The sequence below is a fragment of the Gemmatimonadota bacterium genome, assembly GCA_040388535.1.
Lineage (GTDB): Bacteria > Gemmatimonadota > Gemmatimonadetes > Gemmatimonadales > GWC2-71-9 > Palsa-1233.
Window position 1 is genome coordinate 115,344 of the sequence record JAZKBR010000004.1, and the last position, 230,686, is coordinate 346,029.

A 230,686-nucleotide genomic window follows, 5' to 3' on the forward strand; every position below is an offset into this window, starting at 1 on the left:
ACGGCATCCACAGCGAAACCAAGTGATTGCCGAATGTCGCTGCGCACCGCCGGTGTCGCACTGCCGGTCAGCGCCACACACGGCGGGCTGCCGAGCGCAGCGCGCGCCCGACGCAGCGAACGATAGCTGGGCCGAAAGTCGTGCCCCCACTCCACAATGCAGTGCGCTTCATCGACGGCGATTCGCGCGACCCGCACCTTGCGCTGGTCGAGATCTTCGATCAGGCGCGGCAGGCGTTCCGGCGATACGTAGAGCAGCCGCAGGGTGCCGTTGGCAGCAGCGATGAGCGTCGCGGCCTGCTCCGCCGGATCGAGCGCGCTATTGAGGGCTGCCGCGGGTGCCCCTCGTCGCGCGAGCGCGCCGACCTGATCCTGCATCAGGGCGACAAGTGGCGAGATCACGAGGGTCAGGCCAGGCGTCACAAGCGCAGGCACCTGGAAGCAGATCGACTTGCCGCCGCCGGTGGGAAGCACCGCAAGCACGTCGCGGCCGGCGAGCACCGGCTCGACCACCCGCGTCTGCAAGGGGCGGAAGTCGGGGTACCCGAAGGTGTCAGAGAGAATCTGGCGGGCAGCGGCGATGGTCGACACCCGCGAACGATCTCACGAGCGATGCAGTGAACGTGGTACCTGCGACCGCGCGATGGGGCGAAAGTTCCGTGACTACTCGGTGGAGCCTGGAGTGCGGCGGCTCGCGACACGGAGAATGACGGCGAGCCCGAGTACGCCGATCGCGATCCAGGTGATGCGGCGGTCATCACGCCAGAGGGCGATCAGGGCGAGCAGGATCCCTGCCAGGGCGACCCCCGTCCGGAGCCGCTTCATCTGGTCAGGAATGCCGCGATCGCCTGCTTGAAATCCGGCGTCGCGCGGGAGAGCGCATTGACCCGAGCCCCGAGGAGAATGCCCTCGTTGAAACTGCGATCGTCGAGTGCGGTAAAGAGCTGCTTGGTGAGCGCGAAGGCCGTACTACTCTGGCCGACGAGCTGCTTCAGCAGGACCGCTGCGGCGTCTTCGAATGCGTCATCGGGCACCACCCGCGAAACGAGACCGAGCTCAAGCGCTTCCGCCGCGGACACCGTGCGGCCGGTGCTGACCAGGTCGAAGGCTCGCTTCTCCCCGACGCAACGGCGCAGCATGGTCATGACCATCGCGGGGACGAAGCCTCGGGCAATCTCGGGGTACCCGAACGAGGCAGAGGCGGTGGCGAGCACGAGATCGCAGGCAGTGGCCAGTCCGGCGCCGCCGGCGAGCGCACGCCCCTGCACGATCGCGACCGATGGCTTCGGCAACTGCCGCAGCGCCAGGAAGATTTCGCCGAGGCGGAGCGCGGCCTGCTCGTTCTCCTCAAGCGAGCGATCGGCGGAGGCGAGCAGTTCGTCGAGGTCTGCGCCAGCGCAGAAATCCTTCCCCGCCCCACGAATCACCAGCACCCGGACCCCCGCCTCCAGCTCCGCCCGCGCGATCCCCTCGGCCAGCCCATCGAGCATCGCGAGGTTCAAGGCGTTGCGCTTGTCGGCTCGGTCGAGGGTGAGCGTCAGGACCCCTTCGGTGATCGCGGAGGCGACGCCGCTCACGAGTGCAGCTCGCGGGCGCGCTTCGCGACCCGGTTGGGGACCTCGATCTCCATCCGCAACAGCGCAGTCGAGTACACCTTTCCCTGCGCATCGGTCTTGAGCGAGAGTGTCCCGCCGCCATCGAGCGCGCCGTGCAACAGGAAATTCAGTGCGTTCAGGTTGGGGAGCTCGAACCGCTCGACGCCACTGACCATTCCCTTGAAGTGTTTCGCCACGCGCTTCCGGGTGACCTGTTCCACCAGGATCGGGTAGAAGTCCTCGTCGAGGGCGATGAGGCCGACGTTGGCAGTGTCGCCCTTGTCGCCGGAGCGCGCGTGCGCGAGGTATCGAAGCTGGAGCGTCGTTGCCATCAGACCATCTCCACATGGATGAAGGGTTCGATCTTCTCGCGAGCCACCAGCGCCGGCCAGTACGCGACGATTTCCTCGACCGCCGGGCGGCCACCGGCAAAGCCAGTGACACTCGGCGGGCCCGTCAATACCAGCGGCGCGATTTCGCGCGTGAACCGCTCGACGGCTGCCCGATCCGTGCCGCGCACGCCAACTCGCAGCATCACTTCGGCGAGGTCAGGCGATGGCTTGCCCGAGAGCCGGCCGTGCGTGGAATCGACTCCCACATATTCGGTGAGAATCTGTTCGAAAGAGAGCCCTAGCGCAGTCAGTCGCTTGCGAAGAATCCGATCGGCGGCCTTGGCCTTGTCGAAGGCGTCGGGCCAGGAGTAGACCAGCGATCCGATCGCCTTGTAGCCGTAGAAGTAGGCTACCGAGACCTTCAGCATCGGTGTCCGCGGACTCCCGGTGATTCCCGACACCTTCACCCGGTCCTTCCCTCCCTGCTTCAGCCGGATCGACGTGAAGTCGACGATGCCGTCCGGCGTGATGTAATTGGCCGGGTCGCCCATTTCGTACACCAGCTGCTCGGAAACGGACGCGACGTTCACGACCCCGCCTGTTCCCGGGTGCTTGGTGACGGTGAAATTGCCATCGGGTTCGGCCTCGACCAGCGGGAAGCCGACATCTTCGAGCCGCTTCACCTTGCGCCAGTCGCGGAGCAGGTTTCCGCCGGAGCTCTGCGCCCCGCACTCGAGGATATGCCCCGCGATGGTGCCGGCGGCGATCCGATCCCAGTCGTCGGGCGACCAGCCGAACTCGTGGACCAGCGGACCGAGCGTGAGACCAGTGTCGGTCACGCGACCGGTGATCACGATATTCGCGCCGCGATCGAGTGCCTCCACGACGGGCATCATCCCGAGGTAAGCGTTCGCAGAACGGACCTGCCCCCGGACGTCACTCAGGGGCCGACCAGTATCCATATTCGCGAAAGTCTCACCTTCGGCCGTCAGGGTGTCGAGCCGATCGAGCAGATCGTCGCCGGTGACCAGGGCGATCCGGATCTTGTCACCCACGCCGAGCCGGTTGGCCGCGGCGCGCACCGCTTCGGCACAGCCGCGAGGGTTGACTCCACCGGCATTCGAGATCACCCGGATGCCTCGCGCAGCGACGTCCGGGAGAATGCGCTCCATCTGGGTCACAAAGTCGCGTGCGTAACCAGCATTCGGATCGCGCGAGCGCTGCTTCTGCAGAATCGACATCGTGACTTCGGCGAGATAGTCGAGCACGAGATAATCGATCTCGCCGCCCTGCACCTGCCGAACGGGGGCTTCAAGCCAGTCGCCCCAGAAGCCCTGCCCTGCTGCAATCACCACGCGCTCTTTGCGCTTGCTCATTTCGGGGAACCTCCATGCAACGCGATCTCGCGCGTCCAGATAGTGTCTTCGCCTTCCTGCGCGAGCACGAGGATGACCGGTGCGAACCCGGCCGGCATTTCCAGCGGCAGGGGTCCGGTGTGGAAACGTTGTTCAAGCAGTCGTCCCGCAGCGAGTGACTGGGCCGGGCGACCACCTTCATCGAGACCGATGACCTGCTCGGCGTAGAACCGGACCTTGAGGTCGAGTTGCCACGGGGAGGAATCTGCCACCGCAAAGGCAGGCGCCAGCAGAAGCACGAGGGTATCTCCCGCGAGACGGCTCGGGAGTTCCGGAGCGGCGCGGGCAAAGGCATAGTTGATCGGCGCCGACGCGAGCTTGCGGCCATTCCGATCCTGGAAGGTGAGCCCGAAGTCCGTGAAGCGGTCCCATTCCGCGCGTGGCATCTGCGCATCCACCTGCACGCGAGTCGCCCAGCGTGGAACGACCACGGCGACACGGACTGGCGCCGTCGAGGTTCGCCGCACCGCGATCGGTTGCTCGGCGCCAACGAGTCCCGCGCGCAACTTCAACGTCACCGTCGATCCGATCAGGCTTCGGGCCGCCACCCGCAACGAGTCGCCGGAACGTGTCGCTTCGAGCCGAACCGGGGCCCGTCGCACCGTGACAGTGGCGGCCGACGGCGCCAGCCTGCCCGAGGTAACCGCGACTTCATAGAGTCCGGCCTCCATATCACTGGCGCTGAGATCGAACAGGGCGGCACCATCGCCCGACCCTGCAGGGATTGATGCACCATCGCGAAACGGCATACCGCCGGGTTCGTGAAGTGCGGCGGTGACCTGCGCATCGCCCTGCAGCGTCTCGACCTCGATCTGCATCCCGCGTCCGGTGTCGGCTGGAATCAGCACGCGTGCAACGCCACCCGCCGCCACCCGGACCGGCTGTGAAACGACGCGGGCGATTGCGGGGAGCGGGACCCGCAGCACCACCGGAACCCGGCTGAGCACGCCGTAGGAGCTACCGCGAACTCCGATCTCCACGACCGCGACCTGGACACCAGGCTTCGCTGCGCCGGCATCGACGCGGACCGTGAACTCTCCGCGGCCGTTCTGCAGATCCAGTGTCGGTGGAACATTTACCCAGGGTGCTGAAGGTGTGAGCTGCAGCAGGAGAGGTCCGGATCCGTCATGTCGCCGAACGATGACGCGAGCCGTAAGTTCGTGTCCAGCGGCCTCCGCAGCCGTGCCCGCCGTGAGCCACACGGCACCGCGAGCATGCAGCGCGCCCACTTCGATGGCGAGCTGGGGCAATTCCCGCGATTGAACCAGCCACTCCCACGCGCGGGTCAGGTCCGGCGTTCCGGCACCGGCATCCGCCACCGTGGCGGCGGGCGGCAACTTGGCGCTGTTGCGGAGCGCCTGCGCAATCGTGGTCGCATTGATCGGACGACGCCCCGCAGGGAGCGAGGAGAGGAGTCGCGCAGCGAGCCCCGATGCGTACGGTGTCGCCATGCTGGTACCGCTTTCCTGCTCACCACCGATCGCGAAGTTCGGCACGGAGGAATACGCGATGCCTGGCACAACAAGATCCGGCGCGGCAATCTCGCCACCACGGCTCGAGAAGTCAGCGACCGGATCGCTCCCGGGCTCGCGCGGCTCGAACCCCTCGAAATTGCCAGGGTCAGTTGCGCCGATCGCGAGCACCCGGGAGGCACTGCCGGGAAAGCCCACCGTGCTCAGCCCGGGGCCATCGTTGCCGGCCGCGACCATCATCACGACGTCAGGGTTCGCTGCCAGGATCGAGTCGAATTGCGCATCAATCGCGGCGCGACCTTCTACCTCGTTGCCCACGCCGAACGACAGATTGACGACGAGCGGGAGACTCCGCTCCCTGGCAAAGGCGATGGCATAGCTCAGGGCGCGACGCATCGAACCAGAGACCGTGACGGCGCCTTGCGCGTCGTTGGCGATCTTGAGGCCGAGGAGCCGGGCACCAGGTGCGACGCCATCGAAACCCTTGATGCCGTAGAGGTCATGTGCCGCGGCAATTCCGGCGACATGGCTGCCATGGCTGCTGGTGTCGAAGAAGAGGTCGAGGCCGGGCACACCCGCGGAGTCGCCGAGATTGGCGACCGCCGAAACTGGCGGTGCCAGGTTGGTCGAGGTCCAGCCGAACGCTTCGCGAGCGACGCCGAAATCCCGCACGGGCCGGTCGTCGGCGAATGAGCCGTTGCCGTTCGCATCAGCGAATACCAGCCAGCCCGAACCGCCGTGCACGACGACGAGCGGCAGCGAGTCGCCGACGGTGCCGTTGCCGTTGATGTCTGCCGCTGGCGCTTCGCCCAGGCGAAGCTCATCGAGAATGCCGCCCCAGACGGTGCCGCCGTCGGCCATCGCAGCGACGCGCCCGGCCCCGAGCAACGGGTGCCCGTTGATTATCAGCGTGTCACCGTGCCGAGCGAGCGCCTGCAATGGGATCCGCCCTTCGCCGGAGAAGTCACGCAGGTCGAGAATCTTGGGCTGGCCATTCGAAGTGAGCTGCAAACCCGGAATCGATGGATCTATGCCGCTGTCCAGAATGGCGATCAGAATGCCGCGGCCGTCAAAGTCTGGATGCGCCGTTGCGAAGCGCGGGATGCCACTCGCTTTCAGTGGCATCATCCCGATCGATGCGGCCATCTCGGGTGACGTGCTACGTTGAGGTCGCTCCACCGGTGCCACCGTAGTGGCAGGCCCGCTCGGCCGCGGCACTGGTGCAGACGGTGGTTGCGGGACCTGAGTGACGGGCGGGACCGGCGCGACGGATACCCGGGCCGCCGGCGAGCACGCCGCGACGAGCAGAAGGAGCGCCCTGCAGTGCCGGAGCATGCTTAGCCGCGCAGACCATCGAGCACGAATGGCCCGAGGTGCGGTCCCGCGTTGTGCGATGTCACGCGAAGGAGGAAGGCCAGCATGTCGCGGGTCTCCTCCGGGGTGATGATCGCGTCCACGAAGCCCCGCGCCGCGGCGTATCGCGCATCGAGCTGCGCTTCGTAGTCGCCACGCATGGCATCAACTGATGTCTGGGTTCCTGCGTCGAGTGGCTGCTTCGCCTGTTGCGCCTTCTGGATCGTCGGACCGTGAACGGCCATGACCGCGGCCTCACCCTCCATCACGGCCATCCGTCCCGTGGGCCACGAGACGATGAAGTCAGGGTCGAAGCCCTGCCCCGCCATGGCGTAGTAGCCTGCGCCCGACGCGTGGTTCACCGTCAACACCAGTTTCGGCACGACGGTGGTCGCCATGGCCTCCACGAAGTGTGCCCCGGCGCGGATGATCCCTTCCTGTTCTGCCTCCGGGCCCACCATGAACCCACTGACATCCTGGATGAAGAGGATCGGCAGCCGCTCGCGATTCGCCGTCTCGATGAAATAGGCGACCTTCTCGGCGCTCTCGGCGTAGACGATTCCGCCGAAGCGCGGCCGCTCGCCTTCCTTCGCCTTGATGATGCCGCGCTGATTGGCGATCAAGGCGACCGGATGCCCTTCGATCCGGGCGTGGCCGCAGAGCATTTCCCGGGCGACATCAGGCTGGAATTCATCGAGCCTGCCATCGTCGAGGACAGCATCCAGCACGTGCCGCATGTCGTAGGAGAGACGGTGGTCGTGCGGAAGCACGTCATAGAGAGTGCTGGGTGCCGTCTTCGAATCGCGGGCGGCAGTCACGGCATGCTGCAATCCTGGCAGCACCGGCAACCGGCCGACATACTCGCGGATCTGTGCGACGCAATCAGCATCGGTCGGGGCGCGATAATGGGCGACGTTGCTCACCTGCGTATGCATCTTCGCGCCGCCGAGCGACTCGGAGTCGACGGTCTGACCGGTCGCGCCCTTGACGAGGTTAGGGCCACCGAGTCCCATGAACGAAGTCCCCTCGACCATGAAGATCACGTCGGAGAGCGCGGGCAGGTAGGCGCCGCCAGCGATGCAACTTCCCATCACCGCGCTGATCTGCGGCACGTGCAGGTAACGACGCATCAGCGAGTTGTAGTAGAAGATGCGCGCGGCCCCATACTGGCCGGGGAAGACGCCACCCTGATAGGGCAGGTTGACGCCGGCCGAATCCACCAGGTAGATGATGGGAATCCGCTGGCGCATGGCAACTTCCTGGGCGCGCAGAATCTTGGTGATCGTCTCGGGCCACCACGAGCCGGCCTTGACCGTGGCATCGTTGGCAACAACGACAACATCCCGGCCCGCGACGACGCCGACGCCGGTGATGACGCCCGCTGCGGGTGCTTCCCCGTCATAACGATCGTAGGCGACGAGCAAACCCAGCTCGCACCAGGGCGCGCCAGGATCAAGGAGCGACGTCACCCGTTCGCGCGGTGACAGCTGCCCCTTCGCATGCATCTTCTCGACTCGCTTGACCCCGCCCCCTTCCCGCAGACTGGCAGCGAGGGCGAGGTATTCATCCGTCAATGCACGCAGACGCGGAACGCGCGGTGCATCGGTCTTCGGTTTCGTCATCGGCAGATCAGGGGCGGACGTTGATGCGCGCCCACTCCTGGATATAGGTCACCAGATCGCCGGTTGGTGTCCCCGGGCCGAAGAGCCGGCCAATTCCCTGTGAATGCAATTCGTCCATGTCTTCCTGCGGGATGATCCCGCCGCCGGTGACGAGGACGTCGGAACGACCCATCTCCTCGAGCAGCTTGCGGACTCGCGGGAAGAGCGTCATGTGGGCCCCGGAAAGGATCGACAGGCCCACAACGTCCGCATCCTCCTGCACCGCCGCCGTCGCGATCATTTCCGGCGTCTGATGCAAGCCGGTATAGATGACCTCCATCCCGGCGTCACGCAGCGCCGCCGCCACCACTTTTGCCCCACGATCGTGGCCATCGAGCCCTGGTTTCGCCACGAGCACGCGAATGGGGCGAGCGAGCGGCGGCGCATCGGCAACTGCCATCATGAGCGAAACCTCACTTGAAGCGGAGCAGGCCGGCGAGGCCATCAACGGCCTCGGCAGCCTGAGTGTCATAGACGACATCCAGGGCGACGCGTTGACGCAGCGCTTCCTCGATAGCATCGTCGATCACGTCGACCGAGGGCACCACCTCGCCGTCCTCGCGCAGATCGCGCGCGAGCGTCGAGAGCCGCCCGGTCGCGAGGGAGCGGAAGCCGCTGACGGCCGCATCGCCACGCACCAGTAGAAGCCGGACCTGACCCTGCGAGAGCGCCTTGAGCGTCTCGCGGACACCGTTGACTGCCCACCCGGTGCCGAGCCCCTCGGCGAGTTCCTCGACGTGGCGCGCTTCCGAAATCCGCACGTGGTGTTCGCGCACATCCATCGTCAGGTGATGCACCGCGTCCGGGGTAGCATCCTTTGGCGAAAGCCGCGCGAGCCCGATGAGACGGTCGGCCACATAGTTGTGGAGATACGGCTCCAGCGCGCTGGCATCGTTCCCCGCCCCCGCGATCACGACCTGGTGCCCCGGCGAGGCGCGATCGAGTTCGAAGAGTGCGCGCGCCACTGCCTCCAGGTGCTGCTTCTTCTCGTTCTGGATCCGGTTGTGGAAGGCGTGTTCGCCGGTCGCGTTGCTGCGGGCGCCGGCGGCATGGAATCGGCCACCGCGAGTGACTTCGGTCGTGACCTTGCGGACCACCTTGGCGGCGTACGCGGTGACTTCCCAGATCAGCGCGGTCGCGCGATCCAGTGTCACCGTGAAAAGGCGACCAAACTCCTCCTCGCTCGAGGCGAGTTCGCGCACGAACGGCGTCCGATCCACAGCAAGACGAGAGCGGTGCACGCGTGGCAGCGGCCGCACCTCGAACAGCTTCGCTCCCGATGAGAGGAAGATCGCCACGCCCTGCGTCTCGGGGAGCCGGTCGGCGTCGCGCAGGTATTCGAGCATCAGTGCGAGGTCCGCGCGGATCGCTTCCTGCTGCGGCTTCGACCATCCCATCGAGGGCAGCGCGTATTCGAGTTCCTTGATCCGGTTCTTGACCTTGACGAGATACTTGCGACGAGCGCGATCACGCGGCTCGATCTTGAGATAGCAGGTGATGACCGGATGGGTACCGGGCTTCATCCGCAGCAGGTCCTTCCCGGGTGCGCGCTCTCGAGTGGTGGTGGCCATGATCAATCCTCGCTCTGCTAGAAGAACACGGGTTCGCGGTAGGCACCCCAGACGTCCTGGAGTACGTGCCGGATCTCGTAGAGGGTACAGTAGGCACGGGCACAATCGAGCATGGCTGGAATGATGTTGACGTCGGCCCGCGCGGCAGCCTCCAGCGCGGACAGGCGGGTTGCGACGAGGGCACTATCACGACTTTCGCGCATCCGGGCCATCCGGGCGCGCTGGGAGACTTCGGCTTCGGCATCGATCTTCAGGATCTCGATCGGTGCCTCGGTCTCTTCGACAAAGGCATTGAGCCCGACCACGGTCTTCTGGCCGGTCTCGACCTCCCGCTGGAACCGCGACGCCGATTGCGCGATTTCCCGCTGGAACCATCCCGCCTCGATCGCCGGCACGACGCCGCCCAGTGTCTCCACGTGCGCGAAGATCGCCTCGGCTTCGGCCTCGAGGCGGTCAGTCAGTGCTTCGACGAGGTATGATCCGCCGAGCGGGTCGGAGGAGTTGGGGACCCCGGTCTCGTAGGCGAGGATCTGCTGGGTGCGCAATGCCACGCGCACCGCGGTCTCGGTCGGAAGCGCGAGCGTCTCGTCGAGGGCATTGGTATGCAGTGACTGGGTGCCGCCGAGGACAGCGGCCATCGCCTGATACGCCACTCGCGCCACGTTGTTCAGCGGCTGCTGCGCCGTCAGCGAAACGCCGGCTGTCTGGCAGTGGAAGCGCATCTTCAGGGAGCGCTCGTCCTGCGCGCCGTAGCGTTCCTTGAGGTGGCGCGCCCAGATCCGCCGCGCCGCGCGCATCTTCGCAATCTCTTCGAAGAAGTCGTTGTGCACGTCCCAGAAGAAGGAGAGTCGCGGCGCGAACTGATCAACGTCGAGCCCGCGAGCCATGCCGTGCTCGACGTACGTGAAGCCGTTGGCCAGCGTGAACGCCAGCTCCTGCGCTGCCGTGGAACCCGCTTCGCGAATGTGGTAGCCGGAGATGGAGATCGAGTTCCACTTCGGCGTGTGCGTGCTGGTCCACTCGAAGAGATCAACAATGATCTTCAGCGACGGCTCCACGGGATAGATCCAGGCGTGCTGCGCGACAAACTCCTTGAGAATGTCATTCTGAATCGTGCCCTGCAGCTTCGCGATCGGAACACCTTGTCTTTCAGCCGCGGCCACGAAGAAGCAGAAGAGAATCGCCGCCGGTCCGTTGATCGTCATCGACACCGAGACCTGATCGAGCGGAATGCCGTCGAAGAGGGTCTCCATGTCGTCCAGCGAGGAGATCGCCACACCGCACTTGCCGACCTCGCCTTCCGACCGGGGATGATCGGAGTCGTAGCCCATCAGGGTCGGGAAGTCGAATGCCACCGACAGGCCGGTCTGCCCCCGCTCGAGCAGGAACTTGTAGCGCTGGTTGGTATCCTCGGCCGTCCCGAAGCCCGCGAACTGGCGCATCGTCCAGAGGCGCCCGCGGTACATGGTTGGATGGATGCCGCGCGTGTACGGGTAGTCGCCTGGAAGCGGAGCAGCGGCGCTGACATCGAGCGGAGTGTAGACGGGCTCGATGGCAAGCCCTGAGATGGTCGTGAAATCGCTGTCGGATCGGACCGGCAGCTTCGCCGTGGCGGCCTTCCATGCCGCGATCTCGGCTCGAAGGCGAGTGAGCTCTTCCTCTTGCAAGGCGAGGCGGTCGAGTAATGAATCGTGGGATGCCAGACCGGTCATACCCGGGCTCCTTCCTTCAGCGTGGCGACGATCTCGGCTGCCAGTTCATACGGGCTCAGCTGCCCGGCGGTGACATCGTCGAGGCGCGCGGCGATGGCGTCCTCGGCGTGTGATTCCTGCCAGACCCAGCGGCGCGTCGCACGATCGACGACTTCCCGGGTCCGTTCGGCGAGGCGTTCGCGACGCCGCTGCTCGAGCACCCCACTGCCCTGCATCCATTCCCAGTGCTGATCGAGCGCGGCAACGAGTTCCGCGACCCCCTCGCCCTTGGCCGCGACGCCGAGGAGCACGGGGGCTCGCCAGCCATCGTCGGCGGGATGGCCATCAGTCGCAGTCGGCGCGGGCCTGCTCTTCATCGCGCCGTGATGCGCCGGGACATTCCGATGCGCCTTGCCGAGTCGCAGGTCGAGTGCCAACTCCACCTCGCGGCGCACCTTGTCCGCACCGGGCCGATCCGCCTTGTTCACCAGGAAGCAATCCGCGACTTCCATCACACCCGATTTGAGCGCCTGAATGCCGTCGCCCGACTCCGGCACAAGCACCAGCACGGTGCTGTCCGCCATCCGGGCGACGTCCAGCTCCGATTGCCCGACACCGACGGTCTCCACGAGGATACGATCAAATCCTGCGGCGTCGAGGAGGTCGCAGACTTCACGGGTCGCGGTTGCCAGCCCGCCGAGGGAGCCTCGGGTCGCCATCGACCGGATATACACACCTGGATCGAGGGCGATCTGCTCCATCCGGATGCGATCGCCAAGGAGAGCACCACCCGAGAAGGGGGAGGTCGGATCGACGGCGACAACCGCAACACGGAGGCCGGCCGCTCGGTAGGCTGAAACGAGTCGTTCGGTGAGGGTGGACTTCCCGGCCCCCGGCGGGCCGGTAATGCCGATCCGTCGGGCGCGCCCGAGCCTGGGATGGATCGCTGCGAGGAGCTCTTCGAAGCCACTGCGACCGTTTTCCACCACCGAGACCGCGCGAGCCAGCGCTGCGACCTTTCCAGCGAGCAATTGCGTCAACAGCGGATCATCGGCCATGCCGGAAATTACCACTATTACAGGAGTTAGAGCAAAATCGCCGTGGCAAGTCCGAGCAGGAGGCCAAAGCCGCAGACATCCGTGAACGTGGTCACGAAGATCGAGGATGCAATGGCCGGATCGACCCCGAGTCGCTCAAGCACTACCGGGATGAAAGACCCGGCGAACCCGGCGACAAAGAGGTTGCCGCTCAAGGCCAGGAAGACCACCAGACCCATCCGCCAGGTCGAGCCGAGGAGCACCGACACGGCGGCAACCACGATCCCGATGGCGACGCCGTTGATGATGCCCACCAGAATTTCCTTGGTGATGATCGCCCGGCTCTGGTCGATGGGGACCTGCCCCAGGGAGAGACGACGTACTGACACTGCCAGCGCCTGCGTTCCGGCATTGCCCCCCATGCCGGCGACGATCGGCATCCAGATCGCCAGGGACGGGATGCTCGCGATCGAGTCGTTGAAGTACAGCACCACTGCCGCCGCGAGAAATGCCGTCAGCAGGTTGACATAGAGCCACGGCAAGCGACTCCGCACCGAACTCGACCATCGGGCCGACAGTTCTTCGTCCGGGGAAACGCCGCCGAAGCGCAGCAGGTCCTCGGTCGCCTCGGCTTCCGATACGTCGCTGACGTCGTCGTAGGTGACCCGGCCGAGCAGCCTGCCATTCGGGTCCACGACCGGAAGCGCGACCAGGTCGTACCGCGACATGATACGGGCGACCTCTTCCTGGTCGACTTCGGCCCCGACGCGGATGTCGGCATCCTCCATCACATCGCGCACCAACCGCGATTGCAATGTGATCACCAGCTGCTTGAAGGAGAGCGACCCCACCAGGCGGCGCGCGGTATCGACGACGAAGATCTCCGTGACATCATCAACATCTTCGGCCTGCCGCCGCACCGCCTCGAGCGCCAGCGCCACCGTATCGAGGTCGGTCACAGTGACGAGGTGGGTCGTCATCAGACCGCCGGCCGTCTCCTCATCGTAGCGAAGGAGTCGGTCGACGTCAGCGCGATCCTCGACGCCGGCAAGGATGCGCTCCTGCTCTTCGGGCTCGAGTTCACCGAGGAGGTCTGCCGCGTCGTCATCTTCGAGTTCGTCGACGATCTCGGCGGCTTGCTCGGTATCGAGCGCCGCCATGATCTCCTCGGCGTGCGCTTCGGCCGGCAGTTCGACCAGTGCTTGTGAGGAAAGCTCGGGCGGCAGCACGCGCACCAGTTCCAGACGCTCGTCCTCATCCAGCGAGGCCAACACGTCGGCGAGGTCGGCCGGCTCGAGTTCCCAGGCGCGCTGGACGAAGGTCTCGATTCGCCCTTCGCGGACCAGCAAGACCAGTTCGTCGAGTCGGCTTTCGGGGGTGCTGCTCATCCGCTGATCCGGTCGAGATCCAGCGGCGTCGCGGTGCCGCGGCGTACCACCAGGCGTTCGATGCGAGTCGGCGACGCCGCCATCACGTCGATCTCCAGGCCCCGCAGGGCGAAGCGCTCACCGGCGACAGGAATTCGACCGACCAACTCGGCGAGCAGCCCACCGAACGATGCGGCACCACGCGCCGGCAATTGCACTCCGAAATGCTGAGCCACCATGCCTGGAGCTTCTGAGCCATCGAGCTCGAGCAGGGAGCCTGACGCGGCAGCGACCACAGGCGAGTCGCTCTCGCCTTCGTCGGAGATCTCGCCGATAAGTCCCTCGAGCAGGTCTTCGAAGGTCACCAGCCCGGCCGTGCCCCCGAATTCGTCTAGCACGATTGCGAGATGGCGATGATCGCGTTGCATGTCGAGCAACAGGTCCCCGGCGAGTCGGCTCACGGGAGCGTACGACACGGGCCGCACCGGTAGCACGTCATCGGGCCGCTGTTTGAAGAGGTCGAACGCGTGCACCATTCCGGTGATGTCGTCGAGGGTTCCGCGATAGACCGGAATACGGGTGTATCCCGATTCCGCGAACGTCGCGAGGACCTGGGCGTGCGTGGCATCCGCCGGGACTGCGATCATTTCGGTCCGGGGTGTCATGATCTCGCGCACCGACCGTTCGGCGAAGGTCATCACCCCACCGACCATCACCAGTTCCTCACCACCGAGCCCGTTGGCCGTTCCCTCGCGGGCGAGCGCACGGACATCGTCGGCAGGATCGCTGTTGCGTGCCGGGAGCACGAAGGCGAGGAGTGCGCTCCAGCTTCGGAGGACCGGCCCCAGCCACTCGAGCGTCCGCTCGGCGCGCGTTTCCGTAAACCAGCGCGGCAGCAGATAACCGCCGAGCAGGGTGGTCGGCACCAGCAGGAAGGCGATGATGGGCACGAGCTGCGGCAGCAGCAGGTCGCCGAGCAGCCCGGGTACGACTGCGCCGACGAGAGCCACGCCCAGCGACGTTGCCGCAACCGAGGCCGCGACCTGCCGCTGTGTCACGGAGACCCAGTCGAGCGAGTCGTCGCCGCCACGCAGCCGCCGCGAGATGGTTTCCGAGAGAGTGGCGCGCGCGGTTGTCACCAGGGCCGCGGCGCCTGAGGAGCCGAAGAACGCCACTGCCAGGCCAGCGATCAGCAGGAGCCAGTTCATTGGCCCGCCTCCTGCGCGATCGGAATCTCCGCCGTGTGCGGCGCCCAGAACGCAACCCGACGGATGCGTCGCCGGACCACGAGTTCGACCACCACTCTCCAGCCGTCGATTTCCATGGCCTCGCCGGTGCGAGGCACACGGCCCAGCGCCGCGAGAATCAATCCGCCGACGGTAGCGACATCCTCTCGCTCGAAGTCGTGTTCGAGTTCAGCTTCCAGATCGGCGAGCGGGATCCCGCCCTCGACGACCCAGTGGCCATCGGGTAGCTGCTGAACCGGCTTCACCTCGTCGACATCGTGCTCGTCCTGGATTTCGCCGACGATCTGCTCAAGGATGTCCTCAAGCGTGACCAGCCCGGCGGTGCCACCGAACTCGTCGACGACGACGGCGAGATGCCCGGGTCCGCGCTGGAAGTCGCGCAGTTGCCGGTCGAGCGTCTTGGCTGTCGGGACGAACGAGGCCGGGCGAATCAGCGTCTGCCACTGATCGGTTGGCCGTGTTGCCGCGTAGAGCCGCGGCAGGACGTCCTTCGCGTATATCACCCCGATCACGGCGTCCGGGTGTCCGTCGAGCACCAGGAGTCGCGCGTGTTCGCTCCGCCGGAGCGTCGCGACCACCTGCGCCTCGGTCTCGTCGACCTGCACCGCGATGATGTCGAGTCGAGGCGTCATCACCTCGGCCACTTGCATCTCTGCCAGCGAGAAGACCCCGAGGGCCATCTCCTGCGGCGAGTGCCCGTCGGGCCGGGCGGTGACGCGGGAGGGATCAACCCGACCGCCGTCAAATCGCGTCGCCATCCAGAGCAGCGGCGCGAAGATGGGTCGGGACGCCAGCGCGAGCTGGCGAGCATACGGAACAATTTCAGGCGCCAGTGTCGCCAGCAGTCGCGGCGCCAGATCGCCGACGGTCCAGACGAGCACGGTGACGAGCAGCACGCGGATCAGTGCGAGAGCCGGCGGATACGCCCACCAGCCGACCGCGGTGCCCGCAATCGCGGCCGCGGCCGTCATCGAGGCAAGATGGATGACGTGCAGCACGCGTTCGGGAGGGAGTTCGTCTGCGCTGGGGTCGCGAGCGAGTGCCCGCGCACCGAGTTCGGTATCACCTTCGCCGGCGAGCGCCACGAGGCCGGCCCAGAGCATCATCAGGCCGGCAATCGCAGGCCAGAGTGCCTGGAGCAGCGCCGTCACGTCAGCAGCCCGACGTAGTGTTCCTGCTTCTGCCACATCGGTGACCGGGTCCGCTCTTCCCCCTCGGGATGATCGAACCCGAGGACGTGCAAGGTGCCGTGCACGACCAGTCGCACCAGCTCTTCGCGCACCCGAATGCCGCGACTGTGTGCTTCACGAGCCGCGACCGAGGGACAGATATAGAGATCACCGGTGAGAGAACCGTCGGGCAAAGGCAGCGCAAACGAGATGACGTCGGTAGGCCAGTCGTGGTCCTTGTACTCCGCGTTGAGTGCCCGCATCCGTCGGGGCCCAAGGAAGGTGACCACGAATGCGGCGTCGCGACGCTCGCCCTCGAGCACCCGCGCAACCGCCTCACGAACGACGCGCGCCGGCAGCTTCCCTGCGGTGCCACCCACCACCACCTCGGCGTGCGCGGGGCGACTCATCAACCCGCCTGATCCTCCGCGTACGCGCGGATGATGTCACGCACCAGGCGATGGCGCACGACGTCCTCATCGGTAAGGTAGTGAAAGCCGATTCCTTCGATCCCGGGAAGGACACGTTCGATCTGCACCAGGCCGCTGTCTTCCCGCCGTGGCAAATCGATCTGCGTCTTGTCGCCGGTCACTACCACTTTGCTGTTCACGCCAAGACGGGTCAGGAACATCTTCATCTGGGCGATGGTGGCGTTCTGCGCCTCATCGAGGATGATGAATGCGTCCGCGAGCGTCCGGCCGCGCATGTAGGCCAGCGGTGCGATCTCGATGGTGCGAGTCTCGAGGGCCTTCTGCACCTTTTCGTGCGGCATCATGTCTTCGAGCGCATCATAGAGCGGACGCAGATACGGATCCACCTTCTGCTGCAGGTCGCCGGGAAGGAAACCGAGCGACTCGCCCGCTTCGACGGCGGGACGCGCGAGGACGATACGCTTGACCCGCTTCCGTGCCAGCGCTTCAACGGCCTTGGCCACTGCGAGATAGGTCTTGCCGGTGCCGGCCGGCCCGATGCCGATCACGATGTCGTGATTGTTGATGACGTTGAGGTACTCGCGCTGGCCAGCGGTTTTCGCAACGATCGCGCGACGCATCCCCGGAATGATCACCTTGAGCCCATCACCGGCCGTGGCGACTTCGGCCACGTGACCGTCGCTGGCGAGGCGATAGACATCTTCGGGCTCGATCGGCTGCCCCGCGCGCGCGAGATCGATGAAGCCCTGCACAACGGGAGTGGCGCGTTCGATCTGCGCGAGGGAACCGATCAGAGTGATGGCATCGCCACGCTGGGAGATCCGCACACCGATGGCACGCTGGATCTCGGCGAAGTTGGCTTCGTTGACGCCGGCAAGGAGAAGTGGATCCGCCCCTTCGGCATTCAGTGTGTGGCGGATGTCCTCACTATGCATTCGGTGTCCCCACGGTGGTATGCAGATGCAGCGCGGCGAGATCCTTTGCTGCGACAGTCACCGGTGCGCCTTCGAAGAGTGCGCGCGCCGCCGCGGTCTTGGGAAACGCAATCACGTCACGAAGCGATGGCGCCCCGGCGAGCAGCATCGCGATCCGATCGAAGCCCAGCGCAAACCCGCCGTGCGGCGGTGCCCCTGACGCCAGCGCGTTAAGCAGGAACCCGAAACGGCGCTGTTGCTCCTCGGCCGGGATGCCGAGGAAGCGGAACACCGTCCCCTGCAGGACGGGATCGGTGATCCGGATCGAGCCGCTGCCGAGTTCCGTGCCGTTGTAGACCGCATCGTAGTGCAGCGCCCGGCATCGCTGTGGTTCCGATTCGAGATACTGCAGGTCTTCTGGATGCGGAGACGTAAACGGGTGGTGGGTAAACACCCAGCTGTCGGTGGCTGGGTCATGCTCGAAGAGCGGGAAATCGACGACCCAGGCGAACGCGTGCTTCAGCGACGGCATGACGCCGGGTTGGCGAGCCAGCGCGGTGCGCACTCCGTGAAGGGCCGGGTTGGTCACAACATCCTTCCCCACGACAGCAACGAGCAGATCGCCAGCATTCGCATCGATCGCAGCGAGCGCCGCGGCGCCGAGTGCCTTCACCCCCTGCCCTTCCCAGCCACCCTCGGCACGTTTGGCCCAGATCAATCCGCCAGCCCCGGCGCCTTTGGCCACCTCTCCCAGCTGATCAAGCTCCTTGCGACTGAGGCTCCCGAGTCCGGGAGCGACAATGCCGCGGAGGCGACCGCCAGCAGCAATTCCGTCGCGAACAAACGGGGCCGCATCGTCGCCAGCGGCTGCGCTGAGGTCGCGAATCTCGAAGCCGAATCGCAGATCGGGCTTGTCAATGCCGAAACGCTCCATCGCGTCACGGTGCGTCAGGCGCTGGAATGGAATTGAGACTTGCTCGCCGGCTTCAGCCCAGAGCTCGAGCAGCACGCGTTCGATGACCGGGAGGATGTCCTCCTGTCCAACGAAGGAGGCTTCGAGGTCGATCTGCGTGAACTCGGGCTGCCGATCGGCACGGAGGTCTTCGTCACGGAAACAACGGGCGATCTGGAAGTAGCGATCGAAGCCCGCCACCATCAGCAACTGCTTGTAGATCTGGGGCGACTGGGGCAGCGCGTAGAACTCGCCCGGATGTACCCGTGATGGTACCAGGTAGTCGCGGGCGCCTTCGGGAGTGGGCTTGGTGAGAATCGGCGTTTCGATCTCGAGGAAGCCGAGGTCGCTCAGGGTGCGCCGCGCACGCTGGAGCAGGCGGTGCCGCATGATGATGTTGGCCTGCAGTTCGGGGCGTCGGAGATCAAGGACGCGATGCTCGAGCCGCAGCTCTTCGGAGGCGAGCTCCTCGCCCTCGCGTCGCGCAACTTGAATCGCCGGAGTCACGGCGGGCCCGACCACACGGATATCGCGAACCTGCACTTCGATTTCCCGCGACGTCATGCCGGCATCGCGCGCCGACTCGTGACGCAGCGCCACCACGCCATCCACAAGCACCACGGTCTCGGCACCGAGGGTCGCCGCACGGGCGAGCACCTCGGGCGACGTCCACGAGGGGTCGCAGGAGAGCTGCACCAGCCCGTCCCGGTCTCGCAGGTCGAGGAAGACGATCCCGCCGAGGTCCCTGCGGCGGTGGATCCAGCCACCCAGACGGACGGTAGCGCCAAGCTCGGCGCGGGTGAGGGAACCAGCGCGATGGCTACGGAGTGATGTGCTGTGCATGGTCCGAAACTAACGCGCCCGGGAATGGGGCGAAAGGAAAGCTCCGACTCAGGTGACTCGCCGCAAGTGGGCCAACGACTTAGGTTTCCGCGATATGCCGACGCCGCTGACCCTGCTCGATCTCGCCCCCGCTGACGCTGCCGAACGGCTCCGCGCGTGGGTCGCCTCCGAAGGTCTCCCTGGCTACCGGGCGGGGCAGTTGCTGCGCCGACTCTGGGTCGCCCCGATCGGCAGCTGGGGGGAGGCCACGGAACTCCCCAAGGCGTTGCGGGACCGGCTCGATGAGGCCTTCCCGCTCCCGCGACTCATTGCCGACGTCATCCAGCAGTCGCAAGATGGGACGCGGAAGTACCTCTGGACCCTCCAGGACGGCGAAAAGGTCGAGTCGGTGTTGATCCCCTCGGCGGGTCGCCGGACGCTCTGCATCTCGTCGCAGGCGGGGTGCGCGCTTGGGTGCGTCTTCTGCGCCACGGGGCTGATGGGATTTCGCCGCAACCTGACCGCCTGGGAGATCGCCTGCCAGGTTCGGGAAATCGTGCTGGCCACGCCCGATGACAAACCCACCAACGTCGTCTTCATGGGGATGGGCGAACCGCTACTCAACTGGCCCGCCGTCGATTCAACATTGTCGATTCTCAATCACCCCGATGGGTTCGGCATCGGCGCGCGTCACATCACCGTCTCCACCGTGGGAATCGTGCCGGGGATGAAGGCGCTCGCAGCTCGGCCGGAACAGTTCCGGCTCGCGATCTCACTGCATTCGCCGAACCCGGCGGATCGTCAGGCGCTGATGCCGATCGAGAAGAAGTACCACCTGAAGGAAGTCCTTGACGTTGCGAAGACCTTCGCGAAGCGGATCACCTTCGAGTACGTGATGATCGCGGGACGCAATGATCGCGATGAAGATGCCGCGGTGCTCGCGTCACTCGCGCGGAAGCTCGGCGCGCACGTGAACCTGCTGCCGTTGCATCCGGGTGGTAATCCCGGCTTGGTGCCCACGGCGGTGCCCCGCATCAAAGAGTTCCGTGAATACCTCACCGACTGCGGTATCGAGGCCGTGGTTCGACGGTCACGCGGGCTCGACATCGACGCGGCGTGCGGGCAGCTGCGGGTGCAGATGGAGAAGCGGCGCCGGGCGGATGGGGTGGCTACCGGGTAAGGCCTGTTCTGGGACAAGCTCACTTGTCCTTACGACAAGTACGCTTTACATTGCCTCATCCCCTTTGCGGAGCGGCAATGGAAGTCCCGACAACGGAAGACATCAAGGCAGATGCGAAACGGGCATTCCGGTGGAGCACCCTGCTTCCGTCAACTCTGTGGGTCCTTGCCACCTTTCAGGCCATTGCGAGGCTGAAACACCCTGAGCTGGTGGGCACGGGCCGACTCTTCTGGGCGCTCCTCCCGCTCCCGTTGATGGTCTGGGCGTTCTGGGCCTGGGAGAAGGCGGAGAAACGAAACAGCGAATTCGAGCGGGTCGTCAATCTCCAAGCTACCACGTACGCCTACCGTCTCACCGTTTTCTGGTTGTTCGGTGTGGTGCTCCTCAACGCCGCCGTCGGGTTTCCGATCGAGGTGTGGACACCGATTCCCGGCCTGCGAGACACGATTGGATGGACGGAGCTCATTATGCTCCCACCCCTCTTTTTCTCGTTTATCGGCTACATGGTGGTACATCGCAGGGTCTTTCCGAAGAAATGAACAACCACGTCAAGGCGTTGCGCACCGCGCACGGCTGGACCCAGGCCGACCTCGCCGAGCGGCTCGACGTCTCCCGGCAGACGATCTATGCCATCGAGACTGAACGCTTCGACCCGTCGCTGCCGTTGGCCTTCGCCATAGCGCGGCTCTTCGCGAAGCCGATCGAGGAGATATTCTTCCCGGCGAAGTAACCGGCTTCTGCCTACGTGAGGACGCCTGTGGGACCTTCCGCATTCAGCCCTGCCCTGCTCGCCGCCGTCGCTCTCGGAAGCGCCATCGGTGGCGTCGCCCGGTACGTGATGACCTTCCTGGTCCAGCCGCGAGACGTGGCCTTTCCGTTGGGCACTCTCGCCGTGAATATCCTCGGGTGCTTCCTCATCGGCGCCATTGCGCAGTACTCCCTCGCACCTGGCCGCCTCTCTCCCGAACTGCGCGTGTTACTGATGTCAGGCTTCTGCGGCGGCTTCACCACCTTCTCGACTTTTTCGTTCGAGAGCGTGGAATTGATCCAGGCCGGTGCGTGGTCACGGGCGCTTCTCTACACGTTCATCTCCGTCACCGTCGGCCTCGCCGCCGTCTCTGCCGGCGCGCTCACGGTGCGTGCCGCGACCGGCGCGGCCGCCTGAGCGCAGATGGCATTGCCCCACTAGCGCAGCTTCACCCACGCAGCGATGTCGGTAATCACCGATGGATCAACATGCCCTGGTACGGCATAGTCGTTCGGTGACGGTGGCCCTTTTCCAGCGATGAAGAGGTGGCTCAGGGCCTCGTAACGTCCCACCGTCGTGTTATCACGCGGGCCGAGGATCCGGAGGTAGTCGGCGAGTTGGTCCGGCGTCACCTGATAATCACGCATCCCCTGCAGAATCAGGAGCGGCACCTTCACATCCCGCATCGCGACGGCCGGATCATACCCGTTGAGATCGAGGAAATATTTCGCTGGCGCCCCGAGGATCATCTGCAGATTCGCCGAGTCTGCGGGCACCAGCGCGCGAATGCGCGCAATACGGGGCGCCAGCATCTGCTGCTGTGCCTTCACCGCCTTGAGGGTGACGGAATCTCCGGTCGAGATCGAGGCGATGTAAGCCAGCTGCCGCTCAACCTGATCAGCCAGTGTCGCACGAGTGGCCCCGGCGAGCAGGACGATCCCCGCCAGTTTGCCGTCTGCCTTCGCGACCCGCGGCGCAAGCATCCCGCCAAGCGAGTGGCCGATCATGACAGTGCGGCTCGGGTTCACTTCCGGCTGAGCACGGAGCACCGCCAGCGCGCTCACCGCATCCTCCACCGTCTCATCCCAGACTGTGAACGCCTTCCCGGCAAACCAGAAGGGCGAGACTTTCGATCGCTTGTCGTAGCGCAGCACGGCGACGCCCTGTTGCGCGAGCCCCCAGGCAATGTCCCGATACGGCTTGTCGGGTCCGATTGTCATGTCGCGATCTCCGGCGCCAGACCCGTGCACGATGATCACGGCCGGGAACGGGCCCTTTCCGGCCGGAATCGATAGCGTGCCGGGCAACGGTACTGGACCGGGAATCGTCACGGCGCGTTCGACCACACCGGTGGGCGGTTCCTGGGCTTCGATTCGTCCAGCGATCACCAGCACCAGCAGTGCTGGAAGTAAGCGACTCATACTGCACTCCTTCAGAGAAGAAAGATCGGCGCAACCATCAGGTGCCAACCCGATTCGGAATCGGACGACCGTCGAAACAGGCGGCGAGGTTTTCCAGAGCAAGGTACCCCATCGCTTCCCGAGTCTCGCGCGTGGCGGAACCGAGATGCGGCAGCAACACGACCTGCTCCATGCCCAGATAGCGACGATCCACCTGTGGCTCGCCGCGGTAGACATCGAGTCCCGCACCGGCCAGATGCCCGGAGAGCAGCGACGCCACCAGCGCGTCGTCGTCGATGATATTCCCACGAGCAGTATTGATGAGGAAGGCGCCGGGTTGCATCAGCGCGAGGCGAGTGCTGTTCATCAAGCCACGCGTCTCCGGCGTGCTCGGGCAATGCAGCGACACGATGTCGCTACTGCCAAGAAGCGACTCCAGCGTGGCGCATTGTTCGGCGCCGACCGCCGCCAGCTGCCCGTCATCGAGTCGCGTGCGGTTGTAGCAGAGCACCCGCATCCCGAAACCGAAGTGTGCCCGGCGGGCGACGGCACTACCAATTCGCCCCATCCCGATCAACCCGAGCGTCTTCCCCGTCACCTGGCGCCCGAGCAAGTGAGTCGGTGCAAGACCGAGCCAGCGGCCGCCCCGGACCTCGCGCTCCCCTTCTCCAGCACGACGCAGTGTCATCAGGATCAGCGTCATTGCGAGATCTGCAGTACAATCCGTGAGCACCCCTGGCGTGTTGGTCACGATCAGGTTGTGTGCATCTGCCGCTGCCAGGTCAATGTTGTCTACGCCGACGCCGAAGTTTGCGATGATGCGAGCCCGCAAGGGATAGGCCGACAGCACTTCTGCGGTCATCCGATCGGTCACGGTGCAGAGCACCCCGTCGGCGCTGGCAAGGGCTCGCTGCAACGCCTCCGCCGACATTGGTCGATCGTCGCTCGAGAGCTCGGCGTCGAACCGCTCGCGCAGCGCCTGCTCCACCGCGACTGGCAAACGCCTGGTGACCACGACACGCGGGCGCACACTCATCCACAACTCCGGGCGGGAATGTTCCGGCATAGAATCAGGGGGTAATATTGGCGGTTCCGTCTCCGGAGTCACTCTGAGCGTACTCCAGCCGCATGCCAAGTTGCTGCACGACTGCTTTCTGGCAGGGGTCGCGGCGGTCCTTCCGGAACGCTGCCTGCCGCCGGCGCTGGCAGCAATCCCGGATGCCACCGGCCCCACCGTGCTCCTGGCGGTCGGGAAGGCAGCCCCAGGAATGGCGCTGGCGATCGCCGCCGCGCTCACGGACCGCGGGACGCCGCCAGCGAACACCCTCGTGATCGGTCTCCAGCCCGGCCCGGGGCTCCTCACAGGCGACCATCCGGTTCCCGGCGCGCGATCGTCACGCGCGGCGGTCGCGATCGCGGAATGGGTTGCCGCACTGCCACCCGACGCCGAAGTGCACATCGCCATCTCCGGGGGCGCCACCTCCTTGATCGCCGCACCACTGCCAGGTCTCGCGGGAACCGACCTTCAGGATGTATTTGCCTTCCTGCTTCGATCGGGACTCGACGTGGCCACGGTCAACGCGGTCCGCAAGCGACTTACCCGCTGGGGTGCAGGTCGTCTTGCCGCTGCCGTCGCGCCACGAAAGACCTTTGCGTGGGTCATTTCCGACGTGCCAGGAGACGACCCGGCGACGATCGGGTCGGGCCCCTGCACCGGCGATCCGTGGCAGTCCACCTCACTGCGAAGTGCGCTCGAATCGACAGCTGTCTGGCAACACCTCGCACCGGTGGTCCGCGCCGCAATCGAGGTCGAGACACTGAAGCCGGGAGCGCGCGAACTCGGCGATGTGCAATTGCAGATCGTCGCGCGGAACCATGATGCCATCAGCGCAGCGGCGACCTTTGCGGCGAACCATGGCTGCGCGGTGCGACAGTCGTCGAGGCGCATCACGGGCGAGGCGCGCACTGCCGGCGAAGCCATCGTGAGCGACTTGATCACCGCACGCAGTAAGATGCGCGCTCCGCTCGAGGTGATCGTCCACGGCGGCGAGTCGGTCGTGACGTTGAGTGAGGTCTTCGGGGTCGGTGGCCGGAATCAGGAGCTCGCACTCGCCGCCGCTCGCTCGCTGGCGCAAGCGGATGTGGGTGAAGGAACTCTGCTGCTCGCGGCGGGCACCGACGGCAAAGACGGTTCCTCCAGTGCGGCCGGAGCAATCGTCGATGGCCTGACCTGGCGTGCCATCGCGTCGCGTGGACACGACCCCGACGCCTTGCTCGAGCGCCACCAGTCTGATCGCGCGTTTGAAGCGGTCGGAGCCCAACTCATTACCGGCCCCACCGGGACCAACGTGATGGATCTCGCGATCGGGCTCAACGTGGAACGGGTGCGCCTCGACTGATCGAGGCGCACCCGAGGGAGGACGCGTCGGGTGCCGGCCCACATGCGGGGCGCGGCACTCTGGCCTGTTGCTACCGCAACAGACGCGCGGCCGAGACTTCGGCAATCGCCACGTCGGGCGACCGCTGCACGAACTCGAAGAGGCGCTGCTGGAAGTCGCTGCCATCTTCATCGGCGTGCACCATCAGCCTGGCTTCATCGAGCAGACTGGGAACCCGGGCATCGGCGTCGGGGGAATCTTCCAGCATCGCCTCATCCATGGCCACGAGCAGCGCCGTCAACGGCCGCAGCCAGGCGAACCAGGGATCGTGAATGGCAAGCTGGAGCACGTCGGCAGAACCGGGGACCCTGCCGTGCATCCGCTCGTATGCCATCCGCTCCGCGTCGAGCAGGTTGCGGTGCAGGTTCAGCATCGCCTCACGCACGGGGCCAAGTCGCAGCTGCAGATCGGATGATGTCATACCGGAACTCCTTCTGGGTGACGTCATGTCACTCGCAGCGTAAAACGTGCCATGCGTCAAAAAGGTTCCTGTCGCGGACTAATACCCCTTGGGAACCCGGAACCGTCTCCCCAGAAGGACAGTAACGTCCACCATTCTGGAGCTATCCATCTGGCGGATCACCTCGGCATCCCCGAGGGCCTCGACGATCCGGCCGACCCCGGCCGTGTCATTTCGGCGGACCAGGACTTGGTTCCGGTCGCGACCGCGGTGGGCGGAATCGGCATTGCCGAGGTAGACCACATCAAGTCCGGCACGACGCAAGAGGAGCATCCCGGCCCGACCAGCGCCTATCACGCCCCCGGAGTTGAGCACCTCGACCTCGACCCGATGCGCCAGCGGTTCCCAAACACGAACCGGCTCCGGGCCAGCCGGCGGCGGCGCTCGCTTCAGGAGTCGCCCCGCGAGTAACACCACCACGATCAGCCCGACTGCCCCGCCCACCCACCAGCGTGCCGGGAGCCGGTTCACAGGACCGCCGCTCGGAAGGCGAGAGACTCCGGGGGCAGCGTCCAGCCCTGAGTGATGGCGTAGTCGAGCCGCCGACGGACGACTTCGCGAAGCACTTCATCGGGCTCCTCAGGGTAGAGCACCGCGAGGGCGGCACGGTCGGCACGGTCGAAGGTCCGACCGGGCTCGAGAAAGTCGGCACAGTAGAGTGCCCGGCCGATTCGCCCCCAACCCACCCAACCGACCGAGTGCCAGCGAACCGCACTCAACACATCGGCATCGCGTTCTCCTTCGAGCTCGGCGCGCGCGGCAGCAGCAGGTCCGTGACGTAGTTCGACAGGCCCCTCAACCGTCGGTGCCCAGCGTCGCATTTCGGCCTCGGGGGCATCCCGAAGCGCATCGTGAAGCCAGACCGCGCGAAGCCAGCGCGCGCGTTCCTCCGGCGCAAGGCGGAGCGCGGTGACCCAACTGCGCATCAGTTGCACGACGCGCTCGATGTGCTCGCGACGCGCAGGTGCAACGACGGCCCAGGACGGCAAGCCATCCTGGGCCGAGCGAGCAGGATCATCGTGCGCGGGGATCAAGCGGGCCCGGGTGGTGGCGAGACGATCCGGTTCGACCCGTCGACGAAAACCACTGCCGGGCGAAACGCGGGTACGTCGGGCTCATCGATGTCACCGTAGGCAATCAGGATGACGAGGTCTCCAACCATGCCGAGGCGCGCCGCGGCACCGTTCAGCTGCACGACGCCGCTTCCGGCCGGACCGGGAATCACGTAGGTCGTGAAGCGCGCACCGTTGTTGACGTTGACCACCTGGATCTCTTCGTAGACCACCAGGTCGGCGGCCGCGATCAGATCGGTATCGAGCGTCAGCGACCCCTCGTAATGGAGGTCCGCAGCAGTGATGGTCGCACGATGGATCTTGGACTTCATGAGGCGACGGCGCATGCTCACGCGTTCGGCTCCTTGAGGATCACGTTGTCGATCAAGCGGGTGGTGCCGACCCGCGCTGCCACGGCGACGATTGTCCCCGGCTCAGCTCGCTCGACGGAGGCGAGCGAGTCAGGATCAGCGAGCGCAATATAGTCCGGCGTCACGCCGCGAGTCGCAGCAAAGATCTCGGCCGCGACCGTGTGCAAGACCTCGGCATCCCGCTCCCCGGCTCGCCAACGCACCTCGACCGCGTGCAACGCCCGCGATAGCGACAGGGCTTCGATCCGTGCCTCGGGGGTGAGGTAGACGTTGCGTGACGAGAGGGCGAGCCCATCCGGTTCGCGCACCGTCGGCAGCACCCGCAGCGTCAACGGCAGGTCGAGGTCGCGGACCATCTTGCGGATGAGGGTGACCTGCTCGATGTCCTTCTGTCCGAAGCCGGCGACATCGGGCTGGACGATGTTGAACAACTTGGCGACCACGGTGAGCACGCCATCGAAATGCCCCGGTCGATGGGCGCCTTCCCAGCGTGACGCCGTCGCGCCCGCGACCACACGAATTTCCGCCCCGGGCGGATACATCTCGTCAGCCGTCGGCACAAACAGCACCTCCACGCCGCGCGAGGCAGCCAGCCCCCGGTCGCGCTCGATGTTGCGCGGGTAGCGGGATAGATCCTCGTTCGGACCGAACTGCAGCGGATTGACGAAGATGCTCATCACGACGAGATCACAGGCCGCGCGGATATCGTCCACGAGCGCCAGGTGACCGTCGTGCAGGAAGCCCATCGTCGGCACGAAGCCGATGCGACGGCCCTGGCTCCGCTCGCGCGCGAGTCGCGCCCGGAGTGCCGCAATGCTCGTGAATTCTTCCATGCCGCTCAATCGAAGGAGTGGGCGTCGTCGGGGTATGCGCCGGTGCGGACTTCGGCGGCGAACTGCGACACGGCGTCACGCACCGTCCCAGCCAGCTCGGCATAGCGCTTCAGGAAACGCGGCGTGAAGGTGTCGTTGAGACCAATCATGTCGTGCAGCACCAATACCTGACCATCGCAGCCGTTGCCCGCGCCGATACCGATCGTCGGAACCGTGAGCGCCTCGGAGACCTGAGCAGCAAGACCACGCGGCACCAGTTCGAGGACGATCGCGCTGGCCCCCGCCTGTTCGAGCGCCACTGCGTCATCGAGCAGTTTCTGCGCGGCCGGGGCGTCACGACCCTGCACGCGATAGCCGCCGAGCGTGTTGATGGCCTGCGGCGTGAGGCCGAGGTGACCCACGACCGGAATCCCGCGATCGACGAGCGCGCGCACGGTCTCCGCCATCGGGGCGCCACCTTCGAGCTTCACGGCGTGGCAGTCCGTTTCGGCCAGCACCCGACCGGCGTTCCGGATCGCCTCTTCCGGCGAGACCTGGTAGGAAAGAAATGGCAGGTCCACCACGATGGGCGTGCGCTCGGTTCCGCGCCGCACACTCGCGGCATGGTAGATCATCTGATCAAGCGTCGCGCTGAGCGTGGAGCGATGGCCGGCGAGCACCTCGTTCAGCGAGTCACCCACCAGCATGATGTCGACGCCCGCGCTCTCGAGCAGCCGCGCAAAGAGCGCATCGTAGCAAGTCAGCATCACCAGCCGGCGCCCGTCGCGCTTGCGGGTTGCGAGATCGGGCATCGTCAACGGTCGGTCAGCCATGGGCCTCCACAACGGCAATCTGCCGCGCCCAGAAATTCCGGTCGCGCAGCCCGGGATGCGGGAGCACGAGGTCGGGGAGATCACAACTCAGGTCACCGAAATACACCAGATCCAGGTCAAGCGTCCGGGAACACCACGGCGTGTCGCGGGTCCGCCCCGCTTCCCGCTCGATCGCGTGACATCCCTCGAGCACCGCGGCAGCCGAACACGTGGTGTCGAGCAGCACCATCTGATTCAAGTACGAGGGTTGTGGCAGTCCCCCGAGCGGCGTGGTCTCCTCCACCTCGGACGCTGCGACGAGCGTCGTGCCCGGGAGCTGCGCCAGCCTCACGCACGCAAGCGCAAGCGCCGCGGCACGGTCACCCAGATTGCTCCCCAGCGCAACGCAAGCGCGGACACCCAACGCTACCGACTCCCGATGGCGGCACGGAGTTCGCCGAGGAAGCGCCCCGCAGCCGCCACGCCCTGACTGCCAAGCACATCTACGAGCGCACTCCCCACAACCACCCCATCGGCGATTCCACCGACGACCCGCGCCTGTTCCGGAGTCGAAATTCCGAAACCGACCGCGATCGGCAGTGCTGTTTCGGCGCGCACCCGTGCCACGGACTCATCGAGTCCCACCGCCAGCTCCTTCGAGGCGCCAGTCACGCCGAGCCGCGCCACGAGGTAGATGAAGCCCTGCCCACCACTCACGGCGCGGGCGACGCGTTCCGGCGCCGTGGTCGGCGCCACGAGGCGGATCAGGTCGAGTGGGGAGCGCTGCACTGCGGTTTCGACCGCGGCATCGGCACCGGCCGGAAGATCCGTGAGCAACAGACCGGCAACACCAACGGAGGCAGCGTCCGCCAGCAACCGCTCGACACCATACTGCAGCACCGGGTTCAAGTACGAGAACAGCACGACCGGCGCCCGGAGTTCCGCCCGCGCGATCAGGTCGAGAGTCTTCGGGAGCGTCATCCCGTTGGCGAGCGCACGAAAAGTCGACGCCTGAATCGTGGGACCGTCCGCCAGGGGGTCGGAAAACGGCACACCGACCTCGATGACATCCGCGTGCGCGTCGGTGACCCGGAGCGCCTCGAGGGAATCATCGAGCGTGGGGAACCCCGCCGTCAGGTAGGGGACCAGCGCCGGACGCCCGGCAGCACGCAATGTGGTCCAGGTGCGGTCGAGCCGCGAATCAGACGAAGAAATCACCGACGACAAGGCCATAACGGTCCGGAGAAGTGACTTTGACAATGGTGCGCGGGAAACTGCCATCCGCCCGCACAGTCGAGAGGTCGACCAGCTCGCCCGGCGCGGGAAGCCTCGCGCCGAGCGCACTCACCGCCAGCCGGACCAGGGGGCGGTGAAGTTGTTCTGGATCGGAACTTGGTCCCGCCACGACCGCAACCTCGAACGTGTCGAGGATCACGCAGGTGCCCACCGGATAGATACCCAGCAGGTTGATGAGCGCCTTGACCAGCGTCGGGTCGTAGCCGCGCCCCGGGTTGAGCCACATCTCCCGCAGGACGGCGTCGGGTTCGAGTGGCTCATTCTGATAGGCGCGGCGCGTGGTGGCAGCGTCGTATCCGTCGGCCACCGCGACCAGCCGCGTGAAGAGCCCGAGCCGACGGGGGCGAATGGCCCGAGGGTAGCCGCTGACATCCACCTTCATATGGTGTTCGTGCGCGGCCAGAATGGCGCGATACGGCAACTCCTCACCCTCGCGCATCTTGAAGAGTGTCAGGGTGCCGAGCCAGGGATGCGCCTGCATCCGCTGCCATTCGGAGTCATCGAGCGAGCCGGCCTTGTTCAGCAGCTTGATGTCTAGGCGCGCCTTGCCGATGTCGTGCAGCAGTGCGGCAAGTCCGAGATCATAGAGCTGCATCCGTTCGAGACCGAGGCGCTTGCCGAGCGTGACGGCAAAGATCGTGACGTTCACCGAATGCGTGAAGGTGTACTCATCGTATTCACGGAGCGTCGTCAGGCCGGTGATCGAGAGCTCGTTCTCCATGACCTGGTCGACGATCAGCTGGATCGCGCGCTTCAACCGCCGGGTGCTCGGCGCCCGGCCCATGCGGACCCCCTGGACTACATCACGGGCGACCGAGACTCCCTGGGCGTACGTGCGCTTCGCTCGCTCGAGCGCCTCGTCACCCTCCGTGGCGTCGTCGGCCTGTTCTCCGACGGCATCCACCGAGAGCCGCACGATATCGGCCTGCTGCATCCGCTGGCGCAGGATTTCGAGCCGTTCGTCGGGTTCCGCATCAGCAGGCAAGGCACCGAGTGCATTCAGCCACGCCTGCCACTCGCGGCGCGTCACCCCGTCATCGACACGAAGCAGCCCCACTCCGCAGCTGCGCATCAATCCGACGAAACCGCTGAAGGCCGCAAAGTTGTCGAGGCCGAGGCGCAGCCGCGTCTGGTTGATGAAGATGAAATCGCCGGTGAGCCGGACCTCGATGAAGCCCTCGAGCTGCAGGACCGACATCGCCGTGACGTACAGTTCATCAAGCGATCGCTGCACGGCAGCGTTCTCAAGCGGATACAGCTTGAGCGCACGCTGCGCGCTGTGAATCGCGACGAGTAGCGCGCGCCCCGACTGGCGGAGGAGGGCGTCGTCCCGCACGGGGGTCGTCACGCGAGCCAGTCCCGCAGGGCGGCGTTGGCCGCGCTGCGCACGACTGCTTCCTTGTCGGACGTGAAGCGGTCCACCATCAGGCGCGCTTCGAACGTCCGGACCTTCGCGAGCGCAAAGATGGCGCAGGCCCTGACTTCGGGCGGCGTCTTCCGTCGAAAGATCCCGCGCGGCTCGAGCAGTTCCTGCAACTTCGGGATCGCAACCTCACCGGCGAGCTGACCGTAGGCTTCGTACACCGTGCGCCGTTCGCTACGCTCCCAGCCGTAATCCTTGCCATCGAACAGCATCGCTTCGATGCGGCGCACCGCCCCACCGGATCCACCACGCGACACAAGCACGGCGAGCGCCGCCTGGCGCACGGCGCGCTCCTCGTCATCCAGTGCGGTCTCGACGGCGTTGACCGAGGTGGGCGTGGCAAATTCTCCCAGCGCGCGGACCGATGCAAGGCGAATCGCCGGGGAGCCATCCTTGAGGTGCCCGACAATCGACGGCACCAGCTGACTGAGCCCCAAGCGCGATGCCAGCGCGATGGCGGGTTCAATCACATCAGACGGGCCCTGGTCAAGGAGGGCGGCAAGCGCAGACGGCTGCGCGCGCGCGAGCTGCTCCACGCTGGGTTCGAGGGCGCGTCGGACACTGGCGTCCAGCGTGCGCCCCAGATGCGCCAGCACCAACGGCAGCGCGACTGGCTTGAGTTCGCGCAGCACCTCGCCGACATCCTCATCACTGGGCCTCGTCCGAGAATCCTCGAGCGCCACGAAGACCTGTTCAAGGATGTCGGGCTGCGAAAGCCGATCCTCGAAGCTGAGCAGCGCATCGTGCAGTTGCTGGTCGAGACCTGGCGCCCGCACCGCAATGACGCGCAGTTCGCGCAGGATACGAGCGACCGCGCGAAATCCGCCGGTCGAGAGTTGCGCCGGCAGGATGTCCTCGAGCAGGGCCACGACTTCGCGACGCACCTCGGGTTCGCGCTGCGCTTCGAGAATATCGAGCAGCGCATCGATCGCTGCCTGACGGATGTCGCGGCGGTATTCGTCGTCGAGATCGCTCTGGATCAGGCGGATCTCGGCCTCTTCGAGGAAGAACGGCGTCGAATCGAAGTCGGCGGGATCCACCACCCCGGGCGGACTCCCGGCGGGCGCTTCCTTGGCCGCGACGACCTCGTGTTGCGCCTGGTCCGGTTCGGGCTGACGCTCCCGCGCATCGCTTTCCTGGAGAAACTCGATCCCTTCGCCGAGCACTTCGATGAAGGCGTACGACACTAGCACGAAGTCCTGCTCCCAGAGGAGGGTCAGCAGGTCATCGCCGGCGTCGGCGGCCAGCAATCGGGAGCGATTGACGACATCGAGGAAGCGAACGATCTCTTCGCTCTCGACTCCGGGAAGGAGTGTGAGTCGACGCAGACCGTCCTTGTAGAGCTGCCAGGCGAGTCCTTCGTTGCGCGTGCCCTGACGATAGACGTTCACCCCTTCCCAGGTGATCTCCCCTTCCTGGATTTCGAGCACCAGCCGCCCGGTAATGCCCCACACCGGGGCGAAGGCACCGGCCACCTGCTCGAGCGCGCGGGAGTACATCGGATTGTTGGGGAGGTACATCTGCAGCGCACGCTGACTCTTCACGAGGACCCGAAGCAGTTCCTCGATCGCGCGGAGGTCCGCGTCCGTGGGGCCTGCGTGCGGTGCGACGGTCACGGCTTCCCGTGGAGAAGCGCCGCGACGTGCGCCACGTCCTTGTCGCCGCGCCCGCTGAGGCAGAGGAGCACGAGTTCATCCGGCGTCCAGCGACCGCGCACTGCTTCGATCCAGGCGATCGCGTGTGCGGTCTCGAGCGCCGGGATGATTCCCTCGAGTCGACAGAACTGCTGGAACGCGTCGAGGGCGGCGGTGTCGCCAATCGCGGCGTACTCCACCCGGCCACTGTCGTGCAGCCAGCTGTGTTCCGGACCAACGCCGGGGTAATCCAGCCCGGCCGACACCGAATGAGCGGGCGAGACCTGTCCGTCGGCGTCCTGGAGCAGATACGACAGCGACCCATGGAGCACGCCAGGCGATCCGGCGGTGAGCGTCGCGCTGTGATGACCGCTGGCCACGCCTTCGCCCGCCGCCTCGACGCCGACGAGCTGCACATCGGCATCCTCGAGGAAGCCCGCGAACATACCCATCGCGTTCGACCCGCCGCCGACACAGGCGACAACCGTCCTGGGAAGGCGACCGGTGAGCGCAAGCAGCTGCTCACGCGATTCCCGGCCAATCACGGATTGGAAGTCCCGCACCATTCGCGGAAAGGGATCGGGCCCGACCACCGAGCCGATGATGTAATGCGTCGTCGGCACGTTGGTGACCCAGTCGCGCAGCGCTTCGTTGGTGGCATCCTTGAGCGTACGCGTTCCCGAGGTGACCGGCACCACCGACGCGCCGAGGAGCTGCATCCGGTAGACGTTGAGTGCCTGCCGCGCGACATCCTCCTCGCCCATGTAGACGACACATTCGAGTCCGAAACGCGCACAGATGGTCGCAGTCGCTACACCGTGCTGGCCAGCGCCGGTTTCGGCGATGATGCGACGCTTCCCCATGCGACGTGCCAGTAACGCCTGACCGATCGTGTTGTTGATCTTGTGGGCGCCGGTGTGGTTGAGATCTTCGCGCTTGAGCAACACCCGGGCGCCGACGAGGGCGCTGAACCGCGGCGCTTCCGAGAGCCGGGACGGCCTGCCGACAATGTCGCGCAGCAGGGTGTGGTACTCCTCCCAGAACGCCGGCTCACTCCGGGCCTGATCGTACAGCGCCGTGAGGTCGTCGAGTGCGGCCACGAGCGTCTCGGGGACGTAGCGACCCCCGTACGGGCCGAAGCGACCCTCGACCGTGGTCTCAGGAGGAAGTGCGAGCGTCACGGACCATCTCCAGGAAGCGAATGAGCCGCTCGGCATCCTTGCGGCCCGGCGCGGATTCTACCCCGGAACTTACATCGACAGCGTCGGGGCCGACGAGCCGGATCGCCTCGGCAACGTTCTCGGGCGCCAGTCCACCTGCGAGAACAAAGCGAGCCCCCGGCGCGGCCCGTCGGGCCGCGATGGCCAGCGACATCGGCAGGGCGATTCCCTTCCCTCCCAGTCCATCGGGATGACGGGGTTCCACCAATAAGGCATCGGCGGCAGCCGCTCGCTCGGCAAGGAGAGCGGCCAGCCCTGCCTCGGTCTCGACCGCTGCGACCCGCCACACCTCGAGGCCCGTGGCCCGGAATCGTGCCGCAACAGCCGGGTCAGAGGCGCCGTGCAGCTGGACACCGGCCAGTCCGGCCTCGGCGACAATATCGAGGATCGCCTCGAATTCCCGGTCGGCAAAGACACCGAGCACCGGAACAGCACCAGCCGCGGCGACAATTTCACGCGCCTGCGAGGCAGTTACCTCGCGCGGTCCCCCGGCGAAAATCACGCCGAGTCGCCAGGCGCCCTGTCGAGCAGCGAGTTCGGCGTCAGCAGGCCGGGTGAGCCCGCAAATCTTCGCGTCAACGACCACGTCGACTCACTCTGCTCACCCCGCGGGCGGCGGTTTCCGGCTCACCAGCGGCGGCAAGCGCCGATCCGATCAATACGGCGTCCGCGCCTGCTGCGGCAGCCGATTCGACATCTGCGACGGTCGCCATACCGCTCTCGGCAACCGCGACCAGTTCGGCTGGCACCTGTTCAAGCAGTCGCCACGCCGCTTCGCGATCGATCGAAAAGTTGTCGAGGTCGCGCGAATTGACTCCGATGATCCTGGCCCCCGCCGCGAGGGCTGCCGAAATTTCGGCCGCGTTGTGGGTCTCCACGAGCGTGGCGAGGCCAAGTTCTCCGGCGAAATGGACCAGCCGGCCAAGTTGGGCCTGGTCCAGGGCCCGAACTATCAGCAGGGCCGCCGAGGCTCCGGCAGCGCGCGCCTCGAGCAGCTGGACTTCGTCGAGGATGAAGTCCTTCCGGAGCAATGGCACGGAGACCGCGCCTGCCACGGATTCGAGATCGGCCAGGGCGCCTCCGAAGAAGGGACCGTCAGTGAGTACCGACACCGCAGCCGCACCACCCCGCGCATAGGCCTCGGCAAGCTCGACGGGATTCAGTCCCTCGTTGATGGCTCCGGCGGAGGGGGAGCGTCGCTTGACCTCGGCAATGAGGGTGACCGTTTCGCGCCGCAGGGCGGCTTCGAAGTCGGCCGGGACGGACCGGGCGAGTGCCGCCCGTTCAAGTTCCGCCCCCCTGCGACGGAGGTCAGGGAGGGTATCCCTGGTGGCGGCGAGGATGGCATCGAGTACGGGCATCTTGCTCTTCGGTTTCCGTTCGGGTAGCTTCTGCTTCGGGTTCTCTTCGCCATCGCCTTGGAGGCCGTCGTGCCACTGACCAGGAAGCAGCGCGAGATTCTCGACTATCTCGAATCGGCCATCGCCCGGAACGGCTTTGCGCCGAGTTTCGAAGAGATCGCCGAGCAGTTCGGCTACCAGTCGCTCGCCACCGTGCACGAGCACCTGAGCAATCTGGAGAAGAAGGGCTATATCCGCCGCGGATACAATGAGAGCCGGGCGATCGAAGTCCTCCCTCCACGCGGCAGCGCGGGCGCGACCGAGATTCCCCTGCTCGGATCCGTCGCCGCCGGCTACCCGATCGAATCACTGATGAGTGGCGAAGTCGTGCCGGTTCCCGACAGCATGCTCCCACGCCGCGGTCCGAACTACGCCCTGCGGGTTCGCGGCGAATCCATGATCGACGAGCAGATCCTCGACGGTGATCTGGTTGTCGTCAACGGCCGCGAAACCGCCGACAACGGCGAAATGGTGATTGCGCTGGTCAACGGCAGTGAGGCAACGGTCAAGCGGTTCTATCGCGAGCCGGGCGGATGGATTCGCCTGCAGCCAGCCAACCCGGTGATGCGCCCGCTCCGCTACCAGGAGCGCGACGTGCTGATTCAGGGCGTCGTCGTCGGGGTGATCCGGAAGTTCTAGCGCCCGGCCAGCTCGCGAAGCCGCTCCAGCCGATCCGCGGCCGCACCGCTCGTCAGTGCGCGCCGCGCCGCCAACACGGATGCCTCCCAGTCCAGCCCCTGCCCCGACACGTACACCGCAGCCGCCGCGTTGTGCACCACGGCGGCGACCAGCGCGGGCATCGCCTGCGCGGGTCCTCGCAAGAGTGACTCAATGCGCTCGGCATTGTCCGCGGGCTCGCCACCCTCGAGTCCCGCAAGCGTCTCGCTACCAAGACCGAATTCTGCAGGATCCAGGCGCCACGGGGTGACCGTGCCGTTTCGGATCTCCCACACGCTCGTCAGCCCCACCGGGGAAATCTCATCCATCCCGATATCGGCGTGGACCACCAGCGCATGCGATGCGCCGAGCCGGGCCAGCGCCTCGGCGATCACGGGGGCACGTGCTGCGTCGGCGACGCCTACCACCTGCCGGGTAGCACCGGCCGGGTTGGCCAGCGGGCCGATCAGGTTCATCAGCGTCGGCACCCCGAGTTCGCGACGAACAGGTGCCACGTGACGCATCGCGGGGTGATATGCCGGGGCGAACAGGAAGACGAGGCCGGTCTGCTCCAGCACATCCGCTGCCTGCCCGGGAGTGAGTTCCAGCGAAAGGCCGAGGGCCTCCAGCACGTCGGCCGACCCCGAACGCGACGTGAACGAGCGGTTCCCGTGCTTGGCTACCCTGACGCCCGCAGCGGCGGCCACAAATGCGGCGGCAGTAGAGAGGTTCAGTGTTGTGGTCCGACCGCCGCCGGTCCCGCAGGTATCGACGAGCAGGTCGGGGTTGGCACCCGGCACAGAGCGCATCGCAAGACGGAGCGCCCGGACTGCACCGGCGATCTCCGCCGGCGTCTCGCCACGGGTGCGCATCGCCATGAGCGCGGCCCCCACACTGGCAGGGCCGGCGGCCCCCGACATGATCTCGGTGAAAGCAGCTTCGGCTTCGGATTCGCTCAGTGTCTCGCCTGCCGCGAGGCGAATGAGCGCCTGGCGAAGCGCGGTCGGAGGTGGGGGCTCTGGGTGGGTCATCGGCGTGGGCAAGCGTATCGGCCTCGCTGTCCTTTTGTCAATATTCACAACGGTTTACGCGGGTTGCCGCCCCTCCCCGATCGGGCTACTTTCCGAGGCTCGATGGAGCGCACTTTTCTGCTCGTTCTGGAGTTCGACGGGACCGGCTTCTGCGGCTGGCAACGCCAGGCCGAGGGCCGCTCGGTGCAGGCGGTCGTGGAGCAGGCTCTGGGACGACTCGCCGGGCGCCCCACGAGAGTGATCGGCGCCGGTCGAACGGATGCCGGAGTCCACGCGCTGGCGATGCCGGTGAGTGCGACGATGCCGGCGCGGTGGGCGCCAACGGAGTTGCTGCGCGCGGCGAATTCGGTGCTGCCGCGAGATGTTGCCGTTCGCGAGATCCGCGAAGTGGTGCCGGGCACCGACGCGCGGCGTGCCGCACTGAGTCGACGCTACCGCTTCGACATCGGAACCGACGGCACCAGCCGATCGCCGTTCCGCAGCCGGACTGAATGGGCAGTCGGGCGGACGCTCGATGCTGAAGCGATGATGCGCAGCGCCGCTCTGTTGCCCGGAGAGCACGACTTCCGTGCCTTCGCCATCGTGGGCGAACCGAAGCCGCACTATCGCTGTCGAGTCCTGGAGGCGTGCTGGACGCCGCTCGATGTTGCGCGGCTCCGTTTCACGATCGCCGCCGACCGCTTCCTGCACCACATGGTGCGGATGCTCGTCGGAACGATGGTGGACATCGGCCTCGGACGACGACCGGAGAGTGACATGGCGCGCCTGCTGACGCTGCCGCACAACACTGAAACGAGCGCGCCAGCCCCTGCGGCCGGGCTGCGCTTTGTCGAAGCCACCTACCCCGATTCGATCTTTCTTTCGGAGCGCGCCTCATGGTAACGCGTCGTATTGCCGTGCTGTTCGCGACAATCTGTGCGGCCGCCTGCGGTGGCGAGCGCGGTGCATCGGCGCAACAGCCTCCCGCAGCCAGCAACGGCCGCACCATCGATGCGTCGCGGCGCACGGCGATCGTCGATGCCAGCGCCCGGGTCGCACCGGCCGTTGTCTCGGTGCGCGTCACGCTGCCACAGCCGCGGCCGAGCGTCTACGAGCAGATGTTCATGCAGCAGCCGCAAGGCACGCCGCAAAGCTTCGGCACCGGCTTCATCCTGCGTGCCGATGGCATCATCATCACCAATCAGCACGTCGTCGCCAACGCGCAGCAGATCACCGTGACGCTGGCGGACGGCACCGATGTCGAGGGTCGCCTGCTCGGCGAGGATCCCCTGACCGACATCGCCGTCATCAAGGTCGAACGCAAGGGACTGCCCGTCGTGACGGTCGGCCGTTCGCGCGACCTCATGATCGGCGAATGGGCGATCGCGCTCGGCAATCCGTACTCATTCCTGCTCGGCAACTCGGAACCGACGGTGACTGCTGGCGTGATCAGCGCCACCGGCCGCAACATTCTCCCGACCGGAAACCAGTCGGGTTCCTATCTCGACATGATCCAGACCGACGCGGCAATCAATCCGGGCAATTCCGGAGGGCCGCTGACCAATGGCCTGGGCGAAGTGATCGGTGTCAACTCCTCGATCTTCTCCGAGAATGGCGGCTCGGTCGGCCTCGGCTTCGCCATTCCGATCGAACGCGTCGTGCGCGTCGCCGACGAGATCATCCGCAATGGCGCGGTGCGACGCGCGTGGGTCGGACTCACCGTCAATCCCGTGGCCGGGACCAGCGACTGGAAGCAGAACGGCGGCGTCCCGGTCGGCGATGTTGCCGCAGGTGGCCCCGCCGCTCGCGCAGGGATCCGCAGCGGCGATGTGCTCACCGAGGCGAATGGCAAGCGACTCCGCAATTACCTCGACTGGGATGCCGTGCAGCTCGACCTGCATGTCGGCGATTCGGTCGTCGTGGTCGGCAAGAGCCGCGGCGCGAGTTTCTCGCACCGGATCATCACGGGTGATCTGCCGTCGGTCACCGCGCAGAAAGTCCGCGTGCTGCAGAACCTCGACCTGATCACCGTGACCCCGGCCATCCAGGCGGAACGGCGGATCCAGAGCACCGCCGGCGCGCTCGTATTCCGGGTCCCCCGCGACGTCACCGAACAAACCGGACTCACCGAGGGCGATGTCATCATCGGCATCAACGGCACGACACTCCGTTCGGCCGAAGAAATCGGTCGCGCGTTGCAGGCGATCCGCCCCGGCAGTGCGTTCATCCTGAACATCGAGCGTGGTGGCATGCGCGGCAATCTCCGGTTGCAACTCAATTGAGCGGCGATCGCTGGCAGTCGCCGCTGGGGAGCCGCTATGCATCGGTGGCGATGCAGCAGCTCTGGGGTGAAGCGCATCGTATCGGACAGTGGCGTCGCGTCTGGCTGGCCCTGGCGGAGTCCGAGCGCGAACTGGGACTCGAGATTCCGGACGCGGCCCTCGTTGCGATGCGCGCGCACCTCGACGATGCCGATCTCACCGCCGCGGCCGCGTTCGAGAAGCGTTTCCGCCACGACGTGATGGCCCACGTCCACGCGTTCGGGGAACAGGCCCCCGCCGCCCGCCCGTACCTCCACCTGGGCGCGACATCCGCCTTCGTGACCGACAACGCCGATGTTCTGGTGATGCGCGACGGCCTCGCCCTCATCCTCGGACATCTCGTGGAAGTCGTCGGCAAGCTCCGTGGCTTTGCGGTGGCGCACGCGGCGCTTCCCTGCCTCGCGTACACGCATTTCCAGCCGGCGCAGCTCACGACGGTCGGCAAGCGTGCGACGCTGTGGATGCAGGATTTCGCGCTCGACATCGAAGCCGTGGTGCACCGGCTCGAGGCGCTCCGACTTCGGGGCTGCAAGGGCACCACGGGCACGCAGGCGTCCTTCCTGGATCTCTTCGCCGGAGATCACGCCAAGGTGCGTGAACTCGAGCGGCGGATCGCGAGCAAGCTCGGTACCGACGCAGTCTTTCCGGTGACTGGCCAGACCTACCCGCGAAAGGCTGACGCACAGGTGCTCGACGTGCTCAGCGGCATCGCCCAGTCGGCCGCCAAGTTCGCGAACGACATGCGGTTGCTTCAGCACGAAGGGGAGTTGCTCGAACCCTTCGAGAGTGAGCAGATCGGCTCGAGCGCCATGGCATACAAGCGCAACCCGATGCGCGCCGAGCGGATCAACGCGCTCGCGCGCCACGTGATCGCGTTGCAGGCCAACGGAGCGCACACCGCCGCCGCACAATGGCTCGAACGGACACTCGACGATTCGGCGAATCGCCGACTGACGCTCCCGGAGGCTTTCCTCGCCGTCGATGCGATCCTGCTGCTGGTCGCCAACATTGCTGGCGGCCTTGAAGTTCGGGAACCCGCGATTATGCGTCACGTCGACGAACAGATGCCGTTCATGGCCACGGAGCGGTGGCTGATGCTCGGCGTTCAGGCCGGAGGCGACCGTCAGGCCCTGCACGAAGTTGTGCGCCGCCACTCACTCGCCGTGCACGAGGCCGTCGCGGCCGGGCAGCCCAACGACCTGATGGATCGACTCTCGACCGATGCCGCGTTCGCCGGGATCGACCGGACGGCCCTCGCCGCCCAGCTCGATCCGACGCGGTACACCGGGCGATCACGGGAGCAGGTCGGCGAATTCCTCGACGAATTTCTCGATCCGCTCGTGATCCGGGCCGCTCCGATGGCGACAGCCACCGGTCCTTCGGAGCTGCGCGTATGAGCACCATCCCGCTCACGACCAGCACCCTGCCGTTGCCGCTCTGGCGGAAGGGGAAGGTTCGCGAAGTCTACGAAGTCGATGCCGAGCGCCTGCTGCTCGTGGCGAGTGATCGCGTGAGCGCCTTCGACGTGGTCATGGCCGAGGCCGTACCCGACAAGGGACGGGTGCTGACGCAACTTTCCGCGTTCTGGTTCCAGCGCCTGAGCAGCGTCACTGACTCGCACTTCCTCACGGCGAGCACGAACGCCATCCTGGTCGAAGTGCCATCGCTGGAGCCGTTCCGCGACCAGATGGCCGGGCGTGCGATGCTGGTGCGGCGTACCGCCCCCGTGTCATACGAGTGCGTCGTTCGCGGATATCTCGCCGGCTCGGCGTGGGCGGAGTATCGCCAACGCGGCACGCTTGCCGGTGAGTCGCTCCCACCGGGATTGCTGGAATCATCACCGCTCGAGCCGCCGCTCTTTTCGCCGGCGACGAAGGCAGAGAGCGGCCACGACGAGAACATCGCATTCGAGCAGATGCGCACTGCGCTCGGCGCCGATCTCGCTGACGGCCTGCGCGATGTCTCGCTCGCGTTGTACGCCGCCGGAAGGAATGAGGCCCGCGAACGCGGACTCGTCATCGCCGACACCAAGTTCGAGTTCGGGCTGACAGCTGCGGGCCGCCCGATTCTGATCGACGAAGTGCTGACCCCCGATTCGTCGCGCTTCTGGCCGATGGACGGTTATCAGCCCGGGCGTACACAACCGAGTTTTGACAAGCAGCCGCTGCGTGACTGGCTCGCAGGGGAGCGCACGGCGGGCCGCTGGAATGGGGATGCCCCTCCGCCGACGCTGCCAGCGAGTGTGGTCGATGCGACCAGCGCCCGCTACCGGGAAGCCTACCGCCGCATCGTCGGCAATGAATTGCCGGAGGACGCATGATGCGAGTCGCGCCGGAAGGACGTCCGTTCATCGCCGTGGCCTGGCTGCTGGCGATCGGGTTCGCCGCGTTCGGCTGGTGGACTGCCACGGCGCTCTGGCTGCCGATCGCGATCTGGGTGGTCGCCTTCTTCCGCGACCCTGAGCGCAGCGGGCCACGTGGCGATCAGTACGTGATCGCCCCGGCCGACGGCAAGGTCGTGTCGATCATCCCGATCGATGAGCCGGATGTGATCGGCGGCGCCGCGACGCGCGTCTCCATTTTCATGAACGTCTTCAACGTGCACGTCAACCGCTACCCGAGCAACGGCACCATCACATTTCGCCGTTATCGACCGGGCAAGTTCTTCAATGCGGCCGACGAGAAGGCCGCGCTCGAGAACGAGCAGAGCGACGTTGGCATTACCACCCCACGCGGACGCGTGCTTGCCCGGCAGATCGCCGGCCTGATTGCGCGCCGGATCATCACGGATCATGCCGAAGGTGCCGTTGTGCGCCAGGGCGACCGCCTCGGCCTGATCCGCTTCGGTTCGCGCGTGGACGTATTCGTCCCTGCAGGCACCAGCATCCTCGTCAAGGAAGGAGACGTGACCCAGGCCGGGGTCACGGTGATTGCCGAATGGACATGAACAGCGAAGGACCCGCTCCGCGTCACGGCATGCGCCGCGTCGTGATCGTCGTGCCGAGTGCCTTCACGCTCGGGAATCTCTTCTTCGGCTTCTGGTCGATTGTCGCCGCCAACCACGGCAACTTTCTCTGGGCCGGGTGGTTCATCATCTTCGCCGGGGTCCTCGACACGCTCGACGGCCGTGTGGCCCGCCTGTCGAACACCGGCTCGCGATTCGGCGCCGAGCTCGACTCGCTGGTGGATGTGATTTCGTTCGGTGTTGCTCCGGCACTGCTGATGTATTTCCTCGAGTTCAGCAACGCGGGCCGCTTCGGATGGGTGCTCTGCTACCTCTACGTCATGGCGGCAGCGATCCGCCTCGCACGCTTCAACGTGGTTGCCGCCCAGGGTGGCAAGACCGGTTCGTGGTTCACCGGTCTTCCCTCGCCCGCCGCCGGTATGACGCTCGCAGCGTATTTCTCCTTCTCGCAGACCACCTGGTACAGCCAGTCGCTGGCATACCTGAACATGCAGAACTTCGGCCTCGCCTTCCTGATGGTGGCGCTCGGAGTGCTGATGGTCAGCAATGTGAAGTATCCGCGCTGGCCGGCAGCGGGCTTCGGCTCGCCGCAGAAGCTCGCCGGCCTCGCCATCTATCTGGTCATCCTTGTCTGCGGGCTGACGGTTCCCGCCTACTTCCTCTTTCCGCTCGGACTGACCTACCTGCTCTTCGGTCTGCTCCGCGCCTTCTTCCGCGGGCTGTCCGACCGGGGCGATCTCCGGGATGGCGGTGACCAGCCGCCGATAACGCTTGTCCGTCACGGCCGCGCCGCGCGCCGTCAGGAGAACGAATGAACCAGCGTGTCCACGTCCGAGTCATTCCCCGTAGCGGGCTCCTCGATCCGCAGGGTCAGGCCGTCGAGCATGCGCTTGGTGTCCTCGGCTTCTCGGGTGTCACTGATGTGCGGATCGGCAAGGCCATCGAACTGAGCGTGGCAGCCGACAGCCCGGCCGCGGCCGAGGCGCTGGTTCGCCGGATGTGCGAACAACTCCTCGCCAATCCGGTCACCGAGGACTTCGTGATCGAGGTGGAAGCGCGATGAGCCGTGTCGCCGTGGTCCGCTTTCCGGGCAGCAACTGCGAGACCGAATCCCTGGCCGCCGTAGTGCGCGCCGGGGGTACATCGGTCTTGCTCGACTACCGCGAGACGTCGCTCGGAGGCGCCGATGCGGTGATCCTGCCGGGTGGCTTCTCCTACGGCGACTATCTCCGCTCCGGCGCGATCGCGCGATTCGCCCCGATCATGCAGGCCATCCAGGCTCACGCCGCGGCCGGCGGCGCGGTGATCGGCATCTGCAATGGGTTCCAGGTGCTCTGCGAGGCCCATCTCCTGCCTGGGGCGCTGCTGCGGAATGCCCAGCAGCGATTTGCGGCGCGACCTGTCGACGTCCGCATCGAACGCGTCGATACCGTCTGCACCGGTGACTACCACACTGGCGAAGTGATCCGGATCCCGATTGCCCACGGGGAAGGTCGCTATGCCGCAGACGAGACGACACTGCAGCAACTCGAAGCCGACGGCCGGGTGATGCTACGGTATGTCAGCGTACCTGGGAGCGATGCCCCGCATAATCCCAATGGCTCGGCCCGCGACATCGCCGGTATCTGCAATGCCGCCGGGACGGTGGTCGGCTTCATGCCACACCCGGAGCGCCTCGCGGAGAGCACCCTCGGATCCGATGCCGGTCACCGGTTCTTCACGTCACTCGTCGGTCGGCTCGCCGTCGGAGCTGCCGCGTGACCGCTGTCATTGCCGCCGAAGCGTTCCCCGGCGAACGCGAAGTCACCGATGCAGTGGTACGCGAGCACAAGATCAACGAGATCGAGTACAGTGCCGTCCTGAAGCTGCTCGGTCGTACACCCACGCTCACGGAGCTTGGCATCTTCTCGGCGCTCTGGTCGGAGCACTGTTCCTACAAGCACACCAAACCGGTCCTGCGAAAGTTCCCGGTCGACGGACCGCAGGTCGTGCAGGGCCCCGGCGAGAACGCCGGCGTGCTGCGGCTCCCCGAAGGGTGGGCCGTGGCATTCAAGATCGAGTCGCACAATCACCCGAGCGCGGTTGAGCCATACCAGGGCGCCGCGACAGGCGTCGGCGGCATCCTGCGCGATGTCTTCACGATGGGCGCCCGCCCCGTCGCGCTGCTGAATTCCCTGCGACTCGGGCCTCTGGACGACGCCCGCAATCGCTACCTCTTCGCCGGCATTGTCAAAGGCGTCGGAGACTATGGCAATTGTGTTGGCGTACCCACCCTCGGAGGCGAAGTCTGTTTCGCCCCCGGGTACAGCGGCAACCCGCTGGTCAATGCCATGGCGGTCGGGCTCCTGCGTGAGACGGACCTGATCACGGCAAAGGCCGAGGGTGTCGGCAACATCCTCCTGGCGGTCGGCGCCAAGACCGGACGTGATGGTATTCACGGTGCCTCGTTCGCATCAGAGGATCTCACGGCGGAGAGCGAGAAGCGACGGCCGCAGGTGCAGGTGGGTGATCCGTTCACCGAGAAGCTGTTGCTCGAGGCCTCGCTGGAGTTGATCACCGGCAACTACATCGTGGCGATTCAGGATATGGGCGCGGCCGGGCTGACATCCTCATCGGCGGAAATGGCGGCACGCGGCGGCGTCGGCGTCGAGCTCGACACCAGCAAGGTGCCGACGCGCGAGGCCGGGATGACGCCGTACGAGATCATGCTGTCGGAGTCGCAGGAACGAATGCTCGTGGTCGCCGAACCGCACCGCATTGCCGAGATCCAGGCGGTCTGCCAGCGGTGGGAGCTCGATGCGACTCCGGTCGGGCGGGTGACTGACGACGGGCTCTTCCGCATCATTCACGATGGGCGGACCGTGGCTGCCATTCCGGGACAGGAGCTCGTGGACGGCTGCCCGATGTATGCGCCAGCCGCCATCGAGGCCCCGGCCGCCGTGGCACGACGCGCAGCCCTCCCTTCCAAGACCGCGCCCGATCCTGTGGCTGCACTGAAGCTGCTGCTCGACGCACCAACCATCGCGAGCAAGCGCTGGGTCTTCGAGCAATTCGACAGCACCGTGCGCGCCGGCAGCGCAGTCATTCCGGGCGGTGACGCCGGAGTGCTCCGCGTCGCCGACACCAACTTCGGCCTCGCCATGACGGTCGACTGCAATGCCCGCTATGTCTTCCTCGACCCATACGAGGGTGGCAAGGCAGCGGTCGCCGAAGCGGCACGCAACATCGCCTGCACCGGTGCCCGACCGCTCGGTATTACTGATTGCCTCAACTTCGGCAATCCCCAGGTGCCCGAGATCTTCTTCCAGTTCACCGAAGCGTGTCGCGGCATTTCCGATGCTTGCCGCGCCTTCAATACGCCGGTGACCGGCGGCAACGTCTCGCTGTACAATCAGAATCCGACGAGCGCGATCGATCCGACGCCGACCATCGGCATGGTCGGCGTTCTCGATGACATCACGACTGCAGTGCCGAGCCACTTTTCGCAGGCTGGCGATGCCATCCTGCTGCTCGGTCACACGACGGGCCACCTCGGCGGTTCGTCGTACTGGGCCGAAGTCCTCGACGCCGTTGTCGGGGCACCACCTCCGGTTGATCTGAAGGCCGAACGCGGGTTGCAGGAGACCCTGATCGCGGCAGCCAGCCGACGCCTGCTCCGTTCAGCCCACGATCTTTCCGATGGCGGGCTCGCGGTCGCGCTGGCCGAGTGCTGCATCGGTGGCCCCTGGGCTACCACCACCTTCGGCGCTGACATTGATCTCGGTCGACACGCGGACGCTGTGTCGGACGCGGGATGGCTCTTTGGCGAGGAGGGCGGCAGGGCGCTGGTCTCCTGTGATCCGTCGCACGTGGCGGAATTGCAGCAGTTGGGACACGGCCTCGGGATCCCGGTGCATTACCTCGGGCTAGTCGGGGCCGAACGTGGTCAGCTCAACGTCACGCGCGACGCGGTGGCATGGCACTGGGGCACGACCGAGCTCCGCAGCATTCATCTCGAGGCAATTCCGCGACGCATGTCGACGGGAGAGGGCTGACCCATGTGCGGTGTGATCGGAGTATCCGGTGTCGTCGACGCGGCTCGAGTCACCTATCTCGGTCTCTACGCCTTGCAGCATCGCGGGCAGGAGAGTGCCGGGATCGTGGCGGTCGATGACACCGGACGGGCCCGGATCCACCGCGCAATGGGGCTGGTTTCCGATGCCTTTGATGAGCCCTCGCTCACCGGCCTGCTCGGCGATGTCGCGGTGGGTCACACTCGCTATTCCACCGCCGGCAGCACGATCCTCGCGAACGCTCAGCCCTACCTCGTGAACTATCACGGCGGTCCGTTGTCCGTCGCGCACAACGGCAACCTCGTCAATGCGGTGGAGTTGCGCGACGAACTGGTTCGGCAGGGCGCAATCTTCTCCTCCAATAGCGATACCGAAGTCCTGATCCACCTGATTGCGCGTTCGGATGCCCCCACGGTCGAAGGCCAGATCCGCGATGCACTCGAACGGGCCGATGGAGCGTACTCGGTGGTGATCGGCGTGGGTCGCGCCATATATGCCGCTGTGGATTCGCGTGGCTTCCGACCGCTTTTCCTGGGTCGACTCGACGGTGGCGTCATCGTGGCCTCGGAAACCTGCGCCTTCGATCTCGTTGGTGCCACGACTGTGCGTGAACTCGCACCTGGCGACTTCGTACGGATCGAAGACGGCGAAATCGTCGACCTGCACCGGCTTTCACCCCGCCGCGTGACCCGCTGCATCTTCGAGCTGGTGTATTTCTCCCGCCCTGACTCCACCATCTTCGGCGAGTCAGTCGATCGCGTCCGGCGGGAGCTGGGTCGTCAACTCGCGCGCTTCCACCCTGCCCCAGGCGCTGATGTGGTGTTTTCCGTCCCCGACTCTTCCAATGTGATGGCCCTCGGCTACTCCGAAGTTTCCGGCGTCGCGCTGGAACACGGCCTGATCCGGAATCACTATGTCGGTCGAACCTTCATCAATCCGACGCAGGCGCTCCGGGTCGAGAAGGTGAAGATCAAGTTCAATCCGGTGCGTGAAGTGATCGCCGGCAATTCGGTGGTCGTCATCGACGACTCGCTGGTGCGGGGCACGACCAGCAAGGGGCTCGTGCGAATGATCCGCGCCGCCGGCGCACGCGAGGTCCATCTCCGACTCGGCTCGCCGCCAATCACCGGGCCGTGCCACTACGGCATCGACACGCCCAATCGTGACGAGCTGATCGCCGCGACCCACTCACACGAAGAGATCCGGCAATACCTCGGCGTCGATACGCTCGGCTATCTCACGCTGGACGAAATGGTTGCAGCTGCAGGTGACCGAAACTCCTGGTGCCATGCCTGCTTCAGCGGCGACTACCCGACGACCCCGGTGCAACTGACCCTCGGCAAGCTGCGGGAGGCGCCGGTGCCCGCGGTGACCCCCGCATGAGCGACCCGTTCGTCCAGCAGCCGCTGGTGTACTACTTCGGGCAAGGCCGCGCCGAAGGGACGTCCGCGATGAAGGACATTCTCGGCGGCAAGGGAGCCGGGCTTGCCGAGATGACCAATCTGGGGATCGCCGTACCGCCGGGCTTCACGATTGCGGCAACGCTCTGTCAGACCTACCTCGATGCACGCTCGTTCCCGCCCCGACTCAGGGCGCAGGTCGAACAGGCGCTGCAGCACGTCGAAGCAGCGACTGGCAAGGAATTCGGCGGTGACCAGAATCCGTTGCTGGTTTCGGTCCGCAGCGGTGCCGCGGTCTCGATGCCAGGGATGATGGAGACGATCCTCAACCTCGGCCTCAACGACCGCACCGTGGAAGGGCTCGCGTCCCGCAGCGGCAATCCCGCCTTTGCCTGGGATTGCTACCGCCGCTTCGTCCAGATGTACGCTGCCGTCGTCTTTGATCTGCCAAAGGCGCCGCTCGATCGCCTGCTCGAGGAGGCCCGGCACGCGCACGATGTTGCTCGCGAGATCGACCTCCCCGTCGCGGCGCTCAAGGCACTTGTGGCGAGGTTCAAGGCACACGTCACGGAAGCGACCGGCAAGCCATTCCCCGACGAGCCGATGGAGCAGCTCTGGGGCGCCATCGCAGCCGTCTTCGAGAGCTGGAACACCCGCCGGGCGATCGACTATCGCCGGATCCACGAAATTCCCGACGCGCTTGGCACCGCCGTGAGCGTCGTGGCGATGGTGTATGGCAACCTCGGCGACAATTCCGGCACGGGCGTCGCGTTCTCGCGCGACCCGTCCACCGGTGAGCGGTTGCTCTACGGCGAGTATCTCTCGAATGCCCAGGGCGAAGATGTCGTCTCCGGCGCACGCACACCCGAGCCGATCGCCGCCCTGCGAGATCGGATGCCCGCTGTCTATCAGGAGATGGACCGGATGGCGCGCACGCTCGAGCGCCACTTCCGCGACGTGCAGGACATGGAGTTCACCATCGAGGATGGCCGACTCTTCATGCTCCAGACCAGAAGAGCGCAGCGTTCGGGCCCCGCAGCGTTCCGGATCGCCTGCGAGATGGTCGAAGAAGATGCCATCTCCGAGGAAGAGGCCGTCGCGCGGATTCCGCCCCAGGCACTGGAGCAGTTGCTGCACCCGATGATCGACCCGCGACATGCACTCGATGTCCTGACCACCGGCCTCCCGGCTTCACCCGGCGCGGCATCCGGCGTGGTGGTCTTCGACGCAGACACTGCCGCCGAGCGCGGCCGCCGCGACGAAGCGGTGATCCTGGTGCGCCGCGAGACCTCACCCGAGGACTTCCACGGCATGGTCGCTGCCCGTGCCATCCTGACGGCCAGAGGGGGGATGACGTCGCACGCCGCCGTGGTCGCCCGGGGCATGGGGAAGCCATGCGTGGCCGGCGCGCAGGCACTCGACGTGGATGAAGCGGCTGGTGTCGTCCGTGTCGGCGGCCGCGAGTTTCGTGCGGGCGACTGGATCACGCTCGACGGATCGACGGGCACCGTGTACCTCGGTCAGGCCAAGCTGCTCGTCCCGGAGATGAGCGAGTACTACCATCGCCTCATGGGCTGGGCCGACAAGATCCGACCGATGAAAGTGCGCGTGAACGCGGACACTCCAGCCGATGCCCATCGCGGACGTGATTTCGGCGCCGAAGGGATCGGCCTTTGCCGCACCGAACATATGTTCTTCGAAGGCGATCGCCTCATCGCCGTGCGCGAGATGATCCTCGCCGAAGATCGTGGCGAGCGTGACCGGGCATTGGCAAAATTGCTGCCGATGCAGCGTGGCGATTTTGAATCGATTTTTCGTGCGATGGAAGGCTTTCCGGTCACGATCCGGTTGCTCGATCCACCGCTGCACGAGTTCCTGCCGAACGACGAAACGGAACTCGTCGCCCTCGCCGGACAACTGCACAAGCCGGTCGACCACGTCCGGCGCGTGGTGGCCTCCCTGCACGAGCAGAATCCGATGCTCGGTCTGCGCGGTTGCCGCCTCGGGATCATCTATCCCGAAATCACCGCGATGCAGGCCCGCGCCATTTTCGAGGCAGCCTGTACCGTTGCCGCGCGCAAGGGTCGGGTGATGCCGGAAGTGATGATTCCCCTGGTCGCATCGGTCGTGGAGTTCCGCCGGCAGGCGCTGCTGGTCCGGCAAGTCGCCGAGGAAGTGTTCCGTGAGCGCCAGCTCACGGTGCCGTACCTGCTGGGCACGATGATCGAGCTGCCGCGCGCCGCACTGACGGCCGACGAGATCGCCCGTGAGGCGCAATTTTTCTCTTTCGGCACCAATGACCTGACCCAAACCACGTGGGGCCTCTCGCGCGACGACGCTGGCCGCTTCCTTCCCCACTATGTCGAGTCGGGGATCATCGACAGCGATCCGTTCCAGACGCTTGACCAGGCCGGTGTAGGGAAGCTGATCAGGATGGCCTGCGAGCTGGGCCGAAAGACGCGCGCCGATCTCAAGCTGGGCATCTGTGGTGAACACGGTGGTGACCCGAACTCGATCGCCTTCTGCGAGACCCTGAAGATGAACTATGTCTCCTGCTCCCCCTTCCGGGTGCCGATTGCCCGGCTTGCCGCGGCGCAGGCCGCGCTCGCGGCTCGCGGCACTGTCGATCGAACCAAGGCGACCGTATGAGCGCACCAATTGTTGGCGTGGTGATGGGCAGCGACTCCGACTGGGACGTGATGCAGCACGCCGCCGCGCGGCTGGTCGAATTCGGCGTGCCGTATGAGGCCCGCGTGGTCTCGGCGCATCGCTCGCCGGACCTGCTCTTCAGTTATGCCGAGGAAGCCGCCGACCGCGGGTTGCGCGCCATCATCGCCGGTGCCGGCGGTGCGGCTCACCTGCCAGGTATGCTCGCAGCCAAGACCACGGTGCCGGTCCTCGGTGTACCGGTTTCGAGTCGCCATCTCAAGGGACTCGACTCGCTGCTCTCGATTGTGCAGATGCCTGCCGGGATTCCGGTGGCCACGTTTGCGATCGGAGAAGCAGGCGCCAGCAACGCGGCGCTTTTCGCCATCGCCATTCTTGCCGGGACAGATAACGGACTCGCCGCAACGCTCGCCGCCTATCGCAGCTCGCTCGACGCCAAGGTGCGCGCGCTCGTCCTGCCGGATCCCGCGTGATCCTGCCAGGCGCGACGCTTGGCGTCCTGGGTGGCGGGCAGCTCGGTCGAATGTTCACCGCCGAAGCTCGTCGAATGGGATATCGCGTCATTGTACTCGATCCGGATCCTGATGCGCCGGCCGGGCAGCTCGCCGATCACCACATCACCCGATCGTGGACCGATCCCGAGGCGCTGGCCGAGCTCTCCGGAATGTGCCAGGCGGTCACCACCGAATTCGAGAATGTTCCGGCAGATGTCCTGCGCGCACTCGCGGCGCATATCCCGGTCCGGCCACGCGCCGATGCGGTCGCCACGACCCAGGATCGCATCGCCGAAAAGCGCTTCCTCAACAGCATCGATGTCCCGACGGCGGCGTGGGCGGCATTTCGGAAAGGGGACTCTCCTGAAGACGCCTGGCAGGCAACCAATGCCGAAAGCGCGATCCTCAAGACGGCGCGAATGGGGTACGACGGCAAGGGGCAGGAAATCATTCTCGGAAGCAGCGAACTCCCGGCCGCGCTCGTCCGGCTCGGCAGCGTCCCCTGCATTCTCGAGCGACGCGTTGCGCTGGAGCGGGAGATCTCGGTAATGGTCGCACGCGGCGCGGATGGCCGCACCATCACCTGGCCGGTCGCCGAGAATGTGCATCGCGCCGGGATCCTGCATACCAGTGTCGTGCCGGCGATGATCCCCGACGCACTGGCCGCCGAAGCCCGTTCGCTCGCCGAACGGATCGTCACCGAGCTCGACTATGTCGGCGTGATGGGAGTCGAGTGCTTCATCGCCGATGGCGGCCAGCTACTGGTGAACGAACTGGCACCGCGACCGCACAACAGCGGTCACTGGACCCTCGACACTGCGATCACGTCGCAGTTCGAGCAGCAAGTCCGGGCGCTCACCGGACTCCCCCTCGGCGCGACGGAGACAATGGCACCTGTCGCGATGATCAACTTGCTTGGCGATCTCTGGCGCTACGGCGAACCGCGCTGGGCGCGCGCGCTCGCCCTCGACGGAGTGAAGCTGCATCTCTACGGCAAGAAGACCCCACGCGTCGGCCGGAAGATGGGACACCTGACCGTGACCGCAGCCACGCCGGCGATGGCGCTGCATCGCGCCGAAGAGGCGTGGCGCTCGCTGACCTCGCCAAGTTGACCGGCCCGCGCTACTCCCGCACGTAGAACGGCGCCGGTTCGACCCCCAGCGCGCGCAGGTAGACGTAGCCCTGCCCCCGATGGTGCACCTGGTTGTCGATCACGTACAGGAACGAGTTGATCACCTTTCCCTCGTACTGCCCGAAGGCGACCACCGTCTCCTGAAAACGCTCATCGGAAATCCGGGGCCACAACGCATTCATCGAAGCGGTCGCCTCGTCCCAGGCCGCGAGCATCTCGATCCTCGTGGGTCGCGGCCCCGGCCACTCGAACGTCTTCCATTCGCCAGTCACGACGCCCGCGATCATCGGCTCGTCCATCATCAACAACTCGAGGGCCAGTTCACCGAAGGTCCGCATCCCCCCGATCGAGAAAGTGTTGAACTGATCGTCGGGAAACGCTTCGATGATGCGGCGCGTCAGGGCTCGGTGCCCCTGCCAGTGAGCAAGGAGATCGGCGGGCGAAAGGATCTGCGTGGCGGCGCTCATGGGGACCTTAGGGTCGTCGAGTTGGTTCGGTGTTTCTTCGGTATCCCCAATAACCTACGCGTTCATCAGAGAGCGAGCAACCCCTTCGCCGCGAGCCAGGGCAGGAGCACGTAAATCGTGAGATCCCGGATCAGGTAATAGACGAAGAACCCGGCGATAACCTTCCAGCCGTAGGCCTTCCCGAGCCCTCGAAGCCCCGATTGCCGGAACACCGCCACGACCTCGCGCATGCCACTGGAGGACCCGGCATACCAGAGCGTGGTTCCCCAGAAGGCGAGCGCCATGATGCCTGCGGCCACCAGAAACGGCCGGCCGTTGCCGAAATGGTCGTAGGTGTAGCCCGCGAGCACGGGCCCGGCGACCCGTGCGAGACTGCCGCTGCTCTGGTACACCCCCATGGTAGCGCCGCGGCTCTCCGGGGGCGCCCCGCGCGACGCCAGCGATGAGAGCGCAGGATTCGTGACCCCACTGCCCAGCGCGAGGAGCGCCAGGCCGACGTACAAGGGCGCGAGATGAAGCGACGAGCCCACCAGCAGCAGTGCAACGGCCATCAGGAGCGTCCCGCCGATGATGAGGCGAGTCTCTCCGGCCCACGCGGTCAACCTGCCGATGAGGCCGCCCTGCACAATCACCATCACGACCCCCATCAGCGCGAGCAGCCAGCCAGTACGCTGTGCGCCGAAGCCGTGACGCGCCTGCACAAAGAGCGCGAGAGTGACTTCCATTTGCGTGAAGGCGATGGTGACAAGAAAGAACAGGCCGACCGCCACTCGCGTACGCGGATCCGCGAGCGTGCGGCGCAACGCCGCTGCGTCGAAGCGTCGCTCCTGATGCGCTGCGCGCACGGCAGGATCAGTGACCGGCTCGGCCAACTTGAACCAGGCGAAGAGAATATTGGCTGCCGAGAGCGCCGCCGCAGCAAACATCGGGACACCATAGCCGAATCGCGACAGCACGCCGCCGATCGCGGGGCCGAAGATGAAACCGAGGCCGAATGCCGCACCGATCATTCCCATCCCGCGGGCGCGATCCTTTTCGTCGGTCACATCGGCGATGTAGGCCGTCGCGGTGGAGATGTTCGCTCCGCACATCCCGGCGAAGGTGCGCCCGACGAACAGCCAGAAGAGCGATGGAGCCCAGCCCAGGATGAGGAGAGAGATCACGCTGCCGGCCATACTCCCCAACAGAACCGGGCGACGGCCGATGCGATCCGAGAGCCGCCCCCAGACCGGCGCGAAGAAGAACTGCATCAACGAATACGACGTCATCAGCCAACCGAGGGTCGTCGCACTCGCGCCATACGCCTTGGCGTAGTAGGGCAGGATGGGGATGACGATCCCGAAGCCCACGAGATCGATGAAGACCACCAGGAAGATGATCAGCAACGGGCTCGACTTCTTCACCGCGCGAACTCCAGCGGCTCGGTTGCCAGTGCTGTCAGCAGAAAGGCGTAGTCGGTGGCGATTTCGCGAAGCCGATCGTAGCGACCCGATGCGCCGCCGTGCCCTGCCCCGAGGTTGGTGAGCAAGAGCAGCGGCTTGTCATCGCTACGGACGGCGCGGATGCGAGCCACATATTTGGCGGGCTCCCAGTACATCACCTGCGAGTCGTTGAGCGACGTGCGCACCAGCATCACGGGATAGGGACCGGCCACCAGATTGGTGTACGGGCAGTAGGCACGCATCCAGGCGTACTCGTCGACGAGGTTCGGGTTTCCCCATTCCTCGTACTCACCCACTGTGAGCGGCAGGGTCGCATCAGACATCGTGTTGAGCACGTCGACGAAGGGCACCTGACTCAGCACCGCTGCGAAGCGCGTGGGCGCCAGGTTCACTACCGCGCCCATCAGCAATCCGCCGGCGCTGCCGCCTTCGATGGCTGTGCGGTCACGAGCAACATGACCCGTCGCAGCAAGATGATCTGCCGCGGCAAGAAAATCGGAGAACGAGTTCTTCTTGAACGCCATTCGCCCCGCGTCGTGCCACGGCTTGCCGAGCTCCCCGCCGCCACGAACGTGCGCGATTGCGACAACCACACCGCGTTCCAGCAACGAGAGTCGACCGGAGGAAAAGCTCACCGGATAGGGATAGCCGTAGGCGCCGTAACCGTGCAGCAGGCAGGGCGCGGTACCATCGCACGGCACATCAGCCCGACGCACGAGGGAGACTGGAATCCGGGTACCATCCTCAGCCAGCGCCTCGAGCCGCTCGGAAACAAACCGACCGGCGTCGTACCCGCCGACGACTTCCTGCTGCTTGAGCAGGGTGCGCTCACGCGTCTCGAGGTCGTAGTCGTACACCGACGCCGGCGTCACCAGCGATTGATAGCCCACGCGAACCACCGAAAGGTCCCACTCCGGATTCGTGTGCAGGTACGCTTCGAAAGCAGGCTCCGGGAACGCGATGCGATGACTGATGTCGTCACTGAGCCGATGGACCGACAACTCGGTAATGCCGCCCTCGCGCTCGCTGACGATGAGGTGAGCGGCGAAACAGTCGTGCCCTTCGATCATGACTGCGCTGCGATGCGGGATGATTTCCATGAGCGTCGCCCTGCTGACATCCGCTACCGGGGCGCGCACCAGGCGAAAGTTGCGCCCAGTGTCGTTGATGCGAAGATAGAAATGTTCGCCGTGATGGTCGACGTCGTATTCGATCTCCGGCGCACGAGGCAGCAGTTGCCGCCAAGCGCCCAGCGGACTCGTGGCCGGGAGCACCGCGGAATCACTGGTGGTATGACTGCCGCGGTGCAGCACCAGCCACTCCCGACTCCGCGTCCGCCCTACCGACAGCGATACCGCTTCGTCCGCCTCGGCCTCGACGAACTGGCCCTCGGCATCGCCGAGTCGATGGCGCCAGAGCTTGTCGGAACGCTTCGTGTCGGGGTCCTCAGTGACATAGAACAGGGTGGTGCCGTCGGCGGCCCACGCGACCGACGTCACGCGTTCCTGCCGCACGCCGAGATCGCGTCGCGACGCGAGTTCCATCACGAAGAGCGTGTACTGCCGGTAACCGGTGGTGTCGAGCGAGTACGCGAGCAGAGTGGCATCGTCGCTGATCGCAAAGTCGCCGAGGGCGAGGTAGGAGGTCCCGACAGCAAGCGCGTTGAGATCCAGCAGCACCTCCTCCTCACCCGCCGTCATCGAGCCGAGCCGGCGACAGTGGATCTGGTACTGCTTCCCTTCCTCGGTCCGGCTGTAGTACCAGTGTGCTCCCCGCCTCACCGGCACGGACAGGTCGGTCTCCTTGATCCGCCCGAGCATCTCCCGATAGAGCTGTTCCTGCAGCGGTTCGGTCGGGGCCAGCACTGCCGCGGCATACCCGTTCTCCGCTTCGAGGAGCGCCCGCACCGCAGGATCCTCACGGTCCCGGATCCAGGCGTAGTCGTCGGCGAGCGCCTCACCGTGACGAACGACCGGATTGGGGACGCGGGCGGCGACGGGAGGAACGTTCTGACTGGGCATGCTGACTCGGTGCGTGAAAGTTGGCATTCGGCCCTGCCTGAGGGCCGACCGAAGATACTCGCTCGAAGGTTGGCCTTTGGGGGGCCCTTCCCGGCTATTTTACGGGCACCCCCGACGAGATGAGGCGCCCCTGCTCCCTGCCCACCCAGTGGACGGCCCCGAGGCAATCTGCCTGCGGATCGCCGGACCCGACGACGCCGATCAGATTGCAGCGATTCACACGGCGAGTTGGCGGAGCGCCTACCGGGGCATCCTCGACGAGGAGTTCCTGGATGGCCCACTCGATGGGTATTCCCGCGACCGGTGGCGAGCCTGGTTCACGCTGATCGGGGGGCCGCCGGCTCACCTGGTGCTCGCCGAGCGGCAAGGCACCCCCGTTGGCTTTCTCTGCATCGTCCACTCGGCCGGAGAATTCGGCGACCTGATTGCCAATCTGCATGTACTCCTCGACGCGCGTGGCGTGGGAATCGGGCGCCGGCTGCTCCGGGAAGCCGCCCGACTCGCCCGCGCGCAGGGACAGCGGAGCATGCACCTCTGGGTCTACTCCAGCAACACTGAGGCGATCGCCTTCTACAATCGGGAGGGGGGAGTCCCCGAATCGGAACAGCCGCACCTGGCCGCCGACGGGAAGATGCGCCCGAGCTGGCGCTATGTCTGGCCGGATGTGGAGCTGCTGCTGATGTGACGAACGCGAAAGGCCCCCGGAGTACCGGGGGCCTTTCGGTTGGTGTCTGACAGTGGAGGCGCAGGGAATCGAACCCTGGTCCGAATAAGCGTCCGGGACCGCGTCTACGTGCGTAGGTATCGCTCTTCACTTGGCGCCGGGCCGGTGCGATACCAACCGATCCGACGTTGATCTCCTAAGTTCTCGTTTCCGACGGCGGAGCGACGTCAGTCACCAGCCCGGATTTGCGATCCGATGCCGACGCCCCGGGCGGGCTTCGAACAACGGAGGTACGTCAAGCGAGCGTTAGCTCAGCTTACGCGGCCATTGCCAGTTCAGAGTTGGCAGTTAAATCAGTCCAGAGAGTTTTACCAGCACTCAGGAGCTGGGCACGCGGCGAAGCCTTCTACTAACCCGTCGAAGCCAGTCGCCCCCGTACTCGAAGTATAATCCGCCGCCCCTCGATTATCCACATTCCACCACCCGGACGCGCCCGGTGGCCTAGTTCAGCCAGCCCTTCTTGCGGAACCAGAGCCAGATCCCCCCGGCCACGGCGACCATCAGGGCGAGCACGGCAGGATAGCCCCAGGAGGCACTGAGTTCCGGCATGTTGTGGAAGTTCATGCCGTAGACACCAACGATGAAGGTGAGCGGCAGGAAGAATGCCGAGAACACCGTCAGGACGCGCATCACTTCGTTGGTGCGATGGGAGGCCATGGCGAGGTGGACCTGCAGCAGCAGGTTCACCTCTTCGAGCAATTGATCCGCCCAGAAGAGGTAGGCGTCGACCGACTCGCGCAGGTCCTGAAAGAGCGGTTCGGTTCGCTCCGCCGGCGGCACCAGTTTCTGCAGGACGTTGGTGGTCTGGAAGAGAATCCGCCGGGTGAGCGAGACCCGCCGCTTGAGGTTGTGCGCCTGCTGCAGTGAGGGCGGGTGCCCACGGCGGTCGAAGATGGCCGCTTCGAAATGGTCGAGGGTCTGTTCGTCGCGCGCCAGCGGTGCGTCGTACGAATCGAGCGTCGCATGACCGAGACCATACAGCAATGGCGTCAGGGCACAGAGCTCGGTGGCTGCAGGTGCGCCAAATCGCTCACGCAATCGTGACACCTCATGCAACTCGACCCGATGCACCGTGATCATGAAATCGATGCGGAAGAAGACCGCGACCTTCCGCGTCAGCTCCTGGATCGTGCCAGCGTCTTCCGGGGCGGCGTCATCGTGGACGCGAAGGATGAGAAAGGTCGCGTCGCCGAGTCGCTCGTACTTGGGGAGGTGATCGGGGTCGAGACAGTCTTCGACGACGGTGGGCGGCAAGGTGTATTGCTGGGCCAGCTCCTGCAATTCCTCGCGCGTCGGGCCAACCACATCAATCCAGGTGAAGCCATCGGGACCGGCCACGCGATGATGCACGTGCGCTACGCCGCCTCGACCAGCGACTCGCGCTCGAGGTAGTCGGCGAAGATCCGTTCCGCTTCAACCATCGAGGTCACGTGGAAGAGCCGGCCACGCAATGTGCTCGAGGCGTGCAGCCCCTTGGTGTACCAGCCGAAATGCTTGCGGAACTCGATGACCGTGTGCGGGGTATCCCCCTGCAATTCGATCGCGAGATGGGCGTGTTCCAGGGCGATGGCCAGTCGCTCAGTCGCCGTCGGTGCGGCTGGCTTCGGCAGCCCGTTGAGCAGAGCGCGGGCATCGCGGAAGAGCCAGGGATTGCCGAAGGAGCCACGCCCGATCATGACGCCGGCGCATCCGGTATGCTCGCGCATCCGCAGCGCATCCTCGGCCGTCACGACATCACCGTTGCCGATCACCGGGATATCGAGTGCCTCGACGCACATCGCGATGTCGTCCCAGTTCGCCTTGCCGCTGAACATCTGGGTACGCGTGCGACCGTGCAGGGTGAAGACCGCCGCACCGGCGTCCTGCATCCGCAACGCGATGCCGACCGGGTTGCGTGAATCGTCCGACCAGCCGCTGCGGGTCTTCACCGTGACAGGCAGATGCGTCGCGGCCACACAGGCGCGGATGATCCGGTCGACCAGGTCCATGTCCCTGAGGCAGCCGCTGCCGCCGTTCCGCTGGACGACCTTCTTGACCGGGCAGCCGAAATTGATGTCGATGAAATCCGGAGCGTAGTGCTCGGTCACGAGCGCAGTGGCCTCGGCCATGGCATCGACGTGAGAGCCGTAGATCTGGATCCCGATCGGCCGTTCCACCTCGTCGAACTCGCACCCCTCGAGCGTCTTCGAGATCCGGCGACGAATGGCCTCCGAGTTGAGGAACTCGGTCAGCACGACGTCGGCCCCCATCCGGCGGGAAATCCGCCGGAAGGGGGGTTCGGATACCCCGGCCATGGGGGCAAGGAAGAGCGGGACCGGCGAGCCGGTCCGATAGGGGAACTGCATGCCGGCAAATCTAGCGGGTGGGGGGCGACCATTGGCAGGCCCCGCCCAGAGCGCCGGGGCCGACCGCGCCCCGGCAGCGACGCCATCCGCCCCGTTGCACCGGGGCTCGCGTTGAACGCATGTCGGTCCGGGGTTACCGTTCCCGCCCATGCAACTCCTCCCTCGCTTCTCCGCCGACGCTATCGACCTCGACCTGGCCGCCAACAGCAAGGAGGACGTCCTAGCCGCGATGGTTGCCCTGCTCCGGGTCGACGAGGAATCGTCCGACGTCCTTCGCCGGATGCTGCAACGCCGCGAACAGCTCGGCTCGACCGGAGTGGGCCGCGGCATCGCGATTCCCCACTGCCGTTCGCTGGTGGTGCCGCAGCTGCGGATGGCCTACGGTCGGATCCCGGGCGGGCTGAACTACGATGCGATCGACGGCAAGCCGGTGCACCACGTCTTCCTGATCGTGGCGCCACCCGTGGAAGTCTCGAACGACTATCTGCCGGTGCTGGGCCGACTGGCCCAGTTTGCGAAGGATCCCGAAGTACCGGAGCGGCTGGCCGCACTCACCTCCCCGGCAGAGTTCTTCACCTTGCTCGAATCGAAAGGGTCCTGACTACTCCCACTCGATCGTCGCGGGTGGCTTGCTGCTGATGTCATAGACCACGCGATTCACCCCGCTCACTTCGTTGGCGATCCGGTTGGAAATCACCGCGAGGACATCGTGCGGGAACGGGAACCAGTCCGCCGTCATCCCGTCGCGTGAGGTGACCGCCCGCAGGCCAATCGTCTGATCGTAGCTCCGGAAATCTCCCTGCACACCAACCGAGCGGATCGGCAGCAGCACGGCGAAAGCCTGCCAGATCGCATCATAGAGCCCGGCCTCGCGGATCTCCTCGATGAAGATGGCATCGGCCTTCCGCAGCAGGTCGAGCTGCGATGCCGTGACCTCTCCCAGAATGCGGATCGCCAGCCCCGGCCCTGGGAAGGGGTGCCGACCGACCATTTCTTCCGGAAGCCCGAGTTCGCGGCCGACTTGCCGGACCTCGTCCTTGAAGAGTTCACGCAGCGGCTCGATCAGCTTGAACGGCAGCCGCTCCGGCAAGCCACCCACATTGTGGTGCGTCTTGATCGTCACCGACGGGCCGCCCGTTGGCGAGAACGATTCGATGACGTCGGGATACAGCGTTCCCTGCACCAGGAAGCCGATGTTGTCACCGACGGCCTTCGCTTCCTGTTCGAACACGTCGATGAAGCGATGCCCGATGAGCTTCCGCTTGGTTTCCGGATCGGTCACTCCAGCGAGGTCCGAGAGGAATTCCTTTGAGGCATCCACCGTTCGCAGATCGATGCCAAGATTTCGTCGGAAGGTCTGCTCGACCTGCTCGCGCTCGTTGAGCCGCAGCAGGCCATGATCGACGAAGATGCACGTCAGGCGATCGCCCACGGCACGGTGCACCAGTGCCGCGGCGACCGATGAGTCGACCCCACCCGACAGTCCGCAGATGACGCGTGTGGTGGGCCCGACCAATTCGCGGATCCGCGCCACTTCGCTCTCGACGAAATGCTCGGGCGTCCAGTCTGGCGAGCACCCACAGATCTCGAAGAGAAAGTTGCCGAGGATCTCGCCGCCACGTGGCGTGTGCGCGACTTCGGGATGGAACTGCACCGCATGTAGCGGGAGCGTGTCATGCTCGATGGCCGCGATCGGCGAGTTCTCGCTCGACGCGGTCACGTGCCACCCCGGCGGCGCCGTGTTCACGTGATCGCCGTGGCTCATCCAGACCGGCGTCGTGCCGCCCGATGTGAAGCCCAGGAAGAGAGTGCCACCCTCGACCTTCACATCCGCGCGCCCGTATTCGCGGCGAGAGGCACTCACGACGCTGCCCCCCGAGAGATGCGCCAGCAGCTGCATCCCGTAGCAGAGGCCGAGCACCGGTGGACCGAGGGTCAGCAGATCGGGATGCGCCGTCGGCACGCCATCGCCATACACCGAATTGGGACCACCGGAGAGAATGATCCCTTTCGGCTTCCAGGCACGGATCCAGTCGATGTCGCGCGACGGTGGATGGATCTCGCAATAGACGCGCTGCTCACGCACCCGGCGGGCGATGAGCTGGGTGTATTGCGAACCGAAGTCGATGATCAGGATTCCGTCGGGGTGACTCACGGGGACTCGTCGGCAAAAGGGTCGGCCACTTCATCGTGGAACAGGGCGGTCAGTCGCTCGCGGGGCTTCACCACCGCCCAGCGTCCTTCGTCCACCAGCACCTCGGCGGCGCGCGCGCGACTGTTGTAATTGGAGCTCATCACGAAACCGTAGGCCCCTGCGCCAAGCACGGCGAGCAGATCGCCGGCAACCACCGGCGGCAGGTCGCGCTCGAGGGCGAGGAAATCGCCGGTTTCGCAGACGGGGCCGACAACATCCATCGCAACAGGCGACTCGCGCGACTCCTCGACGGTGAGGATGTCGTGCCAGGCCTTGTAGAGCGATGGCCGCAGGAGGTCGTTCATCCCGGCATCTACGATGGCGATCTCGCGTCCTCCAGAATGCTTGCGGTGCACCACGCGGGTGAGCAGGACCCCGGCATTGCCGACCAGATAGCGGCCGGGTTCGACGCCAACGGTGCAGCCGCTCTCGGCGAGTCGATCGCGCAAGGGCGCCAGCCATTCCGCCGGGCTCAAGGGACGCTCATCGTGATACCGGATTCCAAGTCCACCACCGATGTCGAGCACTTCGGGCGCGTGGCCGGCAGCCCGGACCCGATCGAGCAACTGGAGCAGTCGATCGAGCCCGGCCTCGTACGGGGCGGCATCCAGCAGCTGCGACCCGAGGTGCATCGCGACGGCGCCGAGGTGGAGTCCCGGCGTCTCCTCGAGGACGGCGAGTGCTTCACCAAGCTGGTCAGTGGCGATGCCGAACTTGACCCCGCCCTTGCCGGTGGAGATGTACGGATGGGTGTTCGCCGTAACATCCGGATTGAACCGAATTCCCACCGATACCTTCGCGCCCCGAAGATCGGCCAGCAGCCCAAGCCGGCGCAGTTCGGCAAGCGACTCGACATTGATGTGGCCGACGCCTGCGGCCATCGCTGCCATCAGCTCTTCGTCGGTCTTCCCGACGCCACTGAATATCACGCGTTCCGCGGGAATGCCTGCGGCAAGGGCGCGCAGCAGTTCCCCGCCCGAGACAATATCCGCGCCGGCGCCGAGCTTTCCGAGCAGGCGCAACACGGCGAGGTTCGAATTCGCCTTGACGGCGTAGCAGATCCGGTGCGGCAGGGTGCCGAACGCAGCATCGAGCGCGTGGTATCGCCCAACTATCGTCGGCGCATCGTAGCAGTAGGCCGGCGTGCCAACCTGCTCGGCGATCTCCGCCAGCGGCACCCCGCTCATTGCGAGGGCACCGTCGGCCAGCCTCGAGAGGCCGGCCTCCGCGAGGCGCGGGTCTAGTACGCCTTGGCCCACAACGCCTCGACCGTGGCGGGCCGCCCGGTCCAGATACAGGTGGTCGGCGCCTCGGCGCTCCGGAACTCTGCATCAGGCAGATTCCGGATTGTCGCCTTGGTCTGCTCCTTGATTTCGGCCTCAACCGCGGGATCGCCGCACCAACCCGCATAGACGAACCCCTTGTCGGCAGCAATCCAGTCGATGAATTCCTGCTTCGACTTCGGGTTGCGCAGGGTCGCCGCTTCACGTCGCGCCACGGCGGCATCGAACAGCGCCTGCTGCATCGTTTCCATCTCGGCCTTGAGACGCTCGACGATCCCTGCCTGAGGAATCGGCTCCTTGCCGCCGGTACGCCGGGCCAGCATCGCGCTCCCATTGGCGAGATCGCGAGGGCCGAGTTCCAGCCGGAGCGGGACGCCGCGCGATTCCCACTCGTAATACTTGGCTCCCGGCTTCATCCCTTCGCGCTTGTCGCAGTTGGCGCGAATGCCGCCGGCGCGGAGCTCGGCCACCAGGCGGTCGGTCGCGGCAAACACTTCGTCGCGCTCGGTGTCGGTCTTCCAGATCGGCACGATCATCACCTGCCACTGGGCAAGGCGCGGCGGGCAGACCATTCCGGAGTCGTCGCCATGCACCATGATCAGACCACCGATCATCCGGGTCGACACACCCCACGACGTATTCCAGACGTGATCGAGACCGCCATCGGCCGTCTGATACTTCACATCAAACGCCTTGGCGAAGTTCTGGCCCAGGTTGTGAGAGGTCCCGGCCTGCAGCGCCTTGTTGTCCTGCATCATCGCTTCGAGCGAATAGGTGCGGAGTGCACCGGCGAAGCGCTCGCTATCGGTCTTGCGACCCGTGACCACCGGCATCGCCATCCACTCTTCCATGAACTTGCGATAGAGCCCGAGAATCATCAGCGTCTCGGTCTCGGCCTCGGTTTCGCTCGAGTGCGCCGTGTGCCCCTCCTGCCAGAGGAACTCGGTCGTGCGCAGGAAGAGTCGCGTCCGCATTTCCCAGCGCACGACGTTGGCCCACTGGTTGATCAGCAGCGGGAGGTCACGCCAGCTCTGGATCCACTTCGAGAACATCGCGTAGATGATGGTCTCGGACGTGGGCCGGACGACCAACGGCTCTTCCAGTTCCTTGCCGCCGCCGTGGGTCACCACGGCAACCTCTGGCGCGAAGCCCTCCACGTGCTCCGCTTCCTTCGAGAGGAAGCTCTGCGGAATGAAGAGCGGGAAGTAGGCGTTCTGGTGACCCGTCGCCTTGAACATGTCATCGAGAGCGCGCTGCATGTTCTCCCAGATGGCATAGCCATTCGGGCGAATCACCATGCAGCCGCGCACCGGGGAGTAGTCCGCGAGCTCGGCCTTCATGATCAGGTCGTTGTACCAGGCGGAGAAGTCCTGGGCCCGCGTGGTAATTGCTTTCGACTCGGCCATCGGTCAACTGGTCCCGGAAAGAAGGTCGCGACACACGCGGGCCAGATCGGCGAGGGCGACGCCCTGCTGCGACTTGTCCGCGAAATTCTTGAGTTGTACTTCACCCCGGGCCCGGTCATCCGGCCCGATCACCACGGCCAGCCGTGCGCCACGGGCATCTGCCACCTTGAGCTGCTTGCCGAGACCGCTGGTGTGAAAAGCGTACTCCACTCGCAGTCCCGCGTCGCGCAGTTCGTGAGCGATAGCAAGGACAAACGGTTCGTCCTCCGCCGTGACGGAGGCAACGAACAGATCCACGCTCGCCGGGGTGTCGGGCTTGAGCCCGCGTTCCTTGAGCAGCTCCCCGAGCACCACGTCACCCATGCCGAAGCCGAGCGCGGGGAGATCGACACCGCCGAGGTTGGCGAGCAGGGTGTCGTAACGACCGCCACCACAGATTGCGCGCAAGGTGCGCTGGGCATCGAACAGCTCGAAGACGGTACCTGTGTAGTAGGCGAGTCCTCGCACGATCGAGAGATCCAGCTCGATGAAATCACCGAGCCCCATCGCCACCAGTGCCTCGATGGTCAGACGGAGAGGCTCTCCCGCTGCGAGCGCGTTCGGATAAGGCGCGAGTGCCGCGGCGAGTTCGCTCCAGGTCCGCTTGTCGCGCAGCCCTTCCACCAGCTCCAGCGCCCCCTGTCGATCGGCGCCGGCCGCATCGAGGAACGCCTGCTTCCGGCCGGCGTACTCGGTGCGTCCGAGCTTGTCGAGCGCGTGCATCAGCAATGGCCGATGCTCCTCGGCAATACTGAGCGAAGCGAGAATGCCATCGAGAAGTCGGCGGTCCGACAACCGCACCTTGAAGTCACTCGCACCGAGGCCAAGCTCGCGCATGATGTCGATGGACAGCGCGATGACCTCGGCATCGGCGAGCGGCCCCGCTTCACCGATCAGGTCGCAGTTGAGCTGGAAGTGTTCGCGCAACCGCCCGCGCTGCTGCCGCTCGTAGCGGAACAGCTGCGGAATCGAGAACCACCGGATCGGCTTCTTGAGTCCGTTGGCGCGCTCGGCAACCATCCGCGCAAGGGTCGGCGTCATTTCCGGCCGGAGCGAGACCTCGCGACCACCCTTGTCGGTGAAGTTGTAGAGCTGCCCCACGATCTCGTCGCCGCTCTTCGCGGTATAGAGATCGAGTGGTTCGAGTGGAGGGCCGTCGTATTCCTCGAAGCCGTATCGCATCGCGACCCGGCGCCAGGCCCCGAAAATGTGGGCCCGGAACGCCAGGTCGTCAGGAGCGAAGTCGCGGAATCCGGGAAGGGTCCGGAAAGTCATGGCACAAAATACACCGACGCCGTGCCTCTTGGGCGGTCAAATGGGGCTCAGACCGAGGAGAGCCCTCGTGCCTCGAGCACATCCCCCACCGTGTGAAAGGAGCCGGTTATCAGCACCGTCCCTGCCCCGGCTTCCACGACTCGCAACGCCTCCTGGAAGTCGGGCACAAGTCGCCACTTGGCCCGGGCTCTCGGGCGGGCCGGGTCGGCCAGCCAGCGTTCCAGCCAGCCGAGGTCCCAGCGGCGCGTATCGGCGCTGGGCGCCACAGTGAGCACTCCGACGTCCACCACCGTATCGAGGGCCACCAGCATCTCCGGCCACGCCTTGTCGCCCAGAATGGACACCAGCGCGTGCACGGGACCCGCTGGGGGGGACTCCTCCAGCGCGGAGACCAGGGCAGCCATCCCGTCGGGGTTGTGCGCCACATCGAAGAGCCAGCGCCCCCGGCGGTCGAGTCGCCCCGCCAACCGCGCCCCGGCGAAGCCCGCTGCGATCTCCTCGCTTGATGGACGCAGCTGGCTCGGGAGTTCCGCGAGCACCGCCGCCGCGATGGCAGCGTTGCGACGCTGATGCGGTCCCGTGAGTCCAAGAGCGTCAGCCCAGCGCGCTTCGCTCGGTACCACGACCGGGAGAAAGGTTCCGGTGGGATCGCCGCGCCTTACCGCCGCCGCTCCGGCCAACTCGAGCACGGCCGCGAGTGCGGAATTGGTCTCGCCGATGACGAACGGCACGCCGGGCTTGGCGATTCCGGCTTTCTCGGCGGCGATCAACTCGAGTGTTTCGCCGAGATACTTCTGGTGGTCGAGCGCGATGTGGGTCACGCCGCTCACGATGGGCGTCAGCACGTTGGTGCTGTCAAGTCGTCCGCCAAGGCCCACTTCGATCACGGCGATGTCGACTTCGCGTGCGGCAAAATCGGCCAACGCAATCGCGGTCGTGACTTCGAAGAAGGTGGCGTTGGACTCTTCGATCAGCTGCCGCAGGTGTGCTGTCCATGACGCGACGGCCATCTCGCTGATCGGCACGCCGTTGACGCGGATTCGCTCGCGGAACGACACCAGGTGGGGCGAGGTGTAGAGCCCGACGCGAAGCCCACGCGCCTCCAGAGCAGCCGCGATGAGCGTGCAGACGCTTCCCTTGCCGTTGGTGCCGCCGATGTGAATGGTCGGATAGCACTGCTGCGGCTGGCCGAGAGCTGCGAGCAGCGCCTCGGTGGTATCGAGTCCGAACTTGATCTGGGTGGTGCGCGGGAAGAGGAACTCGAGCGCGCTCTCGTAGCTGGCGGTCACACGGGAATCATCTTGCTGCCGGCTCTCGCGGTGAGAGCCGGCAGCGTCAAGCGTCAGGCCGCAGTCGCGGCTTTCGCCGGGATCTTGTGCCCCTGGAAGTGCCGCAGCAGGCGCGCGGTGGTCTCCCGCAACGACGCGCGCGGAACCACGTCATCGATCTGGCCCTTTTCGAGCAGGAACTCGGCCGTCTGGAAGCCCTCGGGGAGGTCTTGTCCGATCGTCATCTTGATGACCCGTTCACCAGCGAAACCGATCACCGCGCCCGGCTCGGCGAGGATGACGTCTCCCTGCATGGCAAACGATGCCGACACACCGCCGGTGGTCGGGTCAGTCAGAATCGAGATGTATGGCACCGCCGCTTCCTTCATCATCGCGATCGCAGCCGACGTCTTCGCCATCTGCATCAGGGAGAGGGCGCCTTCCTGCATCCGCGCTCCTCCCGACGTGCACACGAGCACGAGGGGAATCTTCTTCTCGGCGGACCGACGTGCGAGACGGGCAATCTTCTCGCCCACCACCGACCCCATCGAGCCACCCATGAACCGGAAATTCATCACGCCGAGGTGCAGCGGCAGCCGCTCGAGCTTGGCAAGGCCGGTGTAGATGGCGTCTGAGGTCGAAGCCTTCTTCCGGGCCGCGACGAGCCGGTCGGCGTAATGCTCGAATCCGAGCGGATCAATCGAGGTGAGATTGGTGAACAACTCTTTCCAGCTGCCATCATCGGTCAGCAGCTCGATGTATTCCTCAGCCGAGAAACGCTTGTGCGTGCCGCACTCGGGGCAGACGTTGAGCGCCTTCTCGAACTTCTCGCGAATATCGATATGGCCACAGGAGTCACACTTCTCCCAGGCGTCCGCGGGGATCTCCAAGCGCTCCCGGGGAGCTGTTCTGGGCTTTCGCTCCTTCTTGAACCACGCCATGACGGCCATAGTACCTCGAGTAGCGCCAGACTCCGGGGGGAGATCCGACGGACCATACAAGCTGGGGCGCGACCTGAGTCTGCGCAAGACCTTGACAGCTAAGTCCTTGTCAGGACTCCAGATAGCCAGAGGCTCTCGCCTCTTCCGAAGCCCGGAATGCGAGCCCCAGGGCGATGAACATCGCAATCAGGAACGAGCCGCCGAACGAGAAGAATGGCAGCGGAATCCCCGTGATCGGCATAAGTGAGACACTCATTCCGATGTTTTCGTAGATATGCGTGAAGATCAGCCCCACTATTCCGAAGACGCACAACGAGGCGTAAGGGTCGCTGGCACGCCGGGCGATCCGGATCAGAATGAAGAGGAGCGTCAGCAACAACGCGAGCACCACGACGACCCCCACGAATCCGAACTCTTCCCCTACGACTGCGAAGACGAAATCGGTCCAGTGTTCCGGGATGTACCCCGAACGTTTCTGCGTTCCAAGCGTGAACCCCGTCCCGAACCATCCGCCTGATCCAATTGCGACCTTGGACTGGATCGCCTGGTATCCCGGGCCCTTGCGATAGTTCTCGGGATTCAGGAACGAGAGGATCCGCTCCTGCTGGTACTTCGCCATCTTGCCCCAGACCACGATATAGATCACACCCATCGCCGAGTTGGCGACATACACCGCGATCGCCTCGAAGATGAATGGGCGCCAGATCAGCAGCAGGACGAAGAGCACCACCATCCAGGCGCTCCAGAGCGAGGTATTCCACGCCAGCATCAGCGACACCACCGGCGACGCCAGCAACACCAGCAGCGACGGCGCAACGCCGGCCCAGTAGAGCATCGCGAAGAGCACTCCGGCAAAGACGATCGCGCTGCCAAGATCGGGTTGCTTGAGCACCAGCAAGGCGGGGACAAACGCGATCATCACGGGTGCGAAGAGACCCCGCAGCGTATTCGGTGGCTCGCGTCGGGCGGCGAGCCAGCGCGCCAGCATCAGGATGGTCGCGAGCTTGGCGACCTCCACCGGCTGACCCAGCCGGATGTCACCGATCGCCAGCCAGCTCTTGCTGCCGGCGCCGGTGCCGAATCCCTTGCCGATGACCAGCGTCAGGGCGAGCAGCCCGAGCCCGAGTCCATAGGCCCACGGCGCGGCCCACTCCAGAATCCGGAAAGAGAGGCGATAGGCCAGGGCAGCACAGATTGTCCCCGCGGCGAGCCACGCCAGCTGCCGAAGCCACTTCCCTTCGGCGCCGGTGCGCAGGTCAGTCTGGCCGGCCGAGTAGAGCACCAGGACTCCAAGGATCGCCAGAATCACGACCACGACGAGGAGCACCTTGTCCAGCCCGCGATTCATCGGCGCTGTCCTGGCTTCCGTGCCGGTGGCTTGGCTGCCGGAGTCGCCGGTCTGGTCACCGCTCGCGTCGTATCCGGCGCAAGAGAATCAGCGGCCGGAGTGGTGTCTTCGCTGATGGGAAGCTGGTACTCGGTCCGGATGGCCGGCGAGCCCGGACCCTGGAGAAAGCGGCCGATCGCCTTCACCACATACTTCGCCACCAGCGCGCCGTGTTCGCCCTCTTCGACCTGAATCCCGACCACGATCTTCGCGGAATCGGCCGGTGCGAAACCGATGAACCAGCCGATGTCCTTCTGGTTGCTGACCTGGCCCGATCCCGTCTTGCCGGCCACGTCAAACTCGCGACCGCCCGATGCGCCGGCGGTGCCGCTACGAACCACCTCGGCCATCGCATGCCGCAGCCCGAGGAGCTGTTCCGGCTTGAGGCCAAGATCGTACGTCTTCGTGCCTGGTCGGGGCTCGTAGATATGGGGCGGCCGCTTGATGCCGTCGCCCGCGAGTGCAGCATAGAACGACACCATGTTGATGAGCGTCTGGGTGTTTCGGCCCTGACCGATCGAGAGGTTGAGGACTTCGCCATTGGACCAGGTCGAGAGGCCGCGCGAGTTGATGTAGTCCTTCATCCCCCGCGGAAAAATACTGCGCTTCTCCTGCTCCAGATCGATGCCGCTCATGTCGGAGAATCCGAGCGCCTGTCCATCCTCCAGCAAGCCATCGCGACCGATCAGCTGGCCCAGCTGATAGAAGTAGACGTCACACGAGGTCTTGATCGCTTCTGTGAGCGTCAGGGAGCCGTGCCCACCGTCCCGCTTCCAGCACTTGAACACTCGATTGCCAAATCGAAGTCCACCGCTGCACGGCACCGGCATCCGCGAATCCATGGTGACCAGGCCACGCCGCAGCGCCATCGTGGCAATCGCCAGCTTGAATGGCGATGCCGGCGGATAGCGCCCGTTGATCACCCGATCGATGAGGGGGTGGTTCGAATCTTCGTGATAGACAGCGTAGTCTTCTGCGCTGATCCCCCCGATGAAGGCATTCGGATCGAAGCCCGGGTGGGAGTAGTAGGCGAGGATCTCACCCTTCGGCGTCATCGCGACCATCGCGCCGCGCTTCTCGGGCAAGTCGGCCCGCCACATCGAATCAATGAAGAGCTGCAATGGCAGGTCGATCGTGGTGCGCATCGTGGAGCCGGCCACCGGTCGGACTGATCCGCTGTTGGGCTGGTCGCGCACAGTGCGTCCACGCGCGGTCACTTCGACGTAGCGCGTTCCCTGCTGACCTCGGAGCAGCGAATCGTATTCGACCTCGAGCCCCTGCTTGCCGACGATTTCGCCCATCCCGACATCGCCGAAGGTCCCCGCTTTCATCTCGGCGTCACTGATCTCGCTGACGTACCCGACGAGGTGGGCCACCGCTTCGCCGTGCGGGTAGGTGCGCCGCGGTTCGGCCTGGATCACCAGCCCAGGGAGCGCAGCGCGGTGCTCCTCGAGGATCGCCACGAGACGATCCTCTCCCGACGCGAACACTTGCACCGGCTGGAACGTCGCGACGCGCCAGCGCCGCACGACGGCGTCAGCATTGACTGAATCCGCTGGCACATACGAGAGCAGCCGCGCGAGCACTGCGCGCAAGGAATCCTCGTTCGCGGCCAGCAGCTTGATGGAATAACCCGGCACATTTTCCGCGATCGGAAGGCCGTTCCGATCCAGGATATCGCCACGTGGCGAGGGCAGCTTGATGGGGCGGAGGCGGTTGGAGCCGGCCTCCACTTTGAACTTGTCGTGCTCGAGCACCTGCGCCTTGAAGAAGGCACCGCTCAGCGCGAGGAAAGTGACACCGAGAATCCAGCGCGCCCCTTCGGCGCGACGCGCGACCTCGAACGACGCAAAGACGCTCACTGGTCCATCCGGATCGCGAGCCAGTCGCGGAAGAGCATCACGATCACCACACCGACCGCTGCAGTCGTGAGCCCCTGCAACGGTGACCAGACCAGCAGTTCCGTCAACAGCCGACCTGGCGACGTTCCGCTGAAGAGCAGCACCAGCAGATTGCGCGCCCAGGTCCCGAGGAAGAAGACGCCAGCGGTCACGAGCAGGTTGTCAGCGAAGAAGACCGATCGCCCCCACGCTGCGCCCCAGCCCACCAGCACGTGCGCCAGGATGCCAGCACCGAAGCGGGCGGGCGTCAGCACATCGACCATCAGGCCCACGGCAAAGCCGATCACGGCAGCAGTACCAGGCCGCTGGCGGATGGCCAGCAGCAGCAACGCCAGCATCAGGAAGTCGGGCATTCCGCGGCCTTCGATCAGCGAAGGACGGAGATAGAACTCCAGCAGCAGGAGTGCCGCGATCACGACGCCGACACGGAACTTGTCGCTCGAGCGACGCCGCCGCGGGCCCTCACCGGTCCAGACCGAGCTCATCGGAGCGAATCCTTGCGCGGCAGTGTGTCGGCCGCCTTCCGGAGCGAATCCAGCATCCGCTGTGCTGCCACTTTGCGGAGCGAATCGGCCTTGCGCGCGGAATCGGATGGCGGCAAGGGCAGGAATAGCGAATCTCTCGGCGAGGTCAGGACCAGGACGTGGGTCGCCAGCGCCGGATGCGAGTAGGGGGTGACCCGGTAGACCCGCTCATAACCGAATTGATCGCGCTCGATCGCGCTGACCCGCCCGATCGGGATTCCCCGGGGGAAGACCCCGCCCAGGCCGGAGGTAAAGACCGCGGTCCCGACCGCCAGCGAATCGCGCAACGCCACCCCCCTGAGCTGGAGGACCGTGCGCGAAGCGTCGGTGCTCGGACTCGCCGAAATCAGCCCGGTCACACTGCCATTGGCGGTGACTGCGGCCGCACGAAACTCGGGGTGCGTCCAGGTGTAGGCCGCGCTCGAATGCGGGCTCGTCGACCAGATGTAGCCGATCAATCCGGCCGCGGTGACGACGGGGTCGAACTGGTGCACGCCGTCGGCAGATCCGACATTGAGCAACGCCATGCGATCGTCAGTGACGGCAGGTTGGTGGAGAATCTCGGCGGGGAGATATGCCTGTGTGAGCCGTGGCCGCAGATCGAGCAACGCGCGAAGGTTGTCATTCTCGCGACGGGTCGCACCGAAACCCTGCACCAGCAACGCGAGCGAATCACGGCTGTGTTCAATCACCCGGAGACCTTCGCGAGCCGTGCGATCGGCGACCGCGCGTGACTGCGCGGCCACCATCGGGCGAAGTGCTGTCTTGCGGATCGTGTTGGTGAGCGACTCGGCCCAGGGACGCGGGAGAGCGAGGGCGATCAGCGCGAGCAGGACACACCCGGCGAAGAGGACCAGGTCGCTCCGGGCGGTTTCGCCCCCTCCCTGATCGCGCATCGTCAGGACGTCAGGTGGTCAGGACGCTGCGGTACTTCTCGAAGTCGTCGAGGATCCGACCGGTCCCGCGTACCACGCAGGTCAGTGGATCTTCATCGACGTGAATCGGGAGACCGGTCTCCTGGGAGAGGAGCAGGTCGAGGCCGCGAATGAGGGCGCCACCGCCCGTCATCACGATGCCGCGATCGACGATGTCGGAGGCCAATTCCGGCGGGGTGATTTCGAGCGCACGCCGCACGGCGTCTACGATCTGCTGGACCGGCTCCTGCACCGCCTCGCGGATTTCGGTGGAGTGCACCCGCACCGTCTTGGGGATGCCGCTCACCAGGTCGCGCCCCTTCACTTCCATCTCGCGCTCATCACCAGACGGGTAGGCCGAGCCGACCTTGATCTTGATGAGTTCAGCGGTGGGCTCACCGATCAGCAGATTGTAATTCTTGCGCATGAACATCACGATCGCCTGATCGAATTCATCTCCGCCGATGCGGATCGATGTATCGGAAACGATGCCGCTCAACGCGATGACAGCGATCTCGGTGGTGCCGCCGCCGATGTCGATGACCATGTTGCCCGTCGGTGTATCCACCGGCAGCCCCACCCCGATCGCCGCGGCCATCGGTTCGGCCACCATCAGCACCTGCTTCGCGCCGGCGGTCTCGGCCGAGTCGCGCACGGCACGACGTTCCACCTCAGTGATGCCGGACGGCACCGCCACAATCACCTTCGGCTTGACCCGGAAGAAATGCTTGTCGATGATCGTCTTGAGGAAGTAGCGCAGCATCTTCTCGGTCACATCGAAATCCGCGATCACGCCGTCGCGCATCGGCCGGACGGCGATAATGGCTTCCGGTGTGCGACCCAGCATCCGTTTCGCTTCGAGCCCAATCCCTTTTACGCGACCAGTCGCCTTCTCGATGGCAACGACCGAAGGTTCGTTCAACACGATGCCTTCACCCTTTACATAAATGAGGGTGTTCGCCGTGCCGAGGTCGACCGCGATTTCGTTCGCGGGGAGGAAGGAACCGAAGTTTGGGAATTTCACGTGACCGGCCGCCAGGTAAGACGTTCCCGCCAAGATAGGGGTGCGTGCGCGGCTGCGGCAAGCCGCAACATTATGTGGCCAGCGGAGTTGCCTCTGAATCTCCGAGGCGACCTGAGCGCCTGCTCACGGGGGTTAGCCGTGAGCACTTACTCACAAGCCACACTTTCGATTGAAAACAATCCGAGCGGAGCTTGTCCCCTCCGTCGGGCTTCTCCATACTAGGCACGAAGGATCGCCTACCCTCCCGCCCGGATCTCATCTCGTGACCCGTACCATCGCGCTCGCATACTCTGGTGGCCTCGACACGTCCATCATCGTGCCCTGGCTCCGGGAGCATTACCCTGGGGCGCGGGTGGTCTGCGTGGCTGCCGATATCGGACAGGGAGATGAGCTGGCGGATGTGCACCAGAAGGCCCTGGCATCGGGGGCGGCGGAGTGCCACATCCTCGATCTCCGGACCGAGTTCGTGCGCGATTTCGTCTTCCCAACGCTGCGGGCCGGGGCGGTCTACTCGCGGACCTACCTGTTGGGTACGTCGATGGCGCGTCCGATCATCGCCAAGGCACAGGTGGAAGTCGCACGCGCGGTAGGCGCCGATGCCCTGGCCCACGGCTGCACCGGCAAGGGGAACGACCAGGTTCGCTTCGAGCTCACCTACATGGCCTTCGCGCCAGAACTCGAAGTCATCGCCCCGTGGCGGATCTGGGATATCCGCTCGCGCGAAGACGCGCTCCGCTACGCTGCCGCGCACCACGTGCCGGTTGCCGCCACCAAGGAGAAGCTCTACTCGCGCGACCGGAATCTCTGGCACCTCTCGCACGAGGGGGGAATTCTCGAAGATCCATCGAAGGCGCCCTTCGAGGACATGTACCTGATGACGACCGACCCACGTCTCGCGCCGAACGAACCCGAGGATGTCGTGGTCGGCTTCGAGAACGGCACGCCTGTGTCAGTCAACGGCGTTGCGATGGGCCCGGTCGAATTGCTCACCGCGATGAATGCTCTCGGCGCAAAGCACGGCGTCGGTCGCGCCGACATCGTCGAGGATCGGCTGGTCGGGATGAAGTCGCGCGGTGTCTACGAGACGCCCGGCGGGACCATCCTCTACGCGGCGCATTCTGAACTGGAGCAGCTGGTCCTCGACCGCCGTACGCTGGCGGCCAAGGACGTGATTGCGCCGCGCTACGCTGACCTCGTCTACGAAGGGCGCTGGTGGACTACCGAGCGCGAGGCCTACGATGCATTCGTGGCAAGCACGCAGCGATTCGTGACCGGGACCGCGACGATGCGGCTCTTCAAGGGATCGTGTCACGTGGTCGGGCGGGCGAGCCCGAATTCCCTGTACGACGAAGCAACGGTGACTTTTGGCGAGGACAACGTCTATCAGCAGAGTGATGCAGCAGGCTTTATCCGGCTATTCGGCTTGCCGCAGCGCGTGGCGGCAATGAAGCGAAAGGGCGGCCAGTAGCCGCCCCGATTTACTGCTACCGCCCGGTACTCCCGAATCCCCCCGCCCCGCGCCCGCTGGGCGGCAACTCGGCGACTTCGACGAAGTCCACCAGCTCCACCTTCTGCACCAGCGCCTGCGCGATCCGGTCGCCGCGGTGAATCACGAACGGCTCGCTTCCCAGATTGATCAGGATCACCTGCAGCTCGCCACGATAATCCGAATCTATGGTGGCCGGCGTGTTCGGCAGCGTAATCCCGTGCTTGAGTGCGAGGCCTGAGCGCGGCCGCAGCTGCAATTCGTAGCCATCGGGTACCGCCACCGAGAGCCCGGTCGGCACCAGCCCGCGCGCACCCGGCGCAATGACCGTCTCCACCGCCGACACGATGTCCATTCCTGCCGCGCCGCTGGTAGCACGGGTCGGAAGCGGCAACCCCTCGCCGTGCGGCAATCGCACGACGAGGAGTTGAATGGCCGCGCCGGTACTAGAGGACGGAGTCAACGTCAGTGCAGTCGAGTCCGAACGCTTCGGCGACGCCGGCATAGACAATCTTGCCGTCGACGACGTTGAGGCCGAGCTTGAGCGCGTTGTCGCGCTTGCAGGCTTCCTTCCACCCCAGATTCGCGAGCTTGATGGCGTAAGGGAGCGTGGCGTTCGTCAGCGCCAGCGTCGAGGTCCGAGGCACCGCACCCGGCATGTTCGCGACGGCGTAGTGCAACACGCCTTCGACGAAGTAGGTCGGGTTCTCGTGCGTGGTCGGCTTGATGGTTTCGACACAGCCGCCCTGGTCGACAGCAACGTCAACGATCACGCAACCATCGGGAATGCTCTTGAGATCTTCCCGCGTGATGAGGTGCGGGGCCTTCTTGCCCGGAATGAGCACCGCCCCGATGATCAGGTCGGCGTCCTTGACCGCATCGAGGATATTGTGCCGGTTCGAGAAGACCGTGTTCACGTTCGCCGGAAGCACATCATCGAGGTAGCGGAGCCGGTCGAGCGAATTGTCCAGCAGCGTCACGTTGGCGCCCAGACCTGCCGCCATCTTCGCCGCGTTGATCCCCACGACGCCGCCACCGATGATGACGACCTTCGCCGGATTGACACCCGGCACGCCGCCCAGCAGTACGCCGCGGCCGCCGAAGAGCTTCTCGTTGTACTTGGCCCCTTCCTGCACCGCGAGGCGGCCGGCGACTTCCGACATCGGCGTCAGCAATGGCAGCTGGCCACCGGGGAGCTGCACGGTCTCGTAGGCCACGGCAATGGCCCCCGACTTCATCACGGCCCGCGTGAGCGGCTCATCGGCGGCGAAGTGGAAGTAGGTGTACATCACCAGGCCCGGACGCATCCGCGGCCATTCTACCGCGATCGGCTCCTTGACCTTGACGATCATGTCGGCCTTCGCCCACGTCGCATCGGCATCAGGCGCGATGGAGGCGCCGGCCGCGATGTAGTTCTCGTCGGAGAAGCCGCTGCCAAGACCGGCTCCGGTCTCGACCTGCACCTTGTGGCCCTCGCGAACGAGGGATTCGACACCTGACGGCACCAGGCCGACACGGTTCTCGTTGGTCTTGATCTCCTTCGGCACGCCAATCAGCATCGCGATCTCGCTTGCGCGCCTGAGGCGCGCTTCGAAAGGGTCAACGGGTCGGACCGAGGCGGACAGTCGTCATCCGCTCCGGGGCGAGGAACTCGGCGGCCAGCGCCACCGACTCTTCGCGTGTGACACCATCCACGAGGCGGAGTACCTCGTCGAGGGGGCGGTACGGTTCATCCTGCAGGACGTGCGTGGCCAGCCGATGCATCCGGCTGGTCGTGCTCTCCAGCGCCAGCATGAGCGATCCCTTCAACTGCCCCTTGCCATCGACCAGGTCCGCCTCGGGGAGCCCTTCCCGGGCCATCAGGGCCAGCTCCTCACGAATCGCGGCAATGGCCTGGTCGGCCGTGGCCGGTGCGGTTCCGACATACACCCCAAATGTACCCGCGGCACGGTAGGCCGAGTGCCAGGCGTAGACGGCGTAGCAGAGGCCCAGCTCTTCACGCACCCGCTGAAAGAGCCGGCTCGACATCCCCCCGCCAAGCACGGCACTGATCAGCGCGAGGCCGAAGCGACGCGGATCATTGGCCGCGATGCTGTCCGTACCCAGCACGGCGTGGACCTGTTGGAGCTTGCTGACCTCGACGCGGGTGGCCGCCCGGACCGCGGGGGCCGCGACCACAATCGCACGGGGAGCCTGCTTCTCTCCCTCGAACCAGCCGAGCCCTGCCAGCAGCTCAAGCACCTGAGTGTGTTCGATATGCCCGGCCACGGCTATGACGCAATTGCCAGGGTAGTAGTTACTGACGTGCAGATCGCGCAGATCCGCCGTCCCGAGATTCCCTACCGTCTCGGCCGTGCCGAGGATCGAATAGCCGTAGGGATGCTCCGGCCAGAGCGTCTCGCCCCAGAGTTCGAACACCAGATCGTCTGGCGTGTCCTGCACCCCGTTGAGCTCTTCAAGCACCACGTTCCGTTCGAGCTCGAGGTCGCTCTCGCGCAACAGCGGCTTGCGCACCAGATCGGTGAGAACGTCGAGCGCAAGCGGCAGGTCCGCATCGAGGACATGCGCCTGGAACGAGGTCGTGTCGCGGGAAGTATAGGCGTCGAGCGAGCCGCCGCGGGCCTCGAGCGACACCGCGATCTCTCGCGCGGTGCGACGCTCGGTGCCCTTGAAAACCATATGTTCGAGGAGATGGGAGACCCCCATCTTGGCGCGGGCTTCGTGCCCGCTTGCCGATCGGACCCAGATCCCGGCGGCCGCTGACCGTACGCCTGGGAGGCGTTCGGTCACGACCACGAGTCCGTTCGGGGCGTCGGTGCGAAAGAGCGAATCGTCGAGCTGGACGGTACGCACCGACGGACTACTCATTCCTTCGGGAGGAGCGCCTTCCGTGACAGGCGCATCCGGCCGCGCTCGTCGACTTCCAGCAGCTTCACCGTGACCATCTCACCCTTCTTGAGCACGTCCTCGGTCTTCTCGACCCGCTTGTGGTCGATCTCCGAGATGTGCAGCAGCCCTTCGACGCCCGGCATGATCTCGACGAACGCGCCGAACGCGGTAATGCTCTTGATCGGGCCGGTGTAGATGGTGCCGACAATCGGCTCGGCAACGATGCCCATCACCATCTCGCGCGCCTTGGCGCCAGCTTCGGCACCCACGGCGGCGATCGTGATCAGACCGGTGTCGTCGATGTTGACCTTGGCGCCAGAAGCATCCTGAATGCCGCGGATGGTCTTGCCCTTGGGGCCGATCACGTCGCCGATCTTGTCCGGCTTGATCTGGATCGTGAAGATCCGCGGCGCCCACGGCGACATCTCGTCGCGCTGGGTCTTGATGATCTTGTTCATCTCGCCCAGGATGTGGAGGCGACCCTTGTGGGCCTTCTCCAGCGCGGTCTTCATGATGTCGAGCGACAGCCCGGCAATCTTGATGTCCATCTGGATCGAGGTGATGCCCTGCTCGGTGCCGGCCACCTTGAAGTCCATGTCGCCGAGGTGATCCTCGGTGCCCAGGATGTCGGTGAGGATGGCGATGCGATCGCCTTCCTTGATGAGCCCCATCGCCACACCAGCGCAGGCGGCCTTGACCGGCACGCCGGCATCCATCAGCGCCAGGGACGAACCACACACGGTGGCCATCGACGAGGAGCCGTTCGACTCGAGAATTTCCGAGACGATGCGGATGGTGTACGGGAAGTCGGCGGTCGCCGGGAGGAGCGGATGAATCGCCCGCTCGGCCAGGGCACCGTGCCCGATCTCGCGACGCGAGGTGCCGCGCAGCGGACGAACTTCACCGGTGGAGTACGGCGGGAAGTTGTAGTGAAGCATGAACGACTTCTTCGACTCGCCCGGCACTTCGATCGAGTCGATGCGCTGCTCGTCATCGGCGGTGCCGAGGGTGACGGCGACGAACGCTTGCGTCTCGCCACGGGTGAAGACGGCCGAGCCGTGCACACGCGGCACGACGCCGACTTCCGGCGTGATCGGACGGATGGTATCGCCATCGCGACCGTCGATACGCTCGCCCTTGTCGAGGATCTGGGCACGCATCACCGTGTACTCGACTTCCTCGAGTTCGTTGGCGATGTCCTTGGCGTTGTCAGGGAAGTTCTCGAGCAGCTTCGCCTTAACTTCTTCACGCACGCTGTGGACACCAGCCGCGCGACCCGCCTTGTCCTTCGCGTTCATCGCCTTGGCCATCGCCTTCTCGGCCGCGGTCTTCACGGCCTTGACGATGTCGGCGTTCTTGGCCGGCGCTTCCCACTTCATCTTCGGCTTGCCGACCTTGGCGACCAGGTCCGCGATCAGCTTCACCTGCTCGATGATGCCGACCTGCGCGACCTTGAGGCCGTCGAGGACTTCGGCTTCGCTGACTTCATTCGCGCCACCTTCGACCATCATGATCGAATCAGCGAGGCCGGCGACGACGAGATCGAGCGACGAGAACTCGAGCTGCTGGAAGGTCGGGTTGAGGATCCAGTTGTCCTCGACCTTGCCGACGCGCGCAGCGGCAATCGGGCCGTTCCAGGGAATCTGCGAGATGGCGAGTGCGGCCGAGGCGGCCAGCACGCCGATCACATCGGACTCATTCTCCTGGTCGGTCGAGAGCACGGTCACGAAGACCTGCACTTCGTTCCGGAACCCTTCCGGAAAGAGCGGCCGGATGGAGCGGTCGATGATGCGGCAATTGAGAATTTCGTCGTCGGACGGACGCCCTTCACGCTTCAGGAACCCACCCGGGATCTTGCCCGCGGCGTAGGTCTTTTCCTTGTACTCGACCGTGAGTGGGAAGAACGGGAGATGCGTGGCGTTGGGCGAACAGGTGACGGCGGCGAGGACGGTGGTCTCTCCATACTGGACCAGAACCGAACCTGCGGCCTGCTTGGCGAGGCGGCCGGTCTCGATGACCAGCGGGCGGCCTGCGAACTGCGTTTCAATACGATGCACGATTTTCCTTCACTGCGTTTGAGCACCCATAAACGGAAAGCGTCCCACGGTGCTCGCGTGGGACGCCTTGCAGTTTCAGCTACGGATCAGTTCCGGAGGCCGAGTTCAGTGACCAGGGCGCGGTAAGTCGAGATGTCGTTGCTCTTGAGGTAATTCAAGAGCCGGCGCCGGGTTCCGACCATCTTCAGGAGGCCACGGCGACCATGATGGTCCTTCGCGTGGGTCCGGAAATGGTCGGTGAGGCTGTTGATTCGCGTCGTCAGCAGGGCGACCTGGACCCGGGCGGAGCCGGTGTCTTCGCCATGCAGGCGGTGCTTCTCGATGACGGGCTGCTTCTCGATCATGCCTAGTAATTCCTGCCCTGAGTCAATGCTGCGCTTACACTTAGGTTCGCTTGGATAGCCTCGCAATATAGCCCGGGATTCCGAGTGGGGGCAAGCCCTGACAACGGGATGACGGATGACGGATGATGGATGACCGATTTTCGGGCACATGGATCAGGTCGCACCGGGCCGTCGGGCGGGCGGATGCCTCCCGTCTGCTCAGGCGACACCGGCGCACCCCTTCCCCCTTCCCCCCTCTCTTCGCTACGCCCCGATCAACCGCCGAATATCGTTGCTGAACGCGAGCACCATCAGCAGCACCACCAACGCCAGACCGGCAAGCGTGACCACCTCGCGCAGCTTCGTGGGGAGCGGCCGACGGATCAGCCCTTCGATCGCCAGGATCAGGAACGCTCCGCCGTCGAGCACCGGAATGGGCAGCAGGTTCACCACGGCGAGGTTCACCGAAATCAGCGCCATGAACGCGAGCAGATTGTCGAGCCCGGCGCGCGCTTGCTGCGCCGCCATCTGACCAATCAGAATCGGCCCGCCGATCTCCTTGCTGCTGATCTTGCGCGTGGCCAGCCCGCGGAAGGTCTGGAAGATCGTTCCCGCCGACGCCCACGTGGCCTCAGCCCCCGCCCCGATCGCACCACCGAGACCCAGCGTCTCCCGCTGGTAGGGCGTGCGCACCGTCGCACCAATCCGACCGATCATCGCCGAGGTCGTGTCACCAGGAACTTCGCGCTCGGCCTTCGGTGTCATCACGAAGGTCTTCGCCACGCCACCGCGCGTCACGTCGAGTCGGAGCTCTCGCCCTGCTGCCGCCTTGATTCGCTCGACCGCCTCAGCCCACTGGCTGATCGAAGTGCCGTCGATCGCGGCGATCGAGTCGCCCGCTTCGAGACCGGCCGCGGCCGCCGGATAATTCGGCGAGATCGAACCGATTACTGGCGGATGCAGCGGCTCCAGCGCCGTCGCGAGCTTTGCGCGTTCGGCAAGCGCGTCGCGATGGAGTGCCACCGACATCGGCGTGTGATTCGCGAAGGTGAGCTTGATTTCGTTCGACTTCGCCGTGGTCAGGCGATCGACGATGTCGTCCCACGAGGCCACGCTCTCGCCATCAACGGCAGTGATGCGGGTACCGGTGGGAAGTGACGCGAGCTCCTTCGCCTCGACCGGGAGACGCTCTGCCGCAACATGACCAATTGTCGTCGTCGGGTCGTACTGACGGCCGTTCTTGAACGCGAGCCCGGTAAACACCAGCAACGCGAAGAGCGCATTGAGCGTGACGCCGGCAAGAATGATCACCATCCGCTGCCAGGTCGGCTTCGCCTCGAACACGCGATCAGCCGGCACCTCTGCCGACGAGCCCCCTTCGAGCACCGACGACGCGGGATCTTCCTCGCGCGACGCCATCTTCACATAGCCACCCAGCGGAAGCCACGCGATGGCCCACTCGGTTTCGCCGCGCTGGAAGGTGAGCCCCGGAATAGGCTTGCCGATGCCGATCGCGAAGCGATGCACCCAGACCCCGAAGGCTTTCGCCGCCATGTAATGACCGAGCTCGTGCACAAAGACGAGCACGCCAAGCACAACCGCCAGAATCGCCACCGTGAACAGGAACCCGCTCATGCGACTGCTTCCCCTGCGTGACGCCGCGCTGCCGCATCTGCGGCCCGCACGGCATCGAGCGTAATGGTGCCAGCGTCATCGTGACGCCGGAGTGCTGCTTCGATCACGACCGGGATTCGCCCGAAGGGGATCTTTCCCTCGAGGAACGCGGCGACGGCAATTTCATTTGCGGCATTGAAGACCGCCGGCGCTGTCCCACCCTTCCGCCCAGCCGCAATGCCGAGTTCAAATGCGCCGAAGCATTCGCGCCGCACCGGCTCGAAGCTCAGCGTTCCCGCAGCCACCGGATCGAACCGGCGCACGCCATCGTCGGGTAGACGATCGGGGTGCGTCAGGGCATACAGGATCGGGACTTCCATCGAGGGAAAGCCGACCTGTGCCAGGGTGCTGCCATCGGGAAACTCGACAAACGCGTGCACGATACTCTGCGGGTGAACGATGACCTCGATCGCGTCGTAGGCCAGCCCGAAGAGAAAATGGGCCTCGATCACTTCGAGCGCCTTGTTCGCGAGCGTAGCCGAGTCCACCGTGATCTTGGCACCCATCTGCCAGGTCGGGTGGTTGAGCGCTTCCGCGACCGTCGCCAGCGCGAGCCGCTCCTGGTCCCAGGTCCGGAACGGCCCACCCGACGCCGTGAGAATGATCCGCGATGGCGCCGCGCCCTGAGCCACCATGCACTGCAGCACCGCGCTGTGCTCAGAATCGATCGGGACGACCTCGCCCCCGCCCTGCCGGGCAGCCTCGGCCACCAGCGGCCCGGCCATCACCAGCGTCTCCTTGTTGGCCAGGGCGACCCGCTTCCCGGCGCGCAGCGCAGCGAGCGTCGCATCGAGCCCGGCCGCACCGACCACCGCGTTCACCACAATGTCGACATCGGGGCGCGTCGCTGCTTCAATCAGCGTCTCGGGACCACTCGGAAAGGTCGTCGCACCGTTGCCGCCTACGAGCGCGGCATACTTCGGGTTCCACGCCGCAACCTGTTCGGCGAGCCGCTCGCGATTCGAGCCCGCCACCAGCGCCACGAGGTCGAATCCGGCACGCTGCCGTTCGAGCACGCGGAGCGTGCTGACACCGATCGAACCGGTTGAACCGAGCAGCGCGACTCGCTTCACAGCAATCCCAGCAACTGGTAACAGAACGCCGCAGTGGGAAGAATGACGTACAGGGAATCGAAGCGATCGAGCACGCCGCCGTGGCCCGGAATCAACGTCGAAGAATCCTTGACGCCGGCCTCGCGCTTGAAGAGTGATTCGGCGAGATCGCCAAGTTGGCCGACAACCGAGAGCGCGAGCGCCATCAGACACGCGGGCAGGATGCCGACTTCAATGCCCACACGAGGGAAGACCAGGTAGACAAAGAGCGGTGCAATCAGCACCCCGCCAGCAAGGCCGGCCACGCCGCCAGAGCGGGTCTTCCCGGGCGAGATGGTCGGTGCCATCTTCGGGCCGCCGAGCGCCCGGCCGCCGAACATCGCCGCGCTATCGCAGACCCAGGTGACAATCAGCGGGAAGAACACCATCGCCGTGCCGGCCCACGAGAACGTCTCGAAGCGGCCGTGGCGGATGCCGATCAGGAACGACGGCAGCAGCCCCGTGTACGCGACCGCAAAGAGCGTGACCGCGACCGCACCGAGCGGCGCATCCGTCGGGCCGCGACCGCGCAGTGCCACCGCCAGCAGCAGCAGCATCACGCCAGCACCGATGTAGGTCCAATGATGGGAAAGCCAGAGACCCGTCTCAGGGCGCGTGGTCGCAGCGTGAACCAGCAGCGGGCCCGCGGCGGCGAGCAGCAGCCCGGTGACCCGGAGCGGCCGGATCCCCTTCTTCTCGGCAATGTCGAAGAGCTCACGCGTGCCGAGAATGGCGATGGTGGCGACGAGCAAGGCGAGCGGCCAGCCACCCGCCCAGACCAGCAGCAATGCCAGCGGGATGGCCACGACAGCAAACAGGATGCGACGAACCAGGTTGTTATCCATCGGGAGCCTCAGGCGCTCACGCGTCCGAAGCGGCGATCGCGGCGCTGAAAGTCGAGGATGGCGACGAAGAGATCATCGCGGGTGAAATCTGGCCAGAGCACCGAGGTGACGTGGAATTCGGCGTAAGCGAGTTGCCAGAGCAGGAAGTTCGAGACCCGCATCTCGCCCGAGGTGCGAACGAGCAGATCGGGATCCGGCACATCGGCGGTGTAAAGCTCCGCGGCGAACTTCGACTCGTCAATATCGGCCGGGGCGAGCGTGCCGCTTTGTACCATCTCGGCAAGATGCTGCGCGGCCCGCACGATTTCGGCGCGCGCTCCATACGAGATGCAGATGTTGAAGGCGAGGTTGGTGCCCCCGGCCGTGGCGGCCTCGATGCGGTCGACGGCGGCGCGAGCCGGCGCCGACAGCCGGGCGATGTCACCGAGCATCCGGACGGCCACCCCGCGTTGACGCAGCTCTTCGGCTTCCTTGCCGACGAACTCTTCGAGCAAGGCCATGAGCGCGTCGATTTCTGCGGGAGGGCGCTGCCAGTTTTCCTGCGAGAAGGCGAAGATGGTGAGAACGCGCACACCCGCGTGAAGGCATCCTTCCACGGTTTCGCGGACCGCGCCCATTCCTGCCTGATGCCCAGCCGACCGCGGCAGTCCACGCTCCTGCGCCCAGCGGCCATTGCCATCCATGATGATGGCAATATGCCGCGGGATGGCGCCGTGAAGGCGCACCTGTTCGAGAAGCGTGGCGTGCTCGCTGGTCACACTTCGAGGATCTCGGCTTCCTTGGCCTTGAAGAGCTCCTCGATCTGCTTGATCGCCTCGTCGGTGTGCTTCTGCACATCCTTCTCGGCGCGGCTCTTCTCGTCCTCGGGCACCTTCTCGACCTTCTTGATCTTCCCCATGGCGTCAGTCCGCGCGCCGCGCACAGAGACGCGGCCTTCTTCCACGAGCTTGCCGCAGATCTTGACCATCTCCTTGCGACGATCCTCGGAAAGCGCCGGCAGCGGCACGCGAATCACCCCGCCCTGCGGCTGCGGATTGAGTCCCATGTTCGCATCGCGGATGGCCTTGTCGATCGCGGCGGTCAGCCCCTTGTCGAAGGGCGTCACGGCCAGCATCCGTGGCTCCGGTGCGCTCACCATCGCCACCTGGTTCAGCGGCATCTGGGAGCCGTAGGCATCAACGCGAACCGAGTCGAGCATTCCCGGCGAGGCCTTGCCCGACCGGATGCCGCTCAGTTCACGCTTCGTGTTGTCGACGGCCTTCTGCATCCCTTCGCGGGATGCCTTCACGATTTCGGCGAGTGTCATCGGACGAGAGTCCCGACCCGTTCGCCGCTCAGGGTACGAGCAATGGCGCCGGGCTGATTGATGTTGAAGACGACGATCGGCAACGCATTGGCCTGGCAGAGCCCGAAGGCATTGGCATCCATCACGGCGTATCCATTGACGAGCGCGTCCTGGAAGGTGAGCTCGGTCAACAGGGTAGCATCGGCGTTCTTGCGCGGATCGGAAGTGTAGATGCCGTCGACGTTGGTCGCCTTGAGCACGACCTCCGCGTCCATCTCCAGGGCCCGCAGCACCGCAGCCGTATCCGTCGAGAAGTAGGGGTTGCCGGTGCCACCGGCGAAGATCACGATGCGGCCCTTTTCGAGGTGGCGCATCATCCGGCGACGGATGTAGGGCTCGGCCAGCGATTCCATGCGGATCGCGGTGAGCACCCGGGTCTCGACGCCCATCGTCTCGAGGACATTCTGCAGCGCCAGCGCGTTGATGACGGTGGCGAGCATTCCCATATAGTCGGCCGAGACTCGATCGAGTCCTTCGCGACTCGCGGTGGCCCCGCGAACGATATTGCCGCCGCCGACCACGAGGCCGAGCGAGACACCCATCGTGCTGACCTGCTTGATCTCTTCGGCGAGTGCCTCGACTACGGCGTAGTCGAGGCCCCCGTCCTTGTCCCCGGCCAGCGCCTCACCGGAGAGCTTCAGAAGAGCCCGGCGGTAGGCGACTGGCATCAGGCGGCCTCGCCGACCTTGAAGCGAGCGAAGCGAACCACCTTGGCGCCAGAGAGCTTTGCCACCAGGGCGCCGATCGTCACCGATTCATCCTTCACGAACGGCTGCTCGAGCAGGGCGCGCTCCTGGGCGAACTTCTTCACCTTGCCGTCGACGATCTTGGCGCGAATCGCCTCAGGCTTCCCTTCCGCCGCGACCTGCTCCTCGGCAATGCGACGTTCGCGGTCGAGCGTCTCGGCCGGGATGTCTTCCATCGCGACGGCAACCGGATCGGCCGACGCCACGTGCAGTGCAATTTCGCGAGCCAGCGCGAGGGCCGGTTCGCCAGTCGCGCCGGAGAGCTCGACCAGCACGCCGACCTGGCTGTTGTGGTGACGGTACTCGCCGACCACGCCGCCCGCGACGCCGAACTTGACCACCTGCTTCACGGTCATCGCTTCGCCGGTCTTGCCCGAGGCGAGCTTGACGACTTCGTCGATGCTCTTGCCGTCGAGCGTCTCCGCGAGGAAAGCCTCATGGGTGACGCTCACCGGGCTCTTCGCCTGGGCGTGCATCACCAGCTGCTTCGCGAGTGACTGGAAGTCCTCGTTGCGCGCGACGAAGTCGGTCTCGCAGTTGAGCTCGACCATCGCGCCGGTCGAACCATCGGCGGCGGTCTCGATCACGACGAGTCCCTGCGAGGCATCACGCCCGGCGCGCTTCTCGGCCTTGGCGATGCCCTTCTTCCGCAGCAGCTCAGAGGCCAGCGACATGTCGCCATTCGCCTCTTCGAGGGCCTTCTTGCAATCCATCATCCCGGCGCCAGTACGCGCGCGGAGCGCGGAGATGTCCTTGGTGTTGATCGTCATTGACATGTACGCTGCCTGAAGTGTCTGGTTCCGTGTGTGAAACCGCCGCCCGGGGCCCTGAAGCCCGACAGGCGGCGGAGTGACGCAAGCCCGGGAAAACCTTCCCGGTCAGGCGCCGGCGTCGCCCGGCGCTGCCGGATCGTGCTTCAACCGCGCGGCGATCGCCTCGGGGCGCGCCTTCCGCTTGCGGCGGGGGCGGCGCTTCTTGCGATCTTCGTCGGTCGCACCATCACCATCGCCAGCCGAGTAGGTCTCGTTGTCGTCATCGCCACCGGCGACTTCGCGGACCGGCATCGCCATGCGGGCTTCGCGGATCGCGTCGCAGAGCGCCGACGTGATCAGCGACACCGAGCGGATGGCGTCGTCGTTGCCCGGGATCGGCACCGTGATGGTGTCGGGGTCGGCGTTGGTGTCGACAATGGCCACGACCGGGATGCCGAGACGATTGGCTTCCTGGATCGCGATCTTTTCCTTCTTGGCGTCGACGATGAAGAGCGCGCCCGGCAGGCGGGTCATCATCTTGATCCCTTCGAGGTTGCGGGAGAGCTTCTCGCGTTCACGCGAGAACAGCAGCTGCTCCTTCTTGGTGTAGTTCTCGAAGTCGCCCTCGGCGGCACCCTGCTCGAGGTCGCGGAGACGCTTGATCTGCTTCTTGATCGTCTGGAAGTTCGTGAGGGTACCGCCGAGCCAGCGCTCGTTGACCCAGTGACACGATGCATTGCGTGCTTCGGCCTCGACGACGGCCTTGAGCTGACGCTTGGTGCAGACGAAGAGAATGTTCTCGCCCTTGAGCGCGATGGAGCGGACCAGTTCGGTCGCCATCGTGAGCTGCTTCAGGGTCTTCTGGAGGTCGATGAGATAAATGCCCGACCGCTCGGCGAAGATGAACTTGCGCATCTTCGGATTCCAGCGACGAGTCTGGTGACCGAAATGCGTGCCGGCGTCGAGCAGTTCCTGCAGGGTTGGCATAGCCATGAGTACAGACAGCTCCTTGGTGGTTAATGCTACCGCCTCCGTCATCTGCCGTTGCGACCCCGGAGGGCACCCGCATTGGCATCGGGAGGCGTGCGTCGTCGCGAACCAAAGTGGTGCGCGCGTGTCGTGCGTTGGCCGTTCACCGTCGGCCCGCGGGGGAGGTTCTCCCGGAACATCTCTCGGCGCCCGAATCCGGGCGCCGCGAGCGGCGCCCTTACATGGGCACCGCGGAAGCGACTAGCGCTTCGAGAACTGGAACTTCTTGCGGGCGCCAGGCTGGCCCGGCTTCTTGCGCTCGACGGCGCGCGGATCGCGCGTCAGGAGCCCAGCCGTGCGGAGCTTGGGGCGGTGCGCTTCATCAGCGTTGCAGAGGGCGCGCGCAATCGCGTGCCGCATCGCGCCGGCCTGGCCGCTCATCCCGCCGCCATCGACGTGCGCCTTGACGTCGAACGCGCCGAGCGTGTCGGTGGCCGTGAACGACTGCTGGATGTGCTGCACCAGCGACGGACGCGGGAAGTAATCGCCGAGGGTACGGCCGTTGACATCCCACTTGCCGGTGCCGGGCGTGATGTAGACGCGCGCGACGCTCGTCTTGCGGCGGCCGACGGCCTGCCAGCGGAGCGAATCAGAACTCATCAGTTGGCCTTCGCGTGAGCGACGGTGAGGGTCTTCGGCGTCTGCGCCTCGTGCGGATGCTCAGCGCCGCCATAGACCTTCAGCTTGGTGCGCAGCTTCTGCTTGGCGAGCGAGTTCTTCGGCAGCATGCCGAAGACGGCCTTTTCAATCACGCGGTCAGGATGCTTTGCGAGCACTTCCTGCGCAGGCGTGTGGGTGTCGTGACCCATGTAGCCGGTGTGACGGAAGTAGGTCTTCTGGCTCAGCTTGCGGCCGGTGAGCTTGACCTTGGACGCATTGAGCACGATGACGAAATCGCCACCGTCCATATGCGGCGTGAAGGTCGGCTTGTGCTTGCCGCGAATAATCTGGGCCACCGTGCTGGCCAGACGGCCGAGGGGCACGTCGGTCGCATCGACCACGTGCCAGTCGTGCTGCAGATCGCCAGCCTTGGCGGTATACGTCTTCATCGAGTCGCTTCCATCCACCGGGACGTCAAAAAACCACTTCGGACACAGACACGAAAGCTAAGCCCCTGTAACGGGTTGGGTCAAGCGGAGGGGGGCGAAATGGCCCCCGACGGGGCCCGGAAGGCTAGTGCGGGCGGGGCCGGCGGGATGGAGGAGGCGGCGGCCCCTGCACCACCAGGAGGGCATTCCCGACGGTCCGGGGTCCGCCGGCATCGGAGGGGCGGTTCACCACCTCGCCTGCGACCACCAGAGTCGTCGACCCACCGCCATCCAGGTTGACCGCCTCGAACGCCCCCAAGGTCAGCATCAGCTGGGAGAGCTCCATCAGATCCATCCCGGCGCTGCCCGGTTGGCGCCCGTCTACGGTCACCAGGAGCAGGGTGGTGCTGTCGCGGGTAAAGCCAATCGCGCTCCTGGGGTGACGCAGCCGGAGGTTGGCGTTGGTCCCCTCGGCGTCGGCAAGGGCGGTGTCAGCGATCCCCTTGCCGTGGACCACCAGTCGGGGCAGCCCACCTACCAGCGTCGCCAGCTTCCCCCGATCAGGCAAAACCGAGGCGAGGAAGCGGACGGGCGTCCCGGGGGGCCCAAGCGCGACGAGACGATTCCGGGCGGTCGCGCCACCGACCAGGACCGCCCTCCCCGCCAATGAACTTCCGCCCCCCGAGCGGACAGTGTCCGCCACCTGGAAGAGCACCGTGTCCCCGGGATGGCCGACCGGAGTGAGCGGCACATCGAAAAGGACTCGCCCGGCGCTGTCTCGCGGGGTGCTGGCCCCGTACCGCTGGGTGAAGAGCGTGACCCCGTCGGCGCCGGGTGCGGCATTCAGTCCATCAAGCGCGAACTCCGGATATCGGCGTGAGGAAACCGTACCGACCCAGCTGAACCGCTCGATCAGCGGTCGGCCCGCTTGAGTGAGCGCAAACTGGGAGTGACTCGGTGCAGCGGTTGGCCAGGCACGAAGCCCGCGCCACCAATTCCCTTCGACCACGAAGTTATTGATCGGCGCGCCATCCGAGAGCTGGAAAAAGTCGGCGTTGATCGCCGCGAGAACCTGTTCCCCGTCCCGCTGGTGGCGTGCGGCGATCTCAGCCACGGTCTCGCGGCCGAGAAAGGTGTCCTTGGCGTGCGCGGCCTGCACCGCCAGGCCAGGCGTGTCGAGACGGACCGTGACCACATTGATGTTCCACGGGACGCTGTTCACGACCAGGCGGCGGTGCGTCACCCCCGGTGCGACCTGCCGGGTGAAGGTGGAGTCAAAGGTCTGCGCGCGCAGTGCGGCAGGCGAGGTCAACACGCCCAGCACCGACCAGCGCCACACCGCATGCCATGTCACGGAACCAGTTCGAGCAGGACCTGACCTTTCTCGACGGCCTGCCCGGCCGCGACGCGGATGCCACGCACCGTCCCGGCCGCGGGCGCCTTGAGCTCATTCTCCATCTTCATCGCTTCGAGAACCACGAGGCCAGCGCCGGCCGCCACCACGTCGCCCTCGCTCACGGCGATGCGCACCACGAGGCCGGGCATCGGTGCCTTCAGCACTCCCCCGCTAGTGGCGCTCTTCCCCGCTCCCGCGAGCGAGCGGATATGCCGACTGCGTTCGTCTTCAATGCCTACGTCACGCACCGCACCACGGTCGACCAGCCGCCACATGCCGTCCTCGAAGCCATCGACGGCGAGTGCGTGGGAACGACCGGCGATCGTGAGGCGGACTTCGGGAGAACCGGGCACACGCAGCAGTTGCACCGGCATCACCGTGCCATCGACCGTGGCATGATCGCCATCGAGGTCGACCGTGAGTTCGCGTCCACCGATGCTGACAAAGTATTTCACAGGCGCTCCAGCAAGGCGATGCTTTCAAGATGCGCGGTCTGAGGGAACTGATCGAAAGCCGCGACATGCACCAGCCGGTACTGTCCAGCAAGTCTGCTGATGTCGCGGGCAAGGGTCGCCGCGTCGCACGAAATGTAGGCGACGAGCCGCGCTCCCGAGCCGCCGATCGCGGTGGTAACGGCGATGTCCATCCCGGTGCGTGGCGGATTGGTGATGATGGCACCTGGCGGCTTCAATTCCGGAATTCGCTCCTCGGCGCGCCCCGCCAGTCGCCTTGCGCCGGCTGGCCCGACCCGCTCGGCATACGCGACTGCACGCGCATCCAGCTCGATGCTCTCGACCGAGGCGCCTCGTGCCTGCAGAGCCGCCGTGGTTTCACCGACACCGGCGTACAAATCCCAGACGTGTACCCCGCCGACATTGCCAAGGGCATCAAGGGCCGTCTCGCGCACCAGCCGGCCCATCGCAGGATGGATCTGCTCGAAGACTGTTGCCGGCCACGGATCAAGGCTCCCGGCCACTGCGCGTGGTGCGCCGCCTTCGGGATGCCACCAGACAACGGCCTCGACGCCCGCCGCCTTGAGGCGTGCATGCAGCTTGCCGCCGTGACGCCACGCTTCATCGCCATCAGTTCGCACCACGACGTGCAGCGAATCGTCGCGATCGCGGCGCAGGACGATACGTGTGGCGTTGGCTGGCAGTGTGGTGCGCGCCGACCGCAGGGCCTGGTGCAACCGACGCACAGCCGGCTCGGCCAGCAGGCAGTCGCGCACATCGAAGACGCGCGTGGCATCGCCAACGCGGTAGTAGCCGATGGCACCCTTGGAAACAGCGAAAGTCACCTTGGCGCGGTAACCGAGTTGCACCGGGGATGGCGTCACGGCGGGATCGGCAACATCAAGCTTCGCGATCCGTCGCAGGGCATCGCCCGCGTTGCGCGCCTTGACCTCGCGCTGCAATTCCGGGGTGAGATGCATCAACTGGCAGCCACCGCACCGATCGACGACGTAATGCGGGCACGGCGGCGTGACCCGGCCAGGACCGTGGGTCAGGATCTCGGCGATCTCCGCACGGGCAAATCGGGCGTGGGTCCGCACCGAACGCAGTTGCAGCCGGTCGCCAGGCGCCGCGCGCGGAATGAAGACCGTTCGGCCATCGTCGAGCGTGGCCACCCCGTCACCGCCAGCAGCAATCCCCCGGACCATCACTTCCGGCAATGCCGAACTCACCGAAGCCCTTCCCGGCGTGCGACGTCGCGCCACCGCGAGCCCGCAGCCGGGACACTTCCCATCGCGCCAGTCGTTGCCTCGCCCACGAGGGGGCGTCGGGTGCCGCGTCGTTCGTGCTCAAGTAGTGCCGCCGCAATCGCCAGGCGCTGGAGGGTTGGCTCGTCTTCTTCGCTGGTAAGCAAGTCGGGGCGCCGCTCGAGAAACTGGATGTCGATGTTGCCAGCGACAAAATCGGCGTCGTTGAAGAGTCGCCGGTGGAACGGAACATTGGTTGCCACGCCGACCACGACAAGTTCATCGAGTGCGCGGCGCATCGCTTCGATCGCGCGCTTCCGATCGGCTCCACGGACGATCAGCTTCGCCAGCATCGAGTCGTAGTAGAGGGTGACTTCGCTGCCGCTTTCGACGCCGCTGTCCCAGCGCACACCCGCACCGCCCGGTGCGCGCAGCCAGCGGATCACGCCGGAACTCGGCAGCAACCCATTCGACGGGTCTTCGCTCGTGATGCGGCACTCGATCGACCAGCCACGTGGTTGGAGCGGGCCGTGGGGAATCGACATCGCGTCGCCTCTGGCAATGCGAAGCTGCTCGCGCACGAGGTCGACGCCGTAGACTTCCTCGGTCACCGGATGCTCGACCTGGATCCGGGTGTTCATCTCGAGGAAGTAGAAGGAGCCGTCTGCGGCTAGCAGGAACTCGCAGGTACCGGCACCGCGGTAGCCCACGGCTTGTGCCGCCGCTACTGCGGCCGCTCCCATCCGTTCGCGAAGCGCCGGGTCAACAGCCACCGATGGCGCTTCTTCGACCAGCTTCTGGTGGCGGCGTTGCACCGAACATTCGCGCTCACCCACGTGAATCGTGCGCTCGTGATCGGCCAGCACCTGGATCTCGACGTGCCGCGGCAGCTCGATGTATTTCTCGAGATAGACGCTGCCATCTCCGAAGGCCTTCAACGCTTCACTCGCGGCAGTCGTCAGGGCCGAGGGGAGTTCGGCGGGCTCCCGCACCACGCGCATTCCCTTCCCGCCGCCGCCGGCCGCAGCCTTCACGAGCACCGGGTAACCGAGTTCAGCGGCGAGGGTGCCAGCGATGATCGGGTCGGTGAGCGGAGCGACGGCGCCGGGAACGATCGGCACACCCGCCGCGGCCATCAATCGACGGGCACTTGTCTTGTCGCCCATCGCGGCGATGGCGCTCGCGGGCGGGCCGATGAAGATCAGCCCCGCGTCGACGACCGCTTGCGCGAACGCCGCGCGTTCGGAAAGGAAACCGTAACCCGGGTGAATCGCGTCGGCGCCGGCGAACCGGGCCGCGGTCAGCAGTCGGTCGATGTCGAGATAGCTCTGGGCCGGCGGGGCGGCGCCGATATGCACGGCGATATCGGCCGCGCGAACAAACGGGGCGTGGCGATCGGCATCGGAGTAGACCGCGACCGCCTCGAGTCCCTCATCGTGGCAGGCGCGGATGATGCGCAGCGCGATCTCGCCTCGATTGGCAATCAGGACCCGTCGGATGATGCCTGCAGTCATCGCGGGCAGGATGCGATGGTCGGCAGGCCCTGCGCGTCGCTCGCCGCAAAGAGCGACTGGCAGAGCGACTGGTTGCGACGCGCTGCAAGATCGTAGATGTCGCGGACGGCTTCACTCCAGACGGAGCCCGCGAGCCCGGCCCGTGCCAGCTGATGCACGCTCAGGGCCTCTTCGCCCTTGATGGCCGCGGGACCTGCGGTCAGCACCAGCCGTACGGCGCGCCATTCCAGCGCCGGGGCCGTGACGGAATCCACTGATGGCGTGAGGCAGATCGGGCGATTGACGCTGGCCCGCAACAGCGCGATCGGCAATTCGGCAGTGGAATCCACATCGAGTGCGCGCGCCATGGCATTCCGGTACCGCGAGTCCCACGAGTAGAGATCGGGGCGCAGCAGGATCAGGTCGGGGCGCGACCCTTCGAGAAGGCGAGTGCCCCACGCGGAGGCCGTCTCGACCATCGACCCGGTCACCAGTACTCCGCCACGTGGGCACGAGGCGAGGAGATTGCGCCCGAGTTCACTCAGCACACCCGGGAGCGGCACTTCGTCCGGCGCGAGCCCGCGACCAACAGCTTCGACCCAGCCACTCTGCTCGACGCGATTGGTGATGCGCTCCACCGCGGCAAGTACCCGATGCACGTTGCCGGAATCCGTCATCAACTGCTGGGACTGCTCGAACGCCGCCCCTGCAAAGTCGAGAAGCAACGGACCCGACGGTTCTGCCTGATGCCCTTCGCGGTGCCACCGTTGGGCGTCCGCGAGATAGATCCGGCCAAGAAAGAGCCAGGCGCGACCGTCGTTCGGTTGCTCGGCGAGATGCTGACCGAGGAGGTCCGTCGCGGCCGCGCGACGCCCATCCCGGAGGAGCACTTCCGCACGCTGTACCGCACTCCCGTTCGCCGTGGTGGCTACCACGGGAGTCTGGGCCGCACTCGCAGCGACGCCGACTCCGGTGATCACCAGGAGGGCAAGGCTCGCACGCAAGCTACCGCGCAACAGGAGAGGGTTCAGAGTGGAATGCATCCGTGTTTCTTGGGCGGGTTCCGGTCGCGCTTGGCGCCGAGGGTCTGCAGTGCATCAATCAGGCGGGGCCGAGTGTCCCGGGGATCGATGACATCATCAATGTAACCACGCGCCGCCGCCTGGTAGGGGGTCGCAAAGGCGTCGGTATAGGCCGACGTCTTGGCCGCCGCTTCCGCCGCGGGGTCGGCCGCCTTGGCAATCTCTTCCTTGTAGAGGATCTCCACCGCCCCCTTCGGCCCCATCACCGCGATCTCGGCCGTCGGCCACGCGAGGTTGAGGTCGCCGCGAATGTGCTTCGAACTCATCACGTCGTACGCCCCGCCGTAAGCCTTTCGCGTGATAACGGTGAGCTTTGGAACGGTTGCCTCGCAATAGGCATAAAGCAGCTTCGCCCCGTGCCGAATGATCCCGCCATGTTCCTGGCCCACCCCCGGCAGGAAGCCGGGGACATCCACGAAGGTGACGATGGGAATGTTGAAGGCATCACAGAACCGGATGAACCGGGCCGCCTTGACCGAGGAGGAGATGTCGAGCACACCGGCCAGGATGGCGGGCTGGTTGGCGACCACGCCCACCGAGCGGCCCCCGAGGCGTGCGAAGCCGGTGAGGATGTTGCCTGCGAAGGCCGGCATCACCTCGAAGAACTTGCCATCGTCGACCACCAGGCGGAGCACCTCGTGCATATCGTAGGGGGTGCTGGCGCTCTCCGGAATCAGTTCGAGGAGTCGTTCCTCGCGGCGATCGACGGGGTCGGAGACTGCAAGCGCTGGGGGATCATCGACGTTGTTCGACGGGAGGTAGCCGATCAATTCACGAATCGCCGCGAGACACTCGGCTTCGGAAGCGTGCACGAAGTGCGCGACGCCTGACGTCTCGGCGTGGACATCGGCGCCGCCGAGGTCATCAAAGCTGACGTCCTCGTGTGTCACCGTCTTCACGACGTTGGGGCCGGTCACGAACATGTAGCTGACGCCGCGCACCATGAAGACGAAATCGGTGATGGCAGGCGAATAGACGGCGCCACCCGCACAAGGCCCAAGGATCGCGGAAATCTGAGGCACCACGCCGGAGGCCAGCGTGTTGCGCAGGAAGATGTCGGCATATCCGCCGAGCGATGCCACGCCTTCCTGGATGCGCGCCCCACCCGAGTCATTGAGGCCGATCATCGGCGCGCCGTTCCGGAGGGCGAGTTCCATCACCTTGCAGATCTTCGCCGCGTGCGTTTCGGAGAGCGAGCCCCCGAATACCGTGAAATCCTGCGAGAAGACATAGATCAGCCGACCATCGACCCGACCCCACCCAGTCACCACACCATCACCCAGTGGACGATTCTGCTCGATACCGAACTCGGTCGCGCGATGGGTCACGAAGCGATCGAGCTCCACGAAGGAGCCTGGGTCGAGGAGCAGGTCGAGCCGTTCGCGGGCCGACAGCTTCCCCTTCTTGTGCTGCTGGGCGATGCGGTCGGCACCCCCGCCCTGTTCGCTGAGGGCCTGGCGATGGTGCAGATCGTCGAGGCGCGCCTGAATGTCTGTCATGGTGACCGGAATCTAGCCACGGCGGCGGATACGGGAGTCCCCCTCAGAAATCGCCGCCCGCAACCGACAACATCTTCCATGAATACCCCTCTTCCGGGCTCGGGAGCGTCATCCCCACCGCCAGGCGAGAACTGGGGGCGCTGGAACGCGCTCACGGTTCTCGGACTCGTCCTTCTGATGGCCCTCTCGCGCGGGGGGGCCCTCAAGGTGCATGGCCCCGTCGCCCTGATGGGGATGGTCCTGGTCGTTTCGGGCACCTGGGCGCTGTTGTCCGTCCGGCGGCACGATCGTCATCTTCGCGCGGCGCTTGCACTCGACGAAGAGCGGCTCCGGCGGACGATCGACGACGCTCCGATCGGCTTGGCGCTCGTGGGGCTGGACGGCCGCTTTCATCGGGTCAACGCCACGCTCTGTCAGATCGCGGGCTACAGCTCCGAGGAGCTGCTGCAGAAGCGTTTTCACGACATCACCATCGCCGAGGACCTCCCGGGCGACGTGACACTCCTCGAGCGCACCCTGGCCGGTGAGATCCCGGGCTACACCCTCGAAAAGCACTATCGCCACCGGGACGGACATCCCGTCCCGATCGAGTTGCACGTGTCGCTCGTGCGTGGAATGCACGACGAGCCACAGCACTTCATCTCGCAGGTCGTCGACCTCACCGAGCGACGCCGCAGTGAAGCGGCACTCCGGCAGAGTGAACGCGAATTCGCCACGCTGGCGCGCAATGCCGACGACCAGATCATCCGGTATGATGCCGAGGATCGCTATCTCTACGCCAATCCTGCGGCGCTCGCCATCGTCCGTCGCGACCTGGCCGACGTCGTCGGACGCTCGCACGCGGAGCTGGGCATTCCTCCCGCCGTTGCTGCCGAGTGGCAGGAGCGGAACGCCGAAGTGCGTGCCCGCCGCGAGACCGTGGAACGCGAAGTCAGTGTGCCACGCCCTGAGGGCCAGCGCATCTTCGCGTCGAAGGCCACGCCGGAATACGACAGCTCCGGACGGATGACGTCGATCCTGGTCGTCGCGCGGGACGTGACCGATGCGCGTCGTGCCGAAGCGGCACTGCGCCGCCAGGAAGCTCGTTTCGCGGCCCTCGTGGAGGATGCCGACGATCCCATCGTGCGCTACGACGGGCAGCTCCGCATCGCTTACATGAACAACGCCATGGGCCGCGTGATTGGCCGGCCCGCCGTGAGCACGGTCGGGCAGCCTGTGGGAGCCTTCACACCGGACCCGCTCCTCAAGGCACAGTGGATGGCCAAGGTCGGCGAAGTATTCAACTCTGGCCAGAGCGACTCGTTCGATTTTTCGATGCACACCGCCGATGGGTCATACCGGCGCTTCGCCTGCCGCTTCACGGCAGAACTCGGGAGCGATGGCCGGCCGGTTGGTGTCTTCGCGATCGCCCGCGACTTCACTGCACAACACCTGATCGAGACGACCCTGCGTCACCGCGACGAGGAACTGTCGGCGCTGCTCAAGAGCGCCGAAGATGTGATCTCGACCTTTGATCGCTCGTGTCGCCATATCTTCGTCAACTCCTCGGTAAAGCTCGCCACCGGCTTTCCGCCGGAGCACTTCATCGGTCGCACCCTGACCGAAGCCGGTATGCCGCGGCCGCTGGTCGAGCAGTGGGAGAGGGAGATCACTACGGTTTTCGAGAGCGGCAAGCCTGCCTCGGCCGAATTCGCCTTCCCTTCCCCGGTTGGCCTGCTCCACGTCCTCTCGCGGCTTTCACCGATCCGGGATGCCGACGGGAACGTGGAGTCCGTGCTGGTGATTTCGCGCAACCTGACCGAGAAGAAACGGGCCGAACTGGAGCGCGAGGAGCTGCTCGAGAAGCTGACTCGAAGCCAGGCCGCCGTGAAGACCCTCAAGGGCTTGCTGCCGACCTGCGCCTGGTGTCACAAGATTCGCGATGAGCGTGGCGAGTGGGAACAGATGGAGAGCTACATCTCGCGAAAGACGGACGCCGAGTTCAGTCACGGACTCTGTCCGTCGTGCGCGGTCACGGTCCTCGAGACACCCTAGCAGTTCCAGCCACAATGGGAAGCGCCACGGGCGGCCTGGAATGTTCTCCAGACCGCCCGTGCTGTTTCAGCAACGCCCGGCGAGGTTACTCGCCGTTGTCCTCGGCGGCCTTCGCCGCTTCCGCTGCACGAGCGGCTTCGGCCACAGCGGCCGCGACCTGCTCGGGCGACGGGATGCCGTCTTCCGGGTATTCGATGATCGCCACCACCACGCGGTGATGGATCGGATCGACTTCGAGGATCCGGACGATCACCTGCTGCTGCAGGACGACCGCATCTTCCGGATTCTGTTCCTGGCCGATACCCATCTGCGAGACCGGGGCGAAGCCTTCGATGTCGTTGCCGAGATCGAGCACGATGCCCTTGTCGACCGGGCGGAGCACGGTGGCCCGGAGCTCGGTGCCGACCGGCAGCTTCTCGCCGATCGTGAGCCACGGATCATCGGTCGCCTGCTTCAGGCCGAGCGAGATGCGCTTGTTGTCGGAATCGATGTTGAGGATGATGACATCAACGCCATCGCCCTTCTTGACGACTTCCGACGGATGCTGCACGCGCTTGGTCCACGACATGTCCGAGATGTGGATCAGGCCGTCGATGCCCGGCTCGATTTCGACGAACGCGCCGAACGAAGTCAGGTTGCGGACCTTGCCCGAGATGCGGGTGCCGACCGGGTACTTGAGCGGGAGGATCATCCACGGGTCCTGCTCGGTCTGCTTCATGCCGAGCGAGATCTTCTCTTCGCTCTCGTCGACCTTGAGCACCACCGCGTCGATCGTCTCACCGATGGAGACAATCTTCGACGGATGACGGACGTTGCGGGTCCAGCTCATCTCGGAGATGTGCACCAGGCCTTCAATGCCCGGCTCCAGCTCGACGAAGGCGCCGTAGTTGGTGATCGAGACCACCTTGCCCTGCACGCGCGAACCGACCGGATACTTCTCGGCCACGTTCTGCCACGGGTAGGACTGGAGCTGCTTCATCCCGAGCGAAATGCGCTCACGCTGCCAGTCGATGTCGAGGATCTTGACTTCGACTTCGCGGCCGATGCCGACCAGCTCGCTCGGATGCGAGACGCGACCGTACGACATGTCGGTGATGTGGAGCAGGCCGTCGACGCCGCCGAGATCGATGAATGCACCGAAATCGGTGATGTTCTTGACGATGCCCTTCCGGACCTGACCGACTTCGAGCTCCTTCATCAGGTGCTCGCGCTTGTGCGCCCGCTCGTTCTCCAGTATGACACGGCGCGAGACGACGATGTTGCGCCGGCGCTTGTTGAGCTTGATGATCTTGAACTCGTAGGTCGAGCCGAGGAGTTCGTCAATGTTCGGCACCCGGCGCAGTGCGATCTGCGAGCCGGGGAGGAAGGCATCAACGCCCATCAGGTTCACCACGACACCACCCTTGATCTTCTTCATCAGGGTGCCCTCGACCGGCTGATCGGACTCGTGCGCCATCCGGATCTTCTCCCAGACGCGCATGAAGTCGGCCTTCTTCTTCGAGAGGACGACCGCGCCTTCCTGGTCTTCGAGGTGCTCGAGGAAGACCTCGACCTCATCGCCGACCTGGAGATTCTGCGGGTCCTTGAACTCGTCGAGCGGGACCGAGCCTTCCGACTTGAAGCCGACGTCGAGGATGACGGCATTCTCGGTGACGCGGAGCACCTTCGACTTGACGATCTCTCCCTCGGCGATCTGCGACATCGTCCCTTCGTACAGGGCGAGCATCGTCTCGTATTCGTCGTTGGAATAGTCTTCGTCGTACAGGTCGGCGCGCACGCGCAGGCCGGTAGGCGTCGCGAACGGAATCGCGGCGGAAGTCGGGGTCTCGTCGGTGGTCATGGTATCAGACATTCGGGTAGGGTCCTGGAACTGCGACTGCGGGAAGCCGCGCGACGTTCCGCACGGGGCGAGGAGGGTTCCTCGAAGGCGGCCCGAAACGGTTTCAGGCCAGCCTTCAAGAATAGCGTCCCGTCAGGCGGGCAGCAACCCGCGATCCCGCGCCAGCCCGACGATTCGCTCGACCTGCTGGCCCAGCGTGAGGGCCGTGCTGTCGACCAGGACGGCGTCGGGGGCCTGGACCAGGGGCGCCACCGGCCGGGCCGCATCGCGGCGGTCGCGCTCGGCCAGGGTCGCGGCCTCTCGGAGGAGCTGGCCGGCGTCCACCTGGTCGCCCCGCTGCAGCAATCTCCGCAGCGCCCGGGCTTCCGGGGAGGCAGTGAGGAAGACCTTGAGAGGGGCGTCCGGAAAGACGACAGAGCCGATATCGCGGCCATCCAGGACCGCTCCCCCGGCCGCCGCCACCCCGGACCGCAATTGCTGATTGACCCAGTCGCGCAGGAGTGGGTGGCCCGCCACCCTCGAGGCCCCCGCGCTCACTTCCGGGGTCCGCAAGATTTGATCAATGTCTCGTCCGGCCGCCCGCACCTCCAGGGCGCCACCGATGTGTTCCAGGGCGATCCCGGCCTTGATCGCGGCGCGAAGGATCCGCTCGGGATCCTCGGTCCCTTCTTCCAGCGACACCCAGGCGAGAGCCCGATAGAGAGCGCCGGTATCGACGTGGGTCAGGCCGAGCCGGGCCGCGACTGCCGCGCCTGTGCTCGATTTGCCTGACGCGGACGGCCCATCGATCGCCACCACGCGAACGGCGGTCACGCAGCAACCTGTGACAGCCGCTCGAGTGCGTCGGCAAAGCCGGGAAAGGACACGGCGGCGCAGGCCGGGTCGTCGATGTCGATCCGCGAACCCGCGCCGCGGCCGAGAACCGCAAAGGCCATCGCAATCCGGTGGTCGCCGCCGGTGACCACCCGGCCGGCGAGAGGTGCCTCGCTTCCCACCACCACCAGATCGTTCCCTTCTGCGGCTGCGGAGACCCCGACCGCTCTCAGGTTGCTGACCATCAAGGCCAATCGATCGCTTTCCTTCACGCGGAGCTCCTCGACCGAACGGAAGCGGGAAGTCCCCGAGGCCCTCGCCGCGAGGCATGCCAGAATGGGAATCTCGTCTATCACGCCAGGGATAGCTCCGGCCGGCACATCGACGGCACTGAGCCGGGAAGCGACGGCAACCAGATCTCCCATCGGTTCCCCAAGCGGTGTGTGGACCCCCTCCGCCGTGACCCTCCCCCCCATCTGTCGCATGATGTCGAGGAATCCGATTCTGGACGGATTCAGCCCGACGCCGGTTATCCGAATCTCACCCGACTCGGCCAGCAAGGCGGCCGCGACGAGGAAGGCGGCCGAGGAGGGGTCGCCTGGGACGGCCAGTTCGAAAGGGACCAGGCGGCCCGTCGGGGCGAAGCGCAGGATTCCTTCGCGCGACGCCACTTCGAAGCCGAAGTGCTGGAGCAGCCGCTCCGTGTGGTCGCGGGTGGGAGCCGGTTCGTGCAGAGTGACTTCCACGCCGCCGGTCAGGCCGGCCAGCAACAAGGCGCTCTTGATCTGGGCCGAGGCGACTGGCATCTGCCAATCGAGCGGGGCAAGGCTTCCGCCCGTAATCCGGAGCGGCAAGCCGTCTCGCCCCCCATCGTCGATGGAGGCCCCCATCTGCATCAGGGGTCCGGTGACCCTGCGCATGGGCCGGCGGCGAAGTGACCCATCGCCAGTCAGCGTCGCCGGGAAGGGGTGGCCGGCCAGCAGCCCGAGCATCAGGCGGGTTGTGGTCCCGGAATTGCCGCACTGGAGCGCGCTGGGCGGGGGTGAGAAGCGTGGGTTTCCCCGCACCCTGACGGATGTTCCGGTTCGCACGGGCGAAATGCGAGCCCCGAGCAGCCGGAGGACGGCGGCAGTCGAGCGCGCGTCGAGCGAGGTGAGCGCCCCGGTGATCCGGGACTCCCCCGGAGCGAGCGCGGCGAGCATCAGGGCACGATGCGTGATGCTCTTGTCACCGGGGACAGTATGCGACCCGGCGACGCGTTCCCGAGGGGCCATGAAGGGGATGGTGCTCCCGAAGAAGACGTCAGGGGTGAAATCGAGCCACGGAATCGTATCTTTCTCTGGCGTGGTGAACAACCGCGCCCCCGCTCACACGACCGTCCACGGAACCCGATGACTTCACCCGCGACTGCGACATTCCCCGACGCCTGGCTTGGCGCGCCTCTAGTCGAGGCCGGCCTCGTTCCCGAGGCTCGACTTGCCACCCTGGCGCCGTCCGGGAAGGGTCGGCTGTGGACAGCAGTCGTTGACGCCGGCCTTGCCACCGATGCCGCGATTGCGGGCCTGCTCGCCGCGAAGTTCCGGTTGCCTGTCGCGGACCTGAGCAGCGTTGATTCACGCGCCGCGACGGTCCTGCCCGAGGCGGCCGCGCGCAAGTACCATGTCGTCGCACTGTCGCTGGACGAGAAGTCGGTCCGTCTTGCCACGGCCGACCCCAATGATCTCTCCGCCGAACAGAGTCTGGGCTTCCTGACCGGTCGTGATGTCAAGATGGAAGTGGCATCTCCGAGCGCGATCGCCGAGAAGCTGGACGAGTGCTACCGCCCGGAAAACAGCATCAATCGATTGCTCCAGGGTCTCTCCCCTGCCTCGATCGAACTCGAAGCCCAGGTGGATGTCGAGGATCGCGATCCGGCCCTCGATGCGCCGATGTCCAAACTGGTGGATGCGATGATCGCTGATGCGGTTCGGATCGGCGCCAGCGATGTGCACAGCGAGATCGAGGGCGCCCACGTCATCGTGCGCTACCGGGTCGACGGCATCCTGCGCGAAGTGATGCGCCTCCCGGAAGCGGCCGGTGCGTCGCTCGTGCGGCGCGTCAAGATCGTTTCGGGCCTCGACGTCACCAACTCGATGACCCCGCAGGATGGTCGCAGTTCGGCGCGTGTCGATGGCCAGCAGGTCGACCTGCGCGTCGCCACGGCACCGGTCGCGCGGCGCGGCGAAAAGCTGGTCATCCGAATCCTCAACAAGTCGAACCTTCGCGCATCGATTCCGGAACTGCATCTTCCTCCCGACGAGGAAGCAGTGCTGATGCGGATGCTCGGCCACCGCGAAGGAATGGTCCTCGTCACCGGACCGACCGGATCGGGCAAGACCACCACGCTCTACGCGGTCCTGAATCACCTGCGCACCGGCAAGGTCAACATCGTCACCGTCGAAGATCCGGTGGAATACGATGTCGACGGCATCTCCCAGATGCAGGTCAATGAAGCGCAGGGCTTCACCTTCGCCACGGCGCTCCGGTCAGTACTGCGTCAGGACCCGGACATCGTTCTCGTCGGTGAAATCCGCGATGGCGAGACGGCGACGATCGCGATCCAGGCGGGACTCACCGGTCACTTCGTCTTCTCGACGCTCCACACCAATGACGCCGTGTCGGCGGTCGTGCGGCTGCGGGACATGGGGGTCGACTCGTTCAAGATCGGCACCGTGCTTCGCGGCATCCTGGCCCAGCGGCTGGTGCGCCGCATCTGCGAGCGCTGCGCCGAACCGATGCCGCTCGAGGAGATCCCGGAGGAAGGGCGGCCACCCGCGAGCTACACAGGCAAGTTCACGCCGCGCCGCGCGCCCGGATGCAAGGCCTGCAGCGGCAGCGGATTCAAGGGACGAGTCGCGGTGATGGAGCTGTTGCCGGTCGAGGGAAATGTCGGCCGGCTCATCGAGACTGGCGCTCCGCAAAACCAGATTCTCGAAGCGGCGGTGCCGCACGGGATGCGCACTCTCTGGCAAAGCGGCCTGGTGCGCTTCTGGCTCGGCATGACTTCGTTCGAAGAGGTGCGCCGCGTACTCGGCGACACCGACCGCGGCGCCAGCGAAGAGACGACGCAGGAGGCCGCGGCGATGGCCACCAGCAAACGGGCGCCAGCGCGTCAACCGACCACGACGTCACCCGATGGTACCGGTGCCACCGTATTGCTGGCCGACGACGATGCGCAGATGCGCCGACTCCTTCGCACCGTGCTCGAACGGGAAGGTTTCAAGGTGATCGAGGCGACCGATGGCCTCGAAACACTCGAGGCGATCGACACGCAGGGCATCGACCTCGTGCTGCTTGACCATGACATGCCGCGACTGACCGGGCTGGGCGTGCTCGAAGAACTGCGGGCACAGATGGCAACGTCGGGACTGCCGGTCATCATGCTCACAGCGCGTACCGACGATACTGAAAGCCAGGCGCTCGAACTCGGCGCCCAGGACTACCTCACGAAGCCCGTTCAACCGCGGTCGCTCGTGGCCCGCGTGAAGGCCGTGCTCAAGCGCACAAGGATGGAGTGAACGTGGCGAAGATCCTGATCGTGGAAGACAGCCCCGACAACATGAAGCTCTTCCGCACGCTGCTCGTGCTGAAGGGACACGAAGTCCACGGCTTGCCAGGCGGCGAGGAGTTGTTCAGCACGCTGTCGGCCGGGCTCCCGGAGCTCGTCCTGATGGATATCCAGATGCCGGGCAAGGACGGCTTTGCGCTGCTCGCAGAAATCCGCGCATCGGAATTCCGCGACCTTCGCGTCATTGCGCTGACTGCCCACGCCATGTCTGGTGATCGGGAAAAGGCCATGTCGGCCGGGTTCGATGGCTACATCACCAAGCCGATCGACATCCGGCTCTTCCCGGAACAGGTGCTCAAGGCGCTCGCGGGAGAATCGCCGCAGGATGGCTAAGGAACGGGGCCTCCGCCGTGCCGGAGGGAAGCGCCTCAGCGAAGCGGGTTCCTCCCGACTCCTCCAGCAGATCCAGGCGGAGGTTCTCGAGGAACTTGAGGTCCACGCCGCGGCCGCGTCGGTCCCGGTCGCGCCGCAGACGGCGCCCAGCGGCTGGCTCGCTGGCGCGCTGCTTACCTGGATCCTCGTCGCCGCGCTTCTGATATTCCGTCCCGGCTTTACTCGCGGCCCGGCAGACACCCCGGTCGCGCTGCCACCTTCGCTACATGAAGCCTCGAATCGGTACGGCATCTGGCTCGCCGATGGTGCCGTTCGCCGGTTCTTCGCGGCGAATCACCGGATGCCATCGTTTCTTGGCGAGGCAGGTGTCAGCGACACGACCCTGCGGATGCGGGTGACGGGAGAGCGGACCTACGAGTTGCAGGCGGGTGAGGGAGAGACGCTGCTGAGCTTTGCGAGTGGTAGCTCGATCGATGCATTCCTCGGCGAAAGCATCAGCCTGCTGCGAGGCGAGTGACGACTACCAGCAGGCCACCGTCCCGGGCCGCACGATCAGTCGATGCGGCGACGCTTCGGGTGGGCCGCGGAAGATGCCGCAGGTTGCCGGAGAAGTCGTCAGCAACGAGTCGCCGACCACTGCATTCCACGATTCAGCGGACTGGCTCTCGAACCTGAGCTGCACACCGGGAGAAGGGGTAAAGCCGAGCGTGTCTCCTGCGCTCGTCGTGCCGAGTGCGAGGGCGTAGCGGCCTGTGTGCGAGTACCACTCCGACTGGGCCTGATCGAGTCGGAGGAGTTCGGCGCGAACGGCGTCGTGTCGCCGACCGTCTTCCCGGCGAGCGATCGCGCTGGACAGAATCATCCAGACGATGGCGGCCCCGCCGAGCGCGGTCAGAGTCATCAGGGTAAAGGTCCAGGGCCGGGCCGGCGTGTTGGGAGTCGCAGTGGGAAGGGTCATGTCGTGAAAAGCTCGCTCGGCGTCAGGGCGAAAGGAACCAGTCGAATCGAAGGAGAGACCTGATCATGACAACACCAGACTCCAGGGAGCACCAACTCGGCGACGCGATCAAGGGCGTCATCGATGGACAACGCCAGTCAGCGACCGAGCTTCGCGATCTTCGCGCCGATCGGATACGGCACGAAGGGCATGCCAAGTACCAACCGGGACTGCTCCTCTTCATCGTCGCGGCCTGGGCCTTCATCGGGTACGTCTGGATCGCCCGGCCCGCCTTCCTGTTTGAGCAGCAACCTGCCGCAGCACTCACCCCGGTGCAACGCGAAGCCCGCCTGCGCTATGCCATCTATCTGCAGCGCGCGCGCATCGATGCCTTCAAGGCCCAGAATGGTCGCCTGCCGGAGTCACTCCGGGAGACCGGCCCGGTCGAGAGCGGGGTGCAATACGAGCGAACCGCCGACAACGGGTACGACATCTTCGGTGCCAGCGACGGCACGGTGTTGCGCCTCAGCGATCGGATGTCGGTTGACTCGTTCCTTGGCGATGCCCGCCAGCACCTGCCCCCACCGATTCAGTAACACGCTGGTGTTCCCTCACGCGTGACCGCCGCGTTCGGCGCGTAGGTCGGCGAGCCGACGTATGACCCACATGTGGTGAAGCCAGCGGCGGTGATGCCCGGGTTCGTGATCGTTGCGACCCAGCCCGCTCCGGTCGCGCTGTTGGGATTCTTTCGCGTCAGGGAGAGGACGTTCCCGGGACTGAGCCGGAAGGAGAGCACCCCACTCGACAAGGGCGACCCGGGCACTTCAGGACCGGCGGTGACACTCCCCGCGTAGTCAGCATAGGTGGAAAAGAACGCTTCCTGTGCGCTCACAAGATTTCGCAGATCCGAGATCATTGACGCCTTGATCGCCCGCATCTTGGTCGCCTGCACCTTCGGGAAGGCGATGGTGACCAGAATGCCGATAATAGTGATCACGGTGAGCAGTTCGATCAGCGTGAATCCCCGCCGCGCGTTCCGCATGCAGTAAGCTCCGAATCAGGAAGGAAGTACTCGGGGCGGGATTCGAACCCGCACGGGGTTGCCCCCTGGGGTGTTTAAGACCCCTGCGTCTGCCATTCCGCCACCCGAGCAGGCTGCGAACAATATGCCACGTCCTGCCCCGCCGCGCCCCCCACTACCTTTCCCCGCGATGCGAAACCGAGCCCTCCTCCCGATTCTCCTGGCACTCTGCGTCTCACGTGTGCCAGCTCAGCTTCCGCTCCTTACGGCGCCGCGCGGGACCCTGCGGATCGAATTCGGCGGCGGCTTCTTCCCCGCGACCTCGGCCTTTGCGGATGGCCGGAAGCGCGATCTCGGCGAACCGCTCACCCTGGCCTCACTCGATGCCGGTGCGACCCCGCTGCTCGGGGATCTCGAGAGCCGCCTTGCAGAAATCCTTGGCCGTCCGGCGACTGCCACCGGACTGGGCAGCATCACGACTGTCGCCGAGCGTCAACGCGGTGTCGCAACCATCGGCCTGGCCCTTGGCCTGACGCGCCGGATCACGATCTCAAGCACGGTACCAATCGTCTCTGTGCGGACTCAGCGGTCGATAAGCTATGACCCCGCCGGAGCGAATGTCGGGCTCAATCCTTCCGATCCGATCCTCGGTGACGCGGCCGGGCGCGCGCGCACTGCGGCCTTCTTTGCCGAGCTCGATGTTGCCATCGCGACCCTGACCACGAAGTACAGCCGTGGCGATTACGCGACCGACCCCACCGCCCAGGCACTCGCCCAGCAGACGCTCGGGGAAGCGCCCGCATTGCGCGCCTCGCTCTACACATTGTTGATGGACAGCGTCATGGCGAGCGCGGTGCTTCCCACCGATGTGAGCGCCGACGGCGCCGCTCTGCTGACCCGGGTGACCAGCCTGCGCAACAAGTTTTCCGGTGGCCTCGGCATCCCCGGCTTTACCGGTGCGCCAGCGCTCCCGACCAGCATCGTCACCTCCGCAGGGTTCGATGCGTTGCTCGCCGCACCCACCGGCTTCGGCCTCCTCGCACCTGAGGATCGCCCGCTGGTAGGGCTGGGCGACATCGAGGGCGCGATCACCGCGGAACTGATCCAGCATGGGCGTCCCGGCGACGCGCGGTGGCTCGGTTTCTGGGTCCAGGGAGTCGGCCGTTTTCCTACCGGGCAACTGTCACGTCCGCAGTTCCTCTTCGACCAGGGCACTGGCGATCGGCAGATCGATGCCGAGCTGGCCGGCATCATCGAGTTGGGAAGGCACCGGCTGGGATTGCGCGCGGAGGGACGCTACGTCTTGCAGCTCGCTTCAGATCTGTACGCGCGCGTTGGCGGTCGCGACCAGCTGTTGCTCCCGGCCTATCGCCGCGCCGGCGTCCACCGGAACCCGGGCGACATCGTCGCCGTGACTGTGCAGCCGTTCTTCCGACTCGCGCCGCGCCTCGCCTTCACCGGGCTGGTCTCATATCAGCGCCGAGGGGCGGATGCCACGACCTATATCACGGGGCAGGATCCTGTCGGCGGCGCCGCGGCATCGATTCTCGACGCGGGCACCGGCGCCGACGCAACCATTGTGGGTGTCGGATTCAGCTATGTCCACGACGGTCATCATCGGGATGGGATCCTGCGGATGCCAGTGGAAGCGGGCCTGTCGATCGAGCGCACCATCCGCAGCGGCAGCGGACTGGTTGTGGCATCACTGACGTCGCGGCTGGTCTTCCGGGTCTACAAGGCGCTGGTCAGGCAGTAGTCGCGCCACGAAGCAGCGATTGCGCCAGGCGGCGTGCAGCATCGTCGTCGGCGTCACCGAGCATCCGGGCCAGTTCGAGCACGCGATCCTCGCCAAACAGCGTCACCACGTCGCTCGTGGCGATCCCGCCGCGGGTCGCCTTCGCGACGCGGAGATGATGGTCGGCGCGCGCGGCAATCTGCGGCAAGTGGGTGATCACCAGAACCTGATGCCGCTCACCGATCTGGCTCAATGCGTCGCCGACGCGCGCGCCGACCTCCCCGCCGATTCCCTGATCGACTTCATCGAAGACCAGTGTCGGCACGGCATCGTGACGCGCGAGCACCACCTTGAGCGCCAGCATCAGCCGGGAAAGTTCTCCGCCCGATGCGACGCGTGCCAGCGGCTGGGCAGCCATGCCGCGATTCAGGCGCACCATCAGCGTCACCACTTCGGCGCCGTGCGGTCCGACCGAGTCGAGCCGCTCAAGCGACACCGCCAGCTCGCCACCGGCGAGGCCGAGTCGGGGGAGGAGACGATTGGTCTCGCGCCCGAGTTGCTCAGCGGCCTGTTGACGTCGCGCCGACAGCTCCGCGGAAATGGTGGCAAGTGCCGCCTCGGCAGCGCCGATCCGGGTCGCGAAGGTGCGCAGATCGAGCACAGCCGAGTCCAGCAGATCGAGTTCGGCCTGCGCCTCATCGCGCGTCGTGAGGACAGCGGCAAGCGTCTGACCGTGCTTCTGCTTCAGCGTGTAGAGAGTGTCGCGCCGGCGCTCCAGTGACTCAAGCCGCGCAGGATCCTCCGCGAGGTCGCCGGCGTAGCCGTCAGCGAGTCGGGCGAGTTCGTCGAGCTGAGCATAGGCGGCGTCGAGAAGTTCACGCCACGGGGTCACACTATCATCGAGACGCTCGAGCGCGTTGAGTGAGCGCTCGGCGCGCGCGATGGCGCTGCGGGCGCTGCCATCATCGCCGTCGAGGGCTTCGCGCACCTGCCGGGCATGATCGCCGAGTGCCCCGGCATGCCCGAGACGTGTCACCTCGCGGTCGAGCGTGACGTCCTCGTCGGGCCGCGGCTTGGCCGCATCGATTTCGGTGATGACGTGGCGCAGCCAGTCGGCGCGGCGCTGTGCTGCGTCGCGGCGCGCTGCCAGCTCGGCGGCGTCGTCGCGCAACGCATCGAGTTCGGCATGCGCTGTCATCACGGCGCGCGCGAGGGGCAGCGCATCACCGAATGCATCCAGCAGGTCCCGCTGCATCGCCGGTTCGAGCAGTTGAATCGTCTGATGCTGACCGTGCAGGTCGACGAGGGCCTCACCCAGCCGCGCGAGGGCGCCCACCGTCGTCGCTGACCCGTTGATCCAGGCACGCGAACGCCCTTCGGCGGTGACTTCGCGGCGGAGAATCAGTGACTCCTCAATATCGACGCCGGCGACCTCGAGCTGGGCGCGCGCCGCCGCAGGAATGGCGTCAAAGACACCCTCGATCACCGCACGGCTGGCGGTGGGCCGAACCGCGGCACGGTCGGCACGGTCGCCGAGGAGCAGGGCGAGGGCATCGACCAGCATCGATTTCCCGGCACCGGTTTCGCCGGTGAGCACATTGAGGCCGCCGGCGAGTTCGAGCGTGACATCGGCGACCGTGGCCAGGTCGCGGACGCGGAGCGAGACGAGCGTCACTGGTCGCGGTCGGAGAGGTCGCCCCAGTGCAGCTTCTCCCGCAACCGACGGAAGAAGCCGGGGTCGCCGAAGCGCACGAGGATGACACGCCAGGGGGCGAGCTTCACCTCAAGCACCTCGCCGGGCGCGAGCATCGCGCTCTCCTGGCCGTCGAAGGAGACCAGCATGTCGTTGACGCGGGTGTCGAGCGGCTCGATGCTCACCACCGCATCGGCGCGCACAACAATGGGACGTACACCCAGGGAATGCGCGCAGATGGGCGTCACGATCATCGCTTCGAGGGAGGGCACCACCACCGGGCCACCCGCGCTCAGCGAGTAGGCGGTGGAGCCAGTGGGGGTGGACACCACCAGGCCATCCGCGGACACGGGTCCCATCGGCTCGCCATCGATCAGCACCTGGAACCGGACCACCCGCGCGACGCCGCCCTTGTGCAGCACGACGTCGTTGAGTGCTGCAAGTTCTTCGCGGACGGTGCCGTCGGTGCCACAGACCGTCGCCATCAGCGCCGAGCGTGCAGAGAGGCGATGCTCACCCGCCGCAAAGAGCGTCAGCGCCCGCGCGGCCTCATCGCGTGCCACCGAGGTCAGGAAGCCGACGCGCCCGAAGTTGACCCCGAGAATCGGCACCTCCCGACCCATGAGCCGCCGGGCGCCGCGCAGCAGGGTGCCGTCACCGCCGAAGGTGACAAGCAGATCGATTTCATCGGGGTCAAGGAGAGTCAGCGGACTCGGGCAGAGTGCCTCGAGCTCCTGATCGCCTGCCAGCGACCAGCCGCGCTCGCCAGCGAGGCGTGCCGTCTCGGCCAGCACCTCGCGAAGGTCGGCGTAGCGGGGGTTGCCGACGAGTCCGATGCGCAGGGCTGCCTCAGCGCACCGGAGCGGGAGTGAGTGCCGCGCGTACCGACGCGGCGATGCGTGCCGGTGAGAGGCCGTAGCGGTCCAGCTGCTCGAGTCGGGGGGCCTGCACTACCAGCTCATCCGGAATGCCGAGGGCAATCACCCGCACCTCGGGGTGACTCTGCTGCAGCCGCGCGGCGAGATAGGCGCCGAAGCCGTTCACCACAGATCCTTCCTCGCACGTCACAATGAGCCGGCAGTCGCGCACGAGATCCGCAAGCATGGCCTCGTCGAGGGGCTTGATGAACCGGGCATTGACTGCCGCGGCATCGACCCCATCGGCAACCAGCAGATTGGCCGCCTCGAGTGCAGCGAGCGCCATGGTGCCGGTGCCGAGAATCGCAACCTCCTTTCCGGGACGAAGCATCTCCCAGGTGCCGTATGGTACCGGTGCCACGCTCGCGACCGGGTTGGGATCGAGTGGCGTCTTGTCTCTCGGATACCGCAGCGAGAAGGGCCCATCGTGCGTGAGCGCGGTCCGCATCAGGCCGACAAGTTCGTCCGCGTCCTTCGGTGCGGCGACCGTCATCCCGGGCACGGCGAGCATGTACGGGATGTCGTAGAGCCCCATGTGGGTCTGGCCATCCTCGCCTACGAGACCCGCGCGATCCATGCAGAACACCACGGGAAGGTTCTGCACCGCGATGTCATGAATGATGTTGTCATACGCGCGCTGGAGGAAGGTAGAGTAGATCGCGACAACCGGGCGAATGCCCTGAGTCGCGAGGCCACCGGCGAAGGTGACCGCATGGCCTTCCGCGATTCCGACGTCGAAGAAACGCTTCGGATATGCCTTCTGGAAGATGTTTGTGCCGGTGCCCGCAGGCATGGCAGCGGTGATCGCCACGAATTCGGGATATTCATCGGCCAGGGCAACGAGCGTATCGCCGAAAACCTGAGTCCACGTCGGCGGGCCGCTCGCCTTCTTGCGCGCTTCGCCGGTCTTCGGATCGTACGCCGCGAGGCCGTGCCACTTCTCGCGATTCGCCTCGGCGAAGGAGAAGCCCTTCCCTTTCTCGGTCAGCACGTGCAGCACGCGCGGCCCCTTCATCTTGCCAACGAATGCGAGGGTATCGCCGAGCTTGTCGAGATCGTGACCGTCGATCGGACCGAAATACCGGAAGCCGAGTTCCTCGAAGAGCATCCCTTCCGAGAAGAGATTCTTGACCGACTCCTCGACATTGCGCGCCAGGTGCACGACCCCGTCGCCGAACACGCCGCCCAGCTTGAAGGTCACCTTCTTCACAGCTTCGCGGACACGGTCAGTGCGCGGATCAGCGACGATCCCACCGAGCATCTTCGAGATACCGCCCACATTGGGCGAAATGCTCATCCCGTTGTCATTGACGATGAGGAGGATATCGCACTCGGTATGGCCGGCGTTGTTCATCGCCTCGTACGACAGGCCGCAGGTGAGCGCGCCGTCGCCGACGACCGCGATCACCTTGTTGTGTTCGCCGTGGAGATCGCGAGCCGTGGCCATCCCGAGTGCGGCCGACATCGCCGTGCCGGCATGCCCTGCCCCGAACTGGTCGTGCTCGCTCTCATCCCGCTTCAGGAAACCCGAAATCCCGCCGACCGAACGCAGCGTCTCGAAGCGATCGTTCCGGCCGGTCAGCAGCTTCCAGGCGTAGGCCTGATGCCCTACGTCCCAGACCACCTTGTCGGTTGGCGAATCAAATTCGTAGAGGAGCGCGATCGTGAGTTCGACGACGCCGAGCGATGCCCCGATATGGCCGCCGGTGACGGACACGCATTCGATCAGGCGATCGCGAATTTCCTGGGCAAGCTGGGGGAGCTGCTCCCGCGAAAGGCGCTTGAGGTCGGCGGGGCCCTGAATACCTGCAAGGAGGGACACTGTCGCTCCAGAAGCGGAAGAAGTCATGATGATCTGGTCACAATATACCGTGCCAGGGCCCCCAGAGATGTGCTCGGGACCCCGGCGGTCTCGAGTGCCCGGAGCCCGCCGGATTCGTGGTCGGAGGCCGCCAGGCGCGCGCCCTCGACGCCCAGCAGCCCGACGTAGGTGGATTTGGCCAGCTCGGCATCCCGCCCGGCCGTCTTGCCCAGCGCTTCCGAGGTTGCGGTCGCATCGAGCACGTCGTCAGCGACCTGAAAGGCGAGACCGATCTCATCCCCGAAGCTGCCGAATGCCGTGAGGACGGCATCGGAGGCACCGGCCGCGAGGCCTCCAAGGACGACAGCCGCCCGGATCAGCGCACCGGTCTTTCCCCGATGGACGGCCATCAGCTCCGGCAGGTCGAGGCGGCGCCCTTCGGCCTCGAGATCGAGCCACTGTCCGCCGACCATGCCACGGATTCCCCCGGCCTCGAAGAGTGCTGCGGCGAGCCGACCGATGGCGATGGGTGCCAGCCCCAGGGCGCGGCCGGCGCGAACCAGCTCCTCGGCCGCCACCGGAACCAGCAGGTAACCGACGCGCGTGGCAGTCGCCACATCGAAGGCACGGTGAGTGGTGGGACGACCGCGTCGCAGGTCGTCGTCGTCCATGCACGGCAAATCATCGTGAACGAGCGAATACGTGTGCACGATCTCGACGGCAGTCGCAACGCCGGAAATCGCCGGCGAGGTGCCGCCGGCGGCACGGTATGCGGCGATCACGAGTGCCGGCCGCACTCGCTTCCCGGGGCTGCGCAATGCGTAGGCAAGCGCGTCGCCCAGCGGCGGTGCCATTGTCGCGGACATCCTGGCGGCGCAGAGCTCGAGCTCGCGATCGACCACCTCGCGGGCCTCGGCAAGGAGGGCGGTGACATCGCCCTCCTGCATCTCAGCCATCGAGAGTCTCAGTGCGCAGCTCGCCTGACTCGGCGTCCTTGAGCACCTGCATGACCCGGGTTTCGGCTTCGCCCAATCGCGCCTGGGCGGACTTGAGGCGGCCAACGCCCTCTTCGAACAACTGCAGGGCAGATTCGAGCGCGAGATCGTCATCTTCGAGTCGGCGCACGATCTCCTCGAGTCGGCGCAGGTCCTGATCGAGAGAAGCGGGGTTTTCGCTCATTTTTCCTCCACGCGAGCGGCTATGACGCCGTCAGCGACTCGCAAGTTGAAACCACTCCCGGGAATGAAATCTTCGACACGGCGCAACACGGTGCCATCGGCAGCGCGTGGCAGGGCATAACCGCGTCCGAGCACGGCCAATGGCGAGAGCGCGTCGAGTTGTGCGGCGTTGCGGCCCAGGGTGGCGCGGAATCGTTCCAGTCGACGATGCATCGCCGGGGCGAGCCGTCCGTCGAGTTGCGCGAGTCGCACTCCGGGGCGGCGCGCGTGCCGGGCGAGCGCCGGCGCGAGTCGCCCACGACTGGTCAGGAGTCGGCGTTCGGCACCCCGCAGTCGGTCGAGCAGGGCGCTCCCCATCCGGTCGCGGGTCCGCTGCAGCCGCTGCTGCCGCCGGCCCACCTGCTCTCGCAGCGCAGTGACGAAGGCGGCACGCAGCGACCCAAGTCGCGCCGCAACATCGCGCCGATCCGGGAGGGCGAATTCGGCCGCCTGCGAGGGAGTCGCGGCGCGGACGTCGGCGACGAGGTCGGCGAGCGTCACGTCCACCTCATGCCCCACGGCGCTGATCACCGGCACCGGGCACGCGGCAATCGCGCGACAGACCGCTTCATCGTTGAATGCCGCGAGGTCTTCCTTCGAGCCGCCGCCTCGCCCCACGATGCAGCAGTCGAGTCGTTCGAGGCGCGCGACGATCGCCAGGGCATCGACCAGTTCCTGGGGGGCGCCGTCACCCTGCACGGCGCTGTTGATCACCAGCAGTTCGACACCGGGCCAGCGTCGGCCTGCCACGGTGATGATATCGCGAACCGCAGCTCCGGCGATCGAGGTCACCACCGCAATGCGCGTGGCGTAGCGTGGCAGCGGGCGCTTGCGGGCCGGGTCGAGCAGGCCGTCAACGAGCAGTCGCTGCTTGATCTGCTCGACTGCCTGCGCCTGTGCACCCACCCCGGAAGCGGGAAGAACCTGGGTCACGTTGAAGCGAAGCGAGGTGCGCTCTTCCCACACGTTTGGTGTTCCCAGCACGAAGACTTCCGTGCCTTCCTCGAGCGGACCCTTGAGTCGGGCTGCCGCAAACTTCCACATGGTGCAGTCAACCTTCGCTTCGGCGTCGCGCAACCCGAAGTACCAGTGTCCGCTGGGATAGCGCTTGACGCCGACGAGTTCTCCCTTGACCCAGATCGCCGGGAACTCGTCTTCGACGCGACGCTTGATGGTGCGGGCAAGGCGAGAGACGCTCCACGCCTCGTCCACCCCGCTCATCGCGTGCCGCCCTGCAGGGTGGCGGCTTGCAGGGTATTTGCCAGCAGCATCGCGATCGTCATCGGGCCGACACCGCCGGGCACCGGAGTAATCGCCCCAGCCACCGGGAGCACCGCCTCGAAGTCCACGTCGCCCACCACACGATAGCCCTTGGGGCGCGTCGCGTCCTCGACCCGGTTGATGCCGACGTCGATGATGGTTGCCCCCGGCTTCACCGCATCGGCGCCGATGAAGTTCGCGCGGCCAATCGCCACGATCAGGATGTCCGCTGAGCGGCACACCGTCGCGAGATCAGCCGTGCGCGAGTGCGCCACGGTCACCGTGGCGTCACCGCCAGGTCCGGATTGCAGCAGCAAGGATGCCATCGGTCGACCGACGATGGTGGAGCGACCGACGATGACGGCGTGGGCACCGCGGGTGGGAATACCAGAGCGAATCAGGATTTCCTGAATGCCGTACGGCGTGGCCGGCCGGAACGCGGTCGGGTCCCCAAGCACCAGCTTGCCCACGTTCATGGGGTGAAAGCCGTCGACATCCTTTGCCGGGTCGATCCGTCGCAGCACCTTGTCGGTGTCGATATGCGGCGGTACTGGCAACTGGCAGAGAATGCCGTGGATGCGCGCATCACGGTTGAGCCGGTCGATCGTGGCGAGGAGCTCACCTTCGGTGGTGTCGGCGGGGAGAATCACGGTCTCCGAGTGCATCCCGGCATCGATGCATGCCTTCTCCTTGGAGCGGACATAGATCTGCGACGCCGCGTTCTCACCGACGAGTATCACGGCGAGCCCGGGCACGAGCCCGCGCGCGCGCAGGGCAGCAACCGACGCCGCAACCTCGGACCGGATACCGGCTGCAATCGCGACACCATCGAGAATGCGTGCGCTCACTTCGCGACATCCGTGGCGCGCGTCTCGCGAATGACCGTGACCCGGATCTGCCCCGGATATTGCAGCTCGCCCTCGATCCGCCGCGCGATGGTCTCCGACAGCGTCTGTGCTTCGGCGTCGTTGACCTTCTCGGGCACGACGATGACCCGGATCTCGCGGCCGGCCTGGATCACCGTCGTCTTCTCGACTCCGGGATAACTGCTCGCGATCTCTTCCAGCCGGGTCAGTCGCTTGACGTAGCTCTCGAACGCTTCGCGGCGTGCTCCCGGGCGGGAACCGCTGATGGCATCAGCCGCCTGCACCAGCACCGACTCGCTGCTATCGTGCGCGACGTCATCATGGTGGGCTTCGATACAGTTGATGACCGCGGCGCTCTCACCATACTTGCGCGCCATTTCGACCCCGAGCTGGACGTGTGTCCCCTCGTGCTCGTGGGTCAGCACCTTGCCCATGTCGTGGAGGAGCCCGCCGCGCCGGGCGAGTGCGGCATCGAGATGCAGCTCGGTCGCCATCATCCCCGCGATCCAGGCAACCTCCTTCGAGTGCTCGTACATGTTCTGGCCGTAGGAGGTACGATACCGCATCCGTCCCACGAGCTTGATCAGCTCGGGATGGAGGCCATGCACTCCCGCATCGTAGGCGGCGCGCTCACCGAGGTCGACGAGCTGACCGTCAAGTTCGGCGCGCGCCTTGACCACCAGCTCCTCGATCCGGCCCGGATGGATCCTGCCGTCGGCGACGAGCGACTCAAGCGCCCGCCGGGCGACTTCACGGCGAATCGGATCGAAACAGGAGACGACCACGGTGTCAGGCGTGTCGTCGATAATGACATCGACGCCCGTCGCCAGCTCGAACGCCCGGATGTTCCGGCCCTCGCGGCCAATGATCCGTCCTTTCATTTCGTCACTGGGCAGCGCCACTGCTGCCACCGTGGTTTCCGCCGTGTGCTCGGCGGCGAGACGCTGCGTGCTCATCGAGATCAGCCGGCGGGCTTCCTTGTCGGCCTCGCGACGCGCCTTCTCCTTGATTTCCCGAGCGAGCGCGGCGGCCTGCGTGCGGGCCTCATCCTCGACCTGCTGGCGCACTTCGCGCGCCGCCTCTTCGGCCGTCAGGCCGGCGATGTGTTCGAGTCGCCCCTGCAGTTCGTGCTGTTCGCGCGCGATCGCCTCGCGCTGCTCAGCGAGGCCCGCCTCGGCCCGCGCGAGTTCGGCTCGCCGCTGTTCGACCGCGCGCTCCTCGGCGCGGTGGTGGTCCTGCCGCTCGGCCAGCTGGGCTTCACGATCGCCGAGTCGACGCTCCGAGCGTTCGACCTCCTCGCGGCGGCGCGCGGCTTCACGCGTCGCCTCTTCCTTCAACGCGAGCGCTTCTTCGCGGGCGGCCACGATCTGTCGCTCCCGACTTACGGTGGCGTCCCGCTCACCCGCCGCGCGCAACTCGGCGGCTTCCCTGCCGGCCGCCGCGCGAAGCTCGGCCGCCTCCTTTGCAGCGGCAGTGCGGACGCCGACCACATCCTGCTCCGCCGCGGCCACGAGCGCGCGCGCGGAGCGTCCTTTCGAGGCGAGGAGGAGGTTCCAGAGAAAGGCACCCAGGAGGATGCCCAGCACGGTGCCGGCACCCGCGCCGGCGAGGAGAGTCGCGTCCATCATCTATGCTCCATGCGACGCCAGTGGCGCCGCCTTGCAGTCAGTCGGGTCCGACGCGCTGCCCACGCTTCGCGGGCGGCAGGAGGCGGGCAAGATCATCAGTCATCGTGCTCACTCGCGACGCCATGTCGAGGTCCGCGCGCCTCGCGCGGAAGAGTTCATCGGTCACGGCGAGACCGGCAAGAATCGCAGCCTTGTGGGCTTCGATCGTCGGCAGCATTGTGCGGATCCGCCGGAGCGCGTCATCGAAGTAGGCGGCGACTTCCCGAGTGTACTCCGGGGGCAGCTCGGAGCGGACGACCAGCTCCTCGCCACCAACCTGCACACGTACCGAGTGCCGGGGGGCGTCGCTCATGCCGGCACCTCAGGCTCGAATTCGCCTTCGACGAAGGAGAGTCGCTGCTGCATGCGGAGAAGGGCCTCGCGAGCCCGATCGACTCGCGCGTGAAGGTCGAGATTTTCCCGCTCGAGGTCGAGCAGATGCGCCCGCATCCGGACCACATCATCGCCCGGCACCATGCCATCCGTCGCCTTCAGCCCCGACAACTCTCCCTCTGCCTTGAGGCAGCGACGACGCCAGGCCGCGAGCTCATCGGTCAGGTGCCGGAGCACCCGCTCGAGATCGGCGACGGCGGCGAGGTCAGGTCGAACGTAGGGTGACGTCAAGCTCACGCTCCAGCGAAGCGCGCAGGCGACCCACGGCCTGTTCCACTTCGGTGTCGGTCAAGGTGCGGTCGGTGGCGCGGAATACGAGTCGAACGGCCACACTGCGGGTGCCTTCGGGAAGCGAGGCACCTCGATATTCGTCGACCACGGTGACCGACTCGAGCCCCTGGCGCTTGCCCCGGGATTCGAGCATCGCCGTGATCTCGATGACCGGACGGGCGACCGGGACCAGGAGTGCCAGGTCACGGGTGCTCGCCGGGTACGCCGGCGTTTCGCGGAAGCCCGCAACCGGCCGGCCCGCTTCGGCCACCGCCACCTCGCCGACATAGACAGCTGTCGCCCAGGGCGGTGCGTCGGCCGACGCCGGTGCACAGCGCCCGACGACTTCGCCGGACTGGCCCCGGGCGATCCACGCCCCCCCGTCAACTTGAACCGTTGCTTCGGGTTGCGCCAGAGCCACGAGCCGTTCGAAGAGTGCGCGGGCGTCCCATGCATCCCAGGGCGCCGACTTTCCTGCCGCGGACCAGTGAGCCGGTTGCCGAGAGCCGGTCACGGCGAACGCGGCGTGCAGCGACTCGGTCGGCGGCGATCCCGCTGCCACGTGATTGAAGGTGGTGCCGACTTCGAAGAGACGCACATCGCCGACCTGGTTCGCCCAGTTGCTCTCGACGTGATGCACCAGCGAAGGCACCAGCGTTGACCGTAGCGAACCGTGCTCGGCGGAGAGGGGGTTGAGCAGTCGGGGCGCGATGTCGTGGGACTCGTTCACCATCGGCAGCGTCATCACTTCCGAGAGGCCGAGCGCGGCCAGTCCGATGCGAACCCGCGCTGCGGCGCCCCAACCCGCATCGTCGCTGCGGTGACCGGGTCGGAACGGGCGCAAGTCGATCGGGATATTTTCATAGCCGTGCAGCCGCGCGATCTCCTCGACGAGATCGATTTCGGTCGTGATGTCCGGACGCCAGCCGGGAACATCCACGGCAATACGCTGATCGTCCGGCTTGCTGACCACCGTCGCGCCGATCGCGACGAGGTGCTTCTCGATCTCGATCCACGGCAAGGTGACACCGAGCACCTGCGCCACCCGTGCGGGACGGAGGAAAATGCGCGGCGGAAACGCGGGCACCGGCGTGCAATCCACTGTGTCACCGCCGAGCTGCCCGCCGGCCACGGTAATGATCATCCGGATACAACGACGGAACGCGTCGACGGCACCCCACCGGTCGGTCCCGCGCTCGAAGCGTTGTGAAGCATCGGTCGAGAGCCCTGCGGCACGACGCGCCTTTCGGACGTGCGACGGTTCGAACCAGGCGCACTCGAGGAAGATATCCGTGGTGGCATCGGTGACTTCGGTGTCCCGGCCGCCCATCACTCCGGCGATGCCAATCACTCGCTCGGCATCGGCGATGACCAGCGCGCCCTCGGCGAGCGGTCGGGCCACACCATCAAGCGTGGTCACCGACTCGCCAGCGTGGGCCGCACGCGCCATGATCGCGGGCCCGCGCAATGTCGCGGCGTCATAAGCGTGTGTGGGCTGATTGAGCTCGAGCAGGATGTAGTTGCTGACATCAACCACGTTATTGATTGATCGCGACCCGACGCTCTCGAGCCGACGCCGCAACCACTCCGGCGAAGGTCCGACCTTCACGCCGCGGATCACGGCGCCGAGGAACCGGCCACAACCGGCGTCGGCGACGGCGACGCGAATCCCGCCAACGACGGCTTCATCAGCGTATCGCACCGGGGTCGGCAAATCGACACCGACGAGATCCGGAATCTCCGGGAGGCGATACGGAATGCCGTAGGATGTCGCCAACTCGCGCGCGACCCCCTTGTGTCCCAACAGGTCGGGGCGATTCGGGGTGACGTCGATCTCCAGCTGCTCGTCGCCGGCATCGAGCACGTTCACCAGTGGCGTACCCGGCGCCGCATCGGTGTCGAGCGTCAGCAGGCCATCGTGGTCCTGGCCCAGCCCGAGTTCGCGGGCCGAACAGAGCATTCCCTCCGACAATTCTCCCCGCAACTTCCGCTTCTCGATCACGAGGCCGCCGGGCATCGTCGTGCCCAGGCGCGCGAACGGATATTTCGCGCCAGCCACGACGTTGGGCGCCCCGCAGACCACGCTGAACAAGGCGCCGCTTCCGTCGTCGACGGTTGTGACGCGCAACTTGTCGGCGTTGGGATGCGGCCGCACGTCGGTCACCAGACCCACCACGAACGCGCCCAGATCGGCGCCCACGGGCACGATCGCGTCAACCGGTGCGCCAAGCATGGCAAGGCGTGCCGCCACATCGCGCGCCTCGAGCGGGCGGCGAAGAAATGCTTCGAGCCAGCGACGAGAGACCTTCATCGGCCAAGTCCCCCGAACTGCGTCAGGAAGCGCATGTCGCCACCATAAAGCAGGCGGATGTCGGGCAGTGCATAACGCTGCATGGCAATCCGTTGTGGTCCCATGCCGAAGGCGAAGCCGGTGAATCGCTCGGGGTCGACGTCGCAGTTACGCAAGACGTTTTCGTGCACCATGCCGCACCCGAGAATCTCCATCCAGCCAGTGCCCTTGCAGGCGCTGCATCCGGAGCCGCCACAGATCGCGCAGCCGACGTCCATTTCGGCCGACGGCTCAGTGAACGGAAAGAACGACGGGCGGAACCGCACGCGCGTATCGCTGCCGAGGAACTTGCGGGCGAAATGCGCCAGCGTCGCCTTGAGGTCGACGAAGGTGATCCCTTCGTCCACAGCGAGCCCTTCGATCTGCGAGAACGCGGGCGCGTGCGACGCATCGAATGGATCGTTGCGATAGACGATCCCGGGAATCACCACGCGGTACGGCGGCGGTCCGGCCTGCATGACCCGCACCTGTACCGGCGAGGTGTGGGTCCGCAAGAGCAAGCGGTCACCCACGCCACGCTCGACGCCGAGCGGGTCGAGGTAGAGCGTGTCGTGCATGTCCATCGCGGGATGATCGGGCGGAAAGTTGAGTGCACCGAAGTTGAGCGCCTCGCTCTCGACTTCCGGACCCAGCGCCACCGTGAAGCCAAGGCCGGCGAAGATCGACACGATCTCCTCGACCACCAGCGTGACGGGATGGCGCGTCCCTTCCCAGGTGGACCGGCCCGGCATCGAAAGATCGACGGCCGTCGGATCGTGGGCGGTGCCGGCTTCGGCAATGGTCGCGCGGCGCGCAGCAAAGGCACCCTCGAAGTCGCTCTTCAGCTGATTGAGCGCGCCGCCGAGCAGCCGCTTCTCCTCGATCGGGAGCGCGGCCAGCGCCTTGAGCTGATGCGTCAGGGCGCCCTGCTTCCGGCCGAGGATCGCAATCTCCTCGGCCTCGAGGGCGGTGGCATCGAGAGTGGCAACCGCCGCGAGGCGGTCACGCAATGGTTGCAGCGTCGGGTGGTCGGACACGGGCACGCGGGCTCCGGACAGGAACTGCGAAAAACCGGCGTGGGGCCGCCCGTACAGCGACGGCCGGCCCCACGAGAGTCACGTCAAAGCGGGTGCATCACCCCTGGTGCGACTTCGCGACCTCGGCCAGCTTCGCGAACGCGTCGGCATCATTCACGGCGAGGTCGGCGAGCACCTTGCGGTTGATTTCGACGCCGGCCTGCTTGAGGCCGAACATCAGGCGCGAGTAGGACATCTCGTGCATCCGTGCCGCCGCGCCGATGCGCGTGATCCACAGGGTCCGGAAGTCGCCCTTCTTCTTGCGACGATCGCGGTAGGCGTATGCCATACCCCGTTCGACGTTTTCCTTGGCGGCCTTGTAGAGCTTGCTCCGGGCGCCGAAGCCGCCCTTCGCGGCCTCCATGATCTTCTTCTTGCGGGCGTGGTGGGCTGGCCCGTTGGTTACGCGTGGCATGGTCTACTCTCCTCAGGCCTGAAGCAGCTTGATGGTACGACGATAGTCGGCGGAGCTCACCAGCGCTGACTTGCCCAGCTGGTTCTTCCGCTTGGTCGTCTTCTTCGTCAGGATGTGACGCTTGTTGGCGCGGCCGCGCTTGATCTTTCCCGTGCCGGTCAACTTGAAGCGCTTCATCGCTGCGCGCTTGGTCTTCTGCTTTGGCATGCTCGTCTCCGTTTCCGTGCGGCCCCGCGCTTATTTCGGCGCGAGCACCATGATCATGTTACGTCCGTCGAGCTTGGCGTCCTGCTCGACCTTGCCGATGTCGGCGAGGGCTGCGGCCACGCGGTCGAGGACCGCCTTCCCCAGCTCCGTGTGCGCAATCTGTCGACCGCGGAACATCATCGTCACCTTCACCTTGTTCCCTTCACCCAGGAACTCCCGGGCGTGGCGGGTCTTGAAGTCGAAGTCGTGGTCGTCGATGCCCGGCCGGTACTTCACTTCCTTCAGGTGAATCACGTGCTGCTTCTTCTTGGCCGCCCGTGCTGCCTTGGCCTCTTCGAACTTGAACTTTCCGTAGTCCATGATCTTGACCACGGGGGGGCGGGCCATCGGGGCGACCTCGACGAGGTCGAGACCGCGCTCTACCGCCGCCGCCAGCGCCTCTTCAATCGAGAGTACGCCGAGTTGTTCCCCTTCCGCAGTCACCACGCGAACCGGCGAAATCCGGATCTGCCGATTCACTCGAACCCGACGCTCACGCTCGAAGCTGGACAGTGGGCCATTCCCTCGTTGGAGACCAGTAAAAAAAGGACACCCCACCGGTGGCGGGGTGTCCGTAGAGGCGCACCGCACGCCCGGAGGCGTGGATGCTTATGACTCTTCGGACCCATTCGCCATCTCCTGCCGGCTCGGGGTGGAGTGGTTTCCCACTCGCTTGAACGGGGGGCAAATTAGGGGTGCGGGATCGTTGAGTCAAGGGTGCGGCGTTCCAACCTGCAAGGCGCTCTTCCCAGCCGGACCAGGGCCGGAACGATGCTCGATTCGATACACCCGTATCACGGGCTCGTCCTGATCGTCGCTCACCAAGGCGTAGACGCGGTCCCGCGTCCAGGCGAGGTGGAACGGAGTCACCGCTTCGAACACCGCAGGGACCGAACCGAGAGGGGCCCCCTCGGGGTCAAAGACATCCCAGTGATCCTCCCATCCGGACGGCCCGGGCCGCAACACCCAGAGGTCACCCATTCCGTCGAAAGCGAAGAAATTCCACAGCGGATAGTCGCGCGGAATCGAGTCGACCAAAGTCCCCGGTTTCAACCTGGCTTCGCGCTCGTATCGACCGCCAGCTTCGCGTCGAACCGCGTCGCTCACCGCGAATGCCCGCCCCGGACTGGCGAGCTCGACACTTCGAGAGGTGTCCGCCCCCCAGCCGAACGTGATCCGGGAGCGGTCCTGGTCACCCCAGACCATCTGACCGCCATGATCGAACCGAATGATGCGGCGGGGAGAAAACGGGAGGCTCACCCCTGCGACATATCGAGGCAGGCTTCCGGGGTCGATCACCATTGAGTCCAGCAGAGTCCCGTCCAGCCGGTAGCGATAGTAGGTGCCACACCGCAGCATCGCATTTCCGCAACGCGCCGCACCGATCGACCCGCGAGGCGCGGCCCCTGGAATGGCAATCCGCCCACTGTCATCCACGGCGATTGGATACAAGACGTTGAACTGTGATGGCCACTCACGGACGAGGGTGCCATTAGGCGCATAGATCGACACCCGGCGGTGATTCATGTCTTGCACAATCAGCGTGTCACGCCAGATCGCAATCGCCGGGCTCCGGAACTCCCCCGGACCGTCGCCGAGACGGCCACGGGTGCCAGCGAAGGAACCGTCCGGATTGTAGACCTTGATCGACATCGGGGAGAGGTCAACGACGAAAATCCGGCCTCTGGAGTCCACGGCGATGTGAAGGGGTGCACCAAGCTGCGAGCCCTCCCGGTCACTGCCCTTGATCTCCCGCTCGAGTACGAGCCGCCAGCCTGCGTTTCCCTCCCAGGGGGCGGATGCGCCTTCTTCCGCAAGCGCACCGGGCGTCAGGGCGGGAGCCGGCTGAGCCTTACGTGCCCGTTGATCCGCCTGACAGGCCGCCGACGCGCCCACGATGCCGAAGAGCAGGGCGTATCGAAAAACCCACGAAGCCATTTATTCGGACTGAGGAGATGAGAGGGGTCGGGGAATGCGTTCGGAGAGCTCAGTTCCCCTCTCACCGGCCACCAGGCGGCCACCCACCGTGTCCGCGTCGTGCGTGAACACGATCTGCCACCCCTCGGCCATACCGCGGTAGAAGAGCGCTCGCTTGCTCTCCATCGTCCGCAGCGGCTCGACGTCGTATCCCATGATCCATGGCAACGGGAGATGATGTGCCGTGGGCACCACATCGGCCGGAAAGAGAAGTGCCTCTCCCGCACTCTCGATCAGGACGGTGAGATGCCACGGCACATGCCCCGGGGTCACCATGACGCGCACCCCAGGGACGACCGTACCAGCCGGCCCCTCGAGGAAGCGGAACTTCCCTGCCTCAGCGAGTGGGAGGAAGTTGTCCGGCAGGTAGCTCGCCTGAGTCCGCTCATTGGTGTGGGTGGCCCATTCGAATTCGCGGCGATGGGTGACATAAGTCGCGTTCGGGAACGACGCCTGGATCCGTCGCTCCGGATCATCTGCCGCAATGAAGGTGTTCCCGCCCGCGTGATCGAAATGCAGATGGGTATTCAGCACCGTTGTGATATCTGCGGGCGTGTGTCCGAGCAGCGCGAGCGAATCTTCCAGAGTGGTGCGGCCGCCGGCTCCGCTGTTCTCGACCCCATAGATGTCGCGGAACTTCTCCCCTTCCTTGTTGCCGAGCGCCGTCTCGACCAGTACCAGGCCATCGTCGTGCTCGATCAACAGGGCCCGCATCGCCAGCGGAATCCGATTCCGGGCATCCGGGGCCAGCCGCCGCTCCCAGAGCGGCTTCGGCACCACCCCGAACATCGCGCCGCCATCGAGCCGCTGCAGTCCACCTTCGAGAGTGTGCACTGTGAGTCGGCCGATGGTGCGCGTGGTCACGCCGCTCATAGCGGCAACTCCCTGACCGGCGTCCGGTGCATCACCTCGAGTTCGGCAAGCGTGCGTGCTCCCTTCTCGCGCGCAGTGCCGAGCAGGCGCTGCAGCAACATCCCGGTGACAACAGCATCGCCGGCCGCACGGTGCCGCGCCGAGAACTCGAGTCCGAACCGTACCGCGAGCGCGCCGAGCGAGTACGACGGCTCGTTGCGCACCAGCCGGCGAGCGAGCCGCACGGTGCACAGCCGCGGTCCATCCAGGGCAAGATCGCGGCTGCGCTTCACTTCGGCGCCGACGAATCCCCAGTCGAAGCGGGCGTTGTGCGCAACGAACACACGTCCCGCCAGCGCCGCCACGACCTGATCGGCGATCTCGTTGAACGGCGGAGCAGTACTCACCATGGCATCGCTGATCCCGGTGAGTTCCGTGATGCGCGAGGGAATGGGGCGGCCGGGATTGACCAGGGAATCGAAGACGACTTCACGACGCGCACCTTCGACGACCACCACAGCAATCTCGGTGATGCGGTCATCGCCGACCGCGTGCATTCCCGTCGTCTCGACGTCGACGACCGCGAACGCGCACTCTTCGAGGAGGGGCGAGCCGTGGGCGACGGCCACCAGCGACCACAAACCACTCGCCTGCTGCCGGACCCGAGGATCGGAACCGAGCAACGCGGTTGCAAGTCTTTCGGCGACGGCCGTCGGTGCATTCGGCAGCCCCAGCACCCGCAGCGCGAGGGCATCGGCGCCCAGCGGACCCGCGCGCAGCAACTCGATGGCGCGCTCGACCAGCGTGCCATTGGGATGTGCCGTGAGTCCGATCACTGCTGCCTCATGTGTGCACTCGATGCTGAAGCGAATACGAGAGTGTTTCGAGTTCGATGGCGAGATTGACGTTCTTCACGTCGACACCATCGGGGACCTGCAGCTGCACCGGGGCGAAGGACAGAATCGCGGTGACACCAACCGCGACCAGTCGATCCACCAGCCCCTGCGCCGGATCGCCCGGCGTCACCAGGATGGCAATATCGACGCGTTCGTCCCGGACCACCGCTTCGAGTCGCGAGACATCCTGAATCTCGAGACTTCCCCAGGTCCGACCGATCTTGGCGGGGTCCTTGTCCACCACCGCCACGATGTCGAAGCCACGGGCGCTGAATCCGGAGAACTTGACCAGCGCCCCGGCCAGTCGCCCGGCGCCGACCAGAATGACGCGATACCTGCGCACCAGCCCGAGGATCTCGCGAAGGCGCTCGGCGAGCGCGTGTACATCATAGCCGAGCCCACGCTTGCCGAACGACCCGAAGAAGGAGAGGTCCTTCCTGACCTGCGCCGAGGTGGTGCCGGCGCGCCGGGCCAGTGCTTCGGAGGACAGGGTATCGCGCCCCTGATGATCGAACTCTTCGAGGAAGCGCAGGTAGATCGCCAGGCGGCGAACGGTCGAGTCGGCAATCTTGCGCGGCAGCATTTGTGAAATGTTTCACGAGCAGGGGGTCCGGGGCAACTGGACGGTCCCCTGCCCCGCGGCCCGACCCCTTCTGCTACGCCGACACCACCCTGAGCAACCGGATGAACGCCGCCACATCGACCACCTCTGGCCGGACGTCGGGATCGATCTCGGCCTCGGCAAGGATCCGGGCCGAGTCGTCGGCGGAAAGATCCAGCGCCTCCCGCAGCGCCTTCTGCATCCGCTTCCGACGATAGGAGAAGAGGCCCGTGACCAGCGTGCGGAATGGCCGGACCTGCTCCGCCGTCACCAACGGCTCCGCGCGCGGCACCAGGTGCAGCACTGCGGAATCGACCTTAGGCGGCGGCGAGAAGGCTCCCTTCCCGACCGTGAAGAGCCGCGATGCCTCGGCCACCGCCTGGATGCCGATCGAGAGGGCGCCGTAGTCGTCGTGTGCTGCCGGAGCGACAATCCGGTCGGCCACTTCTTTCTGGACCAGATAGGTCACCGACGCGGGGAACGGTGCGGTGAGCGCCTTCTCGAGCAGCGGCGAGGTGATGTAGTAGGGAATGTTGCCTGCCACCCGCCAGGTGAAGCCGTCGACGGTCCACGGGGCGACGAGTGCAGGCCAATCGAGTTCGAGTGCATCACCCGTGACCAGCGCGAAATTGCGTCCGGCAAATTTGCGCTGCAGGGTAATCACCATTCGCTCGTCGCGCTCGATCGCTACCACCGTGCAGCCCCGATCGAGCAGCGCCGCCGTCAGCGCCCCCTTCCCTGGGCCGATCTCGAGGACGACGTCACGCGCGCCCGCGCCTGTGGCCGCTGCAATGCGCCCCAGCAACCGCGGGTCGGTGAGAAAATGCTGGCCGAGGGATTTGCGCGCCTTCACCGTTACATCCGCAGGATGAGGAGCGTGCGATCATCGGTCGGCCTGCCTCCGAATTCACCAACCTCACCCAGCAGCATCTCCTTGAGCTCTGCCGGAGTGCGCGCACGCTCGGCCTCGAGACGCGCGAGCACCCGCGCCTCGCCGAAGCGCTCGCCGAGCGCATTCTGCTGGTCGACCAACCCGTCGGTAAAGAGTACCAGGAGGTCCTGCGTGAAGCGCCAGGGGACGATCTTGCGACCGAAGCCGCCGGCATCGACGAGGCCGAGCGGCGGCGCTGTTGGAGCGAGTCTCTCGATCTCACCGAAGCGCGGCAGCCGGAACGCGTATGGGTGGCCCGCGTTGGTATAGGTGATCCGTCCTGCAGTCGGATCAAGAATGCCATAGAAGACCGAGAGATACATCTCGGTGTTGCTGAGTTCATCGCGCAGCGCGTCGTGCATCAGGGCGAGCGTTTCGTCGGGGGGCGTGGTGGAATTGGCGTGGATGCCGGCCGTCGCCATGACCTGTGCCGCGATGATCGCCGCCGAGAAGCCGTGCGAGGATACGTCGCCGAGCATCACGCCGATGCGACCACGCCCCAGGCGGGAGAAGGTATAGAAATCGCCGCCAAGCGACTCGGCCGCTTCGGAGCCGACTGCGACGTCGGCCTCGCCACGGAGCACGGCGGCGGTCGGCATCAAACGCAATTGCAGATCGTGCGCCAGGGTGAGCTCGTGCTCGAGCCGCTGCCGTTCGGTCTCGCTGGCTACCAGCCGGGCATTTTCGAGCGCTGCCCCGATTTGCGTCGCGACTGCGGCCACAAGTTTCGTTTCCGCACGGGTGAACGATCCCCCGCCGGCGCGATCGGCGAGGGCGAGAGTGCCGACCACGCGCGCTGGCTGCCCTGCGGCCGCATAGACAATCGGCACCGCGAGCACTTCCCCAGGCACCCACTGCGGCTGGACACCGGTTTCGATTCGACCACTGCGAAAGGCGCGTGAGACGACGGCATCGGGATCATCGACACGCACCGCTGCCGGGATGATTCCGTCTGCGCTGCCGATGGTCGCAACGATCGACAGCCGTGCCGTCGCTTCGTGGTGAATGCGAAGCCCCGCCCGTCGCGCCCCAACCACGGCCGTGACCTCGCGGAGGATCAGGGCGGCCACTTCGTCAACGGCACGCGCCCGGCCGAGCAATTCGCCGATGGTGTAGAGCAGGTCGATCTCTTCGTACCGCGCGGCAAGCTCGCCCGTGAGCGAGGTGGTCGTCTGGTCGGCATCGAGGAAGAGCTGCACGAGCGGAAGCAGGCGTGCGGCAAGATCGTCGCAGCGCGCGTCGGCGTCGGGAAGAATTTCGAGGAAGAGTCCGGGTGCGTCAGGGATGGCGTGCCACGCCGCCGCATCCTGGCCGACGCCACGTGGCGCACGCGGAGCTGTCGCGCCGGGCATCGAGCCGGCGACGAGTTGCCAGCGTTCGCCGTCGAGCCGCCAGAGTCGCAGCGTCGCCCCAGCGAGCGCCCCCAAAGGCGCCAGCGCGCCGCCGAGGTGACTCAGCAACGGGTGAGCGTCATCCAGATGGTGTTGCCTCGATCATTGAAGGCGACGTGATCGGCGAGGGAGCGAATCATGAAGAGCCCGCGTCCCCGCGTCGAATCGAGCACGGCATCGTGGGTCGGATCGGGGACAGCGGCAGGGTCGAAGCCCTCGCCCTCATCCGAGACGGCAATGATGATCCGATCTCGCTGGAATTCGATATCGACGGTCACCCGCCGGGCAGGATCATTGCGATTGCCGTTGACCATCGCATTGGCGACGGCTTCGGCCACAACGGTGCAGAGTCGGAACTGGGTGCGGGTCGAAACGCTCGCGACCGTCCGGCAGCAAGAGACGACTGCTTCCACAACGACGCCAACTTGCGACACGTCGGTCGGCAGCTCGACGCGGAAGCACTCGCGACCATCGGAGTCGCGGGAGGCGACACGGGCAGCGGTGACCATCGTCCGTTCAGAAGCCCGCGAGCGCCTCCGAGGCCGTCTCGGAGATGGTGAACAGCGTGTCGAGCTTGGTGAGTTCGAAGAGTGAACGGAGGTCTTCGTTCAGCCCGGCGAGTCGGAGATCACCACCGGCCTCCCGCACCTTCTTGCTGATCGACACCAGCGCGCCAAGCCCGGAGGAATCGATATACGCCGTGCCGGAGAAATCGAGCAGGAACTTGCGTTGACCCTGATCGATGGCATCCTGCATCAACTGCTTGAGGTCCTGCCGGTTTGCCACGATCAGCTGCCCTTCGACCGCCACGACGGTCACTCCGCCAGCATCTCGATTTGCTGAAAACGCCATCGCCGTACTCCTCGGTTCAGTGCTGTCGGGCGGCCGCTTGCAGCGCCACCATCGCGATCACATCCACAATATCGTCCGGCGAGGCCCCGCGCGACAGGTCGGACATCGGCTGCGCGAGTCCCTGGAGGAGGGGTCCTGCCGCACTCGCACCCGCCAGCCGCTCGGTCAGCTTGTAGGCAATGTTGGCCGCATCGAGCGAGGGGAAGACCAGCACATTGGCCTGGCCCCTGACCGGCGAGTCGGGACATTTCCGCTGGGCCACCTCGGGGACAATGGCTGCGTCGAGCTGCAGTTCCCCGTCGGCCACGACCTCCGGCGCCATGGTGCGGAAGCGAGCGAGCGCCTGCTGCATTCGTTCGGGATCGGCCCCACCGGCGCTTCCCCGCGTGCTGTAGGACAGGAAAGCCACCACCGGCGTGTCGCCTACAAGCGCCCGACGATCAGCGGCTGCGGCCATGGCGGCATCGGCGAGCTGGTCCGCTGTCGGCATCGGCAGGACGGCGATATCGGTGTAGGTCAGCACCCGACCATCGGGGAGGCCGTGGTACATCGCCGAGGTGACCGTGCCGAGCCCCGGTCGCAAGCCGATACACCAAAGCGCTGCGCGCACGACGTCTGCCGTCGTGGATACTGCGCCAGCGACGCACCCTTCGGCCTCACCGAGCGCCACAAGCGCCGCGGCGAAGCGGAGGGGATCGTGAGCCAGCTCGCGGGCGTGGGCGGGATCTCGGACCGCCTTGGGACGACGCGCCAGAAGGTGGGAGGCGACTCGCGAAAACGCCGGATGATCGGTGGCCTTCCAGCCCGTGCTTCCAAGCAGCTCCGGTTTCCCGAGACCAAGGCGCTGCATCTCGGCAGCGGCAGCCACAATTCGCGGATCATCGCCTTCGGGCAGGACGATCCTGGCACGAGTTCCCGCGGCGCGCGACCGGAGTCGCTCGCTGAAGTTCACGTACCGAACCGCTGCTTCAGCGCGGCCGCGACGGCAGGATGGACGAGGCCGTCGAGGTTGCCGCCGAACCGGGCCGCCTCTCGTACCAGAGAGGATGACAGATACGTGAGGTCCACCGCCGGGACGAGGAAGACTGTCTCGAGCTCGGGGTTCAATCGGCGATTCATCAGCGCCATCTGGAACTCGTATTCGAAATCGCTCACGGCGCGCAATCCGCGCACCGCCATGGTGGCCCCGCGATCACGGGCAAAGTCGGCCAGCAAGCCGGAGAAGGAGGCCAGCTCGACGCGCGGTTCATCCCCGACGGCGACCTCGAGCAGGCGCAGGCGTTCGTCCACATCGAACAGCGGCTGCTTGTTGGGGTTGATCGCGACCGCCACAATGAGCGTGTCGGCGAGCCCGATCGCGCGACGGATGAGATCCTCGTGGCCACGCGTCGGCGGATCGAACGAGCCGGGATAGATGGCGATGCGAGTCATGGGGCCCGGAAGAAAGTGACGGCGACATCACCCCAGCGACGAGTCTCGCCGCCAGGAATGGTCACCTTGGACGAATGTTCCACGGCCAGGACTGGTGCGAAGGCGAGCTGCTGCCAGCGGGCCACCAGTTGCTCCGCAAATGTCTCCGCAAACGGCGGATCGGCAAGTGCCACATCGAAGGCGCCTGCCTCGAGGCCCGCCGCAAACCGGATCGCGTCATGCCGCAACACGGTGCACTGGGCCTCGGCGTTGAGCCCCGCAACATTTGCCTTCAGCGCGTTGAGCGATGGCGTATTGAGCTCGACGAATGTGGCGTGGTCGGCGCCGCGCGAGAGTGCTTCCAGTCCGAGCGCGCCGCTGCCGGCGAAGAGGTCAACGACCCGCGCACCATGGAGTTCGGGGCCGAGGATGTTGAGCCACGCCTCGCGCACGCGCTCAGCGGTCGGGCGCACGCGCGCGTCGCGCGGTGTCGTGAGGCGCCGGCCACCCCAGGTCCCGCTCACGATGCGTGTCACGCGGCCCCCGGTGGGGTCAACGCCACGACCCGGGCCTGCAGTGAAGAACGACCCTGGAACTCGTTCCGCTCGAGTCGGAACGCCACATCGACCATGCCATCACCAAGCCATGCGACGCGATCGGCCCAGTTGAACGCGATGGCATCGAGATCGCGACTCCCGCTGTGGAGCACACACTTGAGATGGTTGCTGCCGACTGTCCGCGCCCCTTGCAACCGAACCTGTCGCGCACCATAAACCGGCGATGGATTTCCCATCCCGCACGGCTCGAGGTAGCGACCAAGGCGTTCCAGGTCGTCGGTGACATCGTCAAGCGAGAGTTCGAGATCGACCCGCTGACTCGAGCCGAGGTCGGCGTGCGTCAACTGCGAACGTGCGATGTCGTTGAAGCGCGTGCGAAAGTGCCCGACCTGATCGTGGCGAATCGTGAGTCCGGCCGCCATCCGATGGCCCCCAAAGCGTTCCAGCAGATCGCCACAGGCGGTGAGGGCAGTGTGCAGGTCGAACGCGTCGATACTGCGCCCGCTCCCCTTCCCCATCTCCCCGTCGAGGCCGATCAGGAATGCCGGGCGGCCGAAGCGTTCGACCACGCGCGAGGCCACGATGCCGATGACACCGGCGTGCCATCCTCGGGCGGCGAGAACGAGTCCGACATGCTCCTCGGGATCGGCGTACTCGCGCTCGATCATCACGAGTGCCTCGTCGAGAATCCGCTGGTCCATTGCCTGGCGTTCGCGATTGAGCTCTTCAAGTCGACCGGCAAGCTGCGTCGCCTCACGCTCATCATCGGTCAGCAGGAGCCGCAGCCCATCCTTCGCATCGGCGATCCGCCCAACCGCATTCAACCGCGGGGCCAGAATGAAGCCAACCTGCCCGGCACGGAGCTCCATTCCTGTCAGCTTTGCCGTCTGGAGCAGCGCGCGCCAACCGGGCCAGCGCGATTCGGCGAGCACGCGGAGCCCGTGCTTCACCAGAATCCGGTTCTCGCCCGAGAGCGGTACCACGTCGGCAACCGTCGCGACCGCGACATAGTCGAGCAGGTGCATCGGCAGTCCCGCCGGCAAGCCGAGTGGCTCGACGAGGGCCTGGACCAGCTTGAAGGCGATTCCGGTGCCGCACATCATCTCGAGTCCGGAAGTATCGCCCGGTTGCTGCGGATCGATGACCGCATCGGCTGCAGGTAGCACGGCACCCGGCAGGTGATGGTCGGTCACCACGACACGAAGCCCGGCCGCCTTCGCCGCCGCGACGGCCTCGACCGCCGTGATACCACAATCGCAGGTGACGATGAGTCCAGCGCCAACGCGCTGCGCCTCGCGAAGTCCTGCGGCGCCGAAATCGTAGCCATCGGTGAGGCGATGCGGCACGAACGGGTGGACGATGGCGTCGCCCGCACGCAATGCCCGTGTCAGCAACGCAGCGGCGCACTGACCGTCGACGTCATAGTCGCCATGGACCAGGATCGGGACGTTGGCACGCACCGCCGTGGAGATGACTTCCACTGCGGCGGACATTCCGGTGAGGCGATAGGGATCAGCCAGGGAGTCGAGCGGTGGGCGGAGGAACGATCGCGCGATGTCTATGCCACCAAGGCCTCGCTGCACCAGCAGCGCTGCGAGCGGCATCGGCAGGGAGAGCGCGGTGGCAAGCGTTCGCGCAGCCTCCCCGTCGGGGGCCGGCGCGAGGCGCCAGCGCGGCGCCATGGTCAGACCGTGACCTCGGCGAGATACACGATCGCGCCGCACATTTCACAACCGTCGAGCAGCAACCCCTCGGCCTGCAGCCGGCCGATCCGCGACCGCGGAATCGCGGTGAAGCACGCGGTGCAGGTCGCATGTCCCTGCGGATTCCCGGCCGGGACGAGAATTTCGGTGGTGCGTGATCCACGGAGACGGTCGTAGCGAATGCGCAGCGGCCGATCGAGCTGGCTCGCGGATGCTTCGCGTTCGGCCTTCGCTTCGGCAAGCTCACCGGCGAGCGCCGACATCCGCTCGTCGAGAACCGCACGGGCCGCCAGCTGTTCCGCCTCGAGCGTTGCCAGGCGCTCATGCGCGCCCTTCACCGCGCCAGCGCGCGTCGAGGCATCTTCCGACAACCGGAGCCACTCCCCCTCTTCCTGCGTCAGGATCGAACGCCCGAGTTCGACGTCGGCCATCAGCTGGGCCGCAACGCGCGGGTTCCGTTCCTGCTCGAGTCGCTGACGTCGCGCTTCGTGCTTCGCCCGCTGTGCCTCGAGCTTGCCACCGACATCGTCGCGGCGACGCGCGATATCGTCGGCGGTGCGCGTCGCCGACGCGATCTCCGAGCGGACACGGTCGAGCACGACATCGAGCGCAGCACGCTCCGCCGCGATCTCACTCACGCGTTCGTTGATCTCGGCGAGACGGCGGTCCTTGATCTGGACGTCGAGCAACTTGGGAAGATCCGGATGCATCGGTGTTACTCCTCGGGTGGCATAGCACCGGGGCCGCTGCGCGACCTCGGGGTAGTGGCAAGATACAACCTAAACCGCGCCTGACCTTCCTTGCTGAGCGCCTGCCAGCGCCGGCGACGCTCGACCGGATCCACCTCTGACGCGATATCAGGGAAGTGGTGAATTTCCTCCAGCGCCTCGAGCGCGCCAACATACTCCCGATCGACATCGTACCCTTCCGGGGCACCGCCCGCCGCGGTGAGTCGCTCCCAGGCGTCCCGGGCCCGCTCATCGAGCACCGGAAGCGCGTCCCCGATCGGGGCATCGTCGGGCAACGCGGCGAGTGCGCCGTAAATCCGCCGGAATGCCGCCACGGTGAACCGGTCGGTGGGAATCTCCTCACGAGCCCGGGCGAGCCATTCCGGTCGGAGCAGCAGCAGCCGGAGCAGTTTGCGCTCGATTTCAGCGCCGGGGGGCCTGGGGCCACGGTCCACCACGGGGCGCTCAGCCGGTCGTGACGGAGCGCTGGGCGCGTCCACCACGGGACGCGGCGTCTCATAATGGGGCTTGCTGGCGACATCGGTCGCTACAACCTCGCGGGGAATTCCAAGCCGTTCAGCTACCCGGCTGATATAGAGCTCCCGGGTGACCGGATCGGCCGCTGCCCGCAACGTCGGCAGGAGCCGATCGAGCGCTTCTCGCGCGCGTCGTACGTCGCTGAACCATCCCTTGAGTTCAAGGAGGTGCAGCTTCCGCTCGAGCAGGTCCACGGCGTCCTGCAGGATCGGTTCGAGGGCGCCGGCGCCGCCGCGCTGGACCACGGTGTCAGGGTCATCCCCAGACGGCATGGTGGCGACCCGGACCCGCACGTTGTGCGCGATCAGGACATCGCCCGCCCGGAACGTGGCCTTGAGCCCGGGGCCGTCGCTGTCATAGAGGAGGATCACCTCTTCACTGTAGCGCTTGAGCAGAGTGGCCTGCGCCTCGGTCAGCGCCGTACCGAGGGGAGCGACGACGTTATCAATGCCCGCCAGTGCGAGCCGCAGCACATCGAAGTACCCTTCGACGACCACCGCAAAGCCAGCCTTCCTGATCGCGTGCTTCGCGAGATGGATGTGATAGAGCTGTTCGCCCTTGTGGAAGATCGGCGTCTCCGGGGAGTTGAGATACTTCGGCTCCCCTGCCCCGAGAATCCGACCGCCGAACGCAACGGTGCGACCACGCAAATCGTGGATCGGAAAAATCAACCTTCCGCGGAACCGCGAGTAGAAGGTGCCGTCGTCGCGGCGCATCACCAGCGCCGCCTCGAGCATCGCTTCATCGCGGATCCCGAGCTGCTTCATCGCTGCAAAGAGTTCATTGCCGCGCGGTGCATAGCCGAGCCCGAGTTCCGCGGCCGCATCGAGTGAGAACTGACGCTCGAGCAGATAGCGCCGGGCGGTCTCCGCTTCGGGGTTGTCGCGCAGCTGGGCGGCGAACCAGCCCTGCGCCGCGTCCGCCGCCTGATAAAGCGGCTCGCGCGGGTCCGGGCCGATCCGCTCGGTCGCCTCGGGAATCACGATCCCGTACCGCCGCGCGACTTCGCGCACCGCGGTGGGATAGTCCATCCCGAACCGCTCGCGATACCAGGTGAACACATCACCTGCCGCGTGGCAGACGAAGCAGTAATAGAGATTCTTCTTCGGAATGACCGCGAAGTTGCGGCCGGTGCCGTTGTGGAAGGGACAAGGACCACGATAGTCGCTTCCCTGCCGCTTCAGCTGGACGGATTCCTGCACAATCTCCAGCAGATCAGCCGTGTCGCGGACGCGCTCGATCAGCTCATCGGGAATGCGTGCCATTACTTGAACACCGCGATCGTCACGCCGGTGCCACCCTGCTGCCGTGGGGCGAACTCGAACGACGCGACCCGCCGGTCGCCCTTCAGCAGACGCTGGACAACATCACGGAGCACGCCGGTTCCCATGCCGTGAATGATACGAAGGTGCGGCTGCTCGGCGAGCGTTGCCCCGTCGATGGCCGCATGGACCATTGACTCCGCCTCGTCGGCGCGCATCCCGAGCAGGTTGATCTCGTAGGCCGCCTCCCGCGCGGGGTCATCGCCCGACGTTCGCTCCGGCTTCGGCGCAGCCGTGCGCCCGGTCTTGGCCAGGAGCACCAGCGACTTCGCGGCAACGACGAGGCGCATCGTTCCGACCATCACCACGGCCTTGCCATCGCTCCTCAGCTCCGCGACCTCTCCCACCGATCCGGTAGTCAGGCGCACACGCGCGCCCACGGCGAGGCGCTCCCCTGCGCCAGCCGGCAACGCATCCGGTTCATCGAGTCGCCGCGTCTCCTCGCGCACGCCTTCCTCAAGGATGCGTCGCGCCTCGCGCGCCGCTGCCTCGTCGGCCGCACCCTTCGCGAGCGCCAGCGCCTCCTCGACTCGCTTGCGCGCTTCGAGCAGGTACGCCTTCGCCTGTCGCGCACGATCGCGCTCGGCCTCCTTCTCCTGCCGTCGCAATTCATTCTCGCGTGCCTGCTGCGATGACTCGGTAACGCCAGCGACCGCCTCACGCCGATCGACTTCGATTGCTCGTTCCACGAGGGCACTTTCTTCGCGGGTCAGTGCCTGCTCGCGTGCCTCGACCGTCGCAAGGAGCCGATCGAGTTCTCGTTCCGCCTCAGGGACAAGTGCCTCGGCCTGGGCGAGCACCGCGGCATCCACGCCGAGACGACGCGCAATCGCCAGTCCGTAGGATCGTCCAGGAATTCCCTTGGTGAACCGGTACGTCGGCGACAGCGTCGTGGCATCGAAGTGGAGCGAGCCGTTGACCACGCCCGGCACACGCATCGCCAGCGACTTGAGCGTACCGAGGTGCGTGGTGGCCAGGGTCAGCGTGCCGCGCCGCGTGAGCGTTTCGAGCACGGCCATCGCAAGTGCGCCACCTTCCGCGGGGTCAGTCCCCGATCCCACCTCGTCGAGCACCACCAGCGTGGCATCGTCGGCAGCATCGAGGATGCGACGGAGCTCGGCCACATGGGCCGAAAAGGTGGAGAGATCGGCTGCGAGCGATTGATGGTCGCCGATGTCGACGAAGATCTGGCGCACGACGGGAAGCACGCTCGCGGCGCCAAGCGGCGGCACGATGCCGCTCTGGGCGAGCGCGAGCATCAGGCCGGTCGCCTTGAGCAGCACCGTCTTGCCCCCGGTGTTCGGCCCCGAGATGAGCAGGGTGCGCTCACCCGGATCGAGGACCAGGTCGAAGGGCACCACGGCGATGCCGCGCGCGAGAAGCAGCGGGTGTCGCGCGTTGCGCAGGGCGAGCGTGCCCCCGGCAGGCGCGATCACCGGCACTTCGCCCTCGGTCTCGAACGCCCATCGCGCCCTGGCCACGATGGTGTCGACCTCGACGGCCACATGGTGCAGTGCCTTGATCGTCTCGCGACTCGGCCGCAGTGACTCGGTGAGTTCCCGCAGCACTTTCAGGGTCTCGCGCTCCTCGGCGATTACCGCAGCGCGCACGGCGTTCCCCAGTTCGATCGCGGCGCTCGGCTCGATGAAGAGTGTCCCGGCACTTCCGGATTCATCATGGATGATTCCTTCGGGGCGCGATCGCGCGTCACGACGCACCGGAATCACATACCGGCCGCCGCGCATGGTGACCGTTGCTCCGCCCGGCACCGCCGCGCCATCGAGGTCGCGCAGGAGCGTCTCGAGTCGGCGCACGAGGCGCTCGCGGGCCGCGTGCACCTCACGGCGCGCTGCGGCCAGCGCCGGCGAGGCACTGTCGAGCAGTTCGCCGTCGTCACCGATCGAGCGATCCAGCAGTCGTTCGACTGAACGATCCACAGGAGGCACCCGCAACATCGCCAGTCGCGGGCAGGCGTCTGCGACACGCTCGAGTTCGTTCGCGATGGCCCGGCCGGCGGCAAGTGTGAGCTTCACATCGGCGAGTTCGCCCAGCTCGAGGACACTGCCGTCCACACGCAGCCGGCCGAGCGCACCACGCAGCTGCGGCACGGGAGCGACGGCGATCGACTCACCGCGCCGCAGGAGCGCCAGCAATTCTCCTACATAGGCGAGTTCGAAACGGATCCAGTCGGCATCCGTGCTGGGACGTCGCGCGCGAATCGCTTCCGCGCCCAACGGACCAGCCGAATATTCCGCCACGACCTCGAGCGCGACTTCGAACTCGAGCGAGTCAAGCGCATCAGCGGAGTGGGCAGGGTCCAATGGCGACGGGGTGCCGTCCTCGACAAAGGACCGCACCCCGTGCGTGGCCAACGATGGAGCGGTCATCCCTGCTGCAGTGCCTCTCGAGCAATCTGGTTGATCACCTTGCCGTCCGCCTTCCCCTTGAAGCGGGTCATGAGGGCCGCCATCACCTTGCCCAGATCGGCCGCGCCCGCAGCAATCGCTTCGCGTGCGGCAGCCCGGATCTCTTCGGGATCGGCCTCGGCAGGCAGGTAGGCGCGGAGGACGCCGATTTCGTATTCCTCCTTGCCGACAAGATCGAGTCGCGCCGCCTTGGTGAACTGCTCCACCGAGTCGAGGCGCTGCTTGATCTGCTTGCGGAGGATGTCGGCGATCTCATCGTCGGTCGGCTCTCGGCCGAGTTCGATCTCGCGGTTCTTGAACGACGAAAGGACCGTCCCCAGTACCAGGGTCCGGTCCTTGTCTGACGCCTTCCGCGCACCGACCTGATCGGCGCGCAGACGGGCGGCAATCTCAGGCATGCGAAGGGCGACGACGCGTCTTGCGCTGCGCGGCGTTCATCTTGCGCTTCCGCTTCTCGCTGGGCTTCTCGTAGTGACGATGCTTGCGGAGATCCGACAGGATCCCGGCCTTCTCGCACTTCTTCTTGAAGCGCTTCAACGCGCGCTCGAAGCTTTCATCCTCGTGGATGACGACTTCCGACATTAAAAATCACCCCTCTCTAGCTCCGGTCAGGGAGCGGTTGGTGCATAGCAGGGGAAAGATTAACGGCCGGACGGGGCTGAGGCAACCTTCATCCAGGGGGCCAATGGAGCTGGCGGCCGCCCAGCAGGTGAAGATGAAGGTGCCCGACACTCTGCCCCCCGTCCCGGCCCGTGTTCATCACCAGGCGGTATCCACCTGCGGCGAGCCCGAGATCGGCGGCCACCTGGACCCCCAGGGACATCACCTCGCCCAAGGCCTCCTTCCCCCCCTCGCCCGTGGCGGTGGCCGCCGAGTCGAAATGGGTCAGCGGGATCACCAGGACGTGGACCGGGGCCTGCGGATTGAGGTCGCGGAACGCTAGCGCGTGGGCGCTCCGGCCGACGACCTGGGCGGGAATCTCCCCGGCTGCGATTCGGCAGAAGATGCAGTCACTCATCGCGTGAGCCTGGCGCGTTCGCGCTGTTGCAGGGTGAGGACGGCAGCAGCGGCCGTCGCCGTCTCGAAGCGAAGGATGTGCGGTCCGAACCAGACGCCGGTCGCGTCGAGTCGCTCGCGGAGCCAGGCCTCCTCGGCTGGCGTGAAACCACCCTCGGGGCCGATGACCCAGCCGACCGGCTCCTGCTCACGAAGCGGTGCCAATGGTGCGCCTGCCGGATCGCCGAAGAACCAGCGTACACCGCTGCCGGTGATACCAAGCTCGACGAGTGGCATCACGTCATCGAGCACCGGCAGCCACGGGTTCCCGGACTGCTTGCACGCTTCACGCGCGCGACGTCGTCCCTTCTCGACGCCGGCACCCCGCAGCCGACTCTCCACCTGTCGTGATCGCTCGGTCTCGACCGGGACAATCCGGGTGATGCCCAGTTCGCCGCACTGCTGCACCACCGAAAGGAAACGATCGCGGTCACCAGCGCCGAGTGCGACGACGAGGGTCGCCGGTTCGGGGAGATTCCGCAGCTCGGTCACCCTCGCGGACCAGCGCTTCCCATTACGCTCCAGAATTGCGGTCGCGACGCTCCCTTTTCCGTCGAGCAGTTCTACCGTTTCACCTTCGCGGCCACGGCGCACGTCGGCGTGGTGCGTTTCATCCTCGTCCAGTTCGAGGAGTGCCCCGACCAGCAGGACGCCCTGTTCGACAAAGAACCGCATCACGTCCGGCGCGCGGCGACGGCCCACCAGCCGGCGTCGCGAAGATCTTCGACGACCAAGAAGGCGTGGCGTTCGAGGACCGGGCGGAACAGCGACTCTTCGGCCTCTTCCATCCCGGAGAAGATCGCAAGTCCGCCGGGAACGAGCGCCTTCTCGATGCTGGGCATGAGAAGCGTGTTGACGGAGCGGAGAATGTTGCTGCAGACAATCTCGGCCGGCCCGGCCAGCACCCCGAGTTCGCCGGCATCTCCCACAAGAAAGGTGACCCGATCCGCCACGCCGTTTCTGCCGGCGTTCGCTTCAGCGATCGGAAACGCCTCGTCATCCACTTCGATACCGATCGCCGAGACGGCGCCAAGCTTGGCAGCAGCAATCGCCAGGATACCCGAACCACTGCCGAAATCGAGCACGCGTTGGCCTGGCACGAGATGCCGCTGGAGCAGCTCGAGCGCGGCGCGCGTCGAGCCATGCTCACCACTGCCGAAGGCCGACTCGGGATCAAGCGTAAGGACCACCTGATCGCCTGATGGCGTGACCGGTAACCATGATGGCGTCAGGGCCAGGCGCCCGAAGTTTCGCGTGATGATGCCGTCGCGCCACCGCACCGACCAGTCGACTGGATCGAGAGGTGTCACGGCGCCTTCGACGTCGGCGAAGATCAGCGAGAGTTCTGCGACGATCCGCTTGGCATCGGCCTCGGACGTCGCCACCGTGAGCAGCGATCCGGCATCCGGCTCTTCGACTCCCTGCCCCGTTGCCGCCACCAGTGCCGCCGCGACCGCATCGGTATCCGCGTCGCGGCAGGTGATCGCGATGCGCCACCATTGATGCGTCACGTGCCGCTCGTTTCCTTGAGGAGTGCTTCCTTGAGCTTGGCCCAGAAACCACCCTTCTTGCTCGGGCCGTCCGCTTCGTGTTTGGCGAGCTCCGCGAAGAGGGTCTTCTGCTCCTCGTTGAGATCATCAGGCGTCCAGATGTGCGCCCGCACATTGAGATCGCCGCTGCCATTCCCGCCGAGTCGCGGCAGTCCCTTTCCGCGCAGGCGCAACACCGTGCCCGACTGGATCCCCGCCGGTACGGCAAGCTTCTCATCGCCATACGGCGTCGGGATGACAACCGACGTACCCAGCGCGGCCTGCGAGAACGAGACCGCAAGCTCGTAGACGAGATCGTCACCATTGCGCTGGAAACGCTCGTCGTCCTTGATCTCGATCATCACGACGAGATCGCCGCTCGGGCCGCCACGCGGACCCGCCGCACCCTGGCCACGCAGGGTGAGGTAGTTCTGGGCCGAGATGCCGGCGGGAATGTCGACGCTCACCGTGTGTTCGCCCTTCACGCGCCCTTCGCCGCGACAGACCTCGCACGGCGTCTGGATCGTGTGTCCCTCGCCATGGCAGGTGGGGCACGGTCCGACCTGCACGAACTGCCCGAACATCGAGCGCGTGGCGCGACGTACTTCGCCCGAGCCGCCGCAGGTGCTGCAGGTAATCGGCTTGCTTCCCTTTGCCGCACCGCTGCCGTTGCAATTTGCGCACGAGGTGAGCGTCTTGATCTTGATGCTGCGCTTCGCGCCCAGCGCGACTTCCTGGAGCGTGAGCTTCACCGTGACCCGGATGTCCTGACCTCGGTTTGCTTCCGCCGGGCTGCGTCCGCCGCCGAAGATGCTCTCGAAGCCACCGAAGCCACCGAAGTCGCGCATGAAGATGTTCAGCGCTTCCGACAGGTCGATATGCTCGAAGCCCGCATTGCCGCCGAAGCCGGCACTCGCGCCGGGGGCCGAGCCGAACCGGTCATAGTGCGCGCGCTTGTCGGGATCGCTGAGGATCTGATAGGCCTCGGAGATATCCTTGAACTTCGCCTCGGCGTCCGGCGCCGAGTTCCGGTCGGGGTGGTAGACCATCGCCAGTCGACGATAGGACTTCTTGATCTCGTCGTCGGTCGCTTCGCGGCTGACTTCGAGCATTACGTAGAGATCGCTCACCGAATCAATCCTTCGACCAGTCGCCCCGTGTGCTCCACGAGGCCGATGATCTTGTCATAGGGCATGCGAGTCGGACCGAGGACGCCAATCACCCCCGTGGCCCCGCCCCGCCGATAGGTTGCCGTCACCAGAGTAAAACCGGCGAGCCCGGGCTCGCCGTGTTCGCCGCCAATTGTCACCGTCAGTCCGTCCTGCTTCCGTTGCGCGAGCGCCTCGTGCAGCACATCGCGACGCTCCGTGAGCGAGAGGAGCGACCGCATCCGCTCGTTGGACGCGAACTCGGGCTGCTCCACCAGTACAGAAGCGCTGCCGAGCATCACCGGTTCCCGCTCCTCCGGCAGATCGAAGAGGGAGTCCCCTTCGGCCAGAATGATATCGAGCAGGTCGGTCACTTCGGAGGTCGTGGCGGCATCACGCAGACGGGAACCGAGCGTCGCCCGGATCTCGCGCAACGACAACCCACCCAGACGCTCGTTGAGGAGGCGCTGAACTTCGTCCACGTGCTCGCGGTCGAGATGCACGGGAATGCGCACATAGATGGTGCGGACCGCGCCGCTCCGGAGATTGAACACCAGCAGCAATCGCTCGGCGGACACCGGCACCAGATCGAGTCGCTCGAGAATGATTTCTTCGAGCGCCGGCGCGACGGCGACCCCGAGCTCCTGGGTCAGGATCCCGAGGACCTGTGCGGCCCGGCGCAACAACTCTTCGGTGGCGCTCGCCGCCGCGTTCAATTCGGCCGCGAGATGCTCCCGCAGATCGGCCGACGGCGGCGTGTGGCGCACCAGCGAATCGACATAGACCCGGTAGGCCGCGTCGGTGGGGATCCGTCCAGCAGAGGTGTGGGGATGGAAGAGAAATCCCTTCGCCTCCAGCTCCACCATGGTGGTACGGATGGAGGCGGGCGAAATGCCGAGCGCCGACCGACGAGCCACCGTCTGGCTCCCGGCCGGCTCCGCAGTCGCAATGTAGGTCTCGATGACCGCCTCGAGGACACGCCGTTCGCGCTCCGAGAGGGACTCAGTGTCGCTCATGGGGGCGAAACTTAGGAATGGACGATGGCCCCCACCAGCGCATCGAGCCGAAGCCACCCCTCCACGGTGAGCCGGATCCGGCCGGCGACCGCCTCCGCCCACCCGGCCCGAAGCCAGACGGCGCACGCCTCAGCGGGGATTTCTTCCATCGCGAGACCGGCATTTGTGCGCAGCCCGAGGTAGAGCGCTTCGAGACGCCGAGCCCCCGGATCGAGGCTCTCGGAACCAGCCTGAAGGGGTTCACCCGCGACTGAGCGCTCCGCATAATCAGTCCATTCACGAGCGTTCCACGAGCGAACTCCCGCAACTAGCGAGTGCGCCGACGGGCCCAGACCAAGGTATTCCGCGCCGGACCAATAGGCGGAATTGTGGCGGGACCGATATCCCGGGAGCGCCGCGTTGGACACTTCGTAGTGTTCGAAGCCGTGTCGCGCGAGTTCGTGGTTGGCGCGCAGATACTCTGCGGCGTAACGCTCCTCGTCCACCGGCACCGATTCGCCGCGGTCGGTCCAGTGCTGCAGTGGCGTATGCGGCTCGATGGTCAGGCCGTAGAGCGAGATGTGGGTCGGGCCGAGGGCAAAGGTGAGTTCGAGATCGCGGGCCCAGTCACGGTCGAGTGCGACGGGGAGCCCGAAGATCAGGTCCATCGAGACGTTGTTGATACCCGCGTCGCGCAACGCCGCAACGGCAGCGGGAACCTGCTCGGCGCGATGGGTACGATGCATCCAGGCGAGCACCGCAGGATCGTGGCTCTGCACGCCGAGTGATACGCGATTGACGCCAGCGGCGACCCACGCCGACGCCTTCTCGGCAGTGACGTCCTCAGGATTCGTTTCGACAGTGACTTCGGCCTCGGGGGCGAGGGGCCGCGTGTTCGCGATCTCGCTGATGATCTGCGACAGCGATGCGGGCGCGAGTCGCGAGGGCGTACCGCCCCCGAAATACAGGGTCGTGATCGCGTCCGCGGCGCCGAGCGGCGACGTGCCCACGCGTTGCTGCCACTCCGACAAAATCGCCCGGACGTAGGTATCGTCTGGCGTTGTCGGGCGCACGGCGATCGCGAAATCGCAGTACGAACAACGACGCGCGCAGAACGGGACGTGAACGTAGACGTGCATCAGCGTAACTCTAGTGGGATCGTCGCAACGGAGGCAGTCGTCAGGCGTTCCTGGTTCGGTAGAGTGCGCCGGGCAGCTGTTGCGCGAGGCCGCCCAATTCCAACCCGAGCAGGGATGCCAGGAGTTCGCCGACGGGCAAACCGATGAGTTCGGCGAGGTCGTCTACCGATTGTCCTTCCCCAGTCAGTGCACCGAAGACACGCGCTTCCGTGGGTGAGAGTGTGCAGGGTGCCACGACCGGCCGCGGCGCCGGGCGACCCGAAGCCGGCACGATGCCGTAGGGGATGAGGATGTCGGACGGCGTGAGGATTGGCACCGCCCCGTCGCGCAGGAGCCGGTTGGTGCCCGATGACGTCCCCGAGCTGATCGGCCCAGGCACCACCAGCACATCGCGGCCCTGCTCGAGCGCGGTTCCTACCGTGATCAGGGTCCCGGAACTTTCGGCAGCCTCTACCACGACGAGTGCCCGCGCCAGCCCGCTGATGAGTCGATTGCGAGCAGGAAAAGAGCCCTTGTGCCCCGGCATGCCCGGCGGCAATTCGCTCAGCAGCAAGCCGTCGCGCGCAACCAGCTCGAAGAGTTCCCCGTTCTCCACCGGGTAAACCAGATCGATGCCGGTGCCGAGGACACCGATTGACGTGCCACCGGCGTTGTGCGCCGCGCGCTGGGCCATGGCGTCGAGCCCGCGCGCCATGCCACTCACCACCACCAGTCCGGCTTCTGCCGCGACGATGCCGAGCCGTTCGGCGACATCGCCGCCGTAACGCGTGTGATCACGACTCCCGACAATGGCGACCGCCTCGGCATTCGCGAGCGCAACGTTGCCGATGCCGAAGAGCAGCGGAGGTGGATCCGGGATCGAGCGAAGCAGCGCGGGAAAGTCGGCATCCGCCGGCGTGAGGATGTGATGCCCGCGTGCGGCGCTCTGCTCCAGCAGATCGCGCGCCGCCTGAAGTGGTGGCCGGCGCAGCGCCGCAGCAAGCGGTGCGGGGAGCGCCCGCATGCCGGTCAGTGCGTTATCGAGATTTGCAAAGGTGGCCCGGGCTGAACCGGCGCGCGACAGCATCTGGGCGATGCGCCGCGGGCCGAGCCCCTCGATGAGCGCGAGCGCCAGATAGGCGAGGCGCTCCTCGGGATCACTGGATGGCGTCGAACTCGTCGTCGTCGGCAGCGAACTCGTCGTCGACGACGTCACTGTCGTCGGTGAGGGGTTCGGCCTCGTCATCGAAGAGTCCGGTGGTGTCGTCTTCGTCGACGATTTCACCTTCGCGTACTTCCTGGACCAGCGACCACAGCATCTCCTTCAGATCATCGAGGCCCTGGCCGGCGGCCGACGAGATGCTCACGATGCGCAGGGCATCCGGCGCAGTGACCTCCGGCAACGGCTCGTCGTCGGGGAGGAGGTCGCGCTTGGTGAGCACGAGAATGTGGGGCTTCTCGCCCAGAACTTCGCTGTAGAGCCGGACCTCGTTGCGCAGGCCGTCATAGGTGGCCTGGGCATCGGCTGAATCGAGCGGCACGAGGTAGGCGAGAAAGCGCGTTCGCTCGACGTGCTGCAGGAACTTGAGGCCCAGTCCCTTCCCCGCGTGTGCTCCCTCGATGATGCCCGGAATGTCGGCCACCACGAAGGAACGCGATCCGGAGAGCCCCACCACGCCGAGATTCGGCTCCAGCGTTGTGAAGGGATAGTCCGCGATCTTCGGGCGCGCGGCACTGATTACCGACAGGAGGGTGCTCTTTCCCGCGTTCGGTTCGCCGACGAGGCCGACATCGGCGATCATCTTGAGGATGAAGGCCAGCCGGCGATGACCACCCTCCTCGCCCTCTTCCCATTCGCGCGGCGCCTGGTGCGTGGCCGATACGAAGCGCAGGTTGCCACGGCCGCCACGGCCTCCCTTGGCCACCATGATCTCGTCGCCGTTCCGCAGCACCTCGCCGAGCACCTCGCCGGTCTCGTCATCCTCGATCACGGTACCCGGCGGCACCGGCATGACAATGTTGTCGGCCGATGCGCCAGTCCAGTTCTTTCCCTTGCCGTGCACGCCACGGTCGGCCTTCCACGCCGTCCGATAGCGATAGTCGAGGAGGGTCGAGAGGTTGGATTCGGCACGGACGATCACGGCACCGCCGTGACCACCATCGCCGCCGTCCGGACCGCCTTTGGGCTTGTACTTGAAGCGTGCAAAGGAACAGGCACCGTCGCCACCGCGGCCGCCCCAGACCTCCACGACGACCCGATCAACGAAACTCATGCGAGTGGACTCCATCCATCGACGACCGATTCCCAGAGCTCCTTGACCGACTTCCAATGATCATAGGAGAGGAACGGGTTCACGAGGCCCAGCACGGCCTCTACATCAGCGATACTTGCGCCGGCATTCAACGCACCACGCAGGTGCGAATGGAGCTGACGCGGGGTGTCGAGCACAGCCGTCTGCACAATCACGCAGAACTCGCGGCGCGCGAGATCGAGCCCCGGCCGCGACAGTGTCCGGCCATAGCCCTCGACCATCATCCAGACGTCGAGTGCCGGATGCAGCTTGTTCACATTCTGACGAAGCTTGGCGTAGTTGTCGCCGTACACCGTTCGCAGTGTTTCTTCGCCGCGTCGGCTCCACTCCGCATACTCGGCGTAGTCGAGCCCGGCATCGCCATTCACGGCGGGTACACCAACGGCTTTCCGCCAGAGCGATGCGGCGATCAGTGTTCGCGGCCAGCCGCACATGAGGACGGACTGCAGCAGCAGTTCATCGACCCATTCGGGCGGGATACTTACCTCGAGCGCGTCGGTCACCTTGTCGCGCACCACCGGCTCTTCGCCCTGGGCGATGGCGGCGGCGAGTTCAACCAGGGCGCGCGTGGCGTCGTCGACCAGAGCACGTGGTTCCGTCATGAGGCCTCCTCACCAAGGACGAGAGGGTGAGTCATCGATGCACCGGTGGTCAAGTGAACCTCAGGCCGCCGAGCGTGCCGTAGAGCCCGGTCGGTTCGCGCCGCGTGTTCCGTATGATTGGCTCTCGCCAGGGCTGGAGCGCCGCACCGGGCCACTCGATCCCAGCACCGAAGCGGGCGGTGATCGTGTCGAGCACGGCGACCAGCGCGATCCCCGCACACCTCATGTCACCGTCTTCTACCTTGAGGGAGATACCGAGCCCGAGCTCGGGGAGTGAGGCCGAGTAGACCCCTTCGGCCCCAATCTTGGCGACCACCCGCCCTGGCCACGCCTGCATCAGGATGGTATCAAGCCGATCCGTGCCCGCGACCAGATGGGGCTCGCTCATCATCGCGTCGCGAATGGTGCGCATCGCCGGCTGATCGGACGCGCCGAGTCGTGCGTATGCCACGGCCATCCCGTGCAACGACAACGCCACCGCCGCGGCGGTGCAGCCGTCAACTCCCCACTGCAAGGCGTCCGGCGCGAGTCCAGACCATTCGGCAATTGTCGCCGCGACACGCTGTTGCACCGGGTGGCCGGATTCTTCATATCCCGCCGTGGGCCAGCCATGCAGCCGCGCCAGCGCAAGCAGACCGGCATGCTTGCCGGAGCAGTTGCTCCAGAGCGGGGTCGGCACGACATCGTCGTGGATCATCATGTCGGCGAGCGCCGGCCAGAGCGATGGATGACCGCCGCACGAGAGGTCGCTCTCGCTGAGCCCGAGCGCGGCAAGCCAGCGTGCGCCGACTTCGCGGTGGATCGGCTCGGCGTTGTGCGACCCGCAGGCAAGGGCGAGCATCGCGCGGTCGAGGCCGAACGACTCGACGCCACCATCTTCCACGAGCGGCAGGAGCTGGAACGGCTTCGCCGCCGAACGCCAGAAGGTCACCTGCGAGGGGTCTCCAGCCCACGCGACCATTTCGCCATCCGGACGGGTCACGGCGACCGAGACGCGATGGATCGATTCCACCAGGGGGCCGCGAACGGCGACGACAGCAAAGTCAGACATAGGCCGGCGAAGATACCCGGCCGCCTCCCTTGGTGGGTAGCTTCTGGAATGCACCTACGCAGACTCGCAGGCCCTGCGCTCGTCCTCGTATTCCTCGCCCTCCCGTCGGGCGCTCGCGCTCAGGGTTCGCCCTACCTGACACTCGATGACCCCGATCTGCCGCTCCTCGAGCACCTGATCAGCCGGGGCGATGTCACCGACCCGTCGCCATTCGTGCGGCCCTTCACACGTCGCGACGCGACTCGCGTCCTTCGGCAGGCCCAGCCATCGGCCGATTCCCAGCTCGTAGCCAGGCTCCTGAAGCGCTGGGACGCACCGGTGGGCGAAACGACCTGGCGGGCAGCCGCACGCGTCGGGGCGCAAGGTTATGGCGCCGCCCGGCGCGACGCCCTGCAGCCGGCGGGGGATGCCCACGCAGGAGAGTTCTATGGTGAGGCCGCAGTTTCGGGGAGCTTCGGGGCGCTCGTCGTCGGCTCCCGGGTCGTGGCGGAAAATCGCCTCAAGTACGACCCCGACTGGACCGGTGACGCCGAACAGCGGAGCAAGCACGTTGCCTTTCGTGCCGCCGAGGCCTATGTCGCAGCGCAATGGCGACTGGTGCACCTTCACCTCGGGCAGGTCGATCGAAATTGGGGACCGGCCGGCGTTCCAGGCCTCGGTGTCTCCAATGTGAGCTACCCACGCCCGGACCTCGCGCTCGATCTCGTCACATCCCGGCTCACGGCCCAATTCCTCTTTACTCCGCTGCCGAGCGAACGCCTCGCGAACGGCGATCTGGTCGAGCGCTACGCGGCGGCGCACCGGATCGGGTGGCGGCCAAGCGATCGGTTCGAGGTGGGCGCCTGGGAGACCATGATTCTGGCCGATGAGGCGGAGAGCGGCACCGACGCGATCGGGTCACTCTTTTCGGTCATGACATTCGCGGCGCAGTTCGGTCGCAAGGCCAACACCAACAGCATTCTCGGACTGGATGCTCATTGGCGGGCAACCCACCGGCTCCAGCTTGAGGCTCAATTCGCCGGCGATGACATCCGCCTCGGGAGTACCAACACCGCGGCTGGAGAAGCTCCGCGTCCCAACCGGTATGCCCTCACGATGGGCGCGCGAGGAGCATTGCCGCGAGGGCTTTCCTGGCGGGCGCACTACGTCAGGGTGTCCGCATTGGCCTACCGAACGTCCAACCCGTTGCAGAACTTTGCGGCCGATGGGGTGGGGACCGTGAGGGTGATCCCGGACAACGACGAGCTGACAGGTGTGATCAGCATCCCCGTCGCGCGCTCGTTGCTGATGTCGCCGTACCTGAGCTGGCAGCGCCAGGGCGAGGGGCGACTCGATGTGACGCCGCCGTTCAACGAAACCACGCCGACCTTTCTGATTGGTACGGTGCGCCGCACTATCCGGGCGGCGGTAGGACTGGCGGGTGGAGTCGGGCCGGCGCGGATCCTGGCCGACGTCGGGGTCAACAGGGTGCGAAACGCCGACCAGGTCCTCGGCCGTTCGACCTCATCTCTCGAAGGGCGCTTCATCGTCACGGTCGGCGGTGCTGCCCAAGGACAGCTGCAATGACGACATCGCTCGCCTCGGTATCACGCGCCCGTCTCAGCGAACTCCTTGACGCCCTTCGCGGGCTGCAGGTGGTCGTGGTGGGCGATGTGATGCTCGATCGCTACCTCACCGGCGATGCCGACCGGGTGTCCCCAGAGGCGCCGGTTCCGGTTGTCACCGTGGAGGAGGAGCGCGACGTCCCCGGTGGGGCTGCCAATGTCGCCGCGAACATTGCGGCCCTGGGCGGTGTCGCCATCCTGCTCGGTGTCATTGGTGTGGACAATGAGGCGACCGCGCTGGCGGAGGAGCTTCGCGCCCTCGGCATCAGGACCGATGGCCTCATCGCGGTGAGCGGGCGTCCTACCACCTGCAAGACCCGGATCGTCGCGCGTGGGCAGCAAGTGGTCCGGATCGATCGCGAGGTCACCAATCCGCTCGCCGATTCGCACCGCGAGGCGCTCCTCGCTGCGGCCGCAGTCGCGATGGCCGACGCCGATGCACTGATCCTCGAGGACTACGACAAGGGGACCATTGATAGCGAGCTGGCCAAGGCGCTGATCGCGGCCGCACGAGCCCGAGGGATCCCGGTGGTGGTGGATCCGAAGCAGCGGAACTTCTTCGCCTACGCCGGCGCGACGGTCTTCAAGCCCAACCGACGGGAGCTCGAGAGTGCGTTCGCAGCGCATTTCAGTGGTGAAGATCGCGACCTGGAGACAGCCCGGACTCGCCTCGATGTAGAGAACCTGCTGCTCACCCTTGGCGCCGACGGGATGGCACTGGTGTCGCCTGACGCACCACTCAAGCGGACGCCGAGCATCGCCCGCGAGGTATTCGATGTCTCGGGGGCCGGCGATACCGTCTCGGCAATGATGGCTGCTGCGCTGGGTGCTGGGGCTACCATCGACGAGGCCGCCTGGATCGCCAACCTTGCGGCGGGAGTCGAGGTCGGCAAGCGAGGGACCGCCACGGTCTCGCGAGATGAGCTGCTCGCGGCTTGGGACCACGAGTTGGGGGACTGACAACTTTTCCACAAACGACGTTTTCCACACTCCACATTCTTTGCGGATAAGGAGTTAGCACATGAAAGCAAAGCGTCCCCGACCTCGTGAGAAGTCGGGGACGCTCTGTTTTCCCGTTCCGAGCCAGCCCGGGAGGCTCCACTCACTGACTGACTCGGCGGTCTTCACACCGCCTAGCGAGGCGGGTCGGACCGATGGGCGATGAGGGGCTCGAACCCCCGACCTCGCGCATGTGAGGCGCGCGCTCTAACCAGCTGAGCTAATCGCCCGCGACAGATAGCTCCCGATATTACTACGCTTGGGAGGTTGAGACAACCCAATCGTTCGAGTGGGAAAGCCGAGGGGTCAATCCGGTGAACCAGCGACCACCCTCACCGAATAGACACCGAAGAAGATATCGGGTTGCGAGCAGTTGCGCTAGGGGGTGGTTTCGATCCTCCACTCGCCCATGCAGGCGACGCCGAACATAGATATGCGGGGCGATGACTACTGCCAGGTGTCCTCGTTTCGCGCCCAACTACGCATCGAATCCATCCGCAATACCCGCTGAACCATGGCCCCGGAGGGGTTCGAACCCTCGACCTTCAGATTATGAGTCCGCTGCTCTAACCACCTGAGCTACGGGGCCGAATACATTGTCACCAAACAACTTACATGATACCATTAAAGTGTTTTCTTTTCCACACCCGCCATTGGGTATACCCCCACCCCCATCAAAACGACCGATTTTGAGCCTACTTCTTGAGCCTCGGGTTTGGGCTCCTGACTCGACGATACACTTCGAGGTGGGCCGTGGTCATTGCTGCTTTGGTGAACCTTTCGCGCACTCTTGCCCGCCCCGCGATCCCCATCCGCTCCCTCATCGACGGGTCGTTGGCGAGGGTCCGCATTGCCTCGGCCAACGCCTCGACGTCCCGGATCGGGACCTCGAGTCCGGTCACCCCAGGGGCATTCACCTCCCGGACTCCCGAGGGGACTGCCGTGGTAATGATAGGTCTCCCCGCTGCCATCGCTTCGAGCAGGACCATCCCGAACATCTCCTCGACCGTGACCGACGGCAGGACCAGAAAATCGGCGTCGGCCATCCTCCGAGGGAGGTCCTCGTCGGGGTACTCCCCCCACCATTTCACCCGGTCTGCCACCGCCAGGGCCCGGGCAAGGGTCTGCAAGCGATGCAGCTCCGGACCCGACCCAACGATATCAAGTCGGAGCTCCGGGACCTGCTCAAGGGCTCTCAGGAGGAAGTCGACTCCCTTGAAGGGGAGCAAACGCCCAATGAAGATCGCCCGCGGCGGGTTGCCAGGGGGCGGCGGAGGCACCAGCTCCCAGCGTTCCTCGTCGATTCCGAAGGGGATCACCTCGACCTTGTGCTCGAAACCCTTGAGCTCGCCACAGAGGGCGATGTGCGCCCGGCTCGGCACCAGAATGACTTCGGCCCGATGCAGCACATACCTGGCCGGCAGCTTGTACTTGAATGAGGGATAGTCCGCGTGCTGGGTCACGACCAGCGGTGCCAGCGAGAACCGGAGCGCGTAGGCCACGTCGGCGAGCGAGTTGGGATGGTGCAGATGGATCACATCGGCCCGGCGCCACGCCGCCGCGATATAGGTCGGCGCGAGCTCCTGGGTACCCACCGGCGCGAATGACCACGCCCGAGTTACCGATGCGCGACGCTTCTGCCCTGGTGACGGATCACCAAACGCGGTGATCGCGACCACCTCGGCCTCGTGCCCCCGTTCGGCGACGCCCTCAGCGAGTCCCTGGACTACGCGCTCCATTCCGCCGGAGCGCGGCCAGTAGTACTTCGCGAGGTGAAGAATCCGCATGGACTGGAACTTAGCGACGACATCGCCATCTTTGGCCCGTGCGCGTCCTCCTGCTCTCCCCCGAGTCACCCTCCCGCGGCATCCTCCGCTCGCTTACGTCCCTCGGCGTCGAGCCGGTCGTGCCGCGGGCCACTGGCGAAACCGAGATCGACGGCCAGGTCCGCCTGGTTCGCGTCACCGCCCGTGGCGAGCCAAGTGACCCGATGGACCTGCGCTGGTCGCGCAAGGCACTCCGGACTGCTGTCCGCGACACAGGCCCCGAACTCATTCACATCATCGCCGACCCGTGGACGCCGACCGCCGAGGCGGGCGCCGCCGCGGCACGAGACCTGAAGATTCCTTACGTGCTCGTCGGTACGTCGAGCGTCGGCGGCCCCAAGGGTCTCACTGCCGGCTGGCAGTCGAATCGGATTCGCGATGGTGCGGCGGCGCTCGGCGGAATCGTTCGCACCGCGCTTGATCATCTCGCGAACGGAACCAGCGACAAGCCGACTGCGGTGATCCCGACCGGCGGAGTGAAGATCCCCGCAGCGCACCTCGTACGCGCGCCGAACGGCGCCATCACCTTCGGCGTGGTCGGCCGAGTCGTGAAGGAGCGCGGCCTCGACCTGCTGCTCGACGCCCTGAGCGAGACCTACGGCGATTGGCGGTTACGAATCGTCGGCACCGGCTCGGCGCAGGAGGCGCTCGAGGCTCAAGCCCAGCGTCTCGGGCTCTCGAGCCGCCTCGAATGGCTGGGTGCCCTCCCTCGCGAGGCGCTGGGCGCCTTCTGGGGAAGCATCGACGCCCTGGTGGCGCCATCGCGTTCCACGCCGCAGTGGGTCGAACCCACGGGCGCTGTCGTGCTCGAAGCGATGGCGCACGGCATCGCGCCGATCGTTTCCCGATGCGGTGCACTCCCCGACGTCGTTGCGGAGGCCGGCCTCGTGGTCGCGGAGGACGACCGCCCAGCGCTCGCGCGCGCACTGCAGGCGCTGGTCGCCGAGCCCGCGCGCGCCCAAACGATCGGCGCAACTGCACGACATCGGGTCCTGGAGTTTTACGGTGACGCAGCAATTGCCGAGCGGATGATCCTGCTCTGGCGGAGGGCGTCGGAACGGAGGTAGTGAAGCCGAATGCAATATCTGATGCAGCAGAAGCTGTTGTCATGGGGCGATGACTTCACCATTCGCGACGCCAGCGGCAACGATCACTTCTTCGTCGATGGCAAGGCGATTTCGCTGGGCAAGCAACTCTCCTTCCAGGATATGTCAGGTCGCGAGCTGGCCTTCATCAAGCAGAAACTCCTCGCGTGGGGACCGACGTACGAACTCTACCGCGACGGGGCGCTCGCCGCGGTGGTCAAGAAGGAACTCTTCACTCTCTTCCACTGCGTCTTCACGGTGGATGTTCCCGGCCCGGATGACCTGACGGCCGAGGGAACCTTCACGGATCACGAATACACCTTTACGCGAGGCGGCCGGATCGTGGCGACGGTGTCGAAGCAGTGGTTCGCCCTCCGCGACACATATGGCGTGGAGATCGACAGCAGCGAGGATCAGGTGCTGATCCTCGCGTCGACGGTCATTATCGACATGGCCTGTCACCCCGATGGGCGGCGATGAGGCGCGCGCTCACACTCGCCTTCGGGCTCGGCACGCTGGTCGGGCCGTTGCGCGCCCAGAAGCCAGCCCCGGTGCTCGTTATCGGACTGAAGCACGAATACCGCACCAACCCGCTCGGCACCGATGCGCTGCGACCCCGGCTGAGCTGGCGGCTCGAGAGCAATGAACGCGACGTGATGCAGGCAGCCTACGAGATCCAGGTCGCGACCGACGATGCCCGGCTCGCGGCCGGCGGCAAGGCTTTGCTGTGGGATTCCGGGCGACTCGCCAGCAACGCCTCCCTGTTCCGACCCTACGACGGACCGGCGTTGCAATCACGGAGCCGTTACTTCTGGCGCGTGCGGATCTGGGATGCCAGCGGACGCGTCTCGCCGTGGAGCGCTCCCGCGTGGTGGGAGACCGGCCTGCTCTCGGCACAGGAGTGGAGCGCGCAGTGGATCGGCCCCGGCAGTGGCGGAGCGGACTCTGCCGGCGCGCCAGCGCCGATGCTACGGCGCCCGTTCACGGTAGCGGGCGCTGTGGCGTCTGCCCGCATCTATGTCACCGCCCGCGGCCTGTATGAGTTGCACCTGAACGGCAAGCGAGTGGGCGAGGATTTCTTCACTCCCGGGTGGACCTCCTACCACAACCGGATCCAGTACCAGACCTACGACGTAACCCGACTGCTCACCTCGGGCGACAATGTCGTCGGCGCGATTCTCGGCGATGGCTGGTACCGCGGCTACCTCGGCTTCTCGGGCCGCAAGAATGACTACGGCCGCAACGTCGCGCTGTTGCTTCAACTCGAGATCCGCTATCGCGACGGCCGAGTGGTCCGAGTGAATTCCGACGGTGACTGGAAGAGCGCCACGGGCCCGATCACATACGCCGATATCTATCGCGGCGAGAGCTACGATGCCCGACGCGAGCGACTGGGCTGGGATGCTGCCCGGTACGACGCCAACGACTGGCAACCAGTGACTCTCGCCGAGAAGACGACAGCAGCGCTCGTGGCGCCGGTATCGGAGCCAGTGCGCGAGACCCAGACCGTTCGGCCGGTCACGATGTTCACTGCACCAAATGGTCAGGTCCTGTTCGATCTCGGTCAGAACATTACCGGGTGGGTGCGACTCAGGGTCAGCGGCCCAGCGGGCAGCACCATCACGCTGCGGCATGCCGAGGTCCTCGACAAGATCGGCAATCTGTACACCGAGAATCTTCGTGCTGCGTACCAGACGGATCGCTACACGCTCAAGGGCGGTGGTGAGGAGATCTTCGAGCCGCATTTCACTTACCACGGCTTCCGCTACATCGCCATCGAAGGCTTGCGCGCTCCGCCCACGCTCGGGATGCTGACCGGCGTCGTGGTCCACACCGCACTGCAGGAGACGGGAGTCTTCGAGACGTCGGACTCGATGCTCAACAAGCTCCAGCGCAACATCGTCTGGGGCCAGCGCGGCAACTTCCTCGATGTGCCCACCGACTGCCCGCAGCGCGACGAACGCCTCGGCTGGACTGGCGATGCGCAGGTCTTTGCGCGCACGGCGGCCTTCAACATGAATGTTTCCGGTTTCTTCGCGAAGTGGCTCGCGGACCTCGCGGCAGATCAGCACCCGGGTGGGTCCGTTCCCTGGGTGATCCCGAATCCGCTCGGCGGCGATTCGACTCATTTTGCCGCCGCTGCTGGCTGGGCCGATGCATCGACCGTGGTACCGTGGACGATGTACCTCAGCTACGGCGATCGCGGAGTACTTGAGCGCCAGTTCGAGAGCATGCGGAAGTGGGTCGACTACGCGCACGGACGCGCTGGCGCGTCGTTGATCTGGAATCGCGACGACCACTTCGGCGACTGGCTCGCGTGGCACAGCGACGACGCCTCGTATCCTGGCGCCACCACGGGCAAGGATTTCATCGCCACGGCGTACCTCGCGCATTCCGCCGACCTCGTCGCCCGTGCGGCCGAGGTCCTGGGTCGCACCGCCGATGCGGCCCGGTACCGCGATCTGTTCACCGGAGTGCGCACGGCTTTCCGCAAGGAGTTCGTTTCGCCCAACGGTCGCGTCGGTGAGAATACGCAAACGGCCTACGCGCTGGCACTGAACTTCGGCCTCCTCGAACCAGACGAGATGCCCGGCGCGGCGGCCCGACTCGTCGACGACATCCGCCGCCACGACGGTCACCTCTCGACCGGTTTTCTCGGCACTCCCGAACTCACCCAGGCGTTGTCGGCCAACGGGCACCTGGACGCGGCGTTCGCGCTGCTCCAGCAGAAGGAGTATCCCGGCTGGCTCTACCCGATCACCCGAGGGGCGACCACTATGTGGGAGCGCTGGGATGGGATCCGGCCTGACGGATCGTTCCAGGAAATCTCGATGAACTCCTTCAACCATTACGCCTTTGGTGCAATTGGCGACTGGATGTATCGCACGATCGGTGGACTCGACCTCGATCCCGCGATGCCGGGGTACCAGCACGCCCTCATTGCGCCGCGTGTCGGAGCCGGCCTCACGAGTGCCAGGGCGGCTCTCGAAACGGGATACGGCCCACTGGCATCAGCGTGGCACGTGATCGGTTCGACGTTTTCGCTCGATGTTACCATCCCGCCCAATACCTCGGCGCGAGTGACGCTCTGGGGAACGACTGTCGATCGTGTGCTCGAGCGCGGCGTCGCCGCGCGTGGTGTCGAGGGAGTACACTCGGCGGTACAGGTCGGTCGGGATGTCGTGCTCGAAGTCGGTTCGGGCCACTACCTCTTCACTGCCCTGGTGGCACAGTGACCGGCGCGTCTGCGTTTGCGGTGATTTCCGACATCCACGGCAACCTGCCGGCACTCGAGGCGGTGATGTCCGACCTCAGCCGCCGCGGCATCACCGACGTCGTGAACCTGGGCGACCACGCCTCGGGACCACTCTGGCCGGCCGAGACCGTCGCACTGCTCATGGAGCAGCCGTGGACCCAGATCAGTGGCAATCACGAGCGGCAGCTGCAGGAGGACCCCGCGACGCATCTCGCCTCGGATCGCTTCGCATACGAACGCCTTGGCCGCTCCCAGATGGCGTGGCTCGCTGCGCGGCCAGCCACGGCGACCTTCCGCAACGTCGTACTGCTGACGCACGGCTCTCCGTCAAGCGATATGGTGTATATGCTGGAGACGATCGAGCACGGTCGATTCCGACTGGCCACCGACAGCGAAGTGCGCGAACGGCTCGGATCGGTTTCGGCCGAAGTGATTCTTTGTGGTCACTCCCACTTTCCACGGGTCGTGACCACTGGCGATGCGAGGTTGATCCTGAACCCCGGCAGTGTCGGGTTGCAGGCGTTTCTCGACCCCGACCCTACGCCGTATGTAGGAGCAACCGGTTCCCCCCACGCTCGCTATGCGCTGGTGGAATCCATCCGCGACCAGTGGAACGCCTGTCACATCACGGTGCCCTACGATCACGAGAAAGCGGCGGCGCAGGCGGAACGGAATGGGTTTGCGGTGTGGGCCCGGGCACTTCGGACCGGCCGTGCGGGTTGATTCACCTTTCAGGAGAGACAGTGATGAACGGCTCACGTGATATGGTCAAGACGGGAATCGGCTTCGGCAGCGCCCTCGCGATCACGATTTCCTGGAGCGTCCACAAGTCGATTCTCTGGGCGATCCTGCAGGGCTTTTGCGGCTGGCTGTACGTGATCTACTACGCGTTCACGACGAGCTAACACCACAGCGCCGTCGTTGCCCTTCCGGCAACGACGGCGCAGATCACACGGGCAACGGCTCGCTTATTTCGCGGAGCCGAATGCCCGCCGCAACGCCGGTGCGCCGCCTACTACCGGCAGCGCAATCGAGGTCCCCTTCAGGTCGACCGTCAGCTCGGTGCCCGCCTGCGGCCACAGCGTGAAATCTCGATCCGACGAGAAGATCATCACGCCGAGACGCTTGCCGGCGGGGATCACCTGGTCATCGGGTTCGAGATCGAAGGTGAATTGGTAGAACTTCCCGGGGACCAGCGCTTCACCGGGGAGCTTCGAATCGTAGTTGCCACCCTTTCGCAGCGACTTGTAGTTCTGCGGATCGGCCCAACCGCGGGTGACGACTCCGGCCCGTCCCTCGGAGCCGACCGGCGTCGCGTCGTACGGGAGCAGCACGAGCCAGACCGAGAGATTCGCGGCGGCCTTGCTGGAGGCGAGCTGAATTGTGACCCGCGTCGTCCCGGAGAGATGCAGCGCTTCGGTGAGCACCGGCGTGGCATAGAGCAGTCGGTTCGGCGAAGTTGCAATACTCGCCAGTGCCGAGCCGGAAAATTGGACGTCGTCAGTCAACCGGGCCGGGCTCGCTGCTTTCTTCATCGCGATGGCAAGATCGCCGATGCCGTTGCCGTCGCCAGTGGGATGCACAGTGACAGGCTTCGCACCGGGATTCGGGAAATCGGCGTAGGGCGTGGCCGCAGTGCCACGGGGTTGTCCCTCACGCACCACGTACAGCCGTGGGTCCTTCTCCACGCCATTATCGATGCCGTAGAGGTAATGGGAGAACCAGCGGTTCATCATGTCGACCGGCGGCGGACCACCATGACCACCCTGATGGAAGTAGATCGCCGCGGGCGTGTGCTGTTTGCGCAACGCTTCGAAGATCCGGACGCTGTGTTCCGGCACGACGTTCCAGTCATTCAGTCCGTGGGAGAGGAGCACCGCCGCCCTGACGTTCTTGATCTTGGTCAGCAGGTCACGATCAGACCAGAAATCGTTATAGTCGCCGTGCGGACGATCACGCCCTGCGGCAAAGAGCCCGTCGCGAATGGTGCGATTGCAGCCGTCGCGAAGCGCCGGGTCACCGCTGTGGATGAAATCGTACAGGTAGTCGATGTCTTCGCCGAGCCAGCCACCAGGATGACGTACCAGACCGTTGGACCGGTAGTAGTGATAGTACGACGTGTTGGGCGCATCGGGGATGACTGCCTCGAGCCCCTTCACTCCGGTCACGGCGGCGGCGAGTGGCAGGGTCCCTTCGTATGAGGTGCCTGTCATTCCGACCTTGCCGGTGGACCACGACATTGCACTCACTTCTTCCGACCCGCCGAGGGAGGTGAATCCCTTCGCGCGACCGTTGAGCCAGTCAATTACCGCCTTCGGGGCCAGTTCTTCGGGCGCACCGCCCACTGTAGGACAGCCCTGCGAAAGCCCGGTGCCAGGGGCCTCCGAGTGCACCACGGCAAAGCCGCGGGGGACCCAGGTGCGCACCAGGACGCCCGAAATCCTGGGGTGGACCGCCTGGAATGGCGGCCCGGCCTGCGACACGCGCGGTGGCGGTGTGGCGCCCACTTCCTGCTTGACGTCCCAGAGGTTGGCGCGCGGACCGGAGGTCCCGGAGAAGTACGGCGACGACCCGAAGATCACCGGGACCTTGAGTCCCTCACTCGCGGTCTGACCAGGCCGGGTGACATCGACGTGAACCCGGTCACGCTTTCCGTCACCATCGCTGTCAAATTCGGTTTCGACCCAGAGTTCCTGCCGGATCCAGGCGGTGGTATCCTGAAAACCGGGAACGATCTGCGCCTGACCATTGGCGAAAACCGGCAGCGCCTTGGCCGCGCCCTGCGCGGCGAGCGGGGCGACGCCGAGTGCCAGCGCCAGGGCAACGTTGCGGACGGACGAACGGCGAGGGGATCGTCGGGACATGCGTAGCACCGGGTTATGAGGTAGGCCAACAATCTGTACTTGCGCGGGGTGACACGCCACCACGACATCGCGCAACCGCTGGAACTCTTTTGCACGAAACGCGGTACCCTGCTCACTCACCATCTCTGGAGGAGACATCATGGATCGCAAGGCAGAAGCACGCTGGGGGGGCGACCTCAAGTCTGGCCGCGGAAACGTCAAACTGGGCAGCGGAGCCTATGAAGGGCCCTACTCGTTTCAGTCGCGCTTCGACACCGGGGGCGGCAGCAATCCGGAAGAGCTGCTCGGTGCAGCTCATGCCGCCTGCTTCTCAATGGCACTCGCGGCCGCACTCTCATCGGCTGGGCATCCGCCGACCAGCATTGATACCACTGCCACGGTGCATCTCGAGAAGGGTGACGCGGGCTTCGGCATCAGCGGGATCGACCTGGTGACGCGAGGGGTGGTGCCAGGTGTCGACGCGGAGACGTTCATCCGGCTTGCCACCGAGACCAAAACCAATTGCATCATCTCGAGGGCGCTCGCGGCTGTGCCGATGCAACTCGACGCCCAGCTCGTCAGCGCGTGAGCCTCTGGCACAGCCTGCGCGAAGGGATCGGCTTCCGACCCTCGCGCAGCGACCGGCAGCGCTATGCCAACTCCCCCCAGTGGCGCGACGGTCGCTTTCGCCCGACCCTCGCTCGGAAGGACGGATCGATGCTCACGGCGGCGATGAAGTTCTTCTTCGGCGGCAACCAGCATCGATCGCCGGATGCGCCGATACCGGTGGTCGCCCGGAAGCGGGGGGACTTCGACATGCCGCCCACAACCGGATTGCGTGTCACCTGGCTCGGACATTCGACGCTCCTGCTGGAGATCGCCGGCCAGCGTATCCTCATTGATCCGGTCTGGTCGGAGCGTGCATCGGGATTCAGATCGGTGGGACCGCGCCGCTTCTTCCCGCCGCTGATCTCGCTCGCGGACTTGCCGCCGATCGATCTGGTCGTGCTCTCGCACGATCACTACGACCATCTTGACGAATCCGTGGTGCGCGAGCTGGCAGCGCGCGGCATTCCCTTCCTCGCGCCACTTGGTGTCGGAACCGATTTGGCACGCTGGGGAATCGCTGCCTCACAGTGCACAGAACTCGACTGGTGGGAAAGCTTTCGCATCGGCGGGATCACCATCACGGCGACTCCGGCTCGGCATTTTTCCAGCCGCGGATTGCTGGACCACGGTCAGTCGCTCTGGTGCGGCTTTGCGTTCGTCTCGGACCGCCATCGCGTCTACTACGCTGGCGATACCGCGATGCAGGACGAGTTCATTGCCATCGGTGAACGCCTCGGCCCATTTGACCTCGTGATGATCGAAGTCGGGGCCTACAACGCGCTCTGGGCCGATGTCCATCTCGGCCCGGAGCAGGCCGTGCGCGCGCATCAGCTCGCCCGGGGCGTCGTGCTCCTCCCGATCCACTGGGGGATGTTCGATCTCGCGCTCCACGGCTGGACCGAGCCGATCGAGCGCACCCTGGAAGCAGCGATGGATGCGGGGATCGCCGTCGCGACTCCGAGGCCGGGAGAATCGTTCGAGCTTGCAAACGGGATTCCGGCCGAGCGATGGTGGCCAGATCTACCGTGGCAACGGGCTGCAGAGGCGCCGGTCCGCTCCAGCGGAGTTGACCATCTCTTCCCAGCGGTCAATGCTTCCGGGGCGGCAGAAACCGCCGGGCGCGATGCCGGGGACCCGCTCCGCACCCCCTAGGCAACACGTTACAAATCAATGACTTGCGAAACGCCAACGAAGCGATCCTTGTGGATCGCTTCTTGCTTTTCTCTGGTGCAAGCCTCTACCTGGAGCCGCTGTGCGCGCAACTCGTTCACTGTTCTTCACTCTCGTTGCGCTGCTGGTCACGTCGCCTTTGCGGGCGCAGACGACTCCTGACACCGTGGCTGCCTGCCCCACCACGCTTTCCGTCAAGGCGGGAAAAGTCTGCGCAGCGGCGCTCGATGGTGTCACCATGCTCCATCCCCTGGCAGCCCTACTGGTAAGCGGCGGCAACCCCGTCCTCGGCACTGCGACCGCCGCGGCAGGTGGACGCTTCGGTCACTTCTATTTCTCGCTCCGCGCCAATTCGGTTCAAGCAATCATCCCTGACCTCAGCTACAACGGCACCGCGGACACGGTGCCGCTGCGTCGGCGGGTCCGGCTCTACGCCCCTCGCGCCGACCTCTCGGCTGGTTTGCTCCAGAAGAAACTGCCGATGGGCACCGTCGCCGCCGACTTCATCCTCTCCGCCTTGCTCATTCCGGCCGATGCGTCGGAGTCGTTCACGCCGGTAGCAGGATCGCGTACACTCGCCGGATATACTGTCCAGCTCGACTGGGGGGTGCGGCTCGCGATGGCTGGCCCGAAGCTCCCACTCGTTTCGCTGACTGCAATGAAGCGTGGCACACCGACGGTGACCGTGGGCAACGTCACCGAGGGCGATCTGGCGGCGTACATCTTCGACGCGTCGGCGATCAATGTGCGGCTGATGATGGGAAAGCGCTTCCGCTGGATCGAGTTTGCGGGGGGTGGCGGCGCCGATCTGCTCGGCGGAAAGGCGGTGGTCTTCTATCGCGACCCGGCAAACGGCGCGCTCCAATCTGCGATCGAGAAGAAGCTCTCCGGCATGCGGTTGACGGCGGCGGCCAATCTGGCGCTGCTCATCGGACGCGTGCGCATCGGTGCCGAGGGAGGGTATCAGGCCGGCAAGAGTGATTCGCTGACCACGATCTTTGCACAGAACAACACCAGCGCCGGAAAGTTCTACGGCGGGCTGGGCGTCGGCGTGAACTTCTGAGGTCAGCTCACCGACTGCGCTTCGGGCGGGACGTAGAGCACCGGCAGGTCGTCCTGCGCATAGTCGGGCACCAGCCGCTGAATGGCGCGGCGAAGGATGTCCCGATCGACGCCGGCCATGGCCAGGTCGGCGAGCCCGTCCACCGAGTGGAGTAGCACTGGTGAATGCGGTCGCATCCTGGCCCGGAGCACCTTCGGGTGCGTCGTCGGCTCGGTCAGGCTGGGATCGAAGAAGACCTCCTCGTACAGCTTCTCGCCCGGCTTCAGTCCGGTGAACACCACCGCAATGTCCTGCTCGGGCACCAGACCCGAGAGCCGGATCATGTCGTGCGCAAGATCGAGGATCTTCACCGGCTCGCCCATATCGAGCGCGAAGACTTCACTCCCCTCGCCAATCACCGCGGCCTGCAACACCAGCTGCACGGCCTCTGGAATCGTCATGAAGTAGCGGCGCACTTCCGGGTGCGTGATCGTGACCGGGCCCCCCGCACGAATCTGTTGCAGGAAGATCGGCACCACGCTGCCGCGTGATCCGAGGACGTTGCCGAAACGCACGGTGGTGTAATTCGTCTTCGTCCGCGGTGCCAGTTCCTGGACGATCTGCTCGGCGATTCGCTTGGAGGCGCCCATCACGCTCGTGGGTCGCACCGCCTTGTCGGTGGAGATCAGCACGAAGCGCTGCGCCGCGAATTCGCCAGCCAGCTCGGCGACGTTGCGCGTGCCGATCACGTTGTTGGTGATCGCTTCTTCGGGATTCCGTTCCATCAGGCCGACGTGCTTGTGCGCTGCGGCGTGAAAGATCACTTCCGGCCGAAAGGTCTCGAAGGTGATGCGCAGCCGCTCGCGATCGCGGACATCGCAGATGATCGCGTCGCAGGGAATCTCGGGAAAGCGGCGACGGAGCTCGGCCTGGATCTCGAAGATCGAATTCTCGCCATGACCGAGGAGCCCGAGTCGGCCAGGGGCCAGGTCGGCGAGCTGACGGCAGAGCTCGCTGCCGATGGAGCCACCGGCGCCGGTAATCAGGATGCGCCGCCCCGTCGCAATGGCGCGGACAGCAGCCAGGTCGGTCTTGATCGGTTCGCGACGGAGCAAGTCGCTGATCTCCAGCTTGCGCAGCGCCGTGACCGAGACACGGCCGGAGACAAGTTCGAAGAGACCGGGCAGCGTCCGCGTGGCAATGCCGATCCGTTGCGCCGATTCCGCGATGGCACGTACCACCGTACCGGGCGCGGTCGGCATCGCCACGATCACTTCAACGGCTCCGGTGGCCCGCACCGCGGACTCGAGATCGGCCAGCGTTCCGAGGATCGGCAACCCCGACAGGAGCTTCCCCTGCTTCTCCACGGCGTCATCAACAAAGCCAAGCGGGTTGATCCGCAGATTCGGATTCTGACGGAGCTCGGCGACGATCATCCGGCCGGCAGCGCCTGCCCCGGCGATCAGCACCGGCCTGCCCCTCGAAGCGCCTTCACTCGCACGTCGACCCTGCCGACGGTCACGATCGCGCGTGCTCAAGCGCAGCAGTGCCGGTAGGCCGAGAGTCATCGCGCCGTCGAGGGCCAGAACCGCGAGCGGCACGCGACCAACACTGATCCCGACCGCGCGGATGAAGAACGCGCCGAGCACGAGATTGAAGAAGGCGGCCAGTCCGGCCGCGCCGACCAGGCTCATCAGGTCATCGCGTCCGGCGTAGCGCCACAACCGACGATAGACCCCCGCCTTCCAGAAGACGCCGAGGCGCACCGGCAGGGTGAGGATCAGATAGGCAGTCGCATCGGGAATGTGCTGCTGCAGGTCGGCGATGCTCTCGAACCGCACCGCGAAGGCCACGATCGAGGCCAGAAAGAGCAGGCCTGCATCGGCGAGCAGGAGGGTTCGATTCCGCATGGCGGTCGCCATGGAACGGTCCTCAGTCCTCGCCGACCGGGCCGTAGCCCGTCCCTGCGTAGTACCCGCCGTAGGCATCGGCACGGCGCGTGTCGAAGTCATTGAGGACCGTGCCCATCACCTTGGCCCGGACGCTCGCGAGCTGCTCCATCGCGAACTTGACGGCACCCCGCTCCGTCTTGTTGCCGCGCGCCACCAGCAGGACACCATCGGCGTGTGGTGCGAGCACCAGCGCATCGGCCACGTTGTTCACCGGCGGCGAATCGATGAGGATGGTGTCGTAGAGCGGCTCGACCGCCTCGAGCAGATCCGTCAACCGATGTGACGACAACAGTTCTGCCGGGTTCGGCGGCACCGTACCGGTGCTGATCATGTCGATGCGGCCGATGCCGTCGAAGGAGAGTGGCTGCAGCACGGCGGCGAGCTCGGCGCGGCCAGTCAGCAGTTCCGAAAGCCCGGGTTGGCGCACACCGCCGAGAGTACGATGCAATGCCCCGCGCCGCATGTCGGCATCGATCACCAGCACTTTCAGCTTCTGCTGCGCCAGGGAGGCCGCAAGGTTTGCGGTCGAGGTGGACTTGCCGTCGCCCGGCGTTGGCGACGTGATCACCACGATCTTCGGCGGGCGCTCGGCCAGCGCAAAGGCGAGTGAGGTCCGCAGCGCGCGGTAGGCCTCGAGCACGGTCGAGGCCGGATGACTCGCGGCCACGAGCGATGTCGAGGCAACGGCGCCACCCGCGGCCTGGGCCTCGATCTGCGCAGCAGTGGGTCGGCGCAGTCGACCGGTGGTGGTCGCACGCTCGGGCTGGAAATGCGGGATGACGCCGAGCACCGGCACCGAGGCCGCACGCTGGAGGTCCTCGCGCGAATGCACCTTGTTGTCGAGCAGTTCCCGGGCGAAGACGGCGCCGACCGAGAGGAAGAGGCCCACGAGCAGGGCGAGCGCGAGGTTCACCGCCCGGCGAGGCGAAACCGGCTGTTCGGGGAGGATCGCCTTGTCGACGACCTGTGCGCTCGGGTCCTCAACCGCTTGCGCGATTTCGGCCTCCTTCAGGCGCGTCTGCAACAGCGTCGAGAGATCGCCGAGCACGCTGGTGCTTCGCATCAATCGAGCGAGTTGTACTTCCTTGGCGGGTATCGCGCTGAGCTGACTCCCCGACTGGGCAAGCGTGCGATCGTAGGCCGCCACCTGGGCCCGCAGACCATCGGTGTAACTCACGACCAGCCCGCGGATCTGCCCTTCTACGCCATTGATCTGGCCCGTGAGCGTGATCACGTCCGGGTCGCGCATGGTACGGCGCGTGAGCAGCGTCGCGCGCTGATTTTCGAGGGTGGTCATCGACGCGAGCAGCACCGAAACGGTCTGGTTCCGCAGCAGCGTCGGGAAGGCGAGCAGTCGGCGATAGGCGGAGCCGCCGTTCGAATCGGCTCCCGCGGCGAGATTGCGCACCAGCACCGAATCAAGCGCCTGCAACTCGGAGGCGACTTCGTCACGCTCGGCCTTGAGTTCGGCAAGCTTGCCGACCGAGACCTGCGCCTGCGTCTCGATGGCGACCACCTGCGCCCCTTCACGGAAGACCTTGAGCGATTCTTCCGCGCTCCGCAATTCGATCCCCAGGGTATCCATCTGGGCGCGAAGGAAATCCACGGTGCTGCGTGCACCAGTGCGGCGCGTGCCGACTCGCTGGCTCAGGAAGACGGAGAGCAGCTCATTGGGGACCGCAGCGGCGACTTCGGGATCGGAATGCCGGAAGCGCACGGTGATGATGTTCGCATCGCGGTTGGGTCGGCTCACCCGGAGTTGATCGACAAACGATCGCGTCGCCGCGGTGGGCGCAACGAGGGACAGGACGACGCGTGGGTACGAGGCGATGCCCCGCGCGAGGACCAGCTTCGCCGGACCGACCTGCACCGTATCACCCGGTTTCGCGACGACCGTCTGCCCGTGCGGACCGGCAATCGTGGTGCGGCCGCCCGAGGTTTCGATGACGATCTGCCCGGTATCGGCGGTGGCGTCGATCAGCGCCGAAGCAATGAGCCGGCTGCGAGGCACCCGGCGCGGCTCGACGACGCCGAGGCGCATCCCGAGTCGAGCGACGACGCTGTCGGCGAAGGCACGGCTCTTCAGCACTTCGACTTCGGTATTGACTTCGCTTCCCTGGCCGCGGAGATCCTTGAGGACCTCGAGACCGGGGACCGCCGATTCGCTCTCGGCGATCCGCAGCGAAGCGGCAGCTTCATAGACTGGCGTCATCCGGTCGGTGAGATACCAGCCGGCCGCTCCAGCCACCCCGACGCAAAGCAGGATGAGAAACCAGTGCCGTCGCAGGATGGCCCAGATGACCCGGAGCTCGAGCCGCTCTTCGCTGGGTGGCGGCGGGTAGCCGCCGAACCCGGTAGCGAAGTTCGGATCGAAGGGAACGATCGGCGCGCTGGCCGGGTTTTGCCGCGCAGGCAGGGGGGATGCCATGGGTTACCGCGTCAGGACGATGGTGGTGACCGTTGCGGTGGCGCCGATCAAGGTAGAAACGAGCCAGGTGTTGCGGGAAAGCCAGCTACGCTGGGGCACGAAGAGCTGATCGCCCGACCGGAGCCGCAGGTCGGCGATGATCGACGCTCGGTCCAGCGATGCCAGGGAACGGGTGCTGCCGCGACGGAGCTCGACTCGATCGCGCCGACCGTCGGGAGACGCTCCGCCAGCGAGCGCCAGGGCGTCGGAGACCGTCATTGACGGGTCGACCGGATAGAGCCCCGGCTTCAGGACGGAGCCAGTCACCGAGATCCTCCGGAGCACGGTTACCTCGACCACCGGGTCGCGAAGGAACTCCCCGAATGCCCGGGTAAGCCGGGGTCGGATCGAATCGGCGGGCCAGCTCGATACCGCAATCGTCCCGAGCCGAGGCAAGGTGACGGACCCGCGCTCATCGAGTGGGAACTCGCCCGACATCTCGGGTTCCTGGAAGATCCGCAACCGAAGCACATCGCCCGGACGAAGGGGATCGCCTGAACCGGCCTGCTGGGCACTTCCCGCCTGAAGGGCGGCGCAGAGGAGGGCGAGGATAAGCCCACCCGTCCGACCAACGGCCTGCCAATAGTGCATCAGAAACCCTCCTCAGGCCCCGTAGTACTCCCGATACCACTCGACGAATCGTGCCACGCCGACGGTTATCGGCGTTCCGGGGTGAAAACTGCAGTCGCGGGACAGATCCGTGACATCCGCGTAGGTCGCCGGGACGTCGCCGGGCTGCATCGGCAGGAAGTTCTTCTCCGCAACCTTCCCCAGGTTGGCCTCAAGGGCGCCGATGAGTTCCATGAGCTCGTTCGGGGCACTGTTGCCAATGTTGTACAGCTGGTAGGGCGCCGGACTGGTCGCGGGATCGGGATGCACCGAGTCCCAGTCGGGGTTCGGTCGGGCGATGCGATCCGACGCTCGCACGACGCCTTCAACGATGTCCGCCACGTAGGTGAAATCGCGCTGCATCTTGCCGTGGTTGAAGACGTCGATCGGACGCCCCTCGAGAATCGCCTTGGTAAAGAGGAAGAGCGCCATGTCCGGGCGACCCCACGGCCCATAGACCGTGAAGAAGCGCAGCCCCGTGGCATGCAGGTCGTAGAGATGGGCGTAGGAATGGGCCATCAGCTCGTTGGCCTTCTTGGTCGCGGCATAGAGCGAGACCGGGTGGTCGACGTTCTGGTGCACCGAAAATGGCATCGCCGTATTGAGCCCGTAGACCGACGAAGTCGAGGCAAAGGTGAGATGCTCAGCCCCGAAATGCCGGCACCCCTCGAGCACATGGAGAAAGCCCATCACGTTGCTCTGGATGTACGCGTGCGGATGGGTCACCGAATAGCGGACGCCCGCCTGTGCCGCGAGATGAATCACGCGCGGAAAACGTTCGGCCCGGAAGAGCGCGTCCATGGCCGACTGATCCTCGAGATTGATCTGCACGAAGCGGAAATTGGGATGGCGACGCAGCCGCTCGAGCCGCGCCTGTTTCAGCGTCGGATCGTAGTAGGAGTTGAGGTTGTCGAGACCGACGACTTCATCGCCGCGGGCCAGCAGTTTTTCGCTCGTGTGGTAGCCGATGAATCCGGCTGCGCCAGTAACCAGATGCTTCATGTGCCTCGTCCGATGGGCAGGTCAGTTGCAGGTCAGGCCGGGGAAACGTCGATGCCATCCCGGCGGAGTTGTTCTGTGCGCCACGGCTCGAGCCGCACCGTCACGGCCAGCAAGTCGCCATCGAGCGATTGCCCCAGCACGTCGCCAACCCGGTGGAGCATTCCGAGACGCTTCCCGTCCCCTGGACTCAGCAGGACGCGTACCACCGGCCGGACCGCCTCTGCCCTGCCCCGCAGTTCGGCCTTGAGTGGGAAGAGGCCGTCGGTGCGCATCGTGGTCGTGAAGATCGCGTCAGGGTACCGCTCGCGGGCCCTGGCCGCGAAGGCGGACGGATCCTCGAGCGCATCGAGCTTGTTGAACACGACCAGCGTCGGCCGCTCGGAAAGGCCCAGCTCCGACAGCACTTCGTGCACGGTATCCAGGTGATCCTCCCACTCGGGATGCGAGGCATCACTGACATGCAAGAGCAGATCGGACGACCCGGCCTCCTCCAGCGTGGCGCGGAACGAAGCGACCAGATGGTGCGGCAGCTTCCGGATGAATCCCACCGTGTCGCTCAGACGCACTCGCAGGTTGTCACCGAGGTCGACCTCTCGCGTCAGCGTATCGAGGGTGGCAAAGAGCCGATCCTCGACAAAAATCTCGTGTTCCCCGGAGAGCGCGCGCAGGATGCTGGACTTGCCGGCGTTGGTGTAGCCCACGAGGGCAGCCGAGAGCATCGGCGATCGGCCAGCGCGGATCGTCTCGCGGTGACGCGCGACGTCGAGGAGCTTCTCCCGGAGCAGCGAGATCTTCTGGCGGATCATCCGGCGGTCGGTCTCGAGCTGGGTTTCACCAGGGCCACGCAAGCCGATGCCCCCGCGGGTTCGTGACAGGTGCGTCCACATCCGCGTGAGCCGCGGCAGCATGTACTGCAGCTGCGCCAGCTCCACCTGCAACTTGGCTTCGTGGGTCCGGGCTCGCGTGGCGAAGATGTCGAGGATCAGTTCCGCGCGATCCATCACCCGGGTGCCGAGAATTTCCTCCAGCGACTGGCCCTGCGCCGGTGTCAGCTCCTCGTCGAAGATGATGAGCGTGGCGTTGGCCGACTTCACCAGCAGGCGCAGCTCCTCGACTTTCCCTTCGCCGATCAAGGTGGAGGCGCTCGCGGTCGCCAGCTGCTGCGTGAGGATCGCCGCGACATCGGCACCCGCGGTGTCGACCAGCCGGCCCAGTTCCGCGAGATGCTCCTCCATCTTCTGCGCGTCGGGACTGCCTTTCCGCGGCGCGGCAACGAGGATCACACGTTCGCGAGGGGGAATGACGTCAATCAGTGACCGGATGTGATCGCTCCAGATATGGTCGGGATGTCAGAAGATAGCCCCGCGCGCGCCTGTCGTTCGGCCTGCTGTACGAGTGCCGGGAGGGTCACGCAGGTGACGATGACTGCAACCCAGGCGAGCACGCCCCCGAGCACGCTCTCCCCCGCCAGCCCGACCGCCCCCGCACCCGTCGCCAGGGCGAGCAGACCATAGAGGCGTGCAGTGCGGCGATGACTCCACCCCGCCAGCACGAGGCGCTGGTAGTAATGACTCCGATGGCCCTCAAAAATGTTTTCACCACGCCCCAGCCGCAGCAGCATGGTGACCCCGGCATCAAAGAGAAATGGCCACACAATGAGGACTCCGGCGGGCGCAGCCCAGCCCGCACGATGCGTCAGGGCACTCGCGACCAGGGGTATTGTCGCGAAGAGCATCCCCAGCGTGGCGCTGCCCACGTCGCCCATGAAGATCCGGGCCGGATGCCAGTTGAACCAGAGAAAGGTGGCACACCCGGCCGAGATCATCAGCCCCAGGAGGGTGATGGTCGGCTGATGGATCCCATACCCGATCATGCCCCACGCCAGCCCCCCGACGAGCCCCTGGGTCGCGGCGATACCGTCGATGCCATCGAGAAAGTTGTAGGCGTTGGTGAGCGCGAGACACCAGAAGACCGACAGCAGCAAGCCCGACAGGGGCACCCAGTAGAGCCCGAGGAGGGGAATCATCACCACTTCGAAGGGGCCAACGACCCAGAGGAGCATCACGGTCGCTGCGGCCTGCACCAGCAGCCGGAGCCGGTACGGCAGCGAATAGAGGTCATCGAGAAAGGAGACAACGGTCACGATCGCCACCACCAGCATGACCGCGACCGGGGGAAGATCTCCCGCGTCATCCTGAAAGCGCCACCACACGAGGCTCCCTGCGATCAGCCCGAGCCAGATCCCGAGCCCACCCCCGCGAGGGGTGGCAACGAGATGCGAACTCCGGGCATTGGGCTTGTCGAGCAACGCTTCGCCACCGACGACGAGCATCAGGAGCACCGTGACAAAAGTCACGACAGCCGTCACCGCCACAATGCCGAGCATTGCACCCATGATCACTCGCCTCCGTCGCGCGCGACACGTCGCAAGCCATCTCGCGCCGAGAGCCGCGGCACCCACCCGGTCATCGCAGTGGTGTGCTCGAGCGACACCTCGAGCGAATCGAGCACTCGTCCTGCATACGCCTCACGGCCGAGGGCGCGGGCCGCGCCCCGAAGCCATCGCTCGGGCAAAGGCCAGAGGAGTGCGCGACTTCCTGCTCCGTCCGCCAAAGCGCGAGCGATTTCCGGCGTGCTCAGCAAGGGTTCGTCTCGCAGCAGCAGCACCTGCCCGGCCGCGCCGGGCGCCATCGAGGCCTTGAGCAACGCGTCGACAAGATTCTCGATCCCGAGCACTGCGCGGCGATTCCTGATCGCCGCGAGTGGCAACGGTATCCGCCATCTGAGCAACCGCAACAGCATTGCGAGGTTTCCTCCCGCACCGGGGCCGTGCACCAGCGGCGGGCGAACGATCACCAGCTCCATCGTGCTTCCCAGTACCAGCTCGCGCAAGCCAACCTCTGCTTCGGCCTTGGATGCCGCGTACGCATCGGCAGGTGCGAGCGGGTCATCGTGTGAGAAGGGGCGGCCGGTGGTTCGCTCCCCGAGCACCTTGACGGTCGAGATGAAGACGAAGCGCCGAACCCCGGCCGTGAGCGCTGCACGAGCGAGGGCGAGAGTGCCGCTACAGTTGATGCGGCGGAACGCCTGTGCATCGGCGGTACCGGTGGAATCCATTACGTGCACCATCGCGGCGCAGTGAATGACCGTCTCGACGCCCGCAAACAACGTCGGGTCGAAGCTGGCTTCCGCCAGATCGCCCATGGCCCGCTTCCCCTTGCCACCACGGCGGGTGATCTGCGCGACGGTAATTCCGCGCCGACTCGCCTCGGCCGAGAGCGCAGTGCCGACGAAGCCGTCGGCGCCAGTTACGCCGAGCATTGCATCAACTCACGGTAGAGCGCAACGGCGCGGGTCCCGGCGATCTGGTCGGAAAACTCAGCCTCGGCGCGACGCCGCCCCGCCGCACCCATTGACTGAAGCCGGGCCGAGTCGCCGAGCAACGACCGGATCGCCGCGGCGAGCGCGGCTCCATCTCGCGGCGGCACCAGAAGACCGTTGACTCCATCTGCGACCACCTCTCGGCAGCCCGGAACTGCAGTGGTGATGATCGGTCGGCCAGCTGCGGCAGCTTCGAGCAGCGCCTTCGGCATTCCCTCGCGATAGCTGGGGAGCACGACAAGAGTGGCCCGCTGCAGTAGTGATGGCATGTCGTTGACGTGGTCGAGCCATTCGACGGCGCCCTCCGCCACCCACGTCGCAAGCTCCGACGCTGCGAGCGCATCCGGATTCGCATCGTCGCGTCGACCGGCAAGGACGAAACGGGCAGGCACCCCCGCTGCACGGCACTCGCGAGCGGCGGCCACGAACTCACGGACGCCTTTGGTTACCAGCATTCGGGCCGGCAACACGACGAGCGGAGTACCACCCGGTAGCGGCGAAGGATTGAAGCGCTCGAGATCGACACCGCTCCCGCGAATCGTACGCAACCGGTTCGGTGTCGTCATCCGGCGACGGAGCAGGACGGCACCATCATCATCGTTCTGCACCAGGACCATCGTGCAGGGGCCTCTGGTCACCGGCCGCAGCAACTGCTCGAGCAGAAATCGCTTCGCCGGAGAAGCACCGCCCTCGGTATAGAGGTGCCCAAGTCCCGCAAATGCCTGGACAACGCGCCTGATACCCGCCTGCCGTGCGGCCCAGCCACCATACAACATCGGCTTGATGCCGACATGATGCACAATATCAGGGCGATACTCGCGATAGAGCCTCGTCAGAGCTGACATCGCCGCCCACTCGGCGCCAAGGCCCCGGTTTTCGCGCGCCATCGGCACTGCCACGACTTCCGCACCGGCAGCTGCGATGAGACTCGCGTGCTCGCGGACTCGAGTCGCGGCAACCACACGCCATCCGTCGGCGACCGCCGCTCTGACGAGTGGCAGGCGATGGCTGGCGAGGTACCAGTCTTCGGTAACCACCAGCAGGACGGTGCCTGACGCGCCGGCGTTCGGCATCTTAGCGACGTGCCCCGCGCATCGCCGCGCGATCGAGCACTGCCGCGTACTGCTCCGTGAAGGCGTGCAACGAGAATTCGCGAGCGATGCGATCTCGGGCGGCACGACCGAGTGCGTCGAGATCGTGTGAGCGAGTCACCCGCCCGAGCGCGTCCGCCCACGCCGCACGGTCGCCCGCTCGGACTACGGTGCCGCAGCCATTCACGATCTGCCGGGTATCACCGAGATCGGCGGCGACCACGGTGGTACCGCAGCACATCGCCTCAGCCACCGCATTCGGGAAGCTCTCACCCCACAACGATGGGACGACGACGAGGTCCGCGGCCGCGAGCGGCACCCGCACGTCATCGCTTTCGGCGACGAGATGGAACCGCCCGGCAAGCCCGGCCGTTGCCGCTGCCGCGCGAAGTTCCGCTTCGTCTACGCCGTCGGGGCGGCCGACGAACGCGAGATGCCATCCGGGGCCGAGGACCTCGCGATTCTGGAGCACCTGAAGCAGGAAGCGATGCCCCTTCACTGGGTGGAAGCGGCCGACCTGCATCAGCAACGGCGCGTCGCCGGGCACCTCGTTCGCCGCGCGCCACGCAGCGGTCTCGACAGCAGTCGCCTGGAGCCTTTCACTATCGTAACCGTTGTGGACGACGACCCCACTCGCTGCCGGATAGCCGATTCGCCGATGACTCCGTTCTGCCGCATGACTGTTGTACACGATGGCCGATGCACGGCGCGCCGCGACAATACTTGCCAGCATCGCCGCAGTCGTGCTTGCGCGTTCGCGCCACGGCTGCGCCATGGTCCGGATTCCCCAGACGACAGGCATTCCCGCAGGTGCCGCGAGCGTGGTCAGCACGCAACTATGGTGCATCCAGGGGTGCAGCACGTCGGCGTCGCTCGCGATGATCTCGGCCCGGAGCTGGGCGAGTCCCCGCCGCAGGTCACGACCGCGCAGTGGTACCGTTCGCACCGTGACTCCGGCCTCGCGGACGCGCTGCTCGAGCCACCCACTGGCCTGGAAGGTGATGATCTCGTGCACCACGTTCTCGGTGGGCGAAGCCACCAGGCGCGCGAGGGTGCGCTCGGCCCCACCCGGGGCAAGCGAGCCGATCACGTGCAGGACTTTCACGTCGCCCGCTCCAGCGGTAGTGGTGGCGTAGCCGCACACCAGGCAGCGAAGAGGAGGATCGGCCACTCGTCGAGGGTGTTGTGCGAAATCAGCCCGAGGAGGAGAATCGCCACCGCCGTCGGCCAGCGAATCACCTTGGGCGCCCGATGGGCCACGGCCCAGGCGAAGACGGGGTAGATCCAGATCCCCAGCACACCGTGCTCGGCGAGGTGGCGCAGGTAGATGTTGTGAGTCGAAAAGCTCAGCGCCCAGTCGGTTGTCGCACCAATTCCTGCGCCAAGAAACGGATGGGCCAGAAAGAGTTGCCAGGCGAGCGCGGCGGCCGCGGTGCGCTCATTGGTGCTGACATCGTCGAAGGCATTGCTCACTCCGCTCGAGCCTTCGGTCAGGACTCGTAGTCGCTCGGCCATCAGCGACGACTGCGAGATATTCCGCGAGACATCCTCCCAGAGCCCGGTCACGGTCAGGATGAGGGCCATCGCAGCGATCGCTGCCACGAGCCAGCGGACCCGGATCCGGCCAGTCCAGAGCAGCATGACCGCGACCACTCCCATCACCAGGAGACCGCCGCGAGACAGCGTCATGGCGCTGCCGAGAACCAGCACCGTGATCAGTACTTCGCGGCCGCGCCGGACGGTGGCCGCCGCCGCGAGGACCGAGGTGATCAGCGCGACGGCGGCGATGTTCGGATTGATGTAGAGCCCCGCCGCACGACCGATGACCGAGCTGAAAGTCAGCGGGCGCAGCAGATCCACGGCGCCGAGCACGACCGTTACCAGCCCGCCGTAGGCCAGGAAGAGGCCGCACCGCCGGTGGACCGCCGGATGGCTCAGTATGCCGACCATCGTGAAGAGGAAGAGCGTCATCGTGACGCGCTCCCGCATCGCCGCAATTCCCGACGGTCCCTGAAAGCCGAAGATCAGGCTGATCGCACCGAGCAACAGATACCCGAGCGCCCAGAACGCGAGCTCATGGCGAAAGAGCATGGCGAGGGTGACTGGAGACAGCAGGAAGGGCGTTGCAGCGATCGTCAGCGCGATCGAAAAGATGAAGGGGGGCACCGGATTCACGCCGCGCACGGTCAGGAAGACCAGCAATCCCGACCAGAACAGGGCGACGGCAAGTACCGCGAGCGCATTCCGGTAAGCAGGCGTACGCTGAGCCACAGCGTGGGGATGCCCCGTCATGGGACTGCCCGTTGCAGTACGTCTTCCCACTGCTGCCCCACGACAATCGGCGCGAAATCCAGAGCGCGAGCCCGCGCTGACTGTCCCAGTCGAGTACGGAACCCGGGATCCTCGATCAGGCTTCTGATTGCCGACCCGAGCATCGCGGGTTCACCAACCGGCGCAAGCAGGCCGCACTCGCCGTCGAGCAGCAGTTCAGCCGGCCCCGCCGGACAGTCGGTGCTCACCACCGCACACCCTGCAGCCATGGCTTCGAGGAGACCGTTCGGGAAGCCCTCGGTGCTTGAGGTAAATAGTGCGATCGCAGATGCCCGAAGCAGATCCCCGACGTCGCTCCGCACGCCAAGCCAGTCGATCCTGTCGGCGACGCCGAGTGATACCGCAAGCGCATGGCCCGCGTCCCGCAATGGCCCATCGCCGACAATCTGGAGCCGCCAGGGGGCAAGCGTCGACTCGGCAAAGGTCGTGATGGCATCGAGTGGGCGCTTCACCGGTGCGAGCCGCCCGAGGAACACGATGGTTTTCGAGCGACCATCACTGTGGGGTTCTCGGAGCAGGTCGCCCGTGAGGGGATTTGGCACCACGACGACCCGCTCCGCGTCCCACTCTTTCCTCGCCCAGGCCGCAGCACGCTCGGTCTGCATCGCGATGATCGTCGCGCGACGATAGGCCACCCGTCTCAGGGTTGACCAGACCGCTCCAATCGGATTGCTCGGGGGGAAGTTCCGCTCCGTCACAACGCAGGGGACCCCCTGGTGCGCCGCCGCGAATGCAGTGAGGATCGATGCATGCGTGGTGAACCCCACGGCGACGGAGGGACGCCACTCCGCGATCAGCGTCGAGATCGCCCCCACACGCCGCAGGTTGTTCGAGATGCCCTGCCACACCCCCGATGAGTCTCCCGCCACCCGTAACGCCACAACTTCGACCGCAGCCGGCGGGACGAACGCAGCATTCGGCTCGTCCCCGAGGGTTGCGATCAGGACTGTGTGGCCGCTCGCGACCCATATCTCCGAGAGCGTCGTCAGGACGCGTTCGGCGCCGCCGACGCCCAGCGACGGAACGACCGCCAGGATCCGAAGCGGGCGGACACTCATCGCAGCACTTCCCCGCGACCTGCCAGCACTTCCTTCGAGGCGCGGGCCAGCAGCGTGGCGCGGGTGCTCACCGCGAGCATCGTGGCCGTTGCAGCGCCCACCGCACCGAACCTGGGGATCAGCAACGCGTTCAGGATCAGGTTGAGCAGCGCCATCCCAGCGATCAGTCGGGAGGCTGTTCGTTCGTGTCCTGTCATGGTGAGCAGGAAACCGGCGGCGAAGTTCGCGCTGAGGATGACCTGGCCGATCAGCAGGATCCGCAGTACCGCGACCGAGCCACGAAACTCCTTCCCGAAGATGCCGAGCAGCATTGGAGCGGCGAAGGCGAGTACGATCGCGGTGATGACGGCGAAGACCAGCAGGAGATTACGGCCTCGACGGACCAGTGCCCGTGTTCCGTCACGGTCGCCCTGCGCCCAGTGCGATGCGATCCCCGGCGCCACGATACTGCTGAGCGCCGCGACACCAACACCGATCGCCCCGGCCAGCTGGCTCGATGCCACATACGGTCCCGACTCGGAGGTCCCGCGGATCAGGCCCAGGAGAATGGTGTCCGTGCTCGCAAGCACGACCTGGGCGGCGCCCACCAGCAGGAGATGCTGCGAAGTCCTGAGCCAGCCATCTTCGCCCGCGAGTCGAAAGCCTCGAAAGCGCGGTGCACTGCCAAAGAGCCGTTGCGAGACAAGTACGACCACGAGCAGCGCAATGCCGGCGGTGACGGCATTGGCCACCAGCACTCCACCCGCCGAGGCGATGGTCCCCGGAACGGCAAGCCAGACGACCAGCACAAACGACGCGCCGCGCACCACTCCGAGAATTGCGTTGCTGGTGGCGGCGCGCCCGAGCCCCTGCAGGTGCGAGCCCACCACTTGCAACACCGTATTGACGGTGAGCAAGAGCGCACCGGCCAGGATTGCGCTTCGCAATCCGTCGGCGAGCGGGCGAGGCCAGAGCGACACTGCGACCACGACGAGGAGCGACACCGCAGCACTGCAGAGCGTGACCACCGACAAGGACCAACCGCGGTAGACGGACAATCGCTCGGTCTCGTTCGTCGCACGGTACTGCGCCACGAACCGCATCGATGCGGCCGGAATGCCGACGGCCGTGAAGAGGCCAAGCATCGCGATCCATGAGAGGGTGTAGGTGTAGTCACCGTACACGCCGGCGCCGAGCCGACGCGCAATCAGCACCTGGCCCACCAGGGACAGTACTGCGGCGCCGCCCGAGCCGATAAGGACCAGGGAAGCCCTGCCGGCAAGCTGACGGACGGCCTGTCGTTCGCTGCCCATCAGCTGTGGTGTTCCTGCGCGGCCAGCCAGCGGTCGAAGATCATCACCGGCCAGAGTGCGTATTGCCGGTTCCGGTTGCTCGACAGATGTTCCTGCACGACGCGACGTACCACCGCGGGCTCGAGGTACTCCCCGAGTGGTGTTCCTTCGAGCCGGGTGAGATGGTCCATCTCCCCCCGCAGTGGACCGCGCAGCCATTCGGCGAGAGGAATTGCAAAGCCGCGCTTGGGCCGTTCGAAGAGTGCGCGAGGCATCCGCCGGGCCAATAACCGCCGAAGCACCGCCTTCCCGGCGCCATCGACAATCCGCTGGTCGGCAGGAATCCGGGCGGCCACAGCAAGAACTTCATGGTGCAGGAACGGCGCCCTGGACTCCAGCGATACGGCCATGGCAGTCCGGTCGACCTTGCACAGAATATCGTCGGGCAGATAGGTGAGCTGATCGGCCACCATCATCGCGCCAACGAAATCACTCGCGCCATCGAGGGACGCTTCGGCGAGGAGCGTGGCCGGTTCGCTGCCACCCCGCACCAGGCTCATCGGTTCCTTCCACTGTGACACGAGATAGCGATAGTAGTTGGATTGCGTGAGCGGTCGGCGAAGGATATCGGCGATGGTGTGCACTCGATCACCATTGAGGCCGAATCGCGCGAGACCGAGTCGATCGATCACGCCGTCCCAGCGCTTGGCAGGCAAGAGGTCGAGCATGCCGGAGAGCAGTCCGCGCACCGGTGGCGGAAGGCGACGGAGCCGCTGCCATGAATGGGAGGCGAAGAGGTAACGATTGTAGCCACCAAAGGCCTCATCGCCCCCATCCCCCGAGAGCGACACCGTGACGTGCTGTCGCGCCATCCGCGCGACCAGAAAGGTCGGCAGCTGCGAGGAGTCGGCGAACGGTTCGTCGAACATCGTGGCCAGCGCGGGTACCACGTCGAGCGCGTCGCGCGCACTCAGGTAGAGCTCGGTGTGGTCGGTGCCGAGGTGTGCCGCGACCGCCCTGGCGTGGTCGGCCTCATTGAACGCGGCCTCGTGGAAACCGACGGTGAAGGTCCTCACCGGGCGACTGCTCTGCGCCTGCATCAGCGCCACAATGAGCGATGAGTCTATGCCACCCGAGAGGAACGCGCCGAGCGGAACATCGGCGACCATCTCCTCACCGATCACCCGCGACAGCACCTGCTCCACCTCGTCGGCCACCGCGTCCGGGCTCCCGCGCAGCAGGGTGCCTCGACCCTGCGCCGCCACGCTCCGTGCGGACCAGTACGCAGCCGGAACGGGCCAGCGCTCGGCGTCGGCACGAAAGGTCACCAGCGTCCCGGGGGGCAGCTTGCGAACATTTTCGTAGATACTGTAGGGGCCCGGGATATAGCTGTGACGGAAATAAAGCGTCAGTGCGCCGCGATCGATGGTGCCGTGCCACGCCGGGTGTTGCCTGAGGGCCTTCAGCTCCGAACCGAACAGCAGGACGCCGTTGCACCAGCCATAGTAGAGCGGCTTCTCCCCGACACGATCACGCGCGAGCGTGAGAGTCCGTTCCTGGCGATCCCAGATCGCCATCGCAAACATTCCCGCAGAACTCGCCACTGCTGCCGCCACGCCAAGCCGGTCACACAGTGCCAGGAAGACTTCGGTATCGGAGTGGCCACGCCAGCTCGCGCCGTGGCGATCCTCTTCGGCACGCAGCTCCCGCCAGTTGTAGAATTCGCCGTTGAACGTGACGACATAGCGGCCGCTCGGCGACACCATCGGCTGCGCGCCCTGCGGCGACAGATCGAGGATGGAGAGCCGACGGTGCCCGAGCACGACGCCCGCTTCGGCATCGAGCCAGTGTCCCTCGCCGTCGGGGCCGCGATGACGGATCGCGTCGGTCATCCGCTGGATGACGCTCTGCGCTCCGTCCCCTGCGCCCTCAGCCTGCCAGAATCCTGCGATGCCGCACATTGGGGTCCGGGGGTGCGGGGGAAATTGAAGAATCGACCAACTATCGGCCCATTCCATCGAAGCTTGATCTCAAGCTGGTTCAGCCGTCTGCTTCGGCGCGCTCCTGCCACCAGCGAAGTCGCTCGGCAATCCGCTTTTCGTGGCCAAAGGCACCCGGCTCGTAGAACTGCCGGGCCCCGACTTCTTCCGGGAGATAGCTCTGCGGCAGGTAACCCGCCGGCGAATCGAACGCGTAGCGATAACCGGCGCCGTAGCCGAGTTCCTTCATCAGCTTGGTTGGTGCGTTACGGATATGAAGCGGTACCGGAGCGGCGGGCGTTGTTGCGGCCGCTTCCTGCGCGGCGCCCCACGCCAGATAGACCCGGTTCGACTTGGGCGCGGTGGCGAGATAGACCGTCGCCTCCGCCAACGCGAGATCGCCCTCGGGACTTCCCAGCATCTGCCAGGCATCTCGCGCCGCGATCGTCACGCCAAGGGCGGCCGGTTCCGCGAGACCGATGTCTTCCGATGCCATGCGAATCAGTCGGCGCGCAACGTAGAGCCCATCTTCCCCGCCGGCCATCATCCGGGCAAGCCAGTAGAGGGCGGCCTGCGGGTCACTGCCGCGCACGGACTTGTGCAAGGCCGATACGAGGTCGTAGTGCTGCTCGCGGTTCTTGTCGAAGACGGCGACACGCCGTGCCAGGGCTTCGAGCGCGATCTCCCTCGTGATGACACCGCCGCTCCCCACCTGCTGTGCCGCCGCTTCGAGCACCGTGAGCACGCGGCGCGCATCGCCGTCCGCGACTTCGGAAAGCACATCCCGGGCCTCATCAGGCATCGTGATCTCGAGTCTTCCCAGACCGTTGTCACGATCTCCGAGGGCCCGATCGATCACCTGTCGCAGGTCGGCCGGCGCGAGCGCCTCAAGGACCCAGACCCGACAGCGCGATAGTAGCGCGCCGTTGAGTTCGAATGACGGGTTCTCCGTCGTCGCACCGATCAGGGTCACGACGCCTTGTTCCACCGCGGGGAGGAGCGCGTCCTGCTGCCCGCGATTGAAGCGATGAATCTCGTCGCAGAACAGAATCGTTCCGCGGCCAATGCGCCGACGGTCCTCCGCCTCCTTGATCAACTCCCGCAGCCGTGGCACGCCTTCCGTGACCGCACTGAGTGGAACGAATTGGCGATCGGTGTGACGCGCGACGAGACGGGCGAGCGTGGTCTTCCCGGTCCCCGGTGGTCCCCAGAGGATCGTGCTCCCCACATCGCCGCGACGGATCGCGTCGCCGAGAGGTTTCCCGGGTGCCAGCAGGTGCTGCTGTCCGACGAAGTCCTCAAGACGCCGTGGTCGCATCCGCGCAGCCAACGGCTCCAGCGGAGCGAAGAGCGACTCGCTCATGCCACGCTCCGCGCAAGTGCCAGCAATTGTTCACGCGTGTTGAGCGAGGGATCTTCGAGCACGGCGTCGAGCAGAGCGGCGATCACGCGGCCCACGCGCGGCCCGCTCGGGAAGCCGGCCTCGAGCAACTGGGCGCCGTCGACAGCCAGCGCGCCACGATGCGTGGGTTCACCGCGCGCCAGGATTCCCGCAATCGTCGCGAGCCATGGCGTGGCGGCCTCGTCACGCCAAGCCGCAAGGTGAGCGAGATCATCGGCAGCCGGCCCGGTGTCGGCGAGCCAGCGTCGCACGACATTGGGCTCGGGCGTGCTGGGCGCGCGCGGTCCGCGGTCGATCCCCTCGGCGCGACGAATCTCTGCCGTCGAGCCTTTCAGCCGGCGCCAGATGGGGGCGGAAGGCGCGGCAAGAAAGGCAGTCACCAGGACCGGGTCGCGGTCGTCGACTCGCTCATCGTTCGGCGCGATGGCATGCAACTCGGGAATCCAGGTGGCAGCAACTCCACTGCGAACCCAGAGTGTCGCGAGATGGGCTGCGGACCTCGCCGTAGTGAGCCCCTTGGTCCACTCGTCGCGCACACGTTCGGCGGAGAGATGGCTGGTGTCCGACGCCTGCTCCGTCGCAGCGCTCCAGGTGGCGGGATCGATCGTGAAATCGAAACGTGCCGCAAAGCGCAGCGCACGCAGGATCCGGAGTCGATCCTCGTGAAAGCGTTGCGCCGGGTCACCAACCGCTCGAATGCGGTGGCCCAGCAGGTCCTCGAGGCCGCCGAATGGGTCACGCCAACTGTGGTGCAGCGGATGGTACGCCATCGCGTTGATGGTGAAGTCGCGACGGGCAAGATCGTCGTCGAGATCGACGCCGAATTCGACTTCGGCATGCCTGCCGTCGGTGCGCACATCGCGCCGAAAAGTGGTGACCTCATGGAGGTCACCATCGTCATCCAGCACGCCAACGGTGCCATGCTCGATCCCGACCGGAATCGTGCGACGGAAGAGCTGGCGCACGACCGGCGGCGGTGCGGCCGTGGCCAGGTCGACATCCTGTGCTGGATGGTGCTGATCGCCCAGGAGCGCATCCCGAATGGCGCCCCCGACGCACCAGGTCTCATACCCGGCATCCTCGAGGACGCGCAGAATGGCGACGACGTGCGCAGGAACGACGATGCTGTCGGGAAAGCGGGTCATCATGTTCTGGCTCGCCCTCCCCTTAGCCGCAGAGTACGCTGCCGCCGTTGACGTTGAGGATCTCGCCAGTGATGTGCCGCGCGAGATCGGAGAGCAGGAAGAGAATCGGACCCGCGACATCGTCGACCGTGGCGATCCGTTCGAGCGGAATCGAGCGGGCGATCTCAGCGCGGCCATCCGCCACGAAGGCCGAGGCGCTCATCTCGGTATCGATCCACCCCGGCGCCACGCAGTTCACGGTAACCTGCGGGGCGCATTCAACCGCCAGTGACTTCACCAGGGCCATCATCGCGCCCTTTGACGCAGCGTAATCCGCATGCATCGCTTCGCCGCGCTGGCCGGCCGTGCTGCCGACCATCACGATTCGCCCTCCGGGCGCGAGCAGACCCAGGGCGGCGCGCGTAGTCAGGAAGACGGCGTCAAGATTGGTGCGCATCGTCGCGCGCCACCGTTCGGGAGCCATCGACGACAGCGGCGTCTCGGCCGAGGGCCACACGCCGTGGTTCGCGACAAAACCATCGAGCCCACCGAACGCCGCTTGCACTTCGGCGAAGAGCTGACTCACCCGCTGTGGGTCGCCCAGGTCGCCACCGCCCACATAGGCCCGCCGGCCCATGCCCCGGATCGCCCGCGCAACCGCATCGGCGTCGGCCCGACGGGTATGGTAGGTGATGCCGACATCCGCCCCGGCGCTGGCACAGAGTAGCGCGGTGGCCCGTCCGACTCCGCGCGATCCGCCTGTCACCAGCACCCGCTTTCCCACCAGCGAAATCACGCGCCAAACTCGCCAGTCAGGATCGCGGCAATCTGATGCTGGATGGCAAGGTGGATTTCCTGGATGTGGTTGACCCGATCATCGGCAACCACCACCGCGTGATCGACCAGCGTGCGCAATGCGCCGCCGCCCTGTCCGAGGAAACCAACGGTTGTGACTCCGATGGCACGCGCCGCGGTCACGGCCTCGATGCAATTGGCACTGTTGCCCGAGGTACTATGCACCACGAGCAAGTCGCCCGGTCGCGCGAGAGCCGACAGCTGCCGTGCAAAGAGCTGGTCGAAGCCGAAGTCATTCCCAGCCGCCGTGAGAACAGACGAATCGGTCGTCAAGGCGATCGCGCGGAGCGCACGTCGCTGTCCGGCGTGGTAGCGCACGACGTATTCTGCCGCGATGTGCTGCGCGTCCGCGGCGGAGCCGCCGTTGCCAGCGAAGAAGAGCGTCCCACCCGAAGCCAGGCAGTGTCGCATGGCGGCCACGACGGGTGTCAGCTCGGCGCTCCGCTCCGCTGCGGCATTGGCGACGGTTGCAAGGGCACGGAGCCCGCTCGCGATGCGTTCCTGGTCGGTCATTCTTCGTCGAACATCCGGCGAACCTTGCTCCAGAGCGATGTCCGGATCTTCAAGGGGTCCACCTCGTAAATGGCCTGATCGTCGAGAATTGCCCGCGGGTTGGTATCGAGGAGCAGCAGCGCCTGATCGGCGCCATCAAGTTCGCTCAACCAGTCGAGCGCGGTGGCCACGCATCGCTCGTCGCCATGATTGTCGCCCGCCAGGATGTCAGCGAGGCCTTCGCGCACCAGATCGCGAGCGCGCTCGCCGCGCGACCGCGGCATGGTCAGCGTCGTGGCGTCGATCTGCATCACCGCGCCGAGGTCGCGCCACGCACGCACAGTCTCGACCGAACAGGAGGAATAGCGCTCCGGATGGGCCAGGATCGGAACGAGCCCGGTGGCCAGCACATCGCTCAGCGCGCGCGAGACAATTTCGGCTGGCACCATTCGCGAAAACTCAACCAGGAGATAGCGGGTGCCGTTGATCGTCACCTTTCGCTCCGCGACCGCAGCCGGGATCGGCCGATCGAGCATGATCTCCGCGCCACGGTGGAGCGTGATCCCTTCCGGCACCTCAGCCGTCAACGCCGCCCACGCGACATCGTAGGCCGCCGGGAAGCCATCCCCCGCGCGTGACGCGAGCAGGTGCGGGGTACAGGCAACATTGGTGACTCCCTTCGACGCAAACGAGCGCAGCACGCGCACCGATTGCTGCACACTCCGGGATCCATCATCCACACCCGGCAGGAGGTGCCCGTGGAGATCGATCATGCCACACCCGCGCGGACACGCAGCATCGCCGCGTCATCCGCGAGCGTGGCAGGGGAACGCTCGGCGGTCGCGAGCAATGCCAGGGTAATCAGTGCATCGGCGGCCAGCAGGTCGAGTGCGGTGTCGCGACCGCGCCCCGCCGCGGTGGCGGCGGCCAGCGCGGCGTCGCCGGCTTCGGCGAGCCGCAACATCAGCGGGCCCTCAGTCGCGGCACGGAAGTGAGTTATCACTTGCTCACGCAGCCGAGCGGGCGCACCCGTCGTATGGCTGGTCAGCCATTCATCGTCGCCGGCCTGGGTCATCGCGCCATCCACTCCTGCAACAATCCCGGGAGTTGCTCCACGACGGTCTGCTCGGCACTGTCGACGGCAAGCGAACCACTGGCGAAGGTGGGACGTCCCCCGCCCCGGCCGCCGAACTTCGCCGTGACCAGCTTCATGAGCGCGTTGGCGTCCTTGCCTCCTGCGATGAGATCGTCGGTCACGGCAAAGGAGACGGCCGAAGGCACCGCCGGATTCACCAGCGCGAGCACTGCGGACGACCTGGTCTCGTTGCGGAAGGCATCGGCAATCTCACCGAGTTGCCCACGATCTTCTGCAACCGTGTTGCTCACGTGCAGCGTGATGTTGCCCGCGAGGATCTGGCGCGCACTGCCGCCCCCACCGCCCTTGAGCGCTTCCGCCAGCTTGAGCTCCAGCTTTTCGCGCTCAGCGAGGAGGGCGTCGAGCTTGCGCTCCAGCTGATCAGGCTGCGCCCGCAGCTGACCCGCGATCCGGGCAAGTCGCGTTTCCAGCTCGCGGACGTGTGCGTAGGCCTGGCGCCCCGTCGTGGCTTCGACACGCCGGACACCGGCAGCGACGCCACCTTGCGAGGCAAAGCGGAAGAGACCGATTTCTCCGGCGCTCCGTACGTGCGTCCCGCCGCAGAGTTCGATCGAGTCGCCGATCTGAACGACGCGCACCAGGTCGCCGTACTTGTCCGCAAAGAACGCCATCGCGCCGAGTGCGAGCGCATCGGGGAGCGCCATCTCGCGAATCGAGGTCGTGGCGTTCTCGAGGATCATCGCATTGACCGCACCCTCGATGTCGCTGAGCTGTGCCGGTTCGATCGGCGCGTGATGCGAGAAGTCGAAACGCAGCCGCCCGGGCTCCACGAGGGAGCCCTGCTGGCGGACGTGACTGCCCAGCGCGCGCCGCAGCTCCATATGAGCGAGGTGCGTGGCCGAGTGATTGCGTTCGATGTCGTGACGCCGGGTGACATCGACCATCGCGTGCACTCGCCCGGGCGCGAAGGTTCCTTCGAGTCGACCGATGAGCCGCTGCCCGACCTCGGCGTCCTTCTGCACGTCGTCGACGTGGAAGGTCCACCCTTCGCCAGTGACGACACCGGTGTCGGCGGTCTGCCCGCCCGAGGTTGCATAGAACGGGCTCTCTCGCAGCACCATCACGCCGGCGGCTGCGTCGGTCGCAGATGTCAACGGTTCGGTCTCTGCCTCCTGCGAGTCGTACCCGATGAACTGCGATCGGCGACCATCCCCGAGCGAGATCACCGGGGCAGCCGCCCCCTTCGCCGCCGCACCGCTGCCGCGTGCGGCCCGGCTCCGTTCCCGCTGCTCCTTCATCGCGGCGTCGAAGCCGGCGATGTCGACCGTCACGCCGTGCTCGGATGCGATCAGTTCGGTGAGGTCGATCGGGAATCCGAAGGTGTCGAAGAGTCGGAACGCCTCATCGCCGGGGATGGTCTTGGCGCCGCTGGCGAAGATCAGGTCGAGCCGTTCCTGTCCCGCGTCGATGGTATCGAAGAAGCCCTTCTCTTCCTTGAGGATCACTTCGGCGATGCGCGCCTGTTCGGTGATCAGCGCGGGGTAGGCATCGCCCATCAACGCCACGACGGTTGGCACCATGTGGACCAGCGTCGGTTCGCGCCGGCCCAGCAACCACGCGTGACGGACCGCGCGGCGAAGGATCCGGCGGAGCACGAAGCCGCGACCGTCATTGCCGGGGTAGACACCATCGAGCAAGAGGAAGGTGACCGAGCGCGCGTGATCCGCAAGCACCCGATAGGAAATCCCGGTGCCCTCGGGGCCTCCCGGATAGGCCGCACCAACGAGCCGTTCGACATCGGCGATCAGCGGGCGGAACGCGTCAGTATGGAAGTTGTCGTCTTCGCCCTGCATCACCGCCGTGATCCGCTCGAGGCCGGCGCCGGTATCGACGCTCGGCTTGGGCAGCGGGGTCAGGGTGCCGTCGACGCTCCGGTCGAACTGCATGAACACGAGATTCCAGATCTCGAGAAAACGACCGGCCTCACCGAGCTCTTCGAATTCTGCCTGGGTGTAAATCCGGGCCGGATCGCCGGGCTTCCAGTCCACGTCAACAAAGATTTCGGAGCAAGGCCCGCACGGCCCCGTGTCTCCCATCTGCCAGAAGTTGTCCTTGTCGCCCAGGCCATAGATCGAGCTCGCGGGCAGGCCTGCGATTTCCTGCCAGAGCGCGCGCGCCTCATCGTCGGTGTGGTGCACGGTGACCCGGAGCCGGTCTGGTGGCAGCCCGAGATACTTCGGTGAGGTCACAAACTCCCACGCAAACGCAATCGCATCGCGCTTGAAATAGTCGCCGAAGGAGAAGTTGCCGAGCATCTCGAAGAAGGTGTGATGCCGTCGCGTCTGGCCCACCTGCTCGAGGTCGTTGTGCTTGCCGCCGGCGCGAACGCACTTCTGGCAGGTAGTCGCGCGGAGGTACGGGCGAGGGTCCTGGCCCAGAAAGGTCCGCTTGAACTGGACCATGCCGGCGTTGGTGAAGAGGAGCGTCGGGTCGTCCTTGGGCTCGAGCGACGACGACGGGACCTCGGTATGGCCACGGGCGGCGAAGAAGTCGAGGAACGATCGGCGAATATGGGAGGCGTTCATGCCGAAAATCTAACGGGAGAGCGGCCATCCCCGGGAGGAACCGGCTATCCCTCGCGGAGTACACTCTCGAGGACGCCACGGACCTCCGAGCCGCGGAAGCCGCGGCGTGCGAGGTACGCGGCCAGTCGGCGCCGGCGTGCCTCGGGTGAGAGCCCGCGCAGCTGGGACGCACGCTTCCGGGCGAGCGCCAGGGGCTGGGCCAGTGGATCGTCGACGCTCTGCTCCAGCTCATGGACAGTCTGGCCAATCACCTCACGATCGATCCCGAGCAGCGCCAGATCGTGGCGCAGCCGATCGGGCCCTCGCCCGCGCCGGCTTCGGGCCGCCACGTACTCCCGTGCAAAGCCAAGATCGTCGAGGAGCCGCAGCGCAGTCAGGCGGGTGATCGCCGCGGCAACAGCAGCGACCGAGTGGCCCTTTCGTTCGAGTTTGCGGGACAATTCTGTGGTGCCGTGGGCCCGTCGCTCCAGCGACCGCATCCCCGAGCGAACGGCCCCCTCTTCTTCGGCCGCGGCATCGAGCCGGGCCACCGCGTCACCGGAAAGGACAGTCCCCTCAACGAGGCCGAGTGTACGCACCACATCGGCCGGGACGGTCCAGGCCGGACGGCCCCCGACGAGCACCCGGGTGCTGCCCGGGCGTCGCGGATCGGGGACCAGTCCGTCAATGATCACTCCGCGTCTTCCTCATCCGGAGTGCCGGCGCCCGCAGCTGCCAGGATGCCAAGAGACTCCTTGACCTTGGCCTCGACTTCCGCGAGCAGCGCGTGGTTGTCCTTGAGGAAGAGTTTGGCATTCTCCCGCCCCTGCCCGATTCGCTGATCGCCGTAGGAATACCAGGCGCCCGACTTCTGGATGATACCGGCTTCGCTGGCAATGTCGACCACGAGCCCGGTATGCGAGATCCCTTCGTCGAACATCACATCGAACTCGGCCTGCTTGAACGGGGGGGCCACCTTGTTCTTGACGACCTTGACCCGTACGTGCGAACCGATGACGGCTTCGCGCTCCTTGACCGGGCCGATCCGCCGGATGTCGAGGCGCAGCGAAGCGTAGAACTTCAGCGCCTTGCCCCCGGTGGTGGTCTCCGGGTTGCCGAACATCACGCCGATCTTCTCGCGCAGCTGATTGATGAAGACCACGGCGCAATTCGTCCGGTTGATGGCACCGGCCAGCTTGCGCAGCGCCTGACTCATCAGTCGCGCCTGCAGGCCCATGTGCGAATCGCCCATTTCGCCTTCGATTTCGGCCTTCGGCACCAGCGCCGCCACCGAGTCGATCACCACCAGGTCGACAGCCCCGGAACGCACCAGGATCTCGACAATTTCGAGGGCCTGTTCGCCGGTATCGGGCTGTGAAACGAGGAGGTTGTCAACGTCGACACCGAGCTTGCGGGCGTATTCGGTGTCGAGCGCGTGCTCGGCGTCGACGTAGGCCGCGACTCCGCCGGCCTTCTGGACGTTGGCGACCAGGTGCAAACAGAGCGTGGTCTTGCCCGACGATTCGGGACCGTAGATCTCGGTGATACGTCCGCGCGGAATCCCGCCAATGCCCGTCGCCGCATCGAGATTGATGGCACCGGTGGAGATGGCAGCCACCCGGACCCGGGGCTTGTCGGAGCCCATCCGCATAATGGCGCCCTTGCCGAGCTGCTTCTCGATCTGGGCGATGGCCAGATTCAATGCCTTCCGCTTGTCCTGATCGAGACGGGTCTCTTCGACGGCCATAGGGTCCTCGGTGTGGTATGAAGGGTCAGGAACTGATGATCTGCTGCGTATCACGATGATAGTGGAGCAAAACGCTCCACATACCTACTGTATTCAAGCTAATACCGAAGTATCACCGAAGCAATAGTCTCAGCGTGTAGTGTTTTGCGTCATATTTTTGGCTAGCGCCACCCGGGGCGCCACGCGTCTTCGATATGGCGCAGCGCCATTGCCCCTGGGCCGGGCCCAGAAAGCGCGATGACATCGAACCGGTAGTTCTCGTTCGGTCCACCGCTCCGGAGGATCCAGGCCCAGGCCGCCCGCTCGATGGCGCGACGCTTCTTGAAGCCGATCGCCTCTTCGCCTGCCCCACAGGCGTCCGTGCGGCGCACTTTGACCTCGACGAAGGCCACGATCCCTCCGCGGCGCGCGATGAGGTCGAGATCGTGGCGACCCAGCCGCCAACGATGCGCCAGGACTTTCCACCCCCGCGCTTCGAGCCACCGGCCAGCCACAACCTCCGCCTCCCAGCCGAGTCGATGGCGGGGGTCGGTCCAGTCGGCGGGTGGGATACGCGGTGTTGGCATGCGCGGATGATGGCACGACAAGGCGCGCGAGAAGCGACCCGGTTTACGCGGGAGTGGGCAGCGGAGCGCGAACGATTGTGAGCGAGGCCAGCGAAAAAGCTAGTCGACCATTACCCGACGGACTTCGGGGGCAAACTCCTGGATCAGCTTTCGGAGGGTGATCGTGACCGGCACGGCGAGCACCATCCCGATCGGACCGAGGAGCCAGTTCCAGAAGACCAGAGAGAAGAAGACGGCAACGATCGAGATCTCGAAGCCGCGCTGCATGAATCGCGGTTTGAGGATATCGCCGAGCAGGAAGTTCAGCACCGCAAAGACGGCCAGCAGCGTCAGGGCGCGCTGGACACCATGTTCGAGGAGGGTGATCAGCACCACGGGGATGATCGCGATCACTCCGCCGATGACCGGAATGAAACCGAGCAGGAAATAGAGTACGACCCAGGTCGGGATATACGGCACGCCTGCAGCGATCAGCAGCACCGTGTACATCACCGATCCCACCAGGCCGACCATGGCGGTGATCCCGATGTACTTCTGCAGATCCGCACTCATCTCGCCGAAGCGGATCAGCAGCGTGCGGTTGGTGTGATCGGCTTCGTCGAGGGCCTTGAACAGGATCGCCAGCTCGATGAGCAGAAGCGCTGTGATCACCATGACGAAGAACGAATGGCCGAGTTCGGAGAGGATCGTCCCGGCAATCGACGCCGCCGGCCCCAGCATGGCAGCCGGATCGAGCGCGTCGATGGTCGAGAAGCCGCTGGTGTCGATACCCGCGCGCTGCAGCCGGGCAAAGAGATTGTCCCGCAGGGCCGCGAGCTGGGTGCCGTACTCGGGGAGTCGGTGTGACAGCTCGGCAACCGATGCGCCGACCATCCCGACCACCACGGCACCGCCGATGAAGACAATGAGCAGGGTGAGCGTCACCGCGAGCCAGCGCGGGACGCGGTGGCGCATCAGGAAACGCATCAGCGGCGAGAGTACCTGCGCCAGCAGGAGCGCGACCAGAAAGGGCGTGAGCGTCGGCGTCACGGCCTTGATCCCCGCGAGAATCACGACCAGACAGGCCGCCGCGATCAGCCCGCGCATCAGCGGCGGCAGTGACGCTCCACGCATTGACACGACAGGATCACTCATTCGGCGTACTCATCGAGTTGATGGAGCCCGATCATGATATCGCGAGGCTTCGAACCGTTCGGGGGTCCGAGGATGCCGGCATCGTGGAGCTGGTCGATGATCCTGGCCGCGCGACCGTATCCGATGCCAAGCCGACGCTGCAGCAACGAGGTCGAGCCGCCCTGGTGCTGGATACACGTCTCGGCCGCCTGCTTGAACAGGGCATCACGATCGCCTGCGACATCGCCGCTCGCATTGTCGCCCTCGCCCGCGGCCGCTCGCACGACTTCGAGAATGTCCGGCTCGGTTTCGGCACTGGCGCGCACGACACCCTCTCGTTGCGCCGCGTACCACGCCATCACTCGCTCGGTCTCGTCGGTGGAGATATAGGCGCCCTGCACTCGCTGCGGCTCATTGCGACCGGGCGGGAGAAACAGCATGTCGCCGTTCCCCAACAGTGCTTCGGCGCCGTTCTGATCGAGAATCGTCCGGGAGTCGACCTTGCTGGCCACCCGGAAGGCAATCCGGCTCGGAAAGTTTGCCTTGATCAGACCGGTGAGCACGTTCACACTTGGGCGCTGCGTCGCGAGAATGAGGTGGATGCCAATCGCGCGGGCCTTCTGCGCCAGCATTGCCAGCGGCGTCTCGACCTCGGCCTGCACCGTCATCATCAGGTCCGCGAGTTCATCGACGAGCAGCACGATCATCGGCAGCTCGCCCTCGTTGTAGACGTCACTCCAGGCATCACCAGGCGGAGTGTCGGCCGCCTCCTTGGCAATGGTGCTCAACGTTGGCCGGGCGCTGGGCGGATTCCGGAGATCCTTTCCTTCGCGGACCTTGCGATTGAAATCGGCAAGTTGCCGGGCGCCGTTGGCGTGGAGCAGTTCGTACCGGCGATTCATTTCGTAGACCGCCCACTTGAGGACCGCAGCCGCATCATTGTTGTCGGTCACGACCTTGTGACGCAGGTGTGGCAGGTCGTTGTACATCGACAGTTCCACCATCTTCGGATCGACCATCAGCAACCGCAGTTCGCGCGGCGAGTAACGGTAGATCAGCGCGGTGATGATGGTGTTGATGGCGACCGACTTGCCCGAGCCCGTCGCGCCCGCCACCAGCAGGTGCGGCATCTTGGCGAGGTCGGCCACAATCGGCTGCCCCTGCACATCGCGTCCGAGTACCACCGGGAGGGTCGCGGTCGAGTTTTGCCAGGCCTCGCTCTGGAGCAGTTCGCGCAGGGTCACGACCCGCGGGTGCGGATTCGCGATCTCGACGCCGACCGCACCGCGGCCGGGGATCGGTGCCACGCGCAGCGAGGCGGCGCGCATCGTGATGGCGAGGTCATCCGCGAGGGCCACGATTCGGCCGGCCTTCACGCCAGACGCCGGCACCACTTCGAACTGCGAAACCGTTGGTCCGGAGGTGATGCCGGCGAGCGTGCCTTCGACCTTGAAAGTCTTGAGCGTCGCGAGCAGCAATTCGCCCAGCCGATGCAGCTCGGCGTCGTCCGCCTCGCCATTTCCCTGGCGGGGCAAATCCAGCAGCTCGAGCGGAGGCAAGGCTTCATCGCCCGCCCGCGCAGGTGCGGGCCCGTCTTCAAGCTCGAGTTGCTTGCTGCGGGGCGGCTTGTCGCGCTTCGGTTTCGCGGAGAAGAGGTCGGCCTGCACCGTCTCACGGAGGTCGGCTACCGGCTCGGCGTCAATCACCGGCTCGGGTCGGCGGATCGGTGTCACTGCCCGCACGGGTGCCGGCGGAACGACCTCGGCCACCGCCCCTCGCTCCAGTCGCTGCAAGGGATGCCAGGCCAGCGTGCCGAGGGTGACCGCCGTCAGCGCAACGAAGCCGGCGAGCAGACCGCCCGCCACACCGATGGAATCGAGCGCCGAGCGGGCCACAAACCCCGGGATATAGCCGGTGAGTTTGCCGGCCCAGGTCCAGTCGCCGACCATGTCGACCGGTGCCTCGATCCGGAACAGGATGCCCAGCACATACGGGATCAGAAATGCCGTGCCGATCGTCAGGATGGCAGCGCGCTTCATGTCGAGCCGGGGCAAGCGATCGAAGCCAGCGAATCCGAGCAGCAGCCCGAGCAACGGCGCACCGAGGGCACCGACGCCGAGGGCACGCCAGAGCGCTGGTCCGAGGGTTTGCCCCAACGGGCCCGTGATATTCACGGGCAGCAACGCCAGCGCGAGGAAGGCGCCCGCAACCAGCGCGAGGACGGCGCCGAGTTTCCGCCTGTTCTCGCTTGTCATGCTCTCCCCTTCGCGGTGGCGGCGAGGGCGATGCGGCGATCGCGGTAACGTGGCACCACGGGATGGGAGTCAACAGCGGCGGCCGCCACGACATCGTCGCCGAGACCCAACGCCTTGAGATCGCGACCCGCATGTGAGAGTGCGAAGACGCGCTCGATGCCATCACCGTATCGCCGCACCATATCCACGGCGACGAGGGCCGCATCATTCAGCCCTTTGCGCGTGCGGCGCCCGCGAAGCGCAGCGACAACCAGTCGACCCGCGAGATAGGCGTCGTCCATACCGAATCCGTGATCCCGACCAGCGCAGAGAATCGTGACCGGTGTACCGGATTCGAGCGCGGCTGCTGCCGTCGCGCCCGCGGCCGAAAGATTCACGGCCGCTGCGAGAATCACGTCGCGGGCGCCGGAGGTGGCCAACAGGGCTCGAGTGCCATTGGTCGTGGTCATCACCAGGGTCTTGCCGCGGACCTGCGCAGCGGTCATTTCCCCGGGAGAGTTGCCGAGCTGGAAACCGGGAATGCGGAGACAATTGCGTTCGCCGGCGAGGAGGACATCACTGGGGTCGAGGGTGTGGGCGAGGCGAGTGGCATCCTCGATGTCGGCCGCGACCACCACGGCACGCGCCCCATGGTGGAGCGCCGCGCACATCGTGGTCGTGGCCCGGAGCACGTCCACCACGAGGACGGTCCGGCCGGTTACGTCGCCCGGTACGAGGCCGAGCGGCGTGAAGACAACATCAAGCGTCATCCCTCGCCGCGCTCGGGGCGTGCCGCGTCAAACACTTCCGGCTTGAGCAGATGCGACTCGCGCTCGAGGAACTTGGTGTCGACGTTGCCGGCCACGAAATCGGGATGCCGGATGACTCGCGCCAGAAACGGAATCGTGGTGGTCACCCCTTCGAGGATGAACGAGTCCAGCGCCTGTGCCAGTCGCGCGAGTGCCTCGGCCCGGTCGCGACCATGCGCAATCAGCTTCGCCAGCAGCGAATCGTAGTACGGGGGGACGGTATAGCCCGCGTAGACGTGCGTGTCGACCCGGATGCCAGGGCCGCCCGGCGGATGGTACGCCGTGATGAGTCCCGGGCACGGTTGGAAATTACGGTAGGGATCTTCAGCGTTGATCCGCACTTCGATCGCGTGACCCGACATCGGCGTCTCGCCGAAGGAAAGCGGGGCACCGCTCGCCACCCGAATCTGCTCCTTCACGAGATCCTGCCCGGTCACCATCTCCGTCACCGGATGTTCGACCTGAATGCGGGTGTTCATTTCCATGAAATAGAACGACCCGTCTTCGTCGAGCAGGAATTCGATCGTGCCCGCACCGCTGTAACCGATGGCCGACGCCAGTGCGACCGCGGCAGTACCCATTTCGGCGCGCAGTTCGGCGGTGAGGGCTGGCGACGGAGCTTCCTCGATGAGCTTCTGGTGCCGGCGCTGCACGGAACAGTCTCGCTCACCAAGATGGATCACCCGGCCGTGCAGGTCGCCCATGACCTGGATCTCGACGTGTCGCGGACGAGCGAGGAACTTCTCGACGTAGACATCGCCATTGCCGAAGGCGGAGAGCGCTTCGTTCTGGGCGAGTGAGAAGAGCTGGGCGAACTGTTCGGCGTCATTGGCAATGCGCATGCCCTTTCCGCCGCCGCCAGCCGTCGCCTTGATGATCACGGGAAAGCCGATTTCCTCGGCAACCACAAGCGCCTCTTCCGCGTCCTTCATCACGCCGGGAGAGCCCGGCACCGTCGGGACGCCCGCTTCCTTCGCGAGCCGACGGGCTGACGCCTTGTCGCCCATCGACCGGATCTGGTCGCCGGTCGGGCCGATGAAGACAATGTTCGACGCCTTGCAGGTGTCCGCGAACTCGGCGTTCTCGGCGAGGAAGCCGTAACCCGGATGAATCGCGTCGGCACCGGTGACTTCGGCCGCCGCGATCAGGTTCGGGATCCGGAGGTACGAGAGCCGCCCCTGCGGCGGCCCGATGCAGACATCGTCGTCGGCGAAGCGCACGTGCAGCGATTCTCGATCGGCCTCGCTGTACACCGCCACGGTCTTCACGCCGAGTTCGTGACAGGCGCGAATGACACGCAGCGCGATTTCACCGCGATTGGCAATCATCACTTTGCGAAACATCAGGGTGTGCTCGAGCCGGGAAGTTCGAAGGTGCGATCGGAGGACGCGCTCACGCCGGAGACGCGCAAGGCGAATTCGTTCGGGTGCGTCGCGTGGAAGACCGCTTCGTCATAGGTGATCACGCCGTCCTGGAACCAGCGCATCAGCGACTGGTCGAACGACTGCATGCCGTAGGTCACACCGCCGGCCGCGATCAGGTCGGGAATATTGAGCGCCTTCTGCGTGTCGCGAATGTTGTCGGCAACGGCCGCCGTGTTCACGAGGACTTCGGCCGCGGGAACTCGTCCCTTGCCATCGGCACGCGGCACCAGGCGCAGCGACACCACGGCTGCCAGCGCCGTCGACAGCAGCATCCGGATTTCATTGTGCTGGTGCGGCGGGTAGAACGACAGCACGCGCGAGATGGTCTGCGTCGCGTCGGTCGTGTGGATCGTCGTGAGCACGAGGTGACCCGTGTCGGCCGCCTTGAGCGCGGTATCCATCGTTTCCATGTCGCGAATTTCGCCGATCAGGATCACGTCCGGATCCTGACGCAGTACGTGCCGGAGCGCTCCGGAGAACGACATGGTGTCATTCCCCACTTCGCGCTGCGAGACGTTGGCGAGTTGATCGCGATGCAGGAACTCGATCGGATCCTCGATCGTGATGATGTTCACGCGACGTAGCCGGTTCACGTGATCGATCATCGCCGCGAGCGCGGTGGACTTGCCCGAACCGGTGATGCCGGTCACCAGCACGAGGCCGCGCGGGCGGAGAGCGATCTCCTCGAGCACCGGCGGCAGCAACAGATCGCGAATGTTGCGGACTTCGTACGGGATCGCGCGGAACGCGAAGGAGATGGTGCCGCGCTGGTGATAGACATTGGTACGGAAGCGGCCGATCCCCGGAACGCCGATGCCGAAGTCGGCTTCCTTCGTCTCGGCAAAGTCGCGCAATTGCCGCGGGGTCATCAGGGTCTCGGCGAGCGCCTTCAACTCCTCGGGGCGCATCGGCGGCATCGGCAGCAGCAGCAACTGCCCGTTGACCCGCACAGTCGGCGGCCGGCCGGCCTTCAGCAGCAGGTCCGAGGCGCCGCGCTGGACCATATGCACGATCGCCTGGCGGAAATGGAATCCCGCGGCGGTGCCTTCGCCCGTGACAACATCCGAGCCAGGAGACTCGAGATGGTCCTCAGCCATTCGGATCCACGCGGAACAGCACCTGGCCGTACTCGATCGGCGAGGAGTCATCAACGCAGACTTCGCGGACGATGCCGCTCACTTCGGCTTCGATCTCGTTCATGATCTTCATGGCCTCGATGATGCAGACCGTCTGCCCGGGCGACACGCGCGTCCCGACCCGGACATACGGCTCGGCGCCCGGTTCGGGCTGGGCGTAGAAGGTCCCCACCATCGGCGAACGGACTTCCTTCAGCACGACAGCCGGGGCAGCGGGTGCCGCCTCGACGGCGGGCGCGGCGGCAGCCGGCACCACGACCTGCTGGGGCATGGCCGGGGCGGCCATCATCGGCGTGCCCGCGGCGCCAGTCCGGGTGATGATCACACCGGTGCCGAAGAGTCCCTTCATCTCGATGGAGCCGATCTCCGGCTGTTCGCGTAGCAACTGCGCCAGGCGACGAACATCCTTGAAGTCGATCCCCTTCGAACCGGGAAGCTGTTCCATGGCGCGAGCGAGCTCCTGCATTTCATCTGGATTCATACGCGAGTCAGGTATTTGTCTTCGCGCCGATCGACGCGAATAAGGGTGCCCTGTTCGATGAAGAGCGGGACCTGGACCACGGCGCCGGTTTCGAGCTTGGCCGCCTTGGTCCCACCAGTCGCCGTATCACCACGAATGCCCGGGTCGGTCTCGACGATCTCGAGCTCCACGAAGTTCGGGAGCTCGATCAGGATGACCTGCTCATCATGCACCAGGCCGGTGCACTCCATCCCTTCCTTCAGGTACTTCATCTGGTCGGCCCCGATCAACTCCGCTGTCAGCGGGATGTCGTCGAAGCTCTGCAGATCCATGAAATGGAAATTCTCGCCATCGCGGTAGGAGTAGGTCATGGGCCGATGCGTCAGGTCCACGGTCTCGAATCGCTCCCCCGAGGGAAAGGTCCGTTCGAGCACGGCGCCGGTCCGCACGTTCCGCATCTTGGTGCGGACGAACGCGCTCCCCTTCCCCGGCTTCACGTGCTGGAAGTAGGTGATCTGCATCAACTTGCCGTCGAGGTCAAGCACCAGCCCATTACGGATGTCTGCCGTATTCGCCACGCCCACTCCTGCTCAAGCTTCGAGTTCGATGAGTTCTGTGCGCCCGTCGGTGAGGAGGACGGGACCGCTGGCGGAGAGCCAGACGTCGTCCTCAAGTCGCACCCCACCCCAACCCGGAAGATAGATCCCCGGCTCGACTGTCACCACCGCTCCGACCGGAAGGAGCCCCTCGGCCGTCTGCGCAAGCCGTGGTCCTTCATGGACTTCCAGTCCGAGTCCATGGCCGAGCGAGTGGCCGAACGCCTCGCCGTAGCCGCGTGCCGCGATCAGGTCGCGCGCCAGGGCATCCGCCTCGGTGCCGGTCATCCCGGCCCGTACCCCCTCCCGGGCCCGCCGCTGCGATTCCTCGACCAGATCATAGACGGTGAGCTGGCGCTCGTCGGCCCTCGCCCCCACCACGACGGTCCTGGTGATGTCGGCACAGTACCCCTCGAGCTGGGCTCCGAAGTCGATCAGGAGGAACTCCCCCCGTCCGATGACTCGCTCCGAGGTCCGGGCATGGGGCAGCGCGGACCGGGGCCCCGAGGCCACAATGGTCGGGAACGGGTGCCACTCGCTCCCGCGGCGTCGCAGAGCCGACTCGAGCCGGGCGGCCACGTCAATCTCCCGCTCACCCACTCTGACCGTGTGGAGGACTTCCGCGAGCGCCTCAAGCGCCAGGGCGCCAGCGGCACGGATCGCGGCAACCTCGGATTCGTCCTTCACCTGACGGAGCCGCTCGGCGGTATCGGTGAGGGGGACAACCCGCGCCGCCGTAAGTGCGCTGATGCGTTCGGCCTCGCGAACCGTGACCACCCCCGCCTCGATCCCCAGAGTATCGGGCGCTTCCCGCGCGAGCACGCGAGCCAGCCGGTCCCAGACGTTGCGCCGATCGACGAGGACTTCGGCGGCAGCTCCGACTTCGTCCGGGGCCTGGGTAGCGTAGCGAAAATCGGTGACCAGGGTGATCGCGGCAGGCGAAACCACCACCAGGGCGGCCGACCCCGAAAAGCCGGTGAGCCAGCGGACGTTGGGAAGGTGGGTCAGCAGCAGGGCGTCAACGCCGCTCGCTTCGCAGGCGGCGCGCAGCGCGGCGGCCCTGGCGGGTCTGAAGTCAGCCATCGCGAAGGGCAGCGACGAGCGCTTCGAGCGCGAGCAGATAGCCACGAGGGCCGAACCCGGAGATCAGCCCGAGGGCGAGGTCGGCGGTCATCGAGTGATGCCGGAAGTTCTCGCGCTTGAGCAGGTTCGACAGATGCACCTCGACGAAGGGCGAAGGCACCGCCAGAAACGCGTCGCGAATGGCAACCGAGGTATGGCTGTAGCCGCCGAGATTGATGACTGCACCATCGGCCCGAGCGGGCAGTTGCTGGACCAGTTCCACCAGCTCTCCCTCGTGGTTGCTCTGCACCCATTCGAGCGTCACCCCCAGGGATACCGCCCGATCGCGAACCAGTCGCTCCAGGTCCGCGAGCGTCCCGGAGCCGTAGGTCGCCGGCTCGCGGGTACCGAGCAGATTGAGGTTCGGGCCGTTGAGCACCATGACCCGGGTCATCTGGGAAGTCCCTTGAGCCACGACTGGAAGGCCGCGAAATCGGCGAGATCGTCGGGGTGGTTCGCCGTCGGGTTCGCCTTGTAGAAGGCGTCGTACGCGGTGCCGTACCCCTCGCTCGGGGGCGTCACCGCCGCGAGTCCGGCGAGCCACTCCTGTAACGAGCGGCCGCCGCTCACGGCCGCGTCGTAGGGGCGGGGGCGGCGGGTCTCGGCCTCAGCCGCGATCCGGTCGCGGCGAGCGCGGAGATCGGCATTCTCAGGATCGCGGTCGAGCAACGCACTATAGACCTCGGATGCCCGCTCGAGGTGACCCTGACGATGGTAGAGCACCGCCAGCGACTCAGTCAGCAACGGATCGGATTCGACCGAGGGGGGTTCATCGTCGGTGAAGAAGAGTTCGTCGGATTCCTGAACTTCCGCGGCCGGCTCGTCGACCGACAAGTCATCAAAGAGCTCCAGCGCCCGCAGGACGACCGGGTTCCCGGGATCACTTGCCAGACCGTCGCGCAGGGCACGTTGGGCCCCCTCACCATCACCCTGATCAAGCCGGATGCGGGAGAGGACGATCAATCCAGGGACGTTACCCGGCTGGGCCGCCAGCCCCTGAAGCGCAACGGTGGCCGCTGCGGCATGATCGCCGCGCTTTCGGAGTCCTTCCGCGAGGGCCGCGAACGGGGCCTGGTCTGGCGATTCACGCCAGAGCCGGGACAGTTCATCCAGCGAGAAGGACTCGGACATAGGCTCTGGGACGCGGGCAGGAGGGGACGGGATCGCAACACTACCCCCCGCCGAGCCCTGGTGTCAACCGCCACCGAGTCGGCCGGAAGTCAGTCAACGCCTTGAGGTTCGGGCGCCAGAGGCCTAGGTTTCCGGGCTATGTCTCACCTAGTCCGGAGCCGGTTGAACAGCCTATGATGCAAGCCTTCCGTAACGCCGCGAAGCCGGTGGTCTACCTCATCACGATCACCTTCCTCGCCTGGCTCATCGTCGACTTGAGCGGGATCACCGGCAACGGTGGCATCCTGACCAAGACCAACGTGGGCTCCATCAACGGCACGACCGTCGATGCCCGGATCTATCAGCAGGCCGTCCAGCAGGCGATCACGCAGCGCCAGCAGGAGACCGGCAAGTCGCTCGGGCTCGAGGAGACCGAACAGGTCCGCAACGAGGTCTGGGACCAGTTTGTTGCGAACGCCGTCATCACCGACCAGATCGACAAGCGGCACATCACGGTGAATTCCGACGAGATTGCCGACGCGATCCGGAATGTTCCGCCGCAGGAGGTCCAGACCATGCCGGACTTCCAGACTGGTGGCAAGTTCGACATGACGAAGTACCAGCGCTGGCTCGCGTCGCCGGTCGGTCAACAGGCCGTGCCGGTCCTCGAGGCGCGTTACCGCGGTGAAATTCTCCAGAACAAGTTGCTGCGGAATGTCACGGCAGATGTCTACCTCTCGGATGCATCGCTCTGGGAGCGTTACCAGGATCAGCACGAGCAGGTCAAGATCTCCCTCACGGCCATCATCGCCCGGAATGCGGTCCCGGACAGCGCGGTGACGGTGACGCCAGCCGAAGCGGAGACGTACTACAACGCGCACAAGGACGAGTTCAAGCGTCCGAGGACCGCGTATCTGTCGTTCGTGGCCGTCCCGCGTCGGATCGATGCGAGCGACTCTGCCGCCGCACTGGCCCGAGCGAAAGCGGCCCGCGCGGAGATCGTATCGGGCACTCCATTTGCCGAAGTGGCCAAGCGTGAGTCGTCCGACACCATCAGCTCGCGCGCTGGCGGTGACCTCGGCGAATTCGCCAAGGGGTCGATGACCGCTCCGTTCGACAAGGCCGTCTTCTCGATGCCGCTCAACACGGTCTCCGAACCCTTGCTCACCGATTTCGGTTACCACGTCATCGAAGTCACCAAGCGAACGGCCGACAAGGCGACAGCGCGGCACGTGCTCATTCCGATTGAACTGGCCGGCGCACACCGCGACCTCGTCGATCGCCAGGCCGATTCGCTCGAGCGTCTCGCTGCCGAACATCTTGATCCCGCTGCGCTCGACACCGCCGCGCGTTCGCTGAAGCTGCCGATCGGTCAGTCCGGGCCGGTGCAGGAGGGCACGCGGGTGCTCCTCGGCACCTACGTCATTCCCGACGCGGGCGTGTGGGCGTTCCAGGCGAAAGTCGGCGAGACCTCGCCGGTGATCGATGGCGACGCGGCGTTCTATGTCTTCCGCGTCGACTCGTTGCTCGAGGCCGGCACGCCGCCGCTCGCCAACGTGATGCGTGGCGTCATGACGGTCGTAGCGGACCAGAAGAAGGAAGCCAAGGCCAAGGCCATCGGCGACGAACTGACCCGTCGCCTCACCACCGGTCTCTCGCTTCCTGAGGCCTCCAAGGCGCTCGGACTGCCGAACCGCGAGTTCCCGCTCTTCTCGCGCGTGAATCCGCCGATCACCGTGCCCCAACTCATCGGCGCGTCATTCGCCATGCCGAAGGGAAAGCCGAGCCCGGTGATCACTTCTCCCGATGGGCTCTACGTCATCGAGGTGCTGGAGAAAGTGCCGGCTGACTCGGCGCAATTCCTCAAGGACAAGGATCAGATCCGCGCCGACATGATCCGTGCCGCACGACAGGAGCGCGTGCGTCAGTACATGGCGGCACTCCGTTCCGCCGCGAAGATCAAGGACGAGCGCGCCGGGCTGCAGCGGACGAATGCACAGGCCGAAGCCACCGCCGCCGCCCAGCAGACCGGGAAGGCCAAGCGCTAGGCTGAACCACCGCCAGACACGTACGCAAGACGGGCGCCCGAGTGATCTCGGGCGCCCGTTCTGCATCTACGCTGCAGGCGAACTTACTGCGAGAGGCGCTTCGGCTCACCACTGGTGGGTGCCGCGCCAGGTGTCGTGCCGCGGTCGCCGTCGAGCAGACCCTTGGTGTTCCGGTCGCTATCGGGCGGATTGAGGACGGCGTCCTGGGTATCGGTGAGCGATCGCTTGAACTCACGGATCCCCTTCCCCATCGACGAGCCGATTTCAGGGAGTCGCTTCGCTCCGAAGACGAGCAAGGCCACCACCAGCAGGATCATGATTTCGCTAAAGCCAAGATTTGGCATGGCTGACTCCAGTTCAGAAGAGCGAGCGCGCGGCGTAATACGCCACCGCGACGCCGAGCAGACTCAACAGGGTGACGTGCATCCCCAGTGGCCCAAGCGTGAAGGATACCACGAGGAGATTGACCGACACAGGGCCCAGCGTCGGGGTCACTGCGAAGGTAAAAAACGACCGGGCGGCGCTTTCAGGGAGAAATCGCTCCAGGAGGGCCGCCAGGAAGCCGCCAAGGACAAAGCCGAACACCAGCATCCCGACGTAGAAACCCCCGCGCTTCGGTGAGGCAGCCATCAGCGTCTCCGGTCGAGGACGAAGCCCAGGGCCGATCGAAGGGTCTCGCGCGCCGGTGACTCCGGTAGTTCCGCGAGGTCGTCCTCGGCCTGCGACATCAGCCGCTGGGCGCGTTCACGGGCGTATTCCAGTCCGCCGTGGGCCGCAACCGCGGCGATCACCGCGGCGATGGCATCGGGATCCGGGTCGGGATCCCCCATCAGCCCTTCGAGCGCGGCGCGTTCCCCAGGGGAGAGGTGCGGCAGGGCATGGATCAGCGGGAGGGTCACCTTGTGCTCGTGGAGATCGAGCCCGGAAGGCTTCCCGGTCGTCGTCTGGTCCGCAGTGTAGTCGAGCAGGTCATCGGTGATCTGGAACGCCATCCCGAGCTTCTCTCCGAAGCGGGCTAGCGCCTGTCGCTGCGCAACGGGTGCGGCGATCGCCCCGACTTCACAGGCGCCCGACATCAGTGACGCCGTCTTGGCCCGGATCAGCAAGTCGTACTGCTCCTCGCTGAAGTCGAGTGGATCGTGCGCAAGCAGCTGGCGCATCTCGCCGACGGTCATCTCCGTCGTCACGCGAGAGAGGATCCGCAACGCATCGAGGTCACCGAGACGAACCAGCTCCACAACTGCGCGCGAGTAGAGGAAGTCGCCCATGATCACCGACACCTGATGCGAGAACAGGGCGTTGATCGTCGGCATCCCGCGTCGAAGCGTGGAGTGGTCGACCGAGTCGTCGTGCACCAGTGTGGCGAGGTGGATCAGTTCGAGCACCGCGGCGAGCGTCGCGGCTCGCGGTGTCGGACCGCCGGTGGCCTGGTCGGCCAGTAGCACCAGTGTCGGACGGAACATCTTCCCGCGCATCCGGAGCAGGTGCTGGTTGACCTCGCCGATGAGCGGAAAATCATCCTCGATCATCCGGCGCATCTCGCCCTCGACCTGATCGAGACGCATCCCGACCGGGCGCTGGAGATCCGCGAGAGTCACCGCGCCGAGCTGCGGCGCGGTCACGACGAACCGCTGGCGAGATGGGTCAGACGCTCGGCCACGTCGTGGAACCCGACATCAACGGCCAGCACGCGCTCGTAGCAGTTGCGGGCATCAGCATTCTTCCCCTGCGCTTCTTGCGCCCGGCCGAGCCAGTAGAGGACACCGATCTTCTCGGCGTCGTCCTCGGGGCCGCGCTCCACGGCGCGCAGCACAGCCTCGGCGACCGCCGGCCGACCCTGATCGTAGAACGTCTCGCCAAGCGCCTCCGATGTCCGGAGCCGCGCGGCTGGTGAACGGAGCGCCTTCTGGAATTCGCCGATTGCTTCGTCGAGCAGCCCCATCTCCTTGAACGCGATCCCGAGGTCGTAGTGGGCCTGGTGATCTTCGATCGGGAGGTTCTGATCCAGTGCCCGCTTGAATTCCGCGAGTGCCTCGCGGAAGGTCTCATCTTCATCCGGCGAGATCGCAGTTGTCTCGGTGCGCATCCGGGTGGAGCGCGGGCCGGCATCCTCGTTCATCATCGCCGCAAAATCGATGAAGCCGTCGGCCGTCTGTTCGCTTGGCGCATCGGGGTGCATCGCGCGGAGCGCTGCGCGGGCGCGTTCGTGGTACTCATCGAGTTCGAGCACCCGGCGATAGACCGCCACTGCCTTGTCGGTGCTTCCTTCGCGAACAAAGGCATCGCCGAGTTCCACGTACGACTCGCAAAGCCGTGGCCCATCCTTCATCTGCGAAGCAACTTCCACGCGCGCCTGATAGCGATTGATGGAGTTCGGCTCGGCCTGCACGAGTTCGGTCGACACTTGCCAGGCATGAAGCCATTCGGCGCGCTCCTGATACCCCGCGAGCGCTGCTTCGAGCCGCGCGATACCGCCTGCGCGATCGCCGTGCTCCAGCAACGCGTGGCCCGTGACCCGCTGCCCCAGCGGATCGTCGAGGGTCACGCCTTCGGGTAGCGCGGGCATCGCTGGGGTCGCTGGAGCGTCGGTCGCTCCCTCGGTCTCCAGAAAGACCAGCGGCGCGCCGCCTTCGGGCGCGGCGTCCGGTGACATGTCGAGCGAGATCGTGTCGGCCGCAGGCGGTGGCTCGAACGAGGTGACCTCGAGACCATCGATGCGGCCCTGCGCGCCGGCAGCCGCCGCCGTGAGCCCGACATCCACCAGGCCATCGAGCAGGACGGTTGTGGGCGCAGGCGCGTCAGGATCGGCTTGCATGGTGGACTGCTCGAGCCCCTCAAGCTGGCTCACCTCGGGCGGGCGCTCGAACTCGATCTGCTCGACGAGGGTCGGGTCGATCGCGTGATCGGTAACCGGCCCCGGTATCGATTCGGATGCGCGCTCGAGCCGAAGGTCGGTGTCAATGAAGACCAGGCCCCGGCCTTGCTCGACGCTGGTCCCCCCCGGCGATGCAACTTCCTCGGGGGCGTGGTCGCGTCCGAGCAGTTCGTCTACCAGTCCCTGGAGGTCACGCCAGCTGGAGAACTCGGCGGCGAAGGCATCGACCGCCGATTTCGCAGCATCCCCCTGCCCCGCGCGCTCCATCCGCTCGAGATAGGTGCTGAGCTGATGGCGCACGTCGTAGAGGACCCGCTTGCGTGCCTGATAGCGGGCCAGCTCAAGGTGAGTGCGGATGCGGTCGGGGTCGAGGCGGAGAATCTTGCCGCAGAGCGCGATGGCGTTATTGAAGAACCCCTGCTCGCCATAACGCGCGGCGGCCTGGTCCCACGCGTCACACGCGGCGGTATGGTCGCCGGCCTTGTGCTCGAGATCGCCGATGCGGTTGTAGAGGGAAGGATCAGCGCCTTCGGTCCCCCCTTCTGCCTCGCGGATGGCCTGGCGATAAAGCTCGATCGCCGCCCGCCATTCTTCGCGCTGTTCGTGCTGGCGCGCGGCGACTTTGAGCTTGTCAAGCGTCATGGCCGACCAGGGGTTGGGGGTGGCTCAAGTATCGATAGGACTTGAGGTTCTAAGTGTAGGCCGGGCCCCGGTCAGGGGCAAGCTGACCGAGGCCGGGGCGACCCGGAACACGTCCCCCAAAGTATCGACCGATTACTCCCAATTCACCCGGATGAGCTCCGGATTTCCCGGATCGTTCTGGAAAGCCCAGTCGAGGAGCACGAAGCCGGCACCGACGGAGACGACCCGCAGGGCGCCAAAGCGCTTGAAGCCATCGGCGCCCGTCATCTGCACCACGTAGCCCCACCCCGCGATCGCCTCGACGCCGGTCCGACCAAATCCGGTGAGCGGCGCCACATCGATGTCGTGCAGCGAGCCGACCGGCGTCTGGCCGTAGACCGTGATCTCGGTGCCAGCACGTTGCGGCACCAGGAAAAAGCGACCGCTCGCGTCACGCTGCAGCACGAGGTCGACATCGGCGGCCCCGCTCATCACCGAGCCGAGTTCCGACCGGACTGCGTTCCCGTTGCCATCGAGGTCGCGCCAGAACCGGAAGCCGGCCCGAGTGTCGTCCGCCTGCCTTGCGTAGAGGGCCACGCTGGTCGACTCGAAGCGGGGCGTGTCCTCGCGGATGGGCGAGCGAGCCGATTCAATACCCTCGACACTTTCGGCCGTCACAGAGAAGCAGCGCGGGCCACCGTTGTTCAAGGCGCCGGCCACGAAATCATTCGCCACCGTCGTTCCTTCCACCGACCACGGAGTCAGGCAGAGATCCCGATCGAGATCGTAGGGTGCCGAGTAGACGCGGTAGAGACGGAACCGACCCGGCGAGGCGCGGTACGGTTCATCGCTCCAGTGCAGCGCTATGCCGCCATCGAGGGAGGTGCTGGTGAGCGACGCGGGCTGTGGCAGCGCGCCGTCGTCGGGAAGGGTAAAGATGTTCTGGCAGCCAGCGAGCCAGGGAAGGATGAGTGCCTTGAGCAGCAACGAGCGAAACGACATGAGCAGCTCCACGCGAGTGAGTTGCGAAGAGCATTGGCAGGGCGCATGCCGCCGGAATCAGCGTTTCTGCCGTGAAACGGCAGGGTGCCCTGACCCGATGAGAGGACAGGGGCGTCCCGATCCGGGGACACTCAGCGCGGCTTGAGGGTCGTCTGGTTGTAGTCGAACTTGACGTCGGGGAGCGGCTTGAGGGTCACCGTGAAGAAGAAGGCAAAGTTGCCGGTCGCGGTCTTGGAGAAATCGAACGACGCCATCCAGTCGTGCAGGTCACGCTGCAGCCGGATCACCTGCGACTCGAACTTGGAGTCGGTGATGTTGTACTGGGTTTGCCAGGAGACGCTCCAGTAACGGGTGGGCGAGAAGGAGGTGCTGAGACCGAGGTTACTGTGGTTTCCCGAGACCAGGTTGGTAGGCGGGAAGAAGATGTCGTTGGGGTCGGTGCTCACCGAGCCCACCGTGGTGCCCGTGGGGCGACGACGCTGCAGCGAGTAATTCAGGTTCGCGGTAAAGCCGCGTCCGGCCCCGGTCGCGTAAGCATCGGTGTTGGAAAATGCGCCGGGCCGGAAGCGTCGCGACGCCGGGCTCATGTAACTCGGCGGAGGCGTGGTCGTATCGCGCACGTCCCGCGGGTCGCGCTTCTTCGCCAGCCCGAAAAAGCCGGCGATCGAGCGGAATGTGCCACCATCGAGGGACATGCTCGCATTCACATTCGAGAGAAACGGCGCGAACTTCGCCGTGTCGGTCCCAACCTGCCCTTCCCAGAGGTCGTGGGTGAGCGAGACGTTCAGGCCGCGGACGAGATCGCTCTGGAAGGTGTTCGTCACGGCGGCCGTGGTCCAGCCGCTTCGCCCGGGGAGCTTCGCCTGTTCGAAGTCGTAGGCCACCGGCGTGGTGCCCCAGTTGAGCAGCGTCTTCTTCGGCAGGTTCGTGTCGTCACTCGTGGTATCACCCGGGGCAGGCTTCATCTTCGCGACGTACGTCTGATTGAGACTCACCGACGCGGTCAGCGTGGGCGGAGTCTCGAGTGGCAATGAGATCCCGCCGCTCCCGGAGACCGCGCGAGCATAGTCCTCGGAAAGCTTTGCCTTCGGCGAGTATTGAAGATTCATCAGCGGGTTGATGCTGGCACGGAATCGCTGCACCGGTCCGATTCCACCGAGAAACCCGAACAGGGTGGGGGTCGACGCGAGGGAAAGCTGCAGTTTCTTCCCCTGCTGCACCCACTGGCCATTGGTGGCGGTATTGCGCACCATCAGCGGGCCACTCGTGATGTTCGTGATGCCGAGCGTCGGCGTCACCTTGAACGTGCCCTGGAGCAGGAGCGGCAGGTTGATTCCGGTGGTCCAGTCGAAGGAGCTCAGGAAATCACCGTTCCGGACCGTGCTTACGCTCACGGAGTCCAGCGGATCCGCGGTGGAGAGGTCGGGGACCCGCTGCGTCACAGTGCGGCGCTGCGACGCCTGCATGTCGGTGAGCGTCAGGTTGTTGCTCCAGTTGAACGTCCCGAAACGGATCGGCGTCCCGATGGTGACGTTCGTCGTCCGCCGGTGCCCGAGGCTCGAGAGCGTGTCGAGCCGGCCGTTGTTCGCAAGAATTTCGGTGAAGGGAGTCTTCTGCTCCAGATCATTCGAGAGCGAAAAGGTCGGGCTCCACGAGACATGCTGTCCGAACTCGAAGGCTCGCGGTGAGATGGTGAGCGAGGGCAAGGTCATCCGGACCTGCCCGTCACTGATCGTCTGGCTCCGCGTGGCACCGAGGTTGGTATTTCCCCAGCTGAAGCGCTTCGCGAGGTTCAGCTGGCTGGTGATGTTCTGCGTCGACAGCAGCGGGTCGACGGTGTTCCCCTGCAACACCGAGCTGTTCCCGACGTAGTTGAGCCCGAAGCGGAGCGACGTGGTGTTGTTGAACTGCTGGTCGTGACTCCAGCGGATGTTCGTGCTCCCACCGCCCAGGCTCTGCTGTTCCTTGTCAATGGCGAAGTCACCCGTGACGAACCGGTCACGCCAGCGATACCGGAACTGCGACCCGTAACGCATATACCGGTTGGCGTACCAGTCCATATGCGCGGTGAGGTCGATGTAGTCGTTGGGCGCCCAGTAATAGCCGATGTTGGTGACCTGGCGGTTGTAAGTCCGCGACGGTCGCACAATGTCGTTGAAACCGAAGTTGGGAATCAGGATCCCCGAGCGGCGGCCAACCTTGGTGTCCTGGAAGAGGAACGGCATCCAGACAATCGGCACATCGCGGATGTAGAGCACCGCCGGGCGCGCCACGAGCACCGATTGCGACACCCACTTCACCTGCCCTGACTGGAAGTGATAGTGTGGCTCGGCCAGGTCGCACGAGGTGAACTCGCTGTGCGCCGCATAGAGTCGTTTGCCGGTGGAGTCCACCGCCAGGTTGCCGCGCAGGAACCAGTTCGCGCCGGCGTCATCGAAGGTGGTCGTCGCCTCACCGATGACCCCGCGTTCGTGGCAGGTGTCGAACTTCATCGTCCGACCCACCAGGATCTTCCCCTTCCCCTCCGGGTCTTCGAACATCCGCGGCTCGCCCTTCGCCGACAGCTCGCACCGCGCATCGCTGTAGATGATTTCGTTGGCCTCGAGCACACTGGTATCGCGCACCGTGGCTGCGTGTCCGCCGAGGAAGAGGCCCTCGTCGCCCGGCAGCAGCGTGGCCGAGTCGCCCCGGAATCGGGTAACAGCAAAGCCCTCCCGCTTGAGGAGGGCCTGCATCACCGAGTCGGGCTCGAGAAACTTGTACTTCGGTTTGGTCGGGATTCCGAGTCGCTTTGCGGTCGACGAGTCGATGGCCCGGGCGCCCAGTCCTGGCGTCACCTTGGCACGTCCGGTGTCGGCGGACGGGGGCCGGAATGGCGGGTTCTGGGCGTGCAACTCTCTCGGCCCCCCCGCCAGCATCGTGAAGAGCACCAGCGCGCCGGCGATCTGGGCGGCCTTCTTCCGGCGCCGCTGCACCACAAAGGCGCCGAGCACACCGAGCTCATACAACGCAATCAGCAGCGCCGAGCAGACGATCATCGACAGGACGTCGGTGCCCGGCGAGAGAATCGCCCCGGCGATGCAGTTGAGCAGGACGGCATAGCGCCGGAAGCCGCTGAAGCGCTTCGCATCCATGACCCCGACCCAGGAGAGGAGGGTCATGATCAACGGCAGTTCGAATGAGATGCCGACCGCAAGGATCACCTGAATCACGAACGAGAAATATTCGGCGAAAGTGATCTGGTTCACGAAATCGTTGCTGACGGTGAGCAGGAACTTCAGCGAGAGCGGAACGCCGTAGATCCAGCCGAGCCAGCTGCCGAACAGGAAGAGCACCAGCCCGAGGCCGAGCGCCGGGATCATCGCCTTTTTCTCGCGGTCGTAAAGTGCCGGCGAGAGGAAGGCCCACAACTGGTAGATGATGACCGGCGATGCCAGCACGAGCCCGAGCACGACGCCGAGCTTCAGGATCACCATCACCTGTTCGGTCGGCGCGAGGATGGTGAGTTTCCCGCCGGGCAGGTACGGGGCGATCGGCGCCTTGAGATAACCGATGGCGTTGTAGCTGGTCACCACCCAGAGGCCGATGCCGACGCCAACGAAGACCGCGATGAGCGCGCGGATGATACGCCCGCGAAGTTCCTCGAGGTGATCGAGGAACGGCATCTCGCCGGCAGGATTATCCATCGATGTGGCTACGGAAGGGCGCGCAACGCGTCGCGGGCAAGCTTCGCCTCATCGCTCTGCGGGTAGCGATCGATCACTTGCTGGTAGTAGGCCTTCGCAGCCGCCCGATCGGCGCGGCGTTCGGACAGCTTGCCGAGCTTGAAGAGCGCCGTCGGGGCCCGCGACGAGGTCGCGTACTTGCTCACGACTTCGCTGTAGTACACCCGCGCCGAGTCCGGCTGCGCCGGATCGAAGGTGTCGGCAATGCCATATGTCGCATCGGGAGCGTACGACGAGGTGGGATAGAGCTCCAGCAGGCGCCGGAAGCCGAGTCGCGCCGACATCATCGCACCCTGCTGACTCTGCCCGCGCGCGGCCGAGTAGATGGCGTCGGCGGAGGGCTGGTTGATCGGTGCCTGACCAGCGGCCGGGCGCGTCGTGTCGCCGGGCGCTGGAGGAGGCGCCGGCGTCTCGGCACCCCGCACCTCAAGCTGGTTACGCAAGTCGCTCAGGCGGCGCTGGCTCTGCCCCGAGAGCTCCTGCAGCACCAGCAGCGAGCGACGGACTTCAGTGAACTCGGCCATGTTGTCGCGACCGCTTCGTGCGAGCGCGCTCGACAGCGCGACGAGGGAGTCCATCCCGCGCTGCTGCATGGCAATGATCCGGGTCAGTTCGGCGGCGCGCGCCGAATCGGCACGCGCCTGGGTCCGTTCGAGCACAGACACCTGCGTCTCGACGCGCCGCACCTGCCCCGGCGTGGCACACGCCGCTCCGAGGAGCAGCAGCGGCATCGCGACGCGGGCCCGCATCAGCGCGGTGCCACCAGCGACTGCGCGCCGGCGATCGGCTCGAACTCGTCGCGACGGTTCTTGGCATACGCCGCTTCGTTCGAGGACGGGTCGATCGGCACTTCACGGCCAAGTGAGGCGACTTCGATGCGCGATGCGTCGACGCCGAGGCGGACGAGGTAATCCTTCGCGGCAACGGAGCGCTTCATGCCGAGGGCGAGGTTGTACTCGTCGGAGCCGCGCTCGTCGGCGTGACCGGTGACGCGAATGCGCAGCGCCGGGTTGGCCTTGAGGATCGCGGCCTTGCGATCAAGTCGGCCAGTATCGTCAGCGCCGATCGTGAATTCGTTGTAGTCGAAGTGAATCGTCTCGGCGATCTGGTTCACGAGGCCGGCACGCTCGGCTTCCTTCCGTGCGGCCTCGGCCCGGGCGATCGAGTCAGCATTCGAACGCGGCACGGTGGCGGTGGTGGTCGGCGACGATGGCGCCGAGCTCGGCACCGGTGCCGGCGCTACGGTGGGTTCAGCCTTCTTGCCACAGGCTCCGACGACGGTCGCCAGCCCGAACAGGGCAACGACGAGGGCACGTTGAGTCATGCGGTCCTCCACTTCAAGGGTTAGTGCCGCGCAATATAGGCGACCAGGCGGGATATCGGGCGCCCCCCGGGGTCGGCAATTGGCGCGAAGTTGCGGTTTCCACATCGAGGATCCAGAGCTGGTCTCGGCCGGTCCGATTCGACTTGAAAATCAGGTGCCTGGAATCAGGCGCCCAGCTGGGGTCCTCGTTCTGACGACCGCTCGAGGTCAGCTGCTTGGGCGGTCTGCCGGTGCCGATCTGGTAGACAAAGACCTGGCGCCCACCGGCCGCGTCTCGACCGAAGGCAATCGAGGTCCCATCGGGCGACCAGTCCGGGGCGTAGGAGGCCCCCGTCTCACCGCCATCGAACGGCACCAGCACAGCCTGGTCGGTGCCGTCGGCGTCCATCGCATAAATCTGCGGCGAACCGGCTCGCGTCGACATGAAGGCGATCCGCCGCCCATCTGGCGAATACGACGGCGTCACATTGTCGGCGAGCTTGCCGTTGGTGGTGAGCTTGTGGGCGCAGCACATCCGCGGCACGTCGGCCTCGAAGAGGTCGGCCCCATCCTCGGCGGAGCGTCCGAACACGACCTTGCTGCCGTCGGGTGAGAACGAGGCACCAACGTTGTTGCCCGACACCGTGGTCGGCACCGTCACCCGGGTTCCAGTCGCCAGCGACTGGATGATGAGCGCGCCGACATAATCCTTGATCTCGGTATAGGCGATCCGGGTGCCATCCGGCGCCCAGGTTGGCGAAATCACGAGACCACCGGGGCGCGTGACCCGGACCAGATTCTGGCCATCGGAATCGACTCGCCAGACGCCGTTGTCCTTCTTGGTTCCCGCATCTTCCGCCTTGAAAAGCATCCGCGTGGCCGCAATCCCGACGCCACCAGTGATCCAGGTCACGACCTCGTCACTCACCCGATGAATCGCCAATCGGCTCTCACCCGCTGCCCCGGGGTCGAGTGGCCGGATGCCCTGTTGGCGCACCTGCCCTGCCCCGATGTCGTGCAGCTTGACCTCGACTCCAGCGCCCGCGCGTTGCAACTCGACCGCCCATGCGACACCGAGAGGCTTGAGCGTCGCGGGGACGAGCGCACCGCTGAGCCGGGCAAGCGAGTCGGGGAGAAACGCCATCTCGAACCGGTCCGAGAACCCCAGGTCGCGCTCGATCACTCGTCGCACCGAATCGAGACCAGCGCCAGCCATCACCAGGACACCTGGACGTGCGCCAGCAGTGTAGTTGATGCCGAGGCGAATCCGTTCGATGTCCTGAGCATCCGCCCGGGAGGCGGTCATGGCGGCCACCGCGGAGATGAGGACAATTCCTGCCCGACACTTCCGCATCACGGCCGCCGCGTTGGAGCGAAATAGAAGGAGATCGGCAACTCGTCGCCGACGAAGCCCGATGGCAGCGGCCCGAACGCCCTCGCACGGCCGGAGAGTTCCACTGCGCCGAGCGCATTGAGATCGAAGTCGTCGCGTCCCGAGCTCACCGCGATCGCGGGATCCTTGACGGAGCCATCTCGAAGAATCACGAACGACACCTCGGCGTGCAGATTGGTCCCGACCAGCGGCTGACGCCACCGGAGATAGATCTGATTGGTGATGTTCCTGAGATATTCCGGAAACGGAAACTGCATTCCGGCCTGACTCAGGGTTACTACGTCCCGGCCCGTACTCGGTGTCGTATTCGGAATCGGGGTCACCGGCGCTTTGGTCACAGGCACCTTGTCCTCGACTTTCACCTGATTCGCAGGCTTCGGCTTCACCGGTTCGGGTTTGACCTTTTGCTTCGGCGGCAGGATCGGCGCGGTTTCCGCCTCGGCCACCGGAGTCGCCTCGGCAGCTGCGCGTCGCGGGGTCTCTTGCGGTGCCGGAGCGGCGATCAGTTCTACGGCATAGACGACTGGCGACGGAGCCGGCGCACGCTGAGCGAAGAGCACGAGTGCCACGACGACGAGGCCATGCACAGCAAGCGTCCCGGTGAGTCCGGCTGGACGTGTCGAGGCGCGCACGGCGGTCATGGAGCGGCGGTGGGCTGGGTCACGAGTCCGACCGAGCGGATGCCGGCCGCATTCACGACGCCGAGGACTCGCGCGATCTCGCCATAGCGCGCTCCCTCATCGCCCTTGACATAGACCATCTCGGGCCGCTTCTGGCTGATGAGGATCCGGAAGGCCGCGCTGAACTGATCGAAGGTGTATTGCTGGGTTCCGATGGAGATGCGGCCGCTCTTTTCGACCGTGACATTGACCGCATTGGTCGAGGTGATCGGCCGCGAGGCGGCCTTGGGGAGGCGAACTTCGATACCGCCCTGCATCATCGGCGCCGTGACCATGAAGATGATCAGCAGCACGAGGACGACATCGACGAGGTTGATGATGTTGACCTCGGCGTTGAGTCGCCGTCGGCCGCGCCGGCCCCGTCCGAGTCCGCCGAGCCCCGCCACGCTACAACTTCCCCTCGCGCCCCATTGCGCCGATCGTTTCCTGGGCCAGGCGCTCGAGTTCGCCTTCGAACCGCTCGGTCCGTGACGTGAAGATGTTGTAGGCCACCACGGCAGGGATCGCGGCACCAAGGCCGGCAGCGGTCGCGATCAGTGCATCGGCAATGCCGGGGGCCACGGCCGCGAGATTGCTGCTCCCTGCCACACTCAGCCCGTTGAACGACTTCATGATGCCGAGCACGGTGCCGAAGAGGCCGAGCAGCGGCGCGGTGCTTCCGATGGTGGCGAGCCAGGGGATCATCCGACCAGCCTGATCGGCTTCCTCGCGAACCCTGGTGTCGAGCGTCATGGTGAGGGCTTCGAGCTGCGTGAGCGAGAGCCCGGTACGCGAGACATTGGCCCGCTCCATCGCGCCGTGCAGGTCTGCGATGAACGAGGTCGATGTCTGCACGATATCGGCGTAGGGTGAGTCGCCGAGCCGGGTCACCGCCTGCGCCCGATCATCTGTGCTGCGGCTGCGGGCGACGGCAGCGTCGAACGCCTTGCGCGCGCTGCGGAGGCGACGGAACTCCCACCACTTCGCGCCAATGACGTACCACGAGATGAGCGAGCAGAGGGCACAGATCACGAGCACGACGCTCGTTTCCGTGCTCGCATTGAGCACCAGCTGGATGAGCCCGGGAACCGACGCCCCGGCGGTCTGTTCCATCAGCGGACCGTCCCTTCAAACCAGCCGGCCAGCGCCTTCATTCCTTCGTCGAAAGTGACCTGGGGTGTCCAGCCGAGTTCGCCCTTGGCCTTCGAAATATCGAGGCATGATCGGAAGAGCTCGCCAGGACGGGCCGACGCATATTCGATGACAGGCGCCTTGCCGATGGCGCGTCCGACGTGGGCTGCGAGTTCGTTCACGCTGGTCTCCGTCCCGGTGCCGATGTTGAAGGCGGGGACGTCGAGACGATCGCCGCGCGACACAGGCGCGCTGCCGGCGAGCAGATTGGCGCGCGCGACGTCACGCACGAAGACATAGTCGCGGGTCTGCTTGCCATCGCCGAAGATGGTGAACGGCTTGTCGGCGAGCAGCCGCGAGACGAAGATCGACACGACGCCCGCTTCCGATGCCGGGTCCTGTCGCGGACCGTAGACATTGGCATAACGGAGCGCGACGCCCTCGAAGCCGTGGAGCTGACCAAGCACGCGCAGGTAGTGTTCGCCCGCGAGCTTGCTCACGCCGTACGGTGAGATGGGGAGGTTTGCGGTGGGTTCGGGAGTCGGCAGTACCGATGGATCGCCATAGACCACGCCACCACTCGACGCGAACACGACGCGCTTCACCTTGCCGTCGACAACGCCGGAGAGAATGTTCGCGAAACCGACGAGGTTGATCGAGGCGTCGAGGGCCGGCTCATCGACGGAGACGCGCACATCGATTTGTGCGGCCTGATGCACGACGACATCGAACTTGCCGGACGCCACTGTCTCGCGAGCCTCGGCCGATCGGACGTCTGCGACCACCAGCCTGGCCGCCGACGGCACCTGCTCGCGCTTTCCTCGCGAGAGATCGTCGAGGCAAGTCACCGACCAGCCTGCAGCGAGGTAGGCCTCGGCAATGTGGGACCCGATGAAGCCGGCACCACCCGTGATCAGGACCGATCCACTCATGCGCGCTCTCCGCGGCGAGCGCCCGAGGCGCCCGCCGTTTGAGGTGTCAGTGCGATATGAGGGAAGATAGCGGGGCGAGGCCCCGCGATTCAGTTGGGAAGGGTCGCGACGCGCACCACGGGGGTCCCCGGGGCAATATCGGGCGAGACGATCCGGACCAGGGTGATCGAGGAGTGCTTCTCATTCACGGCCACGACCTGACCGGTGGCCATCAACTCATCAATCTGGTCGGGCGCGTTGAGGCGACGAGCAGGCGCCCGACGCACCTCGACGAAATCACCCATCCGGATCCCGGCGGCTCGGCCCGCGTCCATGAAGATGATATCGCCCGGCTGGAGCAGTTCGCGCTGCTCACGGGGCGCGATCATCGAGGCGGCGGGGCCGTTGATCTTGACCGGCTGAACCATGCCGGGATTCTTCACCGGCTCGAGCGGCAGGGTCACCTGGCCGTCCCGGATCGGGCCATAGATGGCGAGGACCTCGCCAAGGGTCTGACCGTTATCGATGCTGCGGATCCGTGCGAGCCCGGTCGGCGTCACCACCTCGCCCCACCCCTTCGGCCCCGGGCGATGGACGGCGAGAACCACGGTGTCGCCCTTGGCGTAGGAGGCCCCTGCCGGAGGCCGGATCGAAATCATCGTCCCAAGCGCGATGATGGCACCGCCGGCCGCAGAACGAATCTGCGGCGGAGTGACCGCCCCGAGCACCTGGCCGTAGGGGAGTAGTCGCATTTCACTGAGGAAGCCAGCCGAATACGACTGACCGACCCGCATTGGCGCGTAGGGGACCGCGTCGGCTTCGGCCCGCACAATCCCTTCCTGGGCAGCAAGGGGGGCAACGCCGAGAGCGATGAGGACAGCCAGGGTAGAGCGCATGGGTTGGGTCTCCGCGAGCGGTGTAGAACCGTATCTGCACCACAATTCGTGCCAGACAGCCGTATTCTAACTAGTCCACGCAGTATCGACCGCTCACCCCGGTCACCCCAAGGGATACCCGGCGCGGAGGCCACGCCAGACCGGAGGAATGTCCGACGCCGCAGGTCCAGCAAGAATGGGAAGATCGCGGCAATTCGCCGGGGGGGACCCAGCTCCGCAAAAAGGAACAGCCAGCCGGATGACTCCGGCTGGCTGGCAATGACGGCGCAGGGCGGGCCTCAGAAGGGCAGGTCGTCATCCTCGGCGTCGAGCGCCTCCGGGAAGGAGTCGAAGGACTCGTCCTTCTTCTCGCCACCCTTGGCGGCTGGCGCCGCCGCACGAGCACTCCCGCCGCCCCAATTGCCGCCACCACCCTCGCTTCCCTCACCCTTGCCGGAGAGGAGAATCAGCTCGCGACCATTGATCTCGGTGGAGTAGCGCGTCTGCCCTTCCTTGTCCTGCCAGGTGCGGTATTCGATCTCGCCCTCGACGTAGAGCTTGTCGCCCTTCTTGCAATAGCGCTCGATGATGTCGGCGAGCTGCTGGCCGTTCTTGGCATTCCAGAAGACGATGCGGTGCCAGGCGGTCTTCTCCTGCTTGCTGCCGTCGGCCCCTTTCCACTGGCGACCGGTCGCCAGCGAGACCGTCGCGACGCGCCCCCCGTTGGAGGTGCTGCGCACTTCGGGATCGGCGCCGAGGTTGCCGATGAGGATGACCTTGTTGAGACTCTTGCTCATTGCGTACTCCGATGTCGGTCGAACGGTCTGTGGCACTGCGGTGGACAACGACAAGCTGGCCCGCGAGCCGCCGGTCGTCGGGCGAGGATTCACTACGGCTCGGCACTCCGAAACGCGGACGGGGAAAGGTCGCGGCGGAGCACGAGGGCATCCTCAACAGGCCGACGATAATAGCCCTTGCGGAGCCCGGCCGCGACAAAGCCGGCCTGCTGGTACATCTGCCGAGCGGCATCGTTGGACGCCCGGACCTCGAGCCAGACGGCGTGGGCTCCCCGCTGGACCATTGCGGTGAGCGCCGCCATCAGGAGGGCGCGTCCGATGCCGGCCCGCCGTCGTGCCGGATCGGTCGCGATCGTGAGGATCTCGCCCTCATCGACGATCACGCGACCGAGGACGTACCCCGCGATGCCGCCCTCGGGAAGTTCGGCCGTCAGCACCACAGCGCCGGGCCAGCTCAAGGCCTCACGCAGCTGCTCGGTCGTCCATGGATCGGAAAACGAGGCAATCTCGAGCTGCGCGAATGCCGCGATGTCAGCGGATGAGGCCGGGCGCAGGCGGCAAGGGCCGTCCATGCGTGCGCTCCCAGACTGCCTGTGCTTCGGCGGGGCGGCCGTACACCGGCTCCCACGTCGCGGAGTCTGTCACCAGAGTCGTGGCGCCATCGAGTTCACCCAGAGCGAGGAGCGTGCGCGCATCAGGCAGGGACGCTTCGCCACGAATCATTTCGCAATGCGTGACGGCAGCAATCGCTGCGACCAGCGTGTCTGGCACGGTGCCGACGACGACGTCGACCGCGCCAAAGAGTTCGACGAGCTGACCCGGCGCAACGGCGCGGGGCGAAGGACCCACCGGCACCACACCATCGGCGCCGATCCTCCAGCAACCGGCGTAGACATCGCCTCGCAGCGCATCGGAGAGTGCGAGCACGGTACTCCCACCCGCCGTCGTGTGGGCCGCAGCCCGGATGAGCAGCGACGGTGCGGTGCGCCAGGTGATCTGTCGCTCCCACGCCAGCGCCTTCGCCACCGTGCTCGTCACGCGCAACCCGGTAAACGAACCTGGGCCATCGCCGGTCAACAGCTGGGTTACCTCGCGCGGCGAGGCATCGACCTCGCCGAGCACTTCGTCGAGGAGCGAGAGGATCGCGTTGGCGTGCTGGCGCGAGCCATCGAGGTGTCTATGCGCCACGTGCGAACCGTTCGTTGCCGCGACGGTGCATCGGTCGCTCGCCGTATCAAACGCGAGTGTGATCATGTGACCACGACACTGCGGAGATCATCGACGGTGTGATCCAGCTGGACCCTCGCGGTGGCAGGCGGCGCCCAGGCACCAGCGCGCTCGGGCCACTCGATCAGCAGCAGATCGGCCCCGGCGAGAGTCTCCCAGTCGAGATCCGCTGCCTGCTCCGGCGACCGAAGCCGGTAGCAATCGAGGTGATAGACTGCTCCCCGCGGCGATTCATAATGATGCACCAGTGCGTAGGTGGGGGAGGTCGCCTCGCCGGCAATGCCGCGGCCGCGCGCAATAGCGCGGACCAGCGTCGTCTTCCCTGCCCCCAGTGGCCCCTGGAGCCAGACCACACTCCCGCTCGGCCAGGTGCGACCGAGGTGAACACCCAGCGCCTCGAGCGCGGTCTGGTCAACGATCTGGCTCCTCACCGGCGCGCCGGCCGGAAGGAGCCGCGCTTGACGTTCGGCGCACCGACCGCGCGCAATTCGTTGAGCTGATCGCGCAACATCGCGGCGAGCTCGAACTCGAGGTTCGCCGCGGCCTGTCGCATCTGCTGCTCGAGGGCGGCAATCGCGGCGGCACGCTGCACTGGATCGTGCAGGTCGACGTGCGCGTTGGGATCCTTGCCTTTGCGCCGGGGCTCGACCTTTTCGGTCCGCTGATCGGCGACGTGAGTCGAGAGGCGTACTTCATCGAGCGACTTCACGATCGACATCGGCGTGATGCCGTGTTCGAGGTTGTGGGCGCGCTGGATGGTCCGGCGTCGATCCATCTCGCCGAGGGCCCGCTCCATCGATCCGGTGATGCGGTCAGCGTAGAGGATCGCCTTGCCATTCACGTGACGTGCAGCGCGGCCGCACGTCTGGATCAGCGACCGGTCGGACCGGAGGAAGCCCTCATGGTCGGCGTCGAGAATGGCCACCAGCGAAACCTCGGGAAGATCGAGGCCTTCGCGCAGCAGGTTGATCCCCACCAGCACGTCGAACTCGCCCAGCCGCAGGCCGCGCAGGATCTCGACGCGCTCGATGGCATCGATATCAGAGTGCAGGTAGCGCACCCGGATGCCGGCCTGCTGCAAGTAATCGGTGAGATCTTCGGCCATCCGCTTCGTGAGCGTGGTCACCAGCACGCGCTCGCGCTTCGCTTCCCGCAAGCGAATCTCGGCGAGCAGGTCGTCAACCTGGCCACGCACGGGACGAATCTGTACTTCGGGGTCGATGAGGCCGGTCGGCCGGATGATCTGCTCGACGATCACCCCCTGACTCAACCGCAATTCCAGGTCGCCAGGGGTGGCCGAGACGTTCACCATCTGCGGCGAGAGCGCCATGAACTCATCGAAATGCAGCGGCCGGTTGTCGAGCGCCGAGGGCAAGCGGAAACCGTACTCCACCAGCGTGGTCTTGCGGGCGCGGTCACCATTGAACATGCCGCCAATCTGTGGCAGCGAGGCGTGCGACTCATCGACCACGACGAGAAAGTCTGCCGGGAAGTAGTCGATGAGGCAGGCCGGGCGTTCGCCGGTCTCCCGTCCCGAGAGATGCTTGGAATAGTTCTCGATGCCGGCGCAGGTTCCCACTTCGAGCATCATCTCGATGTCGAAATTGGTGCGCCCTTCGAGCCGCTGTGCTTCGAGCAGCTTGCCCTGGGTCTTCAGTTCCCAGAGCCGGGCCGCAAGTTCCTCGCGAATGGCGACGACCGCGCGCTCGATCGTGGGGCGCTGGGTGACGAAGTGCTTCGCGGGATAGATGGCACAACGATCGAGCCCGGCAATCGTGTTGCCGCTGACGGGATGAAAGCGGGAGATTCGCTCGACCTGATCGCCCCAGAGCTCGATGCGCACGCCCTGCTCGTCGTAGGCCGGAAAGATCTCGATGGTATCGCCGCGTACACGAAAGGTGCCCTGCTCGAAGGCGGCATCATTGCGCTGATACTGAATTCCCACCAGCTCACTGAGCAGCGCATCGCGACCGCGCGTCTCCCCCACCGAGACACTCAGCATCAGAGCGCGATAGGCGACGGGATCACCGAGGCCGTAGATCGCCGAAACGGTCGAGACGATCACGACATCTTCCCGTTCCATCAGCGATGACGTGGCGCGCAGCCGGAGCGACTCGAGATCCTGGTTGATCGACGCGTCCTTCTCGATGTACACGTCGGTCGAGGGGACGTACGCCTCGGGCTGGTAGTAGTCGTAGTACGAGACGAAATACTCGACCGCGTTGGTCGGGAGGAACTGCTTCATCTCGCCGTAAAGCTGCGCGGCAAGGGTCTTGTTGTGGGAGAGAATGAGGGTCGGCTTGCCATAGTTGGCGATGGCGTGGGCCAGGGTCATCGTCTTGCCGCTGCCCGTGACGCCGAGAAGCGTCTGGTACTTGTCGCCACGAATGAGGCCGGCGGTCAGCTCCGCGATAGCGCGGGGCTGGTCACCAGCTGGCTCGAAGGGGGCGCGGACCTCGAAATGGGGCATCCAGCCAATATAACAGCGTGCTTCGGGGGATGTTCGGGATGACTACGAGAAGGGAGAAGGGAGAAGGGAGAAGGGTGAGGGGTGAGGGGTGAGGGGTGAGGGGTGGAGGGTGAGGGGTCAGGGAGTGGGGGAAACAGGGCGGTTCCCCCTTCCCCATCACCCGTCACCCGTCACCTTCTCGTGAAATACCACATCGCCGCGGCAGCCAGGATCGTCACCGCCGCGATCACAGGCACCCGCCACTTCCGCCAGGTGCTTCCGCGGACCGAGACGTAGGCGCCGCTGATCACCGCCGGATCGTCGAGCTGGCGGATCAGGTCGGCGGCAAATTTCGGCCGATTCTTGGGCTCCTTCGAAAGCAGCTGATCGATGATTCCGGCGAAGGCCTTCGGGACATCGTACCGCCGCGACGCGATCGGGGGCACCGAGTGCATGACGTGTGACGCCATCACCTGCTGGGGCGAGACACCGTGAAATGGCGCCGTGCCGGTCAGCATCTCCCAGGCCACGATGCCGAGGGCGTAGAGGTCGGCCCGATGATCGGTGTTGGGATCGCCGGCGGCCTGCTCGGGCGCCATGTACGCGGGTGTCCCGATGGCAATGCCGGACGCCGTCTGGGTATTGCCGTGCGCCCCGCTGACGTGGCCCAGTCGATGCGAGGCACGAGAGGCATTGATTGCTTTCGCCACGCCAAAGTCGGTCACGACGGCCGAGCCACCGGTCAGCAGGATGTTGTCGGGCTTGATGTCGCGGTGGACCACGTCGTTGCCGTGTGCATATGAGAGCGCGCGGGCGACGTCTTTCATGATCCCCACCGTTTCACGCACCGAGAGCGGCCCACGCGTGAGCCGGGTTCGCAGCGATTCGCCATCGATGAAGGGCATCACGAAGAAGGGGAGCCCGTCCACCTCGCCGCTGCTGAGCACCGGAACGATGTGTGGGTGCTGGAGCGCTGCCGACACCAGGATCTCGCGCTTGAATCGTTCGAGCGAGACCGCCGCAGCGAGTTCAGGCGGGAGCACCTTGACCACCACCTTGCGACGGAGCGCATTGTCGCGGGCCACATAGACCGTGGCCATCCCGCCGCCGGTCAGCTCGTGCTCGAGCGTCAGGGCGGATCCGAGGACGTGCTGCAGTGCATCGCGTGGGGCCGTCAATGTCTCGCCGATGAAGGGGTGGGGATGGCTGCCGTGGCACGTTGTTGAGGGATGATGACGGCCCCGGGGGTCCTTGGCAATGCCCCCGTGCACTCCCCTGCCCCGAACTGTGGTACCTGGACCGGTTGCGAACCACGCGGCAGGAACGTCAGGGTACGGGTGCCGGTGGAGTCCTTGATTCGAAGCGTCGCCGGCTTGCTGGCATCGTCGTTGAACCAGCCCCAGCCCGCGAGGGCCATCCCCTCTTCGGCGCCAGCATTCGCCGCCGGGCCACCGGGAACGAGCCCGCGGACCACACGATCCTGAGTGGACTTCGCGGCATCGAAACCGAGGACGAAGGGCACGACGGTCGTGTCACGCACGACAATGCAGTTCCCGATCGCCCCGGCGACCAGGGGAATCATTTCCCCCTGATCGATGTATCGGCCGATCGCCGATCGCACGAGCGGCCGCAGGTCTCGCGGAAGCACGCCGAGGACGAGGGAGTCCGTGAGGTCGGCACCACTTCGTCTGGATGCACGATAGAGATCGCGCATCAGCCGGTCGAACTCATATCGCCCACCTGAGGCCGTCGCGAGCTCACCCTTCAAGTAGAGCGCCAACAGGTACCCCTGCAGGTACGGGAAGGTCCGGCGATCGGGATTGGCGTAGTAATCTGTCTCGATCTCGCGTCGGGTGGCTCCACGGGCGGGCGAGAGATAGTAGCGTCGCACCGTCGTGTTCACTCGCTCAAGCCAGGCGGAGTCGCTATAGGCCCCGGCTTCGTGGAAGAAGCGATCAGCGTAGTAATCCGTGACGCCCTCGGTGAACCATTTGTATCGTTCCTCTGGTCGGGCGGCCTTCATTCCCTGGCCGTTCCAGAGATGCATCAGTTCGTGCGCCGCGATCCGGCCGATCGCGGTCAGCGACGATGCGCTGTCTGCGAAAGCGACGAAGCCGCCGGTGAAGGCGGTTCCCCCCTGAGTTCCGCGCGAGGCGATGCGCGACAGTGTGACGAAGCCGCTGCCAGTTCCTTGATCCCCCCAGAACTTTCGCTCGATCTCCCAGACGCGATCCAGCAGGGTGATGAACGCCGAATCCGGGAAATTCCACTGGTCCTGAATCGCGATCCTGAAGCCTTTTCGTCGGGGGTTGGGTATCCGGAACCGGCCGGCCACAAAGGCCGCCTGACCGAGATTGGCAATCGTGGTTCGGCTCACGCTTCGTGCACCGCCGTATGAGGTCAGGATGCTCCAGTCGGCAGGAACGCCTGTCCAGGTCACGCGAACCACGACCGGTGTCGCAGCAGCCCACTCCGGAAAGATCAGTCCGTTGCCCCCGTTGAAAATCACTCGACTGGAGTCGACCACGGCCCGGAAATAGAGGGGCAATCGAAGGGGGCCGCTCCAGTCCTGCTGCACGCGATAGCGCAGCCGGACACTCGCGCGCGGGGGATGGGACACCGTAACAATGCCAGCGCTGTCGCTCACGACTCGCGCCGGTCGATCGACGGCGAGGTTGAGAATGCTCTTGTTCAGCGAGTCCTGCCCGGCCCAGCGGAATGGGGCCGTGAACCGCGTCGAGCCCGACGCGTTGCCACGCAGGGTGAGTTCGATTTCGAGTGCAGGCGGCGTATCGCCGCTGCGGCTGATGCTGAATCGGTAGGCGAGGGTATCTCGTGCCGCCACGGCCGGGGTCACGGCGGCACCCGTCCATACAGACAATGCCAGCGCGCTATGCAACAGCAACATCTTCACCCCGGTCAGTTCAGGCGGCGGACAACACCATAAGGTGTTGGATGCCCGAACTGGCCAGTTGGTTGTCAGCGCGAGGTAAGGCCTTCACCTCACGCCGAGCTTCTCCAGCAGTGCTCGATGCTTCGGGCTGACCGGCATGCACGACAACCGGCTGATCCGTACCAGCCCGAGGTCCGCGAGAGCCGGAACCCCCTTGATTGTCGCGAGGGTTACCGGGCTCTTGAGCGGACGAACGGGCATGACATCGACCACCACCAGCTTCGGGTCATCCAGCTTGGGATCCGGGTACGGCCCCTTGGCAATCTTCGCGATACCGACGATCGCCTTGCCGTCCCCGGAATGATAGATCAAGACCTCGTCTCCCTTGGCCATCGCGCGCAGGTGGATGAGCGCGGCGTTACTCGCAACGCCATCCCAGGTGGCGCGACCATCACGGACGAGGTCGCCCCAGCTGTAGGTACCGGGTTCGGTCTTCAGGATCCAGGAAGCAGACATCAGAGGTTCATCCCCAGGGCAAGGAACAGGGTCAGCGCACGAACCGCGCGATAGGCACCGGACCGGAATGGCATCGCGCCGTCTCGCATCGGCGAGCCAAGTGGAAGCTGAACAATGGCTCGGCAGCCGGGGAGAGGCGACCGGTTTTCGAGTCGCACGGTGCCTCCGTGTGCTTCGGCGATGCGTCTCGAGAGTGCCAGGCCGATCCCCGACCCGCCCGGCTTGGTGGTATAGAATGGCACGAAGAGATTCGCGCTATCGGCGATACCGCTCCCTTCATCCTCGACCAGCACCTCGAGGTCGTCGCCTCGAATCATCCAGGTCACCGTGACCCCACCGGCGGTCCCGTCCACGGAATCGACCGCATTGCGCACCAGGTTGATCAACAGCTGGTCGAGCTGGTCGGCATCAGCCGACACGACCTGTTCCGGTCCGGGCACCACCGTCACTCTCCGCCGGGGTTCGAGCGGAACCACGCGGCGAACCCATTCCTCGACCCGCACCGGCGCGAGCACCGGCCGCGGCAGCCTTGCGAGCCGGGCGTAGGCGGCGATGAATCGCCCCAGGGAATCAGCGCGCTGTCCAATCACGTCAAGACCTTCGCGGAGATCCGCATCGCTCTCGGTCGTGTGCGCGCCGCGTTCGACAATCGATCGCAACGAACCTGCGAACGACCGGATCGGCGCCAGCGAGTTATTGATCTCGTGGGAGAGGACACGAATGAGGCGCTGCCATGCCTCGCGTTCTTCGGCTTGCAGGGCCCGGCTCACATCGGTGAGCAGGACCAGGGTGTGCGGCCGGCCATCCTGGCGAAACGAACTTCGTCGCAGCTCCCAGCGGTTGGCGTAGGAGCCACGCTGATCCAGCACGCGCGGCGTTTCGCCCTCGAGACAATCCTCGAGACCCAGCTCCGATGCGTGTCGGCCCACGAGCCGCTCCGCCGGTTCATCGAGCAGGCGCTCGCCACCGCGATTCACCAGCACGAGTGCGCCGCCAGCATCGAAAGTGAAGACCGCGGCATCGATCTCGGTCATCACCGTGCGCAGCAGCGCGGTCGCCTCGATCACCCCAAGCCGCTGCCCGCGCAACATCTCGGCGAGCGCGTTGGCTTCCTCGTAGAGCAGGCCCAGGTCATCATCCGGATCCGACGACCGGGCGCGGTGGGAGAAGTCGCCCTCGCGCATCGCCGCGAGCAGGTTGGATACCGTCTGCAGCGGCCGGATGACGCGCTCGTGAAGCACCATCAGGCCGATACCGAGGGTACTGGCCACCACGAGCGTGCCGGTCCATTGCAATCGGCTGCTGTGCGGTTCGACCCAGAGGAGCACCAGCGCCGTCACGACGGCCGGAAGGGCGGCCCACGCCGCAATGGCGACGATGCGCCGGGGCTGCGAGGCCATCGCGATTACAGTCCGTACCGCTCCAGCCGGCGATACATCGCGCTACGGCTGAGCCCGAGCGCCTTCGCGGCTTCGGACACGTTGTTCCCGGTTCGCGCCAGCGCCTTCTGGATGAGGACGCGTTCGACATCCTCCAGCGTCATCTGATCGAGATGCGCGCTCCCCTCGCCGCCGGTACTCAAGCCGAGATCGCCGACCCGGATCTGATTGCTGTCGGCAAGAAGCACGGCGCGCTCCACCGTGTGGTCAAGCTCGCGAATGTTTCCGGGCCAGGCATATCCGAGCACTGCAGCCATCGCATCGGGATGGAAACCGCTAATCGCCTTGCGATAGCGCGCCGCATATTTCTCGAGGAAATGCGCGGCGAGTTGCGGAATATCCTCGCGCCGCTCGCGCAGTGCCGGGATCCGGATCTCGATGGTGTTCAGCCGGTAGAGCAGATCTTCGCGGAATCGGCCGGCCGAGACCTCGTTGCGAAGATCGGCATTGGTGGCGGAGAAGACCCGCACTTCGACCGTCTTCGTCTTGGAGGATCCGACCCGCTCGAACTCGCCGGTGTTCAGCACCCGGAGCAGCTTCGCCTGCTGCCCCTGGGTGATGTTGGCAATTTCGTCGAGAAAGAGAGTGCCCCGGTCGGCCAGCTCGAACCGGCCGATCCGATCGCTCTTGGCGTCAGTGAACGCCCCCTTGAGATGGCCGAAGAGCTCGCTCTCGAAGACGCCTTCGGAGAGGCCGCCCACGTTCACCGTGATCATCGGACGGCTGGCACGTGCGCTCGCCGCGTGGAGCCAGCGCGCGGCGATCTCCTTGCCGACGCCGTGCTCGCCGAGAATCAAGGCATTGGCGTCACTCGGTGCAACTCGCGCCATCAGTTTGGCGGTCGCGCGCATCGCCGGCGACTCGGTAACCAGGTCCGGCAGGCCTTCGCGCCGCAACGACTGATTCTCGCTTTCGAGTCGCTGGCTTCTACGAAGTGCCCGTCCGAGCTCGACCTGGGTGCGCAACAGCGCGACCAGACGATGGTTGTCCCAGGGCTTCTCGATGTAGTCACGGGCGCCGTGACGCATCGCCTCGACCGCACCTTCGACACTGCCGAACGCCGTCATCACGACCACCGGCAGCGCGGCGTCGAGGGACTGGATCCGCTGCAGCACATCGAGCCCTTCACGGCCCGACGTGGTGTCACGCGTGTAGTTGAGGTCCATCAGCAGGGCGTCGAAATCGCTCCGCTCGAGGGTGGCGAGCACGCCAGCGGGCGAGGTTGCCGTCTCGACGGCGAAGCCCTCGTTGCGGAGCAGCAGGCGCAGCGCCTGCAGGATGTCCGACTGGTCGTCGGCGACGAGGATGCGCGGCGCGGGGAGAGCCATGGGTACCCGGAATCTACTCCGGGACCAGCCAGCCGTCCTTGAGGCGAATGATCCGGTTGCCGTACCGGGCGTTCTCCTCGGAATGGGTGACCTGAATCACCGTCGTGCCGGCCTGATTGAGCGACCGGAAGAGTTCCATGATCTCGCGACCCTGCTCCGAGTGCAGGTTGCCGGTGGGTTCGTCGGCGAGCAGCAAGGTGGGCTTGGCAATCACGGCGCGCGCGACTGCAACGACCTGTTGCTGACCGCCGGAGAGCTGGCGCGGGAAGAGGTCCTTCTTCCCCACCATGTGAAAACGGTCGAGCGTGTCAGCCACGATCGCCTGCCGCTCGCTGGATGGAATATTCCGGTAGCTCAGCGGCATGTCGAGATTCTCCGCCACGGTCAGTTCATCCAGCAAGTGGTACTGCTGAAAGACGAACCCCACCGCCGAACGGGAGAGGGCGCTCCGAGCCTTCGGAGCGAGCGCATGCACCGGATCGTTGCCCAGCCAGTACTCGCCGGTGAAGTCGGCATCGAGCATTCCAAGGATCGAGAGCAGGGTCGACTTCCCGGCGCCCGACGGCCCCATGATCGTCACGAATTCACCGGCGGCGATATTCAGCTCGATCCGACGCAACAGGAAGGTCGGCGAGGGCCGGGTAGGGATCGACTTCTCGAGGTTCACAACTCGGATCACGAAAACTCCGCTGCGGCAGGATCAGGAAGGTGCCGAAAACTATCGTGCATGGTCACTCGATGCGCAGGACGGCCATCGGGTCGACTCTCGCAGCGCGCCGCGCCGGGATCCAGGCCGCGAACCACGCCGTGGCCAGCAGCACCGCCGCGGCGAATGCCAGCATCAGCGGATCGGCGGCATCGACCTCATAGAGCTGGCTCCGGAGAAACCGGGCCCCGAGGAGATAAACGAGAAGGCCGATCGCGGACCCGGCCAGCGTGGCGCCGAGCGCTCCACCGACGATCATTTGCACCACCGCGGTGGCACGGGCCCCAAGTGCCATCCGGATGCCGATTTCTCGCCGACGGCGCGAGACCCCCTGGGCGACCACACCATAGATCCCCAGCGAGGCGAGCAGCAAGGCAGTTGCACCGAAGATCCCCAGCAGCATGCCGAACAGTCGCGGCTGCGATACCGACGCGCTGATGCCCGATGAAAGTCGACCAAGGTCACTCACCGGCATATCGGGATCGACCTGATGCACCGCATCGCGAAGTGCGCCAACGATGGCGAGTGGCTCGCCGCGCACCTTCGCGAAGACGTTGAATGATGACCGCGGAAAGATGGCAAGCGGGACATACGCCGCAGGTGCGGCCGGCTTGCCAAGTCCCTCGTGGTGCACATCACCGACCACGCCGACAATGACGCCCTCGGACGGACCGATCCGGAATCGCTGACCCACCGCGTCCTGACCCGGCCACCCCTGCTTCGCGAAGGCGAGACTCGCAACCACCGGGATCAGCGCGCGCGAACTGTCAGCGACGGTGAAGTCACGCCCGCTCAGCAGCGGAATGGAGAGGGCACCGAAATAGCCGGGGGTCACCATGTAGACCCCGGCTGCGGGAGAGAGGGTGTCCACCGCGCCGCTGGCGCGCACCACCTCCAACCCGTACGGCTCGCCACCTCCGGTGAGGGGGGTGCGCTTGCTGCCACCAACCGCGACAACACCTGGCACCTGAGCAATGCGCTCGAGCAGCGCGTGGCGGAACGGCTCGAATGCGGTCGGTCCGGTAAATCGAGGCCCTTGCAAGGTCAGTCGCATCGTGGCGACGCCTTCCGCGCGGAAACCCGGATCGACGTGTGTGAGCTTCCAGAGCGAGGTCAGGGCCAGCACGGCGCCGCAGAGCAACAGCACCGCGAAACCACTCTCAGCCGCGAGCAGCCCGCTGGCGAGACGTCCGGAGCCGCTGCTCTGGCCACGTCCTTCGCGCAGTGACGTGTCGGCGCCAGGGTTGGCGCTACGCAATGCCGGCAACACGCCGACCATCAGGAACGATGCCACTCCCGCGAGAACGGCAAAGCCGGCAACCACCGGATCGATCGCAATCTCGCTCGCCCGAGGCAGCGTCGCCGCGGCGAGCGACGAGAGGAACGGAACCCCGAGCCATGCCAGCAGGAGTCCGAGCGCTGCGGCCGCGAGGGCGAGCACCGCGCTCTCCAGGAGCAACTGCCCGAGCAACCTCCGCCGGGATGCACCAAGCGCCGCACGAATCGCGAGCTCACGCGTGCGCGACAGGCCGCGGGCGAGCATCAGGTGCGCCACGTTGACGCAGGCGATCAGCATCACCAGCCCAACCGCGATGAGCAGCGCGAGCAGCGGCGTCCGGACATCGCCCGTGAGAAAGTCGGTGAGCGGTTGCATGGCGGCCACACCCCAACCCTTGTTGCTCTCGAGGTAGCGCCGTTCGAGTCCTGAGAGGATATCGCCGACTTGCGCCCTGGCCGCGTCGGGGGTGACGCCGGGTGCGAGTCGCCCGATCACGTTGAGCCACCGGACCGGGCGGATATGAGGGACTTCAGCGTCGGTCATCAGGGAGAGCGGCAACCAGATCTGCGCTTCGGCGCTGGGGAAAGCGAACGCGGGCGGCATCACCCCGATCACGCGATACGGCGTGCCGTCGAGCCGAACCACTTTGCCAACGACGTCCCGATCGCCACCGAGTCGGCCGCGCCAGAAGGCGTCGCTGAGCACGACGACCTGGTTTTCTCCGGGCCGATCGTCCTCAGGGCCGAAGGTTCGCCCGCGCAACGCGGTCGCCCCCAGGGTGCTGAACATTCGGCCGTCGACCATCGCCGCGGACACGTTGAGGGGCTCGCCGAAACCGGTGAGGTTCTTCGTCCCGAGGCCAGGCGCGTAGAAGTACGCCGAGACAGAACTGAGCCGGGAGGCGCCGGCGCGCAGGTCATCGAAGTCTTGCGGCGAGAACCCGCCGTAAACCGCGCCACGCTCGGCGCGCTGATGGCCGATCTGGACCAGCGCAATGGGCTGCTCGAACGGAAGTTCGCGAAGCAGCACCGCACGAACTACAGTGAAGATCGCGGTACTGGCGCCGATCCCCAGGGCGAGTGTCCACAGCGCGACGAGGGTGAATCCGGGGGTCCGCCAGAGTGAGCGCACCGCCCGTCGCAGGTCCTGCCAGCCGTTCTGCATTGGTGCTCCTGCCCGACGATGCCGGGCGAGTGCCGGTATGACTTACTCGCCCCGCAGCGCTTCGACCGGGTCGACGCTTGTGGCGCGACGCGCGGGAAGCCAGGTCGCCAGCAGGGTCACTGCGAGGAGCAGGAGCGGAATGCCGACGAACGTGGCCGGGTCGTTCGGCGAGACCTGGAAGAGCAGCCGGTCGGTCGCGCCGAGCGCGGCCTTGGTGTCAAGCGCCTTGAGCAGGTTAGTGAAGACGAGGGCAGCAACAAGCCCGAATCCGACACCAACAATTGCCAGTCGCATCCCCTGCCCCATCACGAGCTTCTGGACTTCTCCCGGTGTGGCACCAAGGGCAAGGCGCACTCCGAGTTCCTTGGAGCGCTGGGTGACCGTGTAGGACATCACACCGTAGAGTCCGATCGCGGCGAGGCCGGCGGCAAGAACCGAGAAGACGGTGAGCAGCACCATCGAGAATCGGCGCGGCCCTGTGCTGATCGACACCAGTTCATCCATCTGCGAGACGTTCGCGATCGCTACATCGGCATCGACCTGCTTGAGTGCCGCGCGCACAGCATTCAGTACCTGCGTCGGCTCGCCAGTGGTGCGGACCGCGTACGTCATGAAGCCGGTCCCGGTCTGCGCGAGCGGGAAGTAGACCTGGATCCGCTTCTCGGCGTCGAGGCCTTCGTGCATGGTGTGCCCCACGACACCGACCACCGTGATCCAGGTGATGTTGGTATCCGTGAGGTTGTTGAACGTGATGCGCTTGCCGATTGGATCCTGGTTGGGCCAGAAACGCTTCACCAGCTCGTCGTCCACCACCACGACCGCGGGCGATTCGAACCGGTCCTGCGCCGTGAAGAAGCGTCCCTTGATGAGCGGTGCGCCCAGCGTCGCCAGGAAGT

The 230,686-nt window shown here is 65.9% G+C and carries 218 protein-coding genes, 3 tRNA genes and 1 other RNA gene (2 of these 222 only partly in view); 39 read left to right on the plus strand and 183 right to left on the minus strand.

Going from position 1 to position 230,686, the window contains the following annotated elements; genetic code table 11:
• From V4558_10420 to aspS, 17 genes are all read right to left on the minus strand, one after another.
• Window positions 1-590 carry the 5' portion of an ATP-dependent DNA helicase RecQ gene (locus V4558_10420; GenBank protein ID MES2305916.1) on the minus strand. Its footprint begins 763 nt before the window's first position, so only the first 590 of its 1,353 coding nucleotides appear in the window; the start codon lies at window positions 588-590; its stop codon lies off the left edge, out of view.
• A 72-nt stretch (window positions 591-662) separates the two neighbouring features.
• Entirely contained in the window at window positions 663-824 is a 162-nt protein-coding gene (locus V4558_10425; GenBank protein MES2305917.1) for a hypothetical protein, read from the minus strand.
• Window positions 821-1,576: an enoyl-CoA hydratase/isomerase family protein gene (locus V4558_10430; protein MES2305918.1), complete on the minus strand. Its 756-nt coding sequence runs from the start codon at window positions 1,574-1,576 to the stop codon at window positions 821-823. Before V4558_10430 ends, V4558_10425 begins: the two co-directional genes overlap by 4 nt.
• Entirely contained in the window at window positions 1,573-1,926 is a 354-nt protein-coding gene (locus tag V4558_10435) for a hypothetical protein (protein ID MES2305919.1), read from the minus strand. The genes V4558_10430 and V4558_10435 overlap by 4 nt, the downstream gene beginning before the upstream one ends.
• A complete protein-coding gene (locus V4558_10440; GenBank protein MES2305920.1) occupies window positions 1,926-3,302 on the minus strand; it encodes an acyclic terpene utilization AtuA family protein in 1,377 nt (458 codons plus the stop codon). The genes V4558_10435 and V4558_10440 overlap by 1 nt, the downstream gene beginning before the upstream one ends.
• Window positions 3,299-5,959, minus strand: a complete 2,661-nt coding sequence (locus tag V4558_10445; GenBank protein ID MES2305921.1) for a S8 family serine peptidase — start codon at window positions 5,957-5,959, stop codon at window positions 3,299-3,301. The genes V4558_10440 and V4558_10445 overlap by 4 nt, the downstream gene beginning before the upstream one ends.
• A gap of 191 nt (window positions 5,960-6,150) precedes the next feature.
• A complete protein-coding gene (locus V4558_10450; protein ID MES2305922.1) occupies window positions 6,151-7,788 on the minus strand; it encodes a carboxyl transferase domain-containing protein in 1,638 nt (545 codons plus the stop codon).
• A gap of 7 nt (window positions 7,789-7,795) precedes the next feature.
• Window positions 7,796-8,227, minus strand: a complete 432-nt coding sequence (locus V4558_10455) for a cobalamin B12-binding domain-containing protein (protein MES2305923.1) — start codon at window positions 8,225-8,227, stop codon at window positions 7,796-7,798.
• Window positions 8,228-8,240: 13 nt separating this feature from the next.
• Window positions 8,241-9,398: a hypothetical protein gene (locus tag V4558_10460; protein MES2305924.1), complete on the minus strand. Its 1,158-nt coding sequence runs from the start codon at window positions 9,396-9,398 to the stop codon at window positions 8,241-8,243.
• Window positions 9,399-9,415: 17 nt separating this feature from the next.
• The gene (locus V4558_10465; GenBank protein MES2305925.1) at window positions 9,416-11,110 is read right to left on the minus strand and encodes a methylmalonyl-CoA mutase family protein; all 1,695 of its coding nucleotides are present in this window, start codon (window positions 11,108-11,110) and stop codon (window positions 9,416-9,418) included.
• Window positions 11,107-12,147 carry a methylmalonyl Co-A mutase-associated GTPase MeaB gene (meaB, locus tag V4558_10470; protein ID MES2305926.1) on the minus strand — a complete coding sequence of 347 codons (1,041 nt, stop codon included), beginning with the start codon at window positions 12,145-12,147 and terminating at the stop codon, window positions 11,107-11,109. The genes V4558_10465 and meaB overlap by 4 nt, the downstream gene beginning before the upstream one ends.
• Before the next feature lie 26 nt (window positions 12,148-12,173).
• Window positions 12,174-13,514 carry a magnesium transporter gene (gene mgtE / locus V4558_10475; GenBank protein MES2305927.1) on the minus strand — a complete coding sequence of 447 codons (1,341 nt, stop codon included), beginning with the start codon at window positions 13,512-13,514 and terminating at the stop codon, window positions 12,174-12,176.
• A complete protein-coding gene (locus tag V4558_10480; protein MES2305928.1) occupies window positions 13,511-14,701 on the minus strand; it encodes a CBS domain-containing protein in 1,191 nt (396 codons plus the stop codon). The genes mgtE and V4558_10480 overlap by 4 nt, the downstream gene beginning before the upstream one ends.
• The gene (locus V4558_10485; GenBank protein MES2305929.1) at window positions 14,698-15,891 is read right to left on the minus strand and encodes a hemolysin family protein; all 1,194 of its coding nucleotides are present in this window, start codon (window positions 15,889-15,891) and stop codon (window positions 14,698-14,700) included. Before V4558_10485 ends, V4558_10480 begins: the two co-directional genes overlap by 4 nt.
• Complete coding sequence (gene ybeY / locus V4558_10490; GenBank protein ID MES2305930.1) at window positions 15,888-16,319, minus strand: rRNA maturation RNase YbeY; 432 nt, start codon at window positions 16,317-16,319, stop codon at window positions 15,888-15,890. Before ybeY ends, V4558_10485 begins: the two co-directional genes overlap by 4 nt.
• Window positions 16,319-17,275, minus strand: a complete 957-nt coding sequence (locus V4558_10495) for a PhoH family protein (protein MES2305931.1) — start codon at window positions 17,273-17,275, stop codon at window positions 16,319-16,321. Before V4558_10495 ends, ybeY begins: the two co-directional genes overlap by 1 nt.
• Window positions 17,268-19,049 (minus strand): aspartate--tRNA ligase, encoded by a 1,782-nt coding sequence (gene aspS / locus V4558_10500; protein MES2305932.1) that lies wholly within the window; start codon window positions 19,047-19,049, stop codon window positions 17,268-17,270. The genes V4558_10495 and aspS overlap by 8 nt, the downstream gene beginning before the upstream one ends.
• A gap of 94 nt (window positions 19,050-19,143) precedes the next feature.
• Between aspS and rlmN the strand changes: the two genes are divergently transcribed.
• From rlmN to crcB, 4 genes are all read left to right on the plus strand, one after another.
• On the plus strand, window positions 19,144-20,208 hold the full coding sequence (rlmN, locus tag V4558_10505) for a 23S rRNA (adenine(2503)-C(2))-methyltransferase RlmN (protein MES2305933.1): 1,065 nt from the start codon (window positions 19,144-19,146) through the stop codon (window positions 20,206-20,208).
• A 77-nt stretch (window positions 20,209-20,285) separates the two neighbouring features.
• Window positions 20,286-20,747, plus strand: a complete 462-nt coding sequence (locus V4558_10510) for a hypothetical protein (GenBank protein ID MES2305934.1) — start codon at window positions 20,286-20,288, stop codon at window positions 20,745-20,747.
• Window positions 20,744-20,938: a helix-turn-helix transcriptional regulator gene (locus V4558_10515; GenBank protein MES2305935.1), complete on the plus strand. Its 195-nt coding sequence runs from the start codon at window positions 20,744-20,746 to the stop codon at window positions 20,936-20,938. Before V4558_10510 ends, V4558_10515 begins: the two co-directional genes overlap by 4 nt.
• 27 nt (window positions 20,939-20,965) lie before the next feature.
• Window positions 20,966-21,373 (plus strand): fluoride efflux transporter CrcB, encoded by a 408-nt coding sequence (gene crcB / locus V4558_10520; GenBank protein MES2305936.1) that lies wholly within the window; start codon window positions 20,966-20,968, stop codon window positions 21,371-21,373.
• 20 nt (window positions 21,374-21,393) lie between these two features.
• Here crcB and V4558_10525 read toward each other — a convergent pair whose 3' ends face one another.
• Window positions 21,394-22,377 carry an alpha/beta fold hydrolase gene (locus V4558_10525; protein MES2305937.1) on the minus strand — a complete coding sequence of 328 codons (984 nt, stop codon included), beginning with the start codon at window positions 22,375-22,377 and terminating at the stop codon, window positions 21,394-21,396.
• Window positions 22,378-22,414: 37 nt separating this feature from the next.
• A complete protein-coding gene (locus tag V4558_10530) occupies window positions 22,415-23,392 on the minus strand; it encodes a D-glycerate dehydrogenase (GenBank protein MES2305938.1) in 978 nt (325 codons plus the stop codon).
• A 100-nt stretch (window positions 23,393-23,492) separates the two neighbouring features.
• Between V4558_10530 and V4558_10535 the strand changes: the two genes are divergently transcribed.
• Window positions 23,493-24,755 (plus strand): DUF4147 domain-containing protein, encoded by a 1,263-nt coding sequence (locus V4558_10535; protein MES2305939.1) that lies wholly within the window; start codon window positions 23,493-23,495, stop codon window positions 24,753-24,755.
• A gap of 70 nt (window positions 24,756-24,825) precedes the next feature.
• Here the strand turns inward: V4558_10535 and V4558_10540 are convergent, their stop codons facing one another.
• From V4558_10540 to trpC, 13 genes are all read right to left on the minus strand, one after another.
• A complete protein-coding gene (locus V4558_10540) occupies window positions 24,826-25,215 on the minus strand; it encodes a hypothetical protein (protein MES2305940.1) in 390 nt (129 codons plus the stop codon).
• Between the two features lie 78 nt (window positions 25,216-25,293).
• Window positions 25,294-25,725, minus strand: coding sequence for a LytR C-terminal domain-containing protein (locus tag V4558_10545; GenBank protein MES2305941.1), 432 nt, complete (start codon window positions 25,723-25,725; stop codon window positions 25,294-25,296).
• A complete protein-coding gene (locus tag V4558_10550; protein MES2305942.1) occupies window positions 25,722-26,288 on the minus strand; it encodes an HD domain-containing protein in 567 nt (188 codons plus the stop codon). The genes V4558_10545 and V4558_10550 overlap by 4 nt, the downstream gene beginning before the upstream one ends.
• Window positions 26,285-26,653, minus strand: coding sequence for an aspartate 1-decarboxylase (gene panD / locus V4558_10555; protein MES2305943.1), 369 nt, complete (start codon window positions 26,651-26,653; stop codon window positions 26,285-26,287). The genes V4558_10550 and panD overlap by 4 nt, the downstream gene beginning before the upstream one ends.
• Before the next feature lie 2 nt (window positions 26,654-26,655).
• Window positions 26,656-27,510, minus strand: a complete 855-nt coding sequence (gene panC / locus V4558_10560) for a pantoate--beta-alanine ligase (GenBank protein ID MES2305944.1) — start codon at window positions 27,508-27,510, stop codon at window positions 26,656-26,658.
• Between the two features lie 5 nt (window positions 27,511-27,515).
• Entirely contained in the window at window positions 27,516-28,301 is a 786-nt protein-coding gene (gene panB / locus V4558_10565) for a 3-methyl-2-oxobutanoate hydroxymethyltransferase (protein MES2305945.1), read from the minus strand.
• Window positions 28,302-28,314: 13 nt separating this feature from the next.
• Window positions 28,315-28,725, minus strand: a complete 411-nt coding sequence (gene folK / locus V4558_10570) for a 2-amino-4-hydroxy-6-hydroxymethyldihydropteridine diphosphokinase (protein ID MES2305946.1) — start codon at window positions 28,723-28,725, stop codon at window positions 28,315-28,317.
• Between the two features lie 2 nt (window positions 28,726-28,727).
• Complete coding sequence (gene trpA, locus V4558_10575) at window positions 28,728-29,519, minus strand: tryptophan synthase subunit alpha (GenBank protein MES2305947.1); 792 nt, start codon at window positions 29,517-29,519, stop codon at window positions 28,728-28,730.
• The gene (locus V4558_10580; protein MES2305948.1) at window positions 29,503-30,945 is read right to left on the minus strand and encodes an HD domain-containing phosphohydrolase; all 1,443 of its coding nucleotides are present in this window, start codon (window positions 30,943-30,945) and stop codon (window positions 29,503-29,505) included. The genes trpA and V4558_10580 overlap by 17 nt, the downstream gene beginning before the upstream one ends.
• Window positions 30,942-32,636 carry a HEAT repeat domain-containing protein gene (locus V4558_10585; protein MES2305949.1) on the minus strand — a complete coding sequence of 565 codons (1,695 nt, stop codon included), beginning with the start codon at window positions 32,634-32,636 and terminating at the stop codon, window positions 30,942-30,944. The genes V4558_10580 and V4558_10585 overlap by 4 nt, the downstream gene beginning before the upstream one ends.
• Window positions 32,633-33,835 carry a tryptophan synthase subunit beta gene (gene trpB / locus V4558_10590; GenBank protein MES2305950.1) on the minus strand — a complete coding sequence of 401 codons (1,203 nt, stop codon included), beginning with the start codon at window positions 33,833-33,835 and terminating at the stop codon, window positions 32,633-32,635. The genes V4558_10585 and trpB overlap by 4 nt, the downstream gene beginning before the upstream one ends.
• Window positions 33,813-34,460: a phosphoribosylanthranilate isomerase gene (locus V4558_10595; GenBank protein MES2305951.1), complete on the minus strand. Its 648-nt coding sequence runs from the start codon at window positions 34,458-34,460 to the stop codon at window positions 33,813-33,815. Before V4558_10595 ends, trpB begins: the two co-directional genes overlap by 23 nt.
• Window positions 34,450-35,235, minus strand: coding sequence for an indole-3-glycerol phosphate synthase TrpC (gene trpC / locus V4558_10600; protein ID MES2305952.1), 786 nt, complete (start codon window positions 35,233-35,235; stop codon window positions 34,450-34,452). The genes V4558_10595 and trpC overlap by 11 nt, the downstream gene beginning before the upstream one ends.
• A gap of 69 nt (window positions 35,236-35,304) precedes the next feature.
• Here trpC and lexA point away from each other — a divergent pair, with 69 nt between their 5' ends.
• Window positions 35,305-35,913, plus strand: coding sequence for a transcriptional repressor LexA (gene lexA, locus V4558_10605; protein ID MES2305953.1), 609 nt, complete (start codon window positions 35,305-35,307; stop codon window positions 35,911-35,913).
• Here the strand turns inward: lexA and trpD are convergent.
• Complete coding sequence (gene trpD / locus V4558_10610) at window positions 35,910-36,962, minus strand: anthranilate phosphoribosyltransferase (GenBank protein MES2305954.1); 1,053 nt, start codon at window positions 36,960-36,962, stop codon at window positions 35,910-35,912. The genes lexA and trpD overlap by 4 nt on opposite strands.
• Before the next feature lie 102 nt (window positions 36,963-37,064).
• Between trpD and V4558_10615 the strand changes: the two genes are divergently transcribed.
• The 13 genes from V4558_10615 to V4558_10675 are packed head-to-tail and all read left to right on the plus strand — an operon-like array spanning window position 37,065 to window position 51,951.
• Window positions 37,065-37,844, plus strand: a complete 780-nt coding sequence (locus tag V4558_10615; protein MES2305955.1) for a tRNA pseudouridine synthase A — start codon at window positions 37,065-37,067, stop codon at window positions 37,842-37,844.
• A complete protein-coding gene (locus V4558_10620; GenBank protein ID MES2305956.1) occupies window positions 37,838-39,223 on the plus strand; it encodes a trypsin-like peptidase domain-containing protein in 1,386 nt (461 codons plus the stop codon). The genes V4558_10615 and V4558_10620 overlap by 7 nt, the downstream gene beginning before the upstream one ends.
• Window positions 39,220-40,659, plus strand: a complete 1,440-nt coding sequence (purB, locus tag V4558_10625) for an adenylosuccinate lyase (protein MES2305957.1) — start codon at window positions 39,220-39,222, stop codon at window positions 40,657-40,659. The genes V4558_10620 and purB overlap by 4 nt, the downstream gene beginning before the upstream one ends.
• Window positions 40,656-41,582 (plus strand): phosphoribosylaminoimidazolesuccinocarboxamide synthase, encoded by a 927-nt coding sequence (locus V4558_10630; GenBank protein ID MES2305958.1) that lies wholly within the window; start codon window positions 40,656-40,658, stop codon window positions 41,580-41,582. The genes purB and V4558_10630 overlap by 4 nt, the downstream gene beginning before the upstream one ends.
• Window positions 41,579-42,208 carry a phosphatidylserine decarboxylase family protein gene (locus V4558_10635; GenBank protein ID MES2305959.1) on the plus strand — a complete coding sequence of 210 codons (630 nt, stop codon included), beginning with the start codon at window positions 41,579-41,581 and terminating at the stop codon, window positions 42,206-42,208. The genes V4558_10630 and V4558_10635 overlap by 4 nt, the downstream gene beginning before the upstream one ends.
• Entirely contained in the window at window positions 42,205-43,041 is an 837-nt protein-coding gene (gene pssA / locus V4558_10640) for a CDP-diacylglycerol--serine O-phosphatidyltransferase (GenBank protein ID MES2305960.1), read from the plus strand. The genes V4558_10635 and pssA overlap by 4 nt, the downstream gene beginning before the upstream one ends.
• Window positions 43,038-43,289, plus strand: coding sequence for a phosphoribosylformylglycinamidine synthase subunit PurS (purS, locus tag V4558_10645; GenBank protein MES2305961.1), 252 nt, complete (start codon window positions 43,038-43,040; stop codon window positions 43,287-43,289). The genes pssA and purS overlap by 4 nt, the downstream gene beginning before the upstream one ends.
• Window positions 43,286-43,987, plus strand: a complete 702-nt coding sequence (purQ, locus tag V4558_10650; GenBank protein ID MES2305962.1) for a phosphoribosylformylglycinamidine synthase subunit PurQ — start codon at window positions 43,286-43,288, stop codon at window positions 43,985-43,987. Before purS ends, purQ begins: the two co-directional genes overlap by 4 nt.
• Complete coding sequence (gene purL / locus V4558_10655; protein ID MES2305963.1) at window positions 43,984-46,260, plus strand: phosphoribosylformylglycinamidine synthase subunit PurL; 2,277 nt, start codon at window positions 43,984-43,986, stop codon at window positions 46,258-46,260. Before purQ ends, purL begins: the two co-directional genes overlap by 4 nt.
• A 3-nt stretch (window positions 46,261-46,263) precedes the next feature.
• A complete protein-coding gene (purF, locus tag V4558_10660) occupies window positions 46,264-47,661 on the plus strand; it encodes an amidophosphoribosyltransferase (GenBank protein MES2305964.1) in 1,398 nt (465 codons plus the stop codon).
• Complete coding sequence (ppdK, locus tag V4558_10665; protein MES2305965.1) at window positions 47,658-50,327, plus strand: pyruvate, phosphate dikinase; 2,670 nt, start codon at window positions 47,658-47,660, stop codon at window positions 50,325-50,327. Before purF ends, ppdK begins: the two co-directional genes overlap by 4 nt.
• Window positions 50,324-50,818 carry a 5-(carboxyamino)imidazole ribonucleotide mutase gene (gene purE, locus V4558_10670; GenBank protein ID MES2305966.1) on the plus strand — a complete coding sequence of 165 codons (495 nt, stop codon included), beginning with the start codon at window positions 50,324-50,326 and terminating at the stop codon, window positions 50,816-50,818. The genes ppdK and purE overlap by 4 nt, the downstream gene beginning before the upstream one ends.
• The gene (locus V4558_10675) at window positions 50,815-51,951 is read left to right on the plus strand and encodes a 5-(carboxyamino)imidazole ribonucleotide synthase (GenBank protein MES2305967.1); all 1,137 of its coding nucleotides are present in this window, start codon (window positions 50,815-50,817) and stop codon (window positions 51,949-51,951) included. Before purE ends, V4558_10675 begins: the two co-directional genes overlap by 4 nt.
• A 10-nt stretch (window positions 51,952-51,961) precedes the next feature.
• Here the strand turns inward: V4558_10675 and V4558_10680 are convergent, their stop codons facing one another.
• The 3 genes from V4558_10680 to V4558_10690 form a co-directional block, all read right to left on the minus strand.
• Window positions 51,962-52,438, minus strand: a complete 477-nt coding sequence (locus V4558_10680; GenBank protein MES2305968.1) for a DinB family protein — start codon at window positions 52,436-52,438, stop codon at window positions 51,962-51,964.
• 65 nt (window positions 52,439-52,503) lie between these two features.
• On the minus strand, window positions 52,504-53,841 hold the full coding sequence (locus tag V4558_10685; protein ID MES2305969.1) for an MFS transporter: 1,338 nt from the start codon (window positions 53,839-53,841) through the stop codon (window positions 52,504-52,506).
• On the minus strand, window positions 53,838-55,901 hold the full coding sequence (locus V4558_10690) for a S9 family peptidase (GenBank protein MES2305970.1): 2,064 nt from the start codon (window positions 55,899-55,901) through the stop codon (window positions 53,838-53,840). Before V4558_10690 ends, V4558_10685 begins: the two co-directional genes overlap by 4 nt.
• A 148-nt stretch (window positions 55,902-56,049) precedes the next feature.
• On the opposite strand from V4558_10690, the gene V4558_10695 reads away from it, so the two are divergent.
• Window positions 56,050-56,586: a GNAT family N-acetyltransferase gene (locus V4558_10695; protein ID MES2305971.1), complete on the plus strand. Its 537-nt coding sequence runs from the start codon at window positions 56,050-56,052 to the stop codon at window positions 56,584-56,586.
• Between the two features lie 50 nt (window positions 56,587-56,636).
• On the opposite strand, the gene ssrA is transcribed toward V4558_10695, so the two are convergent.
• From ssrA to dusB, 3 genes are all read right to left on the minus strand, one after another.
• Window positions 56,637-57,000: a transfer-messenger RNA gene (ssrA, locus tag V4558_10700) on the minus strand.
• 66 nt (window positions 57,001-57,066) lie between these two features.
• On the minus strand, window positions 57,067-57,963 hold the full coding sequence (locus tag V4558_10705) for a CorA family divalent cation transporter (protein ID MES2305972.1): 897 nt from the start codon (window positions 57,961-57,963) through the stop codon (window positions 57,067-57,069).
• 17 nt (window positions 57,964-57,980) lie between these two features.
• Window positions 57,981-58,970: a tRNA dihydrouridine synthase DusB gene (gene dusB, locus V4558_10710; GenBank protein ID MES2305973.1), complete on the minus strand. Its 990-nt coding sequence runs from the start codon at window positions 58,968-58,970 to the stop codon at window positions 57,981-57,983.
• 148 nt (window positions 58,971-59,118) lie between these two features.
• Between dusB and V4558_10715 the strand changes: the two genes are divergently transcribed.
• Complete coding sequence (locus tag V4558_10715; GenBank protein MES2305974.1) at window positions 59,119-59,571, plus strand: PTS sugar transporter subunit IIA; 453 nt, start codon at window positions 59,119-59,121, stop codon at window positions 59,569-59,571.
• Here the strand turns inward: V4558_10715 and guaA are convergent, their stop codons facing one another.
• The 11 genes from guaA to V4558_10770 all read right to left on the minus strand — a co-directional run bounded on the left by guaA (window position 59,572) and on the right by V4558_10770 (window position 73,126).
• Window positions 59,572-61,125 (minus strand): glutamine-hydrolyzing GMP synthase, encoded by a 1,554-nt coding sequence (gene guaA, locus V4558_10720; GenBank protein ID MES2305975.1) that lies wholly within the window; start codon window positions 61,123-61,125, stop codon window positions 59,572-59,574.
• Window positions 61,122-62,423, minus strand: coding sequence for a diaminopimelate decarboxylase (lysA, locus tag V4558_10725; GenBank protein ID MES2305976.1), 1,302 nt, complete (start codon window positions 62,421-62,423; stop codon window positions 61,122-61,124). Before lysA ends, guaA begins: the two co-directional genes overlap by 4 nt.
• Window positions 62,405-63,853 (minus strand): proline--tRNA ligase, encoded by a 1,449-nt coding sequence (proS, locus tag V4558_10730; GenBank protein ID MES2305977.1) that lies wholly within the window; start codon window positions 63,851-63,853, stop codon window positions 62,405-62,407. The genes lysA and proS overlap by 19 nt, the downstream gene beginning before the upstream one ends.
• Window positions 63,854-63,856: 3 nt before the next feature.
• Window positions 63,857-65,167, minus strand: a complete 1,311-nt coding sequence (gene hisS, locus V4558_10735; GenBank protein ID MES2305978.1) for a histidine--tRNA ligase — start codon at window positions 65,165-65,167, stop codon at window positions 63,857-63,859.
• Window positions 65,168-65,214: 47 nt separating this feature from the next.
• A complete protein-coding gene (locus V4558_10740) occupies window positions 65,215-66,456 on the minus strand; it encodes a Mur ligase family protein (protein MES2305979.1) in 1,242 nt (413 codons plus the stop codon).
• Between the two features lie 53 nt (window positions 66,457-66,509).
• Window positions 66,510-67,385 (minus strand): acetyl-CoA carboxylase, carboxyltransferase subunit beta, encoded by an 876-nt coding sequence (gene accD, locus V4558_10745; GenBank protein MES2305980.1) that lies wholly within the window; start codon window positions 67,383-67,385, stop codon window positions 66,510-66,512.
• A gap of 100 nt (window positions 67,386-67,485) precedes the next feature.
• Window positions 67,486-68,724, minus strand: coding sequence for a rod shape-determining protein RodA (rodA, locus tag V4558_10750; protein MES2305981.1), 1,239 nt, complete (start codon window positions 68,722-68,724; stop codon window positions 67,486-67,488).
• Window positions 68,721-70,625 carry a penicillin-binding protein 2 gene (mrdA, locus tag V4558_10755; GenBank protein ID MES2305982.1) on the minus strand — a complete coding sequence of 635 codons (1,905 nt, stop codon included), beginning with the start codon at window positions 70,623-70,625 and terminating at the stop codon, window positions 68,721-68,723. The genes rodA and mrdA overlap by 4 nt, the downstream gene beginning before the upstream one ends.
• On the minus strand, window positions 70,622-71,149 hold the full coding sequence (mreD, locus tag V4558_10760; GenBank protein ID MES2305983.1) for a rod shape-determining protein MreD: 528 nt from the start codon (window positions 71,147-71,149) through the stop codon (window positions 70,622-70,624). The genes mrdA and mreD overlap by 4 nt, the downstream gene beginning before the upstream one ends.
• The gene (gene mreC / locus V4558_10765; GenBank protein ID MES2305984.1) at window positions 71,146-72,084 is read right to left on the minus strand and encodes a rod shape-determining protein MreC; all 939 of its coding nucleotides are present in this window, start codon (window positions 72,082-72,084) and stop codon (window positions 71,146-71,148) included. The genes mreD and mreC overlap by 4 nt, the downstream gene beginning before the upstream one ends.
• 10 nt (window positions 72,085-72,094) lie before the next feature.
• Complete coding sequence (locus V4558_10770) at window positions 72,095-73,126, minus strand: rod shape-determining protein (GenBank protein MES2305985.1); 1,032 nt, start codon at window positions 73,124-73,126, stop codon at window positions 72,095-72,097.
• Window positions 73,127-73,388: 262 nt separating this feature from the next.
• Here V4558_10770 and V4558_10775 point away from each other — a divergent pair, with 262 nt between their 5' ends.
• Window positions 73,389-74,594, plus strand: coding sequence for an argininosuccinate synthase (locus V4558_10775; GenBank protein ID MES2305986.1), 1,206 nt, complete (start codon window positions 73,389-73,391; stop codon window positions 74,592-74,594).
• 16 nt (window positions 74,595-74,610) lie between these two features.
• Here the strand turns inward: V4558_10775 and dut are convergent, their stop codons facing one another.
• The 21 genes from dut to V4558_10880 all read right to left on the minus strand — a co-directional run bounded on the left by dut (window position 74,611) and on the right by V4558_10880 (window position 95,560).
• On the minus strand, window positions 74,611-75,117 hold the full coding sequence (dut, locus tag V4558_10780; protein MES2305987.1) for a dUTP diphosphatase: 507 nt from the start codon (window positions 75,115-75,117) through the stop codon (window positions 74,611-74,613).
• The gene (ald, locus tag V4558_10785; protein ID MES2305988.1) at window positions 75,059-76,171 is read right to left on the minus strand and encodes an alanine dehydrogenase; all 1,113 of its coding nucleotides are present in this window, start codon (window positions 76,169-76,171) and stop codon (window positions 75,059-75,061) included. The genes dut and ald overlap by 59 nt, the downstream gene beginning before the upstream one ends.
• A gap of 40 nt (window positions 76,172-76,211) precedes the next feature.
• Complete coding sequence (locus tag V4558_10790; GenBank protein ID MES2305989.1) at window positions 76,212-77,480, minus strand: pitrilysin family protein; 1,269 nt, start codon at window positions 77,478-77,480, stop codon at window positions 76,212-76,214.
• On the minus strand, window positions 77,477-79,558 hold the full coding sequence (pnp, locus tag V4558_10795) for a polyribonucleotide nucleotidyltransferase (GenBank protein MES2305990.1): 2,082 nt from the start codon (window positions 79,556-79,558) through the stop codon (window positions 77,477-77,479). The genes V4558_10790 and pnp overlap by 4 nt, the downstream gene beginning before the upstream one ends.
• An 86-nt stretch (window positions 79,559-79,644) precedes the next feature.
• Window positions 79,645-79,902 (minus strand): 30S ribosomal protein S15, encoded by a 258-nt coding sequence (rpsO, locus tag V4558_10800; GenBank protein ID MES2305991.1) that lies wholly within the window; start codon window positions 79,900-79,902, stop codon window positions 79,645-79,647.
• A gap of 243 nt (window positions 79,903-80,145) precedes the next feature.
• Window positions 80,146-81,516 (minus strand): RIP metalloprotease RseP, encoded by a 1,371-nt coding sequence (gene rseP, locus V4558_10805; GenBank protein MES2305992.1) that lies wholly within the window; start codon window positions 81,514-81,516, stop codon window positions 80,146-80,148.
• Window positions 81,513-82,628: a 1-deoxy-D-xylulose-5-phosphate reductoisomerase gene (gene dxr, locus V4558_10810; GenBank protein MES2305993.1), complete on the minus strand. Its 1,116-nt coding sequence runs from the start codon at window positions 82,626-82,628 to the stop codon at window positions 81,513-81,515. Before dxr ends, rseP begins: the two co-directional genes overlap by 4 nt.
• Window positions 82,625-83,491, minus strand: a complete 867-nt coding sequence (locus V4558_10815) for a phosphatidate cytidylyltransferase (protein MES2305994.1) — start codon at window positions 83,489-83,491, stop codon at window positions 82,625-82,627. Before V4558_10815 ends, dxr begins: the two co-directional genes overlap by 4 nt.
• 8 nt (window positions 83,492-83,499) lie before the next feature.
• A complete protein-coding gene (locus V4558_10820) occupies window positions 83,500-84,249 on the minus strand; it encodes an isoprenyl transferase (protein ID MES2305995.1) in 750 nt (249 codons plus the stop codon).
• The gene (gene frr, locus V4558_10825; protein MES2305996.1) at window positions 84,246-84,797 is read right to left on the minus strand and encodes a ribosome recycling factor; all 552 of its coding nucleotides are present in this window, start codon (window positions 84,795-84,797) and stop codon (window positions 84,246-84,248) included. The genes V4558_10820 and frr overlap by 4 nt, the downstream gene beginning before the upstream one ends.
• Entirely contained in the window at window positions 84,794-85,504 is a 711-nt protein-coding gene (gene pyrH / locus V4558_10830) for a UMP kinase (protein MES2305997.1), read from the minus strand. The genes frr and pyrH overlap by 4 nt, the downstream gene beginning before the upstream one ends.
• Window positions 85,504-86,352 carry a translation elongation factor Ts gene (tsf, locus tag V4558_10835; protein ID MES2305998.1) on the minus strand — a complete coding sequence of 283 codons (849 nt, stop codon included), beginning with the start codon at window positions 86,350-86,352 and terminating at the stop codon, window positions 85,504-85,506. Before tsf ends, pyrH begins: the two co-directional genes overlap by 1 nt.
• 108 nt (window positions 86,353-86,460) lie before the next feature.
• The gene (rpsB, locus tag V4558_10840; GenBank protein ID MES2305999.1) at window positions 86,461-87,327 is read right to left on the minus strand and encodes a 30S ribosomal protein S2; all 867 of its coding nucleotides are present in this window, start codon (window positions 87,325-87,327) and stop codon (window positions 86,461-86,463) included.
• A gap of 237 nt (window positions 87,328-87,564) precedes the next feature.
• A complete protein-coding gene (gene rpsI / locus V4558_10845; protein ID MES2306000.1) occupies window positions 87,565-87,963 on the minus strand; it encodes a 30S ribosomal protein S9 in 399 nt (132 codons plus the stop codon).
• Window positions 87,963-88,412: a 50S ribosomal protein L13 gene (gene rplM, locus V4558_10850; protein MES2306001.1), complete on the minus strand. Its 450-nt coding sequence runs from the start codon at window positions 88,410-88,412 to the stop codon at window positions 87,963-87,965. Before rplM ends, rpsI begins: the two co-directional genes overlap by 1 nt.
• Window positions 88,413-88,536: 124 nt before the next feature.
• Window positions 88,537-89,745 carry a phosphodiester glycosidase family protein gene (locus tag V4558_10855; GenBank protein ID MES2306002.1) on the minus strand — a complete coding sequence of 403 codons (1,209 nt, stop codon included), beginning with the start codon at window positions 89,743-89,745 and terminating at the stop codon, window positions 88,537-88,539.
• Window positions 89,742-90,242: a biotin/lipoyl-containing protein gene (locus V4558_10860; protein ID MES2306003.1), complete on the minus strand. Its 501-nt coding sequence runs from the start codon at window positions 90,240-90,242 to the stop codon at window positions 89,742-89,744. The genes V4558_10855 and V4558_10860 overlap by 4 nt, the downstream gene beginning before the upstream one ends.
• Window positions 90,239-91,471, minus strand: coding sequence for a hypothetical protein (locus V4558_10865; protein MES2306004.1), 1,233 nt, complete (start codon window positions 91,469-91,471; stop codon window positions 90,239-90,241). Before V4558_10865 ends, V4558_10860 begins: the two co-directional genes overlap by 4 nt.
• A complete protein-coding gene (locus tag V4558_10870) occupies window positions 91,468-93,000 on the minus strand; it encodes an acetyl-CoA carboxylase biotin carboxylase subunit (protein ID MES2306005.1) in 1,533 nt (510 codons plus the stop codon). Before V4558_10870 ends, V4558_10865 begins: the two co-directional genes overlap by 4 nt.
• Window positions 92,997-93,995, minus strand: a complete 999-nt coding sequence (locus V4558_10875) for a hypothetical protein (GenBank protein ID MES2306006.1) — start codon at window positions 93,993-93,995, stop codon at window positions 92,997-92,999. Before V4558_10875 ends, V4558_10870 begins: the two co-directional genes overlap by 4 nt.
• An 11-nt stretch (window positions 93,996-94,006) precedes the next feature.
• Window positions 94,007-95,560 (minus strand): acyl-CoA carboxylase subunit beta, encoded by a 1,554-nt coding sequence (locus V4558_10880; GenBank protein ID MES2306007.1) that lies wholly within the window; start codon window positions 95,558-95,560, stop codon window positions 94,007-94,009.
• Between the two features lie 78 nt (window positions 95,561-95,638).
• Between V4558_10880 and V4558_10885 the strand changes: the two genes are divergently transcribed.
• The gene (locus tag V4558_10885; GenBank protein MES2306008.1) at window positions 95,639-97,594 is read left to right on the plus strand and encodes a PAS domain S-box protein; all 1,956 of its coding nucleotides are present in this window, start codon (window positions 95,639-95,641) and stop codon (window positions 97,592-97,594) included.
• Between the two features lie 85 nt (window positions 97,595-97,679).
• On the opposite strand, the gene V4558_10890 is transcribed toward V4558_10885, so the two are convergent.
• From V4558_10890 to aroA, 3 genes are all read right to left on the minus strand, one after another.
• The gene (locus V4558_10890) at window positions 97,680-99,446 is read right to left on the minus strand and encodes a 30S ribosomal protein S1 (GenBank protein MES2306009.1); all 1,767 of its coding nucleotides are present in this window, start codon (window positions 99,444-99,446) and stop codon (window positions 97,680-97,682) included.
• A gap of 120 nt (window positions 99,447-99,566) precedes the next feature.
• On the minus strand, window positions 99,567-100,247 hold the full coding sequence (gene cmk, locus V4558_10895; GenBank protein MES2306010.1) for a (d)CMP kinase: 681 nt from the start codon (window positions 100,245-100,247) through the stop codon (window positions 99,567-99,569).
• Window positions 100,244-101,521 (minus strand): 3-phosphoshikimate 1-carboxyvinyltransferase, encoded by a 1,278-nt coding sequence (gene aroA / locus V4558_10900; GenBank protein ID MES2306011.1) that lies wholly within the window; start codon window positions 101,519-101,521, stop codon window positions 100,244-100,246. Before aroA ends, cmk begins: the two co-directional genes overlap by 4 nt.
• Window positions 101,522-101,638: 117 nt before the next feature.
• On the opposite strand from aroA, the gene V4558_10905 reads away from it, so the two are divergent.
• Genes V4558_10905 through V4558_10915 form a run of 3 tightly spaced genes read left to right on the plus strand, consistent with a single transcriptional unit; the run spans window position 101,639 to window position 104,704 of the window.
• Window positions 101,639-103,804 carry an ATPase, T2SS/T4P/T4SS family gene (locus tag V4558_10905; GenBank protein MES2306012.1) on the plus strand — a complete coding sequence of 722 codons (2,166 nt, stop codon included), beginning with the start codon at window positions 101,639-101,641 and terminating at the stop codon, window positions 103,802-103,804.
• A gap of 2 nt (window positions 103,805-103,806) precedes the next feature.
• Complete coding sequence (locus V4558_10910; protein MES2306013.1) at window positions 103,807-104,187, plus strand: response regulator; 381 nt, start codon at window positions 103,807-103,809, stop codon at window positions 104,185-104,187.
• A complete protein-coding gene (locus V4558_10915) occupies window positions 104,180-104,704 on the plus strand; it encodes a hypothetical protein (GenBank protein MES2306014.1) in 525 nt (174 codons plus the stop codon). The genes V4558_10910 and V4558_10915 overlap by 8 nt, the downstream gene beginning before the upstream one ends.
• Window positions 104,705-104,707: 3 nt before the next feature.
• Here V4558_10915 and V4558_10920 read toward each other — a convergent pair whose 3' ends face one another.
• Window positions 104,708-105,145: a hypothetical protein gene (locus V4558_10920; GenBank protein MES2306015.1), complete on the minus strand. Its 438-nt coding sequence runs from the start codon at window positions 105,143-105,145 to the stop codon at window positions 104,708-104,710.
• Window positions 105,146-105,210: 65 nt separating this feature from the next.
• On the opposite strand from V4558_10920, the gene V4558_10925 reads away from it, so the two are divergent.
• Window positions 105,211-105,720, plus strand: a complete 510-nt coding sequence (locus V4558_10925; GenBank protein ID MES2306016.1) for a hypothetical protein — start codon at window positions 105,211-105,213, stop codon at window positions 105,718-105,720.
• On the opposite strand, the gene V4558_10930 is transcribed toward V4558_10925, so the two are convergent.
• On the minus strand, window positions 105,714-106,166 hold the full coding sequence (locus V4558_10930) for a prepilin-type N-terminal cleavage/methylation domain-containing protein (GenBank protein MES2306017.1): 453 nt from the start codon (window positions 106,164-106,166) through the stop codon (window positions 105,714-105,716). The two genes, V4558_10925 and V4558_10930, sit on opposite strands and share 7 nt — an antisense overlap.
• Window positions 106,167-106,193: 27 nt before the next feature.
• Window positions 106,194-106,276: transfer RNA gene (locus V4558_10935), tRNA-Leu, on the minus strand.
• Window positions 106,277-106,335: 59 nt separating this feature from the next.
• Between V4558_10935 and V4558_10940 the strand changes: the two genes are divergently transcribed.
• The gene (locus V4558_10940; GenBank protein MES2306018.1) at window positions 106,336-107,901 is read left to right on the plus strand and encodes a hypothetical protein; all 1,566 of its coding nucleotides are present in this window, start codon (window positions 106,336-106,338) and stop codon (window positions 107,899-107,901) included.
• On the opposite strand, the gene recN is transcribed toward V4558_10940, so the two are convergent.
• From recN to V4558_11150, 42 genes are all read right to left on the minus strand, one after another.
• On the minus strand, window positions 107,891-109,555 hold the full coding sequence (gene recN / locus V4558_10945) for a DNA repair protein RecN (protein MES2306019.1): 1,665 nt from the start codon (window positions 109,553-109,555) through the stop codon (window positions 107,891-107,893). The genes V4558_10940 and recN overlap by 11 nt on opposite strands.
• The gene (locus tag V4558_10950; GenBank protein MES2306020.1) at window positions 109,552-110,367 is read right to left on the minus strand and encodes an NAD(+)/NADH kinase; all 816 of its coding nucleotides are present in this window, start codon (window positions 110,365-110,367) and stop codon (window positions 109,552-109,554) included. Before V4558_10950 ends, recN begins: the two co-directional genes overlap by 4 nt.
• Window positions 110,368-110,422: 55 nt before the next feature.
• Window positions 110,423-112,312 carry a 1-deoxy-D-xylulose-5-phosphate synthase gene (gene dxs, locus V4558_10955; GenBank protein MES2306021.1) on the minus strand — a complete coding sequence of 630 codons (1,890 nt, stop codon included), beginning with the start codon at window positions 112,310-112,312 and terminating at the stop codon, window positions 110,423-110,425.
• Between the two features lie 23 nt (window positions 112,313-112,335).
• Window positions 112,336-113,247 (minus strand): polyprenyl synthetase family protein, encoded by a 912-nt coding sequence (locus tag V4558_10960; GenBank protein MES2306022.1) that lies wholly within the window; start codon window positions 113,245-113,247, stop codon window positions 112,336-112,338.
• Window positions 113,240-113,470, minus strand: coding sequence for an exodeoxyribonuclease VII small subunit (xseB, locus tag V4558_10965; protein MES2306023.1), 231 nt, complete (start codon window positions 113,468-113,470; stop codon window positions 113,240-113,242). Before xseB ends, V4558_10960 begins: the two co-directional genes overlap by 8 nt.
• Window positions 113,467-114,729, minus strand: coding sequence for an exodeoxyribonuclease VII large subunit (gene xseA / locus V4558_10970; protein MES2306024.1), 1,263 nt, complete (start codon window positions 114,727-114,729; stop codon window positions 113,467-113,469). The genes xseB and xseA overlap by 4 nt, the downstream gene beginning before the upstream one ends.
• Window positions 114,726-115,616, minus strand: a complete 891-nt coding sequence (locus V4558_10975) for a tetrahydrofolate dehydrogenase/cyclohydrolase catalytic domain-containing protein (protein MES2306025.1) — start codon at window positions 115,614-115,616, stop codon at window positions 114,726-114,728. The genes xseA and V4558_10975 overlap by 4 nt, the downstream gene beginning before the upstream one ends.
• Window positions 115,613-117,262, minus strand: a complete 1,650-nt coding sequence (gene rny, locus V4558_10980) for a ribonuclease Y (protein ID MES2306026.1) — start codon at window positions 117,260-117,262, stop codon at window positions 115,613-115,615. Before rny ends, V4558_10975 begins: the two co-directional genes overlap by 4 nt.
• Window positions 117,263-117,299: 37 nt before the next feature.
• Entirely contained in the window at window positions 117,300-117,614 is a 315-nt protein-coding gene (locus tag V4558_10985) for a cell division protein ZapA (protein MES2306027.1), read from the minus strand.
• Window positions 117,611-117,925, minus strand: coding sequence for a hypothetical protein (locus V4558_10990; protein ID MES2306028.1), 315 nt, complete (start codon window positions 117,923-117,925; stop codon window positions 117,611-117,613). Before V4558_10990 ends, V4558_10985 begins: the two co-directional genes overlap by 4 nt.
• Window positions 117,900-120,275, minus strand: a complete 2,376-nt coding sequence (gene pheT, locus V4558_10995) for a phenylalanine--tRNA ligase subunit beta (GenBank protein ID MES2306029.1) — start codon at window positions 120,273-120,275, stop codon at window positions 117,900-117,902. Before pheT ends, V4558_10990 begins: the two co-directional genes overlap by 26 nt.
• On the minus strand, window positions 120,272-121,336 hold the full coding sequence (gene pheS, locus V4558_11000; GenBank protein MES2306030.1) for a phenylalanine--tRNA ligase subunit alpha: 1,065 nt from the start codon (window positions 121,334-121,336) through the stop codon (window positions 120,272-120,274). Before pheS ends, pheT begins: the two co-directional genes overlap by 4 nt.
• A gap of 91 nt (window positions 121,337-121,427) precedes the next feature.
• Entirely contained in the window at window positions 121,428-121,784 is a 357-nt protein-coding gene (rplT, locus tag V4558_11005; protein ID MES2306031.1) for a 50S ribosomal protein L20, read from the minus strand.
• Window positions 121,785-121,796: 12 nt separating this feature from the next.
• On the minus strand, window positions 121,797-121,991 hold the full coding sequence (rpmI, locus tag V4558_11010) for a 50S ribosomal protein L35 (protein ID MES2306032.1): 195 nt from the start codon (window positions 121,989-121,991) through the stop codon (window positions 121,797-121,799).
• A gap of 30 nt (window positions 121,992-122,021) precedes the next feature.
• Window positions 122,022-122,588, minus strand: a complete 567-nt coding sequence (gene infC / locus V4558_11015; GenBank protein ID MES2306033.1) for a translation initiation factor IF-3 — start codon at window positions 122,586-122,588, stop codon at window positions 122,022-122,024.
• Window positions 122,589-122,741: 153 nt separating this feature from the next.
• A complete protein-coding gene (locus V4558_11020; protein MES2306034.1) occupies window positions 122,742-123,683 on the minus strand; it encodes a hypothetical protein in 942 nt (313 codons plus the stop codon).
• A 285-nt stretch (window positions 123,684-123,968) separates the two neighbouring features.
• Window positions 123,969-124,880: an MBL fold metallo-hydrolase gene (locus V4558_11025; GenBank protein ID MES2306035.1), complete on the minus strand. Its 912-nt coding sequence runs from the start codon at window positions 124,878-124,880 to the stop codon at window positions 123,969-123,971.
• Window positions 124,877-125,695, minus strand: a complete 819-nt coding sequence (locus tag V4558_11030; GenBank protein ID MES2306036.1) for an exonuclease domain-containing protein — start codon at window positions 125,693-125,695, stop codon at window positions 124,877-124,879. The genes V4558_11025 and V4558_11030 overlap by 4 nt, the downstream gene beginning before the upstream one ends.
• Window positions 125,696-125,702: 7 nt before the next feature.
• Window positions 125,703-126,338 carry a redox-sensing transcriptional repressor Rex gene (locus tag V4558_11035; GenBank protein ID MES2306037.1) on the minus strand — a complete coding sequence of 212 codons (636 nt, stop codon included), beginning with the start codon at window positions 126,336-126,338 and terminating at the stop codon, window positions 125,703-125,705.
• Window positions 126,339-126,411: 73 nt separating this feature from the next.
• Window positions 126,412-127,209 carry a 16S rRNA (adenine(1518)-N(6)/adenine(1519)-N(6))-dimethyltransferase RsmA gene (gene rsmA, locus V4558_11040; GenBank protein ID MES2306038.1) on the minus strand — a complete coding sequence of 266 codons (798 nt, stop codon included), beginning with the start codon at window positions 127,207-127,209 and terminating at the stop codon, window positions 126,412-126,414.
• 2 nt (window positions 127,210-127,211) lie between these two features.
• The gene (locus tag V4558_11045; GenBank protein ID MES2306039.1) at window positions 127,212-128,747 is read right to left on the minus strand and encodes a GAF domain-containing SpoIIE family protein phosphatase; all 1,536 of its coding nucleotides are present in this window, start codon (window positions 128,745-128,747) and stop codon (window positions 127,212-127,214) included.
• The gene (locus tag V4558_11050; protein MES2306040.1) at window positions 128,741-129,187 is read right to left on the minus strand and encodes an ATP-binding protein; all 447 of its coding nucleotides are present in this window, start codon (window positions 129,185-129,187) and stop codon (window positions 128,741-128,743) included. Before V4558_11050 ends, V4558_11045 begins: the two co-directional genes overlap by 7 nt.
• A gap of 7 nt (window positions 129,188-129,194) precedes the next feature.
• Window positions 129,195-129,530, minus strand: a complete 336-nt coding sequence (locus V4558_11055) for an STAS domain-containing protein (GenBank protein MES2306041.1) — start codon at window positions 129,528-129,530, stop codon at window positions 129,195-129,197.
• A 16-nt stretch (window positions 129,531-129,546) separates the two neighbouring features.
• Complete coding sequence (locus V4558_11060) at window positions 129,547-130,482, minus strand: phosphate acyltransferase (protein MES2306042.1); 936 nt, start codon at window positions 130,480-130,482, stop codon at window positions 129,547-129,549.
• Window positions 130,479-130,961, minus strand: a complete 483-nt coding sequence (coaD, locus tag V4558_11065) for a pantetheine-phosphate adenylyltransferase (protein MES2306043.1) — start codon at window positions 130,959-130,961, stop codon at window positions 130,479-130,481. The genes V4558_11060 and coaD overlap by 4 nt, the downstream gene beginning before the upstream one ends.
• Window positions 130,958-131,476, minus strand: a complete 519-nt coding sequence (gene rsmD / locus V4558_11070) for a 16S rRNA (guanine(966)-N(2))-methyltransferase RsmD (protein MES2306044.1) — start codon at window positions 131,474-131,476, stop codon at window positions 130,958-130,960. The genes coaD and rsmD overlap by 4 nt, the downstream gene beginning before the upstream one ends.
• Entirely contained in the window at window positions 131,473-133,179 is a 1,707-nt protein-coding gene (gene recJ, locus V4558_11075) for a single-stranded-DNA-specific exonuclease RecJ (GenBank protein ID MES2306045.1), read from the minus strand. Before recJ ends, rsmD begins: the two co-directional genes overlap by 4 nt.
• A gap of 2 nt (window positions 133,180-133,181) precedes the next feature.
• Entirely contained in the window at window positions 133,182-133,910 is a 729-nt protein-coding gene (locus tag V4558_11080; protein MES2306046.1) for a hypothetical protein, read from the minus strand.
• Between the two features lie 5 nt (window positions 133,911-133,915).
• Complete coding sequence (gene dnaG, locus V4558_11085) at window positions 133,916-135,730, minus strand: DNA primase (protein ID MES2306047.1); 1,815 nt, start codon at window positions 135,728-135,730, stop codon at window positions 133,916-133,918.
• Window positions 135,730-138,174: a Smr/MutS family protein gene (locus V4558_11090; protein ID MES2306048.1), complete on the minus strand. Its 2,445-nt coding sequence runs from the start codon at window positions 138,172-138,174 to the stop codon at window positions 135,730-135,732. Before V4558_11090 ends, dnaG begins: the two co-directional genes overlap by 1 nt.
• Window positions 138,171-138,611 carry a GatB/YqeY domain-containing protein gene (locus V4558_11095; GenBank protein MES2306049.1) on the minus strand — a complete coding sequence of 147 codons (441 nt, stop codon included), beginning with the start codon at window positions 138,609-138,611 and terminating at the stop codon, window positions 138,171-138,173. Before V4558_11095 ends, V4558_11090 begins: the two co-directional genes overlap by 4 nt.
• Complete coding sequence (gene rpsU, locus V4558_11100; GenBank protein ID MES2306050.1) at window positions 138,604-138,795, minus strand: 30S ribosomal protein S21; 192 nt, start codon at window positions 138,793-138,795, stop codon at window positions 138,604-138,606. The genes V4558_11095 and rpsU overlap by 8 nt, the downstream gene beginning before the upstream one ends.
• 88 nt (window positions 138,796-138,883) lie before the next feature.
• A complete protein-coding gene (locus tag V4558_11105) occupies window positions 138,884-139,231 on the minus strand; it encodes an HIT domain-containing protein (GenBank protein ID MES2306051.1) in 348 nt (115 codons plus the stop codon).
• On the minus strand, window positions 139,228-139,971 hold the full coding sequence (locus V4558_11110) for an RsmE family RNA methyltransferase (GenBank protein ID MES2306052.1): 744 nt from the start codon (window positions 139,969-139,971) through the stop codon (window positions 139,228-139,230). The genes V4558_11105 and V4558_11110 overlap by 4 nt, the downstream gene beginning before the upstream one ends.
• Window positions 139,944-140,780, minus strand: coding sequence for a 50S ribosomal protein L11 methyltransferase (locus tag V4558_11115; GenBank protein ID MES2306053.1), 837 nt, complete (start codon window positions 140,778-140,780; stop codon window positions 139,944-139,946). The genes V4558_11110 and V4558_11115 overlap by 28 nt, the downstream gene beginning before the upstream one ends.
• A complete protein-coding gene (dnaJ, locus tag V4558_11120) occupies window positions 140,777-141,928 on the minus strand; it encodes a molecular chaperone DnaJ (GenBank protein ID MES2306054.1) in 1,152 nt (383 codons plus the stop codon). Before dnaJ ends, V4558_11115 begins: the two co-directional genes overlap by 4 nt.
• Entirely contained in the window at window positions 141,925-142,962 is a 1,038-nt protein-coding gene (gene hrcA, locus V4558_11125; GenBank protein MES2306055.1) for a heat-inducible transcriptional repressor HrcA, read from the minus strand. Before hrcA ends, dnaJ begins: the two co-directional genes overlap by 4 nt.
• Before the next feature lie 11 nt (window positions 142,963-142,973).
• Window positions 142,974-144,080, minus strand: a complete 1,107-nt coding sequence (gene hemW / locus V4558_11130) for a radical SAM family heme chaperone HemW (GenBank protein ID MES2306056.1) — start codon at window positions 144,078-144,080, stop codon at window positions 142,974-142,976.
• 40 nt (window positions 144,081-144,120) lie between these two features.
• The gene (gene dprA / locus V4558_11135) at window positions 144,121-145,305 is read right to left on the minus strand and encodes a DNA-processing protein DprA (GenBank protein MES2306057.1); all 1,185 of its coding nucleotides are present in this window, start codon (window positions 145,303-145,305) and stop codon (window positions 144,121-144,123) included.
• Complete coding sequence (gene obgE, locus V4558_11140; GenBank protein MES2306058.1) at window positions 145,217-146,332, minus strand: GTPase ObgE; 1,116 nt, start codon at window positions 146,330-146,332, stop codon at window positions 145,217-145,219. The genes dprA and obgE overlap by 89 nt, the downstream gene beginning before the upstream one ends.
• The gene (locus tag V4558_11145; protein MES2306059.1) at window positions 146,329-146,973 is read right to left on the minus strand and encodes a carboxymuconolactone decarboxylase family protein; all 645 of its coding nucleotides are present in this window, start codon (window positions 146,971-146,973) and stop codon (window positions 146,329-146,331) included. The genes obgE and V4558_11145 overlap by 4 nt, the downstream gene beginning before the upstream one ends.
• 49 nt (window positions 146,974-147,022) lie before the next feature.
• Window positions 147,023-148,024, minus strand: a complete 1,002-nt coding sequence (locus V4558_11150; protein MES2306060.1) for an asparaginase — start codon at window positions 148,022-148,024, stop codon at window positions 147,023-147,025.
• A gap of 48 nt (window positions 148,025-148,072) precedes the next feature.
• On the opposite strand from V4558_11150, the gene V4558_11155 reads away from it, so the two are divergent.
• Together V4558_11155 and rfaE1 are read left to right on the plus strand one after the other, a co-directional pair.
• Window positions 148,073-149,590 (plus strand): capsule assembly Wzi family protein, encoded by a 1,518-nt coding sequence (locus V4558_11155; GenBank protein MES2306061.1) that lies wholly within the window; start codon window positions 148,073-148,075, stop codon window positions 149,588-149,590.
• Window positions 149,587-150,588: a D-glycero-beta-D-manno-heptose-7-phosphate kinase gene (rfaE1, locus tag V4558_11160; GenBank protein ID MES2306062.1), complete on the plus strand. Its 1,002-nt coding sequence runs from the start codon at window positions 149,587-149,589 to the stop codon at window positions 150,586-150,588. The genes V4558_11155 and rfaE1 overlap by 4 nt, the downstream gene beginning before the upstream one ends.
• 195 nt (window positions 150,589-150,783) lie before the next feature.
• Here rfaE1 and V4558_11165 read toward each other — a convergent pair.
• From V4558_11165 to V4558_11175, 3 genes are all read right to left on the minus strand, one after another.
• Window positions 150,784-150,857: transfer RNA gene (locus V4558_11165), tRNA-Val, on the minus strand.
• A 285-nt stretch (window positions 150,858-151,142) separates the two neighbouring features.
• Window positions 151,143-151,216: transfer RNA gene (locus V4558_11170), tRNA-Ile, on the minus strand.
• Window positions 151,217-151,322: 106 nt separating this feature from the next.
• Window positions 151,323-152,414 carry a glycosyltransferase gene (locus V4558_11175; GenBank protein ID MES2306063.1) on the minus strand — a complete coding sequence of 364 codons (1,092 nt, stop codon included), beginning with the start codon at window positions 152,412-152,414 and terminating at the stop codon, window positions 151,323-151,325.
• A 38-nt stretch (window positions 152,415-152,452) separates the two neighbouring features.
• Here V4558_11175 and V4558_11180 point away from each other — a divergent pair, with 38 nt between their 5' ends.
• Genes V4558_11180 through V4558_11200 form a run of 5 tightly spaced genes read left to right on the plus strand, consistent with a single transcriptional unit; the run spans window position 152,453 to window position 157,699 of the window.
• Window positions 152,453-153,520, plus strand: a complete 1,068-nt coding sequence (locus V4558_11180; GenBank protein ID MES2306064.1) for a glycosyltransferase family 4 protein — start codon at window positions 152,453-152,455, stop codon at window positions 153,518-153,520.
• A 9-nt stretch (window positions 153,521-153,529) separates the two neighbouring features.
• On the plus strand, window positions 153,530-154,018 hold the full coding sequence (locus tag V4558_11185; protein ID MES2306065.1) for an LURP-one-related family protein: 489 nt from the start codon (window positions 153,530-153,532) through the stop codon (window positions 154,016-154,018).
• Window positions 154,015-156,774 (plus strand): family 78 glycoside hydrolase catalytic domain, encoded by a 2,760-nt coding sequence (locus V4558_11190; protein MES2306066.1) that lies wholly within the window; start codon window positions 154,015-154,017, stop codon window positions 156,772-156,774. Before V4558_11185 ends, V4558_11190 begins: the two co-directional genes overlap by 4 nt.
• Entirely contained in the window at window positions 156,771-157,517 is a 747-nt protein-coding gene (locus V4558_11195) for a metallophosphoesterase family protein (GenBank protein MES2306067.1), read from the plus strand. Before V4558_11190 ends, V4558_11195 begins: the two co-directional genes overlap by 4 nt.
• A gap of 23 nt (window positions 157,518-157,540) precedes the next feature.
• Window positions 157,541-157,699, plus strand: a complete 159-nt coding sequence (locus V4558_11200) for a hypothetical protein (protein ID MES2306068.1) — start codon at window positions 157,541-157,543, stop codon at window positions 157,697-157,699.
• A 63-nt stretch (window positions 157,700-157,762) separates the two neighbouring features.
• Here V4558_11200 and V4558_11205 read toward each other — a convergent pair whose 3' ends face one another.
• Window positions 157,763-159,658, minus strand: a complete 1,896-nt coding sequence (locus tag V4558_11205) for a Xaa-Pro dipeptidyl-peptidase (GenBank protein MES2306069.1) — start codon at window positions 159,656-159,658, stop codon at window positions 157,763-157,765.
• 139 nt (window positions 159,659-159,797) lie between these two features.
• On the opposite strand from V4558_11205, the gene V4558_11210 reads away from it, so the two are divergent.
• The 3 genes from V4558_11210 (at window position 159,798) to V4558_11220 (ending at window position 162,479) form a co-directional block, all read left to right on the plus strand.
• The gene (locus V4558_11210) at window positions 159,798-160,226 is read left to right on the plus strand and encodes an OsmC family peroxiredoxin (protein ID MES2306070.1); all 429 of its coding nucleotides are present in this window, start codon (window positions 159,798-159,800) and stop codon (window positions 160,224-160,226) included.
• Window positions 160,223-161,398 carry an MBL fold metallo-hydrolase gene (locus V4558_11215; protein ID MES2306071.1) on the plus strand — a complete coding sequence of 392 codons (1,176 nt, stop codon included), beginning with the start codon at window positions 160,223-160,225 and terminating at the stop codon, window positions 161,396-161,398. The genes V4558_11210 and V4558_11215 overlap by 4 nt, the downstream gene beginning before the upstream one ends.
• Before the next feature lie 100 nt (window positions 161,399-161,498).
• Window positions 161,499-162,479 carry a hypothetical protein gene (locus V4558_11220; GenBank protein ID MES2306072.1) on the plus strand — a complete coding sequence of 327 codons (981 nt, stop codon included), beginning with the start codon at window positions 161,499-161,501 and terminating at the stop codon, window positions 162,477-162,479.
• A 2-nt stretch (window positions 162,480-162,481) separates the two neighbouring features.
• Here V4558_11220 and V4558_11225 read toward each other — a convergent pair whose 3' ends face one another.
• The 33 genes from V4558_11225 to V4558_11385 form a co-directional block, all read right to left on the minus strand.
• Entirely contained in the window at window positions 162,482-164,380 is a 1,899-nt protein-coding gene (locus V4558_11225; GenBank protein MES2306073.1) for a nucleoside-diphosphate sugar epimerase/dehydratase, read from the minus strand.
• 10 nt (window positions 164,381-164,390) lie between these two features.
• Window positions 164,391-166,838 (minus strand): polysaccharide biosynthesis tyrosine autokinase, encoded by a 2,448-nt coding sequence (locus tag V4558_11230; protein ID MES2306074.1) that lies wholly within the window; start codon window positions 166,836-166,838, stop codon window positions 164,391-164,393.
• 3 nt (window positions 166,839-166,841) lie between these two features.
• Window positions 166,842-167,468: a polysaccharide biosynthesis/export family protein gene (locus V4558_11235; protein MES2306075.1), complete on the minus strand. Its 627-nt coding sequence runs from the start codon at window positions 167,466-167,468 to the stop codon at window positions 166,842-166,844.
• Window positions 167,469-167,480: 12 nt separating this feature from the next.
• Window positions 167,481-168,488, minus strand: coding sequence for an NAD-dependent epimerase (locus tag V4558_11240; GenBank protein MES2306076.1), 1,008 nt, complete (start codon window positions 168,486-168,488; stop codon window positions 167,481-167,483).
• Window positions 168,489-168,520: 32 nt separating this feature from the next.
• Window positions 168,521-169,771 carry a GTPase HflX gene (gene hflX, locus V4558_11245; GenBank protein ID MES2306077.1) on the minus strand — a complete coding sequence of 417 codons (1,251 nt, stop codon included), beginning with the start codon at window positions 169,769-169,771 and terminating at the stop codon, window positions 168,521-168,523.
• 26 nt (window positions 169,772-169,797) lie between these two features.
• Window positions 169,798-170,874 carry a glycosyltransferase family 4 protein gene (locus tag V4558_11250; protein MES2306078.1) on the minus strand — a complete coding sequence of 359 codons (1,077 nt, stop codon included), beginning with the start codon at window positions 170,872-170,874 and terminating at the stop codon, window positions 169,798-169,800.
• A gap of 11 nt (window positions 170,875-170,885) precedes the next feature.
• Window positions 170,886-171,809, minus strand: a complete 924-nt coding sequence (locus V4558_11255; GenBank protein ID MES2306079.1) for an NAD-dependent epimerase/dehydratase family protein — start codon at window positions 171,807-171,809, stop codon at window positions 170,886-170,888.
• Window positions 171,797-172,942 carry a glycosyltransferase family 4 protein gene (locus V4558_11260; protein ID MES2306080.1) on the minus strand — a complete coding sequence of 382 codons (1,146 nt, stop codon included), beginning with the start codon at window positions 172,940-172,942 and terminating at the stop codon, window positions 171,797-171,799. The genes V4558_11255 and V4558_11260 overlap by 13 nt, the downstream gene beginning before the upstream one ends.
• A gap of 1 nt (window position 172,943) precedes the next feature.
• Window positions 172,944-174,065 (minus strand): glycosyltransferase, encoded by a 1,122-nt coding sequence (locus V4558_11265; protein ID MES2306081.1) that lies wholly within the window; start codon window positions 174,063-174,065, stop codon window positions 172,944-172,946.
• Window positions 174,062-175,231: an O-antigen ligase family protein gene (locus tag V4558_11270; GenBank protein ID MES2306082.1), complete on the minus strand. Its 1,170-nt coding sequence runs from the start codon at window positions 175,229-175,231 to the stop codon at window positions 174,062-174,064. Before V4558_11270 ends, V4558_11265 begins: the two co-directional genes overlap by 4 nt.
• A 17-nt stretch (window positions 175,232-175,248) precedes the next feature.
• Window positions 175,249-176,349 (minus strand): glycosyltransferase, encoded by a 1,101-nt coding sequence (locus V4558_11275; GenBank protein ID MES2306083.1) that lies wholly within the window; start codon window positions 176,347-176,349, stop codon window positions 175,249-175,251.
• Window positions 176,346-177,641, minus strand: a complete 1,296-nt coding sequence (locus V4558_11280; GenBank protein ID MES2306084.1) for an oligosaccharide flippase family protein — start codon at window positions 177,639-177,641, stop codon at window positions 176,346-176,348. The genes V4558_11275 and V4558_11280 overlap by 4 nt, the downstream gene beginning before the upstream one ends.
• Window positions 177,641-179,638 (minus strand): asparagine synthase (glutamine-hydrolyzing), encoded by a 1,998-nt coding sequence (gene asnB, locus V4558_11285; protein MES2306085.1) that lies wholly within the window; start codon window positions 179,636-179,638, stop codon window positions 177,641-177,643. Before asnB ends, V4558_11280 begins: the two co-directional genes overlap by 1 nt.
• Window positions 179,639-179,660: 22 nt before the next feature.
• A complete protein-coding gene (locus tag V4558_11290) occupies window positions 179,661-180,962 on the minus strand; it encodes a replication-associated recombination protein A (protein MES2306086.1) in 1,302 nt (433 codons plus the stop codon).
• A complete protein-coding gene (locus V4558_11295) occupies window positions 180,959-182,149 on the minus strand; it encodes a CCA tRNA nucleotidyltransferase (protein ID MES2306087.1) in 1,191 nt (396 codons plus the stop codon). Before V4558_11295 ends, V4558_11290 begins: the two co-directional genes overlap by 4 nt.
• Before the next feature lie 19 nt (window positions 182,150-182,168).
• The gene (locus V4558_11300; GenBank protein MES2306088.1) at window positions 182,169-182,921 is read right to left on the minus strand and encodes an SDR family NAD(P)-dependent oxidoreductase; all 753 of its coding nucleotides are present in this window, start codon (window positions 182,919-182,921) and stop codon (window positions 182,169-182,171) included.
• Window positions 182,918-183,493 (minus strand): SIS domain-containing protein, encoded by a 576-nt coding sequence (locus tag V4558_11305; protein MES2306089.1) that lies wholly within the window; start codon window positions 183,491-183,493, stop codon window positions 182,918-182,920. The genes V4558_11300 and V4558_11305 overlap by 4 nt, the downstream gene beginning before the upstream one ends.
• Complete coding sequence (locus V4558_11310) at window positions 183,490-184,245, minus strand: CpsB/CapC family capsule biosynthesis tyrosine phosphatase (GenBank protein ID MES2306090.1); 756 nt, start codon at window positions 184,243-184,245, stop codon at window positions 183,490-183,492. Before V4558_11310 ends, V4558_11305 begins: the two co-directional genes overlap by 4 nt.
• Complete coding sequence (locus V4558_11315; GenBank protein ID MES2306091.1) at window positions 184,242-184,547, minus strand: hypothetical protein; 306 nt, start codon at window positions 184,545-184,547, stop codon at window positions 184,242-184,244. Before V4558_11315 ends, V4558_11310 begins: the two co-directional genes overlap by 4 nt.
• Window positions 184,544-187,153 (minus strand): alanine--tRNA ligase, encoded by a 2,610-nt coding sequence (alaS, locus tag V4558_11320; protein MES2306092.1) that lies wholly within the window; start codon window positions 187,151-187,153, stop codon window positions 184,544-184,546. Before alaS ends, V4558_11315 begins: the two co-directional genes overlap by 4 nt.
• A 44-nt stretch (window positions 187,154-187,197) precedes the next feature.
• On the minus strand, window positions 187,198-187,827 hold the full coding sequence (locus V4558_11325; GenBank protein MES2306093.1) for a regulatory protein RecX: 630 nt from the start codon (window positions 187,825-187,827) through the stop codon (window positions 187,198-187,200).
• Window positions 187,824-188,879, minus strand: a complete 1,056-nt coding sequence (gene recA / locus V4558_11330; GenBank protein MES2306094.1) for a recombinase RecA — start codon at window positions 188,877-188,879, stop codon at window positions 187,824-187,826. Before recA ends, V4558_11325 begins: the two co-directional genes overlap by 4 nt.
• Window positions 188,880-189,040: 161 nt before the next feature.
• The gene (locus tag V4558_11335; GenBank protein ID MES2306095.1) at window positions 189,041-189,445 is read right to left on the minus strand and encodes a YraN family protein; all 405 of its coding nucleotides are present in this window, start codon (window positions 189,443-189,445) and stop codon (window positions 189,041-189,043) included.
• Between the two features lie 99 nt (window positions 189,446-189,544).
• Entirely contained in the window at window positions 189,545-190,579 is a 1,035-nt protein-coding gene (locus V4558_11340; protein MES2306096.1) for an AI-2E family transporter, read from the minus strand.
• Entirely contained in the window at window positions 190,576-192,813 is a 2,238-nt protein-coding gene (locus V4558_11345) for a DNA translocase FtsK (protein ID MES2306097.1), read from the minus strand. Before V4558_11345 ends, V4558_11340 begins: the two co-directional genes overlap by 4 nt.
• Window positions 192,810-193,562 (minus strand): 2-phosphosulfolactate phosphatase, encoded by a 753-nt coding sequence (locus tag V4558_11350; protein ID MES2306098.1) that lies wholly within the window; start codon window positions 193,560-193,562, stop codon window positions 192,810-192,812. Before V4558_11350 ends, V4558_11345 begins: the two co-directional genes overlap by 4 nt.
• On the minus strand, window positions 193,559-194,944 hold the full coding sequence (gene accC / locus V4558_11355; GenBank protein ID MES2306099.1) for an acetyl-CoA carboxylase biotin carboxylase subunit: 1,386 nt from the start codon (window positions 194,942-194,944) through the stop codon (window positions 193,559-193,561). The genes V4558_11350 and accC overlap by 4 nt, the downstream gene beginning before the upstream one ends.
• Window positions 194,944-196,122, minus strand: coding sequence for a PilT/PilU family type 4a pilus ATPase (locus V4558_11360; protein MES2306100.1), 1,179 nt, complete (start codon window positions 196,120-196,122; stop codon window positions 194,944-194,946). Before V4558_11360 ends, accC begins: the two co-directional genes overlap by 1 nt.
• Entirely contained in the window at window positions 196,115-196,642 is a 528-nt protein-coding gene (accB, locus tag V4558_11365; protein MES2306101.1) for an acetyl-CoA carboxylase biotin carboxyl carrier protein, read from the minus strand. The genes V4558_11360 and accB overlap by 8 nt, the downstream gene beginning before the upstream one ends.
• On the minus strand, window positions 196,639-197,199 hold the full coding sequence (gene efp / locus V4558_11370; GenBank protein ID MES2306102.1) for an elongation factor P: 561 nt from the start codon (window positions 197,197-197,199) through the stop codon (window positions 196,639-196,641). Before efp ends, accB begins: the two co-directional genes overlap by 4 nt.
• A gap of 12 nt (window positions 197,200-197,211) precedes the next feature.
• Window positions 197,212-198,300 carry an aminopeptidase P family protein gene (locus tag V4558_11375; GenBank protein ID MES2306103.1) on the minus strand — a complete coding sequence of 363 codons (1,089 nt, stop codon included), beginning with the start codon at window positions 198,298-198,300 and terminating at the stop codon, window positions 197,212-197,214.
• Window positions 198,293-198,733, minus strand: coding sequence for a type II 3-dehydroquinate dehydratase (gene aroQ, locus V4558_11380; GenBank protein MES2306104.1), 441 nt, complete (start codon window positions 198,731-198,733; stop codon window positions 198,293-198,295). The genes V4558_11375 and aroQ overlap by 8 nt, the downstream gene beginning before the upstream one ends.
• Window positions 198,730-199,470, minus strand: coding sequence for a tetratricopeptide repeat protein (locus V4558_11385; GenBank protein ID MES2306105.1), 741 nt, complete (start codon window positions 199,468-199,470; stop codon window positions 198,730-198,732). The genes aroQ and V4558_11385 overlap by 4 nt, the downstream gene beginning before the upstream one ends.
• Before the next feature lie 176 nt (window positions 199,471-199,646).
• Here V4558_11385 and V4558_11390 point away from each other — a divergent pair, with 176 nt between their 5' ends.
• A complete protein-coding gene (locus V4558_11390) occupies window positions 199,647-201,497 on the plus strand; it encodes a peptidyl-prolyl cis-trans isomerase (GenBank protein MES2306106.1) in 1,851 nt (616 codons plus the stop codon).
• An 83-nt stretch (window positions 201,498-201,580) separates the two neighbouring features.
• Here V4558_11390 and V4558_11395 read toward each other — a convergent pair whose 3' ends face one another.
• The 27 genes from V4558_11395 to V4558_11525 form a co-directional block, all read right to left on the minus strand.
• Window positions 201,581-201,841, minus strand: a complete 261-nt coding sequence (locus V4558_11395) for a twin-arginine translocase TatA/TatE family subunit (protein MES2306107.1) — start codon at window positions 201,839-201,841, stop codon at window positions 201,581-201,583.
• Between the two features lie 13 nt (window positions 201,842-201,854).
• Window positions 201,855-202,127: a DUF4321 domain-containing protein gene (locus V4558_11400; GenBank protein MES2306108.1), complete on the minus strand. Its 273-nt coding sequence runs from the start codon at window positions 202,125-202,127 to the stop codon at window positions 201,855-201,857.
• Window positions 202,127-203,119: a polyprenyl synthetase family protein gene (locus tag V4558_11405; protein MES2306109.1), complete on the minus strand. Its 993-nt coding sequence runs from the start codon at window positions 203,117-203,119 to the stop codon at window positions 202,127-202,129. The genes V4558_11400 and V4558_11405 overlap by 1 nt, the downstream gene beginning before the upstream one ends.
• Complete coding sequence (locus V4558_11410; protein ID MES2306110.1) at window positions 203,116-205,014, minus strand: tetratricopeptide repeat protein; 1,899 nt, start codon at window positions 205,012-205,014, stop codon at window positions 203,116-203,118. The genes V4558_11405 and V4558_11410 overlap by 4 nt, the downstream gene beginning before the upstream one ends.
• 132 nt (window positions 205,015-205,146) lie before the next feature.
• Window positions 205,147-205,995, minus strand: a complete 849-nt coding sequence (locus tag V4558_11415; protein MES2306111.1) for a hypothetical protein — start codon at window positions 205,993-205,995, stop codon at window positions 205,147-205,149.
• A 131-nt stretch (window positions 205,996-206,126) separates the two neighbouring features.
• Window positions 206,127-209,681: a twin-arginine translocase subunit TatC gene (gene tatC / locus V4558_11420; GenBank protein MES2306112.1), complete on the minus strand. Its 3,555-nt coding sequence runs from the start codon at window positions 209,679-209,681 to the stop codon at window positions 206,127-206,129.
• An 8-nt stretch (window positions 209,682-209,689) separates the two neighbouring features.
• Window positions 209,690-210,469, minus strand: coding sequence for a tetratricopeptide repeat protein (locus V4558_11425; GenBank protein MES2306113.1), 780 nt, complete (start codon window positions 210,467-210,469; stop codon window positions 209,690-209,692).
• The gene (locus V4558_11430; GenBank protein ID MES2306114.1) at window positions 210,469-211,044 is read right to left on the minus strand and encodes an OmpA family protein; all 576 of its coding nucleotides are present in this window, start codon (window positions 211,042-211,044) and stop codon (window positions 210,469-210,471) included. The genes V4558_11425 and V4558_11430 overlap by 1 nt, the downstream gene beginning before the upstream one ends.
• Window positions 211,045-211,057: 13 nt before the next feature.
• Window positions 211,058-212,329, minus strand: coding sequence for a hypothetical protein (locus V4558_11435; GenBank protein ID MES2306115.1), 1,272 nt, complete (start codon window positions 212,327-212,329; stop codon window positions 211,058-211,060).
• Between the two features lie 47 nt (window positions 212,330-212,376).
• Window positions 212,377-213,057 carry a TonB C-terminal domain-containing protein gene (locus V4558_11440; protein MES2306116.1) on the minus strand — a complete coding sequence of 227 codons (681 nt, stop codon included), beginning with the start codon at window positions 213,055-213,057 and terminating at the stop codon, window positions 212,377-212,379.
• The gene (locus tag V4558_11445) at window positions 213,054-213,482 is read right to left on the minus strand and encodes a biopolymer transporter ExbD (protein ID MES2306117.1); all 429 of its coding nucleotides are present in this window, start codon (window positions 213,480-213,482) and stop codon (window positions 213,054-213,056) included. The genes V4558_11440 and V4558_11445 overlap by 4 nt, the downstream gene beginning before the upstream one ends.
• Before the next feature lies 1 nt (window position 213,483).
• Complete coding sequence (locus V4558_11450; protein ID MES2306118.1) at window positions 213,484-214,188, minus strand: MotA/TolQ/ExbB proton channel family protein; 705 nt, start codon at window positions 214,186-214,188, stop codon at window positions 213,484-213,486.
• Complete coding sequence (locus V4558_11455) at window positions 214,188-215,138, minus strand: NAD-dependent epimerase/dehydratase family protein (protein ID MES2306119.1); 951 nt, start codon at window positions 215,136-215,138, stop codon at window positions 214,188-214,190. Before V4558_11455 ends, V4558_11450 begins: the two co-directional genes overlap by 1 nt.
• An 89-nt stretch (window positions 215,139-215,227) precedes the next feature.
• The gene (locus tag V4558_11460; GenBank protein ID MES2306120.1) at window positions 215,228-216,013 is read right to left on the minus strand and encodes a hypothetical protein; all 786 of its coding nucleotides are present in this window, start codon (window positions 216,011-216,013) and stop codon (window positions 215,228-215,230) included.
• Window positions 216,014-216,291: 278 nt separating this feature from the next.
• Entirely contained in the window at window positions 216,292-216,789 is a 498-nt protein-coding gene (gene ssb / locus V4558_11465) for a single-stranded DNA-binding protein (protein MES2306121.1), read from the minus strand.
• Window positions 216,790-216,881: 92 nt separating this feature from the next.
• A complete protein-coding gene (rimI, locus tag V4558_11470) occupies window positions 216,882-217,361 on the minus strand; it encodes a ribosomal protein S18-alanine N-acetyltransferase (GenBank protein ID MES2306122.1) in 480 nt (159 codons plus the stop codon).
• The gene (gene tsaB / locus V4558_11475) at window positions 217,321-218,043 is read right to left on the minus strand and encodes a tRNA (adenosine(37)-N6)-threonylcarbamoyltransferase complex dimerization subunit type 1 TsaB (protein ID MES2306123.1); all 723 of its coding nucleotides are present in this window, start codon (window positions 218,041-218,043) and stop codon (window positions 217,321-217,323) included. Before tsaB ends, rimI begins: the two co-directional genes overlap by 41 nt.
• Window positions 218,040-218,447 (minus strand): tRNA (adenosine(37)-N6)-threonylcarbamoyltransferase complex ATPase subunit type 1 TsaE, encoded by a 408-nt coding sequence (gene tsaE, locus V4558_11480; GenBank protein MES2306124.1) that lies wholly within the window; start codon window positions 218,445-218,447, stop codon window positions 218,040-218,042. The genes tsaB and tsaE overlap by 4 nt, the downstream gene beginning before the upstream one ends.
• On the minus strand, window positions 218,444-220,486 hold the full coding sequence (uvrB, locus tag V4558_11485) for an excinuclease ABC subunit UvrB (GenBank protein MES2306125.1): 2,043 nt from the start codon (window positions 220,484-220,486) through the stop codon (window positions 218,444-218,446). Before uvrB ends, tsaE begins: the two co-directional genes overlap by 4 nt.
• Before the next feature lie 170 nt (window positions 220,487-220,656).
• Window positions 220,657-221,643 (minus strand): serine/threonine-protein kinase, encoded by a 987-nt coding sequence (locus tag V4558_11490; protein ID MES2306126.1) that lies wholly within the window; start codon window positions 221,641-221,643, stop codon window positions 220,657-220,659.
• Window positions 221,640-223,373, minus strand: coding sequence for a hypothetical protein (locus V4558_11495; GenBank protein ID MES2306127.1), 1,734 nt, complete (start codon window positions 223,371-223,373; stop codon window positions 221,640-221,642). The genes V4558_11490 and V4558_11495 overlap by 4 nt, the downstream gene beginning before the upstream one ends.
• A 90-nt stretch (window positions 223,374-223,463) precedes the next feature.
• Entirely contained in the window at window positions 223,464-223,874 is a 411-nt protein-coding gene (locus tag V4558_11500; GenBank protein MES2306128.1) for an EVE domain-containing protein, read from the minus strand.
• The gene (locus tag V4558_11505; protein ID MES2306129.1) at window positions 223,874-225,274 is read right to left on the minus strand and encodes an ATP-binding protein; all 1,401 of its coding nucleotides are present in this window, start codon (window positions 225,272-225,274) and stop codon (window positions 223,874-223,876) included. Before V4558_11505 ends, V4558_11500 begins: the two co-directional genes overlap by 1 nt.
• Before the next feature lie 5 nt (window positions 225,275-225,279).
• Window positions 225,280-226,641: a sigma-54 dependent transcriptional regulator gene (locus V4558_11510; protein MES2306130.1), complete on the minus strand. Its 1,362-nt coding sequence runs from the start codon at window positions 226,639-226,641 to the stop codon at window positions 225,280-225,282.
• Window positions 226,642-226,654: 13 nt separating this feature from the next.
• Window positions 226,655-227,320, minus strand: coding sequence for an ATP-binding cassette domain-containing protein (locus V4558_11515; protein ID MES2306131.1), 666 nt, complete (start codon window positions 227,318-227,320; stop codon window positions 226,655-226,657).
• A 52-nt stretch (window positions 227,321-227,372) separates the two neighbouring features.
• Window positions 227,373-229,790 carry an ABC transporter permease gene (locus tag V4558_11520; protein ID MES2306132.1) on the minus strand — a complete coding sequence of 806 codons (2,418 nt, stop codon included), beginning with the start codon at window positions 229,788-229,790 and terminating at the stop codon, window positions 227,373-227,375.
• Window positions 229,791-229,832: 42 nt separating this feature from the next.
• On the minus strand, window positions 229,833-230,686 hold the 3' end of the coding sequence (locus tag V4558_11525) for an ABC transporter permease (GenBank protein ID MES2306133.1). It continues 1,609 nt past the right edge of the window; the window shows 854 of its 2,463 coding nt (coding positions 1,610-2,463); its start codon lies beyond the right edge, outside the window; its stop codon occupies window positions 229,833-229,835.

Excerpts from the sequence above, each read along its gene's own strand:
- V4558_10425 (MES2305917.1), bottom strand. The coding sequence starts at position 824 with ATGAAGCGGCTCCGGACGGGGGTCGCCCTGGCAGGGATCCTGCTCGCC.
- V4558_10435 (MES2305919.1), bottom strand. The coding sequence starts at position 1,926 with ATGGCAACGACGCTCCAGCTTCGATACCTCGCGCACGCGCGCTCCGGC.
- V4558_10440 (MES2305920.1), bottom strand. The coding sequence starts at position 3,302 with ATGAGCAAGCGCAAAGAGCGCGTGGTGATTGCAGCAGGGCAGGGCTTC.
- V4558_10445 (MES2305921.1), bottom strand. The coding sequence starts at position 5,959 with ATGGCCGCATCGATCGGGATGATGCCACTGAAAGCGAGTGGCATCCCG.
- V4558_10450 (MES2305922.1), bottom strand. The coding sequence starts at position 7,788 with ATGACGAAACCGAAGACCGATGCACCGCGCGTTCCGCGTCTGCGTGCA.
- V4558_10455 (MES2305923.1), bottom strand. The coding sequence starts at position 8,227 with ATGGCAGTTGCCGATGCGCCGCCGCTCGCTCGCCCCATTCGCGTGCTC.
- V4558_10460 (MES2305924.1), bottom strand. The coding sequence starts at position 9,398 with ATGGCCACCACCACTCGAGAGCGCGCACCCGGGAAGGACCTGCTGCGG.
- V4558_10465 (MES2305925.1), bottom strand. The coding sequence starts at position 11,110 with ATGACCGGTCTGGCATCCCACGATTCATTACTCGACCGCCTCGCCTTG.
- meaB (MES2305926.1), bottom strand. The coding sequence starts at position 12,147 with ATGGCCGATGATCCGCTGTTGACGCAATTGCTCGCTGGAAAGGTCGCA.
- mgtE (MES2305927.1), bottom strand. The coding sequence starts at position 13,514 with ATGAGCAGCACCCCCGAAAGCCGACTCGACGAACTGGTCTTGCTGGTC.
- V4558_10480 (MES2305928.1), bottom strand. The coding sequence starts at position 14,701 with ATGAACTGGCTCCTGCTGATCGCTGGCCTGGCAGTGGCGTTCTTCGGC.
- ybeY (MES2305930.1), bottom strand. The coding sequence starts at position 16,319 with ATGAGTCGCCCCGCGCACGCCGAGGTGGTGGTGGGTGGCACCGCAGGG.
- V4558_10495 (MES2305931.1), bottom strand. The coding sequence starts at position 17,275 with ATGCATAGTGAGGACATCCGCCACACACTGAATGCCGAAGGGGCGGAT.
- aspS (MES2305932.1), bottom strand. The coding sequence starts at position 19,049 with ATGCACAGCACATCACTCCGTAGCCATCGCGCTGGTTCCCTCACCCGC.
- rlmN (MES2305933.1), top strand. The coding sequence starts at position 19,144 with ATGCCGACGCCGCTGACCCTGCTCGATCTCGCCCCCGCTGACGCTGCC.
- V4558_10510 (MES2305934.1), top strand. The coding sequence starts at position 20,286 with ATGGAAGTCCCGACAACGGAAGACATCAAGGCAGATGCGAAACGGGCA.
- V4558_10515 (MES2305935.1), top strand. The coding sequence starts at position 20,744 with ATGAACAACCACGTCAAGGCGTTGCGCACCGCGCACGGCTGGACCCAG.
- V4558_10525 (MES2305937.1), bottom strand. The coding sequence starts at position 22,377 with ATGAGTCGCTTACTTCCAGCACTGCTGGTGCTGGTGATCGCTGGACGA.
- V4558_10530 (MES2305938.1), bottom strand. The coding sequence starts at position 23,392 with ATGAGTGTGCGCCCGCGTGTCGTGGTCACCAGGCGTTTGCCAGTCGCG.
- V4558_10540 (MES2305940.1), bottom strand. The coding sequence starts at position 25,215 with ATGACATCATCCGATCTGCAGCTGCGACTTGGCCCCGTGCGTGAGGCG.
- panD (MES2305943.1), bottom strand. The coding sequence starts at position 26,653 with ATGCGCCGTCGCCTCATGAAGTCCAAGATCCATCGTGCGACCATCACT.
- panC (MES2305944.1), bottom strand. The coding sequence starts at position 27,510 with ATGGAAGAATTCACGAGCATTGCGGCACTCCGGGCGCGACTCGCGCGC.
- panB (MES2305945.1), bottom strand. The coding sequence starts at position 28,301 with ATGCCCGATCTCGCAACCCGCAAGCGCGACGGGCGCCGGCTGGTGATG.
- trpC (MES2305952.1), bottom strand. The coding sequence starts at position 35,235 with ATGCCCGTACTCGATGCCATCCTCGCCGCCACCAGGGATACCCTCCCT.
- trpD (MES2305954.1), bottom strand. The coding sequence starts at position 36,962 with ATGACCCACCCAGAGCCCCCACCTCCGACCGCGCTTCGCCAGGCGCTC.
- V4558_10615 (MES2305955.1), top strand. The coding sequence starts at position 37,065 with ATGGAGCGCACTTTTCTGCTCGTTCTGGAGTTCGACGGGACCGGCTTC.
- V4558_10620 (MES2305956.1), top strand. The coding sequence starts at position 37,838 with ATGGTAACGCGTCGTATTGCCGTGCTGTTCGCGACAATCTGTGCGGCC.
- V4558_10630 (MES2305958.1), top strand. The coding sequence starts at position 40,656 with ATGAGCACCATCCCGCTCACGACCAGCACCCTGCCGTTGCCGCTCTGG.
- V4558_10635 (MES2305959.1), top strand. The coding sequence starts at position 41,579 with ATGATGCGAGTCGCGCCGGAAGGACGTCCGTTCATCGCCGTGGCCTGG.
- pssA (MES2305960.1), top strand. The coding sequence starts at position 42,205 with ATGAACAGCGAAGGACCCGCTCCGCGTCACGGCATGCGCCGCGTCGTG.
- purS (MES2305961.1), top strand. The coding sequence starts at position 43,038 with ATGAACCAGCGTGTCCACGTCCGAGTCATTCCCCGTAGCGGGCTCCTC.
- purQ (MES2305962.1), top strand. The coding sequence starts at position 43,286 with ATGAGCCGTGTCGCCGTGGTCCGCTTTCCGGGCAGCAACTGCGAGACC.
- purF (MES2305964.1), top strand. The coding sequence starts at position 46,264 with ATGTGCGGTGTGATCGGAGTATCCGGTGTCGTCGACGCGGCTCGAGTC.
- ppdK (MES2305965.1), top strand. The coding sequence starts at position 47,658 with ATGAGCGACCCGTTCGTCCAGCAGCCGCTGGTGTACTACTTCGGGCAA.
- purE (MES2305966.1), top strand. The coding sequence starts at position 50,324 with ATGAGCGCACCAATTGTTGGCGTGGTGATGGGCAGCGACTCCGACTGG.
- V4558_10680 (MES2305968.1), bottom strand. The coding sequence starts at position 52,438 with ATGAGCGCCGCCACGCAGATCCTTTCGCCCGCCGATCTCCTTGCTCAC.
- V4558_10690 (MES2305970.1), bottom strand. The coding sequence starts at position 55,901 with ATGCCCAGTCAGAACGTTCCTCCCGTCGCCGCCCGCGTCCCCAATCCG.
- dusB (MES2305973.1), bottom strand. The coding sequence starts at position 58,970 with ATGCAGTTCCCCTATCGGACCGGCTCGCCGGTCCCGCTCTTCCTTGCC.
- V4558_10715 (MES2305974.1), top strand. The coding sequence starts at position 59,119 with ATGCAACTCCTCCCTCGCTTCTCCGCCGACGCTATCGACCTCGACCTG.
- proS (MES2305977.1), bottom strand. The coding sequence starts at position 63,853 with ATGGCCGAGTCGAAAGCAATTACCACGCGGGCCCAGGACTTCTCCGCC.
- hisS (MES2305978.1), bottom strand. The coding sequence starts at position 65,167 with ATGACTTTCCGGACCCTTCCCGGATTCCGCGACTTCGCTCCTGACGAC.
- accD (MES2305980.1), bottom strand. The coding sequence starts at position 67,385 with ATGGCCGTCATGGCGTGGTTCAAGAAGGAGCGAAAGCCCAGAACAGCT.
- rodA (MES2305981.1), bottom strand. The coding sequence starts at position 68,724 with ATGAATCGCGGGCTGGACAAGGTGCTCCTCGTCGTGGTCGTGATTCTG.
- mreD (MES2305983.1), bottom strand. The coding sequence starts at position 71,149 with ATGAGCTCGGTCTGGACCGGTGAGGGCCCGCGGCGGCGTCGCTCGAGC.
- mreC (MES2305984.1), bottom strand. The coding sequence starts at position 72,084 with ATGCGCGATCAGGGAGGGGGCGAAACCGCCCGGAGCGACCTGGTCCTC.
- dut (MES2305987.1), bottom strand. The coding sequence starts at position 75,117 with ATGCCGGCGTCGCCGAAGCGTTCGGACTCGACTGCACTGACGTTGACT.
- ald (MES2305988.1), bottom strand. The coding sequence starts at position 76,171 with ATGCTGATTGGCGTGCCGAAGGAGATCAAGACCAACGAGAACCGTGTC.
- V4558_10790 (MES2305989.1), bottom strand. The coding sequence starts at position 77,480 with ATGAGTAGTCCGTCGGTGCGTACCGTCCAGCTCGACGATTCGCTCTTT.
- rpsO (MES2305991.1), bottom strand. The coding sequence starts at position 79,902 with ATGATCGAGAAGCAGCCCGTCATCGAGAAGCACCGCCTGCATGGCGAA.
- rseP (MES2305992.1), bottom strand. The coding sequence starts at position 81,516 with ATGAGCGGGTTCCTGTTCACGGTGGCGATTCTGGCGGTTGTGCTTGGC.
- V4558_10815 (MES2305994.1), bottom strand. The coding sequence starts at position 83,491 with ATGGATAACAACCTGGTTCGTCGCATCCTGTTTGCTGTCGTGGCCATC.
- frr (MES2305996.1), bottom strand. The coding sequence starts at position 84,797 with ATGACACTCGCCGAAATCGTGAAGGCATCCCGCGAAGGGATGCAGAAG.
- pyrH (MES2305997.1), bottom strand. The coding sequence starts at position 85,504 with ATGCCAGTCGCCTACCGCCGGGCTCTTCTGAAGCTCTCCGGTGAGGCG.
- tsf (MES2305998.1), bottom strand. The coding sequence starts at position 86,352 with ATGACGATCAACACCAAGGACATCTCCGCGCTCCGCGCGCGTACTGGC.
- rpsB (MES2305999.1), bottom strand. The coding sequence starts at position 87,327 with ATGGCTATGCCAACCCTGCAGGAACTGCTCGACGCCGGCACGCATTTC.
- rpsI (MES2306000.1), bottom strand. The coding sequence starts at position 87,963 with ATGAGTTCTGATTCGCTCCGCTGGCAGGCCGTCGGCCGCCGCAAGACG.
- rplM (MES2306001.1), bottom strand. The coding sequence starts at position 88,412 with ATGAAGACGTATACCGCCAAGGCTGGCGATCTGCAGCACGACTGGCAC.
- V4558_10870 (MES2306005.1), bottom strand. The coding sequence starts at position 93,000 with ATGACTGCAGGCATCATCCGACGGGTCCTGATTGCCAATCGAGGCGAG.
- V4558_10880 (MES2306007.1), bottom strand. The coding sequence starts at position 95,560 with ATGACAGACATTCAGGCGCGCCTCGACGATCTGCACCATCGCCAGGCC.
- V4558_10885 (MES2306008.1), top strand. The coding sequence starts at position 95,639 with ATGAATACCCCTCTTCCGGGCTCGGGAGCGTCATCCCCACCGCCAGGC.
- V4558_10890 (MES2306009.1), bottom strand. The coding sequence starts at position 99,446 with ATGTCTGATACCATGACCACCGACGAGACCCCGACTTCCGCCGCGATT.
- aroA (MES2306011.1), bottom strand. The coding sequence starts at position 101,521 with ATGGCCCCTCGGGAACGCGTCGCCGGGTCGCATACTGTCCCCGGTGAC.
- V4558_10905 (MES2306012.1), top strand. The coding sequence starts at position 101,639 with ATGACTTCACCCGCGACTGCGACATTCCCCGACGCCTGGCTTGGCGCG.
- V4558_10915 (MES2306014.1), top strand. The coding sequence starts at position 104,180 with ATGGCTAAGGAACGGGGCCTCCGCCGTGCCGGAGGGAAGCGCCTCAGC.
- V4558_10920 (MES2306015.1), bottom strand. The coding sequence starts at position 105,145 with ATGACCCTTCCCACTGCGACTCCCAACACGCCGGCCCGGCCCTGGACC.
- V4558_10925 (MES2306016.1), top strand. The coding sequence starts at position 105,211 with ATGACAACACCAGACTCCAGGGAGCACCAACTCGGCGACGCGATCAAG.
- V4558_10930 (MES2306017.1), bottom strand. The coding sequence starts at position 106,166 with ATGCGGAACGCGCGGCGGGGATTCACGCTGATCGAACTGCTCACCGTG.
- V4558_10940 (MES2306018.1), top strand. The coding sequence starts at position 106,336 with ATGCGAAACCGAGCCCTCCTCCCGATTCTCCTGGCACTCTGCGTCTCA.
- V4558_10960 (MES2306022.1), bottom strand. The coding sequence starts at position 113,247 with ATGGCTGAGATGCAGGAGGGCGATGTCACCGCCCTCCTTGCCGAGGCC.
- xseB (MES2306023.1), bottom strand. The coding sequence starts at position 113,470 with ATGAGCGAAAACCCCGCTTCTCTCGATCAGGACCTGCGCCGACTCGAG.
- xseA (MES2306024.1), bottom strand. The coding sequence starts at position 114,729 with ATGAGCGGGGTGGACGAGGCGTGGAGCGTCTCTCGCCTTGCCCGCACC.
- rny (MES2306026.1), bottom strand. The coding sequence starts at position 117,262 with ATGATGGACGCGACTCTCCTCGCCGGCGCGGGTGCCGGCACCGTGCTG.
- V4558_10985 (MES2306027.1), bottom strand. The coding sequence starts at position 117,614 with ATGAGCGACGCCCCCCGGCACTCGGTACGTGTGCAGGTTGGTGGCGAG.
- pheT (MES2306029.1), bottom strand. The coding sequence starts at position 120,275 with ATGAAGGTCTCTCGTCGCTGGCTCGAAGCATTTCTTCGCCGCCCGCTC.
- rplT (MES2306031.1), bottom strand. The coding sequence starts at position 121,784 with ATGCCACGCGTAACCAACGGGCCAGCCCACCACGCCCGCAAGAAGAAG.
- rpmI (MES2306032.1), bottom strand. The coding sequence starts at position 121,991 with ATGCCAAAGCAGAAGACCAAGCGCGCAGCGATGAAGCGCTTCAAGTTG.
- V4558_11020 (MES2306034.1), bottom strand. The coding sequence starts at position 123,683 with ATGTCGATCAAGGTCTACAATCCGGACGGTTCCTTCGCTGGCACCCGT.
- V4558_11025 (MES2306035.1), bottom strand. The coding sequence starts at position 124,880 with ATGAGCGGCGTGACCACGCGCACCATCGGCCGACTCACAGTGCACACT.
- V4558_11035 (MES2306037.1), bottom strand. The coding sequence starts at position 126,338 with ATGCTGCCGCGCAAGATTGCCGACTCGACCGTTCGCCGCCTGGCGATC.
- V4558_11050 (MES2306040.1), bottom strand. The coding sequence starts at position 129,187 with ATGGTCACCGCTGCCCGTGTCGCCTCCCGCGACTCCGATGGTCGCGAG.
- V4558_11055 (MES2306041.1), bottom strand. The coding sequence starts at position 129,530 with ATGGCGTTTTCAGCAAATCGAGATGCTGGCGGAGTGACCGTCGTGGCG.
- coaD (MES2306043.1), bottom strand. The coding sequence starts at position 130,961 with ATGACTCGCATCGCCATCTATCCCGGCTCGTTCGATCCGCCGACGCGT.
- recJ (MES2306045.1), bottom strand. The coding sequence starts at position 133,179 with ATGGCGCCGCGCTGGCGCCTCGCGCCGGCCCCCGACGGGGAGGCTGCG.
- V4558_11080 (MES2306046.1), bottom strand. The coding sequence starts at position 133,910 with ATGCATCCGGATCTTCCCAAGTTGCTCGACGTCCAGATCAAGGACCGC.
- dnaG (MES2306047.1), bottom strand. The coding sequence starts at position 135,730 with ATGGCACGCATTCCCGATGAGCTGATCGAGCGCGTCCGCGACACGGCT.
- V4558_11090 (MES2306048.1), bottom strand. The coding sequence starts at position 138,174 with ATGACCGCTCCATCGTTGGCCACGCACGGGGTGCGGTCCTTTGTCGAG.
- V4558_11095 (MES2306049.1), bottom strand. The coding sequence starts at position 138,611 with ATGCCTGAGATTGCCGCCCGTCTGCGCGCCGATCAGGTCGGTGCGCGG.
- rpsU (MES2306050.1), bottom strand. The coding sequence starts at position 138,795 with ATGTCGGAAGTCGTCATCCACGAGGATGAAAGCTTCGAGCGCGCGTTG.
- V4558_11105 (MES2306051.1), bottom strand. The coding sequence starts at position 139,231 with ATGAGTGACTGCATCTTCTGCCGAATCGCAGCCGGGGAGATTCCCGCC.
- hrcA (MES2306055.1), bottom strand. The coding sequence starts at position 142,962 with ATGAGCGACACTGAGTCCCTCTCGGAGCGCGAACGGCGTGTCCTCGAG.
- hemW (MES2306056.1), bottom strand. The coding sequence starts at position 144,080 with ATGCACGTCTACGTTCACGTCCCGTTCTGCGCGCGTCGTTGTTCGTAC.
- dprA (MES2306057.1), bottom strand. The coding sequence starts at position 145,305 with ATGACGAGGCCGAACCCCTCACCGACGACAGTGACGTCGTCGACGACG.
- obgE (MES2306058.1), bottom strand. The coding sequence starts at position 146,332 with ATGAGTTTCGTTGATCGGGTCGTCGTGGAGGTCTGGGGCGGCCGCGGT.
- V4558_11145 (MES2306059.1), bottom strand. The coding sequence starts at position 146,973 with ATGACGGAACCACGTGCTCTGGTCGACGACGCCACGCGCGCCCTGGTT.
- V4558_11150 (MES2306060.1), bottom strand. The coding sequence starts at position 148,024 with ATGTCTGACTTTGCTGTCGTCGCCGTTCGCGGCCCCCTGGTGGAATCG.
- V4558_11155 (MES2306061.1), top strand. The coding sequence starts at position 148,073 with ATGCACCTACGCAGACTCGCAGGCCCTGCGCTCGTCCTCGTATTCCTC.
- rfaE1 (MES2306062.1), top strand. The coding sequence starts at position 149,587 with ATGACGACATCGCTCGCCTCGGTATCACGCGCCCGTCTCAGCGAACTC.
- V4558_11175 (MES2306063.1), bottom strand. The coding sequence starts at position 152,414 with ATGCGGATTCTTCACCTCGCGAAGTACTACTGGCCGCGCTCCGGCGGA.
- V4558_11185 (MES2306065.1), top strand. The coding sequence starts at position 153,530 with ATGCAATATCTGATGCAGCAGAAGCTGTTGTCATGGGGCGATGACTTC.
- V4558_11190 (MES2306066.1), top strand. The coding sequence starts at position 154,015 with ATGAGGCGCGCGCTCACACTCGCCTTCGGGCTCGGCACGCTGGTCGGG.
- V4558_11200 (MES2306068.1), top strand. The coding sequence starts at position 157,541 with ATGAACGGCTCACGTGATATGGTCAAGACGGGAATCGGCTTCGGCAGC.
- V4558_11205 (MES2306069.1), bottom strand. The coding sequence starts at position 159,658 with ATGTCCCGACGATCCCCTCGCCGTTCGTCCGTCCGCAACGTTGCCCTG.
- V4558_11210 (MES2306070.1), top strand. The coding sequence starts at position 159,798 with ATGGATCGCAAGGCAGAAGCACGCTGGGGGGGCGACCTCAAGTCTGGC.
- V4558_11225 (MES2306073.1), bottom strand. The coding sequence starts at position 164,380 with ATGGCGACCGCCATGCGGAATCGAACCCTCCTGCTCGCCGATGCAGGC.
- V4558_11230 (MES2306074.1), bottom strand. The coding sequence starts at position 166,838 with ATGGCATCCCCCCTGCCTGCGCGGCAAAACCCGGCCAGCGCGCCGATC.
- V4558_11235 (MES2306075.1), bottom strand. The coding sequence starts at position 167,468 with ATGCACTATTGGCAGGCCGTTGGTCGGACGGGTGGGCTTATCCTCGCC.
- V4558_11240 (MES2306076.1), bottom strand. The coding sequence starts at position 168,488 with ATGAAGCATCTGGTTACTGGCGCAGCCGGATTCATCGGCTACCACACG.
- V4558_11250 (MES2306078.1), bottom strand. The coding sequence starts at position 170,874 with ATGCTCGGCATTGTGGCGGTGACGGCTGTCGTGACTTTTGTCACGGTG.
- V4558_11255 (MES2306079.1), bottom strand. The coding sequence starts at position 171,809 with ATGCTCGGCGTAACTGGCGCCGACGGCTTCGTCGGCACTGCGCTCTCG.
- V4558_11260 (MES2306080.1), bottom strand. The coding sequence starts at position 172,942 with ATGCCGAACGCCGGCGCGTCAGGCACCGTCCTGCTGGTGGTTACCGAA.
- V4558_11275 (MES2306083.1), bottom strand. The coding sequence starts at position 176,349 with ATGAGTGTCCGCCCGCTTCGGATCCTGGCGGTCGTTCCGTCGCTGGGC.
- V4558_11280 (MES2306084.1), bottom strand. The coding sequence starts at position 177,641 with ATGGGCAGCGAACGACAGGCCGTCCGTCAGCTTGCCGGCAGGGCTTCC.
- asnB (MES2306085.1), bottom strand. The coding sequence starts at position 179,638 with ATGGAATGGGCCGATAGTTGGTCGATTCTTCAATTTCCCCCGCACCCC.
- V4558_11290 (MES2306086.1), bottom strand. The coding sequence starts at position 180,962 with ATGAGCGAGTCGCTCTTCGCTCCGCTGGAGCCGTTGGCTGCGCGGATG.
- V4558_11295 (MES2306087.1), bottom strand. The coding sequence starts at position 182,149 with ATGATGACCCGCTTTCCCGACAGCATCGTCGTTCCTGCGCACGTCGTC.
- V4558_11305 (MES2306089.1), bottom strand. The coding sequence starts at position 183,493 with ATGACCGACCAGGAACGCATCGCGAGCGGGCTCCGTGCCCTTGCAACC.
- V4558_11310 (MES2306090.1), bottom strand. The coding sequence starts at position 184,245 with ATGATCGATCTCCACGGGCACCTCCTGCCGGGTGTGGATGATGGATCC.
- V4558_11315 (MES2306091.1), bottom strand. The coding sequence starts at position 184,547 with ATGACCCAGGCCGGCGACGATGAATGGCTGACCAGCCATACGACGGGT.
- alaS (MES2306092.1), bottom strand. The coding sequence starts at position 187,153 with ATGAACGCCTCCCATATTCGCCGATCGTTCCTCGACTTCTTCGCCGCC.
- recA (MES2306094.1), bottom strand. The coding sequence starts at position 188,879 with ATGGCCGTCGAAGAGACCCGTCTCGATCAGGACAAGCGGAAGGCATTG.
- V4558_11335 (MES2306095.1), bottom strand. The coding sequence starts at position 189,445 with ATGCCAACACCGCGTATCCCACCCGCCGACTGGACCGACCCCCGCCAT.
- V4558_11340 (MES2306096.1), bottom strand. The coding sequence starts at position 190,579 with ATGAGTGATCCTGTCGTGTCAATGCGTGGAGCGTCACTGCCGCCGCTG.
- V4558_11345 (MES2306097.1), bottom strand. The coding sequence starts at position 192,813 with ATGACAAGCGAGAACAGGCGGAAACTCGGCGCCGTCCTCGCGCTGGTT.
- V4558_11350 (MES2306098.1), bottom strand. The coding sequence starts at position 193,562 with ATGACGCTTGATGTTGTCTTCACGCCGCTCGGCCTCGTACCGGGCGAC.
- accC (MES2306099.1), bottom strand. The coding sequence starts at position 194,944 with ATGTTTCGCAAAGTGATGATTGCCAATCGCGGTGAAATCGCGCTGCGT.
- V4558_11360 (MES2306100.1), bottom strand. The coding sequence starts at position 196,122 with ATGGCTGAGGACCATCTCGAGTCTCCTGGCTCGGATGTTGTCACGGGC.
- accB (MES2306101.1), bottom strand. The coding sequence starts at position 196,642 with ATGAATCCAGATGAAATGCAGGAGCTCGCTCGCGCCATGGAACAGCTT.
- V4558_11375 (MES2306103.1), bottom strand. The coding sequence starts at position 198,300 with ATGGCTGACTTCAGACCCGCCAGGGCCGCCGCGCTGCGCGCCGCCTGC.
- aroQ (MES2306104.1), bottom strand. The coding sequence starts at position 198,733 with ATGACCCGGGTCATGGTGCTCAACGGCCCGAACCTCAATCTGCTCGGT.
- V4558_11385 (MES2306105.1), bottom strand. The coding sequence starts at position 199,470 with ATGTCCGAGTCCTTCTCGCTGGATGAACTGTCCCGGCTCTGGCGTGAA.
- V4558_11390 (MES2306106.1), top strand. The coding sequence starts at position 199,647 with ATGCAAGCCTTCCGTAACGCCGCGAAGCCGGTGGTCTACCTCATCACG.
- V4558_11395 (MES2306107.1), bottom strand. The coding sequence starts at position 201,841 with ATGCCAAATCTTGGCTTTAGCGAAATCATGATCCTGCTGGTGGTGGCC.
- V4558_11400 (MES2306108.1), bottom strand. The coding sequence starts at position 202,127 with ATGGCTGCCTCACCGAAGCGCGGGGGTTTCTACGTCGGGATGCTGGTG.
- V4558_11410 (MES2306110.1), bottom strand. The coding sequence starts at position 205,014 with ATGACGCTTGACAAGCTCAAAGTCGCCGCGCGCCAGCACGAACAGCGC.
- V4558_11415 (MES2306111.1), bottom strand. The coding sequence starts at position 205,995 with ATGTCGTTTCGCTCGTTGCTGCTCAAGGCACTCATCCTTCCCTGGCTC.
- tatC (MES2306112.1), bottom strand. The coding sequence starts at position 209,681 with ATGGATAATCCTGCCGGCGAGATGCCGTTCCTCGATCACCTCGAGGAA.
- V4558_11425 (MES2306113.1), bottom strand. The coding sequence starts at position 210,469 with ATGCGGGCCCGCGTCGCGATGCCGCTGCTGCTCCTCGGAGCGGCGTGT.
- V4558_11430 (MES2306114.1), bottom strand. The coding sequence starts at position 211,044 with ATGACTCAACGTGCCCTCGTCGTTGCCCTGTTCGGGCTGGCGACCGTC.
- V4558_11435 (MES2306115.1), bottom strand. The coding sequence starts at position 212,329 with ATGACCGCCTCCCGGGCGGATGCTCAGGACATCGAACGGATTCGCCTC.
- V4558_11440 (MES2306116.1), bottom strand. The coding sequence starts at position 213,057 with ATGACCGCCGTGCGCGCCTCGACACGTCCAGCCGGACTCACCGGGACG.
- V4558_11450 (MES2306118.1), bottom strand. The coding sequence starts at position 214,188 with ATGGAACAGACCGCCGGGGCGTCGGTTCCCGGGCTCATCCAGCTGGTG.
- V4558_11455 (MES2306119.1), bottom strand. The coding sequence starts at position 215,138 with ATGAGTGGATCGGTCCTGATCACGGGTGGTGCCGGCTTCATCGGGTCC.
- V4558_11460 (MES2306120.1), bottom strand. The coding sequence starts at position 216,013 with ATGCGCTCTACCCTGGCTGTCCTCATCGCTCTCGGCGTTGCCCCCCTT.
- ssb (MES2306121.1), bottom strand. The coding sequence starts at position 216,789 with ATGAGCAAGAGTCTCAACAAGGTCATCCTCATCGGCAACCTCGGCGCC.
- rimI (MES2306122.1), bottom strand. The coding sequence starts at position 217,361 with ATGGACGGCCCTTGCCGCCTGCGCCCGGCCTCATCCGCTGACATCGCG.
- tsaB (MES2306123.1), bottom strand. The coding sequence starts at position 218,043 with ATGATCACACTCGCGTTTGATACGGCGAGCGACCGATGCACCGTCGCG.
- uvrB (MES2306125.1), bottom strand. The coding sequence starts at position 220,486 with ATGCCCCATTTCGAGGTCCGCGCCCCCTTCGAGCCAGCTGGTGACCAG.
- V4558_11495 (MES2306127.1), bottom strand. The coding sequence starts at position 223,373 with ATGTTGCTGTTGCATAGCGCGCTGGCATTGTCTGTATGGACGGGTGCC.
- V4558_11500 (MES2306128.1), bottom strand. The coding sequence starts at position 223,874 with ATGTCTGCTTCCTGGATCCTGAAGACCGAACCCGGTACCTACAGCTGG.
- V4558_11505 (MES2306129.1), bottom strand. The coding sequence starts at position 225,274 with ATGGCCTCGCAGCCCCGGCGCATCGTCGCCATTGCGGCGTGGGCCGCC.
- V4558_11510 (MES2306130.1), bottom strand. The coding sequence starts at position 226,641 with ATGGCTCTCCCCGCGCCGCGCATCCTCGTCGCCGACGACCAGTCGGAC.
- V4558_11520 (MES2306132.1), bottom strand. The coding sequence starts at position 229,790 with ATGCAGAACGGCTGGCAGGACCTGCGACGGGCGGTGCGCTCACTCTGG.